This window comes from Caballeronia udeis, from assembly GCF_044909315.1.
Classification (GTDB): domain Bacteria; phylum Pseudomonadota; class Gammaproteobacteria; order Burkholderiales; family Burkholderiaceae; genus Caballeronia; species Caballeronia udeis_A.
This window is the reverse complement of the sequence record NZ_JBIYEB010000003.1, coordinates 287,196-505,950: the sequence shown is the minus strand read 5'-3', so window position 1 is coordinate 505,950 and position 218,755 is coordinate 287,196. Positions and strand designations below refer to the sequence as shown.

At 60.9% G+C, this 218,755-nt stretch carries 190 protein-coding genes, 1 tRNA gene and 5 pseudogenes; 58 read left to right on the top strand and 138 right to left on the bottom strand.

The genetic code is table 11. The features are described 5' to 3' along the window. Positions 1 to 80: 80 nt before the first annotated feature. Positions 81 to 212 carry a hypothetical protein gene (locus ABH944_RS07445; protein WP_404604736.1) on the bottom strand — a complete coding sequence of 44 codons (132 nt, stop codon included), beginning with the start codon at positions 210 to 212 and terminating at the stop codon, positions 81 to 83. Positions 213 to 442: 230 nt separating this feature from the next. Between ABH944_RS07445 and ABH944_RS07440 the strand changes: the two genes are divergently transcribed. Both ABH944_RS07440 and ABH944_RS07435 read left to right on the top strand, forming a co-directional pair. Beyond that, entirely contained in the window at positions 443 to 1,657 is a 1,215-nt protein-coding gene (locus ABH944_RS07440; protein ID WP_404604737.1) for a DUF2252 domain-containing protein, read from the top strand. 186 nt (positions 1,658 to 1,843) lie between these two features. Next, positions 1,844 to 2,044 carry a transposase DNA-binding-containing protein gene (locus tag ABH944_RS07435; RefSeq protein ID WP_404659330.1) on the top strand — a complete coding sequence of 67 codons (201 nt, stop codon included), beginning with the start codon at positions 1,844 to 1,846 and terminating at the stop codon, positions 2,042 to 2,044. Between the two features lie 415 nt (positions 2,045 to 2,459). Here ABH944_RS07435 and ABH944_RS07430 read toward each other — a convergent pair. The 14 genes and pseudogenes from ABH944_RS07430 to ABH944_RS07365 all read right to left on the bottom strand — a co-directional run. Then, positions 2,460 to 2,654: pseudogene (locus ABH944_RS07430) on the bottom strand (helix-turn-helix domain-containing protein); the annotation flags it as partial. A gap of 352 nt (positions 2,655 to 3,006) precedes the next feature. Next, positions 3,007 to 4,385 (bottom strand): annotated as a pseudogene (locus ABH944_RS07425) (ISNCY family transposase). Between the two features lie 393 nt (positions 4,386 to 4,778). Beyond that, positions 4,779 to 5,609 (bottom strand): GntR family transcriptional regulator, encoded by an 831-nt coding sequence (locus tag ABH944_RS07420; RefSeq protein WP_404604739.1) that lies wholly within the window; start codon positions 5,607 to 5,609, stop codon positions 4,779 to 4,781. Beyond that, on the bottom strand, positions 5,606 to 6,514 hold the full coding sequence (locus tag ABH944_RS07415) for an SMP-30/gluconolactonase/LRE family protein (RefSeq protein ID WP_404604740.1): 909 nt from the start codon (positions 6,512 to 6,514) through the stop codon (positions 5,606 to 5,608). Before ABH944_RS07415 ends, ABH944_RS07420 begins: the two co-directional genes overlap by 4 nt. A 35-nt stretch (positions 6,515 to 6,549) precedes the next feature. Further along, entirely contained in the window at positions 6,550 to 6,972 is a 423-nt protein-coding gene (locus ABH944_RS07410) for a RidA family protein (protein ID WP_404604742.1), read from the bottom strand. A 78-nt stretch (positions 6,973 to 7,050) separates the two neighbouring features. Next, positions 7,051 to 7,815 carry an SDR family NAD(P)-dependent oxidoreductase gene (locus tag ABH944_RS07405; RefSeq protein WP_404604744.1) on the bottom strand — a complete coding sequence of 255 codons (765 nt, stop codon included), beginning with the start codon at positions 7,813 to 7,815 and terminating at the stop codon, positions 7,051 to 7,053. A 71-nt stretch (positions 7,816 to 7,886) separates the two neighbouring features. Continuing rightward, complete coding sequence (locus ABH944_RS07400) at positions 7,887 to 8,987, bottom strand: LLM class flavin-dependent oxidoreductase (RefSeq protein WP_404604745.1); 1,101 nt, start codon at positions 8,985 to 8,987, stop codon at positions 7,887 to 7,889. A gap of 102 nt (positions 8,988 to 9,089) precedes the next feature. Beyond that, complete coding sequence (locus tag ABH944_RS07395; protein ID WP_404604746.1) at positions 9,090 to 9,599, bottom strand: flavin reductase family protein; 510 nt, start codon at positions 9,597 to 9,599, stop codon at positions 9,090 to 9,092. A 188-nt stretch (positions 9,600 to 9,787) separates the two neighbouring features. Next, the gene (locus ABH944_RS07390; protein WP_404604748.1) at positions 9,788 to 10,591 is read right to left on the bottom strand and encodes an SDR family NAD(P)-dependent oxidoreductase; all 804 of its coding nucleotides are present in this window, start codon (positions 10,589 to 10,591) and stop codon (positions 9,788 to 9,790) included. A 51-nt stretch (positions 10,592 to 10,642) separates the two neighbouring features. Next, positions 10,643 to 11,371, bottom strand: a complete 729-nt coding sequence (locus ABH944_RS07385) for an amino acid ABC transporter ATP-binding protein (protein ID WP_404604749.1) — start codon at positions 11,369 to 11,371, stop codon at positions 10,643 to 10,645. After that, positions 11,368 to 12,024, bottom strand: coding sequence for an amino acid ABC transporter permease (locus ABH944_RS07380; protein WP_404604751.1), 657 nt, complete (start codon positions 12,022 to 12,024; stop codon positions 11,368 to 11,370). Before ABH944_RS07380 ends, ABH944_RS07385 begins: the two co-directional genes overlap by 4 nt. Positions 12,025 to 12,027: 3 nt before the next feature. Continuing rightward, entirely contained in the window at positions 12,028 to 12,690 is a 663-nt protein-coding gene (locus tag ABH944_RS07375) for an amino acid ABC transporter permease (RefSeq protein WP_404604752.1), read from the bottom strand. Between the two features lie 47 nt (positions 12,691 to 12,737). Then, positions 12,738 to 13,559: a transporter substrate-binding domain-containing protein gene (locus ABH944_RS07370; protein WP_404604754.1), complete on the bottom strand. Its 822-nt coding sequence runs from the start codon at positions 13,557 to 13,559 to the stop codon at positions 12,738 to 12,740. Between the two features lie 722 nt (positions 13,560 to 14,281). After that, positions 14,282 to 14,938, bottom strand: a complete 657-nt coding sequence (locus tag ABH944_RS07365; protein ID WP_404604756.1) for a TetR/AcrR family transcriptional regulator — start codon at positions 14,936 to 14,938, stop codon at positions 14,282 to 14,284. 583 nt (positions 14,939 to 15,521) lie between these two features. Here ABH944_RS07365 and ABH944_RS07360 point away from each other — a divergent pair. Then, positions 15,522 to 15,920 (top strand): DUF3331 domain-containing protein, encoded by a 399-nt coding sequence (locus ABH944_RS07360; RefSeq protein WP_404604757.1) that lies wholly within the window; start codon positions 15,522 to 15,524, stop codon positions 15,918 to 15,920. A 62-nt stretch (positions 15,921 to 15,982) separates the two neighbouring features. Here the strand turns inward: ABH944_RS07360 and ABH944_RS07355 are convergent, their stop codons facing one another. Further along, complete coding sequence (locus ABH944_RS07355) at positions 15,983 to 17,626, bottom strand: tannase/feruloyl esterase family alpha/beta hydrolase (RefSeq protein ID WP_404604759.1); 1,644 nt, start codon at positions 17,624 to 17,626, stop codon at positions 15,983 to 15,985. Positions 17,627 to 17,872: 246 nt separating this feature from the next. Next, the gene (locus ABH944_RS07350) at positions 17,873 to 18,733 is read right to left on the bottom strand and encodes a LysR family transcriptional regulator (RefSeq protein ID WP_404604761.1); all 861 of its coding nucleotides are present in this window, start codon (positions 18,731 to 18,733) and stop codon (positions 17,873 to 17,875) included. 124 nt (positions 18,734 to 18,857) lie between these two features. On the opposite strand from ABH944_RS07350, the gene ABH944_RS07345 reads away from it, so the two are divergent. Next, positions 18,858 to 20,243: a DHA2 family efflux MFS transporter permease subunit gene (locus ABH944_RS07345; protein WP_404604763.1), complete on the top strand. Its 1,386-nt coding sequence runs from the start codon at positions 18,858 to 18,860 to the stop codon at positions 20,241 to 20,243. Between the two features lie 103 nt (positions 20,244 to 20,346). Beyond that, a complete protein-coding gene (locus ABH944_RS07340; protein ID WP_404604764.1) occupies positions 20,347 to 21,351 on the top strand; it encodes an aldo/keto reductase in 1,005 nt (334 codons plus the stop codon). Positions 21,352 to 21,392: 41 nt separating this feature from the next. Here the strand turns inward: ABH944_RS07340 and ABH944_RS07335 are convergent, their stop codons facing one another. From ABH944_RS07335 to ABH944_RS07325, 3 genes are all read right to left on the bottom strand, one after another. Continuing rightward, entirely contained in the window at positions 21,393 to 22,052 is a 660-nt protein-coding gene (locus ABH944_RS07335; protein ID WP_404604766.1) for an NAD-dependent epimerase/dehydratase family protein, read from the bottom strand. After that, complete coding sequence (locus ABH944_RS07330) at positions 22,049 to 22,978, bottom strand: SDR family oxidoreductase (RefSeq protein ID WP_404604767.1); 930 nt, start codon at positions 22,976 to 22,978, stop codon at positions 22,049 to 22,051. Before ABH944_RS07330 ends, ABH944_RS07335 begins: the two co-directional genes overlap by 4 nt. 97 nt (positions 22,979 to 23,075) lie before the next feature. Continuing rightward, on the bottom strand, positions 23,076 to 23,660 hold the full coding sequence (locus tag ABH944_RS07325) for a TetR/AcrR family transcriptional regulator (protein WP_404604769.1): 585 nt from the start codon (positions 23,658 to 23,660) through the stop codon (positions 23,076 to 23,078). Between the two features lie 228 nt (positions 23,661 to 23,888). Here ABH944_RS07325 and ABH944_RS07320 point away from each other — a divergent pair, with 228 nt between their 5' ends. Further along, complete coding sequence (locus ABH944_RS07320) at positions 23,889 to 24,956, top strand: AI-2E family transporter (RefSeq protein WP_404604771.1); 1,068 nt, start codon at positions 23,889 to 23,891, stop codon at positions 24,954 to 24,956. A gap of 107 nt (positions 24,957 to 25,063) precedes the next feature. On the opposite strand, the gene ABH944_RS07315 is transcribed toward ABH944_RS07320, so the two are convergent. The 9 genes from ABH944_RS07315 to ABH944_RS07275 form a co-directional block, all read right to left on the bottom strand. Next, positions 25,064 to 26,716 (bottom strand): SpoVR family protein, encoded by a 1,653-nt coding sequence (locus tag ABH944_RS07315; protein ID WP_404604772.1) that lies wholly within the window; start codon positions 26,714 to 26,716, stop codon positions 25,064 to 25,066. Beyond that, positions 26,713 to 27,978 (bottom strand): YeaH/YhbH family protein, encoded by a 1,266-nt coding sequence (locus tag ABH944_RS07310; protein WP_404604774.1) that lies wholly within the window; start codon positions 27,976 to 27,978, stop codon positions 26,713 to 26,715. The genes ABH944_RS07315 and ABH944_RS07310 overlap by 4 nt, the downstream gene beginning before the upstream one ends. Positions 27,979 to 28,281: 303 nt before the next feature. Next, positions 28,282 to 30,204, bottom strand: a complete 1,923-nt coding sequence (locus ABH944_RS07305) for a PrkA family serine protein kinase (RefSeq protein WP_165090741.1) — start codon at positions 30,202 to 30,204, stop codon at positions 28,282 to 28,284. Between the two features lie 725 nt (positions 30,205 to 30,929). Further along, positions 30,930 to 31,691, bottom strand: a complete 762-nt coding sequence (locus tag ABH944_RS07300) for a hydratase (RefSeq protein WP_404604775.1) — start codon at positions 31,689 to 31,691, stop codon at positions 30,930 to 30,932. 373 nt (positions 31,692 to 32,064) lie between these two features. After that, positions 32,065 to 33,789, bottom strand: coding sequence for a methyl-accepting chemotaxis protein (locus ABH944_RS07295; RefSeq protein WP_404604776.1), 1,725 nt, complete (start codon positions 33,787 to 33,789; stop codon positions 32,065 to 32,067). Positions 33,790 to 34,250: 461 nt separating this feature from the next. Next, the gene (locus tag ABH944_RS07290; protein ID WP_404604778.1) at positions 34,251 to 35,345 is read right to left on the bottom strand and encodes a LacI family DNA-binding transcriptional regulator; all 1,095 of its coding nucleotides are present in this window, start codon (positions 35,343 to 35,345) and stop codon (positions 34,251 to 34,253) included. Positions 35,346 to 35,672: 327 nt separating this feature from the next. Continuing rightward, positions 35,673 to 37,307 (bottom strand): sugar ABC transporter ATP-binding protein, encoded by a 1,635-nt coding sequence (locus ABH944_RS07285; protein WP_404604780.1) that lies wholly within the window; start codon positions 37,305 to 37,307, stop codon positions 35,673 to 35,675. Between the two features lie 322 nt (positions 37,308 to 37,629). Next, entirely contained in the window at positions 37,630 to 38,556 is a 927-nt protein-coding gene (locus tag ABH944_RS07280) for a sugar ABC transporter substrate-binding protein (RefSeq protein ID WP_404605349.1), read from the bottom strand. Positions 38,557 to 38,978: 422 nt separating this feature from the next. Continuing rightward, complete coding sequence (locus tag ABH944_RS07275; protein ID WP_404604782.1) at positions 38,979 to 39,260, bottom strand: hypothetical protein; 282 nt, start codon at positions 39,258 to 39,260, stop codon at positions 38,979 to 38,981. Positions 39,261 to 39,803: 543 nt separating this feature from the next. Here ABH944_RS07275 and ABH944_RS07270 point away from each other — a divergent pair. From ABH944_RS07270 to ABH944_RS07260, 3 genes are all read left to right on the top strand, one after another. After that, positions 39,804 to 40,112 (top strand): PsiF family protein, encoded by a 309-nt coding sequence (locus ABH944_RS07270; protein ID WP_404604784.1) that lies wholly within the window; start codon positions 39,804 to 39,806, stop codon positions 40,110 to 40,112. A gap of 296 nt (positions 40,113 to 40,408) precedes the next feature. Further along, positions 40,409 to 40,885 carry a hypothetical protein gene (locus tag ABH944_RS07265; protein ID WP_404604785.1) on the top strand — a complete coding sequence of 159 codons (477 nt, stop codon included), beginning with the start codon at positions 40,409 to 40,411 and terminating at the stop codon, positions 40,883 to 40,885. A 379-nt stretch (positions 40,886 to 41,264) separates the two neighbouring features. Beyond that, positions 41,265 to 41,855: a BPSL1445 family SYLF domain-containing lipoprotein gene (locus tag ABH944_RS07260; RefSeq protein WP_404604787.1), complete on the top strand. Its 591-nt coding sequence runs from the start codon at positions 41,265 to 41,267 to the stop codon at positions 41,853 to 41,855. 166 nt (positions 41,856 to 42,021) lie between these two features. On the opposite strand, the gene ABH944_RS07255 is transcribed toward ABH944_RS07260, so the two are convergent. The 10 genes from ABH944_RS07255 to mltG form a co-directional block, all read right to left on the bottom strand. After that, positions 42,022 to 43,089 carry a glycosyltransferase family 4 protein gene (locus ABH944_RS07255; protein WP_062091774.1) on the bottom strand — a complete coding sequence of 356 codons (1,068 nt, stop codon included), beginning with the start codon at positions 43,087 to 43,089 and terminating at the stop codon, positions 42,022 to 42,024. A gap of 282 nt (positions 43,090 to 43,371) precedes the next feature. Next, positions 43,372 to 44,802 (bottom strand): alpha,alpha-trehalose-phosphate synthase (UDP-forming), encoded by a 1,431-nt coding sequence (gene otsA, locus ABH944_RS07250; protein WP_404604789.1) that lies wholly within the window; start codon positions 44,800 to 44,802, stop codon positions 43,372 to 43,374. A 245-nt stretch (positions 44,803 to 45,047) separates the two neighbouring features. Continuing rightward, a complete protein-coding gene (locus tag ABH944_RS07245; RefSeq protein ID WP_404604790.1) occupies positions 45,048 to 46,343 on the bottom strand; it encodes a mechanosensitive ion channel family protein in 1,296 nt (431 codons plus the stop codon). 239 nt (positions 46,344 to 46,582) lie between these two features. Continuing rightward, positions 46,583 to 46,939, bottom strand: coding sequence for a Rap1a/Tai family immunity protein (locus ABH944_RS07240; protein ID WP_031359334.1), 357 nt, complete (start codon positions 46,937 to 46,939; stop codon positions 46,583 to 46,585). A 223-nt stretch (positions 46,940 to 47,162) separates the two neighbouring features. Next, positions 47,163 to 47,873 (bottom strand): ankyrin repeat domain-containing protein, encoded by a 711-nt coding sequence (locus ABH944_RS07235; protein WP_404604792.1) that lies wholly within the window; start codon positions 47,871 to 47,873, stop codon positions 47,163 to 47,165. Positions 47,874 to 48,044: 171 nt separating this feature from the next. Continuing rightward, positions 48,045 to 48,842, bottom strand: coding sequence for a TatD family hydrolase (locus ABH944_RS07230; RefSeq protein ID WP_404604794.1), 798 nt, complete (start codon positions 48,840 to 48,842; stop codon positions 48,045 to 48,047). 69 nt (positions 48,843 to 48,911) lie between these two features. Next, positions 48,912 to 49,409, bottom strand: a complete 498-nt coding sequence (locus tag ABH944_RS07225; RefSeq protein ID WP_404604796.1) for a GNAT family N-acetyltransferase — start codon at positions 49,407 to 49,409, stop codon at positions 48,912 to 48,914. Between the two features lie 34 nt (positions 49,410 to 49,443). Then, entirely contained in the window at positions 49,444 to 50,472 is a 1,029-nt protein-coding gene (locus tag ABH944_RS07220; RefSeq protein WP_404604798.1) for a DNA polymerase III subunit delta', read from the bottom strand. Positions 50,473 to 50,673: 201 nt separating this feature from the next. After that, positions 50,674 to 51,294, bottom strand: coding sequence for a dTMP kinase (gene tmk, locus ABH944_RS07215; protein WP_404604799.1), 621 nt, complete (start codon positions 51,292 to 51,294; stop codon positions 50,674 to 50,676). Continuing rightward, positions 51,294 to 52,310: an endolytic transglycosylase MltG gene (gene mltG, locus ABH944_RS07210; protein WP_404605350.1), complete on the bottom strand. Its 1,017-nt coding sequence runs from the start codon at positions 52,308 to 52,310 to the stop codon at positions 51,294 to 51,296. The genes tmk and mltG overlap by 1 nt, the downstream gene beginning before the upstream one ends. Positions 52,311 to 52,371: 61 nt before the next feature. On the opposite strand from mltG, the gene ygfZ reads away from it, so the two are divergent. Together ygfZ and ABH944_RS07200 are read left to right on the top strand one after the other, a co-directional pair. After that, positions 52,372 to 53,358 (top strand): CAF17-like 4Fe-4S cluster assembly/insertion protein YgfZ, encoded by a 987-nt coding sequence (gene ygfZ, locus ABH944_RS07205; RefSeq protein WP_404604801.1) that lies wholly within the window; start codon positions 52,372 to 52,374, stop codon positions 53,356 to 53,358. 21 nt (positions 53,359 to 53,379) lie between these two features. Beyond that, complete coding sequence (locus ABH944_RS07200; RefSeq protein ID WP_404604803.1) at positions 53,380 to 54,210, top strand: NRDE family protein; 831 nt, start codon at positions 53,380 to 53,382, stop codon at positions 54,208 to 54,210. Between the two features lie 45 nt (positions 54,211 to 54,255). Here ABH944_RS07200 and ABH944_RS07195 read toward each other — a convergent pair whose 3' ends face one another. From ABH944_RS07195 to ABH944_RS07155, 9 genes and pseudogenes are all read right to left on the bottom strand, one after another. Next, positions 54,256 to 55,221 (bottom strand): alpha/beta hydrolase, encoded by a 966-nt coding sequence (locus ABH944_RS07195; protein WP_404605351.1) that lies wholly within the window; start codon positions 55,219 to 55,221, stop codon positions 54,256 to 54,258. A 78-nt stretch (positions 55,222 to 55,299) separates the two neighbouring features. Beyond that, complete coding sequence (locus tag ABH944_RS07190; protein WP_404604805.1) at positions 55,300 to 56,169, bottom strand: SDR family oxidoreductase; 870 nt, start codon at positions 56,167 to 56,169, stop codon at positions 55,300 to 55,302. A gap of 49 nt (positions 56,170 to 56,218) precedes the next feature. After that, positions 56,219 to 57,226 carry an NADP-dependent oxidoreductase gene (locus tag ABH944_RS07185; RefSeq protein ID WP_404604807.1) on the bottom strand — a complete coding sequence of 336 codons (1,008 nt, stop codon included), beginning with the start codon at positions 57,224 to 57,226 and terminating at the stop codon, positions 56,219 to 56,221. A 61-nt stretch (positions 57,227 to 57,287) separates the two neighbouring features. Continuing rightward, a complete protein-coding gene (locus ABH944_RS07180; protein ID WP_404604808.1) occupies positions 57,288 to 57,752 on the bottom strand; it encodes a PaaI family thioesterase in 465 nt (154 codons plus the stop codon). 4 nt (positions 57,753 to 57,756) lie between these two features. After that, positions 57,757 to 58,059, bottom strand: coding sequence for a Dabb family protein (locus tag ABH944_RS07175; protein ID WP_062091760.1), 303 nt, complete (start codon positions 58,057 to 58,059; stop codon positions 57,757 to 57,759). Between the two features lie 76 nt (positions 58,060 to 58,135). Continuing rightward, positions 58,136 to 59,314, bottom strand: coding sequence for an acetyl-CoA C-acyltransferase (locus tag ABH944_RS07170; RefSeq protein ID WP_404604810.1), 1,179 nt, complete (start codon positions 59,312 to 59,314; stop codon positions 58,136 to 58,138). Between the two features lie 93 nt (positions 59,315 to 59,407). After that, the gene (pncA, locus tag ABH944_RS07165) at positions 59,408 to 60,034 is read right to left on the bottom strand and encodes a bifunctional nicotinamidase/pyrazinamidase (protein WP_404604811.1); all 627 of its coding nucleotides are present in this window, start codon (positions 60,032 to 60,034) and stop codon (positions 59,408 to 59,410) included. Between the two features lie 48 nt (positions 60,035 to 60,082). Beyond that, positions 60,083 to 62,167 (bottom strand): 3-hydroxyacyl-CoA dehydrogenase NAD-binding domain-containing protein, encoded by a 2,085-nt coding sequence (locus ABH944_RS07160; RefSeq protein ID WP_404604813.1) that lies wholly within the window; start codon positions 62,165 to 62,167, stop codon positions 60,083 to 60,085. A 262-nt stretch (positions 62,168 to 62,429) separates the two neighbouring features. Further along, a pseudogene (locus tag ABH944_RS07155) lies at positions 62,430 to 64,089 on the bottom strand (3-(methylthio)propionyl-CoA ligase). Between the two features lie 165 nt (positions 64,090 to 64,254). Between ABH944_RS07155 and ABH944_RS07150 the strand changes: the two are divergent. The 5 genes from ABH944_RS07150 (at position 64,255) to ABH944_RS07130 (ending at position 68,319) form a co-directional block, all read left to right on the top strand. Then, complete coding sequence (locus ABH944_RS07150; RefSeq protein WP_404604814.1) at positions 64,255 to 65,841, top strand: protein adenylyltransferase SelO; 1,587 nt, start codon at positions 64,255 to 64,257, stop codon at positions 65,839 to 65,841. An 82-nt stretch (positions 65,842 to 65,923) separates the two neighbouring features. Beyond that, a complete protein-coding gene (gene msrB / locus ABH944_RS07145) occupies positions 65,924 to 66,346 on the top strand; it encodes a peptide-methionine (R)-S-oxide reductase MsrB (RefSeq protein WP_047897284.1) in 423 nt (140 codons plus the stop codon). A gap of 249 nt (positions 66,347 to 66,595) precedes the next feature. Continuing rightward, positions 66,596 to 67,135: a septation protein A gene (locus tag ABH944_RS07140; RefSeq protein WP_089160312.1), complete on the top strand. Its 540-nt coding sequence runs from the start codon at positions 66,596 to 66,598 to the stop codon at positions 67,133 to 67,135. Further along, positions 67,132 to 67,455 carry a BolA family protein gene (locus ABH944_RS07135; RefSeq protein ID WP_404604817.1) on the top strand — a complete coding sequence of 108 codons (324 nt, stop codon included), beginning with the start codon at positions 67,132 to 67,134 and terminating at the stop codon, positions 67,453 to 67,455. Before ABH944_RS07140 ends, ABH944_RS07135 begins: the two co-directional genes overlap by 4 nt. 81 nt (positions 67,456 to 67,536) lie before the next feature. Continuing rightward, on the top strand, positions 67,537 to 68,319 hold the full coding sequence (locus tag ABH944_RS07130; RefSeq protein WP_404604818.1) for a peptidylprolyl isomerase: 783 nt from the start codon (positions 67,537 to 67,539) through the stop codon (positions 68,317 to 68,319). 120 nt (positions 68,320 to 68,439) lie between these two features. Here the strand turns inward: ABH944_RS07130 and purL are convergent, their stop codons facing one another. Continuing rightward, positions 68,440 to 72,498 carry a phosphoribosylformylglycinamidine synthase gene (gene purL, locus ABH944_RS07125; protein WP_404604820.1) on the bottom strand — a complete coding sequence of 1,353 codons (4,059 nt, stop codon included), beginning with the start codon at positions 72,496 to 72,498 and terminating at the stop codon, positions 68,440 to 68,442. A 471-nt stretch (positions 72,499 to 72,969) separates the two neighbouring features. Here purL and ABH944_RS07120 point away from each other — a divergent pair, with 471 nt between their 5' ends. From ABH944_RS07120 to pgi, 3 genes are all read left to right on the top strand, one after another. Continuing rightward, entirely contained in the window at positions 72,970 to 74,274 is a 1,305-nt protein-coding gene (locus tag ABH944_RS07120; protein WP_404604822.1) for an FAD-dependent oxidoreductase, read from the top strand. A gap of 187 nt (positions 74,275 to 74,461) precedes the next feature. Further along, positions 74,462 to 76,042 carry an NAD(P)H-hydrate dehydratase gene (locus ABH944_RS07115; protein WP_404604823.1) on the top strand — a complete coding sequence of 527 codons (1,581 nt, stop codon included), beginning with the start codon at positions 74,462 to 74,464 and terminating at the stop codon, positions 76,040 to 76,042. A 246-nt stretch (positions 76,043 to 76,288) separates the two neighbouring features. Further along, on the top strand, positions 76,289 to 77,914 hold the full coding sequence (gene pgi / locus ABH944_RS07110) for a glucose-6-phosphate isomerase (protein ID WP_404605353.1): 1,626 nt from the start codon (positions 76,289 to 76,291) through the stop codon (positions 77,912 to 77,914). A 60-nt stretch (positions 77,915 to 77,974) separates the two neighbouring features. Here the strand turns inward: pgi and ABH944_RS07105 are convergent, their stop codons facing one another. After that, positions 77,975 to 78,676 (bottom strand): ABC transporter ATP-binding protein, encoded by a 702-nt coding sequence (locus tag ABH944_RS07105; protein WP_404604825.1) that lies wholly within the window; start codon positions 78,674 to 78,676, stop codon positions 77,975 to 77,977. Between ABH944_RS07105 and ABH944_RS07100 the strand changes: the two genes are divergently transcribed. Both ABH944_RS07100 and ABH944_RS07095 read left to right on the top strand, forming a co-directional pair. Then, positions 78,675 to 79,376 (top strand): arylesterase, encoded by a 702-nt coding sequence (locus tag ABH944_RS07100; protein ID WP_404604827.1) that lies wholly within the window; start codon positions 78,675 to 78,677, stop codon positions 79,374 to 79,376. The genes ABH944_RS07105 and ABH944_RS07100 overlap by 2 nt on opposite strands. Positions 79,377 to 79,552: 176 nt before the next feature. Beyond that, a complete protein-coding gene (locus tag ABH944_RS07095) occupies positions 79,553 to 79,891 on the top strand; it encodes a hypothetical protein (protein ID WP_404604829.1) in 339 nt (112 codons plus the stop codon). A gap of 92 nt (positions 79,892 to 79,983) precedes the next feature. Here ABH944_RS07095 and ABH944_RS07090 read toward each other — a convergent pair whose 3' ends face one another. The 4 genes from ABH944_RS07090 to ABH944_RS07075 form a co-directional block, all read right to left on the bottom strand. After that, complete coding sequence (locus ABH944_RS07090; protein WP_404604831.1) at positions 79,984 to 81,912, bottom strand: SurA N-terminal domain-containing protein; 1,929 nt, start codon at positions 81,910 to 81,912, stop codon at positions 79,984 to 79,986. Positions 81,913 to 82,002: 90 nt separating this feature from the next. Next, a tRNA-Asp gene (locus tag ABH944_RS07085) sits at positions 82,003 to 82,079 on the bottom strand. 387 nt (positions 82,080 to 82,466) lie between these two features. Beyond that, entirely contained in the window at positions 82,467 to 83,759 is a 1,293-nt protein-coding gene (locus tag ABH944_RS07080; protein WP_404604833.1) for an MFS transporter, read from the bottom strand. Positions 83,760 to 84,052: 293 nt separating this feature from the next. Beyond that, a complete protein-coding gene (locus ABH944_RS07075; protein ID WP_404604835.1) occupies positions 84,053 to 85,969 on the bottom strand; it encodes an SMP-30/gluconolactonase/LRE family protein in 1,917 nt (638 codons plus the stop codon). A gap of 588 nt (positions 85,970 to 86,557) precedes the next feature. Between ABH944_RS07075 and ABH944_RS07070 the strand changes: the two genes are divergently transcribed. Next, positions 86,558 to 86,863 (top strand): panthothenate synthetase, encoded by a 306-nt coding sequence (locus ABH944_RS07070; RefSeq protein ID WP_404604837.1) that lies wholly within the window; start codon positions 86,558 to 86,560, stop codon positions 86,861 to 86,863. Between the two features lie 368 nt (positions 86,864 to 87,231). Here the strand turns inward: ABH944_RS07070 and ABH944_RS07065 are convergent, their stop codons facing one another. Further along, on the bottom strand, positions 87,232 to 88,149 hold the full coding sequence (locus ABH944_RS07065) for a LysR family transcriptional regulator (RefSeq protein ID WP_404604839.1): 918 nt from the start codon (positions 88,147 to 88,149) through the stop codon (positions 87,232 to 87,234). Positions 88,150 to 88,242: 93 nt separating this feature from the next. Here ABH944_RS07065 and ABH944_RS07060 point away from each other — a divergent pair, with 93 nt between their 5' ends. From ABH944_RS07060 to ABH944_RS07045, 4 genes are read left to right on the top strand one after another with little or no spacing between them, the layout of a single operon-like run. Then, positions 88,243 to 89,034 carry a substrate-binding periplasmic protein gene (locus ABH944_RS07060; RefSeq protein WP_404604841.1) on the top strand — a complete coding sequence of 264 codons (792 nt, stop codon included), beginning with the start codon at positions 88,243 to 88,245 and terminating at the stop codon, positions 89,032 to 89,034. Then, positions 89,031 to 89,822, top strand: a complete 792-nt coding sequence (locus ABH944_RS07055) for an amino acid ABC transporter ATP-binding protein (protein WP_404604842.1) — start codon at positions 89,031 to 89,033, stop codon at positions 89,820 to 89,822. Before ABH944_RS07060 ends, ABH944_RS07055 begins: the two co-directional genes overlap by 4 nt. Before the next feature lie 2 nt (positions 89,823 to 89,824). Further along, a complete protein-coding gene (locus ABH944_RS07050) occupies positions 89,825 to 90,502 on the top strand; it encodes an amino acid ABC transporter permease (RefSeq protein WP_404604844.1) in 678 nt (225 codons plus the stop codon). Between the two features lie 14 nt (positions 90,503 to 90,516). After that, entirely contained in the window at positions 90,517 to 91,920 is a 1,404-nt protein-coding gene (locus ABH944_RS07045) for an MmgE/PrpD family protein (RefSeq protein WP_404604846.1), read from the top strand. Between the two features lie 230 nt (positions 91,921 to 92,150). Here ABH944_RS07045 and ABH944_RS07040 read toward each other — a convergent pair whose 3' ends face one another. From ABH944_RS07040 to ABH944_RS07010, 7 genes are all read right to left on the bottom strand, one after another. Beyond that, on the bottom strand, positions 92,151 to 93,581 hold the full coding sequence (locus tag ABH944_RS07040; protein ID WP_404604847.1) for an IS1182 family transposase: 1,431 nt from the start codon (positions 93,579 to 93,581) through the stop codon (positions 92,151 to 92,153). Positions 93,582 to 93,682: 101 nt separating this feature from the next. Next, a complete protein-coding gene (locus ABH944_RS07035) occupies positions 93,683 to 93,874 on the bottom strand; it encodes a hypothetical protein (protein WP_404604848.1) in 192 nt (63 codons plus the stop codon). Positions 93,875 to 93,920: 46 nt separating this feature from the next. Next, complete coding sequence (locus tag ABH944_RS07030) at positions 93,921 to 94,613, bottom strand: CBS domain-containing protein (RefSeq protein WP_404604849.1); 693 nt, start codon at positions 94,611 to 94,613, stop codon at positions 93,921 to 93,923. Between the two features lie 229 nt (positions 94,614 to 94,842). After that, complete coding sequence (pstS, locus tag ABH944_RS07025) at positions 94,843 to 96,018, bottom strand: phosphate ABC transporter substrate-binding protein PstS (protein WP_404604851.1); 1,176 nt, start codon at positions 96,016 to 96,018, stop codon at positions 94,843 to 94,845. Positions 96,019 to 96,187: 169 nt separating this feature from the next. Then, the gene (locus tag ABH944_RS07020) at positions 96,188 to 96,853 is read right to left on the bottom strand and encodes a response regulator (RefSeq protein WP_404604852.1); all 666 of its coding nucleotides are present in this window, start codon (positions 96,851 to 96,853) and stop codon (positions 96,188 to 96,190) included. Then, a complete protein-coding gene (locus ABH944_RS07015) occupies positions 96,850 to 98,511 on the bottom strand; it encodes an MASE1 domain-containing protein (RefSeq protein WP_404604853.1) in 1,662 nt (553 codons plus the stop codon). The genes ABH944_RS07020 and ABH944_RS07015 overlap by 4 nt, the downstream gene beginning before the upstream one ends. A gap of 1,024 nt (positions 98,512 to 99,535) precedes the next feature. Beyond that, positions 99,536 to 100,783 carry an NAD(P)/FAD-dependent oxidoreductase gene (locus tag ABH944_RS07010; RefSeq protein WP_404604855.1) on the bottom strand — a complete coding sequence of 416 codons (1,248 nt, stop codon included), beginning with the start codon at positions 100,781 to 100,783 and terminating at the stop codon, positions 99,536 to 99,538. A gap of 188 nt (positions 100,784 to 100,971) precedes the next feature. Between ABH944_RS07010 and ABH944_RS07005 the strand changes: the two genes are divergently transcribed. Continuing rightward, complete coding sequence (locus ABH944_RS07005) at positions 100,972 to 101,709, top strand: class I SAM-dependent methyltransferase (protein ID WP_404604856.1); 738 nt, start codon at positions 100,972 to 100,974, stop codon at positions 101,707 to 101,709. A gap of 30 nt (positions 101,710 to 101,739) precedes the next feature. On the opposite strand, the gene ABH944_RS07000 is transcribed toward ABH944_RS07005, so the two are convergent. The 33 genes from ABH944_RS07000 to ABH944_RS06840 all read right to left on the bottom strand — a co-directional run bounded on the left by ABH944_RS07000 (position 101,740) and on the right by ABH944_RS06840 (position 134,654). Further along, complete coding sequence (locus ABH944_RS07000; RefSeq protein ID WP_404659322.1) at positions 101,740 to 102,999, bottom strand: beta-ketoacyl synthase N-terminal-like domain-containing protein; 1,260 nt, start codon at positions 102,997 to 102,999, stop codon at positions 101,740 to 101,742. After that, complete coding sequence (locus ABH944_RS06995) at positions 102,996 to 104,222, bottom strand: beta-ketoacyl-ACP synthase (RefSeq protein ID WP_404604858.1); 1,227 nt, start codon at positions 104,220 to 104,222, stop codon at positions 102,996 to 102,998. The genes ABH944_RS07000 and ABH944_RS06995 overlap by 4 nt, the downstream gene beginning before the upstream one ends. Then, a complete protein-coding gene (locus tag ABH944_RS06990; RefSeq protein WP_404604860.1) occupies positions 104,222 to 104,947 on the bottom strand; it encodes a 3-ketoacyl-ACP reductase FabG2 in 726 nt (241 codons plus the stop codon). Before ABH944_RS06990 ends, ABH944_RS06995 begins: the two co-directional genes overlap by 1 nt. Beyond that, complete coding sequence (locus ABH944_RS06985; protein ID WP_404604861.1) at positions 104,944 to 105,429, bottom strand: hotdog family protein; 486 nt, start codon at positions 105,427 to 105,429, stop codon at positions 104,944 to 104,946. The genes ABH944_RS06990 and ABH944_RS06985 overlap by 4 nt, the downstream gene beginning before the upstream one ends. A gap of 17 nt (positions 105,430 to 105,446) precedes the next feature. Further along, on the bottom strand, positions 105,447 to 106,631 hold the full coding sequence (locus tag ABH944_RS06980; RefSeq protein ID WP_404604863.1) for a beta-ketoacyl-[acyl-carrier-protein] synthase family protein: 1,185 nt from the start codon (positions 106,629 to 106,631) through the stop codon (positions 105,447 to 105,449). After that, a complete protein-coding gene (locus ABH944_RS06975) occupies positions 106,628 to 109,036 on the bottom strand; it encodes an MMPL family transporter (protein WP_404604864.1) in 2,409 nt (802 codons plus the stop codon). Before ABH944_RS06975 ends, ABH944_RS06980 begins: the two co-directional genes overlap by 4 nt. Next, entirely contained in the window at positions 109,037 to 109,684 is a 648-nt protein-coding gene (locus ABH944_RS06970) for a LolA family protein (RefSeq protein WP_404604866.1), read from the bottom strand. Further along, a complete protein-coding gene (locus ABH944_RS06965) occupies positions 109,672 to 110,109 on the bottom strand; it encodes an acyl-CoA thioesterase (protein WP_097262832.1) in 438 nt (145 codons plus the stop codon). Before ABH944_RS06965 ends, ABH944_RS06970 begins: the two co-directional genes overlap by 13 nt. Further along, on the bottom strand, positions 110,102 to 111,709 hold the full coding sequence (locus tag ABH944_RS06960; protein WP_404604867.1) for an HAL/PAL/TAL family ammonia-lyase: 1,608 nt from the start codon (positions 111,707 to 111,709) through the stop codon (positions 110,102 to 110,104). The genes ABH944_RS06965 and ABH944_RS06960 overlap by 8 nt, the downstream gene beginning before the upstream one ends. Further along, positions 111,696 to 113,441, bottom strand: a complete 1,746-nt coding sequence (locus ABH944_RS06955) for a glycosyltransferase family 2 protein (RefSeq protein ID WP_404604869.1) — start codon at positions 113,439 to 113,441, stop codon at positions 111,696 to 111,698. The genes ABH944_RS06960 and ABH944_RS06955 overlap by 14 nt, the downstream gene beginning before the upstream one ends. Beyond that, positions 113,438 to 115,126 carry an ApeI family dehydratase gene (locus tag ABH944_RS06950; RefSeq protein ID WP_404604871.1) on the bottom strand — a complete coding sequence of 563 codons (1,689 nt, stop codon included), beginning with the start codon at positions 115,124 to 115,126 and terminating at the stop codon, positions 113,438 to 113,440. Before ABH944_RS06950 ends, ABH944_RS06955 begins: the two co-directional genes overlap by 4 nt. Beyond that, positions 115,123 to 115,797: a COG4648 family protein gene (locus ABH944_RS06945; protein ID WP_404604873.1), complete on the bottom strand. Its 675-nt coding sequence runs from the start codon at positions 115,795 to 115,797 to the stop codon at positions 115,123 to 115,125. The genes ABH944_RS06950 and ABH944_RS06945 overlap by 4 nt, the downstream gene beginning before the upstream one ends. Beyond that, positions 115,797 to 116,048, bottom strand: a complete 252-nt coding sequence (locus ABH944_RS06940; protein WP_031359256.1) for an acyl carrier protein — start codon at positions 116,046 to 116,048, stop codon at positions 115,797 to 115,799. The genes ABH944_RS06945 and ABH944_RS06940 overlap by 1 nt, the downstream gene beginning before the upstream one ends. Next, positions 116,045 to 116,350, bottom strand: coding sequence for a phosphopantetheine-binding protein (locus ABH944_RS06935; protein WP_062090455.1), 306 nt, complete (start codon positions 116,348 to 116,350; stop codon positions 116,045 to 116,047). The genes ABH944_RS06940 and ABH944_RS06935 overlap by 4 nt, the downstream gene beginning before the upstream one ends. Then, complete coding sequence (locus ABH944_RS06930; protein ID WP_404604875.1) at positions 116,325 to 117,134, bottom strand: lysophospholipid acyltransferase family protein; 810 nt, start codon at positions 117,132 to 117,134, stop codon at positions 116,325 to 116,327. The genes ABH944_RS06935 and ABH944_RS06930 overlap by 26 nt, the downstream gene beginning before the upstream one ends. Further along, positions 117,118 to 117,834 carry a beta-ketoacyl synthase chain length factor gene (locus ABH944_RS06925; RefSeq protein WP_404604877.1) on the bottom strand — a complete coding sequence of 239 codons (717 nt, stop codon included), beginning with the start codon at positions 117,832 to 117,834 and terminating at the stop codon, positions 117,118 to 117,120. Before ABH944_RS06925 ends, ABH944_RS06930 begins: the two co-directional genes overlap by 17 nt. Before the next feature lie 830 nt (positions 117,835 to 118,664). Continuing rightward, complete coding sequence (locus ABH944_RS06920) at positions 118,665 to 119,516, bottom strand: polysaccharide deacetylase family protein (protein WP_404604878.1); 852 nt, start codon at positions 119,514 to 119,516, stop codon at positions 118,665 to 118,667. A gap of 152 nt (positions 119,517 to 119,668) precedes the next feature. Further along, positions 119,669 to 120,727 (bottom strand): HoxN/HupN/NixA family nickel/cobalt transporter, encoded by a 1,059-nt coding sequence (locus ABH944_RS06915; RefSeq protein ID WP_404604879.1) that lies wholly within the window; start codon positions 120,725 to 120,727, stop codon positions 119,669 to 119,671. Positions 120,728 to 120,750: 23 nt separating this feature from the next. Beyond that, the gene (gene hypB / locus ABH944_RS06910; RefSeq protein ID WP_404604881.1) at positions 120,751 to 121,686 is read right to left on the bottom strand and encodes a hydrogenase nickel incorporation protein HypB; all 936 of its coding nucleotides are present in this window, start codon (positions 121,684 to 121,686) and stop codon (positions 120,751 to 120,753) included. 38 nt (positions 121,687 to 121,724) lie between these two features. After that, the gene (gene hypA / locus ABH944_RS06905; protein ID WP_404604882.1) at positions 121,725 to 122,054 is read right to left on the bottom strand and encodes a hydrogenase maturation nickel metallochaperone HypA; all 330 of its coding nucleotides are present in this window, start codon (positions 122,052 to 122,054) and stop codon (positions 121,725 to 121,727) included. A gap of 29 nt (positions 122,055 to 122,083) precedes the next feature. Then, on the bottom strand, positions 122,084 to 123,130 hold the full coding sequence (gene hypE, locus ABH944_RS06900; RefSeq protein WP_404604883.1) for a hydrogenase expression/formation protein HypE: 1,047 nt from the start codon (positions 123,128 to 123,130) through the stop codon (positions 122,084 to 122,086). Next, entirely contained in the window at positions 123,127 to 124,311 is a 1,185-nt protein-coding gene (gene hypD / locus ABH944_RS06895; protein WP_404604885.1) for a hydrogenase formation protein HypD, read from the bottom strand. Before hypD ends, hypE begins: the two co-directional genes overlap by 4 nt. Next, positions 124,308 to 125,015 (bottom strand): D-sedoheptulose-7-phosphate isomerase, encoded by a 708-nt coding sequence (locus ABH944_RS06890; RefSeq protein WP_404604886.1) that lies wholly within the window; start codon positions 125,013 to 125,015, stop codon positions 124,308 to 124,310. The genes hypD and ABH944_RS06890 overlap by 4 nt, the downstream gene beginning before the upstream one ends. After that, positions 125,008 to 125,337 carry a HypC/HybG/HupF family hydrogenase formation chaperone gene (locus tag ABH944_RS06885; protein WP_404604887.1) on the bottom strand — a complete coding sequence of 110 codons (330 nt, stop codon included), beginning with the start codon at positions 125,335 to 125,337 and terminating at the stop codon, positions 125,008 to 125,010. The genes ABH944_RS06890 and ABH944_RS06885 overlap by 8 nt, the downstream gene beginning before the upstream one ends. Further along, on the bottom strand, positions 125,328 to 127,751 hold the full coding sequence (gene hypF, locus ABH944_RS06880) for a carbamoyltransferase HypF (RefSeq protein ID WP_404604888.1): 2,424 nt from the start codon (positions 127,749 to 127,751) through the stop codon (positions 125,328 to 125,330). Before hypF ends, ABH944_RS06885 begins: the two co-directional genes overlap by 10 nt. Before the next feature lie 11 nt (positions 127,752 to 127,762). Next, positions 127,763 to 127,867: a DUF6893 family small protein gene (locus ABH944_RS06875; protein WP_404604890.1), complete on the bottom strand. Its 105-nt coding sequence runs from the start codon at positions 127,865 to 127,867 to the stop codon at positions 127,763 to 127,765. Next, positions 127,864 to 128,427, bottom strand: a complete 564-nt coding sequence (locus ABH944_RS06870; RefSeq protein WP_404604892.1) for a hydrogenase maturation protease — start codon at positions 128,425 to 128,427, stop codon at positions 127,864 to 127,866. The genes ABH944_RS06875 and ABH944_RS06870 overlap by 4 nt, the downstream gene beginning before the upstream one ends. After that, a complete protein-coding gene (locus ABH944_RS06865) occupies positions 128,424 to 129,818 on the bottom strand; it encodes a hypothetical protein (RefSeq protein WP_404604894.1) in 1,395 nt (464 codons plus the stop codon). Before ABH944_RS06865 ends, ABH944_RS06870 begins: the two co-directional genes overlap by 4 nt. After that, positions 129,815 to 130,504 (bottom strand): DUF6084 family protein, encoded by a 690-nt coding sequence (locus ABH944_RS06860; protein ID WP_404604896.1) that lies wholly within the window; start codon positions 130,502 to 130,504, stop codon positions 129,815 to 129,817. The genes ABH944_RS06865 and ABH944_RS06860 overlap by 4 nt, the downstream gene beginning before the upstream one ends. Continuing rightward, complete coding sequence (locus tag ABH944_RS06855) at positions 130,497 to 131,150, bottom strand: DUF5947 family protein (RefSeq protein WP_404604897.1); 654 nt, start codon at positions 131,148 to 131,150, stop codon at positions 130,497 to 130,499. The genes ABH944_RS06860 and ABH944_RS06855 overlap by 8 nt, the downstream gene beginning before the upstream one ends. Next, positions 131,147 to 131,686, bottom strand: coding sequence for a NifU family protein (locus ABH944_RS06850; protein ID WP_404604899.1), 540 nt, complete (start codon positions 131,684 to 131,686; stop codon positions 131,147 to 131,149). Before ABH944_RS06850 ends, ABH944_RS06855 begins: the two co-directional genes overlap by 4 nt. Beyond that, positions 131,683 to 133,509, bottom strand: a complete 1,827-nt coding sequence (locus ABH944_RS06845; RefSeq protein ID WP_404604901.1) for a nickel-dependent hydrogenase large subunit — start codon at positions 133,507 to 133,509, stop codon at positions 131,683 to 131,685. Before ABH944_RS06845 ends, ABH944_RS06850 begins: the two co-directional genes overlap by 4 nt. A gap of 86 nt (positions 133,510 to 133,595) precedes the next feature. Next, entirely contained in the window at positions 133,596 to 134,654 is a 1,059-nt protein-coding gene (locus tag ABH944_RS06840; protein WP_404604902.1) for an NADH-quinone oxidoreductase subunit B family protein, read from the bottom strand. A 766-nt stretch (positions 134,655 to 135,420) separates the two neighbouring features. Between ABH944_RS06840 and ABH944_RS06835 the strand changes: the two genes are divergently transcribed. Continuing rightward, positions 135,421 to 136,329 carry a glycosyltransferase family 9 protein gene (locus ABH944_RS06835; RefSeq protein ID WP_062090438.1) on the top strand — a complete coding sequence of 303 codons (909 nt, stop codon included), beginning with the start codon at positions 135,421 to 135,423 and terminating at the stop codon, positions 136,327 to 136,329. 20 nt (positions 136,330 to 136,349) lie between these two features. Then, on the top strand, positions 136,350 to 137,282 hold the full coding sequence (locus ABH944_RS06830) for a glycosyltransferase family 9 protein (RefSeq protein ID WP_404604904.1): 933 nt from the start codon (positions 136,350 to 136,352) through the stop codon (positions 137,280 to 137,282). Positions 137,283 to 137,316: 34 nt separating this feature from the next. Here the strand turns inward: ABH944_RS06830 and ABH944_RS06825 are convergent, their stop codons facing one another. Both ABH944_RS06825 and ABH944_RS06820 read right to left on the bottom strand, forming a co-directional pair. Next, positions 137,317 to 138,108, bottom strand: coding sequence for a winged helix-turn-helix domain-containing protein (locus ABH944_RS06825; RefSeq protein ID WP_404604906.1), 792 nt, complete (start codon positions 138,106 to 138,108; stop codon positions 137,317 to 137,319). A 908-nt stretch (positions 138,109 to 139,016) separates the two neighbouring features. Then, positions 139,017 to 139,382, bottom strand: a complete 366-nt coding sequence (locus ABH944_RS06820; protein ID WP_404604907.1) for a DUF2866 domain-containing protein — start codon at positions 139,380 to 139,382, stop codon at positions 139,017 to 139,019. A 211-nt stretch (positions 139,383 to 139,593) separates the two neighbouring features. Between ABH944_RS06820 and ABH944_RS06815 the strand changes: the two genes are divergently transcribed. Both ABH944_RS06815 and ABH944_RS06810 read left to right on the top strand, forming a co-directional pair. Further along, a complete protein-coding gene (locus ABH944_RS06815) occupies positions 139,594 to 141,372 on the top strand; it encodes an ATP-binding protein (protein WP_404604908.1) in 1,779 nt (592 codons plus the stop codon). Beyond that, positions 141,369 to 142,061: a response regulator gene (locus ABH944_RS06810; protein WP_404604910.1), complete on the top strand. Its 693-nt coding sequence runs from the start codon at positions 141,369 to 141,371 to the stop codon at positions 142,059 to 142,061. The genes ABH944_RS06815 and ABH944_RS06810 overlap by 4 nt, the downstream gene beginning before the upstream one ends. A gap of 54 nt (positions 142,062 to 142,115) precedes the next feature. Here ABH944_RS06810 and denD read toward each other — a convergent pair whose 3' ends face one another. The 7 genes from denD to ABH944_RS06775 all read right to left on the bottom strand — a co-directional run bounded on the left by denD (position 142,116) and on the right by ABH944_RS06775 (position 148,889). Further along, the gene (gene denD, locus ABH944_RS06805) at positions 142,116 to 143,081 is read right to left on the bottom strand and encodes a D-erythronate dehydrogenase (protein WP_404604911.1); all 966 of its coding nucleotides are present in this window, start codon (positions 143,079 to 143,081) and stop codon (positions 142,116 to 142,118) included. A 7-nt stretch (positions 143,082 to 143,088) separates the two neighbouring features. Further along, on the bottom strand, positions 143,089 to 143,886 hold the full coding sequence (otnI, locus tag ABH944_RS06800) for a 2-oxo-tetronate isomerase (protein WP_404604913.1): 798 nt from the start codon (positions 143,884 to 143,886) through the stop codon (positions 143,089 to 143,091). Positions 143,887 to 143,908: 22 nt separating this feature from the next. Beyond that, positions 143,909 to 145,246: an MFS transporter gene (locus ABH944_RS06795; RefSeq protein WP_404604914.1), complete on the bottom strand. Its 1,338-nt coding sequence runs from the start codon at positions 145,244 to 145,246 to the stop codon at positions 143,909 to 143,911. An 81-nt stretch (positions 145,247 to 145,327) separates the two neighbouring features. Beyond that, positions 145,328 to 145,981, bottom strand: coding sequence for a 3-oxo-tetronate 4-phosphate decarboxylase (gene otnC / locus ABH944_RS06790; RefSeq protein ID WP_404604915.1), 654 nt, complete (start codon positions 145,979 to 145,981; stop codon positions 145,328 to 145,330). A 2-nt stretch (positions 145,982 to 145,983) separates the two neighbouring features. Further along, positions 145,984 to 147,258, bottom strand: coding sequence for a 3-oxo-tetronate kinase (otnK, locus tag ABH944_RS06785; protein ID WP_404605355.1), 1,275 nt, complete (start codon positions 147,256 to 147,258; stop codon positions 145,984 to 145,986). Continuing rightward, positions 147,258 to 148,160 (bottom strand): L-threonate dehydrogenase, encoded by a 903-nt coding sequence (gene ltnD, locus ABH944_RS06780; protein ID WP_404604916.1) that lies wholly within the window; start codon positions 148,158 to 148,160, stop codon positions 147,258 to 147,260. Before ltnD ends, otnK begins: the two co-directional genes overlap by 1 nt. Positions 148,161 to 148,184: 24 nt before the next feature. Continuing rightward, positions 148,185 to 148,889, bottom strand: coding sequence for a FadR/GntR family transcriptional regulator (locus ABH944_RS06775; RefSeq protein WP_404604918.1), 705 nt, complete (start codon positions 148,887 to 148,889; stop codon positions 148,185 to 148,187). 312 nt (positions 148,890 to 149,201) lie between these two features. On the opposite strand from ABH944_RS06775, the gene ABH944_RS06770 reads away from it, so the two are divergent. Next, on the top strand, positions 149,202 to 150,140 hold the full coding sequence (locus ABH944_RS06770) for a DMT family transporter (RefSeq protein ID WP_404604919.1): 939 nt from the start codon (positions 149,202 to 149,204) through the stop codon (positions 150,138 to 150,140). A gap of 65 nt (positions 150,141 to 150,205) precedes the next feature. Here ABH944_RS06770 and ABH944_RS06765 read toward each other — a convergent pair whose 3' ends face one another. Further along, positions 150,206 to 150,559, bottom strand: a complete 354-nt coding sequence (locus ABH944_RS06765; RefSeq protein ID WP_404604921.1) for a DUF1428 domain-containing protein — start codon at positions 150,557 to 150,559, stop codon at positions 150,206 to 150,208. A 242-nt stretch (positions 150,560 to 150,801) separates the two neighbouring features. On the opposite strand from ABH944_RS06765, the gene ABH944_RS06760 reads away from it, so the two are divergent. Continuing rightward, a complete protein-coding gene (locus ABH944_RS06760; protein ID WP_404604923.1) occupies positions 150,802 to 151,608 on the top strand; it encodes a crotonase/enoyl-CoA hydratase family protein in 807 nt (268 codons plus the stop codon). A gap of 162 nt (positions 151,609 to 151,770) precedes the next feature. Further along, positions 151,771 to 152,358 carry a LysE family translocator gene (locus tag ABH944_RS06755; RefSeq protein WP_404604925.1) on the top strand — a complete coding sequence of 196 codons (588 nt, stop codon included), beginning with the start codon at positions 151,771 to 151,773 and terminating at the stop codon, positions 152,356 to 152,358. 25 nt (positions 152,359 to 152,383) lie between these two features. Here ABH944_RS06755 and ABH944_RS06750 read toward each other — a convergent pair whose 3' ends face one another. Then, a complete protein-coding gene (locus ABH944_RS06750) occupies positions 152,384 to 153,223 on the bottom strand; it encodes an AraC family transcriptional regulator (protein WP_404604927.1) in 840 nt (279 codons plus the stop codon). 441 nt (positions 153,224 to 153,664) lie between these two features. Here ABH944_RS06750 and ABH944_RS06745 point away from each other — a divergent pair, with 441 nt between their 5' ends. Next, positions 153,665 to 154,447: a hypothetical protein gene (locus ABH944_RS06745; RefSeq protein WP_404604928.1), complete on the top strand. Its 783-nt coding sequence runs from the start codon at positions 153,665 to 153,667 to the stop codon at positions 154,445 to 154,447. A gap of 113 nt (positions 154,448 to 154,560) precedes the next feature. On the opposite strand, the pseudogene ABH944_RS06740 reads toward ABH944_RS06745, so the two are convergent. Continuing rightward, positions 154,561 to 154,695 (bottom strand): annotated as a pseudogene (locus ABH944_RS06740) (MFS transporter); the annotation flags it as partial. A 146-nt stretch (positions 154,696 to 154,841) separates the two neighbouring features. Here ABH944_RS06740 and ABH944_RS06735 point away from each other — a divergent pair. Then, a pseudogene (locus tag ABH944_RS06735) lies at positions 154,842 to 155,090 on the top strand (ATP-binding cassette domain-containing protein); the annotation flags it as partial. A 242-nt stretch (positions 155,091 to 155,332) separates the two neighbouring features. Then, entirely contained in the window at positions 155,333 to 156,097 is a 765-nt protein-coding gene (locus tag ABH944_RS06730) for a glycosyltransferase family 2 protein (RefSeq protein WP_404604929.1), read from the top strand. 28 nt (positions 156,098 to 156,125) lie between these two features. Here ABH944_RS06730 and ABH944_RS06725 read toward each other — a convergent pair whose 3' ends face one another. Continuing rightward, positions 156,126 to 157,139, bottom strand: a complete 1,014-nt coding sequence (locus ABH944_RS06725) for a lysylphosphatidylglycerol synthase transmembrane domain-containing protein (RefSeq protein WP_404604931.1) — start codon at positions 157,137 to 157,139, stop codon at positions 156,126 to 156,128. 691 nt (positions 157,140 to 157,830) lie between these two features. Here ABH944_RS06725 and ABH944_RS06720 point away from each other — a divergent pair. Then, positions 157,831 to 158,064 carry a hypothetical protein gene (locus tag ABH944_RS06720; RefSeq protein ID WP_062088972.1) on the top strand — a complete coding sequence of 78 codons (234 nt, stop codon included), beginning with the start codon at positions 157,831 to 157,833 and terminating at the stop codon, positions 158,062 to 158,064. A gap of 211 nt (positions 158,065 to 158,275) precedes the next feature. Here the strand turns inward: ABH944_RS06720 and ABH944_RS06715 are convergent, their stop codons facing one another. From ABH944_RS06715 to ABH944_RS06695, 5 genes are all read right to left on the bottom strand, one after another. Further along, the gene (locus ABH944_RS06715; protein ID WP_404604932.1) at positions 158,276 to 158,683 is read right to left on the bottom strand and encodes a lysozyme inhibitor LprI family protein; all 408 of its coding nucleotides are present in this window, start codon (positions 158,681 to 158,683) and stop codon (positions 158,276 to 158,278) included. Positions 158,684 to 159,001: 318 nt separating this feature from the next. Then, positions 159,002 to 159,952: a dimethyl sulfoxide reductase anchor subunit family protein gene (locus ABH944_RS06710; protein WP_404604933.1), complete on the bottom strand. Its 951-nt coding sequence runs from the start codon at positions 159,950 to 159,952 to the stop codon at positions 159,002 to 159,004. 11 nt (positions 159,953 to 159,963) lie between these two features. After that, positions 159,964 to 160,707, bottom strand: a complete 744-nt coding sequence (locus ABH944_RS06705) for a 4Fe-4S dicluster domain-containing protein (protein WP_404604935.1) — start codon at positions 160,705 to 160,707, stop codon at positions 159,964 to 159,966. A 41-nt stretch (positions 160,708 to 160,748) separates the two neighbouring features. Next, positions 160,749 to 163,670, bottom strand: coding sequence for a molybdopterin-dependent oxidoreductase (locus tag ABH944_RS06700; RefSeq protein ID WP_404604936.1), 2,922 nt, complete (start codon positions 163,668 to 163,670; stop codon positions 160,749 to 160,751). Between the two features lie 301 nt (positions 163,671 to 163,971). Then, a complete protein-coding gene (locus ABH944_RS06695; protein WP_404604938.1) occupies positions 163,972 to 164,856 on the bottom strand; it encodes a LysR family transcriptional regulator in 885 nt (294 codons plus the stop codon). Between the two features lie 104 nt (positions 164,857 to 164,960). On the opposite strand from ABH944_RS06695, the gene ABH944_RS06690 reads away from it, so the two are divergent. Next, entirely contained in the window at positions 164,961 to 165,383 is a 423-nt protein-coding gene (locus ABH944_RS06690) for a tautomerase family protein (RefSeq protein ID WP_404604939.1), read from the top strand. A gap of 320 nt (positions 165,384 to 165,703) precedes the next feature. Next, positions 165,704 to 166,999 (top strand): TAXI family TRAP transporter solute-binding subunit, encoded by a 1,296-nt coding sequence (locus ABH944_RS06685; protein WP_404604941.1) that lies wholly within the window; start codon positions 165,704 to 165,706, stop codon positions 166,997 to 166,999. On the opposite strand, the gene pta is transcribed toward ABH944_RS06685, so the two are convergent. Then, positions 166,993 to 168,030: a phosphate acetyltransferase gene (pta, locus tag ABH944_RS06680; protein ID WP_404604943.1), complete on the bottom strand. Its 1,038-nt coding sequence runs from the start codon at positions 168,028 to 168,030 to the stop codon at positions 166,993 to 166,995. The genes ABH944_RS06685 and pta overlap by 7 nt on opposite strands. Positions 168,031 to 168,144: 114 nt before the next feature. Further along, positions 168,145 to 169,977, bottom strand: a complete 1,833-nt coding sequence (gene xsc / locus ABH944_RS06675) for a sulfoacetaldehyde acetyltransferase (protein WP_404604944.1) — start codon at positions 169,975 to 169,977, stop codon at positions 168,145 to 168,147. Positions 169,978 to 170,254: 277 nt separating this feature from the next. On the opposite strand from xsc, the gene ABH944_RS06670 reads away from it, so the two are divergent. Further along, complete coding sequence (locus ABH944_RS06670) at positions 170,255 to 171,238, top strand: AAA family ATPase (protein WP_404605357.1); 984 nt, start codon at positions 170,255 to 170,257, stop codon at positions 171,236 to 171,238. Beyond that, positions 171,238 to 172,989 carry a cobaltochelatase CobT-related protein gene (locus ABH944_RS06665; protein ID WP_404604946.1) on the top strand — a complete coding sequence of 584 codons (1,752 nt, stop codon included), beginning with the start codon at positions 171,238 to 171,240 and terminating at the stop codon, positions 172,987 to 172,989. Before ABH944_RS06670 ends, ABH944_RS06665 begins: the two co-directional genes overlap by 1 nt. Before the next feature lie 43 nt (positions 172,990 to 173,032). Here the strand turns inward: ABH944_RS06665 and ABH944_RS06660 are convergent, their stop codons facing one another. Continuing rightward, entirely contained in the window at positions 173,033 to 174,193 is a 1,161-nt protein-coding gene (locus ABH944_RS06660) for a 2-aminoethylphosphonate--pyruvate transaminase (RefSeq protein ID WP_404604948.1), read from the bottom strand. 508 nt (positions 174,194 to 174,701) lie between these two features. Between ABH944_RS06660 and ABH944_RS06655 the strand changes: the two genes are divergently transcribed. Together ABH944_RS06655 and ABH944_RS06650 are read left to right on the top strand one after the other, a co-directional pair. Further along, a complete protein-coding gene (locus ABH944_RS06655; RefSeq protein ID WP_404605358.1) occupies positions 174,702 to 175,454 on the top strand; it encodes an IclR family transcriptional regulator in 753 nt (250 codons plus the stop codon). Between the two features lie 201 nt (positions 175,455 to 175,655). After that, positions 175,656 to 176,567 carry an NAD(P)-dependent oxidoreductase gene (locus ABH944_RS06650; protein ID WP_404604950.1) on the top strand — a complete coding sequence of 304 codons (912 nt, stop codon included), beginning with the start codon at positions 175,656 to 175,658 and terminating at the stop codon, positions 176,565 to 176,567. Between the two features lie 16 nt (positions 176,568 to 176,583). Here ABH944_RS06650 and ABH944_RS06645 read toward each other — a convergent pair whose 3' ends face one another. The 3 genes from ABH944_RS06645 to sauS form a co-directional block, all read right to left on the bottom strand. After that, positions 176,584 to 177,975 carry an MFS transporter gene (locus tag ABH944_RS06645; RefSeq protein WP_404604952.1) on the bottom strand — a complete coding sequence of 464 codons (1,392 nt, stop codon included), beginning with the start codon at positions 177,973 to 177,975 and terminating at the stop codon, positions 176,584 to 176,586. Positions 177,976 to 178,105: 130 nt separating this feature from the next. Then, positions 178,106 to 179,731: an AMP-binding protein gene (locus tag ABH944_RS06640; RefSeq protein ID WP_404604954.1), complete on the bottom strand. Its 1,626-nt coding sequence runs from the start codon at positions 179,729 to 179,731 to the stop codon at positions 178,106 to 178,108. Next, on the bottom strand, positions 179,728 to 181,173 hold the full coding sequence (gene sauS / locus ABH944_RS06635) for an acylating sulfoacetaldehyde dehydrogenase (RefSeq protein WP_404604955.1): 1,446 nt from the start codon (positions 181,171 to 181,173) through the stop codon (positions 179,728 to 179,730). Before sauS ends, ABH944_RS06640 begins: the two co-directional genes overlap by 4 nt. Positions 181,174 to 181,376: 203 nt before the next feature. On the opposite strand from sauS, the gene ABH944_RS06630 reads away from it, so the two are divergent. Next, a complete protein-coding gene (locus tag ABH944_RS06630) occupies positions 181,377 to 182,141 on the top strand; it encodes an IclR family transcriptional regulator (RefSeq protein WP_404604957.1) in 765 nt (254 codons plus the stop codon). A gap of 57 nt (positions 182,142 to 182,198) precedes the next feature. Here the strand turns inward: ABH944_RS06630 and ABH944_RS06625 are convergent, their stop codons facing one another. Both ABH944_RS06625 and ABH944_RS06620 read right to left on the bottom strand, forming a co-directional pair. Then, positions 182,199 to 183,503, bottom strand: a complete 1,305-nt coding sequence (locus ABH944_RS06625) for an MFS transporter (RefSeq protein WP_404604959.1) — start codon at positions 183,501 to 183,503, stop codon at positions 182,199 to 182,201. A gap of 194 nt (positions 183,504 to 183,697) precedes the next feature. Further along, a complete protein-coding gene (locus tag ABH944_RS06620) occupies positions 183,698 to 185,356 on the bottom strand; it encodes a GMC family oxidoreductase (RefSeq protein ID WP_404604960.1) in 1,659 nt (552 codons plus the stop codon). Between the two features lie 222 nt (positions 185,357 to 185,578). Here ABH944_RS06620 and ABH944_RS06615 point away from each other — a divergent pair, with 222 nt between their 5' ends. Both ABH944_RS06615 and ABH944_RS06610 read left to right on the top strand, forming a co-directional pair. After that, positions 185,579 to 186,463, top strand: a complete 885-nt coding sequence (locus tag ABH944_RS06615; RefSeq protein ID WP_404604962.1) for an IclR family transcriptional regulator — start codon at positions 185,579 to 185,581, stop codon at positions 186,461 to 186,463. 173 nt (positions 186,464 to 186,636) lie between these two features. Beyond that, complete coding sequence (locus ABH944_RS06610; protein WP_404604964.1) at positions 186,637 to 187,392, top strand: IclR family transcriptional regulator; 756 nt, start codon at positions 186,637 to 186,639, stop codon at positions 187,390 to 187,392. Positions 187,393 to 187,473: 81 nt separating this feature from the next. On the opposite strand, the gene ABH944_RS06605 is transcribed toward ABH944_RS06610, so the two are convergent. The 4 genes from ABH944_RS06605 to pdxR all read right to left on the bottom strand — a co-directional run bounded on the left by ABH944_RS06605 (position 187,474) and on the right by pdxR (position 190,518). Continuing rightward, complete coding sequence (locus tag ABH944_RS06605; RefSeq protein ID WP_404604965.1) at positions 187,474 to 187,881, bottom strand: type II toxin-antitoxin system VapC family toxin; 408 nt, start codon at positions 187,879 to 187,881, stop codon at positions 187,474 to 187,476. Further along, entirely contained in the window at positions 187,878 to 188,132 is a 255-nt protein-coding gene (locus ABH944_RS06600) for a FitA-like ribbon-helix-helix domain-containing protein (protein WP_404604966.1), read from the bottom strand. Before ABH944_RS06600 ends, ABH944_RS06605 begins: the two co-directional genes overlap by 4 nt. Before the next feature lie 308 nt (positions 188,133 to 188,440). Continuing rightward, positions 188,441 to 188,845 (bottom strand): nuclear transport factor 2 family protein, encoded by a 405-nt coding sequence (locus ABH944_RS06595; RefSeq protein ID WP_404604968.1) that lies wholly within the window; start codon positions 188,843 to 188,845, stop codon positions 188,441 to 188,443. A gap of 155 nt (positions 188,846 to 189,000) precedes the next feature. Continuing rightward, positions 189,001 to 190,518 carry a MocR-like pyridoxine biosynthesis transcription factor PdxR gene (pdxR, locus tag ABH944_RS06590; RefSeq protein ID WP_404604969.1) on the bottom strand — a complete coding sequence of 506 codons (1,518 nt, stop codon included), beginning with the start codon at positions 190,516 to 190,518 and terminating at the stop codon, positions 189,001 to 189,003. Between the two features lie 265 nt (positions 190,519 to 190,783). Between pdxR and tauA the strand changes: the two genes are divergently transcribed. The 7 genes from tauA to ABH944_RS06555 all read left to right on the top strand — a co-directional run bounded on the left by tauA (position 190,784) and on the right by ABH944_RS06555 (position 198,009). Then, complete coding sequence (gene tauA, locus ABH944_RS06585; protein ID WP_404604970.1) at positions 190,784 to 191,848, top strand: taurine ABC transporter substrate-binding protein; 1,065 nt, start codon at positions 190,784 to 190,786, stop codon at positions 191,846 to 191,848. 31 nt (positions 191,849 to 191,879) lie between these two features. After that, positions 191,880 to 192,695, top strand: coding sequence for a taurine ABC transporter ATP-binding protein (locus ABH944_RS06580; protein ID WP_404604972.1), 816 nt, complete (start codon positions 191,880 to 191,882; stop codon positions 192,693 to 192,695). A 4-nt stretch (positions 192,696 to 192,699) separates the two neighbouring features. Then, entirely contained in the window at positions 192,700 to 193,617 is a 918-nt protein-coding gene (locus ABH944_RS06575; RefSeq protein ID WP_404605360.1) for an ABC transporter permease subunit, read from the top strand. Between the two features lie 122 nt (positions 193,618 to 193,739). Continuing rightward, positions 193,740 to 193,949, top strand: coding sequence for a DUF3311 domain-containing protein (locus ABH944_RS06570; RefSeq protein WP_404604974.1), 210 nt, complete (start codon positions 193,740 to 193,742; stop codon positions 193,947 to 193,949). 13 nt (positions 193,950 to 193,962) lie between these two features. After that, positions 193,963 to 195,348 carry a sodium:solute symporter family protein gene (locus ABH944_RS06565; RefSeq protein WP_404604975.1) on the top strand — a complete coding sequence of 462 codons (1,386 nt, stop codon included), beginning with the start codon at positions 193,963 to 193,965 and terminating at the stop codon, positions 195,346 to 195,348. Positions 195,349 to 195,385: 37 nt separating this feature from the next. Then, positions 195,386 to 197,041, top strand: coding sequence for an amidohydrolase (locus ABH944_RS06560; RefSeq protein WP_404604977.1), 1,656 nt, complete (start codon positions 195,386 to 195,388; stop codon positions 197,039 to 197,041). Next, on the top strand, positions 197,038 to 198,009 hold the full coding sequence (locus ABH944_RS06555; protein ID WP_404604979.1) for a CobW family GTP-binding protein: 972 nt from the start codon (positions 197,038 to 197,040) through the stop codon (positions 198,007 to 198,009). Before ABH944_RS06560 ends, ABH944_RS06555 begins: the two co-directional genes overlap by 4 nt. A gap of 71 nt (positions 198,010 to 198,080) precedes the next feature. Here the strand turns inward: ABH944_RS06555 and ABH944_RS06550 are convergent, their stop codons facing one another. Further along, complete coding sequence (locus ABH944_RS06550) at positions 198,081 to 199,496, bottom strand: NAD(P)/FAD-dependent oxidoreductase (RefSeq protein WP_404604980.1); 1,416 nt, start codon at positions 199,494 to 199,496, stop codon at positions 198,081 to 198,083. Positions 199,497 to 200,016: 520 nt separating this feature from the next. On the opposite strand from ABH944_RS06550, the gene ABH944_RS06545 reads away from it, so the two are divergent. The 4 genes from ABH944_RS06545 to ABH944_RS06530 all read left to right on the top strand — a co-directional run bounded on the left by ABH944_RS06545 (position 200,017) and on the right by ABH944_RS06530 (position 205,036). Then, complete coding sequence (locus ABH944_RS06545) at positions 200,017 to 201,249, top strand: sulfotransferase family 2 domain-containing protein (protein ID WP_404604982.1); 1,233 nt, start codon at positions 200,017 to 200,019, stop codon at positions 201,247 to 201,249. A 909-nt stretch (positions 201,250 to 202,158) separates the two neighbouring features. After that, positions 202,159 to 202,473, top strand: a complete 315-nt coding sequence (locus ABH944_RS06540; RefSeq protein ID WP_404605361.1) for a PadR family transcriptional regulator — start codon at positions 202,159 to 202,161, stop codon at positions 202,471 to 202,473. Continuing rightward, on the top strand, positions 202,470 to 203,852 hold the full coding sequence (locus ABH944_RS06535) for a GIN domain-containing protein (RefSeq protein ID WP_404604983.1): 1,383 nt from the start codon (positions 202,470 to 202,472) through the stop codon (positions 203,850 to 203,852). Before ABH944_RS06540 ends, ABH944_RS06535 begins: the two co-directional genes overlap by 4 nt. A 35-nt stretch (positions 203,853 to 203,887) precedes the next feature. Next, positions 203,888 to 205,036, top strand: a complete 1,149-nt coding sequence (locus tag ABH944_RS06530; RefSeq protein WP_404604985.1) for a serine hydrolase domain-containing protein — start codon at positions 203,888 to 203,890, stop codon at positions 205,034 to 205,036. A gap of 84 nt (positions 205,037 to 205,120) precedes the next feature. Here the strand turns inward: ABH944_RS06530 and ABH944_RS06525 are convergent, their stop codons facing one another. The 12 genes from ABH944_RS06525 to ABH944_RS06470 form a co-directional block, all read right to left on the bottom strand. Then, complete coding sequence (locus ABH944_RS06525; RefSeq protein WP_404605362.1) at positions 205,121 to 207,145, bottom strand: sigma-54-dependent Fis family transcriptional regulator; 2,025 nt, start codon at positions 207,143 to 207,145, stop codon at positions 205,121 to 205,123. A 493-nt stretch (positions 207,146 to 207,638) separates the two neighbouring features. Beyond that, positions 207,639 to 209,276 (bottom strand): molecular chaperone GroEL, encoded by a 1,638-nt coding sequence (gene groEL / locus ABH944_RS06520; protein WP_404604986.1) that lies wholly within the window; start codon positions 209,274 to 209,276, stop codon positions 207,639 to 207,641. Between the two features lie 44 nt (positions 209,277 to 209,320). After that, positions 209,321 to 210,097 carry a metal-sulfur cluster assembly factor gene (locus ABH944_RS06515; RefSeq protein ID WP_404604988.1) on the bottom strand — a complete coding sequence of 259 codons (777 nt, stop codon included), beginning with the start codon at positions 210,095 to 210,097 and terminating at the stop codon, positions 209,321 to 209,323. Between the two features lie 5 nt (positions 210,098 to 210,102). Further along, the gene (locus ABH944_RS06510) at positions 210,103 to 211,122 is read right to left on the bottom strand and encodes an amidohydrolase family protein (protein ID WP_404604990.1); all 1,020 of its coding nucleotides are present in this window, start codon (positions 211,120 to 211,122) and stop codon (positions 210,103 to 210,105) included. 98 nt (positions 211,123 to 211,220) lie between these two features. Then, a complete protein-coding gene (locus ABH944_RS06505; protein WP_165104012.1) occupies positions 211,221 to 211,574 on the bottom strand; it encodes an MmoB/DmpM family protein in 354 nt (117 codons plus the stop codon). 42 nt (positions 211,575 to 211,616) lie between these two features. Continuing rightward, positions 211,617 to 212,702, bottom strand: coding sequence for a ferritin family protein (locus tag ABH944_RS06500; protein ID WP_404604992.1), 1,086 nt, complete (start codon positions 212,700 to 212,702; stop codon positions 211,617 to 211,619). Between the two features lie 63 nt (positions 212,703 to 212,765). Continuing rightward, positions 212,766 to 213,857 carry an NADH:ubiquinone reductase (Na(+)-transporting) subunit F gene (locus ABH944_RS06495; protein ID WP_404605364.1) on the bottom strand — a complete coding sequence of 364 codons (1,092 nt, stop codon included), beginning with the start codon at positions 213,855 to 213,857 and terminating at the stop codon, positions 212,766 to 212,768. 89 nt (positions 213,858 to 213,946) lie between these two features. Further along, positions 213,947 to 215,617 (bottom strand): aromatic/alkene/methane monooxygenase hydroxylase/oxygenase subunit alpha, encoded by a 1,671-nt coding sequence (locus tag ABH944_RS06490; RefSeq protein WP_404604993.1) that lies wholly within the window; start codon positions 215,615 to 215,617, stop codon positions 213,947 to 213,949. A gap of 477 nt (positions 215,618 to 216,094) precedes the next feature. Continuing rightward, the gene (locus ABH944_RS06485) at positions 216,095 to 216,286 is read right to left on the bottom strand and encodes a hypothetical protein (RefSeq protein WP_404604995.1); all 192 of its coding nucleotides are present in this window, start codon (positions 216,284 to 216,286) and stop codon (positions 216,095 to 216,097) included. 42 nt (positions 216,287 to 216,328) lie between these two features. After that, entirely contained in the window at positions 216,329 to 217,420 is a 1,092-nt protein-coding gene (locus ABH944_RS06480) for a WD40 repeat domain-containing protein (protein WP_404604996.1), read from the bottom strand. Next, the gene (locus ABH944_RS06475; RefSeq protein WP_404604998.1) at positions 217,417 to 218,421 is read right to left on the bottom strand and encodes a CobW family GTP-binding protein; all 1,005 of its coding nucleotides are present in this window, start codon (positions 218,419 to 218,421) and stop codon (positions 217,417 to 217,419) included. The genes ABH944_RS06480 and ABH944_RS06475 overlap by 4 nt, the downstream gene beginning before the upstream one ends. Then, positions 218,418 to 218,714: a hypothetical protein gene (locus ABH944_RS06470; protein ID WP_404605000.1), complete on the bottom strand. Its 297-nt coding sequence runs from the start codon at positions 218,712 to 218,714 to the stop codon at positions 218,418 to 218,420. The genes ABH944_RS06475 and ABH944_RS06470 overlap by 4 nt, the downstream gene beginning before the upstream one ends. Positions 218,715 to 218,755 lie beyond the last annotated feature (41 nt).

Below are 218,755 nucleotides of genomic sequence, written 5' to 3'. Positions count from 1 at the left end.
CTGATCAACCGTCGGCATGCCGTCCGTTCTGCTACCAACACATTGTACGAACCAGAATCCTTTATAAACCACTGGACAGGTCAAATACATATCAGTGTCTTGACGCCGGTTGGCTTGCCATGCAGGTTTCGATCGAGCCCGACGATACAACCCACCAGCACGGCCGCGACCATGCGCAAGATCGCCTCAAGCAATTGCACGTGTGAAATCATCGGTGTCCCCGAGCAGGTTGAGGATATCCGTCGAGCGACGGCGGCTCGGGACAGTTTACCGTCAGGGGATCCGTCGCTCCAGTGCTGTCGATACTCGCCGCTTTGCGCCGCCAGTCGAATGACGCAGAATGGGCACTTGGTCTAGCGGGTTTTCGACATATCGCGAGCGCGCTCGCGTGTGCCGCAAACGTCACGCCGGGCGAGGAAGCGAATCAAGAGGAGGAGGCCATATGCTCGATATCGCAGCCGAGATCGCGAAGTTCAATAGCGGCCGGGACGCCGAGCGGCTGAGCATGAAGTACCAACGCATGCGCACGTCGCCGTTTATCTTTCTGCGCGGCACCTGTCACCTCTTCTACAAGCGCTTGCCGTTTGGCGGCGTGCTCGAAGCGTCACCGCGTACTTGGGTCTGCGGCGACATGCATTTGGAGAACTTCGGCAGTTACAAGGGCGACAACCGGCTTGTCTATTTCGACATCAACGACTTCGACGAGGCCAGCCTCGCACCGAGCCTGTATGAAATCGTCCGCTTGCTGACAAGTGTGCTCGTCGCCGCAGTGGATCTGCGCCTCAGCCGGGCAGAGGCGCTTGCGCTGTGCCATACGGCGGTCGATGCTTACAGTGCGGCGCTGCGCTTCGGCAAACCCCGCTGGATCGAAGAGGAAACGGCGGAGGGCATGGTTCGCGAGCTGTTCGACGGTTTGCACAAGCGTTCGCGAGTCGACTATTTGAATCGGCGCGCCGAACTGAGGGGCAAGAAGCGCGTCTTGCGGCTCGATGGAAAGAAGGCACTGCCGGTAAGCGAAAAAGCGCGTGTCGACGTGACTGCGTTCATGGCCGAATTTGCCGCCCGCCAGGATGACCCGGAATTCTACAAAATGATCGACGTAGCTCGGCGAATTGCCGGAACCGGCAGTCTCGGCGTCGATCGTTACGTGATCCTGGTCGAGGGTCAGGGATCGCCCGACGGCAACTATCTACTCGACTTGAAAGAGGCGTTGCCCTCGGCGGTGAGCCCACATGTGAAGGCGCCGCAGCCACGCTGGGATACCGAGTCAGCGCGCGTGGTCGCGGTCCAGCAGCGCGCTCAGGCGGTTTCACAAGCCTTTCTGCATGCTGTGGAGTTCAACAATCGATCCTATGTGTTGCGCGGCCTGCAGCCCTCGGAGGATCGTGTCGCGTTGGGCAGCTGGAACGGCAAGTTGCCCCGGCTCGAAACAGTCGTCAACAACATGGCGGAACTGAGCGCGTGGGCGCAGTTGCGCAGCGGCGGTCGCCAGGGATCGGCGATCGCTGACGAGCTCATCGAGTTTGGAAGCAGCAACCATTGGCAGATGCCATTGATCGAACTCGCCGTGCAATGCGAAGCCCAGGTCACGACTGACTGGCGAACGTACTGCGAAGCCTGCGATCGCGGTGGGTTCGGCGCGCAGGTGAAGAGCTGATATGACTCCCGGTGTCAATTGGGATCGGTTGTCAGTTTTCAAATGCATGTCGTGTCCGAATTTCCTGAGGGCGACGTAGCCAGTAAATCTCGACGGCGAATCACGCTGATATCCGCGGGCTTGCAATTGCCCACATCCTGATCGTGTTTTCTGTTAACCTAATATTATTTAAGATACCTATGTAAGATAACGATCGAGAATAGGCGAGTAGATGACGAGGAGTGGATTGATCGAGAGATTGCGGATGGCAGCTTTCAAGATTCCAGGATTCGCAGGCGATCCCGAACGTTGCTGGCGCGACCATGGACGGGCGTGGGGCAAACAATTCCATTTGCCTGCCAAGACTGGGGCGAACACGAAAGGCGCTTACCGCTTCCTGTCCAATGAACGAGTGAGCGAGCAGGATATTCTGGGCGGACATTTCCAAGCGAGTGCTGAGCGTTTCAAGGCGACCGAAGGTCCGATTCTCGTGCTGCAGGACACGACAACGTTCTCATATCAGCGGGAACGTTCTGAGCTTATCGGCTACACGGGCAAGACGTCAATTCAACGTGGAAGGCACGGCCTGCAGCAGCCGCTGACCCAATGCGGCATCCTGATGCATTCGAGTCTGGCCGTAACCGCTGAAGGATTGCCACTGGGCTTGACGGCCATTAAATTCTGGATCCGCACGCAGTTCAAAGGCTCCAAGGCCTTGAAGCGCAAGGTCAACCCTACCCGCGTGCCAATTGAAGAGAAGGAGAGCTATCGATGGCTCGAAAACCTGAGGCAATTCACGGCATTACTGGGCGACCAGATTGACCGGTAACTGGCGATTGCTCGATCGACCGCGCTGGCGGGAAACCAGACCGGCGGCGCCTTCGCTTCGATACCGGCTCGTCAGCCGTTCCACCTGACGCCGGCTGATGCCGAGCCGCTCGGCGGCACGCCACAGCATCAGCCGTTCTTCGATCACGGCCTCTATAACCTTGAGCCGATCCAGCTCACGCATCGTCATAGTGATCATCCCGGCAAGCGCCACGATGAACTCCGGCAGTCTGAAGAACCGGCATTCAGCATGGACCGAAAACGCTCTGCCTACGACATCTGTACTTTGCCCAAGCGGGGTGCGGCGGATAAGTTGGACTACCAGGAGGTAGTTCATGTATTCGTACGAAGACCGCATTCGAGCAGTCAAACTCTATATCCGACTCGGGAAGCGTCTCTCAATGACCGTTCATCAGTTGGGTTATCCGACAACGAACCGGACATTTCTAAAAAGCCTTGACATCAATACATCAAATGTCGAGGCCAGGTAGAGATGTCGGGTTTTGGGGTGTTTTTAACCTGGTCAATCTCTCTCAAAAGGCTCATTTCCCCACCGCGGCTGCCCGCAATTCGGCAGTTCTCAAGATGATGCCGTTCAGGTCCGCTTGTGTGAGTTCGCGTTGCTTGCGCGTGTTGTTGGCCCGCATCTTCGGCTTCACCGGTTCACCCTGGTTGGTCCTCGAGGGCGAGCCCGAGATGCGCCGGTTGTCGCGCTCAAGCTGCACCTGCTGCGCCACCTCCAGCACGTGTCCCAGTCGCTTGTTATCGACTACCGCCCCTTGGTCCATGTCGGAGAGCCGATCGTACTGGCGCTAGGCTAGGGCGGTACCATTGGCCCGGATCTCGATGCGCCCATCCGGGTACTCATACACGTCCAGATAGTGGTGAATCAGGGCGCGATTGGCGGCCGTATCGTCGAGCAGGTAGAGCACCGGTCGTATTGCACCGTCAACGTGTTCGACACGCAGCGCGAGACCCGGCACGTCAGGATCAAATCCAGATCCTCATCGTCCCTGAGCGGTCGATGCGCGTTGTACGCACTCTTGGGTTCCTTGCCAAAGCGGCCATTGAAGTCCGCAATGAAGTGGGGCGCATAAGCATTGGCGGCCTCTTTCGTGTTGATCTTGCGCAGTCTCAACTCCTTCACCAAGCGGTCCTGCAAGGTCAGATTGGCGCGTTCCACGCGCCCCTTGGCCTGGCTGCTGTTGGCACACAGCGTATCCACGTTCAACTCGTACAAGGCCCGCCCGTATTGGGTCACGCCCTTGCCGGGCGTGCTCGACTGGCTGTTGCACGAGAACACGCTCGCCTTGTCGCTGTATAGCGCCACCGGCTTCCCATATGCCTCAAGGTAGTGCCGCGTCGCTTCGAAATAGCTGAAGGTCGACTCGGTTGCAGTGAAGTGCAGCGTCATCAGTCGGCTGGTCGCGTCATCAATAAACACCAGCAGCGTGCAGGCCGGCGCGCGCTCCTCGAACCAGCGGTGATCGCTGCCATCGATCTGGATCAGCTCGCCCAGACACGAGCGCCGGTTCCTCGGCTGGTGGATCTTGGGCGGGCGTTGCTTGCGCGGAATCCATAGGCCGGCCTCGGTCATCAGGTGCCGCACGGTTTCCTTTGAAAGCGTCAAGCCATGACATTCGCGCAGCTTCTCGCACGCCAAGGTCGGACCGAAATCCGGCTAGCGCTCGCGAATCAAAACCAGCGCCCGGTACGCCGTTGCCTCATCGAGCTTTCGATTGCCCGGACGGCCTCGGGCAGCCGACCCAACACCGGCCGCGCCAGCTTGCTTGTACCGAAGCACCAGTCGCTCGACCTGACGCACCGTCAGGTGCAAACGCTCAGCAGCCAGCCCAGGCTTAAGCATCCTGTCCACCACAGCCCGAATCACCTTGAGTCGGTCGAGTTCGCGCATGTTCAACGTCACCAGTTCGGTTGGGCGCATGGCGAGCTCTCATCGTTAGACCGGGAGCTCCCAGCATCGCATCAACACCAAAACACGACATTTCTATCTTGCTCAAACACGACATTAGGATATTGCCCCTACATCAAAACTGTTGATAATTTATGTTATGTCAAATTTAAAAACATCCTACACGCCATCTCCAAAACACAACCCGCTCCGGGATTCAACCGCATACCGCTTGATGAAGTGCGTCATGATCGGGTCGGTAACTCGTGCTGCTTTCCGATGGCATCCTCGGCCCTGATAAACCATTCGCTTGACGCGTCGATTTGTACGCAAAGTTTGCTATCGGCGCACCGCCTTAAATCCTCCCGGTTCAGCCGCTGCATCGAGTCCCGACCGTCAGCGTCAGATATGCTTCGCAGCTTCACGTTCACTATCATTCACTCGCGCAAGGAACCGCTCGGCCGCCAAAGTAAATGACTGTTTCCATATCTGCTCCGCGTGCTCAAATTCGTGTTGTTTCAGTGCTTTCGCTAAAGCATCAATGCGCTCGACGGCATCTTTTTCACGATCCGTATAAGACATATTCAGCAGATTGTTGAATCGCACCACGTCAGCCGTCAACTCTTCAAAGTAGCGCGCCGTTTTCTCGAGGTGACTTGCCTTGACGATTGCTTCCTGAAACTCGAGGTGATTGCTGATCGAGGCATTCTGGTCCGGCTCCTTCGCGAACCGAAGCGCGTTGCGAGCCAACCGCTCCACGTCACGGAGCACGGGACCGGTTAACAATTTCGGGTCTGCCGCGAGCGCGCGAAGCGCAATTGTCCCCAGTGCGGACCGGAGTGCATACACCTCGAGGATGTTTTCCGGATTGATCTCTGCCACAACAGCACCGCGGTTCGGCCGCACCTCGACAAAACCCTCCCGGCTCAGACGCTTCAATGCCTCCCGCACGGGGTGGCGGGAAACGTTCAATTGATCGGTAAGCCGGGCTTCAATCAGCCGCGTCCCGGGCGCGAATCGCCCGGAAACGATCGCGTCGCGGATCTGCATGGCAGCATACTCAACGCTGTCGATCGCCAGCTTGGGAGCGAGAACCCCTGCCTGCGTCTTTGTTCTCAGAGTCACCGAAAGTCGCCTTGGAAAATGTTGATAATCGACATTGTACGGTAGTCTGATCGTCCCGAAAATGATGACCATCAGGCGTCGGCGAAACACCCGGCGCCGCTGGTTCAAGGTGTCTGGGCACCCGTCGTATTGAGAAACACCGCGTACAGTGACGTGCTGGCGGTAATAAACAAGCGATTTCTCCGGGGGCCACCAAACGTCAGATTTGCCGCCGTTTCCGGCGTCCTGATCTTGCCGAGCAGCAGGCCGTCGGGCGAATAGCAATGCACGCCGTCCTCAGCGGCCACCCAGACGTTGCCGTGGACATCAACTCGCAAGCCGTCCGGCACGCCCGGTTCGATTTCGGCGAACACGCCGCCACCCTTCAACGTACGACCGCCCTCGACCTCGAACACTCGGATGTGGTGAGGTGCATGTGGATCGTGCGTACGGCCTGAATCTGCCACATACAGCAAATTTTCATCTGGCGAAAAAGCCAGGCCGTTTGGTTTTTCAAAGTCGTCGCATACGATCGCAAGTTGACCGGACCGTGGGTCCATGCAATAGACATTGCATCGTCCTGTCTCGCTGTGCGCCTTGTAGCCTTCGTAGTCCGTCAAGATTCCATACGTCGGGTCGGTAAACCAGATGGTTCCGTCCGATTTGACCGCTACATCATTAGGAGAATTAAGCTTGCTGCCTGCGTAACGATCCGCCAGTACCGTGATATTGCCGTCCGGCTCAGTACGCGTGATGCGGCGGCCGCCGTGTTCACAGGTTATCAACCGCCCCGACCGGTCGCGTGTATTACCGTTGCTGTAGTTTGACGGGGCCCGAAACACGGTGACGTTTCCGGATTCTTCTTCCCATCGAAGCATGCGGTTATTCGGGATGTCGCTGAAGAGAAGATAGCGCCCGTCCGCGACATATACCGGCCCCTCTGCCCAACGCATTCCAGTATGAAGCTTCTCGAGATTGCAGATAGGAATCAGGTATTCCGCAAACCGCGGATCGTGCACTTCAAAATAACTCATCGTGCTTCCTTCTTTTCTACGACCGTGCACCGATGTTAGAGAGAGATGGTAAGCCGCTCCTGCTGCTGCTCGCCCGCGCCCCGGTACGCCGTGATTTCGATCTCGAACAGGTATTCCGGGCCGCCCAGCGGCGAGCATGTAACGCAACTCGCCGGATCGATACCCCGGAACCGCTCGCCGATGAAACCCATCACATCAGGCACGTCGGACTGACGAGGGATAAACACGCGGGAGCGCACGACGTCCCTAAGCGTTGCACCCACAGAGGCCAGTGCACCCTCCACGTTCCTGAATGCCTGCTCCGCCTGCCCCACTGCAGTCTCCGGCATCTCGCGCGTCTTGTAGTCCCGACCGGCGGTCAGCGACATGAAGATCCAGTTGTCCACTGCGACCACTCTCGAGTAGCTTTCACGGTCTTCAAGAATGCTTCCCGATTTCACTTTGGTAATCTGTGTCATCTTTCTATTTTCCTGACTACATAATGATTAGAATAGCGAAGTAATAGCTCCAGAGACAAGAGAATCGGCAACACCATGTCAGCTCCAGCCGCCGTCCACCACGAAGCTCTGTGAGGTGCACATTCGGCTGTCATCCGATGCCAGCCAGAGCGCCATGCGTGCGATGTCGTCCGGCATGACCAGCTCCTCGAGGCACTGACGTCGCTGGATTTCGGCCTTGCCCTCTTCCGTTACCCACAGTTCGAGCTGGCGTTTTGTCATGACCCAGCCCGGTACAAGCGTGTTGACCCGGATTCCCTGCTGGCCGAGATCCCGCGCCAGACCGCGGGTCAATCCCTCAATGCCGGCCTTGGCCGCGGTATATATCGGCATTCCGCCAAGACCCACTCGCCAGCTGAAGGAGCCGACATTGACGACGGATCCTCCGCCACGTCGAACCATGCCAGGCACGACCGACTGCGTGCAGAAGAACAGATGTCTGAGGTTCAGCGCGATGCGCTCGTCCCAGTACTCGACCGAAACGCTGTCCAGCTCATGCCGTTCGTCATGCGCCGCGTTGTTGACCAGCACATCGATATCGCCGCACGTCGCGCAGTGGTCCGCAATGACAGCCTGGATGACTTCTATGTCGCGCAAGTCTGCGTGGAGAAAAACCGGCTTGGTGCGCCCCTGCTCGTCCAGCTTGTCGAGGAGTGAACGTGCCGCCGCTTCGTCACGTTCGATAAAGACAACCCGGGCACCCTGGCGGTAGAACTGCTCGACGTGTGAGGCGCCGATCCCGCTGCCACCGCCGGTGACCAGTACGTGGCGATTATCGAGGCTGGGATACTGTGCAAATTTCATCGGGATTCCTCCGCTACCATGTACAACGGCGCGCGCAACGCCGTCATCGTCCATACGCTGACATTACACGCTCAGCAGCGAGCCTCAGTGATTGCCTGACCGGCAAGCCGTTCCCGGCCGACATTTCCGATCGGACCCATTTCCTTTTCCACCAGCGGCAAGACCTCGGAGACGAACCGCTCCATCGAACGTCTTGCCCGGTTGAGCGGCATGCACCCGAACTGAAAATTGCACGCGTAGTGCGTCGGATTCAAACGGCGCAGGTCCTTGACGATCCGCTCGGCCACCTCCTCAACATCGCCAACAACCGTGTTGGCCGCGTATTGCTCGATCGTCTGCTCTCCTTTGAACGGCTCGTCACTAATGAAGCTGCCATCCATGGGAAGATCGTTAAAGCGGAGGTGGTGAGCCATGCGGCCAACATATCGCGCACGCTCACCCGCCTCAAGCGCCTCCGCAGGGCTGTCGGTGACATGCACGTACTGCATGATGGCCAGGGGTTTCGTTTTGGGATCGACACCGATTGATTGCCAGTTTTCCTCGAGTTGATCGACCATTTTGTACAAGACCTGCGATCCGAGCGTACTGGCCGCAAGAAATGGCGTCGCGTTGGTGTGCTGGATACGCTTGAGCAGCGGAACCTGGCTCGTTGTCACGTACACAGGCGGCATCGGATTTTGTACCGTCCTGACGGCGAACGTCGATTTCGGCACCTTGATGTACTTGCCCTCGAACTCAACCTCGCCGTGGAGCAGAATGCTTTCAACGACATGCCAGTACTCAAGGAAGATCTCGACCTTTTCTTCGATGGGCAGCCGAAAACGCTCGAATTCGAACTGCTGGTAACCCGTACCCACACCGATTACGGCGCGCCCTTCCGACTGGATATCAAGCAGCGCGATTTCCTGGGCGACCCGCACCGGGTTGTACAACGGCAGCACAATGACCCCGGTGCCTAGCTTGATGCGCTTCGTCCAGCCCGACGCGTACGAAGCCATCATTAGCGGCGACGGACACATCGAGTAATTGCAGAAGTGGTGCTCCGCAAACCATGCAATATCGAAGCCCAGATTTTCGGCTGCCTGGACCATCGCCTTGGTGTCGCCCATCACACCAGCGGCCCCCTCGGGATGATCACGCAGCGTCATGAGACTGAAAATTCCTAATTCCATCAAATTCTCCAGATTACGTTCCAATCAATACCGCTACTGTTCAGCAGTCTTCACACGCCGTTTAAGACAACGAGCCATGGGAAGGCGCCGATACGGAACCCCTCACGCATTCGCCAGAGCCGGAAGTGCCGCGGTAGCCGCATATGCCCCATTCTGGTAAATGAGGGGGCTGATCTCTTCGGCAAACCGGACCTCTTCAACCTCGCCGATCACCACCACGTGTGTGCCGTACTGGACCGAGTGTCCGACGTGGCACCGCAGGTTTGCTTGCGCATCAATCAGGTAGGGAATTCCCTTCTCGTCGCGTTCCCAATTGCCCGCACAGAACCTTTGCTCGCCCTTGAACTTTCCACCGAATGCGCTCGACACTTCCACATGGGATTGCTTTAGCACGTTGACGTAGAACCGCCCCTCAGCCAACAGCGGCCCAATCACGGACGAAGTTGCGTTCATGCATATAACCATCGAGCATGGTTCGACCGATAAGGATGTGACGGCAGTGGCGGCCATCCCAAACCAAACCCCTTCGCGTACGCAACTGATCACGGTGACGCTCGCAGCAAGCCTGCGCATGCATTGACGGAAGTCGCTGTGCAGATCGACGGTACCCATGGCCTGTCTCGATAGAGTGTGAATATACCTAAATATTGCAGATTATCTACAATCCGTCAATTGGAATTTCCGGATTCGCCAATACGCTCAGGGCTATGGGCAAGCCCCTTATCTACCTGAGCAGCAAGCTCCCGCTGCCCTGCTTACGCACCGGACGTGCTGGTGACCTCGACCGGGCGGTTTGAATATCAGAGGGTAATACCGCCGTCGATAATCACCGTCTGACCGGTCATCATCCGCGCACCGAACCCCAGGTAGGCAATGGTTTCCGCCACGTCTCCCGGCGTTGCCCAGCGCTTGAGAGGCGTCTTTTCGATTGATTCACTTCTATGCTCTTCCGTCCAGCCTATGCCCCAGGAGCTTTCCACCACGCCCGGCGCCACGGCGTTCACGCGAACGTTCGGAGCAAGTGCACGAGAAAGATTTTTGGTGAGATTGATCACTCCAGCCTTCGACGCGCTGTAACAGATACTGCTGCTCACGGACCCGAAGCCTGCAATCGATGCCGTGTTCACGATCGCCCCCTTGGCTTCGGTCAGCGCTGCGGCAGCGAATTTTGAACACCGAAACACGCTCATAAGGTTGGTGTTTATGATGAACGACCAGAGATCCTCGCTGATGGAGTCGAGATCGGTAACCGGAATCGGCTTCGTCAGTCCCGGTGCTCCCGCATTGTTGACGAGCAGATCAAGCCGTCCCAACTCGTCGACGGCCTTTTTGACCATCGCCTCGACGCTTTCCGCGCTACCCACGTCCCCGGGCGCTGCGATTGCGGTACCCCCGGCAGCCAGGATGGCCTGCACGGCTTCCGGACCACGCGGATCGCCTGGAAGGAAGTTGACCGCCACCGCGGCCCCAGAGCGCGCGAGAAGCTTTGCAGTTTCCAGGCCGATACCCGAGGCCGCGCCTGTAACAAGTACTGCGCGATTTTTGAGGTCAAACGAAATCATGGGAGTCCTTGCTTGTTCAAGTTGATGTTGCTCAGCGAGCACGCAACCCGCGCGCTCGCCAATCCGATTTATTGCCTGTCTTTCAGCCTCTGCTCAGGCTCTATATTCCCGCTGAAGGAAACGCTGCGTTCTCTCGTCGCGGGGATTCTCAAGGACCTCCGCCACCGTCCCGATCTCGCAAACACGCCCCGAATGGAGGAAGGCGACACGGTCTCCTGACTGGCGTGCGAATGAGATGTCGTGCGTCACCACGACCATCGTCATCCCCTCCGATTTCAACAGCCTCATCGTGTCGAGTACCTCTCCCACCAGTTCAGGATCGAGTGCAGACGTAACCTCATCGAACAGCATGTAGGCAGGTTCCATGGCGAGCGCACGGGCAATAGCGAGACGTTGTTGCTGGCCACCCGACAGGCGAGACGGAAACAGGTTCTCCTTGTCGCCGAGACCCACATGCGCCAGGTGTTTCTTCGCAATCACGCGGGCATCGGTACGGTTATGTTTTGCAACCAACCGGAGCGCGAGTGCGACATTTTCCAGGGCCGTGAGGTGCGGGAAAGCGTTATATTGCTGGAATACGATCCCAAGCTTCTGCCTTAACTTGTTCACGTTAGTGTCTCTTGCGTGAACGTCAATACCATCGACCAGGATGGATCCGCCCTGGATCGGCTCGAGTCCGTTGATGCACTGAAGCAATGTCGACTTGCCTGACCCGCTGGCGCCCAGCAAACACAGCAGTTCCCCTTTATTCACGTCCAGATCAATCCCTTTCAGGATTTCGACATCTCCGAACTTCTTTTGGACCGAACGGATTTCGATCATGATGCGAGGCCTTTTTGCAAATGGGCGCTGTAGCGCGAGACGGGATAGCAGATCACGAAATAGAACAGCCCGACGCCGAGCAGAAGCGGCAGGGTCTCGTTGGTACGGGATATAAGGATCTGTGCTGACTTCATGAACTCGACGTATCCGACGACACTCACGAGCGCGGTATCTCTCGTCAAACCGAGCAGAAGCCCGATCCATGCACTGAGGCCCGTGCGAAACGCCAGCGGCGCAGAAATATGGACGAGGGTCTGAAAATACCCGATGCCCAGCGAGCGTGCCGCGCGGATATAGGCGTATGGCACCGTTGACAGCGCGCCCCGGACCACTTCGGACGTAACCACGGTCATGGACGAGCTCAATACAATGATACTCAACCAGAAAGTGCTGAAGCCGTTTCCCGACATCGAAAGTGCACTGTTGACGAGAATCAGCTGGATGATCAGTGGAACGCTGCGTGTGATATCAACGTAGGGCGCCGTGACGATCCGGACGCTAGATGATGCGTGACGAAGCCATCCAAGCAGTATTCCTCCAATCGTTCCGATTGCTCCTGCAAGAATGGAAATCATCAGGGTATGAATCGCGCCGACGAGCAGGAACTGCGCGTCGCTCCAATGAAAACCTTGGTCGATTAGTACAAACTGCATATGTTATGTCCTCAACGCTCGACGAAACACGAGCCTCAATCCAAACTCCGTGGCTTTGGCAAGCACGTAATAGATTGCCGCAGTCACGATGAAGAATTCGAAACTGCGGAACGACACCGATTGGGCGGCATTAGCGGCACCGCTCAGCTCCCTCAGGCCAATGAGCATGCCCAGTGACGAATTCAACAGTGCCCATACCGCCTGGTTAGTGAATGGCAGGATCACGTGCCGGAAAACCTGTGGAAATATCACGGTCCGGTATGCCTGCCACTGACTCATGCCCAGTGACCGGGCCGCCCTTAGCTGCTGAGGGGGAACAGCGGTCAGGCCTCCGCGAAAAATCTCTGCGAGATAGCCCGCGTTGTTGAATGTCAGTGCGATGAGCACCGAAGAGAAGCTCGAGATGTTGATGCCGAGCGCGCCGGCACCGAAGTACATCATGTACACCTGAAACAGCGTTGGCGTATTTCTCGCCACCTCGATCCATGACGCTGAAAACGCACGGGAGGCTCCCCGTGCGTTTTGTCTCGCGATCGACAACGGCATTGCCAGCAATGTTCCAAACAGTACCGAGAGACACGTGATCTCGATCGTCAGCCATGCCCCGGCCATCAGTTGGGGCCACGCATCCCACACTAGAGACCAGTAAAAGGTATAACCAAACACATGTACTCCCAATAAGGCGTGATCCTGACGGCGCTTGTATCGCTAGCTCAGTAATCGACGCTCTTGAGGCTGAGCGGCGCCGGCTCGCCCGGTGCAATGTACTTGTTATAAAGCTCCTTATACCTGCCCGATGAGACCTGATTCCAGATGAAGAGCTTCACCCACTGTAGAAACTGGTAGTCGTCCCGCTTTACCGCGATCGAGTCCATGTCAGCCAGGTCGGCTGTCGCACCAATGACAAACGTCGGGAATTTGCCACTCTTGACCAGCAGGTTGGCCGTGGACGCCGACACCAGGATTGCGTCGACTTTTCCCTGCTGAAGGGCGAGATAAGCTTCGGTGTCCGATCCGAAACCCGTATATGTCGTCTTTGGATCCTTCCACTGCGCAATGGACTTATTGATGAACTGCTCCGTTGACGTGCCGTTGACGCCTCCTAACGGATGTCCTTTCATACTGCCGGACGACTGAATGTTCGTGCCTTTTCGGGTCAGCACAACGGTAAGGTAGTTGATATACGGCTGACTGAACGCCACAGAAATTCCGCGTTGTGCCGTGTTCGTCGTCGAGGCCACCAGGACGTCAATTCGATTGGACACCAGCGCCGGAATCCGGTCGGGAGATGGCGTTTCGACGATCTCCGCCTGTGCGCCGAGTGCTTGTGCCATATCCTGGCAATACGCAACATCAAAACCGTCGGGCTTGTTATCCGGTGTTCGGAAACCGGCAGGCGGCGAATCCAGCATGACACCGCAGCGCAGCTTCTTCGACTGGATGACAGAGTCGAGCGTTGATCCGTAGCTCGGTATCATGGCCACCGCAAGGGCTGCCGCCATCATGGCGCGTACCAACACATTAAGCTTTGACATGTCCTGTCCTTTGCAAAAAAGCAAGCCGCGATTCTTCGCGGTACTGTTCACTGGATTGATTCCGGGAGGTGAAGCGCGTGCCCGATACCGCGCTCCCTTTCTCGCTGCTTTGCCACCACCAACTGTCGGCTATCTGCACCCGGGAAACGCAATACGATCGCCCTGGCGAACGCTCGGCTCGCATTCCCGGCACTTTCGAACACGCCTCAAGTTGCCGGTTTGAGACGTTGTGATGAAGTCTTGCAGTGACACTAAATTAAGTAGATTATCTACAATTGTCAACTGTCCAAAAACCCTTATTGAGAGCGGTCGGCTAACTACTGTCATGTTTCTCGTCTGACGAGGGTACTGGTGCAAACAGGCTTCGGGGGGCAGCTAAAGTATTCAGACTGACAGACTGGGGGCCGGCGATGAGGAAGGAGAAAGAACTGGAGGGGATGTTCGATGGGCGGCATTTTGACCGGGAGATCATTCAAGCGGAGCGCGGAGAAGTCGGACAGGTTTCGCCGACACGCCATGCCCCCGCTCGGCCATCATTTCGACCAGATCGCGAGAGCTAAGCTTGTAGCCTAGGTATCAGTGCACGCATGGAACGATGACACCGCTGCGCTGCGTCTGTTTCCGCGGCTTGGGCTGCTTGGGCGACGCTGAAAATAGCTAAGCAATACGTACGAATTCAGCGGCGAGTGACTGCAGAACCCGCTTGATCGCCCTCACCGTTTTCAAAGCATGCTGAGCGCGGTGGACAGCACGGTCTGCTTGAACTTCGCCGGATCTTTCGGAAGCGGAGAAAACACCGACAGCACGTGACTATACGAAACCGTCTTGCCCACTCCGTTGGTCAGCATGGCAAACAGCACCTCCGGGTCGTTGGGCGTCAGTTCGCCTGAATCCATCGCATCGGCGAGAAGCGGGACAAACACGTCGTGATAAGGGCGCAGAAGACGTTCCATCAGGACATCCAGCCGCTCGCCCTGCTCGGTTGCCGTGGTCGAGAAAAACATCCCTACATCCGGCTCACTGAACACCTTGTCGACAAAAAGGCCCAGCGCCCGCTCCACCCTCTGACGGTTCGTCATATCGGCGGTACGCAGCTTGCCCGTTGCCTCGATCATGGGCGCGGCGTGCTGCGCGATCTGGTCGACCACTGCGATCCACAAGGCCTCTTTCGAACCAAAGTGATGCGCGATGAGCGCGGGATCCACGCCCGAGTCCCGCGCGATTTCCCGCACGCTGGTCGACTCGAACCCGCGCTTGGCGAACGCTTGCCGCGCACTTTTAAGCAACGCGTCGGAGCCGGCTATCGCGCTGCAGGCGGGCCGTCCGCGTGAGCGTTTCTCCTTGGCGGGCTGCGCCGGGAGTGCGGTTGGAGCTGTCATGGTTCGATCCGGATTCAAATTCTGTGAGGCGAGCCCGAAGTTTAACTGACACAAAACGCCCCACCTTTGCATCAGTCCGCACGGTGTTTGACATCGACCGCCCGGGTACCCTACTATCTCATAATTCATCACTCGTTGAATATATTTGATGGCTCAGGTCAGCCGACCTTGCAGGACAAACGGATCTTCGTCATGGGCGAGTTGTACCCGCCTGATGTTGACCGACGCCGAACATCCGGCGCGGCATCTGCCGGACCGGACCGGACCGGATTGGACCGAGTGGGAGCGGGAGCAAGAACCGCTGCCGGCAAACTCCGGGACTTCACGTTCCACCACTTTGGGCCGCCAGTCTCGCTGTGCGGCTACAACGCGTTTGGCACACCCCGCAGCTTCGGTTTTCCTGAGTCACGACATGCTTTACCGGCGGCGCCAGCAGGCTTTGCATGATTGGGCAAAGCGGTCCTGGTGTGAACGGTTGAACGAATCAGTGGTCTTGTGCAACCGACGATCCGCATCACGTGATCGCCTCGTCGCGGCACCGATGATGCCGGCTGCCCGGAATTTCTTGTAAAGGAAAGGTGAGATGCTCGAGAAACATACCAGTGCATGGTCCCGAACCGTTGCGTTGCTCGATAACGCACGCGCCCGGCAAGTCGCCGATGAAGCAACGAGAATCGCCCAGCGGCGTCCGGCAAAAACCAGCTGGACCGATCACGCGGCCCTGATGGTCAGCGTGATCGAACTGCCCACGCCACGCACCGCCACGGTCTCATGGTGCGACCCGCTTTCAGGCTATTACGGCCATCAGACATGGCGGGTAGCCCTGGCCAAACAACGCGGCGAGTGTGTGCTGAGCGGCAAGTCCATCAAGCCGGGTGACTTCATTTATCGGCCGGCGACCTGCCAGCCGCCGCCTGGAAATGCAGGCGCGATGATCATCGCGTCCGAGCTGGTGCCGCATGGCAAGCCCGGCCAGTCCTAGTCCTTGCATGAGGCGGCGCAGGAACAACGGCCGGCCCTGACCGTACTGCAAACACGACCCGGTCAGGGGTTTTCACATCGAAAACTCGATGCATTGTTGAGGTTGCCGCGGCCCAGGTACTTCGGGTAACCGGGATACCGGCACAGCGGCCGGGTCCGGCCATTGGTCGCGCTGGCTATATCGGTTCCCAGCAGTGTCTCCGGCGCTATGTTCATGGTGACCCACCGGTCAAGTGCACCCAGCTCGTCCCACGCCGGAATGAACACACCGTTGCCGTGCTGGAATCCCGGCACCATGTAAAGCCGCATGAACGAATCGACAATACTCTGCCCGTACTTCGCAACCAGCGACTGATAGAAAGCGATGGTCTGGTTCGGGCTGATGACTTCATCGGCAAGACCGTGCATGGTGATCAGCTTGCCCCCATGCGCCAAAAATTCCGATATGTCGGGGTTCATCGCCCCCACCGTTGACGACAAATCAACCAGGCGGGATTTGTAGATTCCCGGATGGTCGACGTCGAAGCCAAGCGTATTGAAGCGCGGGTCATGCGTGACGAAGTACTTCATGTAGCTGTCGCCCTGCGTGAACAGATAACCGTCGGCATCGAAGGTCAGGGGCTGGGTGAGAACCGGTGAGTTTCCGAGTCCCAGTCCGCTGGAGAAATCCACGCCCTGAAACACGTTATAGCCGTAGAACTTCGTGACCCCGTAGGCAAGTTCATAGGGCAGCGTAAAACCATCGCGCAGAACTTCCAGCGTCGCCAGTTGCGCCTCCGACAAACAACTGTCCCGCAACGAAGGCCGTTGCCCGCTTGCGCATCGTAGTTGCGCGATGATTTGCGGTTCGTGCTTGCGGCACGCTTCCACGTTCGAGACGATGCCGTCGACTACACCATCCAGCCCGTCGCATTCGTGAAGCACGGTCTCGAACACGCGCTTTTGCTGGACCGGCCCGAGGGTGCCTCCCGGCGTCCCATAAGCCGCCTGCCCTACTTTCACGCCCATCAGGCGCACGCCCGAAAAGTTGATGGCGGGTGCGTTGGCGATCACGCCGTCGTAGTCGTCGGGATAACGTTCGATCACCGTGAACGCTTCGCGCCCACCCGTCGAGCCGCCGGCGAAGTAGGTTTGCTCGGGCTTGCGGCCATAGCCCATCATGATCAGCGCGAGCGCGACGTCGTGGGTTTTCTTGAGATGACCGTAGCCGAAGTTCACCACGGCTTCGTCGTTCATCGCGAAATCGGCGCGGCCGGAGTTGCCTACGTGGCCGGAATCCGAACCGAACGTCGCGTAGCCGGTGGACAGCGGTGAAGCGTAAGGCGCGAAGGCCGCGGGCTCGGTGCCGCTCACGATCGAGCCGTTGTAACCGCCTCCGCCCATCTGCAACGCGCGGCCGTTCCAGAGTGCGGGCAGGTTGACCTCGAAACGGATGTCGGGCGTGGTGTCGAGTTCCGCCTTGATCACGCCGACCACTCTGCAGTACTCGCCGTTGCGGTTTTTCGGCGCGGCGGCGGCAACCACCGACGCGCTGAGGATAGTGGCGCCGCGAGTGGGCAAGCCAATCACCGACGCCGGCACCGACTGGCCTTCCAGTTCGGCGCAATGCTTCACGACGTACGCCGCGGCGTTTGCGCGAGTGCTGCACGCAAACACCGCCGTGAACACCAGCAGCGCACGCAAGAGAAGGGTTGTAGCTTGGGGCATCGCCTAAAGGGTGGATTGCTGCGGTGCCTGACTGCAATCAGTTGTTGCGCCAGGATTGAAGCGGAAAGCCGGCAGCGTTTTTCGCCGCACAATATATAAGAAGCATCTTATTGATAGAAATCCGATTGTCAGAATTCGTTGTGTTTGCACAACCGGCCCGCCATTCGATTGATCCGATGAATACGGCCACATCCGCGCCAGCCGTTGGCGCACGGGTGATGCCCGGATCAACAGGCGATCATTCGGTCATTCACCCGGCCATTCGCCTCGCAGGTCGCTGTTCTGCAAAATTTCGAGCAGCGTCTCCGCAGGGCGGCTCAAATGTTTCGCCCCCAACGCGATGAATTCGACCTGCGGCAATTCCGGCAGAGCCGCGCGATTTACCGGCGGCGACAGCCCTCTTCCGGCCAGGAAATGGGAACGCACGGTGAGTCCCAGTCCGCCACGCGCGGCCGCGATGCACCCCGCATACGAACTGCTCGTGCAGACCACCTGCCAGCGCGCGCCGACAGCGGCCAGCGAGTCGAGCACCACGGCACGCGTCACGCTCGGCTCCGCGACCAGGATCAGCGGGAGCGGCTGATCGAGGTCCACCTCGGTGCCGGTCAGCCCAAGCCATTCGAGCTGACCGGAGAACAGCGGAATACCGCGCGGATCGCCAATGCGCCGCTTGCCGATCAGCAGATCGATCGACCCTGCATCCAGGTGCTCGTAAAGCCGCCCCGTCATGCCGATGGTAATTTCCAGTTCAACGTCCGGATGAGTCCGGCGAAAGGCCGCGAGCACGCTGGGCAACGGGCCGAGCGCGACGTCGTCGGAGGACCCCAGGCGCACGCGGCCCCGCAGACGCGGCGAGCGGAATTGCAATTCGGCGTGGGTCATCGCGTCCAGGATCATGCGGGCGTGGACCAGCATGGCTTCGCCGTCGGCGGTGAGCGAAAGCGAATGGGTATCGCGCACGAGCAGCCGGCGCCCGACATGTTCCTCCAGCCGCCGGATGTGTTCGCTCACGCTGGATTGAGTCAGCTTGAGCTGGCGGCCGGCGTCGGTGAAACTATGCGACGCGGCCACCGTCGCGAATGTGTTCAGCCAGACTGGATTGAGCATGATTCATTGTGATCGGATTTTACGATGATAGTCAATGCGGCCAGTGGGGTTCCCGATTGCCAGTCGACGTCTTAAAATCGTCATATCGCGTGAACCCCGCGCGACATCGTTCCTGCTGCAACAGATGACTTCAAAAAACTCACATACGGCGCTCCTGTGGATCGTGGCCGTCGGCTTTTTCATGCAGGCCCTCGACACGACCATCGTGAACACGGCCCTGCCCTCCATGGCGCGTAGCCTGCACGCGCATCCGCTTGCGATGCAGCCTATTGTTGTCGCCTACACGCTGACCATGGCGCTCCTTACGCCCGCGTCGGGCTGGCTCGCTGACCGTTTTGGCACCCGGCGCGTCTACTTCGTCGCCATCCTGTTGTTCGTGATCGGCTCGCTGTGCTGCGCAAACGCGCAATCGTTGAATCAACTCATTGTGGCGCGCGTGATTCAGGGCATCGGCGGCTCCATGCTGCTGCCTATTGGCCGGCTGGCCGTGCTGCGCAGCGTAACGGGCGAAGCGTATGTCTCCGCGCTGGCGGTCATTTCAATTGCCGGCCAGGTCGGGCCGATCATCGGACCGACGCTCGGCGGCTGGTTCGTCGAATCGTTCACGTGGCACTGGATTTTCCTGATCAACGTGCCCATTGGTGCAGTGGGCTTGTTCGCCGTGCATCGTTTTCTTCCCAACGATGCCATTGCCGAGGCCGCGCCCTTCGACTTTTTCGGCTGCGGGTTGTTGTCGCTCTGCATGGTCGCGTTTTCGATGGCGCTCGACAGCCCCGCGCACACGCACAAATTGCTGGTGTCGGGCGGACTGTTCGCACTCTCCGCAATCGCGGCACTCGCTTACATTCCGTATGCCAGGCGCCGGCGCGATCCGCTCTTCAAGCTGTCCTTGTTCAGCGAGCCGAACTTCAGCGTGGGCTTGATCGGTAACCTGCTGTGCCGCATCGGATCGAGTGCCGTGCCTTTTCTGCTGCCGCTGCTGATGCAACTGCAGCTTGGTTATACGCCGCTGCATTCGGGCCTGATGATGTTGCCCGCCGCGTTCGCCGGCACTGTTGCAAAGGGCTGGATCTCGCCGCTCGTGAAGCGTTATGGCTACGACAATTTCCTGCTGTGGAACACCATTCTTGTCGGGGCATCGATAGTCGGCTTCGCTTCGTTCTCGGTGAGCACGCCGCTCGCGATCGAGATCGCTATCCTCGCTGTATTCGGTGCGTGCAATTCCATGCAGTTCGCGGCGATGAACAGCGTCACGCTCAAGGGTCTGTCCATCAAGGACGCAGGCAGCGGCAACAGCCTCTTTTCGATGGTGCAGATGCTGGCGATCGGTCTTGGGGTATCGATTGGCGGCGGCCTGGTGTCAGTGTTCTCAGCGAGCCTTGGCTCGGCGGCGCTCGCGTTCCGGATTGCCTTTGTATGCGTGGGAGTGGTGACGTTGGCTTCGGCCATTGTGTTCCGTTTCCTCGATGCCGTGCCCCCGCGCCCGGCACCGCAGGCCGTGACCTCGTAGCATTCGTAGCGTTGGTAGTTCGTATCATCCGGCAGCGCAAATGCAGGCTCGGGCCTGAACGTTTAAGCTGGCAGTACATTCACCATGCCCCAGGGAGCTCGCCATGCAGTACCGCAGATTTGGCCATACCGGCCTGAATGTTTCGCGTTTGTGCCTCGGCACGATGACTTTCGGCTTGCAGACTGAAGAGAGCGTGTCGCGCAGCATCATGGATCGTGCGGCTGAATCCGGTGTCAATTTCATCGATACCGCCGACGTCTATCCGCTCGGCAGCACGGAAGACGTGGCCGGGCGCACCGAGGAGATCGTCGGGCGCTGGCTGAAGGAAACACCCACACGTCGCAGCCAGTTCATCCTGGCAACCAAGGCCGTCGGCAAAATGGGGCCGTCGCCGTGGGATCAGGGCGCCTCGCGCAAGCATCTGCTGGACGCCATCGATGCATCGCTAAAGCGGCTCAATACCGATTACGTCGACCTGTATCAACTGCATTCCGACGACCTCAACACGCCGTTCGACGAAACCCTGGAAGCACTCGACACCATCGTGCGCCAGGGCAAGGCGCGTTACGTGGGGGTATCGAATTTTCTGGCGTACCGGCTGGCTACTGCGCTGGGCCGTTCCGACTTCCTGCGCGTCGCGCGTTTCGTTTCCGTCCAGCCGCGTTACAACCTGCTATTCAGGCAGATCGAGCGCGAGTTGCTGCCGCTTGCCACCGACGAGCATCTGGCTGTGATCCCGTATAACCCGCTCGCGGGCGGTTTGCTGACCGGTAAGCACAAGCACGATGCCGCGCCGTCGGAAGGCCGGTTTACGGCGACCGTGGGCAAGGCGGGGGCGATGTATCACCAGCGCTACTGGCATGAGCGCGAGTTTGAAACCATCGAAAAGCTGAAGCAGATCGTGGGCGCAACCGGTGAGTCGTTGACGAAGACATCGGTGGCGTGGGTGCTGGCGAACCCGGCGGTGACGTCGGCGATTATCGGGGCGAGCCGGCCCGATCAGCTCTCGGATACGCTGGCCGCCGTGGATCTTGCACTCGATGCCGAACTGAAAGCGCAGTTGGACGACACGACGGTGGAGTACCGTTGGGGCGATGCCGCGCGATAAATAACTGGTTCTTCGGGTCTTCGGCGCGAGTGAAGGGTCTACTAGTACCTTGTGATGTCCCGCGTCTCCAGCACCCGCGACGGGGCGCGTTCGCGGGCCACGGCGATCATTGCCCGCCCTAACTGGCTGGTCGTCGTAATCGCATTCGGGAACGCACGCCGCAACACCGGAAACAAGGGCCGCCCGAGTGAAATCGCCATCTGATACACGGCGGTCTTCGAGCGAATGCCGTCCATTGGCTGGATCATCCCGGGACGATACATATAGGCGGCTTTGAACGGCATGCGCAGTAGCGCGTTTTCGGTGCGGCCTTTCACGCGCGCCCACATGCTGCGTCCGCGCTCGCTGGTATCGGTCCCCGCTCCCGTCACGTACGAGAAGGTCATGTCCGGATTAAGGCGGGACAAAGTCCGAGCGATCGCGAACGTCAGATCGTAAGTGAAGTGCGTGTAGTCCGCCTCGCTCATCCTGAACGACGACACGCCCAGGCAGAAAAAGCACGCATCGAAGCCGGTGAGTTCCGCCTCGACCGGCGTGAGATCGAACAGATCCTTATGCACGATTTCGGTGAGCTTCGGATACTTCTGCCCCGTCGCATTGCGCCCCACCGTCACCACTCGTTCGATATCCTTATCAAGCAGGCATTCGCGCAGCACGCCCTGCCCGACCATTCCCGTCGCACCAAAAATAAGTACTTTCATGATTTTTCGGGCCACGATGTGCCTGTCAGTTTCACCGATACATCCCACAGTTTAGCGGCAACCGCCGTGTCCTTCGCCTGAGGATAAATGCGTGCCTCGGCGGGCGCACCGATCAACTCCTGGAAACCCTTCGGGCCGTAATAAGCCGCACTCCGTGCATCCGGCGATGTGCCCGCCAGCAGCGTGGGCAGCGCACCGTCAGCCGCGCTATGGCTCAGGAACGGCATCATTGCGCGGCTGAGCATCGCCAATACGCCCGAAGTACCCGGCCCGTTCGCAATGAGATCCGTCCGCGCGAAACCCGGATGCGCCGCGTTGCTCATGAGGCCCCAGCCGTTTGCGTCGCTGCGGCGTTGCAGTTCCAGCGCGAACATCAGCATGGCGAGCTTCGACTGCTCGTACGCCGGCAACGCTTTGTAAGCCCGCTCGCCTTGCAGATTATCGAACGCGATCTTTCCACGCCGATGCGCAATGCTGCTCAGGTTCACCACCCGCGGCGCGGCGCTCTTTTGCAGCAGCGGCAGCAATTGTGCAGTCAGCGCGAAGTGGCCGAGATAGTTGGTGCCGAACTGCCGCTCGAAGCCATCAGCGGTTGTTTCATGCTTGGGCAACATCATCACGCCGGCGTTGTTCACGAGCAGATCGATCGCAACGCCCTCTTCAAGCAGCCGCTGCGTGGTGCTCGAAATGGACGCGAGGCTGGCAAGATCAATGTGCTCGAAACGAATCCGGGCAGCGGGTACCTCGCGGCGAATACGTTCGAGCGCGGTTCGCCCTTTCGCCTCGCTACGCCCGGTGAGAATGACTTCGGCGCCGGCCCGGGCCAGTTCGAGCGATGTTTCATAACCCAATCCACCGGTCGCGCCGGTCACCAGCGCGCGTTTGCCCGATTGCGGGGGGATATCGGTTGTGGTCCATGTATTCATATGCTCGTCCTCCACTGTATTTTTGCGTGAGTAATCAGTCATTAAACCGTCGAATTGAGCTGGCAATAAAACGTTGCCCGCCTGATCGACCTGTGAATCAACTATCTGTATTGCAGGCGATACCGCTCCAGAACACCTTGAACCCAATCGTCCGATACTGACCCGCCTCCGCCGGATACTGGGTCATGAAGGCCATTGTGGTTTCAGCCATCGATTTCATGGTTGCTGCAATAAACGCAACCGGATAAGCATGCAGGACGCCCGTTTCGATACTGTGCTGCGCAAGCGCTTCAATCTCGGCAAAGGGTTCATAACCGACCGCCTTTGACTCTTCGCTGACCCTATCCGCCACCGACAACTGGTCGAGTACATTCAGCCGCTGCGGATTCGCGACGCCCCAATCAACAAACGCATCCCACAGATATTCAAGCCTGTCGCGCACGGGTCCCGTCCGGGGAAACCGGGTCATGAGGGCGTCGGCGAGATCGAGCTTGATGGCCCGATAAAGCGCGTTCACCAGTTCGTCCTTCGTGCGGAAGTAAGTGAACAGGGTCCCTTCCGCCACTCCCGCCTGCTTCGATATAGCCGATGTGGGCGCGGCAGCGAGCCCGCGCTGGGCGAAAACCTGTTCTGCGGCAAGCAGCAGCGCGTTGTGTTTGTCGTCGCTTTTGGGTCGAGCCATTGTGCGTGATCGAATCGATTAATGAGTAGATACTCAATTATACCGATTTTTGAGATACCGGCAAAACGATGGCGGGACGAGGGTTTCCAATGCGAAAAAACCTTACAAAACCTGCTTCATGGACCAAAACTTGCGCGTGCTAGCATCCGGCAATTGCATCGGTAAGGGTGACCAGGCGTTGAAGCTCGCCCTCGTCACACCTGGACTCCGCCTCACTTCAGGGATCTCATGAATAACCGTACGGTTCACCAGAACTTCTTCCACCTCTTGCTCTTTGTTGTCACGGTTGCGCTCTGCTGGATCTTGCTGCCGTTCTTCGGCGCGATCTTCTGGGGCACGATCCTCGCGATCCTGTTCCAGCCGTTGCAGCGCTACCTCGCGGCTAAATTCGGCAAGCGGCGTAATCTTGCGGCGTTCGCCACGTTGGGCCTGACGATCGTGATCGTGATCCTGCCGCTCAGCTTCGTTGCGGCCACGCTCGTCCAGGAAATCAGCCTTGCGTACGCCCAGATCAAAGCGGGTCAGCCCAATTTCACGACCTACTTCCAGCAAGCCATTCATGCGCTGCCGGACTCGGTGCAGGCGCTGCTTGGCCGCTTTGGCCTGACCGATATTCCGAGCATCCAGCAACGGCTGACCAACGGCGCCGCCGCGATCAGTCAGTTCGTGGCCTCGCAGGCATTGAGCATTGGCCAGAACACGTTCCAGTTCGTGATCAGCTTCGGCGTGATGATGTACCTCGTGTTTTTCCTGCTGCGCGACGGTGGCGAAATCGGCCGGCGCATTCGCCGCGCACTGCCACTGGACGACGAGCCCAAGCAACACCTGATTGCCAAGTTCACGACCGTCGTCCGGGCAACCGTAAAGGGCAATATCGCGGTGGCAGCCGTCCAGGGTTTCCTCGGCGGCATGATCTTCATGCTGTTGGGCATCCAGGGTTCGCTGCTCTGGGGCGTGCTGATGGCGTTCCTGTCGCTGCTACCGGCTATTGGCGCTGCGCTGGTCTGGGCGCCGGCAGCAGCCTATTTCCTGATCACCGGCGACATCTGGCGCGGCGTGATCCTGATCGTGTTCTGTGTGGTGGTGATCGGCATGGTGGACAACGTGCTGCGCCCTATCCTGGTGGGCAAGGACACGAAAATGCCTGACTGGGTGGTGCTGATTTCCACGCTGGGCGGAATGGGATTGTTCGGGATCAACGGCTTCGTGATTGGACCGCTGATCGCCGCGCTGTTCATGGCGAGTTGGGATCTGTTCACGCAAAACGAAGAAGCCCGAAAGATCGATAAGGTCTAGGAGCTCGCTTCCTGATTAGAAAAACCGGCTCGCTGATTAACTCAGCGAGCCGGTTTTTTTGCCTCAACGAGCGATAACGAATAACTCAGTAAGCCCACCCGGCGAACTCAGCGTTTCTCCGCCCCGGTGTATTTGCAATCGAAGCGCTTTCTCACCGTGCCATTTTCATCGACGCTTTCAAGATACACGTCGAATTGCCACAGCCGTGCCATGTGCTTGAGCACTTCTTCGCTGTCGTTAGTCAAGTGACGGTTATCGGTCATGAAATGGCGTAGCGTCAGGCTGCGATCGCCGCGTGTATTCACCGAATACACCTGGATATTCGGCTCACGATGATGCATGTCGTACTGCCGCGACAAAGCCTGGCGCACATACCGGTATCCGCTTTCGTCATGAATGGCGGACACTTCCAGCGAGTCGCGCATATCGTCGTCGAGAATGGAGAACAGGCGCATTTCGCGAATCAGATGTGGCGATAAATACTGCGCAATAAAACTTTCGTCCTTGAAGTTGCGCATGGCGTAATGCAGCGCTTCAAGCCAGTCGCTGCCGGCAAGCTCCGGAAACCATTCGCGATCCTCATCTGTCGGGTGTTCGCAGATGCGGCGAATATCGCTCATCATGGAAAATCCGAGCGCATACGGGTTGATGCCGCTGTAATACTGCTTGGTCACGGGCGGCTGATACACCACGTTGCTGTGCGAATGCAGGAACTCCATCATGAAACTGTCTTCCAGACGGCCTTCCGCATAAAGCGTATTGAGCAGCGTGTAATGCCAGAACGTGGCCCACCCTTCGTTCATGACCTGCGTTTGCCGCTGCGGATAAAAATACTGACCGACCTTGCGGACAATGCGAATAACCTCGCGTTCCCACGGCTCAAGCAGTGGGGCATTCTTCTCCGCGAAATACAGCAGGTTTTCCTGCGGTTCCGGCGGATATCGGCTTTCAATTTCCTCGGTTGTCGTCGCCTTTTTATTCGGCAGCGTGCGCCAAAGTTCATTCACCTGCGACTGCAAATACGCTTCGCGTTCGCGCCGTGCGGCCATTTCCTTTGCCAGCGATAATTTCTGCGGCCGCTTATACCGGTCCACGCCATAGTTCATCAGCGCGTGGCACGAATCGAGCAGTTCCTCCACCCGGTCAATGCCGTGCCGCTCCTCGCATTCCGCGATGTAATTCTTCGCATAAACAAGGTAATCAACAATAGCGTGCGCGTCCGTCCACAGCCGGAACAGGTAATTGCCCTTGAAAAACGAGTTATGCCCGTACGCCGCATGCGCGATGACGAGCGCCTGCATCGTCATCGTGTTTTCTTCCATCAGGTACGCAATGCACGGATTCGAGTTGATGACGATCTCGTACGCAAGGCCCATCTGGCCGCGCCTGTAGCTCTTCTCGGTGGAGAGGAAGTGCTTGCCGAACGACCAGTGCCGGTAGTTCACCGGCATGCCGACCGACGCGTACGCGTCCATCATCTGCTCGGCGCTGATGAGTTCCAGCTGGATCGGATAGACGTCGAGCCCATACCGCTGTGCGACACGGGAAATCTCGGTGTCGTATTCCTCGATCAGCTCGAAAGTCCAATCCGATGGACACGGCAACGGCCTTTTTTCTGCCACGTTCATGGTGTCTCCTTCCGACGCCGCGCTTTTGCGGGGCCTCCTGGCCTTTTGTGGCGCGCTGTCTTGTGCTGTCAGTTCTTCGCCGGGTTTGAGGTGATACCCACGTGCTTCGTTGTTCAGATGCCGTGTTGTCATGCAGCCGCCTGTTGTTTCTCGAACAATTCGCGAAAGACCGGATAAATATCCGCAGCCGATTCAACCTTCTTCATCGCGAGTTCAGGCGCGCTTTGCGCCAGATGAGCATATTCCACCCAGAGATTCTGCTCTTCGGGCGCTACTTGAATGTAGGCAAAGTATCGCACTTTCGGAAGAATGTCCTCGGAGAGCAGCTTACGGCACTTGGGCGAATCGTCAGTCCAGTTGTCGCCGTCGGACGCCTGCGCGCCGTAGATATTCCATTCGGTGGGCGAATACCGTTCGTCCATGATCTTCTTCATCAACTCGAGCGCGCTGGATACCACCGTACCGCCGCTTTCTGTCGAATGGAAGAAGGTTTCTTCATCCACCTCTTCGGCGCGCGTGTGATGCCGGATGAAGACTACTTCAATCTTTTCGTAGTTCCTGTTCAGGAACAGGTACAAAAGAATGAAAAAACGCTTCGACAGATCCTTGCGCTGCTCGTCCATGGAACCGGACACGTCCATCAGACAAAACATCACAGCCTTACTCGATGGCGTAGGTTGTTTGGTCCGGTTGACGTACCGCAAGTCGAATGGGTCGATGAAAGGAATTCGCGTAATGCGCCCTTTCATGATGACGATATCGGCTTCCAGCCGCGCAATTTCCTCGGCGTCGCCGTTCTCCAGTTGGAGCACTTCCAACTGCCGCTCCATCTCGTGCAACTGGCGCGATAAAGGCGACCCCAGCGCGATCCGCCGCCCGAGCGCACTGCGCAGCGAACGGACGACATCGATATTGTTCGGCGTTCCTTCAGCCGAAAACCCTGCCCGCACGTTTTTCCACGTGGGCACGGCAAGCAGCTGGGTTTTGACGAGGCGCGGCAACTCGAGGTCGTCGAAGAAATACTGCATGAACTCTTCGCGCGACAACTCGAACACGAAGTCGTCCTGCCCTTCGCCTTCGTTGCTCGCGGTCTTGCCGCCACCACCGCCGCCACCATTCGGGCGCGCTATCTTGTCGCCGCGGATGTAGTCAGCGTTACCCGGATGCACGAGCTCACGCTTTCCGCCAGGGCCATGCCGGAACGACGGTTCGGCAATGTCCTTCTTGGGAATCGTGATGCTTTGCGTGCTCTGGATGTCTTTGATGCTGCGGTCTCGAACGGCGTCCGACACCGCACGGCGAATATAGTTTTTGACACGACGCAAAAAGCGTTCGCGGTTGGCAATGCTCTTGTTCTTACCGGCTAACCTGCGGTCGATGATTTGATGCAGCACATCCAGTCTCCCGCGTAATTGGCGAGGAAGCGAAGCGCTGGCGGCCTGAACCGCGCTGCGGCGCAAGGCCGCAAGGCACTCGCCAAGATGTTCGCGTTTCCGCTGGCACCAACGGCCAGCATCACGCGAACCATAAGTCTGAACTACTCAAAACTGACAACACAACTACGATTCAATCACGTTTTTCCGGGCTTCGCTGAGAACTCGTTCATCTCCCTGTGGAAAATGTCCAGATGCAGACCAAAAAACAGATCAAAAAAACGCCGTTGCACCGGGTCACACGACGGCCACATAAAGCCTGCATTACGACGATTTGCGTACCCGCAGATACCAGTCGCAGAGCAGACGCACTTGCTTCGGTGTGTAGCCCTTCGCGACCATCCGGTTAACAAAGTCCTCGTGCTTGCGCTGTTCTTCCGCCGACCCTTTAGCGTTGAACGAGATCACCGGCAGGAGTTCCTCGGTATTCGAGAACATCTTCTTCTCGATCACCACCCGAAGTTTCTCGTAGCTGATCCACGCCGGATTCTTGCCGCCGTTCGCCGCCCGCGCCCGCAGCACGAAATTCACGATCTCGTTGCGGAAGTCCTTCGGGTTGCTGATGCCGGCCGGCTTCTCGATCTTCTCCAGCTCTGCATTCAGCGACGCACGGTCGAAGCTCTCGCCGGTATCGTGATCGCGGAATTCCTGGTCCTGGATCCAGAAATCGGCATACGTCACATAGCGGTCGAAAATGTTTTGCCCGTACTCCGAATACGACTCCAGATACGCGGTCTGAATCTCCTTGCCGATGAACTCGGCATACCGCGACGCCAGCACGTCCTTGATGAACGACAGGTACTTCTGTTCGGTTTCCGGTGGGAATTGCTCGCGTTCGATCTGCTGTTCCAGCACGTACATCAAGTGCACCGGATTGGCCGCAATTTCAGTGGAGTCGAAGTTGAATACCCGTGACAGGATCTTGAACGCGAACCGGGTAGAGACGCCGGTCATGCCTTCATCGACACCTGCAAAATCGCGATACTCCTGGAACGACTTGGCCTTCGGGTCCGTGTCCTTCAGGTTGTCGCCGTCATAGACCTGCATCTTCGAAAAGAGGCTGGAGTTCTCCGGTTCATGAAGGCGCGTCAACACCGCCATCTGCGCCATCATCTTGAGCGTGCCTGGAGCGCATACCGCTTCGGCCAGCGAAGAATTACGCAGCAGCTTCTCGTAGATCTTCATCTCTTCGCTATAGCGCAGGCAGTACGGCACCTTCACCACGAAGATACGATCGAGCAGTGCTTCGTTGTTCTTGTTATTGCGGAACGTCTTCCATTCCGACTCGTTCGAGTGAGCGAGGATCACGCCGTCGAACGGGATCGCACCGAAACCTTCCGTGCCCTTGAAGTTGCCTTCCTGGGTAGCGGTGAGCAGCGGATGCAGCACCTTGATCGGGGCCTTGAACATTTCGACGAACTCAAGCAAGCCCTGGTTCGCAAGACACAATCCACCGGAGTAGCTGTAGGCGTCAGCATCGTCCTGCGAATAGGTTTCGAGCTTGCGGATGTCGACCTTGCCGACCAGTGACGAGATGTCCTGATTGTTCTCATCGCCCGGTTCGGTCTTGGCTATGCCGATCTGGCGAAGGATGGAGGGATAACGGCGAACAATGCGGAACTTGCGGATGTCGCCATTGAATTCGTGAAGGCGCTTCACCGCCCACGGACTCAGGATGTTCTTGAGATAGCGGCGCGGAATGCCATATTGCTCTTCAAGGATAGGACCGTCTTCGTCATAGTCGAACAAGCCCAAAGGAGACTCGTTGACGGGCGAACCCTTGATTGCATAGAAAGGAACACGCTCGGCCAGTTGCTTCAGACGTTCGGCAATGGATGACTTGCCGCCGCCCACAGGTCCGAGCAGATACAGGATCTGCTTCTTCTCTTCCAGCCCCTGGGCTGCATGCCGGAAGTACGACACCACCTGCTCGATCACTTCCTCCATTCCATAGAACTCACGGAATGCCGGATAAACCTTGATCACCTTGTTTGCAAACACACGCGATAAACGCGGGTCGGTGCGCGTGTCGACTGACTCCGGTTCCCCGATAGCCGCCAACATCCGTTCGCCCGCAGTTGCATACGTTGCAGGATCGTCTTTGCAGAGCGCGAGATACTCTTCGAGCGAGAATTCCTCCTCGCGGGTCTTTTCGAAGCGGGTCGCGAAACTGCTGTAGATATCCATGCTACCTCCTCGCCGAAGTCAGAAAGCAATGCGTGCGCGGCGCGCCTAATCAGAACAACATCGCTTCAGTTCATCCTAAACCTATTCGAATTTTTTTTCATGCAAATGCGTTGTTGATTTGCTTCGAAGTATTCCTAGCTGGTTGGAATATTTTCGTTCACCTACAATCATCATCCCGACTCGCGAAACGTTTTCCGCATTGGCTGCATAGCCTTGCTGTACAAGCCCCGGACCCATGCGACATGCTGGCAGCTGAATACCCCGGCTGCTGCTGCCGGCGGTCCAGCATTGCCCGCGGTTATACATTGAGCGTTTATGCCGCTCATATGCCGCGTGTACCCTGTCCCCATGTTGCGCCCATGCCGAGTTGTCTCTGTGTTGTCCCCCGCTCATCCACATGCTCATCCACATGTTATCCACTGGTTATCCCACAGCGGTTATCCCCTACACCCTATACGGCCCGCAGCATCGGAACGATGCAAGAACCGGTGCGTTTTTTTTTGACATCGACTCTCCAGTGCCATTGAACTGCCGGCGCTCATCCGCCATGTCTCTCCCCTACTAAACGATGCGCACCGGCATCCGTTGACCGGTTATACCCGCTAAGTGGAGATGGATTTAAAAGGTAAAAAAGGCACGCTGACGAGTGCCTTTTTTTGATGTAACCGGCGCGCATGAATGGTTTTTGCGCCGCTGTCACCGTGCGCCGAAATGCCGCGAAAATGTCATTCCAGCGTCAGTTCGATCTCACCTACGCGGTCAATCCGGCCGCTGACCACGCTTGGGCCCTCGACCCGCCGTGCACCCGTGTAGGAGCCGGTGGTGATGGTCCAGAACGGCTGGACCGTGTGACCGTGAGCGCTGCAATGATTGACGAACCACACCAGCAGTTCGCGAGGATCTCCTGCCGGATTACCGGTGCTGGGCGGCACGATCGATACGCCGTCGACGGACAGTTCGAGCAGCGGTGAAAGGAAATCGAAGTTTGGGGCGATCACGTCGTACGGCTCCATCTTGCCAACCACCAGCGCGCCATTGTTCTGCGAATCGGCAAGTTGTGCCAGCGTTGCCAGGTTCGGCCATTGCGCGAAGCGGCTATCGACCACCTCCAGCGCCACGCCCATGCCGCCCAGCGCCGCGAACACTTCGCTGCGGCTGTAAGGTTCGCTACGGGGCGGCAATGCGTACGAAAAACGAAACGCGATCTCCAGTTCGATCAGCACGCGAAAAAATGACGCGTGCGCAATGCGCGCGGGCGATGTGTGGACGAGTTCCGCATCGATAGGCGCCGTGTTCGCCGGCGCGCCGGGCGCACGTGCGCCGACCTTCCAGGCGCCGATCCGCGCACCGCAGAGAGTCAGGACTTCGTGCTGGATGGCGTAAGCCGCTGCGTCGTCGGCAGGGATATCGGCTGACTCGAGGTCTTCTATCAGCGTGCGCTGGCGGCGAGCCTGAACGAGTTGCGCGGCAAGGGTGGATACGGTCATGGCGAGCGTCCTGTGGTGGGCATCGAAAACGCGTTCTAATCCCGTGAAGGATGAACGAAGTGCGCTCAGTGTACGGGGAAGTTGTCCTCGATCGCGAGTTCGGGTCTGGACAGTGAGGGTTATGAGGCAGCGATTGCCCGGCGGTTCTTGTGTTGACGGACGGTGGGCCCAAGCCCGGGACCGCCAGCGAATCGGACCCTCAAATGGGGCCCTCATCGTGCCCAGAAAGGGGGACGTCTCTTTGGGATGCGTCAATTCTCAACCCGGTCAATCGGTAAGGATGAGGCGGCAGTGAAAGCGCGATCAATAAAAAAACACGCTCAACGAACCCGGTTCGCGGAGCGTGTTCGACTCAATGGACCTGCGCAGCCGATCAGAAGGTTTGCCAATCTCCGGTGGCCGCAGCGGCCGCCGGCCTTGTTGTAACAGGCGCTTTAGCCGATGCCGTTACCGGTGCGACGCGTCGCGGTCTTGCCGGAACGGCCAGGCGCGACTTAGCCGCCGCGGATGATCCGGCCTTTACGGCGATGCGGCTGACACCTGCGTCGAGCGAACCGTCGTCATCGAGTTGAAACACCGCCACCGCTTGCCGCAACTTCGCTGCCTGATCCTCCAGCGATTGCGCCGCAGCCGCGGCTTCCTCCACCAGTGCCGCGTTCTGCTGCGTCACTTCGTCCATCTGCGTGACCGCGCGCGCCACTTGCTCAATACCGCTGCTCTGTTCCTGCGACGCTGCCGCGATCTCGCCCATGATGTCTGTCACGCGTTGCACCGCGCCGATGATTTCGGTCATCGTGCGGCCGGCTTCATCGACCAGCGAGGTCCCCGACTGTACGCGCTCAACCGAGGTATCGATAAGACCCTTGATCTCCTTCGCGGCCGCCGACGAACGTTGCGCGAGGTTACGCACTTCCCCTGCCACGACGGCGAAACCGCGCCCCTCTTCACCGGCCCGCGCAGCTTCCACGGCCGCGTTCAGCGCGAGGATATTGGTCTGGAACGCAATCCCTTCGATGATCGTAATAATGTCCGCGATCTTCGCCGAACTCTGGTTGATGTCGCCCATGGTGTTGACCACCTGCGCCACCACGCGGCTGCCCTTGTTCGCGATCTCCGACGCGTTGGCCGCAAGCGAACTGGCTTGCCGGGCGTTATCGGCGTTCTGCTTCACGGTGCCGGTCAGCTCGTCCATGCTCGACGCGGTTTCCTGCAGCGCCGACGCCTGCTCTTCCGTGCGCGACGACAAGTCGATATTGCCCGCCGCAATCTGCTTGGTCGCCGTCGCGATGGATTCGCTGCCCGAGCGCACGCTGCGCACCGTGCCGACGAGACTGGCCTGCATCCGGGCGAGGCCTTGCATCAGGAGCCCCATTTCGTCGCGTGAAGTGGGGACGACCTTGCCGCGCAGATCGCCGGCGGCGATTGCTTCGAAATGCTCGAGTGCTTCGTCCAGCGGCCGGCCGATCGCGCGGCGCAATGAGAACCACGAAAACGCCGCGGCGCCGAGGCCGGCCACGATGGCGATCAGGCTCAGCATGCGAAACGTCGCGGCGGCCGACTGGGCAGCGTCGTAGCCCTGACTGGCGCCGTCGAACTGGAATTTGCGCAGCGCGTCGTTGGCCGCCGAAAGTTCGCCGTAAGCGACCTGCATCGCCTTGGCTGTCTCTATGATCCGCGCCTGGTCATTGGCCTTGACGGCTTCATAACCGCTGTCGATCACCTTTTGCAGCGCGAGACGCTTGGCGTTGGAGGTGTCGGCGAGTTGCTTTTCGTTCGCGTCCTGCGGCAACTCGGTGTACTTTTTCCAGTAATCGTTGGCACGGCCACGCATCATGCCGCCGCGTTCGATGGTCGCCGCTACCTCCGGCGTTCCGGCAAGAAACGCCGCCCTGTCGAATATGAGCCGTTCCCGAGCGGTATAAAGCTCCGCGTTGCTGACGGCGTTGGCGCTAGGCATCTGGTTTTGAAATGTGTCGCGATAGGCCTGGTTCGCCTGATTCATCCCGTAGAGCCCTAGTCCGCCAATAGCCATCAGAAGCAGTGCCAGAAATGCCATTGCCAGACCGAGACGCGCCTTGATCGTTAAATTCATGTTCATGATTTCCTCGGAGCTGCTGATAAAGATTGCCGGCACGACGCGGTCCTGGAATCGCGATTTCAGAGCAAGACCAGATTCGCCTGCTTGGACATCTTTTACGGCGTGCGAACGATGCACTTGAGGAAATTCATGAAATGTTATTTCGTCTAATGATTTACCCTAAGAACTTTAGATACGTATCTTTAAGCAATTAAGCGCATTAATGCGATTGTTGTAAATGTTCCAGGGTTAATCGGGCCGGAGCGTCGTTCGCGCCTGGCAGGCGGATGTGAGAGTTGATTCGAAAGGCGGCGGGCGGAAGGGAAATGACGATGCAGCCGGACGCGGTGGTCCGTTTGAATTGAAGCGCTTCTGACGTTTAAAAGCGTTGTTACCGCGAGTGGTTCACCCGCGTCCGGGCGCCGGAAAGCGGGGTTCTGCCGATGGCCGGCAAAACCCCGGATGCGCGCCCTCCGCCTGTTTCAGGCGTTTTGGGTATTGCCGTGATCCTGCGCCACGTGATGCGGAGCAGCAGAGCCTGCAGCCGCATCTTTCCGATACGCCTGCGGCAACACTTCCGGTACGACCGCCGTCGATTCACGCAGGATCATGTGCGGCGTCACCACGCGCCGCCGCGTGGTCGCCGGCACCTTGCCCGCGATCCGGTCGATCAGCGTCTGCGCGGCCAACTCGCCGAGTTCGCGCACCGACTGCCCGACCGTCGACAGCGCGGGATAGGTGTATCGGCTCAATTCGATATCGTCGAAACCGATGATCGAGCAATCACGCGGCACGTTGATGCCCCGCTCCGCCGCCGCTCGTAACGCACCCACGCCCATCATGTCGTTGCACGCGAAAATGCCGGTGGGCTTGAGGGTATCGAAAAGCTGGGACGCCGCCTCGTAACCGCCGGTCGCCGAAAACGCGCTCTGCTGGATGGCGTTCGGTTCGATCTCGATGCCGCGCTCCGCCATCGCGCGGATAAACCCGTGGACGCGCATTGCACTGACCGCCGTGGCAATCGGGCCGGTAATGCAGCCTACCCGCGAGTGCCCGAGTTGCAGCAAGTGGCGCGTGGCCAGATAACCGCCCTTCTCGTGGTCGATCTGCACCAGATCCGCCGATACCCCTTCAATATTCCGGTCCAGGATCACCAGTGGCTCACGTGAACCAGCCAGGCTTTGCGCCAGCACCGCATCTTCCCCCGCCGACGCGATCACCAGGCCGTCAATGCGTTTTTCCTGCAGCACACGCAAGTAGCTGCGCTGCTTCGCGGGGTCGTCGTCGGAATTGCAGAAGAACATGCAGTAGCCGTTCTTCGCACACCCGTCTTCCACGCCGCGCGCCAGTTCGGCGAAGTACGGATTGGTGGCGTTGGGCACCAGCAAGCCGATGGTGAGCGTGTTTCGCGCCTTGAGCGAACGCGCCACTGCCGAGGGCACGTAATCAAGTTCCAGGATTGCGCGCTCCACCTTCAGCCGCACTTCAGCCGACACTGGCCGCGAGTTGTTCACAACATGAGACACCGTTGTGAACGATACGCCCGCAATGGCTGCTACATCTTTGATCGTCGCCATACTTGGTCCTTCTCTCTGACTTGGTCCTGCTTCTTGCTCTTCTTGGTTGGCCCCCGCAACTGCGTCCCATCGCGCCACCCTCTGGGCCAGCGCTCCCGCGGTTGCCTGCTTGGTCTTGCTGTTCCACCACGTGCCTGTTTGCGGCCGTCATGACTGCCATTGCTGCCATTACGACCGCTATTACGACGGTTCAGCCAGCGTTTCCCCGCGCCGGCTTTCATGCCTCGCAGACACCGCAGCTTTTTGCTGCTTTGCGCCTGCTTCAATCCATTTCACTCACTTCGCTGCCTTGATTCAACTGCTTTCAAAAACCTCCGCCATACCGTGTCAGCGGTCGCTTGCCGTCCGATCGGCTTGCCCACCCGCCGCTGCTTGCGCAGGAGGCGCCTTGGCGTCCGGCAGGATCGGTTCCTGGAGAATTTCGTCGCGTTTCGTGTAGCCCGCAAACGCCGCTGCCAGCAACGCGTCCTGCGACCAGCTATCCCGCTCGAAAACCCCGGTCATCCGTCCCGCCGACATCACCCCGATACGGTCACAAATCAGCATTAATTCGCGCAGGTCGCTCGACACCACCACCAGCGCCCGCCCTTCGAGCGCGAGTGCACCCATCAATGCGTAGATATCGAATTTTGCGCCAACGTCGATGCCGCGTGTAGGCTCGTCGAACAGGAGCACCGTGGAGTCGCGCGCCAGCCAGCGGCCGATCACCACCTTTTGCTGATTGCCGCCCGACAATTCCGACACCGGCTGCGACGGACCGGCGGCGCGAATATGCATTGCGTCGATCTGTTGTTGCGCCAGCGCCGCTTCGCGCCGTCCATCGACAAATCCGTTGCTCGACACCGCGCTGATATTGCCGAGCGAAATGTTCGCGGCAATCGGCTGGGGCAGCAGCAGACCCTCGCCCTTGCGATCCTCGGTGATCAGCGCTATGCCATTCTTCACCGCGTCAGCAGGCGATGCAATCTTCACCGGCGTGAGCGTCCCACCGTCATGCGCCACCGAGACCGCGCCGCTATCGGCCCGGTCCGCACCGTAGATCAGGCGCATCAGTTCCGTACGGCCCGCGCCGATCAGCCCGCTGATGCCGAAAATCTCGCCCGCCTTCACTTCGAACGATACATCGCGAACCACCTGGCCGCGGCTCATGCCGGCGACTTTGAGCGCGACGTCGCGAATCCGCCGTTCGCCCAGATCGATCCGCTCGCCTATGTCACGGCCCACCATGAGCGTGACCAGGCGGTCGCTTGTCAGGTTCTGCATGGCGTCGATATGAACCAGCTTGCCGTCGCGCAGCACGGCAGCGCGCCCGGCGATCCGCCGCAATTCTTCCAGTCGATGCGAGATGTACACCAGCGCGACACCCCGCTCCTTCAGGCGCTCGACTTGCTCGAACAGCAGGTCCACTTCGCGGGCCGTCAGCATGGCCGTGGGCTCGTCGAGAATCAGCACGCGGCAATCGCCAATCAGATTGCGCGCAATCTCCACCATTTGCTGATGCCCGATCCCCAGTTCACCCACGAGCGTGTCCGGGTGAATCGCGTCCAGCCCGACTTGCTGCATCGCGTGACGGGCGTCCTCGCGCAGCGCCGCCCGGTCGATCCAGCCGAATTTGAACCCCTTGCGCTGCGGCAGGCGGTTCAGGAACAGGTTCTCCGCCACCGACAACGTGGGCAGCAGGTTCAGTTCCTGCATCACCATGCGCACGCCGAGCGCTTCAGCTTGCCTGCGGCTGGTCGGCGCGTAAGGTGCTCCGCCGAGGGTCATGGTGCCGGTAGTCGGATCGACCAGTCCGCCGATGATCTTGGACAGCGTGCTTTTCCCGGCGCCGTTTTCCCCGGTCAAGGCGAGCACAACGCCCGCGTGCAGATCCAGCGTGATGTCGGATAAAACCGGTTCCACGTAGGTCTTGCCTATACCGCTCACCGTGAGAACGGGCGCGGCCGTCACTCTGTCGTCCATCCTCTTCTCCGGCGAAAAGCGGCTGCGCTATTGGAACGCACGCCCCTTTCGCTGTGCCCGGCCGGAAACTCGCGAGCCCGGCGGATTTCACGGATTTCGATGCAACGGCGCGTCTGTCCTGCACCGGCCCAGACCGCAATCGTTTGCAATCAGCATTGTCCGCAAAGCACCGACCGGCCTACCACGTTCAGATACAAGATGCAGGTCCGCTGGTTTTTCATAGAAAAAACGAGTTGATCATCCCATTCTCTCGTTTATCGGCAGCGGCGCCCGCTTCTTGAGATTTTAAGCAGACAAATCGAATTTCCTATGCGTGTATTACCTATTTTTTGGTCACCAGGACCACCGGCGTTTCCACCACGCCCGACAATTCCGACTGCTTTTTATGCTCGGAAATTGCCTTCAAAGCCGTGTCGATACCAAATACCGCCTGCTTTGCAGCGTATTGATCGGCGGTGGCAAGAACCCGGCCGTCGGCGAGCATGGGCTTGATGGCGTTGATGTTGTCGTAACCGACGACCTGCACCTTGCCCGCCTTGCCGGCTGCCCGCACTGCAGCAACCGCGCCGATCGCCATGTTGTCGTTGCCGCACAGCAGCGCTTTGACGTTCGGGTTCGCGTTCAGGATCTGCGATGCCACCGCATTGCCCTTGTCGATTTCCCAGTCGCCGGATTGCAGTGCAACAACCTTCATGCCGCCTGCCTGCATTGCGTCCTTGAAGCCTGCGGTGCGTTGCTGCGCGTTGGTCGTGGTCGACACGCCTTCGATAATGCCGACTTCATCGCCGGACTTCAGCCGCTTGGCCAGGTAATCGCCGACGAGCCGCGCGCCCTTCTGGTTGTCCGGGCCAACGAACGGCACGTTCAGGTCCTTCGACTTGAGCACGTCCGGGTCAAGCCGGTTATCGATGTTCACTACGATGATCCCGGCATCCACAGCCTTCTTGATAACCGGGACGAGCGCCTTGGAGTCAGCGGGGGCGATCACGAGCGCGTCGACCTTCGAGACAATCATCTGCTCGACAATGCGAATCTGGTTCGCGGTATCGGTTTCGTCCTTGATGCCGTTGGTGATCAGGTCGAACTGGTCCGCGTTGTGTTTCTGATAATCCTTGGCGCCAGTTTCCATTGTCAGGAAGAACTCGTTCGCCAGCGATTTCATCACGAGCGCGACTTTCGGCTTGTGTGGGGTTTGCGCGGCGGCACCAACGGAATACAACGACAGCGGCAGCGCCGCGCACACGCTCATCGACAGCGCGACAGAGATAAAACGGCGGCGCAGAGCGGGTTTGAGCGTTTTACGATGTGAGGTCATGCAGCAGATCTCCTGGTTTTGTTTTGAGTTGCCGGATGTTCGGTTCTTGGATGAAGCAGGAAGGGGGGCGGATTGCCGGCTCCGGCAGGTTTTTCTCCCGGGCGGACCGGGTTGCTCTCAGCCTACCCATTCGTCGGGATCCGACGCGAGATCGTGTGAACAGCCTCGCGTGTCCTCGGCCAAAGGTAACGCAAGCTTCATACGGCTCGACGAGCGTGGGCGTTTCCGCTGTATGCCGCAATTGCTGTCGGCCCTGATTTTGTGATGCGGCGTAACCACGCTGCCGAGGCAGCTATTCACCCGGCGTCTGCGTCATGCCATTGAATGCTGCCTACCCTCATGAGGTCGGCAAGCTTTCACAGCTCATCGACGGATTCGCCTTCCACCTTCTTGTCGATGATCGCCCGCGCGTACTCAATACCCGCTCGCGTCGCGTCGATGGGACTGTTGAACGGTTCCTGCTCGGGCACGCCGAACATTTCCGACTTGCCGCTCTCGCCGCTGGCGCTGCGCGAAATGTTGACGATGATATCGAAATGGCGTGGACCGTCGTCCGGTTCGTCGCGCTCTTTCCCTCTGCGCAATGCCTGGACGGATATCTCATAACCTTTGTAGTGGTCGGACAAGGGGCGGGACATACGCGACTCCTTTGAGCGGTAGAACGACAGGATCGCACGGCTTTGCAACGCTGCGCGTGAAGAGTGTATGGAGAGACTGTGCGAAGGGGCTTTGTCGGCGTGATGACATTTGCTCACGCGAATGTTGTGACGCTACAACGGAGCATTCCCGCCGTTGCAGCAGGCCACGAAGTCGTCGGCCGCCATCGACTGCCCTCAACTGTTCCAGCACGCGGGCGAAATGGAAATTGTAAGCCTGTTGCGCAAAACCGTTGCCGTCCGCGAGAGAAAGCTTACAAATCGTGCGCCGAAAGGCGCCGTGCCCCCTTGATCTGGCTCATGCCGGCATCTTTCGAATGCTGCGGATGTCGCTCGCTTTTCCATTTCATAGGTTCGAAACCGTACGGCATTTGTATGCCTTTTTGCCATAATGGCTTGCCTGATAAGCCACCTGACGATGGCGACGACGGCAAAAGCAACGGCAAACGCCGCAGCGGTATGGGTATGTGCCTGACCTTGCATCACCTCACCTCGTTTCACGTCATTCATTTAAGGGAGAATCGCATGAAGATCCGGGCAACCATGGCAACGCTCGCACTGGGCGTCGCATTAAGCGTGAGCTTCGCTGCAACACCGGCGTTCGCCGACAACAGCCAGCAATCGAAGATGACCACCTGCAACGCGCAGGCTGCGGGGAAGAAAGGCGATGACCGCAAGGCTTTCATGAAGGACTGCCTCTCGTCAGCGCCTGCCGCCGCTGCGCCGCCAATGACCCAGCAACAGAAAATGACGGCGTGCAACAAGTCGGCTACGGGCAAGAAAGGCGACGATCGCAAGGCCTTCATGAAGGACTGTCTCAGCAACAAGAGCTGAACCGGAACGAGGTGACGTTCGATTGCCGGCTATCGTTGGCGATTGCTGGCTGAAGCCGCGGGTCTTTGGACCGCGGCTTTTTTCATGGTTTTTTTGCGAATAAATCGCGCGTAGGTGAAGTCCCGAACGCGGGAAAACCCCGCCCCGTCTTATTGCAGTGCAGCTACGGTCGTGCTACGCGGCGCGCGTTTTATCTCATAAGATGACGCGAAGGCGGTCCACCAGAACAACTAATGCGCCATCGGTCCGCCACAGTCTAGCCGGCTTGCAGCACTGCAACGGACGGAGGCCCGAGGATGGTTTGGCGATATAAAAACCGCTGGTTCAGGCGGTGGCTGGTCTTGATCATTTTCTGGGCGGTTCCCGTCATGATCGTGGCGGCCAACGAGATTCGCGAGCAACTCGCGTACGACGCCCAGGATCTTGCGCACTCCCTGTCCAGCTGGACATTCACCGACGCACAACGCGCCTCTCCCGCGATTTCGCGCTGCTATGGTTCCCTCGATGAAGCTCGCGCAGCCGGTTGCCCGCCGGATGTGCTCGCCGCCAATGCGGCGAAGAACCAGGACGCGATGGCGGAATATTCGACTCGCCGCAGCGTGCTGTTCGGCTATCTATGGCACGCGTTTGTCGGCTACTGGGTCGTGCCGGCAGTCACGCTGTTTCTGCTGGGCGCGGTCATCGGCGTGATTCGACGCTCCCTCCGGCGCCCTCCCACAAAAAACGACAAAGCGAAGCAAGCCAATGAACCAACTCGGATTGCAAAGCCGTAAAAACGTCGTGTTGCGCCGCGCAGACGCGTAATCAGCCGCTTTTTTGCACTATTTAACACGGCCTTCAACTTTATTTTGACGGGTAACTTTGACCGGAATGCGGGCTATCGGGACGGGCTGGCCCGCCGCTTGCGTCTCTGGAATTTGTCTGTCGTGAGAGACGAATGTGTCGCGCAAACAAGCGTTTTCTCAGGCAGGCAGCCTCTCGGCCGGGCAGGTCAAAATTACCTCATTGCATTTGCCTGACACGGCAAAAACCAAGCGGGGTAAGGCTCCGCCCGATTTCATGACATGTCGCCGGAGTACGTGCCGTGTTATAAAACGCCATGCTGTAACACCCGTAGATGGGGTTTCCCAAAAAACCACGATGGAGAAAACGATGCAAAGACGAAACTTCATGATCAAATCGACCGCGGCGCTTGCACTGGGTGGCCTCGCGCTGGCCGGCTGCACGACGACGTCGAATCAAGGTGCACAACAGACCGCCGGCGACGCGGACGCCCGCCGTTCGATCAATGCGGATATCGACGCAACCATGCAACGCCTGTATGTGACGGCCCGGGGTTCCCGTGAGCTGGTCGGCAAGGCGCGGGGCGTGCTCGTGTTCCCGTCGGTGATCCAGGCAGGCTTTATCGTCGGGGCGCAGTACGGCAAGGGCGCACTGCGCGTGGGCGGCAACTCGGTCGGTTACTACAGCACGACCTCCGGGTCGATCGGCCTGCAAGCCGGCGCGCAATCGAAATCGATCGTCTTCCTGTTCATGACGCAGGACGCGCTCGACCAGTTCCGCAATACCGACGGCTGGTCGGTCGGCGGCGATGCGTCGGTCGCGCTGGTCAAGATGGGCGCTAACGGCAATATCGATTCGACCACCGCAACCGCGCCGGTCGAAGTGTTCGTGCTGACGAACGCTGGCCTGATGGCCAACCTTTCGCTGGAAGGCACGAAGGTATCGCGTCTGAAGATCTGACGATCTGGTAAAGGTATTCGGCCAGCGAGAGTTGGCCTGAATCCTGAATCAGGTGCAACAAGCGCGCTAAAGTCAAAACCGCCGCGCAGCGCGACCTTCTGGTCGTGCTGCGCGGCGGTTTTCTTTTCGGCTTTGAATCGGGCGAGGTGCTTGCCGGACCGGCCTTTTAGCTGGTCGCGCTGTCGATGAGCTTGAAGCGCGAACGTTTCTGCGCGCGCATGACTGCCTGATAAGCATCAACGTACTGCTGCGCCATGCGATGCGACGTGAAGCGTTCTTCAAAGCGCTTGCGCACACCCTCGCGCGACACGGTATGCAGCCGGTTCACGGCGGCCACTGCGCCAATCTCGTCCTCGACGATGAAGCCCGTCACGCCCTCGTCCAGCACTTCCGGCACCGAGCCGCGATTGAACGCGATCACAGGCGTGCCGCACGCCATCGACTCGATCATGACCAGCCCGAACGGTTCCGGCCAGTCGATCGGGAACAGCAGAGCGTGGGCACCGGAGAGAAAGTCGGCCTTCTGGTCATCGGCGATCTCGCCGATGAATTCCACATACGGCAGCTCCATCAGCGGCGCGATTTCGCGTTCGTAGTACTCACGGTCCGCTGCGTCCACCTTCGCCGCGATCTTGATTTTCATGCCGCACCGGCCGGCGATACGAATGGCGGTATCGACCCGTTTTTCCGGCGATATACGCCCGAGGAACGCCAGGTAAGTCTGTTCAACCGGCTGCGGCATGTAGCGTGTTTCCGGCAGCCCGTGATACACGGTGGTCAGCCACTTGGCCTGCGGCAACGGATGGCGTTGCGCATCCGAAATGGAGATAACCGGCGCGGTGTTGAACGTGTTGAAGACCGGCTGCTGCTCCGGCAAGTCGAGGCGGCCGTGCAACGTGGTGACGAACGGCGTGTCCTGGCGCTTGAACAGCGAGAACGAGTAGTAATCCATGTGGAAATGCAGAACGTCGAAATCATCGGCGCGGCGCCGTACCATTTCCATCAGGAGCATGTGCGGGGCGATCCGGTCACGGATAGCCGGGTCCAGGCGCAACGCGCGCGGCCAGACGGCTTCCAGCTTCGCCTTGGTTTGCGAGTCGCCTGAAGCGAACAGGGTCACATCATGGCCGAGTTCAACGAGCGCCTCTGTGATATACGAGACGACCCGTTCAGTGCCGCCGTACAGCTTGGGCGGCACCGATTCGGTCAAGGGGGCTATTTGTGCAATTCTCATTGTTCGCGTCTCCATCGGTCTTACGTCGCCGTGATGTTTAGTCAGTGATAGTGATCAATAGTGATCGGCACGGTCGCCGGCCGCGCCCGTACGCAGCGTTGATATGCAACGCGCGCGAGCGCAACACCGTATTATTGGCCGCGGAAGCCCGGATGTTGGCAAAACTTTCACTTTCACGACCCTGTTACAGTCGCGAAACACTCGAATAACAACGGTTTTACTTGGTTTTCGGTCCGAAATCCGAGTGGCGAGCGCCGCTTTTCATACGCGCTTCATGTGTTCTCACGTGCTGCCCGCCGGGCGTTTGTCCTGCGGCTTGGACAACGGCTTGGCCAACTTCACGCCGCGCAAGTCGGCGAGAAACGAGTCGCGCCAGACGCCCAGGTCGTATTTACGCAGCATCACCATGTTGGTTTCGTAGCGCTCGCGGCGTTCGGCGAGCGGCATGGAAAGCGCCCGGCCAATGGCTTCGCTCATGCCGACCATGTCGTGCGGATTCACCATCAGCGCACCCTTCATTTCGTCTGCGGCGCCCGCGAACTGCGACAACACGAGCACGCCGGGATCGTCGGGATTTTGCGCCGCGACATATTCCTTGGCGACCAGGTTCATGCCGTCGCGCAATGGCGTGACCAGCCCGATCTGCGACTCGCGAAACAGCGACATCAGTTTCCACCGGTCGTAACGCTGGTTCATATAGCGGATCGGCGTGTAGTCGAGACCCGAGTAACGGCCGTTGATACGTCCTGCTTCATATTCGAGGTTATGGCGGATCTGCTGGTAGGTATCGACATCCGAGCGCGTGGGCGGCGCGATCTGCACCAGCGTGACATTGCCCCGCCATTCAGGCGATTTCTCGAGGAAATACTCGAACGCCTTGAAGCGTTCCACCAGGCCTTTTGAATAGTCCAGACGGTCCACGCTCATGATGAGCTTGCGGCCTTCCAGGCTTTGCTTCAGGTCCATCACGTCCTGACGCGCCTCACCGCGGGTGGCCTGTTCGGCGATCTCATCGGGGAAGATGCCGATGCGGTACACGCCGGTTTTCAGCTTGCGGCCGAACGCTTCCACTTCACCCTCCGCCGTGGCAGTTCCATGCGCGTGACGCACGATGTAATCGTGGAAAGCGGCCTGGTCGCCGGGGGTCTGGAAGCCCACGACGTCATAGCAGCACAGCGATTTGACCAGTTCCTCGTGAGGCGGAATATTGAGCAGGATCTGCGGCGAGGGAAACGGGATATGCAGGAAAAACCCCATCCGGTTGGTCACGCCTTCCGAGCGCAACGCTTCGCCGAACGGGATCAGGTGATAGTCGTGAACCCAGATCACGTCGTCGGGTTGCAGCAGCTTGATTGCCCGATGCGCGAGCCATGAATTGACCCGTCTGTATCCCGCGTATTCGTCCCGGTCGTAGACGGCCAGATCGTTGCGATAATGGAAAACAGGCCACAAGGTTGCATTCGAAAAACCGCGGTAATACTGGTCGTAATCCTTCTTCGGCAGGCCGACCGTCGCGAACGTGACCGCACCGTCCTGTTCGAGCTTCGGGCCCTGGTTCGCCACGCTGTCGCTCACGACGTCGCCGCTCCAGCCGAACCAGACGCCGCCGCTATCCTTCAGCGCGCCGAAGACGCCCACGGCGAGACCGCCGGCCGAGCCCTTGGTTTCTGTTGGAGAGGCTACTCGGTTCGATACAACGACTAGGCGGGTCATTACTGGCTTCCTTTTTGCGATTCTGGATTCTGTTCAGGGTGTGTGTATTTTTTTCCTGGCCGCGTACACGCGAGGTCGCGGCCTTTAGGTGAGGGGTACTTTTCTCCATTGTGCGCAGATGATGTTCATTCGGCCCCGGGCAGCGGCCTCAGTTCAATTCCTGTGCCGCATTCTTCGATGCCGGGCGTTGTCGGCAATTCGCCCCCCGCGTGGATGTGCCCGCAATCTCGATGCCACCGCCCGGCTCAACGCCGTTCAACCGGTTCAACCGCAGCGCCGCCGGGCGTGCCCGGGGCGGTGGTCGCCGCGGAATGTGCCGACGGGTCCGGCCCGTTCCGCTCTCCCCGGCTCGCGACGGGATCGGCCTCCGTGTTGGCCGTCCTGCTGGACACCGGCGACCTGATCGTCCCGGCCGTGCCGGTCATGCCGTCAGCGAGGCCACGCTCGAACGGCTGGACAAAATCGCCATGCTCCCCCTCCGGCGATATATCCGCTCGCGTCCGCGGCAGGAACTGCGGATAGGTCGATTGCACGAAGTTCAGCAGACCTTCGCGGACGCGGCATCGGAGGTCGAAGTTCAAGCCGGAATCGAACGAGCTGACGAGCACGCGAATCTGCATGGACTTTTCGGTGGCATCGGTGACTTGCAGGACCTGCACGCGTTTGTCCCACTCCGGCGCATTTTGCAGAATGCGCTCGAGCTCTTCCCGCATTGGCGCGATCGGCATGCGGTAATCCACGTAGAAGAACACCGTGCCAATGATCTGCGAACTGTTGCGTGTCCAGTTGGCGAACGGGTTCTCGATAAACCACTGCAACGGCACGATCAGCCGGCGCTGGTCCCAGATCCGGATTGACACATAGGTGCCGGTGATCTCCTCCACCCGTCCCCATTCGCCCTGGATCACGACCACATCGTCAAGCCGGATAGGTTGCGACAACGCGATCTGCAATCCTGCGATCAGGTTGCCCAGCACCGGCCGCGCGGCAATACCCGCCACCAGCCCCGCCACACCCGCCGACGCCAGCAAGCTCGCGCCGACCTGCCGCACGGCAGGAAACGTCATCAACGCGCCGCCGAAGCCGATGATCACGATCACCACCATCACCGAGCGCGCCAGCACACGAGCCTGCGTGTGAATCCGGCGCGCTTGCAGGTTGTCCTGGCTGTCCAGCGGATGGGCCTGCACGAGCGCTTCGGCCACCGCGCCCACGGAGCGCACGGCAAGCCAGGTCAGAGCGACGATCAGCATCACGGTCAGCAGGTCACGCAGCGCAGCGGCGAACGGAAGCGCATCGGGGGTTTCCACCAGCACGAAACCCAGGCCGAGGATGATCAGCAGGGCGAGCGCGGGTTTATCGATGAAACGCAGCACCACGCTCATCAACGGATACGGCCGCGCGATACGCACCAGGATACGGGCGCCCACGCGATGCACGCCAATGGCAAACAGCACGCCGAGCGCCGCGACGACAAGCGTCCCGGGCCAGGTACTGAGGGGAGCGGAAGCGATTCGCTCGAAGGAGTCGAAAGAGATCATCGTCGTCGTGGGATCAGCCTTGGGAGGTGATATCGGGGATACGACGGAATAGTGCGCGAAACCCGGATTGCACTTTATTGCGGCCTGCCTTCGGATGCAGCAGCGCGGCACCGGCGACCGGCCGGTCTAGCGCGCCAGCCGTGTGATGAGATGACTATTCTATTGCATTGCAGCAAGCGCCGCGCCAGCCGGCGAACGAACGGGCGGCAGCGGCGAACCTCGCCGCCTTGAGGAGGGGCTTACTTTTCAGCCTTGCAGGGGAAAGCCTTGCCAAGCCCGAGCGACACCATGGTTGTCGCGTTGAAGTTGCCGCGGGTGGGGTTGTCGGCGATGAACTTGCGTACTGCGTCCGTCAGCTCCTGGGGCTTGACGTCGACCGGCAGGCAAAAATACTGGCCGATCTGTGGTCCCGATGTGCCGCCAATTGCTTCAATGGTGTTGTAGATGCCGTCAGCCGCACCTTCTATATAAGCCGCGCATGCGCTGCGTGAGGCCGTGTCCGTCTTGGTACAAAGCATGTTCAGATCGTTGCCTGTGAACGCGGCTGCGCTGAGCGGAAACGCGAGCACACTGGCCATGACAAAAACCCGCTGCATGATGGTCCTTTCTTATGTTGGCGATTGCGGGCCAGCCTGGATGCGCAGGTGAAAACATCCTGTCTTGTTGGCCAAACCCGTCTTATCCAGCGGACGAACCCTGACGCGCCATCCCTGGCTCATCATTCCCGGATCACACCCGCTGTTCCTCGTATTTTCGTCGTCTTGCACGGTCGGGACCTGTTGTCGGTCAAACCCGAGTCAGGTCCTCGCCGTGCGAGCGTCATTTTGCACTGTTTGCGCCGCTTTGCGGTGCTCCGGACGCGCCCGCTGCGCCCTGGTTTTGCATCGCTGCCAGGCGCGCCGCCAGCCCTTGCGCCACATCTTTCTCGTGATACTGATTCGCGAAGTCCACCGCCGTCAGGCCAATCTGGTTCTTGACCCGCAAATCGGCGCCTTCATCGAGCAACAGCTTGACCGTCGACAGATGGCCGCCGCGTGCCGCCATCATCAGCGGGGTCGTGCCGTTGGGCGAACCGGCATCGATGTAGGCCGAATGGTCGAGCAGCACCTTGACCACGTCGTCATGACCGTTGGTGGCGGCGTAGTGCAGCGGCGTCCAGCCCTTCTTGTTCACCTCCGCGTCCTTCGCGATCAGCATGTTCACGAAGTCGAGGTCGTCGTTGAGCGAGGCCAGCATCATCGCGTTTTCACCGGCGGGATCGAGCTTTTCCAGGTCGATGTTCGGATTGTCGGCGAGCAGCTTGCCCACCTTGTCCGACTTTTCCCTTGCCGCGATCACGAGCAGCGGCGTGCCGGTGTTATCGACCAGATTCGGGTCCACGCCCTGTGACAACAGCTTTTTAACGGCAGATACGTCGTCGAACTTTACCGCCTTGATCATGGAGTCGGCGGGCGCCGCGAAGGCGGGTTGCGCAATGGCGGCAGCCGTCAGCGCCAGGCCCGTCACCAGGGTTCGCCATGTTTTACGCATCAATGCGGATTGGCGGGCGGAGGACGTTGAAAAGGTCGAAGAGGAAACTGTCGAAAATGTAAGCATGTGTTCCTTGGGGATTACTTAACGTTCTAATAACGAAATTACGATCTGTCAGGCGGACCATCAGACGCGCTGCGGTGAAGAACCTTACCGGGACCGTCGCGAGTTTCAGTGCCCGGCTGGCTGCGGCTGTGGGATCTTGAACAGCGTGAAAAAATTACGCGTGGTAGCTGCCGCCAGCGCTTCTTCCGGCATCTCGCGCAATTGCGCGATGAAGCGTCCGACATAACTTACGTACGCAGGTTCATTCGATTTCCCGCGATACGGCACCGGCGCCAGATACGGCGAGTCGGTTTCAATCAGCAAACGCTCGAGCGGCACCCGTCCCGCGACGTCCTGCACGTCTTTCGCGCTCTTGAACGTCACAATGCCCGATAGCGAAATGTAAAAGTCCTGGGCGAGCGCCGCCTCGGCAACGTGCCACGGCTCCGTAAAGCAATGCATCACCCCGCCCGGCACGCTCGCGCGTTCCTCGGCCATGATCCGCAGCGTGTCTTCCCATGACGAGCGTGTATGGATGATCAGCGGCCTTGCGGTGGCGTGCGCGGCCCGGATATGCGTGCGGAAGCGCTCGCGCTGCCATTCCATATCGGCGATGCTGCGTCCTTCCAGGCGGTAATAGTCCAGTCCCGTCTCGCCAATGGCGACTACTTTCGGATGTCGCGCCAGTTCCACCAGATCCGCCACGCTTGGTTCGCGCGCGTCCTCGTGATCCGGATGCACGCCGACCGATGCGTAGATATGCTCGTTTTCCTCGGCGATCTTCAGCACGGACGGCAGCGTTTCCAGATCGACCGAGACGCACAGCGCATGCGTCACCTTCAGCTCGCGCATCTTGTCGAGCACTTCGGGCAGGCGGTCGGCCAGGCCTTCGAAATTGATGTGGCAATGCGAATCGACGAACATGGGAATTCCGTTAAAGCGGGATGGGTCTGGCTCTCAAGCTATGGCTATGCGTCATATCGGTCATATGGATCAGCCGAGCCGGCGGCCGAGAATCACGAGGTCTCGTTCAACGCCGTCCAGCACCGCGACGCGCGGCAGCGTGCCCCACGTCTGGAATTCGAAGCGCTGGAACAGGCCCAAGCTCGGTTCGTTGTGGCCGAAGATGAAACCCAGAAGCGTGTCGATACCCAGCGCCGGCGCACGTTCCAGCGCTACCTGCAGCAACTGCTTCCCCAGCCCTTTCCCACGAGCACTTTCGGCTAGATAGATGCTGACTTCAGCGGTGCGCAGATAGGCCGGACGGCCGTAGAAGTCGGAGAAACTCAGCCACGCGATGACCTCGCCGTTTTCCTCAACCACCCATAGCGGCCGTGCCTTCGGGCCATGTGCATGAAACCAGGCGTGCCGGCTTTCAACTGTCACGGGCTCAAGGTCAGCGGTAACAAGACGCGAGGGCACTGTGGAATTGTAGATGGCCACAATGCCGGGAAGATCGTCGAGCGTGGCGTCGCGGAAGTTGAGGTTCATAGTGCGGTCGTGTGCAAAAAGAGTGGATCGATAGTCATGCAGCGGTGAACACGTCGCGATAGCCCAGGAACAGTTCTTCGAACACCAGCCGCGCGTTCAGCGGATGGTTTTCCACCGCGCGTTGCCGGGTCACGGTCCTTTGAAAACGGGCGAAACGCTCGGTATCGATCTGCGCGGCGCAGCGTTCGAGCGCTTTCGATGCTCCCGGGAAGTAGCGCGGCCGCCCCGCCGTTTTCTGCGCGAGCAGGTCGTAAAGCCAGCGCTGCAGCCAGCCGAGCACCATGGGAACCGGCAGCTTCTGCAGGCTTTCACCGCATGCAAACGCGTCGCAGGCGGGACCGGCGGCCAGTTGCGCCAGCGCGAAATCACGCAGCGCGCGGTTTTCGTCCGAGGCGAGCGCCAACGCGGTGAGCGGCGCGCCACCCGCTTCCGCCAGCACCGCTGCGGGACGCTCCACGCCCTGCTGCGCCAGCCATGCAACGGCGGGCTCGGTGGCCGGGAGGGTCATCGGCCATTGGCGGCAGCGGCTGATGATGGTCGGCAGCAACCGGTCTATACGCGCCGTGACCAGGATGAACACCACACCCGCCGGCGGTTCTTCGAGCGTCTTGAGCAGTGCGTTTGCGGCGAACACGTTGATCGATTCCGCCGGGTATATCAATACGACGCGCAAACCACCCCGGTGCGAACCGAGGCTGAAGAAATTCATCAGTCCGAGCACCTGATCGATCTTGATCTCCTTGCTCGGCACCTTCGTTTTCTTGTTGTCGTCCGCATCGGCCTTGTCTGCCTTGTCGTCGCTGATCAATTCACCGGCGAGCGCTTCGGGCAACACCGCGCGGTAGTCGGGATGGTTGCCCTGGCTGAACCACAGGCAGGCCACGCAATGTCCGCACGGTTCGCGCGTGTCGGTCGGGGTTTCGCAAAGCAGGCTTTGAGCAAGATGCTGCGCAAACTGCAATTTGCCGATACCCGCGCGACCGTGCAGGAGCAACGCATGCGGCCAGCTTGCACGCAGTTGCTCGAGACGGGACCAGTCATCGGTTTGCCACGAATAGATCATGAAAAGTCTTTTGTATCAGGTATTTGCAATGCATTCCTACGAGTCTGAATTTACTTTAACTCGCAGATAAAATTCAATCGATTCAATCGTTTGCTGACAATAATTGAAGCTTTTTCGAGTTTTAACCCGAAGCTGTTTCAACGACCAGCAGACATTGACAGCGGGACTTCAAGTAATTGATAGAATAAAAACTCTTTCAAATCAAATGTTTGCAATCACTGCTTCGAGTTGTTTCTGAATATCGATGATCGAATGGGTAGCGTCGATTATCACAAACCGCTCGGGCGATTCCGCCGCCCGCCGTAAATACTCGGCCCGCGTACGGCCGAAAAACGAATCGGATTCGCTCTCGAACTTGTCCGGCGAGCGGACCGCGCCGCGCCGTTCGCTCGCCACGTTCGTCGGTACGTCGAAGAGCACCGTCAGGTCAGGCTGGAAACCACCCTGCACCCAACGCTCCAGCGCTTCCAGCTTGTCGCGCGGTAAGCCGCGGCCGCCGCCCTGATAAGCAAAGGTGGCGTCTGAGAAGCGATCCGAGAGCACCCAGTCGCCCCGGGCCAGCGCCGGTTCAATGATCTGGGCCAGATGTTCCCGGCGCGCCGCGAACATCAGCAATGCCTCGGTTTCGAGGTCCATCGGCTGGTTGAGCAACAAGTCTCGCAGGCTTTCACCCAGCTTCGTACCGCCGGGTTCCCGCGTGATCACGACCGAACGGCCCGTGGCTGCGATTTTGTCGTCCAGGCGCTGACGAAACCATGCGAGGTGCGTCGTCTTGCCCGCTCCGTCGATGCCTTCAAACGTGATGAATCTGCCGCGCACCATCATTGTCCCCGGATGTACTTGTCGACGGCCCGATTGTGGTCGCCGAGATTGTCTGAAAAGAAGCTGCTGCCGTCGCCACGCGACACGAAATACAGTGCCGTGCTCGACGCAGGATTGACCGTTGCCGCGAGCGCCGCGACGCCCGGCAGCGCGATCGGACCGGGCGGAAGGCCCATGCGCGTGTAGGTATTGTACGGAGTGTCGGTTTGCAGGTCTTTTTTACGCAGGCGGCCGCCGTAGGCCGAACCCAGGCCGTAGATCACCGAAGGGTCGGTTTGCAGCGGCATGCCAATGCGCAGCCGGTTCGCGAACACAGCTGCAACCAGCGGCCGGTCGGCGGCGCGCCCGGTCTCTTTTTCGACGATCGACGCCATGATCAGCGCCTCGTAAGGCGTCTTGTACGGCAAATTCTGCGCGCGGGTATCCCAGGCTTCGGCGAGGCGCTGCTGCATCAGCTTGTACGCGCGCTTGTAGACGGTGATGTCGCTCGTGCCTTTGTCGAAGAGATAGGTATCGGGGAAAAACAGGCCTTCCGCGCTCGCCCGTGCAATCACGTCATCCGGCGCACCGATTGCCTTCAACAGGTCAGTGTCGGTCATGCCGGCCGTGTCGTGCTGCAGCGCTGGATTGCTGTCCAGTTCGTTGCGCATTTTCTGGAACGTCCACCCTTCAATGACGGTCGCCACGTACTCGTTGACGTCGCCGCGGGCGATTTTCTGCAGCATCTCGTAGGGCGTGATGCCCGTCTTGAACTCGTAGTTGCCGGACTTGAGTTGCGACGACAGCCCGAGCGCGCGCGTCATCAGCACGAACAACTGCTGTTGGACGTGCGCGCCCCCGTGGTCCAGCTGAAGGGCCACGCTGCGCAATGTGCTGTGGGACTTGATGGTGATGTCGAGTTCGGGTGAGGCCAGGTCGATCGGGCTATTCGCCCATTTGAACATGCCCGCAACGAGCGCACCGGCAACCACGACCGCGACGACCGCCGCGATCAAACATTTCTTCAAAAGGGACATGCGAAACACGCTCGAAGTAAGACCCATATAATACTTGTTCGCCTCCGCCAAAGTCAGGTCCATGAATTCCTCGACCCTCTCACCGCTTTCATCCCCCTTCGACGCCGTCCTCCACGCAGGCGTGTTTGTGCCGCTGACGCAGTTCGGCATCATCGACACCACGGGCGACGACGCCGCCGCTTTTCTTCACACGCAACTGACGAGCGACGTCCAGCATCTGGACGCATCGAGTGCACGCCTGGCCGGTTATTGCTCGCCGAAGGGCCGCTTGCTGGCATCGTTCCTGATGTGGCGATGCGGTGAAGCCGTGCGCCTGATGCTGGCCGCCGACATACAGGCGTCGGTACAAAAACGCTTGTCGATGTTCGTGATGCGCGCGAAAGCGAAGCTCGTCGACGCCACGCCGTCGCTCGCCGCCGTGGGTTTTGCCGGCGATGTCCGCAAGACGCTGTCCCATCTCTTCGACGCCATGCCCGACGGCGTGCATGTGAAAGTGGACGGTCCGCTCGGCTCGCTGATCCGCGTCCCCGATGCCGCCGGCCGGCCGCGTTTCCTGTGGGTCGGCCCGAAGGCCGAAGTCGAAGCGCGCCTCGCCGATATAGAAAAGCAGCTGATGCGCGCCCCGGCCGAACTATGGGACTGGCTCGACATTCACGCGGGCGAACCGCGCATCACGCAGCCGACTTCCGAGCAATTCGTCCCGCAGATGGTCAATTTCGACGTGCTCGGCGGCGTCAACTTCAAGAAGGGCTGTTATCCCGGGCAGGAAGTGGTCGCGCGCAGCCAGTATCGCGGCACGATCAAGCGCCGCACGTCGCTGGCCCATGCAGAAGCCGCGAAAGCCGGCGACGAACTGTTCCATTCCGACGACCCCGGCCAGCCGTGCGGCCTCGTGGTCAATGTGGCGCCCGCGTCGGGCGGCGGCGTGGATGCGCTGGTGGAAATCAAGCTGGCGGCGCTCGACCAGGGTTCGGTACACGTCGGAACGGTGGAGGGTCCCGCGTTGAAGTTCTCGCCGCTGCCGTACGCGCTGCCGACCGAAGTCTGATTTATTGCGGACGGTTCGCTCATGTGCCTGATTGTTTTCGACTGGCAACCGGACGCCGCGGCGTCTGGGGCTGAGCGCCCGTTGCTCACGCTTGCGGCTAATCGCGATGAGTTTTTTCATCGTGAAACCGAGCCACTGCACTGGTGGGAAGACGCGCCGGATGTCCTCGCCGGACGCGACCTGACGGGCGGCGGGACGTGGCTCGGCGTCACGCGCGACGGCCGTTTCGCTGCGTTGACGAATTATCGGGCGCCGGCGGAAGTGCGACCCAACGCGCCGACTCGCGGCACCCTGGTCAGCGATTTTTTATCCGGTGCACCGGTCGCGCCGATGATCTATCTGCAAGCTGTAGCCCAGGACGGGCATCGATACAACGGGTTCAATCTGGTGGTTGGCGACTTCACGCGGCGCGAACTGGCCTGGTACGGCAATCGTGCCGATGCGCCGCCCTCGCTGCTCGACCCCGGCATTCACGGGTTGTCGAATAGCCTGCTCGATACCCCCTGGCCCAAGCTCGTCGCACAACGCGAGGCGTTACGAGACCTGCTTCACGTCGATGAACGGCCGTCGCTGGACAGCCTGATCGAGGCCATGCGTAATCCCCAACTCGCGGATGACCATCTGCTGCCGTCCACCGGTCTCTCGCTTGAGCGCGAGCGTGTGCTGTCGGCGGCGTTTATTGAGTCCGAGGGATATGGCACGCGCAGTACCACGGCGTTGCGGGTAGCCGTTGTGGACGGTAAGTTTGCGCTGCAAATCAAGGAACTCAGCGACGACGATGGTTCGCACACCATCAAACGTCCCGGCGCGTTCGAACGAAACGATGCGTTTACGATCGTGCGGGCGGCTTAAAACGGTTACGCTACTTTGTGTGCGTAAAGTTTCAGACGCTGATTCCTAGCTTTCCGTGACGTTCATGTATCGACGCAATGCGTCTGCCGCGTCCGCATGCGCTTTGGCCACTTCCGGCACAAAACCACCCATCTTGAAGAACTCGTGCGTCATGCCTTCGTAGCGGACCAGTTTGACCGGGACATGTGCCCTTTCGAACTTGTCCGCATAGGCTATGTCTTCGTCGAAGAGCGGATCGTGATCGGCCGCTGCGATCCATGCGGGGGCAACGCCGGTGAAATCCGGCATGGCGCCACGCGCATCCAGCGGGGCGAAACGCCAGTCGTCGCGGTCCTTTTCGTCGCGTAGATACTGCGCAAAAAACCACTGGATGGTCTTCGCGGACAGCACGAAACCCTCGGCAAATTGCGCGTGCGACTGCGTATCCTGCCGCGCGCTTACGCCCGGATAAATCAGCAACTGGACGCGTAGAGGGATGCCGGTATCACGGGCGAGCAACGCGCTGACCGTCGCAAGCGTGCCGCCCGCGCTGTCACCACCGACCGCAAAACGCGTGCTGTCGAGCCCCAGCGACGCCGCTTGCGCGTGAAACCATGTGAGGGCGTCGAAGGCATCGTGCACGGCGGTGGGAAACTGATGCTCGGGCGCGAGCCGGTAATCGACCGAGGCCACCGCGCAACCCGAATCGGCGGCGAGGCGCCTGCAGAGCGAGTCATGGGTATCGATACTGCCGACCACAAAACCCCCGCCATGAAAGTAGACAAGCGTAGGCGTAGGGACGGCCCAGTTGGGCTCGACCGGGTGGTAAAGGCGCGCACGGATGGACGCGTGGTCGCGCGTGGGAATCATGAGTTCCTGAACGTCGAACATCGCGGCTGGCGGGATGTCGAGGATCAGCGCGCTGCGCTCATAGGACGCGCGCGCGGCAGAGGGTTCAAGCGTGTGGAACGGCGGCCGCTTGGCCTTCGCGATGAGTTCGATAACCTGTGCAACGGCAGGATTCAGCGGCATGGGAGCGAGAAATTGGCGAGCGTTGGAAGCTCGCGATGATGACATAGGCGGCAAATTTGCGTGTTAGCTCGCCCATGCCTACCCCTGCCCCTTCACCTCCGGCTTCAACGACAACGGATCAGTCGGATTGCGCCGTTGCTTGACGTCGTCGAAACGCAGTTGCACCGACGCCAGAATCTGCGGATGCGTCAGCACATAAAAACGCCGTTCGCGCACGGCGTCGAAGGTCAGTTCCGCCACCTGTTTCGCGCTCAGCTTACCGCTCTCAACCGCCTTCGTGAGCTGCTTGCCGGCCACGCGCTGCGATGCCGTAATAGGTTGATCGTTGCGCAAGCCATCGGGCCGCGCCCGCTCGGCATTCGCAATGCCAGTTGGCACGAATGCCGGACAGAGCAACGAGCAATCCACGGCGCCGCCGACAATTTTCAAGTCGTGATACAGCGTCTCCGTCAAAGCAACGACCGCGTGCTTCGACGCGTTATAGACGCCCATCCCTGGCGCCGACAACAAGCCCGCCACCGACGCCGTATTGACAATGTGCGCGGGCTCTTGCTGCGCGAGCATCAATGGCGTGAACGCGCGCACACCGTTCGCCACGCCCATTACGTTGACGCCGAACACCCAGGCCCAGTCGTTCGCGCTGCTTTCCCAGATGAACCCGCCCGTGCCGACGCCCGCGTTATTGAAGAGCAGATGCACGGCGCCGTAGGTATCAATAGTCGTGCGCGCAAGCGCGTCGACCTGCGCGGCATCGGAGACGTCAGTGGGCACGCCGAGCGCTTCAGCACCCAGACCGTGCGCCATGTCGACCGTTTCCGCGAGGCCTTTCACATCGACATCGGCGAGTATGAGCTTCATGCCCAACGCCGCGCCCTTCAATGCAAACTCGCGGCCGAAGCCACTGCCGGCGCCTGTGATCACGGCCACCTTGCCGTCGAACTGGTCCACGCTGTCTCCTTTTGATCTTTTGATTTTTTAATCTTGTAGACCCGAACGTTCAGATTAGCTTGACGAGCTGCTTGCCGAAGTTCTTGCCTTTTAGCAATCCGAGAAAAGCCTCCGGAGCATTTTCCAGGCCCTGCGCAATGGTCTCGCGATATTGCAGCTTCTTCTGTGCAACCAGCCCGCCGAGTTGCGTGAGCGCTTCGGGCCACACTTCCGGCGATTCGCTGACGATAAAACCCTGCACCTTCAAGCGCTGCGTGAGCAGCAACGCGGGTTTTTTAAGCGGCATGGGCGAACCGTCGTAACTCGCGATCATCCCGCACAGCGCAATGCGGCCGAACGCGTTCATGCGCGACAACACAGCGTCCAGTATCTCGCCGCCGACGTTTTCGAAGTAACCGTCGGCCCCGTTGGGCAAGGCCGCCTTGAGGTCGTCACGGAGGTTGCCGGCCTTGTAGTCGACGCAAGCGTCGAAACCAAGCGTCTCGGTGACGTAGCGGCATTTATCCGCCCCGCCCGCGATGCCCACCGCACGGCAGCCTGCTGCCTTCGCCAACTGACCGACCACGCTTCCCACCGCCCCGCTCGCCGCGCTGACGACGACCGTCTCGCCTGCTTTCGGCTCGATGATCTTGTTGAGCCCCAGCCATGCAGTCACACCCGGCATGCCGACCGGGCCGAGATACGCTGAAAGCGGGATATGGGTGTCGTCGACTTTACGCAGACCCTTGCCGTCCGACGTACCGAATTCCTGCCAGCCGTAGATCCCGACCACCTTGTCGCCGATCGCAAACTTCGGATTCTTCGATTCCACCACTTCACCCACGGTCCCGCCGATCATCACCTCGTTGAGCGGCTGCGAGGCGGCATACGACTTCGAGTCGTCCATGCGGCCGCGCATGTAGGGATCGAGCGAGAGGAAGTGATTGCGCACGCGCACCTGACCGTCAGTCAGCGGCTCGAGCGGGGTGTGGACGAGCTTGAAGTTATCGACGCTTGCCGCGCCTTGCGGGCGCGAAACGAGGAGGATCTGGCGATTGATTGAATGATGTTCTGACATCGTGATACTCCTGTGCGGTCCGGGGAGAAGCCAGGACGCGAGGCGCGCCCTGGTAGCGGCGTCAGGCGTCGCTGGGACCGGGTGTGGCGGACGGATCTGAACGCAGGCGTTGCTGTGCGATATCTCGGCCGACGGCGAGCTTGCGCATGTATTTGAAGGTGCCGAGCGCTTTGGCGACGAAGTGGCCTTCGCTGTCGCGGATTTCGCCTTCGCAATACGCCATGGTGGTGGAGCGGTGCAGCACGCGGGCAAACGCGCGGAGTTCGCCGCGGCCCGGCTGCATGAAGTTGACTTTCATTTCGACGGTGACCACGCCGATGCCGTCGTCCGCGAGACTGCGCGCGGCCATCGCGAGGGCAACGTCGGCCAGCGTCATGGTCACGCCGCCGTGTGCGATGCCCCAGGTATTCATATGCGTGCCGGTCAGCGGCAGCACCACTTCGCTTGCGCCGTCTTCGGCGGTGACAAGCTGTACGCCGAGCGAATCGACGAACGGGCTTTCAGGGAGCGTGGAGAAATCGGTCATGGTCTCAGACTTCGTAATCGATGCATTGACGCGATTCACGTACCGCTGCAACGAAGTCCTTGATTGCCAGATGCTTGGGGTGGACCTGATAGGCCTGGAGGGCTTCCGGATTGTCAAAGTCGGAGACGAGGACCACGTCGTAGGTGGCTTCGAAGCCCGGTTGCGCCACGCCCACTTCGAAGTGGCCCTGCCCTGAAACAATGCTGCGGCAGGTTTCGAGTTTGGCTTTCAGCTTGACGATATTTTCAGCGCGGGTGCCGCCCTCGGCGCTTTCCTTCAACTTCCACATGACGATGTGACGTAACAAGACGGGCTCCTGGTTGTAGCAAATGATTTATGCCGATCGCCCAAGCGTATCAAAAACGCCGGGCGACCGTACAAAATCACACTACTTCAAACAACCCGGCCGCGCCCTGCCCGCCACCAATGCACATGGTCACCACGACAAACTTAGCGCCGCGCCGCTTGCCTTCGATCAACGCGTGTCCCGTGAGCCGTGCACCCGAGACGCCATACGGATGTCCCACTGCAATCGCGCCGCCGTTCACGTTCAGGCGATCGGCCGGGATACCCAACGTATCGCGGCAATAGAGCACTTGCACGGCGAACGCTTCGTTCAGTTCCCACAGGTCGATATCGCTGACCTTGAGACCCGCTTTCTTCAACAGCTTGGGCACCGCGAACACGGGGCCAATGCCCATTTCATCCGGCTCGCAACCCGCGACCGCAAAACCCCGGAAAATCCCCAGCGGCTTGAGCCCTTCTTTTTCCGCCAGCGTGGCGTTCATCACCACGCATGCCGACGCGCCATCGGAAAACTGGCTCGCATTGCCCGCCGTGACTACTCCGCCGGGCATCGCGGTGCGAATTTTCGATACCCCTTCGAGCGTCGTGTCCGCGCGAATGCCTTCGTCGGCGGCCAGCGTGACCTCCTTCGTGAACATGCGGCCCGTGGCTTTGTCGGCGACACCGGCGAGCACCGTGATAGGCACGATTTCGTCGTTGAACTTGCCTGCGGCTTGCGCCGCCGCTGCACGCAATTGCGACTGCACGCCGTACTCGTCCTGCCGTTCCTTCGATATCTCGTAGCGCTTGGCGACGTTTTCGGCCGTCTGCAGCATCGACCAGTAGATGCCGGGCTTGTGTTGTTTGAGCCAGCCGTCGAACAGCATGTGCTGGTTCATCTCGTTCTGCACGCACGAGATGGACTCCACGCCGCCGGCCACATAGACATCGCCCTCGCCGGCGATCACGCGTTGCGCCGCCAGCGCGATCGCCTGCAGCCCCGACGAGCAGAAGCGGTTCACGGTCATGCCCGGCACGCTGACCGGCAGGCCCGCGCGCAACGCAATCTGCCGCGCGATATTCATGCCGGTCGCGCCTTCCGGGTTCGCGCAACCCATGATCACGTCTTCCACGCGCGCCGGGTCAATGCCCGCGCGCGCCACCGCCGCTTGTGTGGCGTGGCCGCCGAGCGTCGCGCCGTGGGTCATGTTGAATGCGCCGCGCCAGGATTTGGCGAGGCCCGTGCGTGCCGTCGATACGATTACCGCGTCAGTCATGCTTGTCTCCACTTCGAATACGAATGTTGGTTCATTTGGCTGAACCCGCGGGTTTAAACCCACTGGTTCAAACCCGTTGATTCAATCCACCGTTCAGCGCAGCAAGTCCGTCGATCCAATCCGGGATATGCCCGCTGCCGTCATCTGCGCCCACGCCCGCGCAAGCGAGCCGTCGAGATCGATCGCGCGACAGGCATCGTCGATAACGACCGCTTCGAAACCCGCGCTGCGCGCGTCCAGCGCCGACCACGCGACGCAATAATCCGTCGCCAGCCCGCAGCAATAGATCCGTTTCACGCCGACCTCGCGGAGATAACCCGTGAGGCCCGTCGGCGTGGTGCGATCGGCTTCCATGAAGGCCGAATAACTATCGACATCCGCGTGATGACCCTTGCGGATCACCAGCCGCGCATGCGGCACGCTCAGGTCGCAATGCAGCGCCGCACCATCCGTGTTCTGGACGCAATGCGCCGGCCATAAAACCTGCTCGCCGTAGCTCAGCGTGGTCATGTCGAAAGGCGCGCGCCCCGGGTGATTGTCGGCGAAGGAAATATGCTTCGCCGGGTGCCAGTCCTGCGTCAGCACGACATGCGAAAACGCACTCGCCAGCCGATTGATCACGGGCACGACTTCGTCGCCGTGAGCAACCGGCAACGCGCCGCGCGGCATGAAATCATTCTGGACATCGATCACAAGCAGGACTTCGTCAGCGCCTTTCATCGGGAATCTCACCTGGTTGTAACTAGATCTCCAATCAAGCTCTCGAATCTAGCTGTTGAAGCCGCGGCCCTCGGCGGCCAGTTGGGTCACGCGCGCCGCGGGCTTCCATGCTTCGCCGTTGGCTTGAGCGCCATACCTGCGCATCGCGCGCTCGACGTTGTACAAACCGACCGTATCTGCGTACAGCATGGGTCCGCCGCGATACAGCGGGAAACCGTAGCCGGTCAGGTAGACCATGTCGACGTCCGACGCCTTCGATGCAATCCCTTCCTCCAGGATCAACGCACCTTCGTTGACGAGCGCGAACACCAGCCGTTCGACAATCTCTTCATCGGAGATCTTGCGGCGCGTGATGCCTTGCTCCTTCGAATACGCAGCGATCATCTCGTCGACGATCTTCGACGGATGCGCCGTGCGGTCGCCGGCCTTGTAGTCGTACCATCCCGCGCCGGTCTTTTGCCCGAAGCGCCCGGTCTCGCACAAGCGGTCCGCGATCTTCGAATACTTCAGGTCCGGCTTCTCCTGATAACGGCGCTTGCGGATCGCCCAGCCAATGTCGTTGCCCGCGAGGTCGCTCATGCGGAACGGTCCCATTGCGAAGCCGAATTTTTCGATCGCACGATCCACTTGCGCCGGCAACGCGCCTTCTTCAAGCATGAAAAGCGCCTGGCGCAGATACTGCTCGATCATCCGGTTGCCGATAAAACCATCGCAGACGCCCGACACTACGGCCGTCTTCTTGATCTTCTTCGCGAGCTGCATGACGGTGGCGAGCACGTCCTTCGACGTCTTCGCGCCCCGCACGACTTCCAGCAGTTTCATTACGTTCGCCGGGCTGAAGAAGTGCATGCCGACCACGTCTTCGGGACGATTGGTGAACGCTGCAATCTTGTCGACATCGAGCGTGGACGTATTCGATGCCAGGATCGCACCCTTCTTCGCGACCTGATCGAGTTTCGAAAACACCTGCTCTTTCACGCTGAGTTCTTCGAACACGGCTTCGATGATCAGGTCGGCGTCGCTCAGTGCATCGTAGGAAAGCGTAGGCGTAATCAGCGCCATGCGTTCTTCCAGTTTCTCCGCCGTCAGACGGCCTTTTTTCACCGCACTTTCGTAGTTCTTGCGAATAGTGGCAAGGCCACGATCCAGCGCTTCCTGCTTCGTTTCCAGCAGCGTCACCGGCAGGCCCGCATTGACGAAATTCATGGCGATGCCGCCGCCCATCGTCCCTGCGCCTATCACGCCGACGCGTTCGATCTTGCGCACCGGGGTGCTCGAAGGTACATCGGGGATCTTGCTCGCCGCGCGTTCACCGAAAAACGCGTGCCGCAACGCGCGGCTCTCAGGCGTCTGCACCAGCGCCACGAAACATTCGCGTTCGACGGCCATGCCTTTATTGAAACCAAGCTTCACGCCGGCTTCCACCGCATCGATACATTTGAGCGGTGCCGGGAAGTTTTTCGCGAGCGGCGTGACGCCGTTGCGCGCGAACTGGATAAAGCCCTCGGCGTTCGGATGCTCGATCTTGCGATCGCGGACCTTCGGATGCGGGCCGCTTTGTGCGCCCACTTTTTGTGCAAACGTGATTGCTGCGTCGAGCAGGTCGCCGTCCGCCATGTGATCGAACAAACCTGTGCCGGCCAGCTTCTCCGACAACACCGGCGCACCCGACACAATCATGTTCAGCGCGGTTTCCAGACCGACCGCGCGCGGCAAGCGCTGCGTGCCGCCGGCACCCGGCAGGAGGCCGAGTTTGACTTCGGGCAACGCGATCTGCGCTCCCGCCGACGCCACCCGATAATGCGCGCCCAGCGCCAGTTCGAGGCCGCCACCCATTGCCACGCTGTGGATTGCCGCCACGACAGGCTTTGTGCTGTTTTCCACGGCCTTGATGACCGTGTGCAGCGTGGGTTCCTGGGTTGCCTTGGGGGTGTTGAATTCGGTGATATCGGCGCCGCCGGAAAACGCCTTGCCCGCACCGGTGATCACGATCGCACTGACGGACGCGTCCGCCTGCGCGCGCTCGACACCCTCGACAATGCCAAGCCGGGTGGAATACCCGAGGCCGTTCACGGGCGGATTGTTCAGCGTAATAACGGCGATGCCGTCGCGAGTCGTGTAGTCCACTGCCATTTGTCTACCTCCATTCGATGCCTGCGAAAAGCAGATTCTCCGGGAAACTCCCGGAAAGCGCTGATTACCGTGTCGCTGAGATTGTGAGTCACGCGATAAGCATACACAAAAAAGAACGCTCGTTCAATTTTGTTATTTTGAGATGAGAGATCGCTTGGCGCGAAGCCAGGAAAAACCACGCGGAGAACGCCGGGCAGCGCGACGGCGGCCCGGTGAAGCGGGAAAACCAGGAAATCCGGGAAACTAGGATTCAGACAAAAAATCAGACCACTTTTTCGTCAACCGTCGGCAGCACATGCTCGCGATACAGCTCTCTTAGCCGAAGCTTCTGCAGCTTGCCCGTAGCGGTATGCGGGAGTTCATCGGCGAAAACGACATCGTCGGGCTTCCACCATTTCGCCACCTTGCCATCGTAGAACGCAAGCAGTTCCTCCCCGCGTGACGGTCGCGCCCGGACGCAGCACGACCACCACCAGCGGCCGCTCCGTCCACTTCGGATGCGAACACGCAATGCACGCCGCTTCCGCCACCTGCGGATGCGACATCATCACGTTCTCCAGGTCGATCGAACTGATCCATTCGCCGCCCGACTTGATCACGTCCTTGCTGCGATCGGTGATATGCATGAACCCATCGGCGTCGATGGTCGCTACATCGCCGGTCGGGAACCAGCCGTCGATCAGCGGCGAATCGTCCTTGCGGAAATACCGGTTGATCACCCACGGCCCGCGCACGTGCAGATCGCCGAACGACTTGCCGTCCCAAGGGAGTTCGCGGCCGTCATCGCCGACGACTTTCATGTCCACGCCGAATATCACATGCCCCTGCTTCTCGCGCAGATGCCGCTGCTCCTCCGGCGAGCGTTGCTGCTGGCTCCAGGTGAGCTTGGCAAGCGTGCCGAGCGGTGACATCTCCGTCATGCCCCATGCGTGAATCACCTCCACGCCGTAGTCGTCCTCGAAGCTGCGCAGCATGGCCGGCGGACAAGCCGAGCCGCCAATCACCGTGCGTTTGAGCGTATTGAAGCGCACGTCCGCCTGCTTGACGTAGTTCAGCAGGCCAAGCCAGACCGTTGGCACGCCGGCCGAAAACGTCACGCCTTCAGCTTCCATGAGTTCGTAGAGCGCTTTGCCGTCGAGGCAATTGCCGGGCAGCACGAGCTTCGCACCGACCAGCGCCGTGGCATGCGGAATACCCCACGCGTTGACGTGGAACATGGGCACGACGGGCAGGATTGCATCGCGGGCGGAACAGCCCATGGCGTCCGGGAGCGATGCGCCGAATGCATGCAGCACGGTTGATCGATGGGTATAGAGCGCGCCCTTCGGATTGCCGGTCGTACCCGACGTGTAGCAGAGAAACGATGCCGAGCGTTCGTCAAAAACCGGCCATTCGTAGTCGCCATCGTGTTTCGCGAGCAGCGTTTCGTAGCTGAGGACGGGCGTGGCCATATCGGCGAGATGGGTGCTGATGCAACTCTCGTCGCCCAGCGCTATCCAGCCCTTCACGTTCGGACACTGGGGCGCAATGATGTCGACGAGCGTGGCGAACGTCATGTCGAACGCGACGTATTCGTCGTCGGCGTGATTGACGATAAACGCAACCTGATCGGGAAAGAGCCGCGGATTGATCGTGTGGCAGACGGCGCCCATGCCGCTCACGCCGTAATAACACTCCAGATGACGATATCCATTCCATGCCAACGTGGCAACGCGTTCGCCGCGTTGCACCCCCAACCCGATCAGCGCCTGCGACAGTTGTTTGGCGCGTTGTTCACAATCGCGCCAGGTGTAGCGATGAATGTCGCCTTCAATACGGCGCGAGACAATTTCGGTATCGCCGAAATGGCGTGCAGCGTGGGATATCAACGATGAAGCGAGCAGCGGTACATCCATCATCTGGCCGAAAAGCGGCGACGTCATGGGCGAGTTCCTCACAAGTCCGGATGCACGGGTTTTGATGCCTGATCTTGATACCTTGTTCGATCCTGATTTGCTGTCTCAGCCAATGCACAAGCCGCTCGGCGCGGGCTTGTGCAGCGGCGCGAGCGCGGATTTACAATATCGGTTAATCATGAGGTGCTCAATATGTCGTTTTCCCCAAGCAGCACCGCCGCGCAAGCCGAACTGGCAAGCCCCGCGCCCGTGGATTCGCTGCTGGCATCGATCGAAACCGATCGGCCCGATGCGTTCGTTTCACTCGGCTCCGCCTTTCTCACCCGCCTGCCCGCCGCCCCGTTGCCGGAGCCTTATCTGGTAGGCATTTCCGCCGATACTGCCGCGCAACTGGGTTTCAACGCCGCCGACGCGCAAGCTCCGGCGTTCGCCCAGCCGTTTGCAGCGCTCTTCGCGGGCAATCCCACGCGCGAATGGCCCGCGGAGAAGTTGCCGTATGCGTCGGTGTATTCGGGGCATCAGTTCGGCGTGTGGGCCGGCCAGCTCGGGGATGGCCGCGCGATCGGGCTGGGAGAGATCGAACACGAGGGGAAGCGTCTTGAGTTGCAGCTAAAAGGCGCGGGACGCACGCCTTATTCACGTATGGGCGACGGGCGCGCCGTACTGCGTTCATCCATACGCGAATATTTGTGCTCCGAAGCCATGCACCATCTCGGCATTCCGACTACGCGTGCGTTGTGCGTCATCGGATCGGACCAGCCCGTGCGCCGCGAAACAATGGAAACGGCTGCCGTTGTGACGCGCGTCGCGCCGAGTTTCGTGCGCTTCGGCCACTTCGAGCACTTCTACTCGAACGACCGGTTCGACGACTTGAAGAAGCTCGCCGACCACGTGATCGACCGGTTCTACCCGCAGTGCCGCGAAGCCGACGATCCTTATCTCGCGCTTCTCAATGAAGTCACCCTTCGCACTGCCGACCTGATGGCGGACTGGCAGGCCGTCGGGTTTTGCCACGGCGTGATGAACACGGACAACATGTCGATCCTCGGGCTGACGATCGACTACGGCCCGTTTGGGTTTATCGATGGATTCAATGCGAATCACATCTGCAATCACTCGGATTCGCAGGGCCGCTACGCTTATAAAATGCAGCCGCAGATTGGCTACTGGAATCTGTTTTGCCTGGCGCAAGCGCTGGTGCCGCTGTTCGGTCCGCAATACGACAGCGACACGCGCAACGACAAGGTGATCGAAGACGCGCAGCGGGTGCTGGAAGGATTCAAGGACCGTTTTGCGCCCGCGCTCGAGCGCCGCATGCGTGCAAAGCTGGGTCTGGGGGAGATTCGCGAAGGCGACGACAAACTCGCGAACCGCCTGTTCGAAGTGGTGAACGCGAACCGCGCCGATTTCACGCTGACGTTCCGAAACCTGGCCAAAATGCGCAAGGCTGACGCTTCCGGCGACGCGCCGGTGCGTGACCTGTTCCTCGATCGCGCCGCTTTCGATGTCTGGGCGAACGACTACCGGCTTCGGTTGTCGGAAGAAACACAGGGCGACGAAGCGCGGGCAAGCGCGATGAACGCCGTGAATCCAAAATATGTCTTACGCAATCATCTGGCCGAAAATGCCATCCGGCTGGCGAAAGAGAAGGATTTTTCCGAAGTCGAACGGCTGGCACAGGTGCTGCGCCATCCGTTCGATGAACAACCCGAATTTGAAGCGTATGCCGGCCTGCCGCCCGACTGGGCGAGCGACCTGGAAGTCAGTTGTTCTTCCTGAAATAACCCCCAAATAATTGAGCCCGAACGAGCTGCCTTATCCGGGCTCCATCAGGCTCCGCTAAAGATCTGGAGATAGCACGATGAACCGAGACGACCTCACGAAAGACCCCGTTGCCCCGCTGCAGAAGGACGACGCCGCGTATCGAAAGGAATTGACCGATATCCAGTACCAGGTGACGCGCCACGCCGCCACCGAACGGCCGTTCACCGGCGAGTACTGGGATCACACGGAGCGCGGTGTGTATGACTGCGTGTGCTGCGGCACACCGCTGTTCGAGTCGGATACGAAATTCGATGCCGGTTGCGGCTGGCCGAGCTACTTCAAGCCGATCAATGGCGAAGTCATCAAGGAAAAAACGGACCATGCGCACGGCATGCTGCGCATCGAAGTGCAATGCAAGAACTGCGGCGCACATCTGGGCCACGTTTTCGAAGACGGTCCCGCGCCGACCGGTCTGCGCTACTGCATCAACTCGGCTGCGCTACAATTCGAACCCAAGTAAGCGCGTCGGGCGACGCCGGCCAGTGCAGCCATGCGCCAGTAAGTTGGTGTTGATGTAGGTGTTGGCGCGGCGACCTGCCTCGCCGCGCGCTTTCAAATGCTTGCAAACGCGCCTGACTTGCGGATAAATCCTGCGAAATGCGGCTGACCGCGGCTATTCACTCGCCAGGCGTCGTGCTGCGCCGGTAGCGAACCGGCAACACGCGGCGCGTGCGCGCTTTCATATTGATGCCCTCCTCGTCCCTACGACATGAAATTTCTGTTCGATCTATTTCCGATCCTCCTCTTCTTCGTCGCATTCAAGATCTGGGGCATCTACACCGCGACCGCTGTCGCAATTGTTGCCACGCTTGTGCAGATCGCCTGGGTCGCGTTCCGGCATCGCAAGGTCGATCCCATGCTGTGGGTGAGCCTGGGTGTGGTGGTCGTATTCGGCGGCGCGACACTCGTGCTGCATAACGACACCTTCATCAAGTGGAAACCCACCGCGCTTTACTGGCTTTTCGCCGGCGCGCTGATCGTGTCGCAGGTCGCTTTCGGCAAGAACCTCATTGAAGCGATGATGGGCAAGCAGATTGTGTTGCCGCACCGCGTGTGGGGCCAATTGAACCTTGCCTGGGCCGTGTTCTTCGCGATTCTCGGCGTAGTCAATCTGTTCGTCGCGTTCAACTACACCACCGACCAATGGGTCAACTTCAAGCTGTTCGGCGCGACCGGGTGTTTGCTGGTGTTTATCGTCGCGCAGAGTTTGTGGCTCGCGAAGTATATGAAAGAGGACGAAGGGAAATGAGCGATCCCGGTTTTATCGAGAACTTCGTCAACGCGTCAGCCGAGGGGAAGATTGCTTATCTCGAAGCGCGGCTCAATTCGGCGCTGGACGCTTCATCGGTCCATATAGACGACGACAGCGCGGCGCACGCGGGTCATGCCGGAGCCTCGGCGGGAAGTCACTACACGGTTACCATCGTGGCGGCCCGATTCGCCGGGAAGCCACGCGTGGCGCGGCACCGGCTGGTGTATGATGCGCTGGCCGACGAGCTGCGGCAGGGTATTCATGCGCTTGCCATCAAGGCTTTTACACCCGAAGAGTTTGCAGACCAGTTCGAGTGACCCCTAGTAACTTAACTGTCCTCCGGTTCAGTTTTGCTTTCAGCCAAGATTCCCAGCCCTCGTTCTGATCAGGAACTATTGATGATTTTGAAAAATCCCCGTATTTGGGTGTTGCTGGCCGCGTTCGCGGCGGCGCCCGTGTTTGCTCAGAACATTGCCGTGGTGAACGGCACACCGATTCCGAAATCCCGTGTCGATGCGCTTGTGGCGCAACTCGTTCAACAGGGGCAGCAGGATACGCCGCAATTGCAGGCGGCCGTACGTCAAGAGCTGGTGAATCGCGAGATCCTGATGCAGGAAGCCATGCGGCGCGGTATTGCCACCCGTCCTGACGTAAAGGCGCAAATCGCCGTTGCTCAGCAGACGGTGGTGCTGCGCGCGTTGATTGAAGATTTCGTGAAGAACAATGCGCCGACCGATGCCGAGATCAAGGCGCGGTACGACGACATGGTGAAGCAGGTTGGCGGCGGCAAGGAATATCACCTGCACCATATTCTCGTCGACAACGAAGCCCAGGCTAAGGACCTGATTGCGAAGATCAAGGCTGGTGCAAGCTTTGAAGATCTGGCGAAGCAGTATTCCAAGGATCCGGGATCGGGCAAGAATGGTGGCGATCTGGACTGGTCAAGCCCGCAGGCGTATGTGCCGGAGTTTGGCGCAGCGGCCGAGAAGTTGAAGAAGGGTGAGATGACCGACGAGCCGGTGAAGACGCAATTCGGCTGGCACATCATCCGCCTGGACGATATCCGCGATGTCGCCCCGCCGCCGCTCGAGCAAGTGAAGGATCAGATTGCGAAGCAGATCGAACAGGAAAAACTGCAGGCGTTTGAAGAAGGTTTGCAGAAGAAGGCTGTTATCAAGTAACTGCTGATTTCCGCCGACGTGAAAATGCCCCGCTGGTTTGCGCCAGTGGGGCATTCTTATTGGGTTTTCGTTTTGCGTTGCGGTGCCCTTTTACCCGGTGAAAAGGGCACCGTGCGGCTTTTACCCCACCCACCGTCGTGCGTTCTGGAACACGCGCAACCACGGACTTGCATCCGTAGTCCAGTCGGCAGGCGTCCAGCTCATCTGCACGTTCCTGTGCACCCGCTCCATATGCGGCATCAACACCGTGAAGCGCCCGTCAGGCGTCGTCACCGACGTAATCCCCTCCGGCGAGCCATTCGGATTCAACGGATAACGCTCGGTTGCAGCGCCCTGGTTATCGACGAAACGCATTGCCGCCAACGCATTCGCCATGTCACCCTGCTGCGAGAAATCCGCGAACCCTTCACCGTGAGCGACGGCTACCGGAATCCGCGAACCTTCCATCCCGGCGAAGAATATCGACGGCGAGCTTTGCACCTCGACCGACGCAAACCGCGCCTCGAATTGCTCCGACTTGTTTCTCGTAAACTTCGGCCATGCGTCCGCGCCGGGGATCAATGAAGCGAGGCTGCTCATCATCTGGCAACCATTGCAAATGCCCAGCGCGAAGGTGTCCGTGCGACCAAAGAACTCCGCGAACATATCAGCCAGACGCGGGTTGAAACGAATAGTCTTCGCCCAGCCCTCGCCCGCGCCGAGCACATCGCCGTAAGAGAAACCACCGCAAGCCACCGCGCCCGCGAAATCCGCCAGCGTCACGCGTCCTTCCAGCAAATCGCTCATGTGGACGTCGTGGGTGTCAAAGCCCGAACGGTCAAACGCATAAGCCGTTTCCAGATGCGAATTGACGCCCTGTTCGCGCAGGATAGCGACACGCGGACGCGCACCCTTTCCAACAAACGGAGCCGACACATCCTGCGCCGGATCGAAAGTCAGCACCGGCGAAATGCCCGGATCAGCGGGATCCAGCAATGCGTCGTATTCGGCATCGGCGCAGGCGGGGTTATCGCGTAACCGCGCGATGCGCCAGCTCACTTCGCTCCACGCACGCTGCAACTCATGGCGCGGCGCTTCGTAGATCTTCTTCGCGTCGCGATAAATTTCGATCGCGTCACGCTCGTTCGGCTTGCCGACCACTTCGCTGCAAGCAGACAGCCCGTGCTCACGCAACACAGCCAACACGGCATCGCGATCCGCCAGGGACACCTGGATCACGCCGCCCAGCTCCTCGGCGAACAACGCGCGAATGGTCCGGTCTTCACGACGGCCGCTGGTCTGCTTCGCCCAGTCCTTGGCGTCACCGTAATCGGATTCGTGGTTGGGATCGAGGATCAGCATGTCGACGTTCAGCGACACCCCCACGTGCCCCGCAAACGCCATTTCGCAGACAGTCGCCCAAAGGCCGCCATCGGAACGATCGTGATACGCGAGCAGCTTGCCCGCCGCATTCAGCGACTGGATCGCGTTGAAGAAACGCTTCAGGTCCTCGGCGTCGTCGACGTCAGGAACCGTATCGCCAATCTGCTGCGTCACCTGCGCCAGAATGCTGCCGCCAAGACGATTCTTGCCGCGACCCAGGTCGATCGAGATCAGCACCGTGTCCGTGCCGCGCTGCAACTGCGGCGTGAGTTGACGGCGCACATCTTCAACCGGTGCAAACGCCGAAATGATCAGCGACACCGGCGACACGACCTCCTTCGCCGCGCCCGTGGCGTCCTGCCACTTAGTGCGCATGGACAGCGAATCCTTGCCGACAGGAATGCTGATGCCCAGCGCCGGGCACAACTCCATGCCGATCGCCTTCACGGTGTCGAACAGCGCTGCGTCTTCGCCGGGACTGCCGCACGCGGCCATCCAGTTGGCGGACAGCTTCAGCTTGCTCAACGACTCAATAGGCGCCGAAGCAATGTTCGTCACCGCTTCGCCCACCGCCATGCGGCCCGATGCCGGCGCGTTGATCACAGCCAAAGGCGTGCGCTCGGCAATGGTCATTGCTTCTCCGCGGTAGCCCGCGTAGTCCATGGTGGTGATCGCGCAATCGGCGACCGGCACTTGCCACGGGCCGACCATCTGGTCGCGCGCCGTCGTGCCGCCCACCGAGCGGTCGCCAATCGTGATCAGGAACGATTTGCTGGCGACCGTCGGGTGCTTGAGCACGCTCACCGCGATCTCGGACAACACCATTCCGGTCACATCGACAGGCTCGAACGTCAGGACTTCGCGCTTCACGTCGCGATGCATCTTCGGCGTCTTGCCCAGCAAGACTTCCATGGGCATATCGACCGGTTCGAGCTTTTGATCCGCCCTCTTCGAGTCGTCGATCAACTGTAACTGGCGTTCTTCGGTCGCCACGCCCACCACGGCCACCGGGCAGCGTTCGCGCGCGCAGATGGCTTCGAAGGCCGGGAGGCTTTCCGGCGCAATCGCCAGGACGTAACGCTCCTGCGCTTCGTTCGACCAGATTTCCCGCGGCGATAAACCCGATTCCTCGAGCTGCACGCGACGCAATTCGAACCGCGCGCCCTTGTCCGCACCATCGACCAGCTCGGGAAACGCATTCGACAACCCGCCCGCGCCCACGTCGTGGATGCTCAGGATCGGGTTCGCGGCGCCCAACTGCCAGCACGCATTGATGACCTCCTGCGCGCGCCGCTGGATTTCCGGGTTGCCGCGCTGGACGGAATCGAAGTCGAGTTGCGCGGTGTTCGCGCCGGTCGCCATGGAACTTGCCGCACCGCCGCCCATGCCGATCCGCATGCCCGGACCGCCGATCTGGATCAGCAAGGACCCCGCCGGCAGATCCATCTTGTGGGTGTGCTGGTCCGAGATATTGCCGATCCCACCCGCGATCATGATCGGCTTGTGATAACCCCGCACGCGCCCGGCAGCGTTCTGCTCATACGCGCGGAAATAGCCGCCCAGATTGGGCCGGCCGAATTCATTATTGAACGCGGCCGCGCCGATCGGGCCATCGATCATGATCTGCAGCGACGACGCAATGCGCTCGGGCTTGCCGTACGGCTCGTGCGCGTCCGAGGGATTGCGCTGCGGCACCGGCACGGCGCTGTCGCGGGCGTTTTCCCACGGCTGGCGTGCATCGGGCAAGTCCAGGTTCGATACCGTAAAACCAGCCAGGCCGGCCTTCGGGCGCGCGCCGCGGCCCGTTGCGCCTTCGTCGCGGATCTCGCCGCCCGAGCCTGTTGCAGCGCCTGCAAACGGCGAAATGGCGGTCGGGTGGTTATGCGTCTCGACCTTCATCAACGTGTGCGTCAACTCGGTGTGACGGCCGTAATGTTCATTCGAACCGCGCGGGAACCAGCGCTCGGCCGTACCGCCTTCCATGATCGCCGAGTTGTCCGAATACGCGACGATCGTGCCGGCGTGATTCAGCTTCTCGGTGTTGCGGATCATGTTGAAAAGCGAGATGTCCTGCGGCTCGCCGTCGATAGTCCACTGCCCGTTGAAAATCTTGTGGCGGCAATGTTCGCTGTTGGCCTGCGCGAACATCATCAGTTCGACGTCGGTCGGATTGCGCTCCAGTTGCTTGAACGAATCGACTAGGTAGTCGATCTCATCTTCCGCCAGCGCGAGGCCGAGTTCCGCGTTTGCCGTTTCCAGCGCGCCGCGGCCATGGCCGAGGATATCGACGGCTTGCAGCGGCTGCGCCGGCAGTTCGTCGAAGAGATGGAGTGCGTGATCCCGCGACGGCGCCACGCTCTCGGTCATCCGGTCGTGCAGCGCGGCGGCAACCGCCGCACGTTCCTGTTCGCCTAACGCCTTCTTGCCGCCAATGCCGCTGCCGAGCAAGCCGCTTTTCAGGATCACCGTATATTCGATACCACGCTCGATCCGACGCACCTGCGTGAGGCCGCAGTGATGCGCAATATCTGTCGCCTTGCTCGCCCACGGCGAAACGGTGCCGAAACGCGGCACGACCATGAAGGTTTCGTGCGCGCCGCGCTCGGCGCCCGCCTCGAACGGCGTGCCGTAGTGCATCAGCGCGTGGATGCGGTTGCTGTCTTCATCGGAAAGCGGATCGGCCGAGTTCACGAAATGCAGATACTGGCCGCGTACGCCGACAATTGCCGGGTCGATGCGCGTCAGTGTTGCGAGCAGGCGGGTTTGACGGAAATCGGAGAGGGCCGAAGCGCCGGGGAAACACGAGAAGTGGGCCATTGTCGCGGTGCTTAAAAGACGTCGAATACGTCAAGGCAGACGTCGAGACGAAAGACGTCGGAGCCGTTTGCGGCAGTGCCGCAATTGGCGGTGGGAAGACCCGGATTATAACCCGGAAGTGTCTCGAAAACGGACCCCGGGCCATGCCATGAAGCGGCCTGGCAGCGCCGCTGCAATCTCTGAAATACTCCCGGAGCGTTCTTGCAAGGGTCCTGCGGCGCACTTCAACAGCCTTACCGGACACGGGTTTTCAGCCGCCAGACCGGTCGCCGGCGCCGCTCTGCTCGGTCTCTTGGCGTCCCGTCGATTCCCGTTTGGCGCTATCATGGCGCGCTTTCCCTGACCGGCGTCTGCTCCTCAGACGCCGGTTCGCCTCTCTCACGAGAATCCCGGCGAATCCCGGGCGCCCTGACACATCGGGCGCCGGCTCGTGAACCAGTCTGGTCTTGCGCCTTCGGGCGAGAACGAATCATGGATGTCATCGTCATCGGCGGCGGAATCGCCGGCATCGCCACCGCGTATCAATTGCGTGCAAACGGGCACCGCGTCTGCGTGGTCGAGCGCCATGCCACTGTTGCGCAAGGCGCAACCTACGGTCACGGCGGCTCCGTGCTGCCCTCGCCGCTCGACGTGTGGTTCGGCCCGACGTTCATGCAGACACGGCGTGCCGCAAAAACCGGCATCCTGTTCAAGCCCGGCTTCAATTCCGACACCCGCGAGTTTGCCAAGCAATTGGCGCAGCTCCAGGATCCCGAGCGCTTCACCGGGCAATACGCCGCCCTGCGGCCGCTGGTGGAGATGTCGCGCGACGTGATGACCGACATCGACTCCCGGTACGCACTCGATTACGAACAGCGCACCGGTGTGCTGCACGTGTTCCGCCATGAACGCGATCTCGAGCTGGCGCAGTCCGCCATCGCGCTGCTGCAGCGCTATGAGACGCCTCACCGCATGTTGACGCCTGGGGAATGCGTGGCCGCGGAGCCCTCCATCCCCGACGATCCGCCGCTTGCCGGCGGTGTCTTGCTTGGCGACGCCCGCACCGCCAATTGCCCGCTGTTCACCAAGCTGCTCAAGCAATTGCTGGAAGACGGCGGCGTGCAGTTCCAGCTTGGCCGCGAAGTAACGGCTATTCGCGCCGACGCCCAGCGTGCCGCCGTGGAACTCGGTCCGCGCGCGGGCGAAGTCGACGGCAAAGGCCGGAAGTCTCGCGACGTGGAACTGATTGGCGCTGATGCCATCGTGGTGGCAGCCGGCACCGGCACGCCGGCGTTGCTGGCCACGCTCGGAATCAGGTTGCCGCTGCATCCGCTGCGCCTGCATACGCTGACCGCGCCGATTGCTTACGAAGAGCGTGCGCCGCACATTACGGTGGTCGATTCGGTGAAACGCATCACCATGACGCGGATCAACCAGCGCATGCGCGTAACCGGTGGCGCGGTACTCGAGAGCGTGGCCAAGGCGCACAAGCCGATGACCGAAAGCATGACGCGGCGCGCCCTGGCGCTGCTGGGACAAGCAACCCACGACTGGATTCCGGGCGCGGCGAAGGTATCCGCGGCGCGGGCGTGGGACGGTATCAGGCTGGTGTCGCCGGACGGGTTGCCGGTCGTGAGCCCGACGGCGCATGCGCGTTTGTTCATCAACGCCGCGCACGGGCCGGCAGGCTGGGGCATTGCTTGCGGCGCAGCCAAGGTGGTTGCCGCGATGGTCTCCGGAATCACGCCCGAGGTTCCCTCTGAAACGGTGAGCGCGCTGCGGATGGACCGGTTCTAGGAACTTTTGAGCGTCATCGGGCGTGAGTCTGGCCGGTGAAAGAACCAGCGACGTGGACCAGAGAGGTGGACAAGCAAAGCGCCTTTGGCGAAAGTAAGGCGCTTTGCGAATCCCCGGTGACCGGCGCTTGCGGCCATTTGGGCGCAATAATTGCGATGCGTTCACGCACTCCTCCCACGCTGCCGCCATGACCGACCCTGCCCTTCACGACTTCACCCCGCCCTACGTCGAGCCACGCGATCGCGCGCTGGCGCTCCTGACGCTCGGCGAACTCCGCATGCTTGAAAGCCGCGCAGCCGCCGCCCTCCCCGCAAATACGCTGATGGGGCGCGCCGGAGCTGCGGCCGCGCAATTCATCATCGATCAGAACCGGCATGCGCCGCATCTCGCCGCGCTGCCGGTCTGGATCGTGGCCGGGCCGGGCAATAATGGCGGCGATGCGCTGGTGATGGCGGCCCGCCTACGGCAAGCCGGCATCGATGTCGAAGTCTGCATGCCGGTGGAAGTCAAACCCGACGACGCACGCTGGGCGCTGGCCGAAGCCGCCCAAGCGGGCGTGAAAATCACGACGGAAGCCCCTGCTTCCTTCGATAACTTCGGCTGGCTCGTCGACGGCATGTTCGGCATCGGCCTGGGCCGGCCGCTGGAAGGCATGTTCGCGGATCTCGCCGCGCGCCTGTCGCGGCGCTCGAAGGCGAACGGCGGCGTACTTGCGCTGGATATCGCGAGCGGGCTTGCAAGCGACACGGGCGAGCCGGTCAGCCGCAGCGCCGACGGCCGCGCGCAGGCCGTTCGCGCCACGCACACCATCACGTTCATTGGCGCGAAGCCGGGTCATTTCACCGGCGATGGCCGCGACCTGACGGGCAAGCTTTATATCGCCGACCTGGGCGTCAAGCCGCCCCTTGAACCCTCCGTCGTGCTGAACGCGCCATCGCTGTTCGGCGCCCACTTGCCACACCGCGACTACGCGACCAACAAGGGCACGTTCGGCACGCTCGCCGTGCTCGGCGGCGACACCGGCATGTGTGGCGCACCGATCCTGGCCGCGCGCATGGCGCTGTACGCAGGCGCGGGCAAGGTCAACGTGGCGTTCATCGGCACCGATTCACCGCCCTACGATCCACCGCACCCCGAGCTGATGCTGCATCACGTCGACCAGCTTTCCCTCGACAGGATGAATGCGCTCGCGCTCGGCTGCGGCATGGGCCAGAGCGAGCGCGCAAAGAAAGTGCTCGTCGATGTGCTCGCGCTCGATGTCCCCAAGCTCCTCGATGCCGACGCGCTCAACCTGATTTCATCGGATGAAAAGCTGGCCGCCAGGGTCGCGGAACGGGGAGGCCGCGGAGATCCTTGCGTGCTGACGCCGCATCCGCTGGAGGCAGCCCGCTTGCTCGGATCGGATGTCAAGAAGATTCAAGCGGATCGTATTGCTGCCGCGCGGCAGTTGGCGGCGCGTTTCTCCGCGGTGGCTGTGCTGAAAGGCTCAGGCACGATTGTCGCGTCGCCGGACGGACGCGTTTCAGTGAACCCGACCGGCAATGCAGCGCTCGCCACGGGCGGGACCGGCGACGTGCTGGGCGGGTTGATCGGCGCGTTTCTCGCGCAAGGCGTGCCGGCTTATGAAGCCGCGCTTGCCGGGGTTTATCTGCACGGGCTTGCCGCCGAAGCGTTGACCGATGAAGGCGAAGGACCCGCGGGACTGACCGCGGGCGAGCTGGCACCGAAAGTGCGCAGTTTGCTCAACCGGCTCTTTTACGCCGCGTGAAATACGCCCTCGAGGCCACTGTTGGCCGGCAGCGTTTATCGATGATGAACGAAACACGAAGCCGTCACCCACGCGGCTTAACCTTCATGCAAGCCATCATTCATCCATCGTGGCTATACTTGTTGACTCGCGCGTGAGCTGGTTAATAAGCTGGCTGGTAAGGCGGCTGAGAAGGCGGTCGAGATGGACCATCACACTCCGCGCGATGATCAGTACTTCCCGTCACCCTCTGATAAACGGACCGTTATGACGCTCAATTCGCTCCCTGCCTGGCCGGCGCTCCAGACGCATTACGATGCCATCCGTGACGAGCGCCTGCGCGACTGGTTCGCGCCGCAAAACGACACCACCCCGTCCCGCGCCGAGCGCCTGACTTTTGACGGCGGCGGCATCTCCATCGACTTCTCGAAGAATCGCATTACCGAAGCCACGCTCAAGCTGCTCGTCGAACTCGCACAGCAGGCCAAGGTCGCTGAAAAGCGCGACGCCGTGTTTGCCGGCGATATCGTCAATGTCACGGAACATCGCGCGGTGCTGCACACGGCCTTGCGTTCCACCGACGACAACTCCCCGTTCCAGAAAGAAATCCGCGCTGAAAAAGCCAAGATGGCCGCGTTTGCGAACAAGGTCCGCGACGGCTCGTGGACCGGTTACACCGGCAAGCGGATTCGCCATGTGGTGAACATCGGCATCGGCGGCTCGGATCTCGGGCCGAAGATGGTCGTGCATGCATTGCAGCACCTGGCGCAGCCGGGTCTGGACACGCATTTTGTATCCAACGTCGATGGCGCCGATATCTACAACGTGCTCAAGGGCATTGACGCTGAAGAGACGCTGGCCATTGTTGTGTCGAAGACCTTCACCACGCTCGAAACCATGACCAACGCGCGCTCCATGCGCGAGTGGTTCCTGAAGAGCGGCTGCCCGGAAGAAGCGCTGTCGAAGCACTTCGTGGGCGTATCGGCGAATCCTGAGGAAGTGGTCAAGTTCGGCATTGCGAAGGAAAACGTCTTCGAGATGTGGGACTGGGTCGGCGGACGTTATTCCCTATGGTCTACCGTCGGCTTGTCGATCGTGATCTCGGTTGGCCCGGAGAACTTCGAAAAGCTGCTCGCCGGCGCTCATGCCATGGACGAGCATTTCCGTACCGCGCCGTTCGAACGCAACCTGCCCGTGCTGATGGGCATGATCGGCATCTGGTATCGCGACTTCTTCGAGTCGCAAAGCGTGATGGTCGCGCCGTACTCGCAAGCCATGCGCTATCTGTCGTCGTATCTTCAGCAACTCGAGATGGAGAGCAACGGCAAGTCGGCACGTCTCGACGGCACCATGGTCGACTACCCGACCGCCGCGGTGATCTGGGGCGAGCCCGGCACGAACGGCCAGCACGCGTTCTACCAGATGCTGCACCAGGGTCCGACCATGATCCCGATCGACTTCATCGCCGTGCTGACGCCGGAACATCCACTTGTCGATCACCACGCCAAGCTGCTCGCGAATTGCTTCGCGCAAAGCGAAGCGCTGATGCTCGGGCGCACGCTGGAAGAAGCGAAGAAGGTCGCAGGACCCGGCAAGGAAGCACTCGCTACTCACCTGAGCTTCCCCGGCAATCGCCCGACCACGACGATCATTCTCGACGCTCTCACGCCTGAAGCACTGGGCGCGGTTATCGCGCTGTACGAGCACAAGGTGCTGGTGCAGGGCGCGGTGTGGGACATCAACTCGTTCGATCAGTGGGGCGTTGAGCTGGGCAAGATCCTCGGCAAGGTAGTGGAAGCCGATATCACCAGCGACAAGGCCGACCCGACGAAGCATGATTCGTCGACGTCGGCGTTGATCGCGCGTGCGCAGGCTGCGTTGAAGGGGCTTTGATTTGAAGGGTGTCCCGCGTTGTCCACGAATGACGACGCGAGACGCCTTGCAGCAAGTCAACTACACGTTCAGGCCGTTCACCAGACGGCCTGCTTCTATTGTCACTGTCGCGTCGCATCGCTCGGCCAGTTCGGCGTCATGCGTGACGAGGATCAACGTGGCGCCGTTGCGGCGGTTCATCTCGAACATCAGGTCGATGATCGCGTAACCCGTTGCCGCATCAAGACTGCCGGTGGGTTCATCGGCGAACAGCACGGCCGGATGCGTGACGAACGCGCGCGCAAGCGCCACGCGTTGTTGCTCGCCACCGGATAACAGCTTGGGATAATGCGCGGTTCGCTGACCGAGGCCGACCTGTTCGAGCAGGTCCCGTGCACGCGTTGCGATCTCCTTGTGCGGCACGTCGCCGCGCAATTCCAGAGGCAACATCACGTTCTCGAGCGCGGTCAGATGCGGCATCAACTGGAACGACTGGAATACGAATCCCACCGAGCCGCTGCGCAAGGCCGCACGCTCGTCTTCGTTCAGCGTGCCCAGGTCGCGCCCGAGCAGGCGAACCGAGCCGGCTGTTGCGCTGTCCAATCCGGCAAGCAGACCGAGCAAGGTGGACTTGCCCGACCCCGATGCGCCGACTATGGCCACGCTGCTGCCCTTTTCGATCGACAGGTCGATCTGATCGAGGATGATCAGTTCGCCCGTCGCGTCTTTCACCCGCTTGCTTAAACCCCGTACTTCAATGACTGGCTCGATATTGTTTTGCATGGAGAGACTTAAGGTGAACTGGACAACGCGCGCCACGCTGGCACCGCTGGCATTGGTTGTATGGGTTGCATGCTTGGGCGCTGCGCCGGCGCATGCGGCGCAAGACGCGGCTGCGGTCGCGGCTGCGGCCATAGCCGCCAAACCGTCGATCGTGGTCCTTGGCGACAGCCTTTCCGCGGAATACGGCCTGCCGCGCGATACAGGCTGGGTTGCGTTGCTGCGCTCGAAGCTTCCGCAAGAGCACTTTGATTATAGCGTCGCCAATTCAAGCATCAGCGGCGACACCACCAGCGGCGGCCTTGCCCGCCTGCCCGCTGCGCTCAACCGCCTCAAGCCCAGCATAGTCATTGTGGAACTCGGCGCCAACGACGCGCTGCGCGGCGTGCCGCTCGAGACCACCGAGGCGAACTTGCGGAGCATTATCGAGAAATCGCAGGCAGCCAACGCGAAAGTCTTACTCGTCGGGATGTATGTTCCGCCTAACTATGGCCCCGACTATTCGCAAAAGTTTCACGGCGTCTACGAACAATTGTCCAAAGAAAAGCATGTGCCGCTAGTCCCGTTCTTAATGGCCGGCATTGAAAACAAGCCCGACATGTTCCAGGCGGATCAGATGCATCCGACCCCTCAGGCCCAGCCCTTGCTATTGAACAACGTCTGGCCAGTTTTAAGACCTTTGCTGGGCGCGCCATCGAAATGACCGGAGGGATATGACTTATCGAAGCAATTCATCGATATAACCCGCTTCAATCCTGTCAGCGCGTCGCCCGGTTGGCTTTTAGCCATGCGCGGAATACGGCCACGATTCAGTAATCAAGATTTTCGCGTAACCCTGAAAAACCCGGCTCCGCTGTGAGCGCATTGAAAGGAGGTAACGTGAAATATTTACCAATTCTCGCTATGACCGTCGCGATCTCGGCTTGCGCCGCTCCGTCCCCTAACGTTAGTCAGGTCGGCACGAGCCAGCAACCGCCGAAGGTCGTCGCACAATGTATCGCGCAGAAATGGGCCGATAAATCACAGCAACAGGTGATCTCGCAGGACACGCTCGCGAACGACATGGCAGCCAATGTCTACGTTCCGGGTCAGCAACCGCCGGACGGCGCAGCCGCGCTCGTACGCCCCAACTATTCGGGCCCGGGAACATGGGTCGGTTTCCGCGCTGCGGGCTCGGCCGGCAGCGACGCCACCGGCGACATCCAGGCATGCCTCTGACCTCAGTGCAGGTCTAGTATCACTACGTTATAAGAAAAGCCCCGCTGGTTTCGCCAGCGGGGCTTTTTATCGTGCGGGTCAAATCCTGTGGATCATTGCGACTGATCCGACGTGGTGGGCACGTTTGTGATCTTCACCTTCGAGCGCGCCTTCAATGAATCGAGGTACGACTCCATCTCCGCTTGTGCGTAGACCTGCGCGACTTGCTGCTGCGCGCCGGCCAGACGGTCCGGGGTCACGGGATCGGGCTTCTCGACACCATCCACGCGATAGATAGCGTAACCGTCCGCACCGAGATCGACGCCGACATAAGACGGCAGCTTCGACGAATCCGCCTTGAAGATCGCAGCGAGCGCGGCGGGCGGCAGGCCCTGCGCGTCGTTACGCGATACCTTCGATACCGACGAGAAACCGGTAGTCGCGTTCGACTTCTGCAACTCGGCAAGCTTGGCCTCGCCGTCCTTGCGCGCGGCCTGGGCCGCTTCTACAGCCACGACCTTCGTGCGCACTGCGTCCTTGATGGTGTCGAGTGCGGGTATTGCCGCCGCTTTGTAGTCCGTCACACGGCCGGCAATCAGCGTGCTGTTGCCGATATCGATAGCCTGCGTGTTGTTGTGCTGCTTCACGGAGTCCGGTGCGAATACGGCCGCGAGGAACTTCGGATTGTTCAGCGGGCTATCAGGCGGCAACTTCGGATCCGGCTTCGATCCAACTGTCGCGGTCTGGATTTGCAGCTTGTATTTGTCGGCGGCGGGTTGCAGCGACTTCGACTGCTCGTACACCGTCGAGGTGAAGCCTTCCGCGTCGTCAGCCAGGTTCTTCGCCGCTTGCTGCGCGACGACTTCCTTCGTGATTGCGTCCTTCACTTCGTCGAACGGCTGCGTGACGGACGGCTTCACGTCAGTCGCTTCGAGAATGTGATAACCGAAATCCGTCTGCACGATCCCGCTGATTTCGCCCTTCTTGAGGCTGAACGCAGCGTCGTCGAATGCCTGGCCGCCTGCAATCATGCCGCGGCTGAAATAACCCAGGTCACCGCCCTTCGCCGCCGATCCCGGGTCCTGCGAATTTTTCTCTGCAACCTGCGCGAACTGGTCCGGATGCGCCTTGACCTGCGCGAGCAATGCGTCGGCTTGTTGTTTGGCCTTTGCTTTGTCCGCAGCGCTTGCGTCTTTCGGCGCCGTGATCAGGATGTGGCTCACGCGCACTTGCGCCTGCGTCTTGAAGCGCGCAATGTTGTCGTCGTAGTACTTCTTGAGGTCCGCATCGGACGGCTTGACCGCTGCCGACAACGTGGCCGGCGACATCACCAGGTACTGGATGGTCGCGGACTCGGGCGTGGCGAACTCAGCACTGTGCGCGTCGTAATACGACTTCAATTGTGCGTCGGTAGGCTGGATCTTCGCGGTGTAATCGACGGTGCGAAACGCAAGACCTTGAACGTCGCGGCGCTGCTCGGCAATCTCGGTCAGCGTTTGCGCCAGCGTCTTCGACGTGAACGCCGTGGACTGGATGCTGGACGGAATCTGGTCTGACGCCAGGCTATAACGCACGCGCTCGTCGTACTGTTCAGGCGTCATGCCCTGCATGGCGAGCAATTGCTTGTACTGGTCGACGTCGATGGAACCGTCCGGCTTGCGCAGCGAAGCGATAGTCGGGTCGGCCAGCAAGGCACGACGGACGGCTTCGTCGGAAGCGGTCAGGTGCAGGCGCTGGGTTTCATCGGCGAGTACGCGCTGCTGCACGAGGCTGTCGATCAGCGACGCGCGCATTTCCGGCGATTCGAACATCTTCGGGTCGAACTGGGCGCCGAGCATCTGCCGCGCGCGATCGATTTGCTGACGCATTGCGCCGTCGTACTCGACACGCGTGATCTTGTGGCCGTTGACGCTGGCGACATTGGCGTTTTCGTCGAAGAAACTGCTGAAGCCCTGGATACCCACAATTCCCAATCCCGGCACGACGATCAGGATCAACAGGGCCATCATCAGGCGTTGGTGATTACGGAAAAAGTCGAGCATGCGTGACGATTCTGCCTAATACGAAACGCCCGATGTTACAGCAGCGGGCAATAAAAAAGGCGAACCGGAGTTCGCCCTTCTCGTGAATGCTGGCGGAGTGGACGGGACTCGAACCCGCGACCCCCGGCGTGACAGGCCGGTATTCTAACCAACTGAACTACCACTCCTTTCTTACACTTTTTGCAACGATCCAGACGCGAACAGCGCAGCCGATTATTTCAGTTACTTGCGGTAACCAAACGGAAACCATTGGCCGGCCGAACCGGAAAGCGGTGCACCGGAAGGTTTGATCAACACCCTGCCAGCCTTGCTCCACAACCGTTTGCTCAATCGGGGACGCAGTATACAACGAAAAATCGGACGGCGCGAAATTTTCTCGTATGACTGTAGCAAAGACTGCTTTGGCGCAGATCGCTCCGGCGCGATTCATGCGGGCTGCGAAGCTAATCACCGCCGCCGCCGGGTGAGCCGGTAGCGACGGCGGAAACCGAAGCTTCCAGTTGGCTTGCCATGGGACTCGCGAGTCGCGGCGATGCCCACGAAATGCAAACTCGCTAACGTCCCCCCACTCCCTGCGATGCAGCCACCTCGAGCGGCTCGGCGCCCGGAATCCGCAGCGGCTCGATCTTGCCCACGATCACGAGATAACTGAACGCGCCGAGGAAACAGAAACCGCCCGCGACGACCAGCGGAATGGTGAACGACCCTTTGGTGAGCGCGAGCATGAGGCCGGTGAACGTGGTGATCACGATGCCCGCGAGGTTCGACGCAAAGTTCTGGATTCCGCCGATCGAAGCCACATAGTCCGGCGTCGGCGCCACGTCGCCGGGAAGCGACCAGATGCTTGCCGCGGCGAACGCGAGGCTGCCATAAGCGATTCCAAACGATCCCAGCATCACATACGTGCTGGTCGTGAACGCTGACAGCGTGATGATCGATGACAGCAGCATGCCGCCGACCATGCAGGTCTTGCGCGATTTCGTCAGGCTCCAGCCGCGTTTATAGAGCGCATCCGAAACGATGCCGCCCAGCCAGCCGCCGGGAATGGAAATAAGCGCGGGAATCATGCCGAGCGTGCCGAGCGACTTGAGCGAAAAGCCGCGCGTCTGCACGAGATAACTCGGGAACCACGTGATGAAAAAGTAGATCACGAAGTTCAGGCAGAAGAAGCCGAGCATCATGCCCCAGAGCGTGCGATGCCTGAAGAGCGAGGCCCACGTAACGTTCTGGCCTGACGTTTTTTCGCGCGGCACGGGCGCTGTGTTTTCATCGCCGGTCAGGTCGCCACGCGACGGATTGCGATAGATCACGAACCAGCCGAGCACCCACAGCAAACCGACTGCGCCCGTCGCGACGAACGATGCTTCCCAGCCGAAGCCGCTGATGATCAGCGCGACAATCGGGATGGAGAGTGCGGAGCCGACTCGCGAGCCGCTGTCGAAGATACTGGTGGCGAACGCGCGCTGCGCCGGTTTGAACCATTGCGCGACGAGCTTCGCACAGGCCGGATAGGCGCCCGCCTCACCCACACCGAGCATCAGGCGGCAGCCGAACATGCCCGCCACGCTGGTGGTCGCTGCTGTGAGCGCGGTGAACACCGACCACCATCCGACCGCAAGCGGTAGTGCAATGCGTGCGCCGACTTTATCGACGAACCAGCCGAACGGCATTTGCATCAGCGCGTAGGTCCAGAAAAAACCGCTCATGACCAGGCCCATTTGCGCCGGGCCGATGTTCAGCGCCTTCTCTATCTGGGGGGCTGCGACTGCGAGGTTCGCACGATCAACATAGTTGATCGCGATTGCCAGGAAGCATAGAAATATGACCATCCAGCGCATCTTGCGCATACTTTGTCTCCTCCGGTACGGCACGTTTTTTTATCTACGATGCTCGGGATTCAAACGATACCGCGAGCAAGCGCGGGATCGGCCCGGTCAAGCACGGTGAGTGCGATGGTGATTGTGCTTGCCGGGGCGTTACATGCTACTCGCAAAATGCGGATGTCTGCACGGCCTGTATGAGGAAGGCTCTGCCGGAGTTTCCGGGCGAACGCTGCGTGTGGAAAGAAACCATGCCGGCAACTCGACATGGCCCAGAGGCGGAAGGCACTCGCCGCGCGTGGGCGCGGCGAGCCGGGTGATCACGGTGTCCAGCGATAAATAACAACGCTGCTACCGTTGTAGTTGTCCTTCGTGACCACGTACTCTCCGGTCGACCGAAGGTACGACCTGAGGCCGTACATGGAATCCACGTCATTGCCTACGTACACGGTGCTGGGGCTGCTGTTGATCAACGTGATGTCCAGGTTGCCCGTGGTCAGGTTGAAGGCATCGATGTTGGGCACGGTGTGTACGTATCCGACGAACAGATAGTTGCCGGCAGCGGTGATCGACTTGGGATTGGCGCTGGTGACGTTGATCACCGGGTTGGGAGCGGTGGTGTTGCCCGCGAGCCAGCCGTGATACACCTCGACCCTCGTTCCAATCGACGTCCAGCCTGAGCCCCCGGTCAGTCCCTGGGCCAGGATCATGGTGTCGCTTTCGGGCAGGTAGATGATCCGCGACAACGGTGTGATCGTGCCCGGAATGGGCGTTGCGATTCCTGCTCCCCATGTCGGCTTGCCGGTGCTATCGAAGCCGGTCAGCGGGTAGTGCCAGATCGCATTCGTCTTGTCCAGACCGGCCCAGACGTCACCTTTGCTGTCGAGGCAGAATCCGTCCCTGACCGGTGCTGTCGCGTTGAACAATGTCCCTGGAATCGAGCCATCCGGGATGGCGATGTAGCCATTCGCGTCATTGAAGTGGAAGAAGTAGAAATGATCGGGATTCTGGCCGGATGCCACGAGGATCCGGTTTCCGCCGACGGCCGCGACCTGACCGAAGTGCTCATCGCGCGAGGTATCGGCGAGGTTGATTCGTGGATCGGAGGGATAGTCGATCGGATCGACCGTGTTCGCTACGAAGGTTCCTCCGGCGGTGCCGGAGTATATGTTGGTGCCTCCATAGAAGTACGCGCCGTCTGTGCCCGGGTCCGGGGCGGCGACTCCCTCGAAGTTGAGCGACTGAAGCTTCCATTGCAGGGTGCCGGTGCTGCTGTACGAGTGGATATCGGTGCCGCCGTCGCGGCCGAGGTCCCAGCTTCCGCCCCATGGGTTGTTGAGGACGTACAGGTTGCCTGCCGCGTCCTTGCCTATGCCGGTGACGCGGGTGAATCGCTTGTCGCCGACCTGGCCTTTCGTTCCAGCCGTGGTGTCGAGATATCCGCCCTGGATACCAAACGTGCTGACCAGCAATGGCGTGCTCGATATGTTGTAGATCTTGATGTTCATGTCGGGGCCCTCGTCGCCGATCATGAGATACCCGGTCGATGAATCGAAATACAGCGCCGACGGTCGAGACGTGGCGGGCATCTGGATGGTGTTCATCGGTGCACCGGCCTGATTGAATTCGAGGATCGTGCCGGCGCTCTTCTGCGCAACCCAGATGTTTCCTGCGCCGTCCACGGCGAGCGCGCCCGGGCTTGAGACGTTGATGTCCTGTCGCCAGGTGCCGTCGGTGGTGTAGACGCGGACGCGATTTCCCGGGAAGTCGCTCGCGTATAGGAGCGAGCCTGAGGTCGTGAGACCGGTGATAACATCGGTCAACTGCGCCGTTGTCGTCGCGCTGACGGAGAGAAGCAAATCGCGGGCTTGAGTGGTCCGGTTATACCGCCCTACCGTGCCGCCGCCGTTGGCGGTGGTGAATGCCAAAGCAGCGAAGATTGAAGTTGCGTTGCCCGTGATTGCCCCGCCCTCGAAATCGCCGTGACCGCCTATGGACCCCGTGCTTTGGCCATTCTGGTAGATGGCGACGCCGCCCTCGTTTTCGTCCCACAGTGAAGCCGTGTAGATGACGCCCTCGGGTGCTACCCACATGGAGCGCGCAACGCTGCCCACACGGGTGGCGTTGGTCCCGTAGGTATTTGCTACCCAGTCGGTGGTGTACTGCGCCTGGCACGCGGGCGCAATCGTAGCGATCAGCAGCGCAGCGAGGAACGCGGTGTGGAGTCTTCGTTTCATGATCGTGGAGAGCGCCCTTTTTCAGGCCGGTGAATGTGGGTGGTTGTGAGTTTGGATAGGCTCGTGGTTCGTGGTGTTGACAACCTCGTGGTCTCGACGTGGAGAGCTACCGATGGCGTCTGTCGCGGCCTTCGTTTTCGTGCAGATATGCACGGCTATGGGTCTGGAGGATTCTTTGATCTGGAACGGTTTTCTACGCGACGTGACCCGGCGGCGGCCGCCCGTTCAGCGAGCGGTATTTCGTGGGAAATTGTCCTGGTCTACTCGCCTCTTCCAACACCTGTCGCGTCTGTCCAATCCAATGCTGCCTTCAGGCGGTATATCGGCGGGGTGAGAGGAAAGTTGAGTCGTTCGCGTTTGCGTTACAGACAAACGCGCCAGACCGAGTAGCGGTTTCGGCCGGTCCGCAAGGTGGTTGAGGTTTCACGTGTGAACGGGTGGCTCGAGGTTGGCAAGCGACGCCCGCGAGTGGCTGGCATGTGCGCGCTCCCAATTGCTCTTTGCTGGTTTGTTGAATAGCCACGACCGATAGCTCGCAAAGCTCCTATGCTTGAAGAGTCCGTCCGGACGCAATCAAGGAGGAAGACCATGCGTATGCTTCTCAACATACGAATACCTCACGAGCCATTCAACTCTTTTGTGCGCGATGGCACTATCGGAGAGTTAATGGAGCGGATTCTCGCAGAGATGAAACCGGAAGCCGCCTACTTTACGTCGGAGAACGGAACGCGCGGAGCAATCTTCATCGTGAATCTTGAGGAGCCGTCGCAGATTCCAAAATTCGCGGAACCCTGGTTTCTTTCGTTCAATGCCGACTGCGAGTTTCGCGTGGTCATGGTGGCAGATGACCTCAAGAAAGCTGGACTCGAAGCGCTTGGCGCAAAGTGGAAATAGGAAGCGCAGCATGGCGTGTGAGTGCCAACAGCATGCCGTGCAGCCGCCCACTTCGGTCGACCTGCTCAGATGACCGCTCGACCTCGGCATAGCGGCCACGCCAGGCAAAGGGACCAAGGCCGACCCCAGGCATGTGAAGAGTTTTTCCACACTTCAAATCGGGGAGCCTGGTTCACCCGGTTGCCATTTTGATCGCGTGCGGCATCGCCAATTCAGCGGCAGATATGGGGTGCCGATAGATGAGCAATCAAAATGAAGATTGATATCCGGAGCAACCTGCGTAGCGTCGCAGCCGCGAAATCCGATTCAATTTGTATCGATATGGATTGATCGAATCTGAATTGGGCGCGTGACACCATTGCATCCGGCTAACAGGCACTGGCCTTCCCCGGAACATCCGTGCGCCCGCTTTGCAGCAGTTCACGTATCGTGTCGATAAAGTACTTCATCTGCGGCTCGATCACGGTCCTTGCGCCCGTGACAGCGCGGACCATCACCGGAATGCGCGGACTGAACGGCTGCACCGTCAGGCCGTCGAGCGGCGTGCCCGCCAGCGCGAATTCGTCGACCAACGTCACGCCGAGCCCTTGTCTAACGAGATTGATCGCCATCGTGTATCGGTTCGTTTCCAGCGCGGAGACCGGCCGCTCCCGGAAGCCTTCGATCGCGCCCGACATCGTTGCGACGATGCGCGCGTCCGTCGTGATGTAGACGAGTTCGCGCGCATCGAGATCGGCCCAACGCACCTCGCCGCGCGATGCAAGGGGATGATCGCGCGGCATCACGCACACTATGTGGCCAACGCCCACGATGTGCTCCGCCACCACGGCACGCTCATCCGGCTGCAATACAAACCCGAGATCGTATTGGCGATGCGAGATCGCGTCTTCGATCTCATTGTTCAGATACATGTCAAGCACCAGGCCGTGGTCTGGAAACGCGTTGCGGAACTGCTGCGCCGCCTGCGGCAGCACGTTGATGGCGAGCGCGGGCGTCGCGCAGACCCGCAGTTGACCGACCGCGTAACGCCGCACCTGCTCCAGCATCCGCTCAAAGCGCGCCATGCTTTGCTGCACCCGGCACGCTTCTTCGTACACCTCGCGTGCTTCCGGGGTTGGCTGCATCCGGCCTTCCACACGGTCGAACAGTGCAAAGCCCATGTGCTGCTCGATCAACGCGAGGCTCTTGCTGACGGAGGGTTGCGACATGTCCAGCGCCCGCGCCGCCGCGGTGACCGAGCCCAGTTGCACGACCTGAACGAAGACTTCGAGTTGTTTTGGCGTCATGTCGTAATCGGAATATCCAATCCAGAAATATGAATTTTGAACTATATATTGAAAGGCATAAACTGTTCGGCACCATGAACATGAGGGTATAGCATGAAATCACGAACCGTATTCAGGCGGTGGGGCACGCTGCTGACTCTGGTTGGGGCTGTCTTCGGCGGTGCGCAGGCCTATGCGGCCGACAACCTGCGTGCCATTCTCGGCAGCGACGTGGTGCGCGTGGGCGCGGTATCCGCGCCGCCCTGGTACCAGAAAGATCTGCGCACGAACCAGTGGACCGGGCTCGTGCCCGAGCTGGTCCAGGCGATCTTCCAGCCTGCCGGCGTGCGCATCGAATACGTCGATACCGAGTGGGGCACGGCCGTCGCCGGCCTTCAGTCGGATCGCTTCGACCTGCTGGGCGGCTTCAACAAGACGCCGGAGCGAGCTAAAGCGATCGACTTCACCCGCCCGATCGGCGCACACAGGATGGGCGTGCTGACGCTCGACAACGATACGGCACGCTACCAGACGTGGGACAGCATCAACAACCCGTCGATCCGCCTCGCGGCCGTCGACGGCTCCGCGGCGGCGATGCTGCTGCAGCCCCGGCTGCAGCGCACCCAGTGGGTGATCGTGCCAGGTAGTGACGCGATGCAGCTCGAAGTGGAAAGCGGCCGTGCAAACGCGCTGCTGACCAACGACATCCAGATGGCCCAGTACATCGCGAAACGCGGCCGCGGTCACATGATCTTCCCGACGCCGGTCCAGTCGCAGCCGACCAACATCGGTTTGCGTAAGGATCGTGACGCGCTGCGCGAATGGATCGACCAGCGTCTGGATGCGCTTGACAAGGACGGCACGCTCGCCCGCATCTGGGCCCGGTACGTGCCCACGGCGAAATGACAGGCACGCCGGCGCACGCGCCGCTGTTGCGCGTCGAGGGCCTGTGCAAGTCGTTCCGTGGCCAGCAGATTCTCAGTGACATCTCGTTCGAGGTTCGCAGCGGCGAGGTGGTCGGACTGATCGGCCGTAGCGGCTCGGGCAAGTCGACCTTGCTGCGCTGTCTGAACATGCTGGAGTTGCGCGATGCAGGCCGGATCCGGCTCAGCGGCGAAGAAATCGGCTTCGAGGGCGCACGTCGCCGCCTCGGCTCAAGCCGTGTGCTCGCACGTCAGCGCGCGCGGATGGCAATGGTGTTCCAGCATTTCAATCTGTGGCCGCATCGCACAGTGTTGCAGAACGTGACGGAAGGACCGATTGCCGTACTGGGGGTGCCGCGTGAGCAGGCAAGCCAGCAGGCGATGGAAATCCTCGAGCGCATAGGCCTGAAGACCAAGGCCGACGTTTATCCCGTCACGCTGTCGGGCGGCCAGCAGCAACGTGTGTCGATTGCCCGTGCCATTGCAATGCAGCCGCAACTGATGCTGTTCGACGAACCGACCTCGGCGCTCGACCCCGAACTCGTCGACGAAGTGCTGGCCGTGGTTGCCGATCTCGCGCAGGGCGGCACCACGATGCTGATCGTCACACACGAGATGCGCTTCGCGTTCGAGGTCTGCCATCGCATCCTGTATCTTGAGCACGGCCTCATCGCCGACGACGGCACGCCCGCGGCACTCCTCCAGCGCCCCGCCGATACGTCCGTGCGCACGTTTATCGATCGGGCTGCCCGCACGTTCTCGGGAAGCTAGCCATGCCTGCATATCAATGGGATTTCGCCGCCATCCTGCAATACCGCGACGTGCTCGCGAGCGGCATCGGTATGACCTTCCGCGTGCTGGCGCTCTCGCTGACGATGGGGATCGTGCTGGGCCTCGCGCTCGCACCGCTGCGCGCCGCGCGCACGCGCTGGCTGCGCTGGCCCGCACAGGGTGTCATCGAAGTCGTGCGCACCGTGCCGCCGCTTGTGCTGCTGGTATGGGCCTACTACTGCCTGCCTATCCTCACGCCGCTGAAGCTGTCTGCCTACTGGACGTGCGTGCTCGCGCTCGGCACTTATGGCAGCGTGTTCTTCGCGGAGATATTCCGCTCCGGGTTGCAGTCGGTCGATCATGGCATGGTCGAGGCCGCGCTCGCGGTCGGCATGACGCCGCTCAAGGCGCTCGTGCGCATCTCGGCGCCTATCGCCTTCCTGCGGATCCTGCCTGCCTTCGTCGGGCAATGCGTGATGTCGATCAAGAACTCCGTGCTGGGAAGCTACATCGCGGTGGGCGAACTGCTGTACCAAGGGCAGCGCCTGAGCACCGCGACCTTTCGTCCGCTCGAAGTGCTCACGTTTGTGGCGCTGTTCTTCGTCGTGACGATTCTTCCGCTTTCGCTGCTCGCCGGCTATGTCGAGCGACGCATCCAGACACGCTATTTCAAGCGCTGAGACCGGCTTACCCCATGCATACGTACAGCGTGACGCAGCGACTCGTTCAGTTCGCCTGCGACCTTTCACCGGACGCGATTCCGGCCGAGATCCAGCGCAAGCTGAAGCTGCATCTGATCGATGCGGCTGGCTGCGGATGGGCCGCGTTCCAAAGCTCTGCCGCGCAGCTCGCGCACGCAGCCGCCGAGGTGCTAGGCCCGTGCGGCAACGGCCAGATGTTCGGTGCTGCGCATCGCTACGCGCCGCCCGTCGCCGCGTTCGCGAACGCGATGATCATCAACGGCCTTGATCACGACGATGGTGTCGAGATCGAAGGCAAGGGCCTGGGCCACCCGGGCGCTACCCTTGTCGCCGCCGCGATGGCGGCAGTCGACCACAGCCCGCGGCCCGTACCTGGTCCCGTATTGTTAACCGCGCTGACCGCCGGCTTCGAGATCAACAATCGCCTGATCCATGCGCTTCAACCCAGCGCCGCACGTTTCGAGCAGGTCTACGGGATCGCGCAGCATCAGGCGGTGGGCGCCGCCATTGTCTATGGGCGGATTCTCGGCTTCGATCCGCACACATTGCATCACGCGGTCGGGCTCGCCGCGACGCTTGCGAACGTGCCGAGTCTGCACAAGTACAACTGGCGCACGCGTCCGCTGGTCACGCTGAAGGACGGGGTTGCGTCCGCCGCGCAGGCGGGCGTGCAGGCAGCGTGTCTCGCGCAAGCGGGATTTGTTGGCAGCCTCGATGTACTCGACGGTCCCGACGGCTATTGGCGGATGGCAGGCTCTGACCGCTTCGATGCCGGTCTGCTCACGCTTGGCCTGGGCGACGACTGGTATATCCGCTACGGCAGCATCAAGCGCTATCCGGCCTGCCGGTGGCTCGCATGTGCGCTCGAATGCCTGGAAGCGGCCATCGATGAAACGGACTGGCATCCCGGCGAGATCAGCGCAATTGAAGTCCAGACCTTCTCGCGACTTGTGCAGGATCTGATGGACCCCGCACCCGTCAACGCGCTCGACGCGCAGTTCAGCCTGCCCTACACAATGGCCGCCGTTGTGCTGCGCCGTCCGCGTGGCGCCGCATGGTACGACGAAGCGGCCTGGCATGATCCGACGCTGCGCGTTGTGATGAAGACCGTCCACGCATCCGTCGACCCGGAGATCGATGCGCGCATGCGCGGACCAGGGCGGCAACCCGGCGCGCGGGTGACCGTGCATCATCGGTCCGGCGCCACCGTTGTACAGGAGCGGCAGATGCCGCTGGGCAGCGCGATCCGGCCGATGCGCGAGCAAGATGTGCTGGACAAGGCAATCGCCAACGTGACGGGCCGTGTTCCTGACCCGGTGCACTGGATCGAAGCGACACTCGGACGCGCCTGGGGGCAGGACGGTTGGTCCTCTTCGATGAAGCTCCTGGGAGCGTGACGGAGCGCGGCTTCGCCGCGCGGTTGCGGCCCGGCGGCTTCTCACGGCCAACGTGGCCTTACATGGAGCGCTGCAAAAGGACTGCGACCGGCCCAGAGTGTGTCAAAACGCGTAGCCGCCGGGAATTTGACGACAGGCTGCCGCAACGACAGATCGCGACTCGTTGATTGCGGCACCACAAACGTATCAGCGCCGAACGTATTCTAGGATCCGTCCGCCACGCGCGGGCTTCACGCCCGCATCGCCTTCATAACGGTTTCTGAACCGAGCACCTTGATTACCCGCTTCATGTTGTAGGCGAGCACGTGCAAGCTCATCTCCGTGCTCACTCGCTCGATAGTGCGCGTCAGGAAATGAGTCGCTCCCATCCAGGCCTTGATCGTGCCGAAGGGATGCTCAACGGTCTGTCGTCGGATACGCATCATGTCCGGGGCGAGATCAAGCCGGACCTGCATCTCTTCGAGCAATCCTTCGTGCTCCCAGCGCGTTACTCGACGTGCGGTGCTTGGGGTGCATTTATTTTTCAATGAGCACTTTTGGCACTGTGAGCTCCAGTAGCGATCTAACTTCAGGCCACGTTCAGTTGTCCTGTAGCGCCATATGAGACGCTCGCCCGCCGGACATCGATACTCGTTCTTCTCAGCGTCGTAGATAAAATCGTCTTTGCCGAAGCGGCCGTCGAACGTCGCGCCTGAAGTCTTCGTCTTGGGAACAAACACCGTGATGCCGGCCTCGTGACATGCGAGTATCTCCTCGCTCTTGTAATAGCCTTTGTCTGCAACTGCCGTGAGTTTATCGACACCTATTTCCGTACGCGCCAACTTGGCCATCGACGTGAGTTGGTCACGATCAATGCCGTTGTTGGTGACCTCGTGCGCGACAATCAGATGGTGCTTCGCATCGACCGCTACTTGAACGTTGTAGCCGACGACGCCTGTCCCCCGTGTCTTCATCGAGCGCGCGTCCGGGTCCGTGAGCGACACTTGCTTGTCCGGCGCTGCGTCGAGTTGAACTTCGACTTGCTTGAGGATTTGCATCTGCTCCTTGAGAGCCGCAATCTTGTCTTGCAGCCGTTCTGTCTTTGCCTTCGCGATAGTCGGCTCCTGGCGATCGGCGGTGTCCATTTGCACAAGATAACGGCTGATGCTCGCCTCGATGTCACGCATTCGCCGTTCTAGTTTTGCGCTCGTGAAGTTGCGGTCGCGATGGTTCACTGCCTTAAACTTGCTTCCGTCTATCGCAACGAGCGCTTCGGAGAACAAGTCCAGACGTTGGCATAGCATGACGAACTGACGGCAGACGCTGCGGATCGCTTTGCCGTTGTCTTGGCGGAACCGCGCAATGGTCTTGAAGTCCGGTGCCAAGCGGCCCGTGAGCCACATCAATTCAATGTTGCGCTGGGCCTCGCGCTCCAGGCGACGACTGGATTGAATACGGTTCAGGTAACCGTAGATGTAGATCTTTAGCATGACCTCGGGGTGATATGAAGGCCGGCCGGTAAGTGCTGGTTCGACGCCGTCAAACCCAAGCTTCGGAAGATCAAGCTCATCTACAAAGACATCGACTACGCGCACAGGGTTCGTGTCCGTCACGTAGTCATCAAGCGCTTCGGGAAGAAGGAAGCTTTGAGTACGATTGTCGCCTTGAACGAACCGCTTCATCTCGCTCACCTCCGCCATCGGATGAGATATTTTAGCAATTCAAAAAGGTGTTTTGACACACTCTGGGCCACTAGCTGCCTTTCGCGATCGCCGACGCTCGGTCATTCGAGCGGCCGCTCGGCATCAAACAGCAGACTTGGCGTCGCACGAACCCGTAGAGTCAGGTGCGCGTGCTTGCTGCCAGCTATTCCATTACGCGAAGTGTGGGCTGGAGCGGCACCGCGTTGAATCAGATTGACACCCATCGATACCTCGACCACCGGGTTGAACGTGACCGTCACGATCGCAGTCATTGTTCACCCCGGAGCAATCTGCACGCGTCTTGCCACCGCGTCCGGACTACAGCGCCGGAATGACGCTCGGAGTCTCAAGATGGTCCTCCACGCGCTTGATGCCCGCCACGCCCTCGGCCGCAATGTGGATGGCGCGCTTTTCCTCTTCGGATTCGATCACGCCCCATAGATGCGCGACACCGTCCTTGACGAGCACGCCCCGTTTCGGCAACCCCCAGCGCTGCCCGTGCATTTCCATGACTATCGCGTCGCGCAGGCTCGCATCATCGTGCGAAACCGAATCTACGGCCGGAGCAACGCTCGCGAGCGCGCGGATCAGATTTGAACGGCTGACGATTCCGACCAGTTTGCCGTCTTTCAGTACCGGCACGCGTTTGAGGTGCCGGCGCTCCATGAGGTCGGCGATCTGATCGAGCGGCATGTCCTCGGAAATCGAAATCACATGGCGGCACATCACGTCGCCGACGACCTGCCCGTGCTCCTTCACATACCTTGCGGCTTGCCCGCGAGGCGACGACAGCAGAAATTCAAGCCACCAGTTGCGCTTCCCATGGACAGTGCCGTTCTCCACGCGATGTAACAGATCGCCCTGGCTGACGATGCCAACGACCTGTTTGTTCGCATCGACGACCGGCATGCCGCTGATACGGTTGTCGACGAACAGTCGTGCCGCCTCGTGAATCGTCATGTCCGGCGTGGCGGTGATGACGGACATATTCATGATGTCGAGTGCGCGCATGGTCGCTCCTCCAGTGTGTTCGCGACGGGTCCCCATCTGTTGCTCCCGTCGCACGATTTCGGCAAACGCACCGGCGGCAAAGCGCGCGGCGCTGGGGCTCCGACAGGTTCATGAGGCTGACGCTGCGAATCGCGACATGAATAGAAAAACCCGAACGACGCGATTCCCTATCCACGGGCATACATCTGAAAGCGGCTGCAGATATGACTACTCGAATCGTGGACGGCTCTCAAAAGCCTGGCGGCAGCGATCTGTTTACGCGGACCATGCTTGTGAGGCTCTTCGGCGAGCCGCCGGCGGCGACTTCGCTAACTTGCCCGTTGGGCAGGTTCTGCGCCCAGTACGCTTCTATCTTCCCGACCAGGTCGGGCGGCGGGGTACCATAATTTTCAGCGGCTGCCTCTTCCCGGCCCTCATTGAGAGCCCACCGGAAGAACGCTAGCGCAGCGTTCGCGTCAGCCTTGTGCTTGGAGTCGGTTCTCATCAAGATGAATACGACACCAGGAATCGGCCAGGCCCGGTCGCCCGGCGGATTGGTGACGAGCTGGTAGAAATCATCCGCACGGCCCCAGGCCACTGTTTCCACCGCAGCCTTGAAACTCGCTGCCGATGGCTCGACGAACGCGCCAGTTTTATTCTGAACGGTCGCATAGGCGAACGGCGCAGGGCCCGTGTAGGCCAGCTCGACATAGCCGATCGCGCCCGTGATCCGCTTGACATAGGTGGCAACGATCTGGCTGCTTGAGGCGTTGAGCCCCACTGGCCATTTGACCGTCAGGCCGCTGCCCACCTGCTCGCGCCATTGCGCACTCACGGCGCACAGGTAGCTCGTCCAGTTGAAGGTCGACCCGGACCGATCACCGCGATGAATCACGACGATTTTCAGATCAGGGAGCGCGAGTCCGGGATTGACCGCCTTGATGGCCGGGTCGTTCCATGCGGTGATCTTGCCGATGTAGATATCCGCCAGCAGCGCACCCGTCAAGCGAAGCTGTCCCGGTGCAATGCCATCCAGGTGGACCACCGGCACGAGGCCGCCGGCTGCCACCGGAAACTGGATGAGTCCCGATGCGCGCAATTCGTCTGGTTTCAGCGGCATGTCCGAGGCACTAAAACTCACTGTAGCCGCTTTCAGCTGATCGATGCCGTTCCCGGAGCCAATGGGATGAAAACTCACTTGCTGGCCGGTTTTGCCGTAATAGGAGGCGGCCCACTTCTGCACCAGGGGATCGAAGAAGCTTGAGCCGGCGCCCGTGATTCCTCCTGCCGCCTGCGCCGCGAGCGCTTGACTCGCGAGGAGGCACGTCACCGCGATCCATCGAAGCACCGGCCATGGGTCGCGGGCCGTTCCGGGAATCAGTACGGAGATCAGAGCGACAGCGGTTCGCTGGACTTTGGTATTCACGGCGGCGACTCCCATGGAGCTTTTGGGTTGCGCCTGCCCCTCTTCCCCCAAGGATTGCGGCACGCCGGCAGGTTCCCCTGGACTGTATGCGCCGAGCGCATGTGCGCGAATAAGGCCCCGTTCCTAAAACAGGCTCGGGGATTGCCTTATTCAATGGACGGGTTCCACCCTATTGGCTCTCGATCCACTGAATTGCGAAGCGCATCAGCTCCTTGCCGTTACGGATATTCAGCTTTTCTTTGATGTTGGCCTGATGCGTCTCGATGGTCTTCACGCTCCGATTCAGTTTCGCGGCGATTTCGCGGGTGCTGAAGCCTAGTCCGATCAGCTGCAGGACCTCGAATTCCCGCTCCGAAAGACTCGCAATTGGGCCATCCGGCTTTTTCCGGGGGACGGTAAGGGCTCGCGCCAGCTTTTCATGCATGGCGGCGCTCAAATAAATATTTCCTGCCAGCACTTCGCGGACAGCGCTCACGAAATGCTCAGTGGCCTCGAGTTTCATCAGATACCCGTTTGCCCCGGCCCGTAGTGCGCGTTCGGCAAACAGGCTTTCGTCATGCATGCTGAGGACGAGGATTGCCAAATTTGGGTAGCGGCGGCGGAGGGTCTTGACAAGATCCAGGCCGGAGTCCGATTGCAGACTGATGTCCAAAATGGCCATGTCGGGCTGGGAGGCCATTGCGGTCAAAGCTTCTTCGGCGCTGCCGGCTGTACAGCAGACCTGCAGATCCCCTTGCAGATTCAGCAAGTGTGCCATCCCCTCCCGGATGATGGGGTGGTCATCCACGATCAGGATTCGAGTCGCACGGCCCAGGCTGGACGATTTTCCGCTCATGGCCGGGACCCTCCGGTAGCGGAAAGCGGATAGCGGATGGCGACCCTGGTGCCACCCAAAGCATTGCGGGTCACGGTGCAAGAGCCGCCCAGAAGGCTTGCCCGGTGACGCAGGCTGTGCAGTCCCAGTCCCGAGGCCCGCTCCATTTCTTCCTGGCCGACGCCCACCCCGTCGTCAGTGATTGAAAGCGTCTGCATGCCTTCTGCCCGCTCCAAGTCGATCCAGATGTGGCGGCCTTCGCTATATTTCAGCGCGTTGTTGACTGCTTCCTGTGCCGCACGGTAGAGGTTGATCTGCATCAGCGGATCCTGGCAGTCCACATCTGGCGCGATCCGCAGCACGCAATCCACGCAATTGAGCGTGCGAGCCGTCTCTGCCAGCGCATGCAGCGCGGCCGCCAGGCCACCATACTCCATGGCGACCGGATCCAGCCCATGAGCAATCCGGCGGGTCATCAAGGATGCCTGCTTCACCAATCCGACGATGGTAGCGGCGTCCGCGGAGGCTGGGTGGCCCTGCGTCTGCAGTTTCTGTTTCAAGGCGGCGCTGTACAGACCCAGGCTGGTCAGGTGTTGCCCAAGTCCGTCATGCAGTTCCTGGCCAATAAGTCTTTGCTGCTGATCGCCGACCTGGATCAGTTCCTCTTCCAACAGACGGCGTTGCGCCATCTCCTCCTTCAGTTCACTGTTTGTCTTCTCCAGATCTTCGGTTCGCTCCTGGACGCGCCGTTCCAATTCGATGTGGGATGCCCGCAGCAGGCTATGGACGCGCTGCTCCTGAGCACGTGCCGCCACCAGCAGCAGTCCGGTTACCGCCATGACATTCGCGAAGGTGCACCACCTCACGAGGCTGTCCACCGGAGATTCGGCGGCGAAGGGGCCGGTGCCGTGGGTGGTACCCCAGATGGCCATGACTGAAACCATCAAGGTCGCGATGCTGGTGCCCAGATGATTGAAGCGCAGAGCAGCCCAGATAACGAACGGAAAGATCGCCAGGGCGGCGGGATAGTAGCCGTGTCCGGCAAGTTGCGGGGAGCCAAAGATGAGGTAGCTCACCCCTAAGGTCGCAACCGTCAGTCCGCACGCCTCCACGGTCTGCCCCGCGGAGCGGACAGGGTTCGAATAGGTGAGGAAGCTGAGCAAGGGAGGAGCCACCACCAGCACGCCCATCATGTCACCGAGCCACCATTTCAGAAAAGCTGCGCCATACTCGGTGATCGGCAGCAGCCCCCCTCCAAGCAGGGCGGTCGCGCCAATCAGCGAGCTTACTGCCGTGCTCGCCACCGCAGCCAGGCCGATGAAGGCCAACACGTCATTGATGCGGTCGAGGGTGATCCGGAATCGGGCCACGCGCTTCAACGATAGTGCTGACGTCGACGCTGCGACCATAGCGCCGGTGCCAATCAACGCGGCCACGCCTACTGGCACCCCTCCCGACAGATTGGCGAGGAAGGAGCCAATGGCAATTCCGGGGGCAACTGCGAAGCCCAGAGCGAGCAGCGCAACGAGAGCGATGCCGCTGGAAGGCCACACCAGAGACACTGCGCCGCCCACTACCGCATAGGCAAGTCCTAGCCTTGCGCCTGCGAAATACGCCAATGCCACAAGCCCGGTGTACAGGAAGAGGCTGATTCTGGAATTGACCCGAGTGGTAACCATTATTCGCTTCAAATCCTGAAGGACAGGTTCTTGTGGGCGTCAAGAGGTTCTTTCGTCAGACGACGTTCTTATGACAATTGACCATCTGTTCGAAGCGGCGAGTGCGGTAGACGACTTCCGCGATTTTGAAAGGCTGCATCCGATCCGTAAATTTGCTCCGTAAATTTCGGGATGCGGTGAGAACGGCTGAAATTTCAGATTAGCAGTTGCGGGGCAACGGTCCAGCATAGGTCGTGATTTTTCCGGCGCAAAGCCGACCGAATCCCCGAACGTTAGGCAACGCACATACGAGCGATGACCGCAGTGCCCTCAAAGTGGCCCTTGGCCTAAAAGCGCGTCGAATGGCAAGAACCGGTCGAGATGCACCTGACCCGTCGGGAAGCACGCGGCCATTTATGCCCCTATACCTACCACTGAGTTTTTCCAAGCATCCGGGTAACTCGCCGCACCGTTGCCGCTGCCTGTGTTTCGGCGTAGTCAACATTGCATAGGCTTGCGGAACAACAGTGGCGAATTTTCCGCGTTCAGCGATCGCAGCGCCGTTGACTGCAATAACTGAACAAAGACCCTTCATATACGTATGACGTGTCGCAACCACGCGCTCGAGCTCCGCACGCGCCGATTCGACCGGATCGGCATACGATTTCGCTTGTTCAAGATCGATGGTCGCTCCGGCAATCTTTAGCAGCGGTTCGTGAATGCGCAAAAGCGCTGACAAAATCCTTTACGTCGACCCCATGCTCTGCACAGACAGCAGGAACGCCAATCATGTTTTTGCGATAAAAAGCAAAGAACATGTAGCTGGCCGCCTCCTTTGGAGACAGATCGATTTTATGCAACTCATTTTCGAGCACCCGGTTCCTCGCCAAAGGATCGGATGGGTTCGCAGCAGCGGCGTCAAACGCACGTCTTTGCGCCTCGAGCAAGTCTTGCTGAGAGTACGCGATGACGCGCTGAGAAAAGAGGCAAAGCGATATGGCAGCATCGGATGGAAGGTGCGGGTTTTAAAGCAACCCGTGCCGGATCAAGAGCCCTTGCAAATCTCATGGAGCGCGTTGAGCCTGCGCGCCGGATCGGCCACGTACGGATTTGATTCATCCCACGCGTACCCCGCCAGAACCGCGCTGATATAACGCTGGATATGCGGTGTCTTATGCGGATAAAAGATGATGTCCTGCAGCTCGCCCGTGTACCACCGCTCGACAAAAGCTCGGAACGTATCAATGCCCTTTCTTAGCGGCACATCGTAAGCCGCTTGCCAGTCCGGCACCTCGCCGTTGAACTGCCGCTCGAGCGTTTGCACCGCCAGATGCGCGGAGCGCAGCGCGATCGTGACACCCGACGAAAACACCGGATCGAGGAATTCGCCGGCGTTACCGAGCAGTGCGTAACCCGGACCATGGAGCCGCTCGACGTTCGCCGAATACCCGCCTATGTGCCGCACCGGCATCAGGAACGGCGCGTCCCCTATGAGCCTGTTGAGCGTTGGCTCCTGCTGGATCAGCGCGCGCAGCTTTGCATCGCGTTCGTTCTCGGGGACCTCCAGGAAACTCGCTTCGGCTACACACCCGACCGACGAGCGTCCGCCTGCCAGCGGAATCATCCAGAACCAGACATTGCGATGCTCCGGGTGCGTCGCGACACAGATCTTGTTCCGGTCCGTGGCGCCAGCCGGAATGCCGTCGCGTACATGTGTAAAGATGGCCGCGCGCGCAGGCATCCGCGTGGGCGCCTCAAGATTCAGGAGACGCGGCAATACGCGGCCGAAGCCGCTGGCATCGAGTACAAAACGCGCGTGCACGTGGTAGGCAGCGCCCGCTTCATCAATCACGTCCAGCACGGGCGCGGTCCCGGTTTGCATCGCCTGCACGGTGTGGCCGAAACGCACTTCAGCGCCCTGCCTGGCAGCGCATTGGATCAACAGGTCGTCGAATATCGCGCGTTCGACCTGGTAGGTCGTGCCCCATCCCGGCGAATGTTTATCGCGGAAATCGAATGACGACGACTGGTCGCGATAAATAAAATGCGCGCCGTTCTTGTACTGAAACCCGGCCTCGACCACCGCCTGCAGCATGCCGGCCTCTTCCAGGTACGCCATGCTTTGCGGCAGCAGACTCTCGCCGACCGAAAAGCGCGGAAAGTGCTGACGCTCGAGCACGAGCACCGAACGGCCCGCCTTTCTCAGCAGCGCGGCCGCGACCGCACCCGAGGGGCCAGCGCCAATAATGGCTACATCGACGGTTGTGTCCAACTTCGAAGAATCAGTGTTCAAAGGTGCCTCGCTTGGCCCGGGGGCCGTCTGTGGAGTTTCGTGCGGCGCACATGGCGTCGATCATTCAAGTGAATCATCCGCGTAGATCATCTTTCCCGCTCTTGCTTCTATGCGCTCCTTGCTTGCCATTACAATGGCGTGCGCCGTGTTCGCATCCTTTCGCATTCCCTGTTGCCGGAGAGAGACTCGTGTCGTCATCCGAAATATCCAGCGTTTCCTTCGTGCCGGAGACGGCCTTCGGGCTCTGGTTTCTGCGTACTGCCACATGGGAACATCACGTGCTGCGGGTAGCGATCGACGATCTCAAACGCCTGGTCGATACAACCCTGCCCGCGGCACCTGTGATCGTCGATGTGGGCTGCGGACAAGGTCAATCGTTCCGGATACTGGGTAACGCGTTCAGGCCCGGCCGGATCATCGGAGTCGATTTCCATGAGCCTTCGCTCTCGGCAGCCCGGGATCTTGCGCTGGCTTGCTCGAAGGAAGACGGATGGGCAAGCGAGATCGAATTGCTTCAAGGTGACTGCGCGTGCCTGCCCTTGCCCGATGCGAGCGCCGACATCGTGTTCTGCCATCAGACCTTTCATCATCTCGTGGATCAAGGCCGCTCCCTGAGTGAATTTCGCCGGGTGCTGAAACCCGGCGGGGTTTTGCTGTTCGCTGAATCCACCGATGCGTACATCAAGTCCTGGGTGATCCGCTTGCTGTTTCGCCATCCCATGCACGTGCAGAAAAGCGCCGGCGCTTACCTTGATATGATCCGCAACGCCGGCTTTGCATTCGGTCCGCAAAACGTTTCCATGCCCTACCTGTGGTGGAGCCGTGCCGCGGATTTCGGACTCCTTGAACGGCTAGGCTTGCATCGGCCGCTACCGGGCAAGCGCCGTGAAACGCTGGTCAATGTGGCTGCGGTCAAGGTCGTTTGAGCGGAACACCATCCCCACGCACACCGCTTTTCAAACACCCTTCCACGCGTCGAAGACCAGGCTGGCGCAACTGCCGCCGAAGCCGAAGGAAATCGACATTGCTGTATCTATCTTCAAGGTCCGCGATGCGCGCACGAGCGGCATGCCGTTCAAGCGCGGATCAGGTGTTTCTATCGGCCCCGTCCCGGCGACAAACCCATCACGCATCATCAGCAAGGCGTAGATCGCCTCATGCACGCCGCATGCGCCAAGCGGATGGCCGGACAATCCCTTCGTCGATGAAAACAACGGGACGTCCTCGCCAAATACATCACTCAACGCATGCAGTTCTTCGACGTCGCCGAGCGGCGTGGAAGGCGCGTGGGTGTTGATATACGACGGACGTGTGCCTGCTTCGTCGAGTGCGCCACGCATGGCGCGTGCTATGCCCGATGCATGCGGACTCACCATGCCCGCACCGTCCGTGCAATGGCCGAAGCCCGTCAGTTCAGCGTAAATGCGGGCACCCCGCGCCATTGCATGGTCCAGCGACTCAAGCACCAGCACGCCCCCACCCGATGCAATCACGAAACCATCGCGCGTGCTGTCATAAGGACGCGAGGCACGTTCCGGCGCGTCGTTAAAACGCCTCGACAACGCCCCCATTGCGTCGAACAACAGGGTCGTGTTGTCGTGCAAACCTTCGCTGCCGCCCGCGAGTACGATCTGCTGGCGGCCGGTCTGGATCAGTTGCATCGCCTGTCCGATCGCGAGTGCGGATGTGGTGCAGGCCGACGACGGCGAATAGGTCATGCCCTCCAGCCCGAACACCTGCGCCACGTTCGCCGACGTGGTGCTGCCCATCACCTGCGGGACCGCGTACGGCAGCACTTTCTCGATACCACGCACGTGGGCTATCGCCATCGCTGCGTCATAAGCCGGGAGCGTGCCCGTTCCGGAGCCGATCACTGCGCCGGCACGCGGCGAACGCAACAGGGAGGGATCAAGATTGGCATCGTGTATTGCCTGACGCGCCGCATGGCATGCAAAACGCGCCGTGTCGCCCATGAACCGCTCGAGCTTGCGATCGAACGGCGGTTCGTCCGCGACCGACGCCACGCCCGCCACCTGACTGGCCAGGCCACGTTCACGCCATGCATCGACACGCGTGATACCGCTTCGGCCGTAGCGCAAGGCAGCGGAGACTTCGTCCAGCGTGTTACCCAGGCACGACACAATGCCCATGCCTGTCACGACCACCCGTGACAGGCCACGGGGTGCAGGTGCGGAGGCAGGCATTACCGCACTCATGGCAGGCGCCTGAAAATCAGCGACGTATTGATGCCACCGAACGCGAAGTTGTTACTCATCACATATTCGGCGTCGATGGTACGGCCGCTATCCACGATGTAGTCGAGCGGCGCGCAAGCCGGATCGACCTGCGTCAGGTTGAGCGTCGGTGCATACCAGTTGCGTTTCATCATCTCGATGGTCCACCATGCCTCCAGCGCCCCGCACGCGCCCAGCGTGTGGCCGACATAACTCTTCAGCGAGCTGATCGGCAAACGCGCGCCGAAGGTCTGCGCGGTCGCGTGGCTTTCGGCTATATCGCCGCGATCCGTGGACGTGCCATGCGCGTTCACGTAAGCAATTGCTTCGGCCGGGAGTTGCGCGTCGCGCAGCGCGAGCTGCATCGCGAAGGCCATGGTGTCGGCCGATGGCTGCGTCATGTGCGCGCCGTCCGAGTTGCAGCCAAAGCCAATCACCTCCGCATGAATGCGCGCCCCGCGTGCAAGCGCGTGTTCATACTCTTCGAGCACCAGGGTCGCGGCGCCCTCACCGACCACGAGGCCATCGCGGGCGACATCGAAGGGACGCGGCGTCAGATGCGGCTCGTCGTTGCGCGTGCTGGTGGCGTAGAGCGTGTCGAACACGGCAACTGCCGGTCCGGACAGTTCCTCCGCGCCGCCCGCGAGCATCAGCGTCTGCTTGCCGGCTGCGATCATCTCGTAGGCGTACCCGATCGCCTGGCTGCCAGAAGCGCACGCGCACGATGTCGGCACAATGCGGCCCTTCAGGTCCCAGAACAGGCTCACGTTGACCGCCGTGGTATGCGGCATCATCTGCACATAGCTGTTCGACGTCACGTCGCTCATCGAACCGGTTTCAATCATCTTGCCGAATGCGCGAATTGGCTGGACCGATCCGGACGACGATCCGTAGGCCACGCCCATGCGGCCGTCCTTGATCGTGAGGTCATCGGCGAGACCTGCATCGGCGAGCGCCAGTTCGCTCGCGCGCACCGAATACAGGGACACGGGTCCCATCGAACGGGTTTTCTTGCGCGGGTAATGGGCGGGCGAGGTGAAGGCGGGCAAGGGGCAAGCGAGCCGTGTATGCAGCAGCTCGAAGTAGTCCCACTCGGGCATCCGGCACACGGCGTTGCGGCCGCTTCGCAAGTTTGCCTCGATCTCGTCCCAGGCGTTGCCGAACGCCGTGACGCCACCCATGCCGGTAATGACTACGCGCTTCATCAGATCATCCCGCCATTGACGCCGATCACTTGCCGCGTGATGTACGAGGCCGCATCCGACATCAGGAAACTCACCACGGACGCGACCTCGGCCGGTTGCCCGACACGGTTCATCGGCACCGTCTTCAATGCCTGTTCGAGCGGTACATTTTCAAGCATGCCGGTGTCGATCAGTCCTGGCGCCACGCAATTGACGGTGATGTTGCGCGTCGCCAGTTCGACGGCAAGCGCCTTCGTAGCGCCTATAAGCCCGGCCTTCGCCGCGCTGTAGTTCACCTGGCCGCGATTGCCCATCACGCCCGAGACCGAGGCGATCGTCACTATGCGGCCGCCCTGCTTCGCACGAACGAGCGGCATGGTCAGCGGATGCACGACGTTATAAAAAGCGTCGAGACCGGTTTCGATCACGATGTCCCAGTCTTCTTCGGTGAGCGCCGGGAATGCCGCGTCACGCGTCACACCTGCGCAGCAGACAATGCCGTAATACGCGCCATAGCTGGCCACATCGGCTTCGAGCACTTCACGGCATGCGGCGCGGTCGCGCACATCGAATTGCAGCACCCGTCCCGTGCCACCTTGCGCGGCAATGCCGGTCGCGACAGCTTCAGCTTCAGTGCGGCCGCTGCGGCAATGCACGGAGACCGTAAAACCGTCTGCCGCAAGTTGATACGCTATCGCGCGGCCAATGCCACGGCTTGCGCCCGTTACAAGAACACGCCGGCTCATGATCCGAAACTCCCCTGGATGAACGACTGAAAATCAGCCGGTTGATACACCTTGATAACGGCCTCCGCGCAGCACACGCTACCGTGATCCTGAGGCTGGTCGTGATGGATCGAGCATTCGTACGCGCCGTGGCCTTCTTCACCGCGTAGCAGCTCCTTCACTTCGATGCACAACCGGGCACCGCATGCAAACACCGGTACATGCGCCTCATACCGGCGCGATCCGAGCAGCACGCCGGGACGTGCCCGACCGCCTGCGCGCATGGCGAGCAACGCGACGTGCGCGGCAATTGCCTGCGCCATCAGTTCGATGCCTATCCACGCCGGCATTGCACCGTCGGCATCGGTGTACCAGGCATCCGCCCGCACGCTGGCATAAGCGCTCAGGGTTTCGTCCGTGCAGGCGCTGACGCCGTCGAGCAACAGCATCGTGCCCCGGTGCGGCAAGATGGTTTCAATGGAGCCAAAGCTGTTGTTGTTCATAGGAGTCTTCACCGTCATCACCGGCCGAGGATCAGGCTGACGTTGCTGCCGCCGAACGCAAACGAATTGCTCATCACATACTGCGTGCCCGCCATGCGCGGCAGGTAACGCTCGCTTTCGACCAGATCAAGCGGCGGCAACGCAGGGTCGGCCTCGCCATCCCACAGATGACGCGGCAGAGCGGCACCATCGCGTGCCAGTGTGAGCCACGCGAACCCGAGCTCGGTCGCGCCCGCTGCGCCAAGTTGATGCCCGGTCAACGGCTTGGTACCACTGGCCGCGACGCCGCCCTTGAACACCCGTGCCATCAGGTGTGCTTCCATGTCGTCGTTCTTGCGCGTCGCCGTTGCATGCAGGTTCACATAAGCAATGTCGGCAGGCGCAAGGCCGGCATCCGCCAGGGCCGCGCGCAATGCAATTTCACCTCCCGTACCTAGTGGATCGGGTGCGGAAATGTGATGCGCATCGCTTGATTCGCCGATGCCCGCAAGAAATACCGGGCCTTCGTCGCGGCTCATCAGGAATACGGCCGCGCCCTCGCCCACGTTAATTCCGCAGCGATTGCGGCTCATCGGATTAGAGCGGGCCGCACTGGTCGATTCGAGCGACGCAAAACCCTGCACGGTCAGTTCACATAGTGAATCCACACCGCCGACCACGACCGCATCGCAGAGACGCAACCGGAGTAACCGAAGCGCGGAGACGAACGCCTTGGCGCTCGATGTGCACGCGGTCGAGATCGTGAATGCCGGGCCATGGAGCTCGAGCGCTGCGGCGGCGAACGGCGCCACCGTACCAATTTCGACTTGCCGGTAGTCGAAGTTCACCGGCAACCTGCCTGCCTGCGCCTGATACACGAACGCGGCCTCGGCCGCTTCAATGCCCGATGTGCTCGTGCCAAGCACCACGCCAACCCTATGGGCACCGTAACGTTCGCGCGCGGCCTCTACCGCCGGCGCAATCTGCGCAAGCGCGGCGAGCAGCAGGCGGTTATTGCGGCAGTCGTAACGCGCCAACGAGTCCGGAGGCGCGAGATCGAGCGGCACGGTAACACTGCCGGCAAACGTATCGCCGATGCCGGTATGGATCTTCCCCATGCCGGGGGAAACGCCGGCCGCCAGCGCCGGCACGATCGAGTCCACACTGTCGCCGAGCGCGTTGATCAACCCCAGCGCATGCAGATAAACCCGTGGCCCGTTCATGCGGCCCTCCTTCGTTCCGGTGGCATGCCGATCGGCGCAAGCAGCACCGACACCGCGATGCCAGTCCCAAGCGTCGCGCCGAAACTCCTCAGCGCAGGCATCGCGCTCATGGCGAGCAGGCCGAAGGAAAGCAGGGTCGTTGCCGCCGACAGCAACACGCCCGTCCATACCGCGCCGAGATCGGCGTCCGCGCGTGCGGCGCCCTCGCGCAGGAATACAGCATAGTTTGCGCCCACACCGAGCACGAGCATCAGTGCCAGCCAGTTGAACAGATTCAGCGGCACGCCCGCATAGCCAAACACGGCGAGCGTCACGCCCACCGCCAGCAACACCGGCAGCGTGACGACAATGCCGCCTGGCGGCCGGTAGCGCACCATCATCAGCAAGAGCACGCTTAGCAGCGCGCCAGCCAGCCAGATGCCGCTATCGACACGATAAGCACCGAACAGCGTCGACACGCTCGCGGCTTTATCGACAAAGCTTACGCCCGGCAATGCGTGCGCCGTGGAGATCAGCACAGGCTCGTTCGCCGGCGTCACGCCTTGCGGGATCACGACGGCGGCATAACCGCCTGACGCTGATGCCGCGTCGACTCTGCCAAGCCACAGATGACGGAACGGTTGTGACCACGGCGCCGCAAGCCAGCTATCGACGCTCAATACCGCATGGTCCGACTTCGCGTAGGCCGCGAGCCACGCGTCAGCGATTTCATCGCGGAAACCGGCTTGAAGAAGTGTTGCGCGTAACGCGGACGGATCATTGAATACACGTTGACCGAGCAGGGTATGGTCCTCGTCCTGCCGCTTCGCCGACGGGACGAACGACGTTATGGACTGCCAGCTGCTCAGCTTCGCCGCGCCCGTCAAAGCGTCGAGCTTTGCGCCCAGCGCTTCAGCGCGCTCCAGCACAATCTCCGGCGTACCGCCACGCACGACGAAGAACTGCGTGCTGTTGTCGAAGCCGACCGCGTCGCGGACCGTTTGCTCCTGGGCCAAAAGCACGGGGTCGCGCTGGATCAGCAGATGGATGTCGTCGTCGCTCGTGATCCGCAGCCAGCCCGGCACGGCAACAACCAGCAGAAGAGCCGCCACGCCCCACGCCCGTCGTCCGCCGATCACTGCACGCCATGCGCCAAGCAGACGTGCCGCCCCGGCGAATACGCGCTGCGGACGGCGCTTGGGCGCGCGGACCAGCAACACCGGCAATAACCACAGCACCGACGCAAACGCCGTGCAGATACCCACGATCGCAAAACAGGCGATCTGCTTGAGCGCGGGAAATGGCACCCACGTGAGAATGGCATAACCCAACAGGCTTGTCGCCAGCGCGACCGTCAGCGCGGGCCGCACGGCGCGCACGCCGCGCTGCGCATCCCAGTCACGCCCGGCACCGAGGTAGACAACAAAATACTGAATGGAATAGTCGACTGCCTCGCCGATCAGGCTCGCGCCGAATACGAGCGTCAGCAGATGCAGCTTGCCGAATATCAGCATGGTGGCAGCGAGCGCGCAGACAATGCCGAGCGCTGTTGAAACGAAGCCGAGCAGGATCAGCCGCGGCGAACGGAACACCCACAACATCAGCAACGCAATCCCGCAGAGCGACGCGACACCAATCTGATGCACTTCGCGCTCCGAGGCGGCACGTGCCGCCTCCGCGTAGAAAACAGCGCCGGTGCGAGCCAGGCTCACATCGGGGAAACTTTGCCTGAGGGCCGCTTCGCCGTGCGCCACGGCTTCGTGGACCGCATGCTGGACTTTCGATTCATACGCCGAACCCGGCAGCGTCGCCATCACCAGAACGCTGGTCGAATTGCCTTGATGCGCCACCAGCAAACCGTCTTCAACCTCCAGGTTCGACGTCGCCAGCGGCAAGCCCGCAAGCCAGTGTTCGAGCCAGCCGAACGGATCGTCCGCAAGCTGGGTCGCGAGGCCGCTGCGCAGCGGGCTATAGAGGCGTCGCGCGAGCGTGTCGTGCAAGGAGACCGTGCCGTCTGCAAGCGCGGTGCGATCGGCGGATGCGAGCAAACCGAATCGATACGGCATGTACAACCCGGCAATCTTCGAGAGATCGAATGGCGGCAGCTCCGCGGTCACCGAGCCGAACGCTTTGCTTGCCGACAACGTCGCGCCAAGTTCTTTCGCCGCAGCCTTGGCATGCGCTGCGTCATTGCTCGTCACAAGGAAAACCGTACGATCACCCAGCGCGGTCGCGAGGGTATCAACGGCTTTTTCAGCGACCGGATCCGCTTCCGTCGCGGGTAGCAGCGCGAGCAGGTTCGTCTGCAGCGGTGACGGCCCCGCAAATCGCCACACGCAATAAAGCGCTGCGGCGAGCGCGAGCAGCAACCAGCCGGCGCGCATGCCCCACGCCGGTTTTGCGGCCTGTGATTGCGGAACCTGCATTTACGGCGCTCCGAGCAGCGTGCGATCGGCCGGCGGCAAATCACCTATCGCCGCGCTGTTCGCAAAGTCGATGCGCGTGACGTCGCCATTGGCGAGCGTAATGCGCAGCGCCTGCAAGTAGTCTCCACCGCTCATCTCAAGGCCCTTGATCGATTGGGCGAGTTGCGGTTGATTGGGCGTCAGCTGCATGCGCCATTGCGCGGGTGTGCCGTCCGCGCGCACGTCGAACTGTGCATAGAGCGCCGAGAGATCGCCACCCAGCATCTCGCGCATCATCCGGGAAACCTGTGCGACGCCGCGCACGCCGTTGTCGCTACTCGAGCTCGTGCGCTGGCCGTTCACGTTGACTTCGCTCACGCCGGTATCGGTGATGACGTAGGTTGCCTTGTACGGGGTATCGATCCGCCAGATCACGCCTCGTTCGCGGAAAAAAACCAGTGAACCCGTGCTGACCAGCGGCTGTTTCATCGCGGACAGCGTTTGGGTTTGCGTGAACTGCGCGCGAACGCCCTTCACCTGCGCGAGATGTCCTGCTATCTGCGAAACCAGACCCGTATTGCTCGCCGATGCAGGCTGCGCCGCAAACGCCGGCACGCAACACGCGATGAACAAAACGGCAACCGCATTGCGCCAGTTCAACGTGCCCATGCGCGCTCCAGTTTCTCGATCATCACGGGCGGCGACACGAACTGCAATTCCTGCGTCGCGGCATGGATGGCAACCTGAATCGTATAGCCCTTCGTCAGCCGCTCGCCCGAAGCGGCATCGACGATCTCATAGCCGATCTTCAGGCGGTTTTCGTATTCCAGCAATTGCGCGCGCACCTCGATCTGCTGTCCGTAGGTCGCGGGGCGCACGTACTTGAGATGCACTTCGACGATGGGCCAGAGATAACCCGACGCCTGCATCTCGCGATAGTCGTAGTCGAACAAACGCAGCAACGCCGCCCGGCCGATCTCGAAGTACTTCAGGTAGTGGCCATGCCAGCAGACGTTCATGGCGTCGACGTCGTGGAACGGCACCTCGACTGCCGCGCTCGCCGTCAAAACCCTGGGGACCGCGGTTTCACTCATGCTGATCCTTTCCACCATAACCCGCGACCAGGTCACACGCCGCGATCCGCGCAGTCAACGCGCGCAGGTCGCTTTCGAGCGCGCGGTCTTCATCGACGAAAGGGGACCCCGCTGTCACGCTCTCCATGAACGACTCCAACGGCGGGGGGATGGGTGTCGTATTGTTCAAACGCAGACGCAAGCGCGCAGCCTGCACGGCAGCAAGCGTATGGGCCGCGGCGACTTGCTCGGTCAACTCCAGGATCCGCAGGCAATCACGCGCGGCGATCGTGCCCATGCTGACCTTGTCCTGGTTATGCGCTTCGGTCGAGCGCGAGAACACGCTGGCAGGCATGGTCAGCTTGAGCGCTTCCGCCGTCCATGCCGACGACGATATCTGCACCGCCTTGAAGCCATGATTGATCGACGCCCGCTCAGGCGCCGCGCCCGACAAGCTGCGCGGCAGGCCGTTGCTGAATTTATCGTCGACGAGCAGCGCCAGTTGGCGGTCCATCAAATCGGCAAGATTCGCGACCGCCACTTTCAGCGCGTCCATCGCGAAGGCAATATGGCCGCCGTAGAAGTTGCCGCCGTGCAGCACGCGTTCACCATCGGGATCGATCAGCGGATTGTCGTTGGCGCTGTTCAACTCGTTCTCGACATCGCGACGCACCCATGACAGCGCATCGCGCGCAACACCGATCACGTGCGGCGCGCAGCGGATCGAATAGCGATCCTGCAGGCGATGCCCCGGCGTGTCCTCGCGGCCGGCAAGATCCTCGCGAATCCATGCCGCGGCTTCGGCCTGCCCTGCATGTGGCTTGACTTCGAACAGCATGGGGTCGAAGTGCGCGGCGCGGCCATCGAGCGCGACGGTGGACAACGCGGTCAGGCGTGCGGCGAGCCGCGTCAGATGACCGGCCCGGGCGAACGCGAGGCATGCGAGGCCTGTCATGACGGCCGTGCCGTTCATCAACGCAAGCCCTTCCTTCGGCGCGAGCGTGAGCGGTGTGTGACCAAGCCTGGCCCAGACGCTGCGGGCATCGCATAACTCGTCGCGGAACCGCACGTCGCGTTCGCCAACCAGCGCGGCCGCCACGTAGGACAAGGGCGTCAGGTCACCGCTCGCCCCCACCGATCCCTCCGATGGAATCCGCGGCAGCACGCGGTGATTGATCAGGTCGGCAAGCCGTTCAAGCAGCACGTGGCGTACGCCCGAGAATCCGTACGCCAGCGAATTGAGCCGCGCGGCGATGACGGCAAGCGTCTGCGCGTCGTCGAGATGCTGGCCCATCCCGCAGCCGTGATAACGCAGCAATTGCAGGGGCAGGACTTCGACCAGATCCATGGGTACATCGACCACGCATGAGTCGCCGTAACCGGTGTTGACGCCATAGACGGTTGCGCCCTGCAAAAGATGGCGGCGCAGGAAATCGGCGCCGCGTTCAATGCGTGCGCGCCACGCCGGATCGCCACTCAACGCTACCGGCGTGCGCCGATGCGCGATCGATACGACCTCCTCAATTGTCAGCCGCCTGCCACCGATGACGATGGCTTCTTCGGCGGTGAACGCCAACCCGTCCATGCCGCCCATCCTGCCGCCCGGATCATGTTCGGCCATTCGCGCCTCCAGTGCCATCAGCATTGCCATTGGGACGCGCCCAGAAATCGAAGAAATTGAACCATTGATAAGGCGCCTTGCGGCAATAGTGTTCGAGACGCGACGCGTAACGCTGTGCCCACGCGGCGAGATGCTGCGCACGCTCCCGGCGCGGCAACTCGATGCGCTCCGCGAACGGCTCGAAGTAGAGCCTGTATCCCTGCTCTTCCTTGAGGCAGAAAAACAGGTACACGGGGCAACCGAGCGCATGGGCGAGCACATAAGGGCCCTGCGCAAACGCCGCTGTCGAACCAAGAAACTGCGCCTCGGTCGTGCGGCCGGAATCACGCGCGGGAACGCGGTCGCCGACGATCACCAGCAGCTCGCCTGCCTCCACCCGATCCTGCATCATCATCGCCGTCTCGGGGCCGAAGTCGCTGACTTCGACAAGACGTTGCGCGAAATCGCTATTCGCCGATGCCAGCACGCTGTTGAAACGGCGCGCCTGTTCCGTGTAGACAACCGCGGTGATCTTCGCACGCGCACCGCGCGTGGCAAGCGCCCGGGTCATCTCGAGGTTGCCGAGGTGAGCGCCGATCACGAGTGCGCCGCGGCCGCTCGCGCTCAACGCTTCGAACGCGGCCGGGTCCTCGAACTTCACGTCGTCCAGGCTGACGCGACCCGACCATGCAGCAAGTTTATCGAAGCCGGATCGCGCGAAGGCCAGCATATGTTTATACGCGGAGCACCACCCGGGCCGGGGCGTTCCATCCTGCGGGGCGGCTTGCTGAAGATGCATGAAGTAGCTGCGTGACGCAGCGCGAGCGCGGCTCCCCGTCAGCAGGAAATACGCGACGACCGGATGCAACCACAGCGCTGTGAAACGCGTGCCGAAGAGACGGCAGCTAAGCGCGAGCAAAGACATGCCGAGATGACTGCCGCGTTCCGCGATATGCCACCAGTGCTGCTCGTTTTCATTCGATGATGCGGCCGGCGCGCGCGGCATCAACTTGTGTGCAAGCAGCATTGGCAGCCGCACCAGCATGCCCGCGACAAGCCGCGTATGAGTACGGCTGATGCGCACGTTGTCCCACAGCACGTCGAAGTGCGAGACGCCATCGCTTGCATAGGTAACGCGCGTCGGGATCGAACGGAACGTCGCTCGGCGCCAGTACAGCCGCACCACTATCTCGATGTCGAAATCCATGCGTGTGGGTAACCGGACCTCGTCGATCAGCGTGCATACGACGTCAAGCGGATACAGGCGAAAACCGCACATCGAATCGCGGATCGTGAACGAGAGGGTTTCGATCCACACCCACACATGCGTCAGATAACGGCCGTAGAGGCGCGCCTTCGGTACGGATTCGTCGTAGACAGGGCGACCGAGGATCACCGCGCCCGGCTCCGCACGCGCGGCTTCGATGAAGCGAGGCAGATCGGCAGAATCATGCTGTCCGTCCGCGTCGATCTGCAAGCCATGCGTGAAACCCGCCTTCCGCGCGGCCCGCAGGCCCGCCATCACCGCCGCGCCCTTGCCGGCGTTGAGGGGCAGCCGGATCAATGTAAGCGTGTCCGCGTACTGCCCGCGAAGCGAGGCGAGCACGTCCTGGGTGGCCTGGTCGCTGCCGTCATCGACGATAAAAAACGGCAACCCATGCACGCTGAGATTCGCGACGGTCGCGCTGATCGCGTCCTTATGGTTATAGATCGGGATGATGATGCACGGCCGGTTGGACGACACGAGGCTCATGCGGTCCCCCGATAAACAATGACACCCGAGGTACAGTCGCGGCGCCCCAGCCGATACGCAAACTGCACGCGGTGACGCGACGCGTCGTGCGTCAACGTGAGATCAAGCAGCGCGCCCGGCGGCACGGGAGCCTTGAATTTCAATTGGTCGATCGATGCCAGCGCGCACACGCCCGGCACTTGCTCGGCCGCCAATCGTATGGCCCAGTCGATCTGTACGACCCCTGGCAGGATCGGCAGGCCGGGGAAGTGGCCGGCGAAATGCACGAGCGTCGGCGGCACGCGAAGTTCGTAGTGCAGCGCGGTTTCGCTGCGAACTTCGGAGAGCACTTCCACGCCGTCCGCACGCGCATTGAATGCACCGGCAACAGCGGCCGCCGGCAACTTGCCGCGGGCATCGAACGGAAGCGCAAAACGGAAGCGCCAGGAACGCGGCAGCACGACGATATCGAAATACGCCGCAAGGTGACGACGCAGGATCTTGGCGAGCGCCACCCGCCCTCGTTCCAGGAATGCTTCACTGCCGGCTTCGGTCAGCGCCACCACCGCGCCGACACGCTCGCGCGACATTCCTTCAAGCGACACAACCGCCGCCTGCGCCACATACGGATGCAGTCCGAGGCGGGCTTCGAGTTCGGGCAGCGACACGCGCTTGCCATCGAGCTTGATCACGCGGTCGAGGCGGCCCTGCAGACGAAAGCGGCCGTCCGGGTCGAACGCGATGGTGTCGTCGGTACGATGCCAGTCGTCATGGCCCAGGTGCGGTGAACGCAGGTTGAGCGCACCGTCGTCATCACGATGAACTTCGATACCGTTCAGCGCTTGCCATGCATCCGTCTGATCCTGCCGGCGCCATGCAATACCGCCCGTCTCGGTGCTGCCATAGATCTCGATGGGCGCCGCGCCGAAGGCGGCGGCATATTTGCTTGCCGTGTCTGCCGCAAGCGGACCGCCCGATGAAAAAAACACGCGGGGTGCCGGGCTCAGACTGGCGAAGCCATCGAGTTCAGGCCAGCGAGATAGTTGCGCCGGCGTGGACACCACGACCGCGGATCCCGGCCCGCACTGTGCGATCCGCTCCTGCAAATGTTGCGGGTCAATGCTTAGCGCCCGGTCGAACGCGCGCCCGGCTGCGAGTGGCCAGAACACGCGAAACAACAACCCGTAGATATGGTGATGAGGGACGCTGCCGAGCACGCTCGCGTCGCCGACAAGCGTGCCCCACTGCGCCTCGAGCGTATGAACTTCGGCGTTGAATTGCGCGAGTGTCTTGCGGATCGGCTTCGGGACGCCGCTACTGCCGGAGGTGTAGAGCGTGAGCGGCGCGTGTGGGTCGATGGATGCTGAAGGATTGACGCGCTCTGGCTGTGAGTCCGGCGCACGCGTGTCGGAATCAGTCAGGACAGCATCGTAGGCATTCGAGAGATCGGCCAGATAACCGGGCGCCGCATGCGCTGGAATGACCGGCTCCTTGCCGCAGGCGAATAACGCAAACAGCACGCAGGCGAAGTTGAACGGATCGTCAATGCACAACGCATAGCGTTGCGCCGGGCGCTTGCTCAAATGCGCTGCGATGGTTCGCACTCGTGCAAGGAACGTGGCGAAATCGAGTACGTCGGCACCGTCCCGGCAAACGGGCGTGCGGGCATCGCGCTTGCCCAGCAACACTTCATGCAACGCGATCATGCCGCCTCCGAGCGCGCGGCTCGCGGGAGCACGGCCACGTAGCGCCAGGCGATCTCTCCAACCAGCAACACGCCGATCAGGCCATACGCGATCGCGCCGTTGTAAAGCGACCATGCGGCAGGCGTCCAGAACAACGCCGTATAGGCGGAAAACGCACCATTCAGGATGAAGAACCCGCACCACATTTGCGTGACCCGGCGCGTGTACCGCACCGCATGCGCGCCAAGCTCGGGGTTACCCATGCGCGCGAATTTTTCGATCATGGATGGCCCGCGCACAAGCGTCGCGCTGAACGCGACCAGCAGTCCGAGGTTCACGAACGAGGGATACAGATGCAACAGCAATTCGCTTCCGGACAACACGATCCCCGCCGATGCGCAGCTTAAAAGACCCACGACGCACCAGTCCGTCGCGCTAAGCTGGCGCAGCGACTTGGCGAACGTACCTGTCCCGGCCCAGCGCTGCAGCCAAAGCAAGGCAAATAGCGCAGCGCCAATGTAACGCGGCGAATCCCAGCGCCAGGCGCACAGGATCATCAACGGGTAAGCGACCTTCAGCGCAACCTGCAAAACCACTCGCAGCCAGCCAAGGGGCCTCGCATGCAAACCCGGGCCCTCGGCCCCGAGCCCTGCGGCACCCTGCTCGCCGGAACGTGAATGCTCCGCTTGCATCACCCCTGTTCCGCCAGCAGCGATTCGACCGCGCCGATCACATCGCCGACCGTGCGCACCGACTTGAACTCTTCCGGCTTGATGCGCCGTCCGGTCATCTCCTGCAGCTTGATAGCGAGATCGACGGCGTCGATGCTATCCAGGTCGAGGTCCTCGTACAGATGCGCTTGCGGCGTCACGCGATCGGGCTCGATCGCGAAGTTCTCTTTGAAGATGGCGCGGATGCGCTCAAGGATCTCTGTCTCGGTCACGATTTACTCCCCTTGTCCCCGATATCGTTCGTGGCGCTCAGCCCGCCTTGCTGGCTGGCGACCAGTGCGGCGAGCGTGCTGATTGAACGGAAGTGCTCCCGCGTGCGTTCGTCGTTTGCCGCAATCTTCAATTGATAGTGCTTGCGCAACACGATGCCGATCTCGAGCGCATCGATCGAATCGAGCCCGATGCCATCGGTGTCGAACAGCGGCGCATCGTCGTCGATGTCGGCCGGGCTCAGGTCTTCCAGATCGAGTGCATCGATCAGAAGCTGCTTAATTTCCAGTTTCAAAGAATCCATAGTCGAACAGCCGCTGGTTAATGTGTGCCTCAATAGCGCTGGTCAAAGTGCGCGCGGCAAGGGCCGGAGAAGGAGCTTCATGCGAGGAATCATGCGCCGTGAGCTGGTCGGCCGCGACCGGCTCAAGCACGCTCACGCGAATGCGGAACGCCCGCGACGGCACGTGATACCACCGCATCTGCTTGGTGAAGGCCGGTGGGTCGCAGTCCATCAGCACGGGCAGGATCGGCGTGCCTGCCTTGAGAGCGATATGCGCAAAACCCCGCGAGAATGCGTGCAACCGGTTCGGCGCGGGACTACGCGTGCCTTCCGGGAAAATGATCATGGTATAGCCCGCCGCAATCTGGCGGGCGCTGGCTTCGACGAGTTCGACCGGGTCGACGTTGCTGACGTATTCGGCCGCGCGCACGATGCCCCAGAAGCAGGGATTACCCCAGTGCGCGTTCTTGACCACGCAGCACGCAGAAGGAGTGAGCGCGAGCAGCACGACCACGTCGAGGTAGGTGGGATGATTGGCAACCACAATGACCGGGCCCGCGTCGCGCAAGGCGGCCGCTCCCATGACTTCCAGTTCCATCACGCCGATCCACTGCAAAACGGCGACCAGCGCCCGGAAGAACCAGTGAATGATGGTCGTGACCACACGCTGACGCGACGCGCGATGCGGCCACAGCCACGCGAGCGGAAACACCAGCACCGAGAACAGCAGTCCGCAGACGCCGAACACGACGAAGCTCATGCCCGTGGCGAGCCACCGCCAGCCGTAGTTAAGCCGCGCGTTCATGCCAGCTCCAATGCCAGGTAGTACCGGCGTTTTGCCACGTGGCGGGCGCCCGTGTGTCGAGACAGCGTTGGACCGCTTCGCTCTGCGTAAGGAAAGAGTCAGAAATGGCGGGAGGTGCACATGCCGGTTCCGGAGCGCCGCAAAGGCTCCCTGTACCCGACATTGTGCATGCAAGCTGTCCGGCACCGCATGTGTCCAGCAGGATCGCGAGCGCACCGCCTTGCACCTCGTCTTCAATCGTGCCGTAGGCGGCATCGGGCGGCTCGTCCGCATAGATCACCAGCACGGGGGACGACGGGTCCGCTTCGAACTGCGCATGCGCTTCGAGCAAAGCGAACCCAAGCGTTTCCGCCCCGGCGGAAATCGCACTGGCAGGCGAATGATCGCCGCGGGCAATGCCGAATATGCCGGTCATTGCATTGAGGACGGACAGGCTGAAAGCAGTCGGGGAAACCGGCTCACCCGTGCTGATGGCGCGCAGGATCTCTGTCGTGCGCCGCAGTTCTCCATGCCGCGATGCGAACACCACTCGCACGCGCTCCCGCTCGGCCACGCAGTCATGGGCGACCTTCAGGGCGCTTCGGGACAGGCTGCTCAGGCGACGGCGTACCATCGGCTCGATGAAGCTGATGTCGGCGGTCGCTGCAGCCGCGGTGGCGGACCATCGGGCAACGGGTATGGTCCAGCGCAGATCGTGCATACGATGTTTACGATTTGAAAGGCACCAGCACCTCACCAGGATCGGCTTGCCGCACATGAATAAACCCGCTCCTGCCAGACGACGTTCAAACGGCTGTCAAGAGACGACCGGCGGATATACCGATTCCCATACGGACCTAACGGCAGTTTGTGCCGATTGTTTAATGCCATATGGCGTGCATGACGGGGTAAATGAAGCGGTACATGAAGCGTGAAGCGGTACATGAAGCGGTTAAACGAATAATCCGGACTTGGAGGGCTCCGCGTTGAGGGGCGAATCATACTGAAAATTGCTTGTTAAATCAGCCAGAAAACCGGTTCGCGCCAGGGTAAGTCTCACATATACGACGGAAATTCATAATTGAATGAACGCCCCAATAAAAATTCAAGCGTCAACCATGGAAATCTAGCCCTCGCCCCCTTTTTATCCAAGTCGAAAAAGTTACCGAATGTATGTTGTGGCGGCTGCATTGAAGATGGCCCGCTGTCCTTTCTTCCCTTCACCAGTCGTTGATCGGGCGTCCAGTTGACCCATGCAAGCAGCCCCGTGGCCTCGCGATTGCGGGATCGGCATTGCGCGTTTTTTGCGGAACTCATGTCGACAGGCCGCGTGTGAGCGCTGTCTCCCCGGAGTTTCCGGCAATCGCGACGCTCATCGGGAACAACGCTTCTTCCAAAGTCTTACGGAGAGCATCGGAGGATTACGTTATGCCAAGTGTTCGGGCAAGACGCAAGTCGGTAATACGTGACTTAATCGACGCATTGCCCGGCTTCGTACAATGCGTAACGTCTCTTACTCGATGGCCTTGGAGCGCGCTACTGCCGGTGAGATCAGAATGCTTCTCGTAAGGTAATGAAGTGCAGCCCCTGCTTCCTGGCGGCATCGAAGACCCGCGGCAATACAGAGAGCAAGACAGGTTGACCGTCGTCGGTCATGGCGGCGTCACCATCGTGGAGCAGCAGGATGTCGCGCGGTGCCAGATCGCACAACAGGCGGCGTGCGACGATTTCCGGGTTGCGCTCGCGGGTATCGAAACCGCGTCGCGTCCAGGCGGCCAGTCTCAGATCGTGCTTTTGCAAGACTGGCTCCAACAGCACATTGCGCAAGCCCGCCGGGGCGCGAAAAAAAGCCGGCCGCTCGCCCGTCAGTTCAGTCAGCGTGCGTTGCGCCATATCGATCTCCCGGCTTAGCGCGCCCATGCCCGTCACTGAGAATGTGTGCACATGCTTCTGCGAGTGGTTCTCCACGCCATGCCCTCGCGCGACGATCTCGCGGGTCAACGCCGGGTATTGACGCGCGCGTTCGCCGATCAGGAAAAAGGTGGCGCGAACCTGGTGCGCATCGAGGAGGTCGAGGACCCGGGGCGTGACGAGCGGATCAGGACCGTCGTCGAGCGTGAGCGCGATGGCGTTTGCATTGCGCGGGGTGGCGGGCAAGCGAGTCCAGTTGGCGCCGAGCAGCGTTGAGCGTGGCCATAATCCCGCTGCTGTCACTGTCGCGTGGTTGACCGCCGTGCCGGCCAGCCACCATGGCCACATCTCCGGCACGGTGGCAAAGCCCGCCAGCGCAAGGGCATGCCAGGCCGCCGTGAGCTTCAGCGCGAGGGGATATCCTGTCACAGGCCAGCGACGCCCGGACGCCGCATCCGGATCGAGTTGCAGTCGCGGATGAAGTTTGAGCATGCGTGTTCCTTCTTTGATTCCAATAACGTTACAACGGTTTATACGCTGGTAAAAAAATACCCCGACGGGCGGGCTTGGCTATTTCCGATAGAGGGTGCCGAAGGCATCGGCACTTGTTGCGCTTGCGTGAATTCTAGCGCCTGGCAGTAGCGTCACAGCGTTTTTACGGCGATATCGTCGTAGCGCCTCAGCTTGTAGATCGCTATGGAGACGATCCAGCTCACGATGAATACGCCTATGACGATGCAGCCCAACAATCCGAAATGATCGTTGAGGCTGCCGATGGAATCCCGGAACGGGCCCTTGAGCCCGAAGCTGTCCTGGAACACACCCAGTACTTCGATACCACCGATCAACACCGCGACCACCACTGAAACGAACGTAATCGTCATGTTGTAGTAGAGCTTGCGCATGGGCCGGACAAAGGCCCACCGATACGCACCGAGCATCAGGATGCCGTCGGTGGTATCGACCAGCGACATGCCTGCCGTGAACAGGACCGGCAACACGAGCATCGACCAGAACGACAGGCCATGCGACGCCTGCGCCGCCGATATGCCAAACAACGCAACCTCGGTCGCGGTATCGAATCCGAGCCCGAACAGGAATCCCACCGGATAAAGATGCCAGCTACGCGACACCAGTCTCAACAACGGCCGAAGCAAGCGCGAGAGGAAGCCGCGATTGTTAAGCAGCAGGTCGAGATCGGTTTCGACCAGCGGTTCCCCTCGGCGCACCGCGCGAAATGTCCTGATCACGGACGCCAGCACCACGAGATTCGCGATGGCCAGCACGAACAGGAACAGCGCCGACACGCTCGTTCCGATCAGACCGCCGACACCTCTCAGGTCATCGAAATGCGTCGTCAGTGCGGTAGCGGCGAACGCAACACCCACGGTCAGCGCGACAACTACCGTCGAGTGGCCAAGCGAGAAAAACAAGCCGGCGCCAAGCGGACTGCGGCCGATCTGCAGCAGCTTGCGGGTGACGTTATCGATAGCGGCAATGTGGTCCGCGTCCACCGCGTGGCGCAGCCCGAACGTGTACGCCAAAAGCGCCGTGCCCAGCAGCGCGGGCTGCCCGTGAAAAGCCGTCAGCGCCCATGCCCACGCGACTACATTGAACACGAGCAGCAGCACGTAGATACCGGTGATCTTGTGGCGCAGACCCGTTGGGCGGTCATTAAAAAGCTGAGACATTTGCTTAAGCATCACGAGCCCCGGATTCTTGCCCTTCAATACGATCCAGCCGCCGCGCCTCTCGCGCCCTGGCGCACCGTTTCGCCGGCCTCAGCCAAGGCAGCCGCTTCCAGCCACGCATACCACGCCTTCATCCCCTGCCCGGTTTGCGCCGACACCTGCAGGACTTCGATAGATGGATTCACCTGCCGGGCATACGCAATGCAGCGCGCAAGATCGAAGCGCAAGTGCGGCAGCAGGTCAATCTTGCTCAGCAACATCAGGCGGCTTGCCCGGAACATGTGCGGATACTTGAGCGGCTTGTCTTCTCCCTCGGTCACCGAGAGGATCACCACCTTCGCCCGCTCGCCAAGATCGAATAGCGCGGGGCACACGAGATTGCCGACATTCTCGATCATCAGCCACGCGTGCGAGGGCGGATCCAGTTGCGCCAGCGCGCGGGAGACCATGCCGGCATCCAGATGACAGCCCGTGCCTGTGTTGATCTGCACCACGCGGCAACCGGTCGCGCGAATTCGCTCGGCGTCGTTGAGCGTCGCCTGATCACCTTCTATGACCTGGATTGTCTGGGCGCTTTGCAGATCCCGGAGATCGCGGATGGTGCGCTCGAGCAACGTGGTCTTGCCCGCCCCTGGCGAGCTGACCAGATTCAGTGCGGTGATATGGCGGCTCGCCAGCCAGCCACGGTTGTGTTCGGCGAGTAACTGGTTCTTCGCGAGCACGTCTTGTTCGAGCGTGATCGTGGTGCCGTGAATGGCCGCGGCGACTGCTGCTTCGTGCTCGTGCCCGTTGTGTTCATGAACGTGAGCTGCATGAACATGCCGATGCGCGCGCGCATGCAGATGCGCAGCCACGCTCACGCCCGCCGCACCGCCCGCGACCTGCCGCCACGAACCCGGCTCACGCGCCGCACCGCTTTCCCCCTCCGCCGGTGTTTCAATCCGCTCGCCGGTCGCAGGGTCTGTGATCACCGTGCCGGCACCTTTCGAGCAACCGCATGTGGTACACATCAAACCACCTCCATCTGTTTTATCTTCAGCTCGCTGCCGGCCAGCAGTTCGAGGTTGACGCTTCCACACGCGCAGCGCGCGAGCAGGTCGGTCATCTCCACACTTGCGCCACAGTCCAGGCAGCGCGCCAGACCCGGTGTCTCGACAATCTCCAGCGCTGCGCCTTCAAGCACGGTGTCTTTCGCGCAGACATCGAAGCAAAAACGGATTGCGTCCGGCATCACCGCCGACAATCGGCCGATCTCCAGCGTCACGCGCAGCACCCGAGCGCCCATCGCGCGTTCGGCGCAGAGCTCGACGACACTGTTCGCAATGCTCAGTTCATGCATGATGCTGCGTCCCCTATGCCTGAAGCCCGCTAACAGATACGCGGCAGCTGCTCGCCCGTCAGCATGTCGACGATTCGCTGTCCTCCGAACACCGTATGCAGCACCACGATGCCCGCCGGCTGCGTAACGACCTCACCGATCACGGCCGCCCGCGTGCCAGCCGGGTGCGCATGCATCGCCGCGAGTACGCTTGACGCGGCGTGTGCCGGAACTATCGCAACCAGCTTGCCTTCGTTCGCCAGATACAGCGGATCAAGCCCAAGGATTTCGCAAGCACCCTTCACTTCCTCGCGGATAGGCAGCGCGTTTTCCTGGATGCGAATCGCGACACCCGACGACACCGCGAACTCGTTCAGTACCGTCGCCACGCCGCCGCGCGTTGCGTCACGCATGCAATGGATGTCCTTGCATGCACCCAGCATTGCGGCGACCAGAGACCCGAGCGGCGCGCAATCGCTTGCTATATCCGACTGCAATGCAAGCTGTTTTCGCGCGACCAGGATCGCTGCACCGTGGTCACCCAGAAAGCCGTTCACGATCACCACGTCGCCTGGCTGCGCACGCCGCGCCGATATATTCACGCCGGGCGGCACAACCCCCACGCCCGCTGTGTTGATGAACAGCTTGTCCGCGCAGCCGCGTTCGACCACCTTGGTGTCGCCGGTCACAACAGACACGCCCGCTTCGACCGCGACACGCTGCATGCTTGCCGCCACGCGGCGCAGAACATCGACCGCCAGGCCCTCTTCAATCACCATTCCGCACGATAGAAACAGCGGTCTTGCCCCCGACATGGCAAGGTCGTTGACCGTGCCCGATACCGCCAGCGTCCCTATGTCGCCGCCCGGGAAAAACAACGGGTCGACAACATAGCTATCCGTAGTGAACGCAAGCCGGTCGCCAAGCCGCACGAAATCTGCGAGCGGAAACACCGCCTGGTCTTCGAGCGCGGCAAGCGCGGGGTTATCGAAGGTGGTGACAAATACGTCCTCGATCAGGTCGCGCATCGCACGGCCGCCTCCGCCGTGGGCGAGATTGATCGTGACATCGCGTAGCCTGCCGATCCGGTCGTTCATGCTTCCGCTCCCGGCTGAACCGTTTCCGGCGTAACACGCTTGTGTGCGAACAACGCCGATGTATCGATACGTGCATAACGATAATGCGCGGCGCACGCACCCTCGCTCGATACCATCAGCGAGCCGAGCGGCGTTTCCGGCGTGCAGGCGGTGCCGAATACCTTGCACTGCTGCGGCTTGATCACGCCCTTGAGCACCTCGCCGCACTGGCAGGATTTCGGGTCGGCGATCTTCAGGTTGGCGACGGGGAACTTGCGCTCCGCGTCGTAAGCGGCGAAGCGTTCGCGTATCCGTACGCCGGAATGATCGATCGATCCCAGCCCGCGCCACTCGAAGAACTCGCGCAACTCGAACACTTGCCCGATCGCCGACAGCGCCTGCGCATTGCCGTCCTCCGGCACGATCCTGCCGTACTGGTTCTCCACTTCACAGCGGCCTTCGGCGATCTGCCGCAACACCATCCACACGGATTGCAGCACGTCGAGCGGTTCGAACCCGGCGACAGTAATTGGCCGCCGGTAATGCTCCACAATGAACCGGTACGGCCGCGTGCCGATCACCATGCTCACGTGTCCGGGTCCAAGGAAACCGTCGAGATGCAGATCAGGGGAATCGAGAATGGCCTTGATTGTGGGGATGATCGTGATGTGATTGCAAAACAGCGAGAAGTTATCGACGCGTTGGGCGTGAGCCTGCAGCACGGTCATCGCGGTGCTTGGCATGGTGGTTTCAAAACCCAGCCCGAAGAAGATCACCTCCCGATGCGGATTCGCACGTGCAACGGCAAGCGCGTCGAGCGGCGAATACACCATCCGCACGTCGGCGCCGTCGGCCTTCGCTTTCAGCAGGCTCTTGCGCGAACCGGGTACGCGCATCGCGTCGCCGAAGGTCGTGAAGATCACTTCGGACCGCTCGGCGAGCGCCACGCAGTCGTCCACGCGGCCCATCGGCAACACGCAGACCGGACAACCCGGGCCATGGACGAACTCGACCTCGGGCGGCAGCATCTGGTGAATGCCGTACCTGAAGATGGAATGCGTATGACCGCCGCAGACTTCCATGATCTGCAACGGCCGTTCAAGGCCGCCACGGTCGCGCACGATCCGCTCGACCAGCCGATGGATCGCAAGCGTCAGCGTTCGCGCCTTGGCGGGATCGCGGAATTCGTCGACGTATTTCATGGCACGCGCTCCGCTGCCGCTGTGTCAGAGACATGCAGGCTGCCGCGTTCATCGGCGAGCAGCGTATGAACCAGGTCCCACAGGATGTGATAAATCGCGACGTGGGTTTCCTGGATACGATGAATGCTGTCGCTCGGCACCACGAGACAATGATCGAGCGCACCGGGTGCCCCCATCTTGCCGCCGTCGTGCCCGGCCAGGCCAATGGTCACCACGCCCATCTCACGCGCTTTCGCGAATGCGGCGAGCAGGTTGTCGGAGTTGCCGCTTGTCGACACCCCGATCAGGCCGTCACCTCGACGTGCCTGCGCCACCAGTTGCCGGACATAGATATGGGCGAAGCCGACGTCGTTGCCCACGGCCGTCATCATCGCGGTGTCGGCGACGAGGTTGACCGCGGTGAGCGCCGGCCGCCCGGCCGTCACCGGATGCAGGAACTCCACCGCGATATGCGCGGCGTCGCAACTCGAACCGCCGTTGCCCATTGAAAAAAGCCTGCCGTCATGGCGATAAACATCGGCAATCGCATGCGCGACTGCGACCACTGCGGCGGCGTTATCTGCGAAGAACGCGCGCTTGGCGTCGATGCTTGCCTGCGCCTTCTGCGCGACCGATTCGAGCAGCGCGGCATCGAGCTTTGCCGCGTCCTGATGCCCGCCGTGAAGGAACGGATACAGGCCCTGTAGCGCCGTGTGCTCAGTCATGGCGCGCTCCATCATGGTGGTTGAACGACTCGGGACGCGGGGGTTCACCACCCCCTTCCATCATCGCGGCCATCTCCGCCTGCGCCTCGCCGAGTTCACGCAGCAGGGCAAGCGTGCGCATGGCTTCAGCTTCGTCGAGACGGCTCATTGCAAAGCCGACATGCACCAGCACCCAGTTGCCGACACAGGCGGACGGCGGGCGTTCATCATCGATGATGAACGCGATGTTGATGATCCGCTGCACCCCGCCTACATCGACTAATGCGAGGTTATTGTCCGCGTCGCTGATCTCGACAATCTGTCCCGGGATGCCTAGGCACATGACGTACTCCGTGGTTCAACAAACGCGGACGCAAGGGCACGCGCGGCGGTGATTGCCGCTTGCCCCAGCGCAATGCCACCGTCGTTGGACGGTACCTGCCGATGTGTCAGTACATTAAGTCCGCATGCCGCAAGGCGTGCGTTGAGTTGTTCGAACAGCACGCGGTTCTGCATGACGCCACCGGACAGTGCGACAGTGCGAACCTGCGTGGGCACGAGCAGACGGATGGTCATCCGCACGATCGCCATGGCGAGACCTTTGTGAAAGCGCGCGGACATTACCGGCACGGAGGCGGCGCGCAGCATGTCGTCGAACAGCGCTATCCACATGGGCTTTGGGTCGATCAACAGCAAAGTACCCTTTTCCACGATGTCAAACGGATACGCCCGCGCGTCGTCTTCCTCGTGTAGCGTGCGGGTATCGATCAACGCTTCGAGTTCGATCGCCGCCTGCCCTTCGTATTGAACCCGTTCGCGGCACACGCCGAGCGCCCCGGCGACCGCATCGAACAAACGCCCCGCCGAGCTTGCGACAGGACTATTGATCCCGTCGTCGATCATCTGATCGAGCAGCATCAGCGGACGGTCAGCGAGAAAATGATGGAGGTCGAGGTTCGCGTATTGCTTCGCGAAACGCCGCCATCCGAGGCTCGCGGACAAATGCGCGTAGGTGTTGCGCCACGGCTCATAGATCGCGTAGGCGCCTCCGGGTAGCGCGACCGGTGTAAAACTTCCAAGACGCGCGAAATCCACGAAGCCGCCAAGCAAAAATTCGCCGCCCCATAGCGCGTTGTCCAGGCCCATGCCGAGCCCGTCAAGCGCGATGCCAAGAACGTCCGTGTCCAGACCGACATCGTTTTCCGCAAGGCACGCCGCGACATGTGCGTGATGGTGCTGGATCTCGGCGAGCGGTAAATGCCGCTGCTGCGCAATATCGATACCGAGCTTGCGCGACAGATACTCGGGATGCAGGTCGACTGCGACGAACCCGGCATCGTGTTCGAACAGATGCTGATAACGCGCGAGCGATGTCCTGTAGTCGCGATACGTCTCTTCGTTCTCCAGTTCGCCAATGTGATGCGACACAACCGCTTCGCCATCGCGTAGCAGGCAGAAAGTGTTTTTCTGCTGTGCGCCCATCGCGAGGACCGGCGGCGCGGCAGCAAGGTCGCGCGGCAAACGCAACGGCGCGGGAGCATAACCGCGCGAGCGGCGCAGCAGCCGAGATGCGCCGCCCATGACCCGCACGACCGAATCGTCCACGCGCCGCGCGATGTCGCGATCGTGCATCAGCCACGCGTCGGCCATGCCTGCGAGCCGCTGGCGGGCTTCGTTGTTATCGATGCACTGCGGTTCGTCGGCGAGGTTGCCGCTGGTCAGCACGACCGGACCGTCAAGCGATTGCATCAGCAGATGATGCAGCGGGGTTGAAGGCAGCATGAAGCCCAATGTCGCAATACCCGGCGCCACGCCCGGAAACGGGTCGGGCATGCCGCGCCCGGTCATCGACATCATCGGCATGATCACAATGGGGCCGGCAGGACTTTCAAGTAGAACCTCGTCCGCTGCGCTCACCACGCAGTAGCGTTCGATCATTGCCACGTCGCGCGCCAGCAGCGCGAACGGCTTGCGCTCGCGACGTTTCAGCGCGCGTAGCTTCGCAACAGCCGCACGGTCTGACGCGGCGCATGCAAGCTGAAAACCGCCCAGCCCCTTGATTGCCACAATGTTGCCGCGCCGGATAAAGCGGCGTGTGGTGTCCAGCGGATCGCCTTGCGCAAGCGAACCGTCGGCCTGCTCGAGCCACAGGCGTGGCCCGCAATGAGGACACGCAACCGGCTGCGCATGAAAGCGCCGGTCGGCCGGATCATCGTATTCACTCGCACAGGCAGCACATAGCGCAAAGGCGGCCATTGTCGTGTTCGGACGGTCATAAGGGATCGCCTGGATAATCGACAAGCGCGGCCCGCAATGCGTGCAGTTCGTGAACGCATATCCATAACGACGGCTCGCCGGGTCGAACGTCTCGTCGATACATGCGCGGCACGTCACCGCGTCCGGTACCACGCCGGTATGCGCGCGGCCGCTCGTACTGGCGACAATCCGGAACCCGCCCGAAGGCGGCGGCCTCTCATGCAATGCACGCCGTTCGATGAAATCGATACGCCCAAGCGGCGGACAACCGCTGCGCAAGCGCTCGACAAAATCATTGAGCGTACTTGTGCCGGCCCATGCGTGGATCAGCACACCTTCGCTGTCGTTGCCTACATCGCCGCTTATGCCGCAAGCGTGGGCAAGACGCCATACAGTGGGCCTGAAACCCACGCCCTGCACCAGTCCACGCACACGAATCACCTCACCGGCCCGGAATATCACGGGCGGTTCGCCGCGAACCGGAGGCGGACACAGGCTCATGGCCGTGCCCGTCACATGTTGCGGATACGGATATAGCGGCGGATATCCTTCAGGTTCGCCGCCACGCCAACGATCAGCCCGGACAACAACAAGTACTTCAGCAAGAACTTCATCATGCTCTCCAGTGCTCCTGCGACACGCTCCCGGCGTTGGCCACGGTGGTCTGCGCCTGCATGTTCTCGATCATTGTTTCAATGGTTTCCACGGCTTCCTGCACGGCCGCCGCGACGGGCTCGCTCAGTCCCATGCGGCCCTCCTGCCCATCCTCCGTGCCAAGACTTTCCGGCTCGCAACCGACCAGAACAATCCGGCCCACTTCGCCACCCGTCGCCTGGACGGCTTGAAGGACTTTCGCCGGATCGAGATCGTGCGGCGAAATCATGACGGGCGAGACCTCGCCTGTGAAACGCTCATGGGTGTTCTCTGCGGAAGGCTCGATCACATACAACCTGCCCGGTGGTCCGTCGCGGTGCGTTGCATCGACGAGAATGGCCAGGTCCACGCCGTCCAGCAGCGCGTAGTACAGGTCGATCCCGCGGATTCCATAGTCGATCACGCGGACCTCCGGCGGCCACGCATCATTGCGTCTTTCATGCAGGCGCCGCACGACTTCGACGCCGAAGCCGTCGTCACCCAGGAAGACGTTGCCGACTCCAGCCACCAGGATCGACGTCATGACGGCCGCTCCTCGCGCAACGGCTCGATCTCGTCGGGCGCGAAAAAGAAACGATGACCCGGCATGCGCGCAAGGCCAAAGTCTCGGCCGGGATCGCAGTCGATCGTCACCGCCACATGGACGTGGTCCTCGAAGTCACGCTCGATCGATTCAATGGTCGCTATCTGATCGCGCAAAGCCAGGTCGAAGATATCGGCACGGGCGTGGGGATGCAGCACCACGCGCGAGCCAACCTGCAACGCCACGCCGTCGACGTTGACGCAGGCAAGAGGAGGCATGGCGTCAAGCTCCGCCCAGGGAGCCGTGTCTTCGGGGGCCTCGCCGGTTTCCTCGGATACATCGCGCCAGCCCGTATCCATGCGCACGTCGCGCAAGGTTCCGTGCAGCCGCTGCAGGTCGCTCGCGGACAGGTTTTCGGTGCGCTCAAGCAGCGCGCGCGAACGTTCATCGCCTGCGGCCATCTCACGCTTTTCGGCATCGGTCATGGTGAGGATACGCAGCGTCAGGATCTCGTCGATCTCGGTGGCATCGAAGAGATCGCCGGCGCTTTCCGGCGCGACCTGCGGGTAGTCGTAGAGGATGATGGGCGCTGCCAGCATGGTGTCGTGGCGTTCGCCCGAACCAACCAGTACAGGCCATAGCCCGATGTTCTTGCAATCCGCGACCGCTTCAGCCTGCTCGTCCGGCGGCTCGATCGACGAGACGAACTCGGCGCCCTCCACGGCCAGCACCGCGTGGCATGACAGCAAGGCGAACGACGAAGCGGCATCGCGATTCAGGCGCTGCGGTTCGTCAACCGGTGTCACGTTGACAATGCGGACTGTGAGCCTGAAGGTGCGTTCGCCGATTCGCGTGGCGCAGCATTCCACCCGGCCATCGATTGCAGCGCGTGTGCGCACCAGCGCGCCGCACACACGCCCGTCCGTTTCCATCAATGGTTCTACCGCGCGCTTTCCGGCCAGTGAAAACGTCTGACGCAGTCCCTCCATACACAATCCACCCAGGGTCAATGCAAGGACTTCGACATGCTGCTCAGCGGCTTCCTGCCACGCGTCGAAGCGCCTGCCGCCCACTTCCAGCGACGCTACCGACCGCGACGGCAACGCATCCAGTCCTGTCCATGCAGCCTCAGGCTCGTTCAACTCACGCACGTCCCGTTCGATCAGATGCAGGAAACACGGCCGCACCGTTACGCGCGTTTCGTCGTCGCCTTCGATCACGCATTCGGTCTGCATCATCGATGCATCACTGCCGGACCAGTCGGCCCACGTCTGCGGATACACGCTGCCAAAGGTCCAGCGCTGCCGGTTCTTCACCGAGGACGGCCTGTACGGATAAAGCATGTATCCCTCGTACAGCACGGCCTGAACAATCCCCTCGATGGCGTTCATTGCAAGCCTCCTTGAGCAGGCCATGCCTGTTCGGCGCGGCGCTCGTCCAGCAGGGCCGTAAGCGCTTCGTCCCAACCAGTCAAGCCTCGCTCTATCCGGTAACGCTCCAGCCGCTCGAAGACCCCGCGCTGCACGCACATCCACGCGTTGTTCGGATAGTAGTAATCGCGCATCGCTCGCCATGTCGCGACCGGCAGCCGGAAGGCGGCTTCCTTGTGCCACGGAACACGCGCGACTTGCAGCGCGCCGTCGCTTTCACGATAGAAAATCGTCCCGCTGAATTGGAGCATCAACGGGATTTCCCCGTCTCCCAGCGCATCGAAATACTTCGCCGCCGCGACATTGAAGTCGAACGTGCACGCCACGGGCAGATCGACCGTGCAAGTACCGGTGAAGGCGGGAACCGCCGCATTGGCGTGCGTCCACAGCAGGGTCCGCAAGGTCTGCGACCAGCGCTGCGCTACACCGAACAAATCGCTGAGCCGCGCCTGATCGACCGGCTCGTAAGTCCGCCGGGTCGCTTCTATCTGGATCTGGCAATGCAGCGCGAGGCTCGCGATTTCCTCCTGAGCGGCCGCCCCGTTCGGCGCGCTCCTGCTGGTCACGCGCAGCTTGAACACCAGCAGCGGCGACACCGAATGCAGCGCGATCTCCGCACCCTCGACGACGAAGTCAAGATCAGGCATTCGGCACTCCCTCGGGCAAACGCTCGCCAGCTTTCAGCGCCGCAAAACACGCACGGATCGCGCGCCACGCATCCACACCGCCCGACACTCCGCGCCAGCGCGCCCGGATCACACCGGTCAGCGCATAACACTGGTCAATAGGCACGCGGTAATACTCACGCGCGCCTTCCACGCGATTCACCAGCAGCGCTTCGACATCGGGTTCGAGGGTATTGAGGACGGGGTTGCCGGCAACGAGAACTGCCCACGCGCTCAGGTCGAGCGAAGACTGCATCGCGCCGGCTGCACCCGGGTACATCGCGATCACGCGTTGCGCCGAATCCCGGTAGAAAAACGCAATGCCAATGGGGATCGCCAACGCGTCCCATTGTTCATCGCTCAGACGAAAGTCGCCAAGCCAGCGAACTTTTTCCGGCACCCGCTTGTAGCGCGCGTTTTGCTGGTTGCCGAACAGCAACGCGCATGCGCGGCAGCAGCAACGCAGCGCTTGCTGTTCCCGTTCGAGCAGATGAGGATGAGTGCCGTCGAGTGGTTCGCCACACAGTTCACACAGCACCGTCACCGGCGGCCGGGCGAACGTGCGCAACGCAGCTGCCCAGCCACGTTGCGTGTGTTCCCCAGGTCGCCCATCCTCGCGTGCGCTCATGATGTTGGCAGTGTTGCGACGAACCGCAGCTCGTGGACATTGACGTCCGGCATCCCGTCTATTTCAATGCGCGCCACGTCCGGCGCCTGGTCGAAGATCGCCCGCTCAATGTCGTTCTGCACATCGGCAGGGGTGACGTGCTTGCCGGTCAGCACGCCCGCCAGACGAACGCGCACCAGGTCCTCCCGTGCATCGACCAGTTCGATCCTTACGCCTTGCGCACCCAGCGGCGCCCGCAGCCCATCGACCGCGTGCTCGACGCGGCTGGCCAGGTCCTGCGGATGCAACCCATGCAGCAGCAACACAGCGCTGACCTGTTTGTCCTGCACCAGCCGGGCGACGATCGGACCATCGGCGCCATCCGCCTCGGTCACGATCTCGGCCAGCCGCGCAAGACCGCTTGCGTGCAACTCGAGCACCACCTGCAACAACGCCTGCGTAATATCACGCGCATGCGTGTCGTCCAGCGTCTCCAGTGCTGCAATCAGTTCGTCGATGCGCCGTTGTTGTTCTTCAAGCACGCGCCCGTCGCTCATGAGTGCCCTCCCGGCTTCATGCCCGGCGGAACGCCGAAGGTCGGCGAATGCGCGACATCGACAGTCTTGCCATCCCCGACATACATATGCACACCGCACGGCAGGCACGGATCGAAACTGCGCACCGCCCGCATGATGTCGATGCCCTTGAACTTGTCCGGCCCGTTCTCTTCGAAGATCGGCGTGTTTTGCACCGCGTCTTCATACGGTCCGGGCGTGCCGTAGATGTCGCGCGGATTCGCATTCCACGGAGTCGGCGGATACGGATGGTAGTTCGCAATCTTGCCGCCCTGGATCACCAGGTGATGGGAGAGCACACCCCGCACAGCTTCGTGGAAACCGCAGCCGATGGCTTCATCGGGCACCTGGAACGGCGTGAAAGTGCGCGTATGGCCCGCATGCAATTCGGCCAGCGCCTTCTCCGCAAAATGCAGCGCACAGGCGGCCGCATAGGCCTGGAAATACGTGCGCGCGCGGTCGCGTTCAATCGCGTTGCTCCACTTCGGGATCTTCCATTCGAACTCGACTTCGGGTTTAAGCGCTGTCTTCGGCAAATAGATCTTCACGCTGCGACCCGTCGACTTCACATAGCCGATGTCCACGAGGCCCGCAAGCGCGGTCGTCCACAACCGCGCTATTGGACCACCGCCGGTATCGAGCGCGAGGTGATCGCCGGTGCGCTTGTCGTACCAGCGCGGCGACATCACCCACGTGTAGTTGCCGTCGAACTTGCGTTTCTGCGGCCGCGGGATGGTCGTCTGGTTCCATGGGTGTTTACGATCGACAGGATTACCCAGCGGATCCTGCCGGACAAACGTCTCCTCATGATCCCAGTCTTCATAGAACGAACTGCCGAGCAGGATGCGGATATTCAGGTTGATCTCGACCAGGTCCGTGGTCACCAGTTCGCCGTCCACCACTACGCCCGGTGTGACGAACATGCTGCGGCCCCAGTCGGTCATCGTCTTGTAGTTGTAGTCGCATACATCCGGGTCCTGGAACGACCCCCAGCACCCGAGCAGAATCCTGCGGCGCCCGACTTCCTCGTAGCCTGGCAGTGCCTCATAAAAAAAGTCGAACAGGTCGTCGTGCAGCGGCACGACCTTCTTCATGAACTCCACATACTTCATCAGACGCGTGATGTAGTCCGTAAAAAGCTGTACGGTCGGCACCGTTCCCACGCCACCGGGATACAGCGTTGAAGGATGCACGTGACGGCCTTCCATCAGGCAGAACATCTCGCGGGTATAACGGCTCACATGCAGCGTCTCGCGATAGAACTCGCCCGTGAACGGATTCAGCGCGGTCATGATGTCCGCGATGGTCTTGTAGCCGTGGATCTCCGCATGCGGCGCAGCGGTCTTATGCGCTTTCGCCCAGACGCCGGGGTTGGTTTCCTTGACCATCTGCTCGCAGAAATCCACACCCACCAGGTTGTCCTGGAAGATGTTGTGATCGAACATGTACTCGGCCGCCTCGCCGAGATTGACGATCCATTCCGCCATGTTCGGCGGTTTCACGCCGTAGGCCATGTTCTGCGCATACACCGAGCAGGTCGCGTGATTGTCGCCGCAGATGCCGCAGATCCTGCTGGTGATGAAGTGCGAATCGCGCGGGTCCTTGCCCTTCATGAAGATGCTGTAGCCGCGAAAAATAGACGATGTGCTGTAGCACTCGGCAACCTTACGCTGCTCGAAATCGATTTTCGTATAAATGCCGAGACTGCCAACGATCCGCGTGATCGGGTCCCAGTTCATCTCGACCAGTTTGGCAGGCTCTGACGCCTTGCCTGACTTCAATTCAGGTGCCGCAATATCTGCCATGACCCCCTCCTGGATACCTCTGTCTCTCGCCGCGACCGCCATGATCCTGATCAGCAGCAGTGCCCATGCGCGTTCCGCGCAGCCGTTCAGCGACGATAGCCGGTCGTCAGCACAGGACGGTTATGCCGCCATTTCGGTTCGTCGTTGACGGTCGAATTGGTCAACTTGCGCAGGCTGCGAATGAGTCCGCCGTAGGACTTGATGAGATTCGACGAGAGGACTGCGCCCGGGGGCTGGTCCATGAACGGCATGAACTTGTCCGGGAATCCCGGCATGGTGCAGCCGATGCAGATTCCGCCCACGTTCGGGCAACCGCCCACGCCGTTGATCCAGCCGCGTTTGGGCACGTTGCAATTGACCACCGGACCCCAGCAGCCAAGCTTCACAATACAGTTCGGACTCCCGTATTCCGTGGCGAACAGAGCCTGTTCGTAGGAGCCCGCGCGGTCGCAACCATCATGCACGGTGCGCGTGAACAGCCACTTGGGACGTAGCGCTGCGTCCAGCGGAATCATGGGCGCGAGGCCTGCCAGTTGATACAGCAGGTATAGCAGCGTCTCCATGAAGTTGTCCGGCTGGACCGGACAACCCGGGACGTTCACGATAGGCAGGCCCGCTTTCGATTTCCAGTCCCAGCCAAGGTAGTCCGCCAGGCCCATGCAACCCGTGGGGTTGCCTTCCATGGCATGAATGCCGCCGTAGGTCGCGCATGTGCCCGCGCCGACGACAGCCAGCGCTTTAGGCGCCAGGCGATCGAGCCATTGCGGAATGGTGATGGGTTCATGCGTGTCGGGGTCCGTTCCCATGGCAGCCCAGTATCCCTCCCGGTTGATCTTCTCGTTCGGGATCGAGCCTTCCACGACCAGCACGAAGTTATCCATCTCACCCCGCGCCGCAGCATGAAACGGCGCCATGAACTCCGCGCCGTTTTCATAAGCCAGCACCGGATTGTGCAGATGAACCTTCGGTAGTCCGGGAATTGCGCCGAGCAGCACGTCTTCAATGCTGGGCTGCGTGGCGGCGGTAATCGATACGGAATCGCCGTCGCAGCCGAGGCCCGCGGTGATCCACAGGATATGGACTTCGTTCAGTGCAGGGGCGTGTTGAGTCTTGCGGCCATAGGGAATGGCGCTTTCCGGATCCATGATGGAACCTCCTCGCCTGCTGGCGAATGTGTGACAGCCCCGCGGATTGCAACGTGTCTGTTGCTGGCCGTGGCGGGGAACCGCCTTTAGCGAACACACGGGCGCGGCGATCAATGAATGGTCGCGATGGCCTGTCTGTCCGCTCGTCTTTCCGGTGCGCGTTGGGTCGATAGTCAGATTTCAATCATCTCTATCGCCTGCATGACCGTGTTTTTTTATTCCCTTAAATATAGTTCTTAACGCTAGTCAATCAACCGGTTTCTGCGAATGTTTTCCCGCACGCCGGTGCGATAGCGCGGCGCTTCCGTTGACAGCCGTTTTTTTAACTCGCGACGAATATGCTTGTTTAACCCTCTGATTTAAATGCGGGTAGCGCCATGCTTTACCGCTGCCCGATTGAGCGAGTGGATATTGCTGCCTGATTGCGCGCCCTTGGCCAGGTCGGTGTATCGGCTCGGATTCCGCTATCCCGAACTCGTGCGCAACGCGTACCTGATGCCGGATCTCATGGCGGCGGACACCCCTGAAACACCGAACAGACACACGGTGGTCACGGACTTGCCGCAAGCTTTGGTTCGGCATTGATCCGGGACACTCCGGGCGGCATCGGAATTTTTTTTGACGTAAAATTGCCCGGCGTCTTAAGTATTGGTAAGTTATGCCGTAACCCACGTAATGGAGTGTGATCTTAGACTGCCTCCGGCTCAGGGATCCATCCTGAGCGCAAAGCGCTCCCCAGCAGCGGAGCGCCTCTCCAGAGGCACGTATGTCGCACGCAACCCAGCCACTGTCCCGCGTGGCATTGATCCTGTCCTCGGCGCTCGGCGACTCGCTGCTGATGATGACAGTTGCACGCAACCTCAGGCTGAACGGCGTGGCGGTCACCGTGTTCGGCCAGCAAATCAATAACATGCGTAGCTGGTTTCCCGGTACGGACATCGAACCGGAACTGCACCTGGACGATTGCGCCGAAAAACTCGCCCGTTTCGACACCGTAATCCAGCTTCACGCCAACAAGCCGTTCGTAAACCTTGAGCGGCTGCATCCGAAAGTCATTGTCCTGGCCCATCTGTGCAGCGCCAATTCGACGGAGTCGATGGCGGAACGCCTGACGCGCTTTTGCCGCGACGAACTGCGCCTCGCGCTCGTCGACAAAGGCAACGGCATCACGCCCCTGCCCGGCCTGACCCATCGCCAGCGCTCGCTGCGCGTGGCTATTCACCCGATGGCAAGCACGTCCGACAAATGCTGGCTGGCGTCGCGCTTCATCGGACTCGCGATCAAGCTGCGGGACAGCGGCTTCGACCCGCAGTTCGTCGTGGCGCCGGAGGAGCGTGCGCATTGGACCCACATTGAACAATTCGGACTGACGCTCGCCGATCTCGGACCGCTCGATCAGGTCGCCGCGTGGCTCTACGAGTCTGGCTGGTTCATCGGCAACGACTCGGGTATCGGCCATCTCGCGTCGAGCCTGCAGATCCCCACGCTGTCGCTCTTCATGCGCCGCGGCACTGCACGCACATGGCGTCCCGGCTGGGGCGTCGGCCAGGTGCTGATCGGCAGCGCATATCTGCCGACCGGCCGGCTCAAGGAGCGTTACTGGAAATACATGCTGTCGGTCAACAAGGTGTGCGACGCCTTCGACCGTCTGCGTGCGCTCACCTCCAACGCCTGAATGCGCGAAAGCGCGAACGCATGACTCATTCCACCAATCTCTCGTCGGCTCTGCGCGCCCCGGTCGGCCGGGTAGCGTTCGTCACGTCCAATGCGATAGGCGACACGCTGGTGTCCATGGTGATCGTGAGGAACCTGATGGACAACGGTGTCGACGTCACCGTGTACGGCACGCCCGCGCACGCGCTTCGCCACTGGTTTCCCGGCGTCGCCGTACGCGCGCTTCCGCAGGACGACCTGACCACCACGTTCGCCGGTTACGACACGGTTTTCCAGATGCAATGGAACCAGCCGCTGCGCGATCTCGTCGATGTCCATCCTCACGTGGTGACGCTGCAGGACGTCGAATTCGGCAACCGGCCGGGCTGCATGGCGCAGCGCTTCGCTGACTTCTGCCGGGATGACCTGGCGCTGCGCGAGCCGGTGCTCGATAACGGGATTACAGCGCCTGCGGGCCTCGTGCATCGCAGGAACAGCAAGCGCGTCATGATTCATCCCGAGGCCAGCACGGAGGACAAACGCTGGTTCTCGCACCGGTTCGTGCGGCTTGCCCAGCGTCTGCGCAAGCGCGGTTATGACGTGCAGTTCGTGATCGCGCCGCATGAGCGCGAACGCTGGCGCCATCTTGCGGCATTCGATATTCCCGCGCCCCATTTCGAGAACCTGCACGAGCTTGCCTGCTGCGTGTACGAGTCGGGCTGGTTTATTGGCAATGACTCGGGCATTGGCCATCTCGCGTCGAATCTCGGCATTCCGAGCCTGAGCCTTTTCCGGCGTCGCCGGGTAGCCGAGCGGTGGCGGCCCGCGTGGGGCGTGGTCGATGTGGTGTTGCCGTGGCAGTGGGTGCCGACCGCCTATCTGAAAGAGAAGCTATGGCGGCAAACGCTCACGTGCAACCGCGTGCTCGCAGCGTTTGCGCGGCTGACCCGGCAAGCCTCCCGCACCCATGGCTAGAGGGAGTGGTTGGAGAAAGTGAGCCACGTGGCGGCTAAGCGTAGCTATTCACTGCTTCGGCGCGTTTCCAGGCGGGTTCCGACGGCATGACATCGAGTTCCTCGAAGTCGATAGCGCCCGCGCTCAGCCCGGATGGGGTGAAGACATAACCGCGCCCGCGAATGGTCTGGATCAGGCGCGGAGTGGACGGGTCGGGTTCGACGATCCGCCGCAGCCGGCAGACCAGCACGTCCAGCGAACGGTCGCAATGCCCTTCGCCGGCGCCGCGCAATTTGTCGGCAATGATCCTTCGGGACAGCACTTCCAGCGGATGTTCGGCGAAGAGGCGCAGCAAGGCGAACGTGCTCGAATGCATGGCGACGGGCACGCCGTCGCGCGTCAGCATGCGGGCGCGGAAATCGATGACAAAGTTACCAATCTCGCACCGGCCCGTGGCACTTACCGGCGAGTTCGATTTGTGCGGCGCGCGGCGTAGCACATTCTCGACCCGCGACAGCAGTTCGCGTGGATTGCAAGGCATCCTGACGTAGTCATCGGCGCCCAGTTCAAGGCATACGATCAGTTCCACCGAGTCGAGCGTGTCGCCGATCACGATCACCGGGGTGTCATGGCCGGCCTGTTCCAGCTCGCGCAGGACGGCTGACGCCCTCATGTCGGGCAAGCCGTCCCGCAGCACGATCAGCGCCGGGACGTCGTGCTGCATGCGTCCGATCAACGCGCGGCCGCTGCTGAGCGTATGGACGTCCATGTAGCGGCTTTCCAGGACATCGCGAAGATTTCCGTGGATCGCCGGATTGGCTTCGACAAAAAAGATGCGTGTTTTCATCTGGGTTTCTTTCCTGAGCGGTGGTCTTTTGTGTGGTGCTAGGGCCGTGCCGGTGCTGGGTTTTTAGGGTCTGGGGGAGCGGTCGGGGTCAATGCCGGGGTGCTGCTTTCGGTGTTAGCGGTCTGCAAGAGTCGGATTTTCTCTTTATCACTATTAGCCACTGTGCGTGGCGGCACGTCATTTCTTTGTCCAAAGCGACAAAGAAACGAAGCAAAGAAAACGCTTTAACCGCTCTACCCTAAGTGTCCACAGCGTGCAGTTCCAATTCATGGGTGCCCCAAAAGCACGGTGCTCGCTAGAGCCACGGATGTGTGAAACCCTCCTTCTCCGAACACGGATACCCACACGCTTCGCCACCAGTGATTGAACCTGCCCAAGGAGCACCCCGCGCTATCCGCGAACAACCCTCCACCGAATTTGTATGGATCACGAACCACGTAGATAACCCACCTGGAAACAAAGCCGCAGAAATGCACAAGGCCGTAATTTCGAAAATAACCGTGCAGCTCACGCAGCCAACCCACCAAGAAGTGAAGCAGTAAATACCCGTGATGCAGAGCAGGTTCCTCAGCATGTGTGCTTGCCCGAGAGCACTGGTGGCGAAGCGTGTTCATGTCAGGATTCGCGAGAAGGAGGGGTTCACACATCCGTCGCTCTGCCGAGCACCGTGCTTTTGGGGCACCCATGAATTGGAACTGCACGCTGTGGACACTTAGGGTAGAGCGGTTAAAGCGTTTTCTTTGCTTCGTTTCTTTGTCGCTTTGGACAAAGAAATGACGCGCCGCCACGCGCAGTGGCTAATAGTGGTAAAGAGAAAATCCGACTCTCGCAGACCACTAACCCTGAAAGCACCAACCCTGCACTGACCCAGACCACTAACCCTGGCAACCCGACACAAACCCCACCCCTTACGCCCTCGGCAACACCACCCTCGCCGGCAACTCGCGGTCATCCGTCACGAGGTACTGCGGACCATTCCTGTGCGAGCGCATCCGATGCCGGATCTCATCCTCTGACGCATCGCCCGGCACCGCGAGACATGAATACTGGCCTTCGCGATTGACCCATTCCACGATCCTGCAGCACTCGCCCCAAGGCCGCAGCAGCGTTTCCGACACCCGGGCGCCACGCATCTTGATGACCCGTTGCACAGCGCTCGCGGCGCTCGCCTCGGGTGCTTTCGGTGCCGAACGCGTACCCTGTTCCAGGGGCGGCGCCGAGACGCGTCCGAAGACCTTCCACGGGGTGTGCTGAACGCTCGACGCGGTATGCATGTGTTCTCTCCAGAATCGACAATGAATCGGCGGTTGAATAGGTGATGAGCCGGTAGTTAAGCGGTTCGGAATAAATGACGTTATCTGCAGGATCAGATACTAGTCAGGCATCACGCACTGACAATGAACAAAAGAAGGAGAAATCGTGGAGGTTGGCCGGGAACGTCGCGGGAACGTGGGACAGCTCCCCTGTTTCCACTAAAATCCGCGAATGCACAGCGAAACACACAGCGACCCCCTCGGCGCACAGGCCCTCTCACCCACGGCCCAAACGCCGCCCGGCAGCTCGCGTAACATTTGGAAAGCACTCGGAACCCGCTCCCGGGCACGGGCGGGCAAGATTCGCTTCGGCATTACGTGGAAGATGTTCCTCGCAGTGCTGATCGCCTGCCTGACCATCTCGCTCACAATGGGATATGCCCTGCGCCTGAGTTTCGAGAACGGCTTCCTGCATTACGTCCGCGCGCGCGACGCCGGACGGCTAAACGCCGTCATGGCAAAGGTCACGGCCGAATACGCCGCCCACGGCAGCTGGAATTTCCTGCGCCAGCATCCCGAAGAGTGGGTAACGCTCCTCGACGCCGCCCATGATCAGGCCCTCAGGCAGGAGATGGTCGAGGCGCAGACAAACAAGCTGCCGAGCTGGCGCACCTTCCCCGGCAGTGCCAGCGTGCAGCAAATGCTCGGGCCTCTGTCGGGCAAGGAAGAAGGGCCGCATTGGGGCATGCGGCTGCCGGCCCCGGCGTTCGCCGACTCCGGCGTGGCAGCAAGCCGCGACCGCGGGGTCGGACGGGATATGACGTTCGACGAACCGCCGCCCTACGACCGTCCACCTCCGCCGCGTCCGCCGCCAGGGCGCGGCGGACGTGGCGCTCCCCAGCCTGCCACGCTCTACGACGCCAACCATGACCTGGTCGCGACCACCGACTCCGAACCTCCGCCTGACGTCGCCCTCAAGCCGGTGGTCTACAACGGCAAGATAGTCGGCTGGGTCGCGGCCAACGCGCCCAACACGCTCTCGGACGCCGCCGATATCGCGTTCCAGGCACAGCAGGCGCGTGCAACGTGGGAGATTGCCGGCGTGGCCGTGATCGTGGCGGCACTCGTTGCCATGCTGCTTGCGCGGATCGTGCTGGCGCCGGTCAAGCGCCTGATGATCGCCACCCACCGGCTCGCGGGCGGCGACTACACCACGCGCGTGGCAGCCGGACGCCGGGACGAACTGGACCGGCTCGCGGGCGACTTCAATGTGCTCGCGGATTCGCTGCAGCGCGCGGAACGCTCGCGCCGGGATTTCATTGCCGATATCTCTCACGAATTGCGCACGCCGCTCGCGGTGTTGCGCAGCGAACTGGAAGCGATCGAGGACGGCGTGCATGCGTTCGACCGCCATTCGCTGGCGTCGCTGCAAAACGAAGTCGCGATGCTGAACAAATTGATCGAGGACCTTTACGAGTTATCGTTGAGCGATGTCGGTGCGTTGAGCTACCGGAAGGTGCCGGCTGACATCGACCAGCTGGTGCGCGCATCGGTCGACGCGATGCGGGAGTCGTTCAGGGCCAAGCAGATTGCGTTGAGCCTGACGCTGCCGGAAGCGTCCGGGGATGGGTCGAATGAGTCGGCGGGCATGGTCTTCCAGGTCGACCCCGCGCGCTTTGTGCAGTTGCTTAAAAACCTGCTGCTCAATTCGTTGCGTTATACCGATCCGGGCGGAAGCGTGTGCGTCTCGGTGAGCGTCGGCCCGCACGGCTGGCAGCTCGATATCCAGGATTCCCTGCCGGGTGTACCCGCCGAGGCGTTGCCGCATTTGTTCGAACGCCTGTATAGAGTCGATGAATCGCGCAGCCGCCAGAGCGGTGGCGCAGGCTTGGGCCTTGCGCTGTGCCGGGCCATTGTGACCGCGCACGGCGGAACCACCCAAGCCCGGCCGTCACCGCTTGGCGGGGTCTGGATAACAGCACATTTTGAACCGGAAGGAGTGGCGGCATGAGTACCGAGCGACGCGGCGTTCGTATCCTGATCGTCGAGGATGAGCCGAAACTGGCCGCGGTCATGGCGGACTATCTGCATATCGAAGGATTCGAAACGACGTCGATCAGCGACGGCGCCGAAGTGATCCCGTTCATTCGCACCACCCCACCCTCGCTGATGCTGCTCGACCTGATGCTGCCCGGGCGCAACGGCATGGATATATGCCGTGAGGTACGGCAGTTCTCGACGCTTCCGGTGATCATCCTGACGGCGCGTGTGGATGAAGCCGATCGTCTGCGCGGGCTCGAAATTGGCGCCGATGATTACGTCTGCAAGCCCTTCAGCCCACGGGAAGTCGTCGCGCGGGTGAAGGCAATCCTGCGCCGCGCCGCGCCGCCTGCAACCGCCGTCGCACCCGTGGTAACGGGCCTTGAGGTGGACCAGGAATTCCATAGCGCACGGCTCGACGGCGAGGAGCTGAAGCTCACGCCGGTCGAGCTGCGCATGCTGGCTTTGCTGATGAAATCGCCGGGCAGGATCTTCCCGCGCGACTACCTGCTCAACCAGCTTTACGACGACCACCGCGTGGTGACCGATCGCACCATCGACAGCCACATCAAGAACCTGCGCCGCAAACTGCAGGTCGTGCGTCCCGACAGCGAACCGATTGTTTCGGTGTACGGCGTGGGGTATCGGCTGGAACTTTAGCGGACGTCTTTAACGCTTTAGCCGGCGCCTCTAACGGCTGGCTTTAGTGAGTATTCAGGCGCCGGCGGGTTTGCTTTCTTCAATGAACGCGCGAATGACGTCGCTGAAGTTGCGGTCCGCCGCGAGCCCCAGCTTTTCGCCTCGCTGCGTCTCCCAAGCCCCCGGCCAGCTCCCGACAATCTTTTCGATCTTCGGGTCCGGTTGCCAGTCGATCAGCGCAGCCACTTCTTCCCCCGCCACTTCCTTCAGTGCATCGACCATTTCCGTCACGCTGACCGACAGTCCCGGCATGTTGACGACCGGCCATGTGCCGAGCTCGGCCTGTTCAAGCTCGCACCCGGCGATCAGCGACTCGATTGCCTGCTTTGGCGACAGCAGCCATAAACGCACGTCCCCACCGACCGGACATACCGCGCGCTCGCCATTCAACGGCTCGCGAATGATGCCGCTGGCAAATGACGATGCCGCCGCATTGGGCCGGCCCGGACGCACGCTGATGGTTGGGAGCCGCAGCACGCGGCCATCGACAAAACCCCGCCGCGAATAATCGCACAGCAGCAACTCCGCGATCGCCTTTTGCGTTCCGTAGGATGACTTCGGATTCAGCGCGGTATCGTCGCGGACCATCTCGGGCAGCGTGCCGCCGTACACCGCGACCGAACTCGTGAACAACACCCGCGGCGCGTGGCCGAGCGAGCGGCACACATCGAGCAGCAGGCGCGACGCGTCCAGATTGATGCGCATGCCCAGTTCGAAATCCGCTTCCGCCTGACCGCTCACGATTGCCGCCAGATGGAAGATCGCATGAGTGTCTGCGCCAATGCACCGTTCCAGCACGCTGCGATCCGCAATGTCGCCGGTCTCGGCGCGCACGCGTTTGTCGCCCAGGTCCGGTGGCCGCACCACGTCCAGCAGCATGAGTCCGGTGATCGGCTTGCCCAGCAGCGTGCCGCGTTCGAGAAGACGGCGAGCGAGCCGTTGTCCGAGAAAACCGGCGCCGCCGGTAATAAGAATGTTCATGCTGCCCTCACGCGCGTTGCAAATAAGATTTGATCCAGCCGAGCCCGTCTGATGTGGCGGCTTTCGGCCGGTATTCACAACCGATCCAGCCCTCGTAGCCGAGCGAATCGATCAGGTCGAACAGGTACGGATAATTCAGTTCGCCCAGGTCCGGCTCGTGCCGTTCCGGCACGCCCGCGATCTGGATATGACCGATGCCCGCATTCGGACGTCTCATGTCGCGCCTGAGCTTGACCGCGAGGTCGCCCTCCACGATCTGGCAGTGGTAGCAATCGAATTGCACCTTGAGGTTCGGCGCGCCGATCTCCTCGCAGATTGCCTGCGCGTCGTCCTGGCGGTTGAGGAAAAACCCGGGGATATCACGCGTATTGATAGGTTCGATAACGATCGTGATGCCCGCTGCGCGCGCGGCGTTCGCCGCCCGTTCAAGGCTCTTCAGATACACCGCGCGATGTTTTTCGCGCGACTGTTCCGGCGTGATCAGACCCGCCATCACATGCAAGGTCTTGTTGCCGAGCACGGCGGTATAGTCCAGCGCTTTATCGAGTGCACGCGCGAACTCGTCCTCGCGTCCCGGCAGCGAAGCGATCCCGCGTTCGCCCGCCGCCCAGTCGCCCGGCGGTGCGTTGAACAAGGCCTGCGTGAGGCCGTGTTCGTCAAGCCGCGCCTTGATGTCAGCTGCGGCGAAGTCATAGGGGAACAGGAACTCCACGGCCTTGAAACCATCTTTCGCGGCGGCGGCGAAACGGTCGAGGAACGCATGCTCGGTGTACATCATGGTGAGATTGGCGGCAAAACGGGGCATAACATGGACTCCTTGAATGAGTTCAGCGATTCACGAGCTTGGCAGGCACCAGCCACGTGGCAATGGCGCCGATCACCAGCATCCCGGCGAGCACGTACATACCCGTCGCCGTGCTGTGCGTCAGGTCCTTCAGGTACCCAATCATGTATGGGCTCGCAAAGCCCGCCAGATTGCCGATCGAATTGATCACCGCAATCCCGGCGGCCGCCGCGGCGCCCGACATGAAAGCCGTGGGCAGCGACCAGAATAATGGCGCACATGTCAGCACCCCGGCGGCAGCAACCGAGAGCGCAATAATCGATACCACCGTATTACCCGCGAACGATGCGGCCACCGAGAAGCCGACTGCTGCAGCAAGCGCCGGCACGATCAGGTGCCAGCGGCGCTCGCGCCGCTTGTCCGCGCTATGGCCCAGCACGTTCATCACCACGATGGCGACCAGAAACGGAATCGCGCTCAGCAAGCCGATATTGAACGCCCCGCTCACGCCCGTGGACTTGATGAAGGTTGGCATCCAGAACGTCAGGCCATACTGCCCGGTGACGAACGCGAAGTAGATCAGCGACATCCACCACATGCGGCTGTCGGCAAAAAGCGCGCGCAGCGAATGTTTGGTGCTGTCGCCGGCATGCTGGGGCTGCGCGCTGATTTCATCTTCCAGCAAGCGCTTTTCGCGTTCACTGAGCCACTTCGCGCCGCGGATGTTGTTGTCGAGATAAAGGATGGTCGCAATGCCGATCAACAGCGCCGGGACCGCTTCGATCAGGAACATCCACTGCCAGCCTTCAAAGTGCCGGCTGTCCGAGAACGTCTGCATGATCCAGCCTGACAATGGATTGCCGAAGATCCCCGCCACGGGAATAGCGGACATGAACACCGCGACAATCTTCGCTCGCCGGTGCGACGGGAACCAGTAGGTCAGGTAAAGGATCACGCCGGGGTAAAAACCGGCTTCGGCCAGCCCGAGCAGGAAACGCAGGATATAAAACTGCGTGGGGGTTTTCACAAACACGAAGAGCGCCGAGAGAATGCCCCACGTGATCATGATCCGCGCGATCCAGATGCGCGCGCCGATCTTGTGCATCAGGATATTGCTTGGCAGTTCGAACAGAAAATAGCCGAAGAAGAATACGCCTGCTCCAAGACCAAATACGGTCTCGCTGAAACCGAGATCCTGCGACATCTGCAGCTTCGCAAACCCCACATTCACACGATCCAGATAGGCCACCACGTAGCACAGCATGAGAAACGGCACGATGCGCCAGAACACCTTCGAATAGGTGCGGGTGAGTTCCTTGTTGTCGTAGGCAGATGCTGCAGGCGTGCGCGGGCCGCCAGGCACCGCTTGGTCAGGGGTCATGCTTGGTCTCCGGGAAGCAGTATCGGGTTCGTTGATTCGGCGATTCTGTTGCGTCAGTGAAGTGACGTGGCGCGTTGGGCGCTACCAGCGCACGTTGAAGGTCTTGCGCAGATCATCGATAGCCGCTTCGTCGAGCGGCTCCGGAACCGGTGCGTTGATCGAGCGCGCAAGGAGCCAAAGCCGTGCGGTTTCCTCCAGCTCTTCCAGCGCGTACGACGCATGGCTGACCGATTTTTCCCAGACCACGGGACCTAGCCGGTCCAGCAGCACGGCCCACACCTTTGACGCCAGCGCCGCGACCTGTTCCGCGACGGCAGGGTCGCCCGGGCGCCGGTAAGCGATCAGCGGCACATGCCCGACCTTCATCACGAAGTACGGCGTGATGGGCGGCAAGACGTCGTCGCGGCGCCAGATACCGGCGAGCGTCAAGGCGACCAGATGCGTGGAGTGCGTGTGGACGACACCCTGCGCCTCGCTGTTGTTCTCGTAGATCTTGCGATGCAACGCCAGCGTCTTCGACGGTTTGCCGCCGGACACGTGGTTACCCGCTGCATCGACCTTCGCAATATCGGCTGGATCGAGACGGCCGAGGCAGGCGTCGGTCGGCGTGATCAACCAGCCGTCGTCAAGCCGCGCGCTGATGTTCCCGGCGGTGCCAACGGTATAACGGCGCTCGTAAAGACTCGCGCCCGTCTCGCAGATTTCCTCGCGGATACGGTTCTCGTTCGTCGCCATGGTCACACGCCTCCGTCGAGCGCCTTCAGCGCCTTCGCGAAGAAATCCTTCGTGCCGAAATTGCCCGACTTCAATGCGAGCCCCAGCGGTTCGTCGCCAATGGATTGCGTCGCCGGCACCCCAGGATCGATCTGTGCGCCAATGCGCAGCGACTTCACGCCCAGCGCCTGCACGACCGCACCGGAGGTCTCGCCGCCCGCAACCACGAATTTCCGCACGCCCGCATCGCGAAGCCTGGCTGCAATCGACGCCAACGCCTGTTCGACCAGATGTCCGGCTTTCTCAACGCCCAGTTCCTTCTGCACGGCCTTGACTTCGTCGGGCGTCGACGTGGCGTAGATCAGCACGGTTTCATCGGCATGCTTCGCCGCAAATTCAATCGCCTGTTCGACCACGGGCTCGCCACGCGACAGCGCAAGCGGATCGATTCGAAGGCTCGGCTTCGTTGCGCGCCACTCGGCGACCTGCTCGTTGGTCGCCTTCGACGCACTGCCCGCCAGCACGACGGATCGACCTTCGATCCTGGGCAGCTCCGATGCATGGCTCGTTTCGGTCAACAAGTTTGCCGCGCGGAAATTCTCCGGCAAGCCAAGCGCAATGCCCGAGCCACCCGTAATCAGCTTCAGATCCGCGCACGCTTCGCCCAGCACGTAGAGATCGGCATCTGAAACTGCGTCGGCGATGGCCATCCGTACGCCGTCGTTACGCAACGAAGCGATCCTGTCGCGCACGGCCTGCGGCCCCTTTGCAATCACGTCATAAGCGATCAACCCGACCTTCGATTTCGTCTGGCGTTGCAGCACGCGCACGAGGTTCGGATCGGTCATGGGCGTGAGCGGATGGTTCTGCATGCCCGACTCGCTCAGCAGAACGTCACCCACGAAAAGGTTGCCGCGAAAGATCGTGCGGCCGTTCTCCGGGAACGCGGGACACGCGAGCGTGAAGTCCTCGCCCAGCGCGTCGAGCAGTGCATCGGCGACCGGGCCGATGTTGCCTTTATCGGTGGAATCGAAGGTCGAGCAGTACTTGAACACGAACTGCCGGCAACCCTGCGCACGCAGCCATTCGAGCGCCGCCAGCGATTGTTTAACCGCTTCCTCCGCAGGGATGGTGCGCGATTTCAGTGCGACGATCAGCGCGTCCGCTTCAATCCTTGTATCCGATGCCGGCACACCAATGGTCTGCACAGCGCGCATGCCGCCGCGCACGAGCATGTTGGCTAGATCGGTCGCACCGGTGAAGTCGTCGGCAATGCAGCCAAGCAGGGCTTTGGTCATCATTGGGCTCCCTTCGGCACGTCGATGCCCGGGAAAATCTTGATCACCGCCGAGTCGTCTTCGCCGCCGTGGCCGGCCGTCGACGCCATCATGAACATCTGGTGGGCCGCAGCCGACAAGGGCAGCGGAAACTTCGACGAACGCGCCGTATCGAGTACGAGGCCCAGATCCTTCACGAAGATATCGACGGCCGACAGCGGCGTGTAGTCTCCCGCAAGAATGTGCGGCACGCGGTTCTCGAACATCCACGAGTTGCCGGCGCTATGCGTAATGACGTCGTAGAGCGCGTCCGGGTCCACGCCTTCGCGAAGCCCAAGCGCCATGGCCTCGGCCGCCGCGGCTATATGCACGCCCGCCAGAAGCTGGTTGATGATCTTCACTTTCGAGCCGGCGCCATGCTCATCGCCCAGCCGGTAAACCTTGCCCGCAATCGCTTCAAGCACATCCTCGCAAGCTTCATAGGCGGACGCGGGGCCTGAGGTCATCATCGTCATTTCGCCGGATGCGGCGCGTGCCGCGCCACCAGACAGCGGTGCATCGAGCATAAGCAGGCCGGCTGCTTCCACGCGCTTGCCAAGTTCGATGGCAAAGGCCGGGGACACCGTCGCACAGGCGAGGACCACACCTCCGGGTTTCATCGCGGAGACGGCGCCGGGTTGAGTCTCTGAGCCAAAGAGCACGGTCTCCGTTTGCACCGCATTGACAACGACGGTCACCACCACCTCGCACTGGCCGCCCAGCTCGGCAGGCGTGGCGCAGGCAATGCCGCCCTCGCCCGCGAACGCGTCGAGCACTTGAGTGCGCACGTCGCAAGCATGAACCTTGAAGCCCGCACGCAACAACGAACGCGCGACGCCCAGGCCCATTGCGCCCAAGCCGATCACTCCCACATTTCTGGACATTTAGTTATCCTTTGAATCAACTGGTCAGCAAATGCCGGCTTCCGCGAGGCGGCGAGCGGCGTTGTAAAGGTGGGTCTGTGCGGCATTGCGCGCAGCCATGGGGTCGCCCGCGCGAATGGCGGCCGCGATCCGTGCGTGTTCTTCGCGGACTTGCCGCGAAAAGTCTTCTCGCAGCGCTTCGTTGCGGCGCGTAACGAGCGTGCCGGCTTCAAGATACTGGTTCAGGAATGCCAGCGTGGTCAGGAAATACGGGTTGCCGGTGGCGCTGGCAATCGCCCGGTGAAACTCCACGTCCTCAGTTACGCCGTCCTCGCCTTGCGCAACAGCAACATCGATCTGCGCCAGCTTTGCTTCGATCACATCCATCTGCGCGTCGGTCCGGCGCATGGCGGCTTCCGATGCCACTTCAGCCTCGATCGCCCGGCGCAGCGCCAGGATCTGCACGACCGCGCCCGGTTCGACCGCTTGCGCGTAATCGATCCGCAGCGGCCTGATCCCCGCCCGCTCGACGATAAACACGCCGCTGCCCTGGCGCGGCTCGACCATGCCTTCGTTCTTCAGCCGCGAGATCGCTTCGCGGATGACCGTGCGGCTGACCCCGAACTCCTGCGCCAGCACGGCTTCGGTCGGCAACTTGCCGCTCGTGACGAAGCTGCCCTTTTCGATTTGCAACTGAAGCTGCTGCGCGACCGTGTCGCTCAAGGCTTGCGCAGGAATCTTCTCGAACATGCAGCCTCTGATTTGTTGGGTGATGTGGTCATCATACAAATTTGCCAACTTATTGAGATACTAGAGATAACCCTGAGAGCAGCCCGCAGTCATGGGCCAATATCTCTTGCCGCGCAATCTGATCGTAATTTTTCTCACATAGACGTGAGAATTGTTCGTTTGGCGTGTTCCGGCCCCACGCCTACGATGACAGCCATACAGCGAACCATCACGCGTTCTCTTTTGTCGTTTCACGCCGGACTGAACCATCTCGCGCACCACATCGTTACGATTGGCTCCGCGTCGCGACCCCACTGCGCTCGACGCCCTCAAATGAATCCTATAAACATCGTCCAGTTGCTCATCCTCGCCGCTCTCTGGGGAGGCTCGTTCCTTTTTATCCGCGTCGGCGTCACCGACTTTGGCGTCGCGCCGTTAATGGCGTTGCGCGTGGGTATCGGCGCGTTGTTCCTGCTGGCCGTCCTGCTCATGCGCGGGTCCGCGCGCAGTTCCTTGCAGGTCATGCGCACCCACGCATGGCCGCTGTTTGTTGTCGGCATCCTGAACTCGGCCGCGCCGTTTTGTCTCTTCGCCTTCGCGGAACTCACGCTGTCGGCGGGCGTGACATCGGTGATCAATGCCACCACGCCGCTATGGGGAGCAATCGTCGCATTCCTGTGGCTGAAGGATCGCCTGAGCGGGCTGCGCATTGCGGGGCTCGTGATTGGTTTTGTCGGCGTGGTCGCGCTGGTCTGGAATCAGATGGACGGGGGCGCCAGCACAGGAGCGAGCGTGACGCCGGCGGCCACCGCCCTTGCCGCGGCCGCCGCGCTGGGCGCTACGCTGCTGTATGGGATCGCCGCGAGCTTCACGAAGCGCAATCTCACCGGTGTCGATTCGCTTGTCGTCGCCACCGGCACCATGACCGCCGCCACTGTCGTGCTGCTGCCGTTCGCGGTGTTCTGGTGGCCGGCTACACCCATCTCGGCGCAGTCGTGGGAAGCGGTGATCGCGCTTGGCGTTGCGTGTACCGGCATCGCGTATATGCTGTTCTTCCGGCTGATCGCAGCGACCGGCCCGGCACGCACGATCAGCGTCACGTTTGTCATCCCGATCTTCGGCATCCTGTGGGGTGCGCTGTTTCTCTCCGAGCACGTGTCGCCCGGAATGATCAAGGCGTGCGTGACTATTCTCATCGGTACGGCGCTTGCGACAGGTGTGATCAAGTGGCTTCCCGGCATGGGTGCGCGACGCCGTGCTTCGGTGAAGTAGAACAGGCGGGCGTACTTTTTCTGCTGTCGCGACCGGACCGCCCGGTCGCTGGTCACGCCCGCTGCTCACGCGTCCACGATCACCTCGAAGCCACCGTAGATCATCCGTTTACCGTCGAAAGGCATCGGGCTCGTGTCGGGTTGCACCCTGGGATCGGCCATGACCGCTTTCATTCCTTCATCCCTCACCTGACGCGACGGCCAGGTGACCCATGAGAACACCACCGTCTCGTCGTCCGCACGCTTGACCGCCATTGGAAACGACGTCAGCTTTCCTTCCGGCACATCATCCCCCCAACATTCGACCACATTCAATGCCCCGTTTTCCTTGAAGACGACCGCGGCCGCCTCAGCAAATTTCCTGTACGTTTCGCGATTGGCGGTCTGCACCGCGACGACAAATCCATCTACATAAGTCATGAACGCTCTCCATGTCGATATCGATAAATAGGGGCGCAAAGCGACGTTGCTCAGGTCAGGCTGCGTTGCATTGCCGGATCACCGCATTGGCATCACCGCCCTATCCATACGACGCACAGCGCGCCCGGGAATCGACAACACGCATCGATTATTTTTTGAACCATCGTCGACCCGTGTGCGGCCTGGACGCCGGCGGCGTATGCTTTTTCGAACTCGAACGCCGTTTGCCCGGGAGCCAAGTCATGCCATCTGTCACTCGTTTCGGCGACCACGTCCGGCTCGAATTGCATCCGATGGATTCGCGCGTTGCCACGGTCGTGCTCGACCGGCCGGAGCGCCGCAATGCGGTCGACCGGCAGGTCGCCGATGCCCTGCGCGCGGCCTTTGAAACCTTCGACGCCGACAACTCCCTGGCGGTCGCTGTGCTGTGGGGAGCGGGCGGCACGTTCTGCGCAGGCGCGGACCTTACTGCGCTGAATGACGACACGCGGCGCAACGAGATTCATGCCAACGGCACCGGTCCCGGGCCGATGGGACCCACGCGAATGATGCTCGGCAAAACTGTCATTGCCGCAATCGCAGGGCACGCTGTGGCGGGCGGCCTGGAACTAGCGGCGTGGTGCGATTTGCGGGTTGTCGAAGAGGATGCTGTGCTGGGCGTTTTCTGCCGGCGTTTCGGCGTACCGCTGATCGATGGCGGAACGCTGCGGCTGCCTCGGCTTATCGGCATGTCGCGTGCGCTGGACCTGATTCTTACCGGACGGCCTGTCGATGCCAGCGAGGCGCTCGCGATGGGTCTCGCGAATCGCGTGGTGGAGCGCGGCGGCTCGCGCGCAGCCGCTGAAACGCTTGCCTGTGAGTTGGCCGCACTGCCGCAAGCGGCAATGCGCGCCGACCGGCGCTCGGTCTATGACAACGCGTTCGGCGATGATCTGTCCGGCGCACTGCGCCGCGAAGGCGCGGGTGGTTATGCGGCGGTGTTTGCAGAAGGACTTGCGGGTGCGGGCCGCTTTACCGCCGGTACGGGCCGGCATGGCGCATCGGAATGAGCGTGTTGCTGCAGGTTTAACGAGCGGATATTTCCTGCAAAGACTCGGCTCTAAAAAACTCAAAGGGTAATTTTCTTCAATACAGGGACTCGTGCTGCCTATACCTTCGGTCTTCAGGACCTCCCTAAAGAGGGAAGCGGCTTAGTAGACGAGAGGTAGTAGATGAGCATTTTCCTTTCCATGGCGGCCTTCGCGCTCGCTGCATCCATTTCACCCGGACCTGTCAATATTGTCGCGCTAAGCGCCGGCGCACAGTACGGACTTGCGGCAAGCATGCGGCACGTTACCGGGGCGACGTTTGGCTTCGCGTTGTTGCTGTTGTTCATCGGTTTGGGCTTGCATGAACTGCTAAGCCACTGGCCGCATCTAACCAGGATCATTCAATGGGCAGGAGTGGCGTTTTTGTTTTTCATGGCCTATAAGCTCGTCGTTGATGACGGGCAGCTCGGCGCGGACACGGCATCGAAAGGCCCGTCGCTTGTCTCCGGCGCTGCAATGCAGTGGCTCAATCCGAAAGCATGGCTCGCGTCCCTCGCAGGTATGGGGGCCTACGCGGCCGACGGCGACCGCGTGCTGGTCTGGAAATTCACGGCGGTGTACTGCTTGATTTGCTACGGATCGATTGCATGCTGGGCGTATTCGGGATCATTCCTGCGCCAATACTTGCGCGACCCGGAGCGTGTGAGGTTATTCAATCGGCTGATGGCACTGTTGCTTGCAGCTAGCGCTATCTACCTGCTTGAAGCATAGACCGCTACCCGGTCATCGCCTGAGCTCACCCGCGATATTGCCCTGGGGTAGCGGCCACGAACTGCCTGAAGGCGCGTTGCAGATGCGCCTGATCGGAGAATCCCGCGTCGAGCGCAACGTCGGCAATCGCACGTCCGCGCCTCAATTGCTCCCGGCTATATTCAATGCGGCGGTTGATCAGGTAAGCGTGAGGCGTCATGCCGTAGTGACTCTGGAACGAGCGGATCAGATATGACGCGGAGAGTTCAGCCGCGGAACAAATGTCGTCCAGCTTGAGCGAGCGCGTGCAGTTCTCCCTGATATATTGCGCCGCGCGCAGGAGCTTGTAGTGAGCGTCCCGGGTCGTGGCAAGCGCCGGCGTTAATGTGCGCTGCACATCGGTAAAAAACGTAAGTGCTGCGCCGTGCTTTTGCAGAGGATCAGCCTGCTCGTTCGTGAGCAGGTCATAGAGGCGATTCAATCCCGCGTACAGCTCGGGCCGAGTGGTCACGGTAGCTGAAAACGCGCGGAAATCGAGACCCTGGCTTGCGCCTAGCTCATGCTGCAGGTTGATCAGCCAGGGAACGTCCACATACAGCATGTGGTACGACCATGGCTGATTGTCGATCGGATTACAGGCGTGGACATCTTCCGGGTTGATGACTACAACCGCACCGGCATCTACCCGCTCCTGCACCTTCCCGTTGAGATAAGTACAGTGGCCGCCAGTAATGGCACCGATCGAAAACGTCTCATGCGCGTGTTTGGCGTAGCAAACCTGACGGCCATCCTGAATGGAACGAGCCTCGAGAAACGGCAGCGTTTCGTCACGCCAGAACCTGGGCGTGGTTGCCTCCTTCCCCACAACGCTCGCGTTTTTTGCCATGCCCGGCTCTTTGATCAATTCTCGTATCGCGCACTTTAGCGCATTCTCCAAAGTACCCGCTATCCGGATAGCACGCTCGTGCCGAGTCCCAGGAAACTGCCGGCCCGACGATCAAGAACCGTTAGAAACTGCAAATTCGCTAGCCGATTAAGCGACGCGCAATCTCGCTCACGCACATGCCGCGTTAAAGTAACGTTTTAGAGCGAAAATAGGCAGGGGGCCTCCGATTCATCCAGATGGGACGTTCCGGATACACCCAGCTATCGCCAATTGCTGCAGAGCAGTAAGAAAGTACCGTGACTCGCGTAATGCTTTTCCAAGCCTTTGATGACCGACTTGAACGTAGATAGCCAAAACACCGCCAGTGATTGCCCGGTATGCGGCAACCCGCTGGCATCGTCTGACGCGGCATGTCCGCGATGCAGGGCGAACCCTGCTGCCGTGAGCGCAGCCGAGACGCCCTCGCCCGAAGCAACACCCAAGGAAATGTTCCCCGACCGGTTCTATGAAAAGCCGGCTCCGGCAGATTCGCCCTATCCGAGCATGACTGAACCGGAAACCTCGACCTCCGTGTCGAAAAACCAGTCGGGCCGGTACTTCAAACTTGCCGGTGCCGCCCTGATCGCCTTGATTGCACTGGTTACGGGTGCGTCGTACGTTTATAACGGCATGGAGCATGTCAACCAGCAAGCGAAGCCCACAACCGCACCGCTTGCGAATAACAGCCTTCCTGAAGCTGCGCAGCCGGGCAATGTGCCAGCCGGTACGAAGAACGCGTCCATCGATGTAATGGGAACCATCGACGCCATGCGTTCAGCCATGGTGCGGGGTGAGCTGAACACCGCCCGGCAGCAACTGGCCATGCTTCCGCCGGGAGAAGAACAACGCGCTGATGTCCGGCGCATCACCGACGAACTGGTCCAGCGAGAACACGCCAGGGATTCGGCCCTGGGCCTTGCACGAGCCTGCGAGAAAGCGGGCGACGTGCCGTGTGTTTTGCGATCGGCAGGCGATGCACTAGCAAGTGACGTATCCGACTCCGAAGCACGAGGGATGCTTCTACGCGCCGTCGCTCAGACGGGCGCAGCCCAGGTCACCGCCGTGAAGGTCAACCAACGAGACGATCCTTCAATCGTGACGCATCGGCCCGCGCCCGAGAAACGCAGGATCCGGCGCGCACCGCAAATATTCGCGAACGAGACCGATATCTACGGGAAACATTGAGTCACAAGCCGGTCAAGCCCTGGCAGCTGCCGTGATGCACGGCTGTAGTAAACACTGGCTTCACGACTGCGGCTCGATAAACGCACGATCCATCGAGGGCAACTCGGTCATTCGTAAAAAGCGGCGAGCGGCCACCATTGCCCGGCGTACTGATGCACCGGCACCGTCCCGATCAACGGCGTCAAACCGCCCGCCAACGCCGCGCATAACTGATAAGAAAGAGAGATCGCCGAGTAGCGCACGCGCATGTAGTCGATAAACAAAGCCGGCCCAGGTTCCGTCGGGTCACTGCGTGTTGGGGGACGTGCACGGTTCAATCGTCCTTTGATGGCGTTTATTGAATAAAAAGGATACCGAAATGAATATCAATCATTGAGAAATATGCAGGCACCGGCTCGCACGGGTGATCCTGGCACAACTCTCGAAGGCTTTGGAAAGCTTGCAACAGACCACGCCCATCACCGTGCTGCCGGGCGAGCAAAATGTCACCTTTGCGTTGCCGCACGCCGACCGCGTCTACGTACCCGAGCACGCCAGCCTGATCTGGGAAGGCAATCCGGCGCGCTTTGCCAAGGAGATGGGCCGGGGTTACCTCGGGACCGAAGCCGCTAACGGCTCAAGTGTGCATCCGGCGTGCGAATAGCCACGCATGCGTCCGGGCGCTCGCGGATCACACCAACGGTCACCGTTCAAGCGTTCAATTCGAGAACGTTTGCCAGCCGACACGGTCGACATGCAAGCCGGCGCTTCACCGCGATTTCTTCAGGTTGAAACGTCATTTGACCGCTCGATAGAGTAGGATGCCAGACACGCAAAGCGCGCTCAATATCGGCGCGCTGCGGCGCCTGAAGGCCGCTTTCTCCAATTGCTCCTCTGCCTTCCCGCATGACCGCCCTTTCCATATCGTCAAATCGCCACCGTGTTTCATGCATCATTTGTGCATTCAACGAAGCCCCGAGGATTGGTGCGGTGCTGGCCATTGCGACCGCGCATCCGCTACTGGCCGAGGTGGTCGTGGTCGACGATGGCTCGACCGACGGCACCGCTGACATCGTCAGGCGCTTCCCCTCTGTCAGGCTGATTACGTGTCCGGTGAACCGCGGTAAAAGCGCCGCGATGGCCGAGGGTATCGCCGCTGCACAGAACGAGTTGCTCATGTTGCTCGATGCGGACCTCAAGGGACTCGCAAGCGAACACATTACCGCGCTCGCCGCCCCCGTCCTGAGCGGCGCCGCGGACGTCAGCCTGAGCCTGCGACAGAACAGCCTGCTGCTGTTTCGCGCGATCGGCCTGGATTTCGTGTCAGGCGAGCGTGTGGTCAGGAAGGAATTGCTGAGCGAGGCACTCAAGGAAATTCACCGCTTGCCGCGCTTTGGCATCGAGGTGTTCATGAATCGCCTGATTATCGAACGACGGCTCTCTATTGCCGTCACCCACTGGCCGAAGGTGACGCAAGCGCGCAAGACCGAAAAGCTCGGCTACTGGGCTGGCATCCGCGCGGAATGGCGCATGATTGCCGACTTGCTGAAAGTCTCTTATCCACTCGCGCTCCTGTCACAGACATGTCATCTCTTTTCGCTAAGAGTCGATCATGACGGTCATGCACCGTTTTTTGTGCGCATCAAGAGCCCGCGCGACAACGCGGTTTGAGCTGCCTCTGCAGCGTCACTCTGCAGCGTCAGTCAGGAGCCGGTGTAGGCGTGGCCGCACGGCGGCGCCACGCAAGCGCAACGAAGCCGACAGCGCCCAGCATCAGCGGGCAATAGAGTGTTGCGAAGCGCCACAGGACCAGGGCTGTCGCCATGGCCGCCCGCGGAACCCACGCTGCGAACGCGGCCGCCAGCGCCAGATCGCCGCCGCCCCCGCCTGCGGGCACACCGGTCCAGAGCGCCGCATGCAACACCACCGCCTGCACTGCCAGGACAAATCCGAGCGGCAAATGGTAACCCAGCTCCAGCAGGACAAACCACAGCGCGCTATAGCGAAGCAGCCATTGCAGCGTAGTCAGCAGCAACAATCCGGCGAACCGGTCGCGCGGCCCTGTTATCAGGAGCTGCCATTGCTGGCGCACGCTCTGACGAAACCGGTCCCACCTCGAACGTCTGGCCCTGAGCCACGGGACAAGATGGCCAGCCGCGTCAAGCGCCCGGGCGACATAACGCCGGCACATCCAAAGAACGCCGACCAGGATCGCGACAACCGCCAATGTCATGGCGACCGTGGACAAGCGAACCGTTGGGAGCAGATGCGCCAGCGGGCCAACGGAGAACAGAAGCGCGATCGGCACCGCGACCGCGAAGAATGTCAGGTCGAGTGCCTGATCCGCGCCGACCACGGTGGTGGCGATTGCCCACGACGCTCCGGCGCGCTGCAGCAAAGCGATATTGACCCCATAACCGGCGGCTCCCAGCGGCGACGCAAGGAACGCGAAATCAGTCACGAGCGTAATCGCAAACGTGCGCATGAAAGAAACGCGCAAGCCAAGCGTGGTTTGCATCAATTGCAGCTTGCCGGCCTTCGCCAGCGCGCTGACAGCGGCGCTTGCAGCCAGCACCAGGAATACTTCTGCGGGGACGGTGCGAAGGCCGGCCAACAGGTCGCGGGAACCCAATATAAAAGGCACCCCCATCGAGAGGCCAACCCCAAGCAAAGCAAGCAGGGTCGCGACGTTACGTGCATGCGTGCGGGTCACGAGCACCGCCTGAGCAATCGCTGCTGAGCACCGGGATTCGACACTGACGAGTCATGTCGTGCCGACAGCGCGATCGGGTCGTCCATTGTGATTTGAAAGCTGGGAGGCCGAAAAATAGGCATGCGGTCAGATGGTCCTTATTGCGGCTGTGCGTGCGCGACTCAAGACAGCCTCAGGCCCGATATAAACCGGGACACCCGGTTGCGGTCGCACCCTCATTCTCCGGCAAAATGATGTCAAACACGCTGCGATGCACCGCGACAAACGAAGCGCCGCCTATCAACAAGCCGATGCGCTCCCTGCATTGCTCTTACGACCATGTGATGGGCGCTGAATTCCGTCGCGATCTATCTTCCTTGCGCGACCACCCGGCTCAACGCGCACGAGCGTTCGCGACCCCATGCTTACGTCGGCGTAAAAGCACTCGCGTCACATAATGGTCGCCAGACAAGGGTAGCTTCATAAGGCTCCCTGCTCGAACGCTTTCATGTTCTCCAGCAGTGCTGGACTTCCATATATCCACCTTCAGCACGCTCATATGTTGCATGTGGCGAATGGGGACAAAATGCCGCTTGTCCAAGTGCAGGCATCTGGTTTTAATTATGTGCCGCGCACAGAAAAATAATAATTTTGTTCGACAAATAGCGGCGCTACAGTTATTGAGGCTCGGCAATCAATGAAAGGAGATGCGATGGTCTTTTATCATCATGGCGCGGCTATTCAACCGTCGGTAACCAGGCTGGGCAACACGTTCCTGGCACGCGTTTCCATCCTCGAGGAGGATGGCGAAGCAACCTCTCTCGGCAATCTTGGACAGTTCGCTAATCGTGACTGCGCGTTCGAGTTTGCAGTGCGCAGCGCCACTGCGTTCATCGACGGCGAACCCCTGCCGCGGTCCCCGTTTGAACAGCCACACGCGAAGTGAGTGGACAAGCAGGCTTGGCGCCGGCGAAGCCCGGCGGCATGCCAGAAGTACTGGAATGATGGAGACCTTGCCGGGGCGCGACCAAGGGTTCGTTGGTTTCACCCCGGCAAGATTGGCCGGAAGGCGGCCAGTGTGGACTTAGGATAATCGCTGCCCGCTCCGGAAGTCTTGCGCCAACTTCCGTCTCGTCAAATCAGGCAGGCCTGCCAGGTTATTGCATCGACAGGGAGCCTGCGTCGCCTTTCATCCTCAACACGGCTGCTTGCGCGGGAGGCGCCAGGTTTTGCTCGGCAAGGCTTGCCTTGAGCACGGTGACCTGGTTTGCGGTTCCCTGATCGAAGTCCGCATCGAGCTCGCTGATGCGCCGGTTGTACCAGTTGACCACGCAGGTCTTGTCCTTGCAATTATGCTGACGCCACTGCCACTGCTTGATATGGTCGTCCTCAAAAGCCGCTGTGTCGGGCGTAACGTCTTTTGCGCGCTTGTAGGAGATCGCCAGCTTATCGTCGAGAGACGACAGTTCGGGATCGTTGCAGACGAGTTTTTCCGAGCTGGAGACCTTCTTGCCGCAATGGAAACTCGCGGCCTGCGCCGTGCCGGAAAAACCGCCGCCCAGCATCAGTAACGCCAGCGTCGTAGTGCCGGCAGCGCGCCTTACGTTGAACAGTTTCGATTTCAATTTGCCTGACCTTGCCATACCTGCCCCCTTTGATCCATCGTTGAAGTTGCGTTGTTCGTCAACCCGATGATCCCGGTTTTCGGACAAGTGAACCCTTCGAACAGGAGGCGACCTTCTCAAGACCTTACTGAATATTTCACGCGTGTATTTGAGTGCGCAGAATGACCGGGCAGTTGGGCGCGCCGCCGAACCTTTCTGATACGCGGTATTGAATGGGTGCGAGAGAGGAGGACCGCGCCGCCGCCTCACGCCAAAACATCAACCGACTCGCGCGTAATACAGGTTCTGCGGATGCTTCGCCTCGGCGAAGAAGAACCACCGTTCTGCAACGAGGCCTGCGTACTGCACAACACACGCCGCGGCCAGCAGCACGACCGAGATACCTATCGAATGAACGCCTGCGCCCAGGGCCAGCAGGACCACGGGCGCCACGAAAGCCGTCACGAGAAATCCCCATTTGATCCCGCGCAGCGTACCCGCCGATTTGCCGTGAAAGAACTCGCGCAGATTGAATGCGCCCGCCGTGAAACCGCGCGATACCTGCACGACCTTCGCGTTCTTGATACCGGTGGCACTCTGCACGGTGGACTTCGGCCGCAGTCGTGCGTTACGTACGAGCGATGCCGACCGGCTCGCGCAACCGGCAAGCGTCAACGCACACGCCCAAGCGGCAAGCTCCGCAGTCATTGCAGGCGCGAACCACGCGCTCAATGCGGTGACCAGCGTGAACCCGGATGCACAGCCGAGCAGGACGAAGTTGGCCAGCGTCAAGGGCGTGGCCCACTCCTGGAGAAAGCGCAGGCATGCATAGATCATGGCCGAGCAAACGAAGAGCGCGGCGCTCGCGAGCACGCCGAGCGTCCCCAATGCGAGTGACCATGGCAAACCGAACCAGTGCGCGACACCGTAAAAAAACGCACACGCAAGAAACGCCGGCAGACACAGGCATTCACGCGATAACCACGAGGTTCGCCACATGGCGACTGCTCGCCATGCGCGTTCGGGATGCCCGAGATGGAAGAACGAAGCGATAAGACCGAGCCCGCCAAGCATCACCGACAGCGCTGCACCCGTGACGTAGAACGCGCTCGGCGGCATTGCAACAAGGCCGAAATACGCAGCCGCCTCCACGCCGACAAGCGCGATCAGCAGGCCCTGCGCCGCACCGCTTAGCGTGGTGAGAAAGACAACCGAGAAAGCGGGGTTCATTTTGGGGTCCTTTAGATTCGCGTTGCGACCGACGCAAGATGCAATTGCCCACGCTCGAGTTGCGCGTCCAGCGTCTGCGGAGTGGACTCGGCTGAAGCCGTCTTGCACGAGCACGTGCCTTCCCCGCAACCCGAAGCCGACGTCGTCTTGCGCGGCAAATAATGATTCGCGGGCTTCGTGTCCCATTCGGGCATCAACTGATAACCACCGCGCTCCTTGATCGCCTTCGAGACCACGGACTCGGGGTCGTGAATGTCCCCGAACAATCGTGCGGAAGTCGGGCACGCGAGCACGCATGCCGGTTGCCGATCCCGGTCGGAGAGGTTTTCATCGTGAATACGATCCACGCACAAGGTGCACTTCGTCATCTCCTTGCGCTCTTCGTCCAGCTCGCGTGCGCCGTACGGGCACGCCCACGCGCAGTACTTGCAGCCGATACATTTATCGAAGTCCACCAGCACGAGCCCGTCTTCCTTGCGCTTATAGCTCGCACCGGTCGGACACACCGGCACGCACGGCGGGTCCTCGCAGTGCAGGCACGACTTGGGGAAATGAATGGTCTCCGCGTTCGGATAACTGCCGGCTTCGAAACTCTGGACCCGATTGAAGAACGTGCCTGACGGATCGGCGTCGTAGGGATTCAGGTCGGCAAGACTGCCCGACTCACCCGATGTATTCCACTCCTTGCAACTCGTCACGCAGGCATGGCATCCCACGCATACGTTCAGGTCGATCACCAGCGCCATCTGAGTCATTGCAAACCCCCTCGCTTCCTTGTAGTCGCATCCTGTAGTCGCTACTTGCGCCCTACCGCACCGCGCAGTCGTGCCGCAAACTCGCCTTGCCCTGCGAAGTAGGTCTGCACGATCCGCGATATCACCCCGTTCGAGCCCGGCAGAGAACGCATGACGTCGAACTGCGGCAGCGTGTGCTGCGCGTCGGCCTCCGCCGGATAGATCCGCACGCGCACGTCGTACCATGCAGCCTGCCCTGTCACCGGGTCCGAGTTCGAGAGACGCCCGGGCGCTTCGTCCGTGCCGGGCAGTTCATCGGTGATCAGGTGATTGAGCAGGAAGCCACGTTGCGATTCGTTCGCTTTGGCGCCGAGGTTCCATGCACCCGACGCCTTGCCGATTGCATTCCACGTCCATACCGTTCCCGGCTCCACCGTTTCGCTGAAACGCGCCATGCAGCGCACGCGTCCCCACTGCGACTCAACGTAGATCCAGCCGCCGTCCGCAATGCCGTTTTCGGCTGCCATCAACGGATTCATGTAGAGATAATTCTCGCCATGGATCTGCCGCAGCCACGCATTCTGCGAGTCCCATGAGTGATACATCGCCATTGGGCGCTGCGTGACGGCCGCGAGCGGGAAACGCTCGAGATCGGTCGAACTGCTTTCAAGCGGCGCGTACCAGAACGGCAGCGGATCGAAGTATTTTTCGACACGCTCGCGCAAGTGATCGGGAGGCTGCCGGCCTTTCGTTCGCCCTTGTGCCGCGAGACGAAATTTCTGCATGACATCGGAGTAAAGCTGGATGACGATGGGTTCCCTGAACTTGCGGAAGCCGTTTTTCACCGCCCAGTCGAGATACGGGCCATTGCAGTTGCGCATGTACTGCAAGTCTTCCGGCAACACGTGATGGAACACGCAGTTGTTCTTCGCGTACTGCTCCCACTGCTTCGGGTTCGGCTCGCCCACCAGCGCCTTGTCCCCCTCCTTGCCGCGCCATCCGATCAGGAAACCTACGCCCGAATCAGGCGTCGTCGTGAAATTGACCACGAAGTCGGGATAGTCACGAAAGCGCCGCGTGCCTTCAACCGTGGTGAATGCCGGAAACTTCAGCCGTGATGCAAGCTCGATCAGCACTTCCTGGAACGGCTTGCACTCGCCCGTGGGCGGCACGACGGGCACGCGCACGGAATCGACCGGACCGTCGAACTCGGAGATCGGGCGATCGAGCATCGACATGGCGTCGTGGCGCTCAAGGTAAGTCGTGTCCGGCAGGATCAGGTCGGCGAACGCGGTCATCTCCGACTGGAACGCGTCACACACCACGATGAACGGAATCTTGTAGTCCCCGTTTGCGTGTTTGTCGACGAGCATCTCGCGCACCTTCGTCGTATTCATCGACGAGTTCCAGGCCATGTTGGCCATGAAGATCATCAGCGTGTCGATGGGGTACGGATCGCCTCGCCACGCGTTGGTGATCACGCTATGCATCACGCCGTGCACAGCCAGCGGATACTCCCACGAGAACGCTTTATCGATGCGAACCGGGCCGCCGGTTTCATCGATGAACAGGTCCTCCGGCGCAGCGGGCCAGCCCAGCGGTCCGGTTGCGAGCGGTGTGTTCGGCTTGACGGCGCTGGGACTATTCGGCGGTTTCGCCGATGGCGGCACGGCGCGCGGAAACGGCGATTTATGCCGAAAGCCACCGGGCCTGTCGATCGTGCCAAGCAGTGACATCAGCACCGCGAGCGCACGGATCGACTGGAAGCCGTTGGAGTGCGCTGCAAGCCCGCGCATGGCGTGAAAAGCGACCGGGTTGCCGGTGACGGTTTCGTGCGTCTGCCCCCAAGCGTCGGTCCAGCGGATGGGCAGCGTGATCTGGTGATCGCGGCTCGTCTGGATCATCTCCTGCGCGAGACGGCGAATGGTAGCTGCGGGAATGCCGGTGATGTCAGCCGCCCACTCGGGCGTACAATCCGCCACGCGCTCGCGCAGCAGCGTGAACGATGGCGCAACGGGCGTGCCGTCCTCGAGCGTATAACGGCCATCGAGTGCGGGTGTCACGCCGGGCGAATGATGGGGCACGGCGCGCGCCGCTTCGACATCCCACCATGCGTGATTTTGCGGAAATAGCGGATTGCCCGCGGGTACATTCGGGTCGCTCACGAACAGGCCGAAGTTCTCGCTCTCTTCGTTGAGGTCGACAAGGTCGGCCGCGTTCGTATAGCGGCGCACGAACTCGTGATCCCACGCGTCGGCTGCGATCAGCTCGTGAAGGAACGCCATGAACAGCGCGCCGTCGGTGCCTGGCTTGATCGGCACCCATTCGTCGGCAATGGCGGCATAACCGGTGCGTATGGGATTGATTGCGATAAAGCGCCCGCCCCCGCGCTTGAACTTCGAGAGGGCGATCTTCAGCGGATTCGAATGATGATCTTCCGCCGTGCCGATCATGAAAAACAACTTGGCGCTGTCGAGATCGGGACCGCCGAATTCCCAGAACGAGCCGCCGATCGTATAGATCATGCCGGCCGCCATGTTCGCCGAACAAAATCCGCCATGCGCCGCATAGTTAGGTGTACCGAACTGTTTGGCAAAGAGACCTGTCAGCGCCTGCATCTGGTCGCGGCCGGTAAAGAGCGCGAACTTCTTGGGATCCGTGGCACGAATGCCGGCAAGGCGCTTTTCCAGCGTATCGAACGCGACTTCCCACGACACCGGTTCAAATTGCGCACTGCCACGCTCGGCGTCCGCCCGGCGCATCAACGGCTGCGTCAGGCGGGCGGGAGAATACTGCTTCATGATCCCGGACGCGCCCTTCGCGCAGATCACGCCCTGGTTAAGTGGATGCTCCGGGTTGCCATCGATGTAACGCACTTCGCCTTCGCGCAAATGCACGCGAATACCGCAGCGGCAAGCGCACATGTAGCACGTGGTCGTCTTGATCTCGAGCCGCTCGTCCTGCGTGCGGGCGTGATGTTCCATGCTGGGTCTCCCTCGCGGCTTCCGGTATGTCCAGGCGGTACCGATCCGATCCTGATCATCCTAATCGCCGCCGGTGCTCAAGGGAAATCACGATTTGCGAGAGGAACTATCCGCTACGCTGATAGTTTCAATTTCCCTTCAATTGTGCGATCAATGCATCGGGAAAGGTAACTTCGTCGGGGAGTCTTCCTCGTGCCGATTGCCCACTAGGTGCTGCGCGAGGCGCGGGACGCAGCGAATCAAAACACTTTCGTCAGACACTCATGCATTCAGGCATGGCTGATGCCGTTCCGGCGTACGGCTATCTGAGCTGTTCGACCAAGAGCGCTATGGCTTCTGCCGCAAGCGTGTCACGTCCCAAGCGCGGAGCAATGAGGTTGAACTCAACGTCGGGCATCCGTGGCAGTCCCATCACGCCCCGAAATGCGCTCACATCGGGCGGCACGGCCGACGCGTTAAGACACGACACCCCCAGCCCCGCCGATAGCGCCGACTGAAGGCCACCAACGCCAGAGGCGGAATGCGCAATGAAATAGCGGAGGTTGCTCTCCTGAAGCTTCGCCAGCATGTACCGCTGCATCGAGCAGGTGTCCGGCAGCGCAATTACCGGAAGCGCGCCGGTACCTTGCATGTCGAATGTGGGGGCTGCGACCCACAGCAGTTGTTCGCGTCGAATCGGAATGCTGTCGAAAGATTCCTCGCCCTCGGCTTCGGCGTTAAACGAAGCTTCCCCGATCCGTCTCATGGAGAGTCCGATATCGAAATCGCCAAGGCCTGCGCTTTGCTCGATCAACGCACTTTTACGCACGCTCACGTGCAATCGCAAAGCCGGATATTGATCGCGGAGGCGCCTGAGGATTTTCGCGAGATCCGCGGGCCGGAAATAGTCCGTGATGGCCAGCCTGAGATCACCGGACAACGAGACACCCTGCATGTCCTGATAAGCCACGTCATTCAACAGCAGCAGTTTGCGCGTATGGCCTAGCAGCCGCTCGCCGGCGGGCGTCAGGGTCGCGCCTTTTTTCCCGCGGAGAAACAACGTCAGCCCGCAGGACTCTTCCAGCTTGCGGATCTGCTCGCTGACCGCCGATTGCGAACGGGACAAGCGCAACGCCGCAGCGGACAGACTGCCGGTCTCGGCCACGGTGGATAGTGTGTTGAGGAGTTCGAGGTCGAAACGGCGCATCTTTATCCATCCGGTTTTCCGATGGATAACATCATACATTCCCGCTTTTTCAATGCAAAGTTCAATTGCAGAATGGACGTCCTTTCACTTGAATCGAGGTTTCCATGCCTGGCATCACGCTCAAATTATCCGGTGTCTCCAACCCTTCGTTATCCCGCCGCCTGGCTGACGAGCTGACTACGCTCACGTGTTCGTTGCTCGACAAGAAGCCGGGTCAGACCATGGTGATGATTCAGTATGTCGCCCACGACGAGTGGTTTATCGATCGCCGTTCGTTGACGGAATGGGGCAAGAATTCGTTCCGGCTCGAAGTGACCATTACCGACGAGACGAACACGCGGTTGCAAAAGGCTGCGTACCATCGTGCAGCGTTCGAGTTGCTGTCGAGCGTCATTGGGAACGTCCATCCGCATTCGAACGTCCACCTGATCGACTGCGGCGCGGCCGCTTATGGGTATGGAGGCCTCACGCAGGAATACCGGTATCAACACGATGGCGGACCAGAGGCACGCACAGCGGGAGCATGATCTGAAGAACGGGCGCGGACCCGTGAACGAGTTGTCACCTCCGCGCCGTTATGTCTGCTTGAACATAAGGCCAAGGTCATCGTTATAGTGACAGTCTTGACAAGGATGATATATATAAGCGATGAGATAAGCCGCGAGAAAAATTGTTGAGCGACGCCGGGCTTCGTTTCGTCAACGCTTAACATCCTCTCCTTCCAGAGCATGCCCATCCATCCGTGAAGGACAGGCTTTCACGTGCCGCCCACACGCGCTAGACCTGACGAAAAGGCCAAGCAATGCCCAGGCACAACCCAGCGCTTCATCGTAGCCAGAAACCTCCCATGACGCCGGGGCGCAGGCGGCTTCTCATCATGGGCGCCGTACTGCTGATCGCCGCACTAGGCTGGGCGTTGGCGATCGTGCTGAAGCCCGCCGTCCAGCGCACCATTGTCATTACAACCGGGGCCGACAACGGCATTTATCGCGGCTTTGCGGATCGGTATGCCCCACTCCTGAAGCGCGACGGTATTACGCTCGACATCCGCGGCTCTACCGGATCGATCGAAAATTATCAGCGGCTGAAAGATCCTGACAGCGAATACGAAGTGGGCTTCATCCAGTCGGGCACCACCAGTCCGAAAGAGACAGATGACCTGCAAACCATCGCTGCTGTTTCATATGAACCGATCTGGGTATTTTATCGTGGCGATACGATCGTCAACCGGCTGGCGCAACTACGCGGCAAGCGGATTGCCACCGGTGTTCCCGGCAGCGGCCTCCTCAACGTCGCCCAGGTACTGCTCTCTTATAGCGGCGTCACCGGAGACAACACCACGCTGCTGGAAATGGACGCGACCAAGGCCTATCAAGCGCTCGAAAATGGCACGCTGGATGCCGCTTTCTTTATCGGCAGGCCAGACGCGTCCATGCAGCAAACACTGCTTAACAGCGACCTGAAGCTGATGAGTTTTGCCCAGGCCGACGCACTGGTGCAAAAATTCCCGTCGCTCTCCAGGATCACTTTTCCGCGCGCGTCGACCAGCATCGTCAACGATCTTCCGCGGGCCGATGTCACCCTGCTGGCAGCCACGGCTCTCCTTGTGTCGAAGGACACCTTGCACCCGGCGCTCGCTTACCTGTTGCTGGAAGCGGCCAGGACCGTGCACGGCGGCGAAGATTACTTCACGCCGCTCGGTGCATTTCCCAACCTGAACACCGATGAATTTCCCATCTCGGATGAAAGCGTGCGCTACTTCAAATCCGGCCGCCCTTTCCTGCAGCGATACCTTCCGTTCTGGCTGGCCAGCTTTATCGAAAGACGCCTGCTGATCCTGGTGCCCTTCATGGCCCTGCTGATCGGCTTGCTGCAAGCATTGCCGCGCATGGCGGCTGCGCGGATCAAAAACCGGCTCGTGGTCTGGTATCGGGAAATCAAATCGCTCGAAGATGAAATATGGAGAACGCCGCAGCCCACCCCGGACCAGATTGCGCAATGGCGCGAAGAGATCGAGAACATTGACGCGAACGCCAGCCAGATAAGAATGCCTCAGCGCTATTTTCAGGACGTTTATGCCCTCAAGCAGGCAATAGGCGTCGTTCGGGAGCGGATTTCCCAGGCGGCCGCAAGGATTCAATGAACGGCGTCATTGATGGATGCTTGTTCGGTGGCCAATGCCGCTTGCGCCTGCACCACGGTCACGGCAATGACGTAGTAGATGTCCTCGGCGCTGCAGCCGCGTGAAAGGTCGTTGGCGGGCTTTCGAAGGCCCTGCAATAGTGGACCGATTGCCTTGGCGCCGCCCACTCTTTCCGCGAGTTTGTAGCTGATATTACCGGCCTCCAGACCTGGAAAAACCAGCACGTTGGCCCGGCCGTGGACGTTCGAGTGATCGATCTTGCGTTCGGCTATTTCCGCAACCAGCGCCGCGTCGAGCTGCACATCGCCATCTATCGCCAGGTCAGGACGGCGTTGCCTGACAAGGCCCGTTGCCTCCACCACTTTATCGACCGCCGCATGCCGGGCGCTGCCGCTCGTCGAGAATGACAGCATGGCCACGCGCGGTTCATCCATCAGAAGGTTTTGCGCGCTGTCCGCTGCAGCCATCGCGATCTCGGCCAGTTCACCCGCGTCGGGGTTCACCACCAGAGCGCAATCGGAGAAAATAAGGCCGCCCTTCAGCGTGTGGAAAGGCTCGCACAGCATCATCAAAAAGAAGCTTGAAACCAGCTTGAACGCCGGATCGGTACCGATGACCTGAATCGCGGTTCGGACCACGTCGGCCGTAGTATTAACTGCTCCGGATACCGAACCATCGGCATAACCAAACCGAACCATCAGGTTGGCAAAGCAGAGCGGGTTGAGCACTTCCCGCTTCGCTTCGTCCAGCGTCATGCCCTTGGCCGATCGCAACTCGAAGAGGGACCGGTACAAAGATGGCCCCAGCGGCGAACTGGACGCATCCACCAGTTCGATACCGGCCAGGTCGATACCCTCACTGGCCGCAGCTTGAATAATACGGGGGGCATCCCCCACCAGAATGACACGGGCGATGCGTTCGACGGTCACGCGTTGCGCCGCCTGGAGAATCCGCGGGTCCTCCGCCTCGCTCAGTACGATGCGCATGGGGTGAACGCGGGCGCGCTCGATGATGCGGTTAATCGGCTTCATGGGTCACTCGGTCACGGTTTCCAAAGACGGGAAAAACCGGTGCTGGAAACGGCGGCAATCCGCTTCCAGCACGTCGGGTTCCACGAGAGCGTCAGCCCCCGGAAGATGGAACGTTCACACGTAGTCTTTGTACTTGTCGAGCAGGCGCACGGGTTTGGCCAGTGCATCCCGGCGGAACGGATCGCCGAGTTCGCGCGTACACATGATCTCGATGATGGTCGTCTTGCCGTGATTCATCTGCAAGTCGATCGCACGCTTGAGCGCGGGCCCCACGTCTTCAAGCTGATTCACCACGATCCCTTCTGCGCCCATTGCCTTGGCAATCTCCGCGAAGCTCTGGTTATCCAGCTCACCCGCCACGAAGCGCCGGTTATAGAAGTCGACCTGGTTCTTCTTCTCCGCGCCCCACTGCCGGTTATGAAACACGACCGCTGTCACCGGGATGTTGTGGCGCACGCAGGTCATGGTCTCCATCAGGCTCATGCCCCAGGCGCCGTCACCCGCATAGGACACCGCCGGCCGGTGCGGCGCCGCCACCTTCGCCCCGATGATGGTCGGAAATGCATACCCGCAATTGCCCCAGCTCATCGCGGCAAAGAAGCTGCGCGGCTTGTTGAAGCGCAGATAGCTGTTGGCCACCGAGTTGATATTGCCGATGTCGGTGGACACCATCACGTCCTCTGGCATCGCCTTCTCGAGCTCGCGCAGCACCTGACGCGGGTGCAAATACTGCCCGCCGCCCAGCGGCCGCTCGTGCTTCTGCTCCTCGATCATGTCCAGGCTGTAGGCATCGCGCTCGTGGGTCCACTCGTCGAGTTCTTTCTCCCACGCCGCCTTCTCTGCGGCAATCTGACGGGCGCGTTCTTCACGCGTGGCGTCGCTCGCGAGCGTGCGCTCGTCGAGCCGCTGGCTCAGTGCGATGGCTGCCGCCTTCGCATCGCCGCAAATGCCCACCGAGATCGTCTTCACCAGTCCGAGCATCTTGTGATCGGCATCGATCTGGATGATCTTCGCGTCCTTGGGCCAGTAGTCCATGCCGTGCTGCGGCAGCGTACCGAAAGGTCCGAGGCGCGAACCCAGCGCGATCACCACATCGGCTTGCGCCAGCAGCTTCATGGCCGCCTTGGAGCCCTGGTAGCCCAGCGGGCCGCACCACAGCGGATGCTTCGCCGGAAACGAATCGTTGTGCAGGTAGCTGTTGACCACCGGTGCGCCGAGCCGCTCGGCCAGCGCCTGACACTGCTCGATGGCATCGCCCATCACCACGCCACCACCCGAGATGATCACGGGGAACTTCGCCTGTGCGATCAGTTCCGCCGCTTCGTTCAGGCTCTGTTCGCCGCCGGGGCCGCGATCCAGGTTCTGCGGTTTCGGGATCTCGGCCTTGATCTGGCCATAGAAATAATCGCGCGGGATATTGAGCTGGGTCGGACCCATCTCGGCCTTGGCGCGATCGAAACAGCGTCCGGTGAATTCAGCCATGCGCGCGGGATGCGTGACGTGGCCCTGGTACTTGGTGAACTCCTGGAACATCGGCAACTGGCGCGCTTCCTGGAACCCGCCCAGCCCGATGCCCATGGTGCCGGCCTCGGGCGTCACGATCACCACCGGGCTGTGCGCCCAGTAAGCCGCTGCAATAGCCGTGACGCAGTTGCTGATCCCCGGCCCGTTCTGACCGATAACCACGCCATGGCGCCCGGAGACACGCGAATAACCGTCGGCCATGTGGCCCGCGCCCTGCTCGTGGACCACGGGAATCAGACGAATACCTGCTGGCGCGAAGATGTCCATGGCGTCCATGAAGGCCGAGCCCATGATGCCGAACATCTCGGTGACGCCGTTGGCGGCCAGCGTTTCAACGAACGCTTCGGACGGGGTCATGGCCTGGGGACCGGTGCGGGCGGCGGTGGAAGAAGCGCTCCTGGCTGCGGGGTCTTGCTCGCTCATGGTGGTGTCTCCGGATGTACCGATAAAACGGAACGTCAAGTTCCGAAAAGTTGAAATCACGAGGAAAGATAAAATAAGATCAACCGGTCGTCAATCCACATTTACAATAAGCGGTACGATTTGTATCTAAAAAAGAAGAAAGCTATCATGGACGCCAGGAAGCCGGCCGCGTGGAAGAAGGCGCCGCCGCGTTTGACCCGAGAGCGAGGAGACGGAAGTGACTGATGGTGCAGCCAGCGGCGTGACAGCCGGTATGACGGGCGGTGCAACGAACGGGATGAGCACAATGAACAAGCCGGACAGGATGGTCGCGGTGCGCGCCTTATTCGGCATCGATTCCGACCTGGTGGTGCCCTCCTTCAGCGAACCTGACGATCACGTTCCGGAAATCGACGAGGTTTATCGCTTCAACCCGGAAGTGACGACCGCGATCCTCGCGGGCTTCGCCCGCAACCGCCGGGTCATGGTCCAGGGGCTGCACGGCACGGGCAAATCGACGCATATCGAACAGGTCGCGGCGCGGCTCAACTGGCCGTGCGTACGCATCAATCTGGACGGTCATATCAGCCGCCTCGACCTGGTGGGAAAAGACGCGATCGTGGTGCGCGACGACTTGCAGGTGACGGAGTTCCAGGAAGGCATCGTGCCGTGGGCGCTGCAGCGCCCGGTCGCGCTGATCTTCGACGAATACGACGCCGGCCGCCCCGACGTGATGTTCGTGATCCAGCGGATTCTGGAACGCGACGGCAGGTTCACCCTGCTCGACCAGAATCGCGTGATCCGGCCGCATCCGTACTTTCGCCTGTTCGCCACCACCAACACGGTGGGCCTGGGCAACATCAACGGGCTGTATCACGGCACGCAGATGCTGAACCACGCGCAGATGGACCGCTGGAACGTGGTCGCCACGCTCAACTACCTGCCGCGTTCCGAAGAAGCGGGGATCGTGCTCGCTCGAGTGCCGGAGCTTGCCGACGACGCCGGCCGTGCGTTGATTGAATCGATGGTGAGCGTGGCCGAACTCACGCGCAAGGGTTTCACGACAGGAGATGTATCGACGCTCATGTCGCCGCGTACGGTGATCGACTGGGCAGAAAACTGCCAGATCTTCCACGATCCGGCGCGCGCCTTTCGTCTGACATTCCTGAACAAGTGCGACGAGGCGGAGCGGCCGATCGTTGCCGAGTATTTCCAGCGCTGCTTTGGCAAGGAGCTGGACCCCACGTCCGAGCGCGAGAGCCTCGCCAACGAGTCTCGCTGATGGATCCGGACAGGCAGGCGGCTCGACGCCGCGAGCAGCGCGAGAACCTGTGTGCATCGACGGTACGTGCCCTCACAGGCGATGCCTCGCTCGACTACCGCAACGGCCGCTTGTGCCGCGACCTGCGCCCGCTGCCGCTCAATGCGCCGCATCTGCGCCGCGAAACGGTGGCGAACAGGCTGGACTGCCTGCGTGGCGCGGCCGATGCCGCCGCCCTGCGTCTCATGCGTTCGGATGCGACCCTGCATGGCCGGTTATGCCCCGCCGAGCCGGTCGAGCGCCTCGTATTCGAACTGCTTGAGCAACTACGCTGCGAAAGCCTGGTGCCGCCCGGCATGCCGGGTCTGGTGTCAAACCTGCGTCGCCGGTTCGAAGCCTGGTCGCGAGGTTTTTATCGCTCCGGACAGGCGGAAAGCCATATCGGCAACCTGCTTTATACCGTCGCGCAAATTTCCTGGTCACGCCTCTCGGGCTGGCCAGTGCTTGAAGAAACCGAGGGCTTGATAGAACACACGCGCGCAGCAATCGCACCGGTGCTCGGTATGTCGCTGGCGGGGCTGCGGCGGCATCGAGGAGAGCAGCGTGCGTTTGCGGTCCACGCGCTTGAGATGGCGCGCCTGGTGAGCGAAATGATCCGGGACGTGCGCGAGCAGTATACGTTGGACGATTCAGCGGATAAAACGGATGACGAGGCCACCCGCACGGCGTTATCGCTATGGTTCGATTTCGATGACAACGAGAACGCAGATGAAGACGAGTCGATAGCTGCAGCCGTTGCCGGCGTGGGACGCGTGCCGGGGGCATCCAGCGACGATTATCGTATTTTCACCCAGCGCCATGACCAGGAGATTCACCCGGGTGCGCTCGTGCGCAAGGCGCTGCTGACGGAGTATCGGGAACGCCTTGACGCCCTCATTGCAACGCAAGGCATCAACGTGCCACGGCTGGCCCACGCGCTGCGGATCGCCCTCGCCATTGCGCAGCGCGACGGCTGGTCGTTCGGAGAGGAACATGGCCGCATTGACGGCAGGCGCCTCGCGCAACTGGTTAGCTCTCCTGCTGAGCGACGTCTGTTCCTGCTGGAACGGAACACGCCGCTGGCCGATTGCGCTGTCAGTTTCCTGATCGACTGTTCGGGTTCGATGCGCGCACACATTGAAGCGGTGACCGTCATGGTGGACACGCTCGTGCGCGCCCTGGACCAGGCGGGCGTGACTACCGAGGTGCTGGGTTTCACCACGGGCGCCTGGAACGGCGGCCGGGCCCGGCTCGACTGGCTGGCGCGCGGGCGCCCGCCTCATCCCGGCCGGCTCTGTGAACTCTCGCACATGGTGTTCAAGGATGCGTCCACCAACTGGCGACGGGCCCGCGCCGATATCGCCGCGCTCTTCAAGGCGGACCTGTTTCGCGAAGGCGTGGATGGCGAGGCGATCGACTGGGCCTGCACGCGGCTGCTTGCCCGCGCCGAGCGTAGGCGGATCCTGATTGTGATTTCAGACGGCAGTCCGATGGAGGGCGCCACCGTCCTTGCCAACCACGCGAGTTATCTCGACAATCATCTGCGGGAGGTCATCGCACGGTACGAGGCCGTGCGAGATGTGGAGGTGCTGGGATTAGGTGTTGGGCTGGACCTCAGCCCGTACTACCGGCATTGCCTCGCGATGGACCTGTCCGTGCCGCCCACCATGCCGATGCTCGGCGAACTCGTGCGATGGATCGGCGGGCGCAGGCATGCAGCGGGTGTCAGGTAAGCACGCAAATGCGCTTATGCCGGGCATGCCGCCTGCTATGTCCCTATGCCGTAGCCGTGGCGCTCAGGCTGGTTATTTCCATTTCATCCAGCACGTCGCGCACCGCGGCGATCAGACCGTGCATCTCCTTTTCGTAGAGCCGGCCGATGCAGCCGATACGAAACGATTCCGCAATCGTCAGTTTGCCGGGATAGATCACATAACCGCGCGTTTTGAGGCCATCGTAGAAACGTTCGAAGACAAAGCCCGGATGAGTAGGCATGCGGAAGGTCACGATGATCGGCGCCTGTAAATCCGTCTTCAGCAAGAGCTCAAAACCGAGCGCCTTCATGCCGTCGACCAGCACGCGGCAGTTGTTCCCATACCGTCCCCCTCGCCCCTCGACACCGCCCTCCGCATTGAATTCCTCGAGCGCCTGGTGAAACGCGACGATCACATGCGTCGGTGGCGTGAACCGGTACTGCCCGGTCTTTTCGAAATTCGCCCATTGGTCGTGCAGGTCGAGAACCAGCGTGGTGGCGTTGCCCTTCGTCGCTGCAAGCGCGTCGCGCCGGCACACGACAAAACCGAGTCCTGGTACGCCCTCTATGCACTTGTTCGACGATGCCGCCACAGCGTCGGCGTGAATCGCGGGTGCATCAACAGGCAGTGCGCCGAACGCGCTCATCGAGTCGATGAGATAGCTCTTTTTGTACTTGGCTGCGAGCGCACCGATCTCGGCAATCGGGTTGAGAATGCCCGAGGTCGTTTCGCAATGGACGACGAATATATGCGTGATCGAAGGCGTGCGCTTCAAGATGGCCTCGACCTTTTTCAGGTCCGGCGGCGCGTCTTCGGCCGTTTCATGCGTGACGGTCTTGCGCCGCGCAATGTCGAGAATGCGTTTGGCGCGCTGACCATAAGCGCCGTTAATGAGCAGGAGGACCTTGCCCGCAGGCGGCACGAAACTGGTCAGCATGGCTTCGACGGCAAACGTGCCGGAACCTTGCATGGGCACGGTTACATAGTCGCCCTCGCCGTGAACGATCTCGGCGAGTCGCGCGAGCACGGCCTTGTTGATTGCGATGAAGCTCGCATCACGCGAGCCCCAGTCGTGCACCATCGATGCCTTGACGGTACGCGAGGTAGTCAACGGCCCGGGCGTCAGGAGGAATGGATCGCCCGTTTCGGTAGCGGCTGGTTTGAGGACCGCGGATTGATTCATGGGAAAGGTATCCGTATCGATGTGTGGCGTTCAAAGGCTGCACGAAGAGCAGATAGGCGTGTGATTCGCAGGCTGCGAGGCGTTCACGTCTGCCAAGGCCCTCGGCGCGTGGCGACATTTTAACCGCGTACCGCCTGTTGCGATGCCTTAGCGCCGGTCGCGGCCCGGAAACACATCATTAATAGATACAAATCATACCGTTTATTGAAATATGAATTGACGATGGATTGATCTTATTTTATCTTTCTACATTACTAGTGTTTTTCGGAACTATATATTCCGTTTTATAAGAAAACACGAAGTCATGTCAGAACCTCTTTGATCCGGATTCACCGTGCCGACCGACTACACCGAAACGACCACTGCCGCGGACCTGACCGACGCCGGTGAAACTCGTTCCGGAATTGAGATTGGCGCCGTTAACCCAGGCAGCTACGGCACCGCGCAAACGGACGATGGCAGAAGGCTTGCCTACAATTTGGCCGACCCGTTTTCCAGAATGACGCAAATGAAGGAAGCGCACACACCGACGCTGCGCACGTTCGCGCTGCTCGAACATCTGGTCGCTGCAGAGGGACCCGTGTCGCTTGCGGACATTGCGCACGACGTGGGTTTGCCCAAGGCATCGCTGCACCGGATGCTGGCTTCTCTCGAAGCGGGCGGCCTAGTGATCCGCGCACCCGATCACAAGAACGGCTATGTCATCGGGCCGCGGCTCGCTCAACTGGGCCTTGGCGTGATGATGCACTCCGGTGCACGCCGCGTGCGTCATGCAATCCTCGCACACCTTGTCGCCGATCTCGGCGAGACCTGCAACCTGACCATGCTTCACGGGGCGCAAGTGCTCTATCTCGACAGGATGGAAGCGCCGTGGCCGCTGCGTCTCGACCTGAAACCCGGCTCTCATGTCCCCGTCTATTGCAGCGCAAGCGGCAAGCTGCTGCTGGCGATGCAAGCGCGCGAACTGCGCGGCGCGATCGTTCGTGCGCTGAAACTTGAGCGCCTCACGCCGAATACCATCACCGACCCTGAGCTGCTCGACGCAGAACTTGACCGGACCGCGCGCAAGCGTGTCGCCATCGACAATGAGGAGTTCGTGGTCGGCATTGTTTGCGTGGCTGCGCCCGTAATGGACGCAAGCGACCAATGCATCGCGGCTATAGCGGTGCATGCGCCCGTCTCGCGGGCTCCGCTGTCACGCGCGCTCGAATTCGTGCCGCGGATGCAGGAAGCCGCGCGGGAGCTCGCGAAAACTTTCTAGCGTATCCCGGTGCCTGAAAACGGAGACGCTGCTCCATCATGGGCAGTGACATGCTCGTCCAGATTTGACACGCTAAATTCCCCTTAGGATAAGAGACACCTGGAACAATCGATCCGCGTTCGGCGCAGCGGCTGTAAAGCAAACGCCGTCCATCGCTGGGATAATCGGTTTTTCTCTCTCCCACTCTGAAAGGATCCACACGTGACCGAACCTGCAAACTCCTCTTCCGGCGGCTCCGTGCGCCGCGTCGCGTTTCTTGGACTAGGCGTCATGGGTTATCCGATGGCCGGCCACCTCGCCAAAGCCGGCCTCGACGTCACGGTGTATAACCGGACGCACGCCAAGGCGGAACAATGGGTGGCCGAGCACGGCGGACAGGCGGCGCGGACACCACGCGAAGCCGCATCGAAAGCAGACCTGGTGCTGGCCTGCGTGGGCAACGACGACGACCTGCGCAGCATCACGCTGCGCGACGACGGCGCTTTCGCCGGCATGACACAGGGAACCACATTCGTCGACCACACGACAGCATCCGCCAACGTCGCGCGTGAACTTGCGGAGATCGCGGATGCACGCGGGCTGGCCTTCGTGGACGCCCCCGTGTCCGGCGGCCAGGCGGGTGCGCAGAACGGCAAGCTCACCATCATGTGCGGCGGCGCTTCGGAGGTCTTTGATCAAGTCCGCGCGACCCTCGATCACTACGCGACGGCCGTTACGTTGATCGGCCCGGCCGGCGCCGGACAACTGGCCAAGATGGTCAACCAGATCTGCATCGCGGGACTGGTTCAGGGCCTGTCAGAGGCGATCAATTTCGGCCAGTTGTCGGGCCTCGACATGCCGCTCGTACTCGATGTGATCGGCAAGGGCGCCGCGGCAAGCTGGCAGATGGACAATCGCGGCAAGACCATGATCGATGGCAAGTTCGACTACGGTTTTGCCGTCGACTGGATGCGCAAGGACCTGGGCTTCTGTCTGGACGAAGCGAAGCGCAACGGCGCTTCGCTGCCCGTGACCGCGCTCGTCGACCAGTTCTACGGCGACGTACAGGCCCTTGGCGGCAAACGCTTCGACACGTCCAGCCTGATCTGGCGCCTGCGCAAACTCAAGAGCTGAACTCGGGAGCCGACCTTCACTTGCGCCAGCGCAACGGCCGGCGCAAGTGATGCCGCTCAAGCGCCAGGCCGGGTGCTGCGTGCACGAACGCCGGCAAACCGTCGAGCGAGGTGGCCGCGGTGCGGTCGCGTTCTTCGTCGGCATCAACGGTTTTCAGCGGGTTGATAAACAGCGCCGCCACCATACCCGCGCCAAGCAAGCACGCCGAGATGGTGAACGGCACGTTATAGCTGCCGGTCGTTTCGATCAGGTAACCAAATACGACCGGTGACACCATGCCCGCCACGCCGAAGCCGGTGTTCATCATGCCGCCGGCGGTGCCTGCGTATTTGCCCGCGATATCGAGTGGCAGTGTCCAGAGCACGGGATTGGTAATCTCAAGGAAGAAAAACGACGCCGACAGGAACAGCACGGCCGTCAGCGGATTCGCTGTACTGACCATAGGCACCAGGAACGCGAGCGAGCCGCCCAGCCCAACCACAAGGATTGAGCAGCGAGCGAAGCGCAGCCGGCCGGTCATCTTGAAGATCTGGTCGGACAAGGTCCCGCCGAGCGTGTCGCCTATCACCCCCGCCAGCAGCGGCAATGCCGTGAAAAGCGCGAGTTGCTTGAGGTCGAATCCGCGCGACTCCTTGAGATAAGACGGCAGCCACGTCAGATACACCCACAGCAGCCAGCCGTAGCAAAAATCGACGAACGTCACCAGCCACATCCGGTGCATGAGCTTTCGCCACGGTGTAGCGCACTGTTTGGCGCGGTCGCAGTCACCCACGCAATAACCTATCTCCGCTGTTTCTTGCGGCGTGATGCGACGGTGCTGTTCGGGAGAGTTCGTAAACACGCACAAATAAAGCACGGTCCAGGCAAGACTCGCGGCACCGAGCAGGATGAAAGCATCGCGCCATCCACCTGTCGCGACCACCGCGAGTACGAGCGGCGGCGTGACGGCGCCGCCGAGCCGCGCGAAGCTATGCGTGATGCCCTGCGCAAAACCGCGCTCGGCGACCGGCATCCAGTAGGTAAAGGCACGGGTAGCCGTCGGAAAGGCACCGCCCTCGCCTACGCCAAGCATGAAACGCAAGCCGACGAGCATCGCCACGCTGCCGGCGAAACCGGTCGCAAGTGTTGCAACGCCCCAGATGAGTGAGAGCACGGTCAGCACGCGCTTGGGTCCGTACTTGTCGGCAAGCCAGCCACCCACGATCTGCATGACGGCATACGGATACGCGAACGCGGAGAACACAAGGCCAAGCTGCCCCGATGTCAGCCCCATCTCATGCCGGATGATAGGACCTGCCACGGCAATGTTCACGCGATCGATGTACGAGATGAAATACATCAGGCACATGACTGCAAGAATGATGTGACGCGTCTTCACACGCCGCGGATGCGTCGATTGCTGTTCCATGCTGTCTCCTGTCTCTTCCATGTGACGTCTTTGACGTTCGTGATCGCTGCTTCGGTGCTGCTTATTCCGTATTGCGTTATCTGTGTCGAGTGCTTCCTTCGCGTGAGTGGCTGTCGTCAGGCTTTGCAGGTCAGCCTTGCAGCAGTTTCAGCCGCTGCACCTTGCCCGACGGCCCGCGCGGCAGCTCATCGATCAGGCGGAATTCCTTAGGCGTCTTGAAGCGGCCGAGTTCGCGCAGGCAGTGATTCCTGAGATCGGTGAGATCGAGGGCGAGCGGGCCATCGGCCTCACGCGGCACGACGAAAGCCATGATCTCCTGCCCATAAGCCGTATCCGGCACGCCGACTACTGCTGCGTCCAGCACGCCCGGGTGTTTCAGCAACGCCTCGTCAATCTCGCGCGGCGCGATGTTCTCGCCGCCCTTGATGATCAGTTCCTTGGAGCGGCCATTGATGTAGAAATAACCTTCCGCATCGCGGTAGCCGAGGTCACCCGTGCGCAGCCACCCGTCCTCGGTGAACGCCGCTCTCGTCTCTTCCGGGCGCTTGTAGTAACCGCTCATCACCTGTTCGCCGCACAACACGATCTCGCCGCATTCGTCGTTGGCACAATCACGGCCGTGCGCGTCGATCACCCGGGCGCTCGCACCGGATGGCAAGCCGATACTGCCAACCCGCCGCCGCGCCATCTCATAGGGATTACTAAATACAGGGGCGGCGGTCTCCGTCATGCCCATTGTTTCGATCACGCCGACGCCAAAGCGTGCTTCGAACGCCCGGTGATGCTCGACCGGCAGCGCCGCGGACGCACTGCGGCAGAACTTGAGTGCGGACAGGTCAAAGGCGTGGTCATCCTGCTGGTTGAGAAGATACGCCACGATCGTGGGCACGACATTGATCCAGGTGCAGCCGTGGCGCGTGACATCACGCCAGAACGTGCGAGCGGAAAAACGCGGCGGCACCACCACTGACCCGCCGTGAAACAGCGGCGCCAGCAGCGTCACCACGAGACCGTTGATATGAAAGAGCGGCAGCGAGGCGAGTACGCGATCGTCGGCGGTGAGCCGATGTTCGGCCGTGATCGTGCGCGCGTTCACCAGAAGGTTCCGATGCGTCAGGAGCACGCCTTTCGGCTGACCGGTCGTCCCCGACGTGTACATGAGAAGTGCAACGTCTTCGGCGCACGGCGGGTTCTCGCTGTCGCTAACCGGCTTCGATGCAACAGGCCGCGCCAGAGGCTGTGCCACGGCATCGGCGAGCGCGAGTTCCGGTGGTGCAAACACCGGCGCTTCAAGCGCGTCGGGCTCGGTGGTGACAAGCAGGATCTCGCGATTGAAACCTTCGTCGCGCAACGCCGCAATGGCGGACGTAATCGCTGCCCGCGATTCATCGGATACAAATATTGCCCGTGTGTCGGAATGCTCCACGATGTAACGCACCTGCGACGGCTGGCATAGCAGGTTCAACGGATGGGCGACGAGACCGCTGTACATCGCGGCGAGCAGCAGCGTGGCCGTCTGGATGCCATTGCCCATGAACACCGAGACGACATCGCCCGACTGCAACCCCGCGTCGCGAAAACGGAGTGCAAGCGTCTGGCAAGCATCGCGCAATTGACCGAACGTCAGCACGCCCGCGCGACCGGCATTCGACGTCGCGTTTGTCTCGTCCTCAACTGGCGCGAGCAGGAAAGGTTTGTCGGGGAACTGCGTGGCGCGTTCGTCGATCAACGCGCGCAAGGTGGCAGGCGTGTTCATCGGCCATACCTCCTGAAGAAATCGCCGAGCAGGTCGTCCATCTCCGGAACCCGTTCTTCGATGGGATACGCAACCCGCGTGATATTCAGGTAATGGCGAAAACCGAGGTTCTCGGAGAAGCTGTTGCGGCCCCAGGTGCCGCAGCCCATCGATAGCGAAAACGGCAGGCCGTTGTCGAAGTTGCCCCCCGTTGCGAGGCAATGCGCCTGGTTGGAGATAACGCGTGCAACCGGCAAGTTCATGCCGAGTTGCACGGCCTCCGCGGGATCGGCGGAATGCAGCCCGACCGAGTGCCCCGCGCCCATGTAGGCATAAATGCGTTGCACGATCGAGGTCGCATCGGTGAAATCCCTTGCGCGGTAAATCGTCAGAACGGGTGAAAGCTTTTCGCCGGAGAACGGATGCTCCACGCCGAAACCGTCTTCCTCGACCATCAGGAAAGCCGGCGCCTTGGCCGCGATGTCATCAAGACCCGCCAACCGCGCAATTTCAACTGCCGACTTCGCCGTGCAACAAGCGGACAGCTTGCCACCGGTCCACATCACGGCTTGCAGGCGTTCTTTCTGAGCCGCGTCGAGTAACACCCCGCCGTTTTCAGCGAGTGCGTCGAGTGCGGACCGATACACCGCCTCCACCAGCACGACACTGTTTTCGGACGAGCAACTGGTGGCGTTGTCGAAGGTCTTGGAGAGGCGGATTTTCCGCGCCGCGTCATTCAGGTCCGCCGATGCGGCAACAATCGACGCCACGTTCCCCGCACCCACGCCGAACGCGGGCGTCCCGCTCGTATAAGCCATGCGGACATTGGCCTGGGACCCAGTCGCGACCACGAGATCGCAGTGCCTCAGGAGCGCGGCCGTTGCCGCCTTGGTGATCGGCGGCGGCAGCACCTGAACGAGATCGGACGGCAAGCCCACCTTGGCGAATTGCGCGTGGATGAATTCGATCAGCAGCGCGCACGACGAATAGCCCTTCGGCGAAGGTGCAACGATTACCGCATTGCCGCATTTCAGCGCGTTGATGATCTTGTTGGCGGGCGTGGCGGCGGGATTCGTCGACGGTGTGATCGCCGCAACCACCCCCACCGCCCGCGCGATCTCGACAATCCCGCTGGCTGCATTCCGGCTGATCACGCCGCAGGTTTTCGCGTCGTGCAAGTCGCGCAAAAGACCGAGCGTCTTCCGATAGTTCTTGCGGAACTTGTCGTCGGCGTTGCCAAGGCCCGTGTCCCGGACGGCGAGTTCCGCCAGTTGCCGGTTGCGGCCCGGCTCCATGATCGCCCATGCCGCAGCGGCGGCCGCCGCGTCCAGGACTTCCTGCCCCGCCTGCCCGAACTCTTTCTGGGCCGTGCGCGCCCGCGCGACCTGTTCCGTCACGTTCCGTTCGACGCTATCGGCTCGGGCCGCCGCCTCCGCTTCCACTGCGCTGATGTGTCCGTTCATTACGCGTTGCTCCGGCTAAAAGAATCACGATGAATTGCAATCTACTCAGCCACGCGCACAGTGAAGTCCCGTTTTCCGATCCAACGCTCGCTACCCCTCCGATAGCCACGAAAAATGCAGTTTTCGGGACGTTTCGCAGTCCCGAAAAGCGATAAAGTTGATGCAGATCTTCCATAAAAAATTTACGCCGTTCAGGAGACGGAATGTCAACGTCCAATCAATCCAACGCGGCCGCCGTGCGAGCATTCCGGGTGCTGGAAACGCTGGCCCAGGCCGGGCGCCCTCTTTCAATGACCGATCTCGTCGACGCCCTCGCGCTGCCCAAGCAGACCGTGCATCGTATCCTCGTGCAGTTGACTGACGCTTACCTCATCACCCGCGGCGCGGGCGACCGGTTGTATGAATGTTCGCCGCGCGTGCGTTCGCTCGCGGTCAACGTGCTGATGCATGCCGGCCCCGCGGCGGCACGCCATGCATTGCTGGAACAACTGGTGGAGAAAATCGGGGAGACGTGCAACCTGACAATGTTGTCGGGTAACGACGTGGTCTATGTCGACCGCGTGGAGACGGAGTGGCCGTTGCGCATGCATTTGCAACCGGGTTCGCACGTGCCCCTGCACTGTTCGGCAAGCGGAAAGCTTCTCCTGAGCTTCATGCCCCGCGAACGGCGCGAGCGGATGATCGAGACCCTGCCGCTGCGCGCCTACTCCGAGCGGACCATCATCGACCGTGACGCATTACGCAAGGAGCTGAGCACGACGCGCCGGCGCCTGCTCGCCATCAACAACCAGGAACACTTGCAGGGACTGATCGCGATCGCGGTGCCGGTCATGCTCGATCGCAATCGCGCCTGCGCGGCCATTGCCGTGCAGGCGCCGATCGGTCGCGTCGCACTCGACGACCTGCTCGCCTTCGTGCCCGACCTGCGCCTCGCCGCCGAAGAAACGGCAAAGACATTCCACGATTGAAAAGCGGCCCGAGGGGGGCACAAGCGGCCCCTCATTCAGCCGCTCATTCAGAGTCGCTCAGTGAGCCCGGGTGACCGCGTCGAATGTGTCTCTGCGCGGTTCCATCTTGTGCGCGCACCATGCCGACAGCAGCGCGGACAGCACCACGTAGACGCATACGGCCCACGGTTTGCCGCCGTTCAAGCGCATGAGCGCGGTTGCAATGATCGGGGTCAGGCCGCTCGCGAAGATTCCCGAGAACTGGTACACGAAAGAGATACCGGTATAGCGGACCTCGGCATCGAATAATTCGGCAAAAAGCGCGGCCTCCGGCCCGTAGACCATTGCATAGAAGATACCGAACGGAATCACGATCGCGAGCCATACGATCATGGTGTTGCCGCCCTGGTTCTCCATCAGCCAGAATGCCGGCAGCACCGAGAGTCCGCAAATCAACGAACCCCACCGGTACACGCGCGTGCGGCCCAACTGGTCCGACATCTTGCCGAACAGTGGAATAAAGAAACACATCACAATGGCGGCCATCATGACGCCGGTGAGCGCTTCGGTCCGGCTCATCGCAAGATGCTGCGTGAGATAGCCGATCATGAACACGGCGAAGATATTGAAGAAAACGCCGTCAATCCACCGCGCGCCCATGCCGAGCAGCACGGAGCGGCGGTACCGCGTGATCATGTCGATGAAGGGAACTTTCACGTCGCGCCGGGTGCGCTTGAGCGCCAGGAACTCGGGGGTCTCCATGACCTTGACGCGAATATAAAGGCCGATCACCACCAGCGCGAGCGACATGGCGAACGCGAGGCGCCAGCCCCACGAGAGAAACGCGGTCTCCGGCAGCAGCTTCGAAATGGCGGCCACCACGCCCGACGCAAGGCACAAGCCGATCGACAAACCGATCTGCGGCAGGCTCGCATAAAGTCCGCGCCGGTTAGGCGGCGCATATTCATAAGCCATCAGCACGGCCCCGCCCCACTCCCCGCCGAGCCCGATGCCCTGCAGAACACGCAGCGCGAGCAGCAGGATTGGCGCCCAGATGCCTATCTGCGCGTAAGTCGGCACGAAAGCCACTCCCGCTGTGGAGACACCCATGATGATGAGCGTGCAGATGAGCGCGGATTTGCGCCCGACCTTGTCCCCGAAGTGGCCAAAAATAATGCCCCCTAGCGGCCGTGTCACGAAGCCGACCGCAAACGTGGCGTAAGCGAGCATGGTGGAAACGAGCGGATCGTGCGCCGGAAAATACAGCTTGTTGAATACGATGCCCGCCACCACGCCGTACAGGAAAAAGTCGTACCACTCGACCGTGGCCCCGATGACGCTCGCGAATGCAACGCGGCGGATAACCTTGTTATCGATTGCCATTCTGTCTTCTCCGATGGATGGCCGGGCGGCCTCAGCAAACCGCCCGACGCAATACCCCAATGACCCAAAACCTGTCTCCTCCGGGGCACGAATTACCCGGTGCGCACGCTGTGTTATCAGATTGTGGTCAGCAATGCAGCCCGGACTTTTTTTGCTTCTTTAAACAACTTCGGATTGCTACGTTAAATGCAAATTCAATGTGACGCCATGGCCTCTTCAACAGGTGCTGCCATGGAACGGTCGTCGGCTCGGGCGTCGGCAAGAATCATGTCCGAGGCCTTCTCGGCGACCATCACGATCGGCACGTTGGTGTTGCCGGAGACGAGCGTCGGCATGATCGAGCCGTCGATCACGCGCAGCCCGCGGGCGCCGTAGACGCGCAGGCGCTCGTCGACCACGGCAAGCGGATCGCTTGCCACGCCCATCTTGGCGGTGCCCGACGGATGAAAGATCGTCTGCCCGTATTCGCGGCAAAACTGCAGGAGTTCGTCGTCGGTCTGCGCGTCGGCGCCGGGACGGACCTCGCGTTTCATCAGCGACGCCATGGGCTCCACGGCGGCAATCCGGCGCGCGAAACGCACACCCGCCACAGTCGTGCGACGGTCGAGATCGGTCGAGAGATAGTTCGGCTGCATCGACGGTGCATCGCGCATGTCGTTCGTGCGAATGCGCAACACGCCGCGAGACTCCGGCCGCAGCTGGCAAATTGAATAGGTGCAGCCGGGAAACGAATGGACGTCGCCGCCGGCGGAATCGGCAGAGAGCGTCGAGAAATGGAACTGGATGTCCGGCGTCTTTGCTTCGCCGGGCAGCGCGCGGCAAAACAACCCGCCCTGATTGATGCCGACAGCGAGCGGCCCTTCGCGAAACAGCGCCCATTGCAGGCCCATTTTCGCGCGGCCTTGCCAGGAATTCAGCAGGTTGTTGGTCGAGATCGGCCGCGAGACCTCATGGATCAGGCGCACTTGCAAATGATCCTGAAGATTTTCGCCGACACCCGGCCGGTTCGCGACCACCGGAATGCCGAAGTCGCCGAGCAGCCCTGCCGGACCCACGCCCGAGACCTGCAGCAATTGAGGCGATTGAAGCGCACCGGCCGCAAGCAATACCTCGCGATTCGCGCGCACCTCTTGCGTCTGTCCGTGCTGCAAGTACCGGATACCGGCGGCCCGCGTGCCTTCGAAAATAATCTTCGACGCGAGCGCATCGGTTTCCACATGCAGATTCGGTCGGCGGCGCGCGGGCTTGAGGTACGCCACAGCGGTCGAGCAACGCCAGCCCTTTCGCGTAGTCAATTGGTAGTAGCCAACGCCCTCCTGGTCGCCGCTGTTGAAATCCTGAACCGTCGGCACGCCAATCTTGTTCGATGCAGCAATGAAGGCGTCCACCAGCTCATGACGCTGCTTGATGGTCGAGGCCCAGAGCGGTCCGTCCACCCCGCGTGTTGGCGACGCCCCCAGCTCGTTGTGTTCGAGCCGCCGGAAGTACGGCAGGCACTCCTCCCAGCTCCAGCCTTTGTTTCCCAACGCACTCCAGTGGTCGTAGTCGTGCTTCTGGCCGCGCACATAGATCAGCCCGTTGATCGAACTGCTGCCGCCGAGCGTGCGTCCGCGCGGCCAGTACAACTGACGATCATTCATGTTTGGATCCGGGTCGGTCTTGAAGCCCCAGTTGTAGACCGGATGAAACATGGTCTTGCCATAGCCGATAGGAATATGAATCCAGAGATACCGGTCCGGGGGACCGGCTTCGAGCAGGCACACCGAATAACGGCCGTTTTCCGAGAGGCGGTTGGCGAGGACACAGCCAGCCGATCCCGCGCCGACAATGACGTAGTCAAAACTGCGTGCCATTACTAACGTTTCCTTGTTTTTGTCTCTCAAATTTTCGATACGTTTCGTTGAAATTTATTGATTGTTCGTTCCACCTTCAAGAAAATCCGGCTACGATCGATGAAACCGGGTCAAAAAGAGCTTTTTTGTTCCACTTTCAGGGCTGCATTCGAGCGCTTATCCGGGTTCTCCCGGACCCGGTTGCCCGCATTGAACACCCGTCATCCCTAATCAGAGGTGCGAATGAAAGACGCCGCGAGCCACGCGTCAAATGCGGCTTTACCCATCGTCTCGCATGCCGGACCGCCTGCCGCTTCACATGCTGCCCTGCACCAGGACCCGACTCCTGAGGACACCCGCGTTCTGCGTGCGCTTATCGTCGTCGAGCACCTTGCCGCGGCCGGGCAACCGTTTTCACTGTCGCAACTGTCTGCACGCCTGCACATTCCGAAGGCAACCCTCGCGCGCATGATCGAATCGCTGGAAGCGCTGGGTTACGTGACACACATACCGGATTCACGCGGTGCCGACCGTGGCATAACGCTCGGTCCACGCGCGGCCCAACTCGCGCTGACCATGCTCGCGAACAGCACGTTTACGCGCTCCTGCCGTGCGTTGCTGCGCGGACTTGTCGATGCGCTTGGAGAGAGCTGCAACCTCACCGTGCTCGACGGCGACGCCGTGCTCTACGTCGAGCGCGTGGAGACCAGCGAACCCCTGCGCCTGCACATGCAGCCGGGGATGCGCGTGCCGCTGCATTGCACGGCGAGCGGCAAGCTGTTCCTCTCGCAGATGGCGCCTACCGAGCGCGCGCTGTTCCTGGCCCGGATGCCGCTCAAGGCGCATACCTATCGCACCTTCACCGACGCCACCCTGCTCGGGGCGGAGCTTGACCGCCTGGCCTCGCGGGGTCTTGGTATCGACAATGAGGAATTCGTACGAGGGATGGTGGCGGTCGCCGTGCCGGTTCGCAAACCCGGCGGCAGCGGCGTACTGGCTTCGCTGGCCGTGCATGCGCCGACCGCGCGGGCGAGCCTCGACGACCTGCTGAAGAACGTGCCGAAAATCAAGGAAACCGCGGCGCGCCTGGCCCCCCTGCTTCACGTGGATGCCATGCCGCAACGGTAGCGGCGCAAAGATGGAACGCACGCCATCCGGCCATTGGCGGGCCAGGGGCCCGAACGCCGCAATATCGAAAACCGGAATGGAGCCGGGCGGAAACTTCACCCTGAAATCAAGGCAGGCCACGCCATAGGGCGTTTCTGTACAATGGTTGTCATCTATTTTTCGGAACGGTTGCAATGACCACTGCTGATACACCGACACTGCGTGCTTTCGCGCTGCTCGAGCATCTCGTCAAGGCGGAAGGTCCGGTGTCGCTTGCCGACATCGCGCAGGACGTCGACCTGCCGAAGCCGTCGCTGCACCGCATGCTGGCGTCGCTGGAAGCGGGCGGCCTCGTGATCCGCGATCCGGGCCACAAGAACGCCTACGTGATCGGCCCACGCCTCGCGCAACTCGGTCTCGGCGTTGTCATGCACTCAGGCGCGCGGCGTCTGCGGCACGCCATTCTCGGACGGCTGGTGGCAGACCTTGGGGAAACCTGCAACCTCACGATGCTGCACGAAACCGAAGTGCTTTACCTGGATCGCATGGAAGCGCCCTGGCCCCTGCGGCTCGACCTAAAGCCGGGTTCGAAAGTGCCGGCGTATTGCACCGCCAGCGGTAAATTGCTGCTGGCCATGATGCTGTCTCGCGAGCAGCGTTCGGCGCTGGTACGCGCGCTGAAAATTGAACGCTTCACACCGAATACCATCACCGACCCCGAAATGCTCGAAGCCGAACTCGATCGCACCGCACACAAGCGTATTGGTATCGACAACGAGGAATTTCTCGCGGGCATAGCCTGCGTCGCGGTGCCTGTGATGAACAGGGAAGGCATGAGCATTGCCGCCATTGCCGTGCACGCGCCCGTTTCCCGCGCGCCGCTCTCCCGCTCGCTCGAATTCGTGCCGCGCCTGCAGGAAGCGGCGCGAGAACTGGCAAACACCTTCTAGGCTTGATATCAGTCCGATTTTGGCTGCATCGTTCATAAGAACTTGCTCCAAAAAACGATCCTATGAAACGCCATCGGCGCTCTACGCTTCCCACGGATTGATAACGGCGATGCTGGCGGCCTCATAGGGGGCCGTGTCGCGTGAAGCCACGATGAACGCTCGCGAAGCTGCGATCGCGGCAATGTAGCCGTCGGGTGTGGGGAATCCTCGCCCGCCGGCTTTGGCCAGCTCGGCATAGCGCCGCGCGGCATCGGTATCAAATGGCAGCACCCGATCCCTGAACAGCCCCAACAAACCGTCAAGGGCCTGTGCCAGCATGTCCTTGCGCTTGCCGGTCGGGAGCGCCCCGATACCAAATAGCAACTCGGCCAGCGTCACGCTGGACAGATAGAGCGTTTCGACAGCTTGCTCATTCAACCAGGCCCGAACGGCCGGGTTTGGCTCGGGCTTCATCGCCTCGGAAACAACGTTCGTATCGAGGACGATCATTCAAACCTCGGCGGTTCGGCCGGCTTCTTGTCTCTCACCCGGTCGAAGACCTCGAAATCCTTGTTCGTCAGGCCGATTTTGCGACCCAATGCGGAAAGAGCCTCACCCAGACGAACACGCGTCTCCGGCTTGACCGCGTTCGCCAAAATCTCGCGGACCTCGGCCTCGGTGCTATGCCCGTGTTGAGCGGCCCGCACCCGCAGCGCGCGATGTACATCATCGGGCAAGTTCCGTACTGTAAGCATCGCCATAGAATCATCTCGCTAGTATGCATTCAACGCATTCATTATATTATTTTGAATGCGTCGTCACAAGCAAGATCGTTATGTCGTCGTCCTGTTCACCTGCGTGATTTCGTTCCACTTGACGATCAGTGTCTGGTTTTAACTCCGCACCGGGCACCGGCAAATCTTCATGCAGGCGGGAGAAGCGCATCAATGAGGGAATTTCAGCAGCCTTCCAGGCGTCTCTGCGTCGCGACGGACACGCAGTTGCCCGTCACACAGGCCGCAGGCCTGCCAGCGCCGCCTGAGGCCCCCACTGCCGTCCCGCGAAGTGCTCAGGCAGTCTGCCTCGGACGCTCCTTGCGAAACGCGCGTTTTACCGCGATCAGTCCGTCGCGAAACTCAAAGAGATCGCAACCTTCGGCCTCGATACGCCAGCCTTCCGCGTGCGTGCCGGTAAAGACCCATTCCGACACACCGCGCCCACCGGCTACGTAGTGTCGGCCGTGTCCCCAGCGGGCATCGGGAAAAGTCTTGAAGACCGCTTCAAAGGCTGCTTGCACTGCCGCGCGTCCGGCAAACCGTGTGCCGTGGATCTCGTTGCCGCCGGCGGTATCGAAGACGCAGTCTTCGGTCATGAAGGCCATCAGCGCGTTGGCGTCGTGGCGGTTGAAGGCGTCGGAAAAGGCCGCAAGCGTGTCGGCCGTCACTTCGGATGTCGCGGTGAGCGAGTCTGTCATACGTGTCTCCGGTCAGATTGGCATGGCCGCACGCCGGTCGGCGATGGCTGCGGCCAAGTTTCACCGACACGTTAAGTAACTCTCCGCTCCCGCGGTAGCGCCAGTCGAGCCGATTCGCTTGGGCCAGCGCCCGCCTCATGCTGCCGCGCGAAGGCTCACGCCTGCGGACATTGCGCCCGCACGAGCGCCGCCAGCGCACGCACACCGGGTTCGATCTTTTCCAGCTTGATCGCCGAAAAGCCCATGCGGAAGCATTGGCGCTGCTCCAGCCCTTCCATAAAAAACACGCTGCCCAGCTCGATCAGGATGCCGTGCGCCTCGGCTTCAGCAGCAAGACGTGTTGCGTCGAGCCAGAGCGGACCTTCCACCCAGCACGAGGAGCCGCCGGTGATCCGTACGTGCCTGACCTCCGGCAGATGGATGTCGAGCGCGGCCTTGAGCGCCTCCGCACGCTCCTTGTAGGCGAACGCAAGCCGCCGCAGCAACGCGTCGTGATGGCCGAGCGCGAGAAAGGTCGCGAACGCGCGCTGGATGTACGCCGCCGGATGACGCACCATCAACCGCCGCAACGCCCGCAGCTCGCGAATCAGGTCACGCGGGCCGACCACATAACCGAGCCGCAAGCCCGGGGCGAAACTCTTCGACAAGCTGCCCACGTAGAGCACGCGGTCAGCGGTATCCAGGCTCTTCAACGCCGGATGCGGCGCGCCGGAGAAATTATTCTCGCTCTCGTAATCGTCTTCGATCACGACAAAATCATGTTTCTGGGCCAGTTCGAGCAGCGCGTGTCTGCGTTCGAGCAGCAAAGTCGCGGTGGTCGGACACTGATGGCTCGGCGTCACATACACGTAGTCGCATTGCGCCAGCAGATGGGCGTCTGCGACCGGGCGCACGCCGCCTTCATCGACCGGCAGCGGCAGCAGCGGCGCATGGCGGTTCAGGAAAATATTGCGGGCATCGGGATAACCGGGGTTCTCAAAACCAATCGTCGTGCGCTCGTTCGCCAGCAGGTCGGCAATGAGGTAAAGCGCCTGCTGTGCCCCCATCGTGACAACGATTTCGTCCGGCATCGCGAAGACGCCGCGACGCGGCAGCACGCGGGTACGAATCTGCTGGATCAGCGTGTCGTCGTCGCGTTCGATCAGGTCCGGCGCCCAGTTGCGGATCTCCATGACGGAGAGCGCCTTCATGCAGCACTCGCGCCAGTCGCTCGTTGGAAAGAGCGTCTGGTCGAACTGACCATAGATGAAAGGAAACTCGTAGTTCTGCCAACTCGCCTGCTTGACGATATTGCGCTGCAAGGACGGCAAACGCGCAATGCGTTGGGTCCAGTCGGGCCGCCCTACCGCCTCGTTCGCCGCGACGGTTTGAGGCGGGACAAACCCGTGCCGGCCTTCGAGCATGGCCGGATTGACGAAGTGCCCGCTGCGCTCCCGGGAAATCAGGTAACCCTCTTCCACCAGCTGCTGGTAAGCGAGCACGACCGTATTGCGGGCCACGCTCAACTGGTCGGCCAGTTCGCGGCTCGAGGGCAACGCGGTATCGAGGGACATCTGCCCGTCGAGAATGGCGGCTACCAGCATCTGCCGAATCTGCCCTTGCAGGCTGATATTCGATTCAGCCGACCGCTGGAACCGCTGCGACCACATTGCCGACGACATCCGGCTAGCCATATTTCCTCCGTGATTGATCAGGGTGATTAATTCGGAATTAACGCGACCTGGCGCGATGGCCGTCGGCGTGGCCCCCTGCGAGCCAGGCGTGCAGCGCCGAAACGGCGCGGCGAATGTGGACTCAACGATCGGCGGCGTCTGGTACTAACTCCGCCGATTTTTAGTTGACGATACTCGATTCGACCGTGTTCCCGCGATCGGGACAAGCCCCGGTCGTTCCGACAAGACTTGCGTGCCATGCACGCTGCCCGCCAGGAGATCCGCAATGCAACACGATAAACGATCAAAATTTTCGGGGTGGTTCGCCCGCCCGATGCATCGCGTCATTGCAGCCGCTACCGTGTTGGCGACGTTCGTCACCATCGTGGTGCAACCCGCGCACGCCGAGGACAAGGAAGTCACCATCGCGTACCAGCAGATCGTCGACCCCTGGGTCGTGGCAATAGCCAACGGGTCCATCGAAAAGGAGACCGGCTACAAGATCAACTGGCGGCAGTTCGAGTCGGGCGCGAAAGTAGCAACGGCGATGGCGTCGGGCGATGTGAAGTTGGGGGTCATCGGATCGAGCCCGCTGGCTGCGGCCGTGAGCCAGGGCGTGGATCTGCAGCTCTTCTGGATCCTCGACAATATCAACCAGGCTGAAGCAATGGTCGTGCGCAATGGCTCCGGCGTGACGAAGCCGGCTGACCTGAAAGGCAAGACGATCGGCGTCCCGTTCGTTTCGACCACCCACTATCACACGATGTTCGCGCTGCAGCACTGGGGCATCAACCCCTCCGATGTGAAGATCCTCAACATGCAGCCGAACCAGATCGTCGCTGCATGGGAACGAGGTGATATCGACGCGGCCTATGTATGGAATCCGGCGCTGGCCGAACTCAAGAAAAGCGGCAAGGTGCTGATCACGTCGGGGGATCTTTCAAAGCTTGGAAAACCGACATTCGATGGTATTGCGGTCGACCGGAAATGGGGCGAGGAGCATAAGGACTTCATGGCAAAACTGGTGAAGGCCATTGCCGGCGCGGACGATCAATATCGCCGTAATACCGCTGAGTGGAATGCGGGCTCGCCGCAGGCGGCAGCGATTGCGAAGATGATCGGCGGCGCGCCCGGCGACGTGCCGGAATCGCTCTCGCTGTATGCATTCCCCTCGCTTGCCGACCAGGTGTCGGCGCAATGGCTCGGCGGCGGCAATGCGGGTCGCGCAACGCTTGCGCTCAAGGACACGTCGATGTTCCTCAAGGACCAGAAACGCATTGATGCGGTTGCTTCCGACTACTCGAGCTTTGTCACGCCCGAGTATGCAGAAGCCGCGATGAAGCTCAAGTGAACCACGCCAGGGTCATCGATCAGGAGGATCTATGGAAAGCATGAAGATCACGAACGTCAGCGTGACGTTTCCGGGACGCCGCGCCGGCGAGAGCGTGCACGCGCTGGACAATATCAACCTGCAGATCGACTCGGGTGATCTGGTTGTCGCGCTGGGCGCATCGGGGTGTGGCAAGACGACCCTGCTGTCGCTGATGGCGGGTTTCATCGCGCCGAGCAGCGGTGAGCTGCTGCTCGGGGGCGAACCTATTGCCGGACCCGGCGCCGATCGCGGCGTGGTGTTCCAGAAACACGCGCTGCTGCCGTGGCTGAACGTGATCGATAACGCGGAATTCGGGCTGAAGCTGCAGGGCGTGGCCAAGGCCACGCGCCGCGAGATTGCCGTGCGCAACCTCGCGCTTGTCGGCTTGCAGGACTTCCACAAGCATATGATCTATCAATTATCCGGTGGCATGCAGCAGCGTGTAGGTATTGCCCGCGCGCTGACCTGCGACCCCGCCATGCTGCTGATGGACGAACCCATGGCCGCACTCGACGCGCTCACTCGGGAAACCATTCAGGAACTGCTGCTCGATGTCTGGAGGAAGACGAACAAGATGTTCTTCTTCATCACCCATAGCGTGGAGGAAGCGCTCTTTCTAGCCAGCAGGCTGATCGTGATGTCGCCCCGCCCTGGACGTATCACGCATACCTACGAGCTCGATTTCAACCGGCGTTTTCTCGACACCCGCGACGCTCGGGCGGTCAAATCGAGCCCGGACTTCATTGAAATGCGCGAGCGCATACTCAGCATCATCTACGGCGATGAGAAATCCCACGGCGCAGCGGCGGAGGTGGCGCATGTCTAATTTCATGTCCGGTTCGAAATCGATCAACGCGCTACCTCACCGCGACCTGCCAATGAGACCCGAGACCTCCGCCGAACCGCCGCAACGGCCGCGCCACCGTGTGCGGGTTCTCGCCAAGAAACCGGTCAAGCCCGGCGACTCGTTTGGCGTTCCCGGACAAGGCAGCAGCCTTGCCGCCAGCATGTTCACCATCCTCGCGCTGTTCGGATTGTGGTTCGCGGTGACCAACCTGCATTTGATCAAGCCGCTCTTCCTGCCTTCGCCGCAGGCCGTCTATGCAAAGTTCATCCTGGTGGCCACGGACGGGTTCGCCAACTCGACGCTCGCGCAACATACCGGCATCAGCCTCTTGCGTGTGTTCGGTGCATTCGCGCTCGCGTGCCTGACGGCCATACCCGTGGGTGTGATGATGGGCGTGTCACGGATCGCGCGCGGCCTGTTCGATCCGCCGATCGAGTTCTATCGCCCGCTGCCGCCGCTTGCCTACCTGCCGCTCATCATCATCTGGTTCGGTATTGGCGAGTTCTCGAAGGTGTTCCTGATTTATCTCGCGATCTTTGCGCCGCTTGCCATTGCCGCGCGTGCCGGCGTGCGTTCAGTGTCGATCGAGCAGATACACGCCGCTTATTCGATGGGCGCATCGCGCACGCAAGTGGTCCTCTACGTGATTCTCAAATCCGCGATGCCGGAGATCTTCACGGGCATGCGGATTGGCATCGGCGTGGGCTGGACCACGCTGGTCGCCGCCGAGATGGTGGCGTCGACCAGCGGACTCGGTTTCATGGTGCTCAATGCCGCCGAGTTTCTCGCAAGCGATGTGGTGATCATGGGGATTATCGTGATCGGATTCTTCGCGCTGTGTTTCGACGTATTGATGCGCTACGTGGAGCGGGTGCTGGTGCCCTGGAAGGGGAAGGTCTAGTCCTCCCCGGCCATGCCGCCGCTCCCGGGCGGCGGCATGTGGACTTAGCGATTGACCGGCACTGGTCCTACTCATCCTTGTTTATGGCTTGCGATACTGGATCCACAATACCCGGAGACAACATGCTCAAGCTTTTCATCGGGATCGGCATTCCCTATATAGGCGTTATCGGCCTGTTGCCGTGGGTTGCATCCATCGACCGGACCGTGCTCGGCGTCCCGTTCATCTACGCCTGGATCTTCGGGTGGTTCGTGGTGACGTCGGGTTGCCTGATGCTCTGCTGGCGTCTGTTCGACTGCCATTTCGACGATGCACATCCCGACAACAACTGAAGGAGGATGACGGATGGCTACCGCCGTATTTCTAGGCTTCATCGTCTTTTCGCTCTACCTCGCGATCCGCTCGAAATCGGGCCGCGGCCCGCAAAGCGTGCACGATTTCTTTGTGGCCTCGCGGCAGTTCGGCGCGTACCTCGTGTTCTTTCTCGCCGCGGGCGAGATCTACAGCATCGGCACAATGGTCGGTTTTCCCGGCGGCATCTACGCCAAGGGGCCAACTTACGGCGTGTGGTTCCTGGGTTATATCCTGCTCGCTTATCCGGTCGGTTATTTTCTCGGGCCAAAGATCTGGCAAGCGGGCAAACGGTATAACGCGATCACCCTGCCCGACCTGTTCAAGGGCCATTTCCAGAGCCGTACGCTGGAGCTTGTCGTGGCTGCGTCCGCCATTCTGTTCCTGCTGCCCTGGGGCCAATTGCAGTTCACCGGGCTCGTGGCCGCACTCAAGGGATTGGGCTGGAATTTCCAGCCGTTCTATCTGATCCTGATATCGGCCATGCTGGCGTTCACGTATATCGCGATTGCGGGCGTGCGGGCATCGGCTTATATCGCGGTGCTGAAAGACGTGCTCATGGTCCTCGCCATTGTTATCACAGGCGTCGCGGTCTCGGCGGAAGTGGGCGTCACCGAGGTCTTCCACGCAGCGAGCCTGCACGTCAGCAACCGCATGGACGCACATCAGTTGACGTTCTCGATGAGCACCATGCTGTTCCAGTCACTCGGCTTCTATGTGATGCCGTTTGCGATACAGAATTTCTTCACGGCAAAAAGCGCCAACACGATCCGGCGCACACAGGTTGCCATGCCGCTCTACATGCTGATGTACCCGTTTCTCGTGGTCGCGTCCTACTACGCGATCAGCCAGAACTTGCATCTTGCATCGCCCAACGAAGCGTTCTTCGCGGCGGCGATCCGTCTGCTGCCGGGATGGCTCCTGGGTCTCGTGGCTGCGGGCGCATCGCTTTCCGGGCTGCTCGTGCTGGCGGGCATCTGCCTTTCCATCGGGCCGATCGTCACGCGCAACCTGCTGCCGGACATGCCTGAGAACAAGCAGAAAGCGAGTGCAAAAGTGGTGATCGTCATCTACCTGATCGTCTCGATCGTGATGACGCTGCTGACGCCTAACCTGATGCTTACGCTCATCAACACCACGTACTACGGCGTGACCCAGTTCTTCCCCGGCGTCATCGCGATCCTGTTCGGGCTTCGCGTGCGGCCCGCAGCCATTGCGGCAGGCATGCTCACCGGACAAATCCTGGCGATCGTCCTCTATGTCTTGCAGTTGGATCTGGGCGGCTTGAACCTGGGCCTTGTGTGCCTGGCCGTGAATGTTGCCGTGCTCGCCGCAGTGCACCTTGCGATGCGGCGGCCCCACGTGCATGCTCTGTCCTGACCGGTGTGCCGACTGCCCAATCATCTAGCGAGCATCCATGAATCACGCAGCAAAAAGTCCCGTACAGGTTCTCGTGGCGAAGAAGATCCTCACGATGAATCCGGCACAGCCGTACGCCACGCACGTCGCCATTCGCGATGGCAGGATCCTGTCGGTGGGAAATGGCGACGAGGTGAAACAGTGGGGTAACGCGGAAATAGTCGATAAGTTCAGGGACAAAGTGCTGATGCCGGGTTTGGTGGAAGGCCATTGCCATCTGATGGAAGGTGCAATGTGGGACGCGGTTTATGTCGGTTATCACGATCGGCGCGGTCCCGATGGCGTTCGCTGTCCTGGCTTGCAAACACTTGACGCGGTGATCGCACGGCTCAAGGCAGCCCATGATGAAATGACAGACGGGCAAGCCCCGCTCCTCGCGTGGGGTTTTGATCCGATCTTCTTCGGCACGAAGCGTTTGTCGGTCAGGGAACTCGACACCGTCTGTGCACAACGGCCCATCGTCATCCTCCATGCCAGCGTGCATCTGATGAACGTGAACTCTCCAATGCTCACGCTCGCGGGTATTGACAGCGAGAAGGACATCGACGGAATCGGCAAGGATGCCGACGGCAAACCGACCGGCGAGTTACAGGAATTCGCTGCCATGTTTCCTGTGTACCGGTTGATCGGCGGCGGCCTTTCCATTGCGGCCAGTGAGAAAAAAGAAGCCATCTGGAATTTCGGCCGGGTCGCGCAACTGGCCGGCGTCACGACTGCGACCGACCTGGTGAACGACTTCTCTGAACGGGGCAATCAAAACCTGCGAGACGTGACGAACGACCCGGCCTACCCGCTCAGGATCGTTCCGGCATTCGCACCTCAGCGTTGCCCCGAAGGCGGTCCGCAACGCGTGCTGTCGGCTATTGGCGGCAACACCGAGAAGCTGCGTTTCGGACCGGTCAAGTTCATTGTCGACGGATCCATTCAGGGCTTCACCGCGCGCCTCAAATGGCCGGGATATCTGAACGGAAAGCCAAATGGACTGTGGTTGATCCCGCCCAGCCAGTTCGTCGAAGTATTCGCGCCGTTTCACGAAGCCGGGCTGCAACTGCATATTCATACCAACGGCGACGAAGCGACCGAACTGGTCCTTGATGCGCTTGAAAAAATTCTTGACCGCTGCCCTCGCCACGATCACCGGCATACGCTCCAGCATTGCCAGATGGCCGACGCAAGCCAGCTTGCACGCGCGGCGAAACTGGGCTTGTGCATCAACTTCTTCTCGAACCATCTCTACTATTGGGGCGACGCGCACTATGAGCAGACCATGGGCGCCGACCGTGCAAATCGCATGAACGCTGCGGAATCGGCGCGGCGCCTTGGCATTCCGTTTGCCTTTCATTCCGATGCGCCCATCACGCCATTGAATCCGCTCTTCACGGCGTGGTGCGCCTCGCAGCGCGAGACGTCTTCAGGCCGGGTGCTTGGCGCAAGCGAGCGTGTCCCGGTAGCGGATGCGTTGCGCGCAATCACGCTGGGCGCCGCCTACACGCTCAGGATGGACCATCTTGTCGGCAGTATTGAAGTGGGCAAGTTCGCCGACTTCGCGGTGCTGGAGGAGGACCCGAGCGAGGTCGCGCCCGAACGTTTGAAGGATCTCGACGTGTGGGGAACCGTGCTCGGTGGCCGCGTCTTCCAGGGGCCCGCAGGATGACCGCGGGCGTCACCGGAGCGCGAACCCCGATTCCGCTGATTGTGGTCGGCGGTTATCTGGGTGCGGGCAAGACGACGTTGCTCAATCATGTGCTCGCGCACGCGGGACAGCGCCGCATCACCGTGCTCGTCAACGACTTTGGCGCCGTCAATATAGATGCCGCGCTCATCCGCGAACGCACCGGCGACGTCATCAACCTGGAGAACGGCTGTGTCTGCTGTTCGATCGGTGGACAGCTCGTCGATACCTTACTCTCGATCAGCAACCGGCCCGATCCGCCCGACTTCCTGGTTATCGAAGCAAGCGGGGTATCGGACCCTGTGCGTATTGCTCAGATCGGCCTTCTCGATCGTTCGTACAGGCTGTACGGAATCATTGTCGCGGTGGATGTGTCCTGCATCACGCAGACGCTGCTGGACCCCTATGTGGGCGATATAGCGCGGCAACAGATCGCAGGGGCAACGGCAATCCTGCTGACCAAAACGGATCTTGTCGACGAGGGCAGGAAGACTGAAGTTGTGGCCGGGCTGGCGATGCCGGCTCATACCGGCATCATGCTGGAAACGACAGACGGCGCATTTCCCCTGGAACTGTTCTTCGATGACAACCTGACGGGCCGCGTTCGTCCTGGCGGTCCGGGAGCGTTGAATATCCGGAGTCCGAACCTTCCGGCGGACTTCTGCAGCTTCGTCTTTCGCACCGAAGCGCGGTTTGATCGCAAGAAGCTCAAGGATGCGTTGCGCAACGTCTCCGGGAAGTTATTGCGAGCAAAAGGCCTGATCCGGCTGGACGATGCGACGGCGACGCACGAACTTCATGTCGCGGGTGGCCGGATCATCATCACCCCGTTTCTTGGAGAAGCGGACGCGGAGTCGACGATTGTTCTCATCGGGGTATTTAACGATGAAGCGAAACAGGCAACGCTCGACGCGCTCACCGCTGCAACATCGACCGCTTGCCATAGCTAGAGCGCGCCATCCACGACATCGCGCACCAAGCTTCAAAACCAGGTGCGCGCAAGTGATCGCGCGCACCCTGTTCATGGCTTCTCGTCGCGCCTGAAATACAACTGATAGAGCATTCGCTGACCAATCCGGCGAAACGGTGCGAACGGGTGACCAGGTAACTGCGATGTGAAAATCGGCAGCGCCTGTTTCCCTCCTTGCCCCGCTATCTGCTCGGCCAGCCGGCGCCCCGCCTGCTGCGAATACGACACGCCATTGCCGCCGTAACCCAGCGCGTAATAGACCGATTGCTTCGGGTCCGGCTGACAGATGCGCGGCATCATGTCGTGAGCGACATCGACCCAGCCCCACCACGAGTAGTCAATCGCGATGCCGCGCAACGCCGGGAACTTGCGGGCCATGCCTTCCACGAGTAAATCGTAGTGGCGTGAATTCGGTGCATCGGCACCTGTGATCGCGCTGCGGCTGCCGATCTGCAGCCGGTTATCCGGCAGGAAGCGATAGTAGAAACGCAGGGTCCGTGTGTCAGTGAGCACCTGCGTCGTGCGGAAGTTGCATGCTGCAATTTCCTGCTGCGTGAGCGGGCGCGTCACCATCGAATTGGAGAGGATCGGCATGACACGGCTCGTCAGCGACGGATGGAGGTTGGGTGCCGTATAAGCTCCCGTCGCGATGCCCACTGAACGCGCCCGCACAATCCCGCCCGGCGTACGGAGATGATGAACGCCGTTGATGGTTTCCCATCCGATCACCGGACTGGCCGGATGCACACGGGCTCCCGCCTCGCGGGCAAGCCGCAAGTAGCCGAACGCAAGCTTCAATGCATGGATGCCGATACCCTCGGGCTCATGGAGCGCGCCGGCCGCTTCGGCGTCGTTCACATACTCGCGACGAAAGGTCTCCTGATCGAGCAGTTCGGACGGGTAGCCGAACACGTTCTTCCATACTTTCGCCTCGGCGGCGAGCTTCTCCATCATGCGCGGACGATGCGCGATCAGGAAGTGACCGCCCGGCTGCGGATCGCAAGCAATTTCGGCAACCAGCGACTTGAAATTCTGGAAGCCCTCGAGGATTTCATCGTGCATTTTCAGCGCGACCTCCTTACCCCATCGTTCGATCCATTGCGAGCGCGATAACCGTCCGGACGCGTTCTGGCCCTGGCCGCCGTTGCGGCTGCTGCAGCCCCAGCTCGTCTTGTTGGCCTCGAGGACCACGGCCTTGATGCCATGTTCGCGGACCAGGCATAGCGCCGTTGCGAGGCCGGTGTAGCCTCCACCGATGATGGCCACGTCCACGTCGATGTCTTGTGTGATCGGGCCGTCGTCGGGCGGTGGAGCACCGGCGGTTGCGACCCAGTAGGTAGGCGCATATTGCTTGCCATGACCGGGGCCGGGCGAAACCAGCGGGTCGTACGTCGGATCGTATTGCGTCGCGCTGTTTCGTTCAACAGACACGCCTTGCGCAACCCGTTCGATTGCACTTTGCTCCATGCGACACTCCTCGTCGGGATCAAAAGTTCTGCTTTGGACGTTCATTGAGGAACGTACGTTGGAAGACCCTGGGTTTGTCGCGAGACTCGAAGCGGCGTCACCTTTTGCTTCGATGCGTCCGCCATAGGTGCACGTGCTCTCCTCCGACAAGCCTTTTGACGTCGGCTTTACCGGCGATTCACTTGTAAAGATTGTAGAAAGGCCACGCGGCCGACGGTAGGTCCAGTCGACCCCTTTCGCTTGGTACAAGCGGCGACTGGAAAGATTGAGAAAGGGAATGCCACACAAGCGGCGAGCGGCCTGCTCCCGAGTTTCCGCCGGAAACGATAAGATAGGGATCGAAAACAGGCGTCTTCTTCGGGGCCAGGCCGAGCGCGCAATGAGACCGTTGTTCGATTCGGATCGGAGTCCTTCAGACGAGAAAACCACCACTTCCCTACTGAAAAAATTGAGCCGCTTCTTATAAGGGTGATAAGGACGTCACTTGCACGAGGCGGGATCACACTACCAGGACACTATAGTGAGCAACCCGGTCTATTACCTCCACATACCGAAGACAGGCGGGAGCTCCCTTATCTCTTACCTGGACAGTCAATTCGACCCGGATGAAGTCTGTCCATCACAACTGCTCCCAGACCTGTTCCAGCTCCCCGCGAATGTGTTGCGCCAGTACAGGTTTTTCCGTGGGCATCTATGGTACGGGCTGAGCTCATACCTGAAGCGGGATCTTACTTACCTCACCATGCTCAGGGACCCGGTGCAACGAACCATTTCCTGGTACTCGCATGTCAAACGTGACGTAAATGCGTACAGGCACCAACGCGTAATTGACGAGAACTGGACTCTGCAAGACTTCGTTCTCGATCGCGAAACGAACTGGGATATGGTGAACGCGCAGACCTTGTTTCTTGCAGTCGATCTGGATTACTCGAAGCTCGCGCACGACCCCGTTGGCTATGGCAGGACCGTGGTCAAGCAATATGCACAACGTTCCAACGATCGCTCATTGCTTGAGATCGCGAAGAGGAGAATTGAAGAATTCGCTTTCTTCGGCATAACAGAGCGCATGCAGGACTCCATGTGCCTTCTCTCTTACGTCATGGATTTCTGTCCAGACCCTTCAACGCCGAGATTAAACATTTCGTCTGACAGACCCTCCGACCAGGATGTTTCGCCTGAGACGATCGATGCCATAAGAGAAATCACCAGGCTGGATCAGGAGTTGTACGACTGGGCTTGTCAAATTTTCGAGGAGCGCTTTCGCGAGATGGCAAAAGCGCTCGTCATATCGCGTTATGAATCGAATCACCAAAAGCCGGCGGCTCCGCCGTGCGGACCTCTGCCGGCAGAAGAACGTCTGCTCTTTCGCATTGAAATAGTCCGGGCACCTGCGAAAATCAATACGACCGAAAAATTCCAGATGACGGTAGGAATATCAAACAATTCCAGGCATACGATAAATACCCGGCTCAAGAACCCGGTAAACATCTCATATCATTGGATAGAGGCATCCAACGGCTCGATTGCTATCTTTGATGGTGAACGCACAAAGATCTCTCCGGGTTTGTCACCGGGTGAAAAAGAGGAATTCTCCGTGCTGGTGGAATCGCCAATCAAGGCCGGACGGTATGTCTTGAGAGTGACGATGGTTCAGGAAGGGGTGGCATGGTTCGACGAAGGTGAATCTCCAGTGTTCTCGGACATCGAAATGATTGTTGGAACAGCAGGTGAGCCGCTTGAACATCTGAGGTAGATCGCCTCGCGTAGTGTTCGATTTGTCTCCAGGCGAATAACGCGCACTCCAAGGGCACAGGACGACCCGCTCCGTCTGTTAGCGGAGCGCGTCCGGCTAGCACTGAAGATCATCCATTGCGCCGTCACCCGGCTCGCTTGCCGGGCTGGGACGACTGCGATTCCGTCTGTGTGTTTAATTATTTTCGTGGCAGAACGGTGCCGCCGCTGGTCGCTGCCGGTGAGAACACGCCGTGAGTGGGTCCGTAGTTGGGGCTCGCGTTAACATTTGTCTGCGAAGTCTGCGAGCCGTTTTTTGCCTGCGCTCCGCCTGAAGACTGCGAACTCACCGATTGCGTTTCCAGCAGCTTCTGGGTTCGGTTATTCAGCCCCGACGCAGTGCTCGTTCCGGCTAAGCAACAGCAGCATACGAGGCCAAAGACAAGTTTCCGTTTGGTCATGAGCGTCTCCTTTGCAAGTACGCACAGCCACGGAAACCAACTTGTCGGTTGAACCGGCGACCTGGCGATTTACGCTGCCCGTGGCTTGTCCAACGACGCCTGACCCGCAACGACAACGAGGTGATCGGCTGATCAAGAACTCGTTCGCGGAGTCATCGTCGATAAGATCATCGTGCGCTTTTATAAACCGCATCACAAGCTGATCCCGGTCACACCAAGCCTTTTTTCGGTAACAAAATTCCTCTTTGACGCGCTCCTTCCCCGTCTAAAAAAACGGTAATGAGCCGCGAACACAAGCGCTTCGGCGCCTTCGTCTCCCTCCTGCGATGGTTGGCTTTGTGCATCGCCGCATGAGTTGCGTCCGCCGACCGTGCGGACACCCCGGACAAAAATCAATGCAGCTACCTTGCATAAGCAGGTAGCATGTTATATGTTTTACTTATCCACCGAGTTTGACCATGACCGAATCGATCCAGGTTCAACTGAAGAAAGGTGCGCTCGACCTGTGCGTGCTCGCTCTGTTGGCACGCGGCGAGAGTTATGGCTACGAGATCGCCAGCACGCTTGCCAGTGCAGTCGGCATGGGCGAAGGCACGATCTATCCGCTTATGCGCCGCATGCAGAACGACGGGCTGGTCGCCACCCGGCTGGTCGAATCGAGCAGCGGGCCGTCGCGCAAATACTATCGGCTCACGCCGGTGGGCCAGGACGCTCTCGAGGCGCACAGGCGTGACTGGCGAGCCTTCGTGGCCGCAGTCGATCAACTTCTTGGAGCTCAGACGTGAACAGTGAAGCATTCTTGCGCACTCTGCGAGCTGGGCTCGCCGGCCTGTCGCAACAGGAGATCGACGAGATCATCGCCGACTACGCAGCGCATTTCGCCGAGGCGAGCGCGTCGGGTCGCAGCGAGGCGGAGGTTGCCGAGGCCCTCGGGGACCCCGCCCGGCTCGCCCGGGAGCTACGCGCCGAAACCGGCCTCCGGCGGTTTGAAGCCCATCGCAGCTTTGCCAACCTCGTCACGGCCATGCTTGCGCTGGCAGGCCTCGCGGCGGTCGACATCCTGTTTCTACTGCCGCTGCTGCTCGTCGTGGCGGCCGTTACCCTGGGGCTCGGCATCGGCCTCGTGGCCCTGGGTGCGGTTGGCGCGCACATGATCTTCGGCGCCGTATTCTCTGGGCACGGCGGCTCGATCGTGGGCGCGGTGGTCCGCTTCGTGGTCGGCATCGGGCTGATCGCCTGCCTGGTCGCCGGTGGCTCGCTGCTGCTGCTCGGACTTGGCGCGGGCGTGCGCATGCTCGGACACTATGTACGGCTGCATTACCGCCTGCTCGAGCCCGATCAGGACGCCACGCGAGCGCCGGGCAAGGATGTTCCGGCACAGAAGTCGAACTTGCCCAAGAGACTGGCCGTGGTTTCAGTCGCGGGATTGGCCGTGGTCATCGCCCTCCTTGCACTCGGCAGTTCGCTCGTCCGATCGGAATGGGCTGGCGGAGCGCCCTTGTGGCGAGATGCAGGATGGCGTTGCGGCCGGACCTGGTTCGACCATGCGCTTGCAAGCAAACACAGCGCAGGCGGCGCAGATGCCACGAACTCAACTGGTGCCTCGCCTGCCTCGGTTGCGTTCCCATTCGACGCGAGCGACAGCATCGACATCGAACTGCCAGCCTCGGTCACCTACCAGCCCGGCCCCAAGGCCGAGGCGACCGTGACAGGAGACCCCTCGCTCATCAGCCACGTGCACATAGTCGATGGCAGGCTCGGTTTTGACAGCGACACCATTTGCGTCCCGGACACGCATCTCTCGGTTCGGCTGACGGCCCCGTCGATCACCAAGTGGGGAATCAAAGGCAGCAGCAACCTCGTTCTGACAGGCATCGACCAGCAGACGCTCCAATTGCGCGTTGCGGGGAGCGGCCGTATTGTCGCAAGCGGTTCGGTGCGGGTTGTCGCACTCAATATCGCAGGCTCGGGTGAGGCGCAATTGCAAGACCTCTCGGCCAGGTCGGCGGAGATCGTGGTCCATGGCAGCGGCGAAGTGGAGGTCGCGGCGCAGGACAACGCGGATATCGCTCTAGCCGGTAGCGGTGTCGTGAAACTGCACGGCCATCCGGCACAGGTACATTCGAGCATATCGGGTAGTGGCCGCATCGAAAACATGCCCTGACGACATCCCATGCCAGGGCCTTCAGGGAGACGCTAATGACCAGGATTCCCAGCCGACGCGATTTTCTGAAAGTCACCGGAGCGGCAATCATCATGAGCCAGATGCAATCGTTCGTTGAAGCCGCCACCTGGGCGAGCGCACCCTCCGCGGCGTCCGCGGCGTCCGGTTTCGCACCCGATCTCGACGCCCGCTTCGATACCTTTCGTGCGGCGGCGCCTCTGCACAACCTTCACAGCGTCCTGGTGGTGCAGGACGGGAACATAGCGTTCGAGCGCTATTTTTCGGGTCTCGATGAAACCCGGGGTCAACCGACTGCCGGCGAGGTCGTGTTCGGCCCCGACGTGCAGCACGACCTGCGCTCGGTCACCAAGAGCCTCGTTTCGTTGCTCTACGGCATCGCGCTCGCGGACAAGCGCGTCCCGTCACCCGACCAGCCGCTCCTCGCGCAGTTCCCAGAATACCCGGAGGTAGCGCGTGATCCGCAACGGGCAGGTCTCACGATCGCCAATGCATTGACCATGACGCTCGGCATGCAATGGAACGAGCACGTTTCCTATATGGATCCGGCCAACAGCGAAACGGCAATGGACGCGGCGGCAGATCGATTCCGTTACGTGCTCGAGCGCCCGATTGTCGCCGCGCCGGGTGAGGTATGGATCTACAGCGGCGGTGCCGTTGCGCTCATCGGCCGGCTGATCGAGAAGGGCACCGGGCAACCGCTCGAGGACTACGCGCGCTCGGCTCTTTTCGAACCGCTTGGCATCGACAAGTTCTCATGGGCCAAAGGCCGGGATGGAGAAGCGATTGCCGCATCCGGGCTGCGTCTGACGCCACGCGAGCTTGCACGCGTCGGTCAACTGGTGCTTGCCCGCGGTCAATGGAAGGGCAAGACGATCGTGCCCGCGGCGTGGCTCGACGCGTGCTTCACGCCTGCCGCCACAGTGCGTGACGGGCAATCATATGGCTACTTCTGGCGGGTCGGCGAAATCGCCTATCCGAGCAAGACGGGAACTCGCGGCGAGCACTATTTGATGGGTTTCGGCAATGGTGGCCAGTTGCTGGCTATCGTTCCGGCACGCGCACTCGTGGTGGTGGTCACCGCTGGAAATTACAACGATCCGAACGACTGGCAAGTGCCCGATGCCGTGCTGCGCCGTTTTGTGCTGCCGAATCTCAAGGCTTGAAGCGCTTACCCATTACAGCCCCGACTACAGCCCGAACGCAGTGTTCAATCCCGCCTGTAGCTCCTTGCAACATCATGGAGCCAGTCATTCCGTGGCGGGTTTGACAATGCTTTCCAGGTGATAGAGCTCCAGCTTTCGATACAGCGTGCTGCGCGAAACGCCCAGCGAACGGGCCGCCTGGGCGAGATTGCCATGAGCGTCATACACCGCGCGAGCAATGGCTACGCGCTCCGTTTCTTCAAGGCTGGTTGACTGAAGCAGCACGGGCTCCGCCGTACCGGCGGTCGCCGTTTCAGCGAGCAGTTCCGCAGGCAATTCGTCGAGCCCGACCTCCTCCTCGCGGGAGGTCAACAGCAGATTCTCGATAATGTTGCGCATCTCCCTGACGTTGCCCGGCCAGGAATAAGCACGCAGCACGGCCATGACTTCGGGGTTCAGCCGCCTCAACGCGACCGAGTGGCGCAGGGCAAGCCGACGATTGAAATGCTCGACCAGCAGGTCGATGTCGATGTCCCGCTCGCGCAGCGGCGGAATCCGTATGCGGGTAACGCTGATGCGATAGTAAAGGTCGCCACGGAAGCGCCCGGATTTTACTTCGTCATGCAGATTACGATTGGTCATTGCCAGCAAGCGTACATCGACGCGCCGTGGTTGCGTGTCTCCTAACCGGTACACCACGCCCTCTTCCAGTGCGCGCAACAGCACGGGTTGCAGGTCGAGCGGCAACTCGCCGATTTCATCGAGACACAGGGTGCCGCCGTGCGCCAGTTCGAACCGGCCGGGACGTCCCTCTGCAGTCGCGCCCGTAAATGCGCCGCGGACGTGGCCAAACAACTCGCTGCCAATCAGCTCCTTCGACGCCGCCCCGCAGTTGTACGCGACGAAAGCGCCGCCTCCACGTTCCTCTCCGTGTATTGCCCGCGCGAACAGCTCCTTGCCGACCCCGGTCTCGCCCTCGATCAACACCGGTACACGCCTGCGGGCAAGCTGGCGAGCCCGATTGACAGCCGCGAGCATGACGGCGCTCTGCCCGAGTATCTGGGCGAAACAGTTGCGTTGCGGGTCGGCCTCGCTTCCGGGTTCATTAGCGGACTTGCGACCGCTTTCACACTCCGCTCCGTTCCCAAGCACATGGTTGCGCTCGGCCGTCCGGTTGCCCGGGGAGCGCGATCGAATCGCGGGAACCACGAGCATTGCGCCGATCGTGCTGCCTTCCACCACGACCGGATTGAACCATTCGGCACGCAAACCCTGGGGCAGGTGCCGGGCCCAGTCCTCCACGGCCGAGCTCTCGTCCATGCCCGGGAATCGCTCCCCTATGCCGACAGGAAGCGCCACCCGGCCGGTACTGTGCACGAGCCGCCCGCGCCTGTCGATGGCAATCATCCCCGCTGCGTCAGACGATGAAAGCCGTTGCAAACAGAACGCCAATAGACGCATATGCTGACGGGCGGACTGCTCGGCCAGCACCATCTCGATCTGTCGTGCCGCCGTAATCGCCAAGGTCAGGTTATTGATCTGATAAGTGGAAGGCGGCCCGGAAATATCGAGTACACCTATGATCGCGCCGGTCCCGGGTTCGCAAATCGGCGCCGCCGCGCAACTCCAGGACTTGATCCCTTCGCAGAAGTGTTCTGAACCATGAATATACGTTGGCTCGCCGGTAGCGAGCGCGGTGCCGATGCCGTTGGTACCAGCCATTCCTTCGCGCCAGTCGCCGCCTGTCGTCAAATGGATTTTCTCGCCGGCCGTCAACGTGCGCAGGTCCCCTGCTGCCTTGAGAATCACACCGTCCTGGTTGGTCAGGAGCAGGATGGAATGTGAATCCGCAAACAGATCCGCCGTCGCGGTGAAAAGCCGGTCGGACGCTGCCAGCAACTCTCGATGACGCCAACGCAAAGCCTCGACAGCATCGCCGTGTACCGCGAACGGTGCGAGGCGTGCAGAGGGACTGACGCCGGATTCCAGACTACGCTGCCAGGATGCAATAAGAGCCGAAGGAACCGCTACCGCCGACTCGCCCGCCAGGAAACGCTCCCACGCACGCATGGTGTCGCGGTCAGAGTGGAGAACGTCGGCGCGCTGCGCCTGGGCCATCAGGCCATGCATCACGGCCTGGTCAGCAGGAGCCGATGCACTCTCGATTTGATGTCTCGCCACAAGTCTCCTCCGATGCGATTGGTCAACGCAAAACCCCTCAAGGCAGGCTTCGCCGCGACTCGCAATCTGGTATTGCAGCTGGCGCTTCTCGCTGTTCAATTCTGTAAGCTGGCAGCAACACCACCGACTAGTATATGCCTGGCTTTTGATCAGGTCCGCTCGGGAAAACACGCCCCGGCGAACATGATCAACTATTCTTTTATGCGTCACATGGCAGACATAGTCCGGGTCCTTGCGGCGTGATTCCCAGCAAAAATGACTCAAGGGTTGGAGATGTAATAGCCCGCTATTACAACGCGTGGCCAGTCCAGCCGCAGTTCATGTCAAATGGGTTCCACGCCTTGTATCAGGCAGCTGTAACCAAACGCCGACATCTAATTCGGATTCCAGATTATTTACATTTTTATGACCGGCCTCCGTATGGAGACCGGTTACAGCACGACTATTTTCGGCCGAACACTTCGGCGCCGCCGCCAAGCGCAGGTCCCGCGGTGGGATCGATTGTCTCCGGTTTCTTGGCGATCAGGGTCTGGGCAGTCAGGATCAACCCCGCAACCGATGCAGCATTGCGCACCGCGCTGTAGCTGACCTTCACCGGATCGATGATGCCCGCTTCTATCAGGTTCACGAAGGCGCCAGTGCGTGCGTCAAGTCCCATGCCCGGTCTCGACCGCACCGCCTCGGCCACGATCGCCTCGCCCTTCAGGCCACAGTTCGTCGCGATGTGAAACAGCGGTTTCATAAGCGCGCGCTGCAGCAGTCTCGCGCCCTGCTGGACACTCCCCTGAGTCCGTGAAACGGTCCCTTCGAGTTCCGAAGACACTCGCAACAATGCCATCCCTCCTCCCGGCACCACTCCCTCGGCAATGGCCGCGCGCGCCGCGTTGATCGCATCCTCGATCAAATGAAGCCGGCGCTTCTGTTCGACCGGCGTGGCCCCGCCTGCCAGGATCATCGCCGTGCCTCCCGACAATTTGGCAAGGCGCACCTGGAACTTGTCCCGTTCGACATTCTCCGGCGCCATCTCGTACTGGCGTGCCACCTGCTGACGACGCGCGACAATGCCGACCGGGTCCCCGCCACCGGCCGTAATGATGGTCTGGTTGGCTGAAATGCGTACTTGCCGGGCGCTGCCGAGATCCCGCAGTTCCGTGGTCTCGAGTTTTCCGCCCAGGTCGCTGGCAATCACCCGGCCTCCCGTGACAATGGCTATGTCCTCGAGCATCGCCTTGCGCCAATGCCCGTACTCGGGCGGATGGATGGCCGCCACGGGAACCCCGCCGTTGTCTCGCCAGGCGAGCAGGCTCACCACACACGCGGGCGCAACCTCTTCCGCAATAATCAGCAGCGGGCGCTTGCTTTTCGCTATGAGCGCCTGAATGGCTGCCACCTCCTCCACCGACTGCAGCCGCTGGTCGGTCATCAGAATGAGCGGGTTATCGAGCACCACCTGCATTCGTTCCAGGTCCGTGACCATGTGATGAGACAGGTAGCCGCGATCGAAAGCCATGCCGTCGACCACTTCCAGACGCGTTTCGACCGTTGTTCCATATTCGACATCAACGATGCCATCGGGACCGACCCGCTCAAGCGCCTCGGCCACCATTGCGCCGGTGACCTCGTCGTTGGCGGCCACTATGGCGACCGCCCGCACCTCCTCGCTGCCACGCAGCGGAGTCGCGGTGCGTTTCAGCGCTGCGATGACCTCGGTGACAGCCGCCTCCAGACCCTGCACGAGTTCCACCGGGTTCGCCCCTTCCGCGAGACAGGCAAGGCCGTCCTGGACCAGTGCATCGGCCAAAACGGTCGCCGTGGTGGTACCGTCGCCGGCGACGTCATTGGTCTGCTTCGACACCTCCCTGACGACCTGCGCGCCGATGTTTTCGAACACGTCTTCCAGTTCGATCTCGTTGGCGATACTCACGCCGTCGCGAGAGATGATCGGCGTGCCGATCGGCCGGTCGATGATCGCATTCATCCCGCGGGGGCCGAGGGTGCCGCGTACCGCCTTGGCGAGCTTGGCCACGCCCCGGCCGAGAGCCGCGCGGGCCTCATCATCGTGCAACATGATATTCGGCATGATTGCCTGTCTCCGTTTATGATTGGTTTGGATTACAAACCATTTTAGATTGACCTGACCGCGCTGATGGAGCGGACAAAATGCACCGGCTTGACCTCCCCCTGAGGCGCGCATCCCGCGCCGTATCGGGTGGCAAGCAGACCGCGACACAGCGCACTGTTGAATTCGGCGTTGACGCCGACCCGTCGCAAACCGCGCAAGTAGGCGTGGATCTGCCCGGCATCCAGCAATGCGCCGTCCTCGCCAACGAAGGCGGCTGCGTCAGCGTCAGTGCCCGCCCCGACAACCGGACGTCGTTCCAGATAGCGTTCGACCAGACGGCGACCCGCTGAATCACAAGCTAGTGCGGCAAGATCCGCCACGGTTAGCCGCAGCAATGCCGCGGGCTCATGCCCGTGATCGAGCAGATACGCCAGCAGCGCCTCCTGCCTTCGCTGGAAAGCCTTGACCATGAAGGTCCGGCGAACTTCCTCCAGTTCGCCGCTGGCTTCACTGCCGAACGTGGCCTGGAACGACAGCCCGGCCGCGACGCCACGATTGATTTCGTCGGCATACATGTGCTCGCCGAGACCCACCGTGACCTTCCTGACCCACGGCAACGCCGCGACCGCAATACGCATGTCGTCAGCCATCAGGAAGGCGAAATTGGCGGCGCACCAGTAGGTCGGCAACCGGAAATCGATGCGAACCTGCCCGCCGGCATCCACCCCCACGCTGGTGACGAAACCCAGCTCCGTCACCGATTCGTCGAGCTCGGGATCGATAACGGACGCGAGCCGCGCCCACACCTGCGCGGTCCGTCCATCCGTAGCAACGGCCATGATGGTCATACCGTGGCCGTCTGGCGCGTATCAGCCAGCAGCTTCTTTTGCGCTTCCACGTCCACGCCATACAGCCGCGCCGCGTTGAGCCCAAGGATTTTCTTTTTCGCCGTCAGCGATAGTTGAACACCGGTCTCCCTGGCTACGGATTCAGGCAACTCGAACGCCATGAACTTCTCGATCAGCCACTTCGGCGACCAGATACCGTAGTCGCTGCCGTACAGGATCTTGTCTTCGCCGATCCAGAAAAGCAGCTCCGAAATCACATGGGCAAAATACTCGGGACGTGTGTGGATGAACGGCAGCGCCACCGCGAGGCCGCCATACACGTTGGTTTCCTGGGTCGCGATCCAGCAGAAATCATCCAGGCGCGGCAAGCCGCAGTGCTCGACAATGAAGTTCAGGTTCTGGAAGCTCGTAGCTGCGTCGTCGACGTCGGCAACATCGAACGCGTCGCGGTTCAACGGCAGGATTGTCGGGCCCTTGTGCACGTGGATATTCTTGATGCCCAGCTTTTCGCAACGCTCGAAGTATCTCTGCATGCCCGGGTCGGACAGCTTGTAGCCCTTGCTGTCACCGCGCCATTCAGCGGTATAGAGCTTGACGCCCTGGATCTTGTAGCGTTCGGACAGCTCCTCCAGGCGATCGAGCCCGGCCTCGCCGTCACGCGGATCAAACGCGCCGTTGACGATAAACCGGTTCGGGTATTTCTCCTTCAATACATAGTTGGCCTCGGTCGTGTTGAAGCCGTTCTTGTAGAAGTCCGTCAGGTAGGTCGGCTGACAGATCGCCATATCGTCGTAGCCTGTCACGAAAAGGTCGTCGTACAGGGCTTTCTCCCCGTACTTGTCGAACTTCTCCTTGGGCCACAAATACTCCTTGGGACTCAGGTTCGAATGATAGGCATAGAAGCAATCAATGAACTGCTGGCCATGCACATTCTTGAGGTTGGCCTTGCTGCCGTCCCAGAGATGGACGTGCCCGTCAATGATGAAGATCTCTTCACCGTCCTTGGTTCGATACATGACATTGTCTCCATGGTTATGCGAGAGCGACCGGTTTCATGCCACGCAAAGGTCACGCAAAGCCGGTCGCGAAGTGCGGTACGGTCGCGCCCAGGTTGTCACTCGTAAGCCATGGCGTCGTCCATGTTGCCGAACAGCACGACGGTGTCGTCGTCTATCATCACCATTCGCCCGTAGTGGGTCGAGGTGGAGATCTCGAACAGATGCGGCGTCATCTCGCGGCCAAGCGATTCGCTGATCTCGCTCATCCTGAACTCGATCTTCCCCTGCCCGTCTATGCGAATCATCGCAGGCAGGTAGGTCACCGTGATGCCGGGTTTATGCGCCATCAACTCCGCAATGGCGCGTGCCTCGACGCTATCGTTCATGGTGACGCCGCACTGATGAGAAATGGTTTGCTCGAAACGAACGTCTTTCATCGACTTGAAGATGTTGTCGGTATGCACTGACATCGCGTACTCCTCTTCCCGGTTAGGTTCTGACTAAAGAATGGCTCAGGCCTGGATCGCCAGCGGGAAATGAATGCCTATCTCACGGGCAATCATTTCGGTGCGCTCGATCGCACTGTTCATGCTGTCGTTGAACTGCACCACCTTGACATGCGGAATCGACCAGATCGGCTGCAGACGTTTCGCCGCCTCGGATGCCAGCGCGCCGTGCTTTTCCAGCCACTCGCCGAACAGCTTGCGGTTGGCTTCGCCGTGCTTGGGGTCGTTGGCAAGCATGTGGAACAACTCGACCGCGTTGGCCAGGTTGCGCTCATAGTCGCCCTCAGCCGCGGACACCACGGTGGGCGTCAGGAAGTCGTTTTGCGATGCGGCCATCTGCATGATGAAACCGCTGCGGAACAGATCGGCCACCAACGGCTCGAAGACCACGTTCACCGCGAAGTACTTTTCGAGGAAGTCGGTTGCACCGCCAATAGCCTCCACGGCCCGGCGCGTTTCTTGCCAGATCGGGTCGTTCAGCCAGTGAGACTTGCCGGCGTCGAGATCCAGGTTCGGCGCGTCCAGTGCGATTTCTCCCAGGTACAGCGTCAGGTCCTGCGCAAAGCGCAGCTTGTACGATGCATTCGTGAGGATGGCGCTGTTGATCATCTGCGTCACGCCGTAGCGCTGGGCATGCATGGTCGCGGTACCCAGGCCAAACTCCGCATGCTTGTATGCGCCAAGATGCTGCTCCAGCACCTTGAGCCACGCCTTGTCGAAACGCTTCACCGCGCCCGAGCGCCGGGCATTGCCAATCGCGCCGCTGATCATGCCGATGATCGTGGACTGGCGTTGATAGTGGGTGCGCTCCCATTCTTCGTCGACCGCGCGGAACCTGTGCCAGTCCGTGCATTTCACTGCGGTCCATGTTTCCGAGTAGGTCGGCGTGCCATCGGCGAACGAGATGATCCAGTCCTGCAGCAGGTAACGCTTCGGGTCCGGCTGAACGTCGACGGTCATGTCCTCGTAATGGGTCGCCTTGCGCCCCTTGGGCTCGAAGTAGTTGTACTTGCGGCTGTCCCAGCCGGCGAACTGGGCAGCACCGGCCGCGCCTGATGCAAGCGGCGCCGGTTGCTCTATCGTGGTGCTCATGTCGATCCTCCTTTGTCTTTCATTTATCGGAACTTCCGGTCTGGAGCCCTGCCAAGGGTCCGGTCATCGGACGGCCTGGGTAAATTTGTCGAAATAAAGCCGTTCGGGCGAAACGCCGGCCATCTGCAGCACGGGCATCACTGCGTCGATCATCGGTGTCGGACCACACGTATAGGCATCGATCTCACCGGCAAGCGCCTCCTCGCGTAAGGTCCGTCCAAGCACCTCGTGAATGAAGCCGGTCTCGCCGGTCCAGTCGTCGCCCGCTTCAGCGTGCGACAGCGCCGGGATAAAGCGGAAGTCGGGCAGTTTCTCCGTGAGTCCGGCGAACTCGTCGAGATAGAACAAGTCGCGACGGGTACGCGCGCCGTAAAAGAAGCGCACCGGTCTTTGCTCGCCGCTCTGGACAAGATCGTTGAGGATCGACCACAAGGGAGACATTCCAGAGCCGCCGCCCACCAGCACCATCGGCCCCGGCTGTTCTTCCCGCCGGAAGCAGGTGCCGTACGGTCCCTTCGCCACCAGCCGGTCACCCGGCTTGAGGCCGTCATCAAGCTGGGAAGAGAAAGCGCCGTTGGGGTACTTCTTGATGATGAACGCAAGACTCGTCTGCCCCCCTGGCTCGCTCGGAACGCTTGCCATGGAGAACGACCGCGTGATGTCCAGCCTCGGAATGGTCAGGTCGACATACTGGCCGGCCCAAAACCGCAGCGGCTGGTCCAGCTCCACTTCGAGCAGCCTGATGTCGTGCGTCAGCGCGGTTATCTTCGTCAGCGTCGCTCCGAATTCCTTCACCGCAATGGACCGGCGCATCAGGTCTTCGTCGTAGTTCAGCAGTTCCACCGTCAGGTCGCTGAAGGCGAGCGTCCTGCACAGCAGGATGTGATTCGTCTCGCGCTCATAGTCGGGCAGCGCGAAGGTCGAGTACTTCTTCAACTCCACGTCGCCCTCGATCAGCAGGGACTTGCAACTGCTGCATTGTCCTTCCTTGCATCCGTGCATTACCGAGATGCCTTGGCGGAAGGCGGCATCCAGCACGGTCTCTCCCTCCGCGACCTCCATCTCGACGCCGACAGGCTCGAATCGCACTGTATGAACTGTCTGGTGGTCGACTGTTTCCGGCATGGCATCCCTCTTCCATTGCGTATCGTTCATGTCGTTCATGCTCGTCGTCCCCTCCTGATCCGTCCGGGAGCGTAATCACCCACTCACCCCCTCAAGCACTCCCGGACCGCATCGCTTCGTCAGCTAACCGGATTAATCTTGAAACCGGCTCGATATTCAGCGATGTGCTTCTCGCGCTGCTCCGCTGTCATACCCCGCAACAGGACGATCGGGCTCTGGATGATGTGACCGCGAACATGATCGAGCGTCCACATGTTCTTGTCGTCGAACCGGAGATGCGGTTGCGGCACCAGGGTCTTGCCGTCGCTGCGCACAAAACCGAGATCCTTGATGCAATCAGCCAGATCCCAGCCGTGGTAGCACTCTTCCCATTCGCGGCGTCCGCTGAAGCGCCCCATGGCCGGCGTCGGCCGCCCCTCGTATTCCGAGGCGAACGCAACCTTGTGGGTCCAGCGGCACAACTCGGAACAATACGTGTAAAGCTGTCCGTCCACTTCATCGACTACGAAGTCTTCCCGGATCAGGCACGGCACCAGGCAACTCCAGCAGCGGTGCGGGTACACGTAACCATTTTCCTGGTCGAACAGCATGTTGGTCTCGCCAGGCACGCTCTTCTTCGCGTACCACTTCCAGTAGTCGCCGAATTCTGCGTACCACCCCGGGTACTTGTGCTCGAACCACTCGAAGTCCTTTTCGGTCTGCGCCTCGATCCGCCAGAAGTTGACCGGCCAGCCCACGGAGAAGAACTGCGCAACCTTGTGCACGTAATTCTTCTTCACCAGGCGATCCCATGCGGCCCCCACGTCGTCATGGTGAATCTTGATGCCGTATTTCTCGAGCGGCAGCATGTACGTACGGTAGTAATCCTCATAGATCCACCGGTGCCACAACTCGGCATACGACTCCTTGGTCTTGTCCCGGTCCGTGGTGCCGTACTCGATGAACGTGCCAATGGCCGCATCCACAATGGCGTGGTTCTGCCAGAAGGCGTAACGAAGATCGCGCTCGAGCAACAGATGGTTGTCCGGGTCGTTGATCACCGACATCACCAGCGAATGGCCGTTACCTATGTGCCGGCTTTCGTCGGACTGCACGGACAGGAACACCGTTGGCAATGCATAGTCGCCGTTGCGTGCCGCTTCTGAAGGCATGGCGACGAACAAGGTGTTCGTGAACGCCGTTTCAGCGACCACCTGCAGGAACACATTCGCCGCGGTGACTGCGTCGCCGGTCAGGAACCCTTCGGCAAACTGACGGCCGATCGTGGTTGCGTAGCACTTGCCGAATGCCGCCTCGGTGATATCGAACCCGGCCGGATCGATGTAGTTCTCCATGTACCACTTCTTGAGGTTCATCTGGATAGTCGAGTGCCGGAACTCGTCGACCATCTGCATCGTGAAACCCGTCCGTAGTTCTTCTCCGGGCGCCAGGCGGCCGAGCATCGCCATCGAGCGCGCCGCCGAAATTTCCGGGAACGGGATGATCGCCAGGAACAGCTTCATCCACTCGACCCAGCGCGGTTGCACGTTGCGGAACATGTCACCGCGCAACGCCGCATCGAGGGCCCCGTAGACACGGTTATCCTTTTCCTCCTGCATCGGAAAATAGGAGCGCAGCACCTGTTTCATCGGGTCGCGTGGCGCCTTGCTGATCTTGTAGTCCGTCGGGAAGGTCATCGCCTCCTGAACGTAACTGGGTGTCCAGCCCAGATCGGCAACGCGGCGTGCCGCCTCGCCAATGCTGATCCCACGCTGGGACGTGATCTTGTTGAGGGTTAATCCATCAGACATTGAGCTCTCCTTTTTCATTTCACGAATCACCGTCGTAGTTCACGGTCATACGGCGGTGCTACGGGCAGGGCCGCGTAATGCCGCAGCCAGAGTCAACAATCAACAACACAGGCCGGTGGTCACGGTCCGGTCTTAACGATCCATGCCCCCTGTCGTTTTGTCATGCACTTCGGATCATCGACGCTTGGGTCTTGATCTGCTCTCATAGAGCGATTTGCATGCCAACGAGGCTGACGGCGCGCCCTATAAGGCAGTGCTGTTCATGCGGCTATTTGTGTCATCTTCCGGCCGGGAATTCTGTTTTGTTATGCGACATTCGCGTTCAATCTATCTGTCCGATATTGGGACGATCCTTCCACTCTCGGCTGAGCAGGCATCATGATATTTTTTAAGCGGACTTCTTAATTAATTAGGAAAACATATTATCTATGTGGCTATGGCACCCTCACCACCGCTCGAACTTCGATGCACAATCACCTATAGTCGCGTTTCTCCCGTATAGATCACGCTCTGGGCCTTATCGCCATCCGGCTTCCTCTCGGCAATAAATCGCGCGGCGAGGACCAGCGCCCCCATCGCGAAGTCCTTGCCGTAAGCCGCGATCATTTCGTCGCCTATCGCCCCCAGCCGCTCGAAGAACTGGTCCTTGGTGAGATGTTCATGGGTCATCGTTGTCTCCTTTCTTGCATGTAATGGATCTCGTCCGCTCCCTCATCCCGGGCTTCCGAAATGAAACAGCGCCTCCGGCAACGACACCAGTCCAATCTCGCCGGCCTCCGTGCCCATTGCCAGCCGTCCGCCATCGGGCGACCACGCGATCGTGCTGACAGGACTGTCGCCGGCCCCCTTGACGAACAGGACGTCGCTGCAGCCCGGCTGGCACAGCAGCACCGCGCCGTTGTGATACCCGAGCGCAATCAAAGGATGCGTGGGATGACAAACAACCTGAGTAACCGGGGTCTTCCGCACGATGCCGCATTCTCGCGGCCGGTCATCGCCACCGGGCGGGTCGAATCGCCAGCAAACCGCGCGCGGACCGCCGCTCGTAACGAGCACGCGGCTGTCCGCTGAAAAAGATAAGGACCGGGGTTGCCCGGGATAACCGCCCATCTCGATGTCACCGCCGTCGGGCAAACGCCACCCGTGCAGTGCGTTCTCCTCCATGCCGCTCACCAGATAGCTGCCGTCGGGACTCCAGGCAATGCTGCGGTGATAGCCGGGCCATGCGAGCAGGCGGGGAACGTGAGCGTCAAGCGGCCACAGCGTGACGCCGCCATGATGAGCGATTGCCAACTGGTCGCCGGCGGCATTGAAAACAAGGGCCGTTGCCGAACCCGGCAACGCGAGACTGGCTGGCTTCGTCCCCAGCCAATGAACCCGTCGCCCCGTTGCATAGGCTCGCCCGGTCCGACTCGTTGCCACAACGTCGATCCATTCGCCATCGACATTGACGAGCACCTCGCTCACGCCATCCCCGTTCAAGTGGACAAGCCGGCCGTCGTCACCACCGCTGAGAAAACCTCCTTCGGGGTCGCCAGCGAGCGCCAGACAGGTGCCGTCATGCAAGCTGAAACGCGCCACCGGCGCAGGGGGTTCCCGCCCCGGCACGAACTCGACTCCGCCGCCCGGCCGGGGCTTGAGTGCCGGGCCGCCAGGCCATTCACCCGCCGCGAGCGCCACCGTACCGTCACCGAGCGCAAATCCCGCATGGCGCCCGGCAACGTCCCACGCAAGCGCAACCACGGGCGCCTCCGTCATCCAGTTGGCCCCAAGCAATTCGATCAAAGGCAGCGGCGCATTCATAGGTCGGTCTTGCAATGCCCAATACTCTCCCGCAGTCCGAGCCGGTCGAGATTGCGGCCGATAAACACCAGCCTGCTATCGCGTACTTCGTCCACTCGCCAGGGCCGGTCGAAATCCGTGTCCATGGTCATATGCACGCCCTGGAACACAAAGCGGCGGTCCGATCCCTCCAGGTCGACGATCCCTTTGGCTCTCAACAGATCCTGGCCTTGCTCGACCACCAGTTGCTGCAGCCACGAAAGAAACCGGCTGCGTTCCAGCGGCTTCTCGACCCGCAGCGACACGCAATCAATGCCATGGCTGTGACGGCCGGGACTCACGGATATGTGGCGAAAGGGCCGTTCATCACGGGGCCGCTCGTCTGTACCCTCCGGCGAGTTGGCAAGATGAAGGCGCTTGAGATCGAACGCACCTCGATCCAGTAGCGTAGCCAGCGGCACAGCACAGCGAACACTGTGAAGCAACTCCGCACTGGGATTGATGCCCCATATGGCCGCCTCTACCGAAGCCAGGCCCGCTGCGTCGACAAGGTCGGTCTTGTTAAGCACTACGATGTCCGCCTGCGCCAGTTGCTCCGCGGCCTCACGGCTGTCAGCCAGACATGCCTGGAGGTGCAGCGCGTCGGCCACGCAGATCACGCTGTCGAGCCGGGTGCGTTGACGGATGACATCGTCTACAAAGAATGTCTGAACCACCGGCGCGGGGTCGGCCAGTCCAGACATTTCGATCAGGATGCCCTCGAAACCGCCCTTGCGTTTGATCAGCCCCGACACTACGCGGATCAGGTCCCCGCGTACCTTGCAGCACACACAGCCGTTGTTCAGTTTAACTACCTCATCTTCCGCGCCCACGACGAGGCTCCCGTCGATGCCGATTTCGCCGTATTCGTTGACGATCACCGCATAACGCCGGCCGTGCTGCTCGCGCAGTATGCGATTGAGCAGCGTGGTTTTCCCCGCGCCGAGAAACCCGGTAAGAACAGTGACCGGAATTCGATTCATTGCCACTCCCCGGGTTTCTTGCCGGACGCCGCCGTGTCGAAATTCGCCAGCTCGTTCTCGAGCCAGTCACGCTCGGCTTCGATAGCCAGCAACTCGTTTTCCGAAGCGTCCAACCGCTCGCGCAACTCCGCGATATCCCGCGTCCGGTCCGGCGTGGCGCCTTCGCGCTTCTCGCACGCAAGCGCGCATGCCAACTCGATCTCAGCGCCGGCGCAGCGGTTTTCGCCGCGCAAGTAGCGGGAATTAACCTCGGTCAAAGCAATGACCAGGCGTACGCGTTCGGGAATCGGCATTGAATTTTGCTGCGACGCCACGGCGTCCTCCCTGTCGGATC

Bases quoted from the DNA above. Each gene is read 5' to 3' on its own strand.
- ABH944_RS07275 (WP_404604782.1), bottom strand. From the start codon at position 39,260: ATGTCCCGCCCCTTGTCCGACCACTACAAAGGTTATGAGATATCCGTC.
- ABH944_RS07270 (WP_404604784.1), top strand. From the start codon at position 39,804: ATGAAGATCCGGGCAACCATGGCAACGCTCGCACTGGGCGTCGCATTA.
- ABH944_RS06600 (WP_404604966.1), bottom strand. From the start codon at position 188,132: ATGGCGATGCTTACAGTACGGAACTTGCCCGATGATGTACATCGCGCG.
- ABH944_RS07440 (WP_404604737.1), top strand. From the start codon at position 443: ATGCTCGATATCGCAGCCGAGATCGCGAAGTTCAATAGCGGCCGGGAC.
- ABH944_RS07100 (WP_404604827.1), top strand. From the start codon at position 78,675: ATGGAGAGACTTAAGGTGAACTGGACAACGCGCGCCACGCTGGCACCG.
- ABH944_RS06890 (WP_404604886.1), bottom strand. From the start codon at position 125,015: ATGACTGAGCACACGGCGCTACAGGGCCTGTATCCGTTCCTTCACGGC.
- pncA (WP_404604811.1), bottom strand. From the start codon at position 60,034: ATGAAAGGCGCTGACGAAGTCCTGCTTGTGATCGATGTCCAGAATGAT.
- xsc (WP_404604944.1), bottom strand. From the start codon at position 169,977: ATGAGCGAGCAAGACCCCGCAGCCAGGAGCGCTTCTTCCACCGCCGCC.
- ABH944_RS06605 (WP_404604965.1), bottom strand. From the start codon at position 187,881: ATGATCGTCCTCGATACGAACGTTGTTTCCGAGGCGATGAAGCCCGAG.
- hypF (WP_404604888.1), bottom strand. From the start codon at position 127,751: ATGAGCCTGTGTCCGCCTCCGGTTCGCGGCGAACCGCCCGTGATATTC.
- ABH944_RS06570 (WP_404604974.1), top strand. From the start codon at position 193,740: ATGCTCAAGCTTTTCATCGGGATCGGCATTCCCTATATAGGCGTTATC.
- ABH944_RS06855 (WP_404604897.1), bottom strand. From the start codon at position 131,150: ATGAGCGCACGCGAGGATGGGCGACCTGGGGAACACACGCAACGTGGC.
- ABH944_RS06985 (WP_404604861.1), bottom strand. From the start codon at position 105,429: ATGAACAACAACAGCTTTGGCTCCATTGAAACCATCTTGCCGCACCGG.
- ABH944_RS06760 (WP_404604923.1), top strand. From the start codon at position 150,802: ATGCCATCTGTCACTCGTTTCGGCGACCACGTCCGGCTCGAATTGCAT.
- ABH944_RS07120 (WP_404604822.1), top strand. From the start codon at position 72,970: ATGGATGTCATCGTCATCGGCGGCGGAATCGCCGGCATCGCCACCGCG.
- ABH944_RS06705 (WP_404604935.1), bottom strand. From the start codon at position 160,707: ATGACTCAGATGGCGCTGGTGATCGACCTGAACGTATGCGTGGGATGC.
- ABH944_RS07090 (WP_404604831.1), bottom strand. From the start codon at position 81,912: ATGCTCGACTTTTTCCGTAATCACCAACGCCTGATGATGGCCCTGTTG.
- ABH944_RS06655 (WP_404605358.1), top strand. From the start codon at position 174,702: ATGAAGGAAGCGCACACACCGACGCTGCGCACGTTCGCGCTGCTCGAA.
- ABH944_RS06495 (WP_404605364.1), bottom strand. From the start codon at position 213,857: ATGAACGATACGCAATGGAAGAGGGATGCCATGCCGGAAACAGTCGAC.
- ABH944_RS06755 (WP_404604925.1), top strand. From the start codon at position 151,771: ATGAGCATTTTCCTTTCCATGGCGGCCTTCGCGCTCGCTGCATCCATT.
- ABH944_RS06945 (WP_404604873.1), bottom strand. From the start codon at position 115,797: ATGCAAGCGGAGCATTCACGTTCCGGCGAGCAGGGTGCCGCAGGGCTC.
- ABH944_RS07105 (WP_404604825.1), bottom strand. From the start codon at position 78,676: ATGCAAAACAATATCGAGCCAGTCATTGAAGTACGGGGTTTAAGCAAG.
- ABH944_RS06865 (WP_404604894.1), bottom strand. From the start codon at position 129,818: ATGAACGCCATCGAGGGGATTGTTCAGGCCGTGCTGTACGAGGGATAC.
- ABH944_RS07130 (WP_404604818.1), top strand. From the start codon at position 67,537: ATGATTTTGAAAAATCCCCGTATTTGGGTGTTGCTGGCCGCGTTCGCG.
- ABH944_RS06660 (WP_404604948.1), bottom strand. From the start codon at position 174,193: ATGAATCAATCCGCGGTCCTCAAACCAGCCGCTACCGAAACGGGCGAT.
- ABH944_RS06485 (WP_404604995.1), bottom strand. From the start codon at position 216,286: ATGACCCATGAACATCTCACCAAGGACCAGTTCTTCGAGCGGCTGGGG.
- pta (WP_404604943.1), bottom strand. From the start codon at position 168,030: ATGAAGCCGATTAACCGCATCATCGAGCGCGCCCGCGTTCACCCCATG.
- ABH944_RS07340 (WP_404604764.1), top strand. From the start codon at position 20,347: ATGCAGTACCGCAGATTTGGCCATACCGGCCTGAATGTTTCGCGTTTG.
- ABH944_RS06575 (WP_404605360.1), top strand. From the start codon at position 192,700: ATGTCCGGTTCGAAATCGATCAACGCGCTACCTCACCGCGACCTGCCA.
- ABH944_RS07380 (WP_404604751.1), bottom strand. From the start codon at position 12,024: ATGCAGTTTGTACTAATCGACCAAGGTTTTCATTGGAGCGACGCGCAG.
- ABH944_RS07080 (WP_404604833.1), bottom strand. From the start codon at position 83,759: ATGCGCAAGATGCGCTGGATGGTCATATTTCTATGCTTCCTGGCAATC.
- ABH944_RS06670 (WP_404605357.1), top strand. From the start codon at position 170,255: ATGAGCACAATGAACAAGCCGGACAGGATGGTCGCGGTGCGCGCCTTA.
- ABH944_RS07230 (WP_404604794.1), bottom strand. From the start codon at position 48,842: ATGTTCGTCGATTCGCATTGCCACATCAATTTCGAAGGCCTGGCCGAC.
- ABH944_RS06500 (WP_404604992.1), bottom strand. From the start codon at position 212,702: ATGAGCACCACGATAGAGCAACCGGCGCCGCTTGCATCAGGCGCGGCC.
- mltG (WP_404605350.1), bottom strand. From the start codon at position 52,310: ATGTCCCTTTTGAAGAAATGTTTGATCGCGGCGGTCGTCGCGGTCGTG.
- ABH944_RS07385 (WP_404604749.1), bottom strand. From the start codon at position 11,371: ATGATCGAAATCCGTTCGGTCCAAAAGAAGTTCGGAGATGTCGAAATC.
- ABH944_RS07240 (WP_031359334.1), bottom strand. From the start codon at position 46,939: ATGCAGCGGGTTTTTGTCATGGCCAGTGTGCTCGCGTTTCCGCTCAGC.
- ABH944_RS06965 (WP_097262832.1), bottom strand. From the start codon at position 110,109: ATGAGTGAAACCGCGGTCCCCAGGGTTTTGACGGCGAGCGCGGCAGTC.
- ABH944_RS07170 (WP_404604810.1), bottom strand. From the start codon at position 59,314: ATGACTGACGCGGTAATCGTATCGACGGCACGCACGGGCCTCGCCAAA.
- ABH944_RS06920 (WP_404604878.1), bottom strand. From the start codon at position 119,516: ATGCTCAAACTTCATCCGCGACTGCAACTCGATCCGGATGCGGCGTCC.
- ABH944_RS07040 (WP_404604847.1), bottom strand. From the start codon at position 93,581: ATGAAGCGGTTCGTTCAAGGCGACAATCGTACTCAAAGCTTCCTTCTT.
- ABH944_RS06960 (WP_404604867.1), bottom strand. From the start codon at position 111,709: ATGGCCGAACATGATCCGGGCGGCAGGATGGGCGGCATGGACGGGTTG.
- msrB (WP_047897284.1), top strand. From the start codon at position 65,924: ATGAACCGAGACGACCTCACGAAAGACCCCGTTGCCCCGCTGCAGAAG.
- denD (WP_404604911.1), bottom strand. From the start codon at position 143,081: ATGAACATTCTTATTACCGGCGGCGCCGGTTTTCTCGGACAACGGCTC.
- ABH944_RS06555 (WP_404604979.1), top strand. From the start codon at position 197,038: ATGACCGCGGGCGTCACCGGAGCGCGAACCCCGATTCCGCTGATTGTG.
- ABH944_RS06825 (WP_404604906.1), bottom strand. From the start codon at position 138,108: ATGAAAACACGCATCTTTTTTGTCGAAGCCAATCCGGCGATCCACGGA.
- ABH944_RS06630 (WP_404604957.1), top strand. From the start codon at position 181,377: ATGTCAACGTCCAATCAATCCAACGCGGCCGCCGTGCGAGCATTCCGG.
- ABH944_RS07000 (WP_404659322.1), bottom strand. From the start codon at position 102,999: ATGAGTGCGGTAATGCCTGCCTCCGCACCTGCACCCCGTGGCCTGTCA.
- pgi (WP_404605353.1), top strand. From the start codon at position 76,289: ATGACGCTCAATTCGCTCCCTGCCTGGCCGGCGCTCCAGACGCATTAC.
- ABH944_RS06690 (WP_404604939.1), top strand. From the start codon at position 164,961: ATGCCTGGCATCACGCTCAAATTATCCGGTGTCTCCAACCCTTCGTTA.
- ABH944_RS06845 (WP_404604901.1), bottom strand. From the start codon at position 133,509: ATGGCAGATATTGCGGCACCTGAATTGAAGTCAGGCAAGGCGTCAGAG.
- ABH944_RS07330 (WP_404604767.1), bottom strand. From the start codon at position 22,978: ATGAATACATGGACCACAACCGATATCCCCCCGCAATCGGGCAAACGC.
- ABH944_RS06510 (WP_404604990.1), bottom strand. From the start codon at position 211,122: ATGTATCGAACCAAGGACGGTGAAGAGATCTTCATCATTGACGGGCAC.
- ABH944_RS06505 (WP_165104012.1), bottom strand. From the start codon at position 211,574: ATGTCAGTGCATACCGACAACATCTTCAAGTCGATGAAAGACGTTCGT.
- ABH944_RS07035 (WP_404604848.1), bottom strand. From the start codon at position 93,874: ATGACTGCGATCGTGACGGTCACGTTCAACCCGGTGGTCGAGGTATCG.
- ABH944_RS07315 (WP_404604772.1), bottom strand. From the start codon at position 26,716: ATGACAACACGGCATCTGAACAACGAAGCACGTGGGTATCACCTCAAA.
- purL (WP_404604820.1), bottom strand. From the start codon at position 72,498: ATGGCCCACTTCTCGTGTTTCCCCGGCGCTTCGGCCCTCTCCGATTTC.
- ABH944_RS07295 (WP_404604776.1), bottom strand. From the start codon at position 33,789: ATGAACATGAATTTAACGATCAAGGCGCGTCTCGGTCTGGCAATGGCA.
- ABH944_RS06850 (WP_404604899.1), bottom strand. From the start codon at position 131,686: ATGAGCGACGGGCGCGTGCTTGAAGAACAACAACGGCGCATCGACGAA.
- ABH944_RS06870 (WP_404604892.1), bottom strand. From the start codon at position 128,427: ATGACGTCGATCCTGGTGGCTGGAGTCGGCAACGTCTTCCTGGGTGAC.
- ABH944_RS07415 (WP_404604740.1), bottom strand. From the start codon at position 6,514: ATGAGTTATTTTGAAGTGCACGATCCGCGGTTTGCGGAATACCTGATT.
- ABH944_RS07030 (WP_404604849.1), bottom strand. From the start codon at position 94,613: ATGCGCGCACTCGACATCATGAATATGTCCGTCATCACCGCCACGCCG.
- ABH944_RS07020 (WP_404604852.1), bottom strand. From the start codon at position 96,853: ATGAGCGGAAAATCGTCCAGCCTGGGCCGTGCGACTCGAATCCTGATC.
- ABH944_RS07195 (WP_404605351.1), bottom strand. From the start codon at position 55,221: ATGCCGCTGAATCCTGCCGTTGCACAGGTTATCGAACTCATCGCGAAG.
- ABH944_RS06715 (WP_404604932.1), bottom strand. From the start codon at position 158,683: ATGCTGGGCGGCGGTTTTTCCGGCACGGCGCAGGCCGCGAGTTTCCAT.
- ABH944_RS06885 (WP_404604887.1), bottom strand. From the start codon at position 125,337: ATGTGCCTAGGCATCCCGGGACAGATTGTCGAGATCAGCGACGCGGAC.
- ABH944_RS07015 (WP_404604853.1), bottom strand. From the start codon at position 98,511: ATGGTTACCACTCGGGTCAATTCCAGAATCAGCCTCTTCCTGTACACC.
- ygfZ (WP_404604801.1), top strand. From the start codon at position 52,372: ATGAATTCCTCGACCCTCTCACCGCTTTCATCCCCCTTCGACGCCGTC.
- otnK (WP_404605355.1), bottom strand. From the start codon at position 147,258: ATGACCAAAGCCCTGCTTGGCTGCATTGCCGACGACTTCACCGGTGCG.
- tauA (WP_404604970.1), top strand. From the start codon at position 190,784: ATGCAACACGATAAACGATCAAAATTTTCGGGGTGGTTCGCCCGCCCG.
- ABH944_RS07160 (WP_404604813.1), bottom strand. From the start codon at position 62,167: ATGGCAGTGGACTACACGACTCGCGACGGCATCGCCGTTATTACGCTG.
- ABH944_RS06560 (WP_404604977.1), top strand. From the start codon at position 195,386: ATGAATCACGCAGCAAAAAGTCCCGTACAGGTTCTCGTGGCGAAGAAG.
- ABH944_RS06480 (WP_404604996.1), bottom strand. From the start codon at position 217,420: ATGAATGCGCCGCTGCCTTTGATCGAATTGCTTGGGGCCAACTGGATG.
- ABH944_RS06615 (WP_404604962.1), top strand. From the start codon at position 185,579: ATGAAAGACGCCGCGAGCCACGCGTCAAATGCGGCTTTACCCATCGTC.
- tmk (WP_404604799.1), bottom strand. From the start codon at position 51,294: ATGGTGCGCGGCAGATTCATCACGTTTGAAGGCATCGACGGAGCGGGC.
- ABH944_RS06795 (WP_404604914.1), bottom strand. From the start codon at position 145,246: ATGACCCCTGACCAAGCGGTGCCTGGCGGCCCGCGCACGCCTGCAGCA.
- ABH944_RS06720 (WP_062088972.1), top strand. From the start codon at position 157,831: ATGGTCTTTTATCATCATGGCGCGGCTATTCAACCGTCGGTAACCAGG.
- ABH944_RS06530 (WP_404604985.1), top strand. From the start codon at position 203,888: ATGACCAGGATTCCCAGCCGACGCGATTTTCTGAAAGTCACCGGAGCG.
- ABH944_RS07245 (WP_404604790.1), bottom strand. From the start codon at position 46,343: ATGATCTCTTTCGACTCCTTCGAGCGAATCGCTTCCGCTCCCCTCAGT.
- ABH944_RS06610 (WP_404604964.1), top strand. From the start codon at position 186,637: ATGACCACTGCTGATACACCGACACTGCGTGCTTTCGCGCTGCTCGAG.
- ABH944_RS06990 (WP_404604860.1), bottom strand. From the start codon at position 104,947: ATGAGCCGGCGTGTTCTTGTAACGGGCGCAAGCCGTGGCATTGGCCGC.
- ABH944_RS06730 (WP_404604929.1), top strand. From the start codon at position 155,333: ATGACCGCCCTTTCCATATCGTCAAATCGCCACCGTGTTTCATGCATC.
- ABH944_RS06840 (WP_404604902.1), bottom strand. From the start codon at position 134,654: ATGGATCCGGAAAGCGCCATTCCCTATGGCCGCAAGACTCAACACGCC.
- ABH944_RS06550 (WP_404604980.1), bottom strand. From the start codon at position 199,496: ATGGAGCAAAGTGCAATCGAACGGGTTGCGCAAGGCGTGTCTGTTGAA.
- otnI (WP_404604913.1), bottom strand. From the start codon at position 143,886: ATGCCCCGTTTTGCCGCCAATCTCACCATGATGTACACCGAGCATGCG.
- ABH944_RS07255 (WP_062091774.1), bottom strand. From the start codon at position 43,089: ATGAGAATTGCACAAATAGCCCCCTTGACCGAATCGGTGCCGCCCAAG.
- ABH944_RS06995 (WP_404604858.1), bottom strand. From the start codon at position 104,222: ATGAAGCGCGTAGTCATTACCGGCATGGGTGGCGTCACGGCGTTCGGC.
- ABH944_RS07300 (WP_404604775.1), bottom strand. From the start codon at position 31,691: ATGACCGTATCCACCCTTGCCGCGCAACTCGTTCAGGCTCGCCGCCAG.
- ABH944_RS07320 (WP_404604771.1), top strand. From the start codon at position 23,889: ATGAATAACCGTACGGTTCACCAGAACTTCTTCCACCTCTTGCTCTTT.
- ABH944_RS07410 (WP_404604742.1), bottom strand. From the start codon at position 6,972: ATGACACAGATTACCAAAGTGAAATCGGGAAGCATTCTTGAAGACCGT.
- ABH944_RS07265 (WP_404604785.1), top strand. From the start codon at position 40,409: ATGGTTTGGCGATATAAAAACCGCTGGTTCAGGCGGTGGCTGGTCTTG.
- ABH944_RS07065 (WP_404604839.1), bottom strand. From the start codon at position 88,149: ATGACGCCAAAACAACTCGAAGTCTTCGTTCAGGTCGTGCAACTGGGC.
- ABH944_RS06820 (WP_404604907.1), bottom strand. From the start codon at position 139,382: ATGCATACCGCGTCGAGCGTTCAGCACACCCCGTGGAAGGTCTTCGGA.
- ABH944_RS07445 (WP_404604736.1), bottom strand. From the start codon at position 212: ATGATTTCACACGTGCAATTGCTTGAGGCGATCTTGCGCATGGTCGCG.
- ABH944_RS06970 (WP_404604866.1), bottom strand. From the start codon at position 109,684: ATGGGCACGTTGAACTGGCGCAATGCGGTTGCCGTTTTGTTCATCGCG.
- ABH944_RS06665 (WP_404604946.1), top strand. From the start codon at position 171,238: ATGGATCCGGACAGGCAGGCGGCTCGACGCCGCGAGCAGCGCGAGAAC.
- ABH944_RS06525 (WP_404605362.1), bottom strand. From the start codon at position 207,145: ATGCATGGCCTGATGGCCCAGGCGCAGCGCGCCGACGTTCTCCACTCT.
- ABH944_RS06700 (WP_404604936.1), bottom strand. From the start codon at position 163,670: ATGGAACATCACGCCCGCACGCAGGACGAGCGGCTCGAGATCAAGACG.
- ltnD (WP_404604916.1), bottom strand. From the start codon at position 148,160: ATGTCCAGAAATGTGGGAGTGATCGGCTTGGGCGCAATGGGCCTGGGC.
- ABH944_RS06710 (WP_404604933.1), bottom strand. From the start codon at position 159,952: ATGAACCCCGCTTTCTCGGTTGTCTTTCTCACCACGCTAAGCGGTGCG.
- ABH944_RS07305 (WP_165090741.1), bottom strand. From the start codon at position 30,204: ATGGATATCTACAGCAGTTTCGCGACCCGCTTCGAAAAGACCCGCGAG.
- ABH944_RS06935 (WP_062090455.1), bottom strand. From the start codon at position 116,350: ATGGATTCTTTGAAACTGGAAATTAAGCAGCTTCTGATCGATGCACTC.
- ABH944_RS07335 (WP_404604766.1), bottom strand. From the start codon at position 22,052: ATGAAAGTACTTATTTTTGGTGCGACGGGAATGGTCGGGCAGGGCGTG.
- ABH944_RS07360 (WP_404604757.1), top strand. From the start codon at position 15,522: ATGCTCGAGAAACATACCAGTGCATGGTCCCGAACCGTTGCGTTGCTC.
- ABH944_RS06875 (WP_404604890.1), bottom strand. From the start codon at position 127,867: ATGATGAAGTTCTTGCTGAAGTACTTGTTGTTGTCCGGGCTGATCGTT.
- ABH944_RS07395 (WP_404604746.1), bottom strand. From the start codon at position 9,599: ATGGGTACCGTCGATCTGCACAGCGACTTCCGTCAATGCATGCGCAGG.
- ABH944_RS07350 (WP_404604761.1), bottom strand. From the start codon at position 18,733: ATGCTCAATCCAGTCTGGCTGAACACATTCGCGACGGTGGCCGCGTCG.
- ABH944_RS06620 (WP_404604960.1), bottom strand. From the start codon at position 185,356: ATGGCACGCAGTTTTGACTACGTCATTGTCGGCGCGGGATCGGCTGGC.
- ABH944_RS06475 (WP_404604998.1), bottom strand. From the start codon at position 218,421: ATGAATCGAATTCCGGTCACTGTTCTTACCGGGTTTCTCGGCGCGGGG.
- ABH944_RS07235 (WP_404604792.1), bottom strand. From the start codon at position 47,873: ATGCGTAAAACATGGCGAACCCTGGTGACGGGCCTGGCGCTGACGGCT.
- ABH944_RS06645 (WP_404604952.1), bottom strand. From the start codon at position 177,975: ATGGAACAGCAATCGACGCATCCGCGGCGTGTGAAGACGCGTCACATC.
- ABH944_RS07355 (WP_404604759.1), bottom strand. From the start codon at position 17,626: ATGCCCCAAGCTACAACCCTTCTCTTGCGTGCGCTGCTGGTGTTCACG.
- ABH944_RS06640 (WP_404604954.1), bottom strand. From the start codon at position 179,731: ATGAACACGCCTGCCACCTTGCGCGCGTTGATCGACGAACGCGCCACG.
- ABH944_RS07260 (WP_404604787.1), top strand. From the start codon at position 41,265: ATGCAAAGACGAAACTTCATGATCAAATCGACCGCGGCGCTTGCACTG.
- ABH944_RS07070 (WP_404604837.1), top strand. From the start codon at position 86,558: ATGCGTATGCTTCTCAACATACGAATACCTCACGAGCCATTCAACTCT.
- hypD (WP_404604885.1), bottom strand. From the start codon at position 124,311: ATGAAATACGTCGACGAATTCCGCGATCCCGCCAAGGCGCGAACGCTG.
- ABH944_RS07280 (WP_404605349.1), bottom strand. From the start codon at position 38,556: ATGAGCGTGTGCGCGGCGCTGCCGCTGTCGTTGTATTCCGTTGGTGCC.
- ABH944_RS07400 (WP_404604745.1), bottom strand. From the start codon at position 8,987: ATGGAATTAGGAATTTTCAGTCTCATGACGCTGCGTGATCATCCCGAG.
- ABH944_RS07225 (WP_404604796.1), bottom strand. From the start codon at position 49,409: ATGAACCTCAACTTCCGCGACGCCACGCTCGACGATCTTCCCGGCATT.
- ABH944_RS07115 (WP_404604823.1), top strand. From the start codon at position 74,462: ATGACCGACCCTGCCCTTCACGACTTCACCCCGCCCTACGTCGAGCCA.
- ABH944_RS06595 (WP_404604968.1), bottom strand. From the start codon at position 188,845: ATGACAGACTCGCTCACCGCGACATCCGAAGTGACGGCCGACACGCTT.
- ABH944_RS06955 (WP_404604869.1), bottom strand. From the start codon at position 113,441: ATGAGCCTCGTGTCGTCCAACCGGCCGTGCATCATCATCCCGATCTAT.
- hypA (WP_404604882.1), bottom strand. From the start codon at position 122,054: ATGCATGAACTGAGCATTGCGAACAGTGTCGTCGAGCTCTGCGCCGAA.
- ABH944_RS06470 (WP_404605000.1), bottom strand. From the start codon at position 218,714: ATGCCGATTCCCGAACGCGTACGCCTGGTCATTGCTTTGACCGAGGTT.
- ABH944_RS07325 (WP_404604769.1), bottom strand. From the start codon at position 23,660: ATGGCTCGACCCAAAAGCGACGACAAACACAACGCGCTGCTGCTTGCC.
- ABH944_RS07290 (WP_404604778.1), bottom strand. From the start codon at position 35,345: ATGGCGACGATCAAAGATGTAGCAGCCATTGCGGGCGTATCGTTCACA.
- ABH944_RS06490 (WP_404604993.1), bottom strand. From the start codon at position 215,617: ATGTCTGATGGATTAACCCTCAACAAGATCACGTCCCAGCGTGGGATC.
- ABH944_RS07150 (WP_404604814.1), top strand. From the start codon at position 64,255: ATGTCGTTTTCCCCAAGCAGCACCGCCGCGCAAGCCGAACTGGCAAGC.
- ABH944_RS07050 (WP_404604844.1), top strand. From the start codon at position 89,825: ATGCCTGCATATCAATGGGATTTCGCCGCCATCCTGCAATACCGCGAC.
- ABH944_RS07370 (WP_404604754.1), bottom strand. From the start codon at position 13,559: ATGTCAAAGCTTAATGTGTTGGTACGCGCCATGATGGCGGCAGCCCTT.
- ABH944_RS07345 (WP_404604763.1), top strand. From the start codon at position 18,858: ATGACTTCAAAAAACTCACATACGGCGCTCCTGTGGATCGTGGCCGTC.
- ABH944_RS06950 (WP_404604871.1), bottom strand. From the start codon at position 115,126: ATGATCGCGTTGCATGAAGTGTTGCTGGGCAAGCGCGATGCCCGCACG.
- ABH944_RS07055 (WP_404604842.1), top strand. From the start codon at position 89,031: ATGACAGGCACGCCGGCGCACGCGCCGCTGTTGCGCGTCGAGGGCCTG.
- ABH944_RS07135 (WP_404604817.1), top strand. From the start codon at position 67,132: ATGAGCGATCCCGGTTTTATCGAGAACTTCGTCAACGCGTCAGCCGAG.
- ABH944_RS06975 (WP_404604864.1), bottom strand. From the start codon at position 109,036: ATGCAGGTTCCGCAATCACAGGCCGCAAAACCGGCGTGGGGCATGCGC.
- ABH944_RS07075 (WP_404604835.1), bottom strand. From the start codon at position 85,969: ATGAAACGAAGACTCCACACCGCGTTCCTCGCTGCGCTGCTGATCGCT.
- ABH944_RS06830 (WP_404604904.1), top strand. From the start codon at position 136,350: ATGACTCATTCCACCAATCTCTCGTCGGCTCTGCGCGCCCCGGTCGGC.
- ABH944_RS06625 (WP_404604959.1), bottom strand. From the start codon at position 183,503: ATGGCAATCGATAACAAGGTTATCCGCCGCGTTGCATTCGCGAGCGTC.
- ABH944_RS07200 (WP_404604803.1), top strand. From the start codon at position 53,380: ATGTGCCTGATTGTTTTCGACTGGCAACCGGACGCCGCGGCGTCTGGG.
- ABH944_RS06580 (WP_404604972.1), top strand. From the start codon at position 191,880: ATGGAAAGCATGAAGATCACGAACGTCAGCGTGACGTTTCCGGGACGC.
- otsA (WP_404604789.1), bottom strand. From the start codon at position 44,802: ATGACCCGCCTAGTCGTTGTATCGAACCGAGTAGCCTCTCCAACAGAA.
- ABH944_RS07185 (WP_404604807.1), bottom strand. From the start codon at position 57,226: ATGTCAGAACATCATTCAATCAATCGCCAGATCCTCCTCGTTTCGCGC.
- ABH944_RS06765 (WP_404604921.1), bottom strand. From the start codon at position 150,559: ATGACTTATGTAGATGGATTTGTCGTCGCGGTGCAGACCGCCAATCGC.
- ABH944_RS06815 (WP_404604908.1), top strand. From the start codon at position 139,594: ATGCACAGCGAAACACACAGCGACCCCCTCGGCGCACAGGCCCTCTCA.
- ABH944_RS07045 (WP_404604846.1), top strand. From the start codon at position 90,517: ATGCATACGTACAGCGTGACGCAGCGACTCGTTCAGTTCGCCTGCGAC.
- ABH944_RS06565 (WP_404604975.1), top strand. From the start codon at position 193,963: ATGGCTACCGCCGTATTTCTAGGCTTCATCGTCTTTTCGCTCTACCTC.
- ABH944_RS07140 (WP_089160312.1), top strand. From the start codon at position 66,596: ATGAAATTTCTGTTCGATCTATTTCCGATCCTCCTCTTCTTCGTCGCA.
- sauS (WP_404604955.1), bottom strand. From the start codon at position 181,173: ATGAACGGACACATCAGCGCAGTGGAAGCGGAGGCGGCGGCCCGAGCC.
- ABH944_RS06925 (WP_404604877.1), bottom strand. From the start codon at position 117,834: ATGCACGATCTGCGCTGGACCATACCCGTTGCCCGATGGTCCGCCACC.
- otnC (WP_404604915.1), bottom strand. From the start codon at position 145,981: ATGGCGACGAACGAGAACCGTATCCGCGAGGAAATCTGCGAGACGGGC.
- ABH944_RS07405 (WP_404604744.1), bottom strand. From the start codon at position 7,815: ATGAAATTTGCACAGTATCCCAGCCTCGATAATCGCCACGTACTGGTC.
- ABH944_RS06515 (WP_404604988.1), bottom strand. From the start codon at position 210,097: ATGGCCGTTGCTACGGATGGACGGACCGCGCAGGTGTGGGCGCGGCTC.
- ABH944_RS06770 (WP_404604919.1), top strand. From the start codon at position 149,202: ATGAATCCTATAAACATCGTCCAGTTGCTCATCCTCGCCGCTCTCTGG.
- hypE (WP_404604883.1), bottom strand. From the start codon at position 123,130: ATGAACGACCGGATCGGCAGGCTACGCGATGTCACGATCAATCTCGCC.
- ABH944_RS06930 (WP_404604875.1), bottom strand. From the start codon at position 117,134: ATGAACGCGCGGCTTAACTACGGCTGGCGGTGGCTCGCCACGGGCATG.
- ABH944_RS07365 (WP_404604756.1), bottom strand. From the start codon at position 14,938: ATGACAGCTCCAACCGCACTCCCGGCGCAGCCCGCCAAGGAGAAACGC.
- pdxR (WP_404604969.1), bottom strand. From the start codon at position 190,518: ATGGCTAGCCGGATGTCGTCGGCAATGTGGTCGCAGCGGTTCCAGCGG.
- ABH944_RS06750 (WP_404604927.1), bottom strand. From the start codon at position 153,223: ATGGCAAAAAACGCGAGCGTTGTGGGGAAGGAGGCAACCACGCCCAGG.
- groEL (WP_404604986.1), bottom strand. From the start codon at position 209,276: ATGCCGAATATCATGTTGCACGATGATGAGGCCCGCGCGGCTCTCGGC.
- ABH944_RS07060 (WP_404604841.1), top strand. From the start codon at position 88,243: ATGAAATCACGAACCGTATTCAGGCGGTGGGGCACGCTGCTGACTCTG.
- ABH944_RS06860 (WP_404604896.1), bottom strand. From the start codon at position 130,504: ATGCCTGATCTTGACTTCGTCGTCGAGGGTGCGGAGATCGCGCTGCAT.
- ABH944_RS07220 (WP_404604798.1), bottom strand. From the start codon at position 50,472: ATGATCTATTCGTGGCAAACCGATGACTGGTCCCGTCTCGAGCAACTG.
- ABH944_RS06980 (WP_404604863.1), bottom strand. From the start codon at position 106,631: ATGAACGGGCCACGGGTTTATCTGCATGCGCTGGGGTTGATCAACGCG.
- ABH944_RS06775 (WP_404604918.1), bottom strand. From the start codon at position 148,889: ATGTTCGAGAAGATTCCTGCGCAAGCCTTGAGCGACACGGTCGCGCAG.
- ABH944_RS06915 (WP_404604879.1), bottom strand. From the start codon at position 120,727: ATGCTTAAGCAAATGTCTCAGCTTTTTAATGACCGCCCAACGGGTCTG.
- ABH944_RS07285 (WP_404604780.1), bottom strand. From the start codon at position 37,307: ATGGACGACAGAGTGACGGCCGCGCCCGTTCTCACGGTGAGCGGTATA.
- ABH944_RS06695 (WP_404604938.1), bottom strand. From the start codon at position 164,856: ATGCGCCGTTTCGACCTCGAACTCCTCAACACACTATCCACCGTGGCC.
- ABH944_RS06810 (WP_404604910.1), top strand. From the start codon at position 141,369: ATGAGTACCGAGCGACGCGGCGTTCGTATCCTGATCGTCGAGGATGAG.
- ABH944_RS06835 (WP_062090438.1), top strand. From the start codon at position 135,421: ATGTCGCACGCAACCCAGCCACTGTCCCGCGTGGCATTGATCCTGTCC.
- ABH944_RS06685 (WP_404604941.1), top strand. From the start codon at position 165,704: ATGACGCCGGGGCGCAGGCGGCTTCTCATCATGGGCGCCGTACTGCTG.
- ABH944_RS07180 (WP_404604808.1), bottom strand. From the start codon at position 57,752: ATGACCGATTTCTCCACGCTCCCTGAAAGCCCGTTCGTCGATTCGCTC.